This window comes from Hymenobacter sp. BT730 (genome assembly GCF_030542105.1).
Taxonomy (GTDB): Bacteria; Bacteroidota; Bacteroidia; order Cytophagales; family Hymenobacteraceae; genus Hymenobacter.
Genome location: NZ_JAUOFB010000003.1, coordinates 1 through 230,686 on the forward strand (window position 1 = coordinate 1; position 230,686 = coordinate 230,686).

The following is a 230,686-nucleotide window of genomic DNA, read 5'->3' on the forward strand; positions in this document are numbered from 1 at the left end:
GGCCTTGGTCCGGTCGCGGGCAAAGGACTCGGCTGCTTGCCGAATCCGGTCGCGCTGAGTTGTGGTCAGCCCACCGGGGATACCTACCTCAAAACGCTCCAGGATAGCAGCCCCTGCCTGCGAGTTTGTTTTCTCCTGATAGAAGGTAGTAGAAGAGTATGTCAGGATATTATGGGAAGCAGCTGATGCCATATTTTGCAAAGCAAAAACGACAAGTAGCTGAGGAAGTATGAGCGTGACTTTCATCGATATGTCTTTAGGAGGAAAAATTTTAACTATGGAAGACTTGTCAATACTTGTACCAAAAACAAAGTAGAGAGCGAAGCGCACTCTATACGTTGATCCTAGAATATGGACGAGTTCACATATTTTTTTCCTTTTAAATCGGTAAAACATTCAATAATCATAAAATCTAGGGTTGAGAACAGGCAAGCCCCCTGTGCCTTTAGGCTTTGCTTTATTTAAGCGAGAGAGTATAACTGTCCAGGTTCATGCTTTCTTTCCAATGTTTATGAAGGAAGTGTCGTATGGCTACAATAGAGCCTTGAAAGCGGCATCTACTACGTCTGATGCAAAAGAATCTAGGTATACAGCGGTAACTGCCTCGGACTTGTGGCCCCTGCTTTCCGATATAACGCCCGTAGCTACCCCGGAACGTTTCAGGCTGGTAGCGAAGGAATGGCGGGCGGTGTACGTGGTGATGGGCACAATAATACCGGCTTCAGCGGCTAGTACTTTCAAGTCGGTATTCACCTGCCGCAGCAGCTTGTGCAGGCGGTTGTTGATTTGGGCCGGGGTCTGGTGGCGCTGGGCGTTGATGATGCGGAACACGTAGCCGTCGGGACCGGTAGCCGTAGTAGGCCGGTAGTACTCTACCATAGCGGCTGCAGGGGAAAGTAGACGCACGGAGAACTTGCCGCCCGTCTTACGGCGCACGTAGTTCACGCGGGGCAGGCCGTCGGCGTCGCGGGAAAGGTTCTGCCAGCGCAGATTGGCCAAATCCATGAAATTCATACCGCCCACGTAGAAGGAAAACATGAAGACGTTCTTGGCTAGCCGCAACCTCTCGCTAGTGGGGTGCAGTGCTTCCAGTTGGCGCACCTCATCGCGGGTGATGGCCCGCTTGGTGGTGGAGATGTCAAACTTGCCGACGCTGAACTTGTGGCGCTCGGCCACGTTGCGGGCAAAGGGGTAATGCTCGGCTTTGGCTACCCCGTTGGCAATGGCTTTGTTCAGCACAGCCAGCAGGGTGCGAAAGCGCTGCGCTGGGAAAGGGTGTTGCCCTCGTTGCCCACCGCCCGAAGGGTGTTTTCCCATTCGGTGCAGAAGGCGACAGTCACACGTTCAAAGGGAATATCCAGGGTGTAGTACTCGTCTTTAATGAACTTAGACAGCTGCCGACGCATATCCCGGTAGATGCGGGCAATGCCTAACTTAGGGGAAGCGTTCATGGTGGCAATTAGCTCGTCAATGTAGGCCAGCAGTAGGACGCGGCGGGCAGCCTTTCAGCCTTCAATGGTCCGCTGGGCGACGTCGGTCACAGTATGTTGCTCGTCATTGGTAGCCAGGGTTCCGGCGGCGGTACCATACCGCTGCTCCCAATCGGCCAGCTTGTTTATCAGTTCGTCGCGGTACGGGTCGGGGTAGCTTTTCTTGATGGGCTGCCGATAATCCGATTTTTTAGCGTTCCAGAAGCTGGGGGCAGGCTCGCCCCAATGGCGAGGTACATCCGATGCCGGTTATTGGTAATGCAGAGCATGAACGGGTGAGAACCATCGGCTAGGGTCTTACTGGTGTAGTATTTGGCCCGTACGGTGGCTTTGCCTTTTTTGTGGTCAGTTGTCTTGCTCATAGCGTGTAAACCAACGTCGGTTTACACAAACCTGATAGAAACGGTATGGCCACAATAAGCCCTAATAAATAAAAGCCTGTTTATGGGCTGATTAGACCAGTTTCTGGGAATGAACAATAGGGGATAAGCAGGGTAGGGTTACCGCATTCTAAGCAGCCGGTCTTTGTTTTGAATCCAAATGGGGCCACTTTTATAATCAGCCACTTAGCTTAACTGCTAGGTGGCTTTTTGTTAATAGATTATATAGCGGGTTATACAAGTGGTATTCCTGTTGGATAGAAGTACAGAGGGATTTACGAACGAAGACCAGTCAGGTAAACTTACTATAATATTCAGATTTAACTATATTATTGACATATAAATTATTAGGTAAAGGCACTCTCTAAAGTGGAGAGAATTACTTCTTGACAGAAATCGAACGATAACTGGCATGCAGTATTTTTTCTACAAAACCTATCGGGTGGACCTTGGTGCCATTTCGGATAGTATGATTTGGGGTTTCACGAATGGGGGATGTACTTAATTATCCCGCGGGGCTTGATCGAAGGTAAGTGTTGAATCACAGTACCTAAGTATATAGCGACTAAGCATATAGCGACCTATACTACAGCGCCTCCGGCGCGGCAGGAGAGTGCCCCTGCTTATCGCTTCTTGCTAAACTCGTCAACTTTAAGTCTGTAAAGGAGTATCCATCCTTGGCAGAAGTCCCTCGCTGCCGCCTTCACATTTGCGCCTTTTTCCATGGATAAAATTGCTTTAATTGTAGGTGCCAGTGGTATCATCGGTAGCAACCTGGCCCGCGAACTACTGGCCCAAGGTTGGACGACCTATGGCCTCTCCCGCACGCCTAAAGACGAGGTGCCCGGCCTGCGCCCGGTAGCCGCCGACCTGCTCGACCCGGCCAGCCTCGAAACAGCTTTGGCCGATGTTGCCCCTACCCACGTGTTCATTACCAGCTGGATGCGCCAGGACACCGAGGCGGAGAACATCCGCGTCAACAGCGCGCTGGTGCGTAACATCTTAGCCGCGCTTGCCTCTAAGCAGTCCGTACAGCACGTGGCCCTGGTCACGGGCCTGAAGCACTATCTGGGCCCCTTTGAGTCTTATGCCCGGGCCGGGGCGCTGCCGCCCACACCACTGCGGGAGGAGCAGCCACGCCTGCCGCTGGAAAACTTTTACTACGCCCAGGAAGACGAGGTGTACGCTGCGGCCGAGCGTGACGGTTTCACCTGGAGCATTCACCGCCCGCACACCATCATCGGGCAGGCCGTGGGCAATCTGATGAACATGGGCACCACGCTGGCCGTGTATGCCAGCATCTGCAAAGAAACCGGACGGCCCTTCCGCTGGCCCGGCTCCGAAGCTCAGTGGAACGGGCTGTCTGACGTGACCGACGCCCGTATCATAGCTAAGCAGCTGGTGTGGGCAGCCACCACCGACGCTGCCCGCAACGAGGCCTTTAACATCGTCAATGGGGACTACTTCCGCTGGCGCTGGCTCTGGCCCCGGCTGGCCGCTTGGTTTGGCGTGGAGGCCGCCGGCTTCGATGGGACGGTGCACCCGTTGGAAGAAGAAATGGCAGGGGATGCACCTGTATGGCGAGAAATGGCCGATCGGTATCAGCTGCGCGAGCCCGACCTGAGCCGGCTGGCCTCGCCCTGGCACACGGACCTGGACCTGGGCCGGCCCATCGAAGTGATGACCGATATGGCCAAAAGCCGGAAGTTGGGCTTCACGGAATTTCAGTCTACCGAGGACTCCTTTTTCGACCTGTTTGCCCAGCTGCGCTCCGACCGGCTCATTCCGTAAACCGGAATCCATTCCGGCAAGCGCAGTCTACGGCTGGTGGCGTAACCATTCCGCGGCAGTGGGCAGGCTTTGGAAGGTCAGGAAGACGATACCGGCGGCGGTATGTTGGATAGCCAACTGCGCCGAGAGCTGGCTATAGCGCTCAGGAGAATGTACCCAGGCAAAGTAGCGGCAGCCAGCCTCCTGGAGTTGGGGGAAGAATACCTCCCCGCCCCAGCGGGCGGCATCTGCCCACAGGCCCGTCAGGTGGGTATTATCGTTCAGAACTTTCGTGCAGCGCTCCTGCCGAAGGAGCTCCAACAGCTTGAGGGCACCCTTCATGACTTCCTCATCGGTGAGGTTGCCCTGCCAATCCAGATAGAGCCACTCATCGGTATAATCGTAGGCAATGGTCAGGGAAGGAACGTCGTAAAGGATGCGCTGCGCCATGAAGTAGGATATTGGAGAGCTATTGCTAGCGGATGAATAGCAGGGTGGGGGAGCAAAGGCACAAGGGGTGCTGGCTCAGGAAACGGACTGCAGCCATTGCCGGGCGGCCTCGCGGTTATCAAACACCCGCACCTAGAAGGCAGTGAGCTGCTGGTAAAAAGTGGAGGCGGACTCCTCATCGAAGGTTTCCGGGCTGGTGACCATAGCAAAGTAGCGCAGCCCCGCTCCGGCAGCATTGGGCGCCCACTCCTGGATGATCCACTCCATGGAATGGTCCCAGGGGCCACGTCCTTCTCGGGTATCGTTGAGCACGCGGGAATAGCCAGCCCGGGCCAGAGCGGCGGTGTATGCCGCGGCGCCGGTTTGGATGCTGTCGGCCGTAAGGTAACCCTTGCAATTCACCACCATCAACTGGTTTTGTCTATCGGTTTCGACCGTGAGGTAGAAGCGGCCGGTAGGGGTTTTAAGTTCCTGCATAAAGAAGGCCTCCTGCCAAGATTGGATGAAGTGAAGCTGTACTCTTATTTGAATAGGAAGTTGTGGTGGAACGGGCCTAAAGCTAGGCCATAATAGATGCGGAACGTTCAGAAGTTCTTGTAGCCAGGGTAAGATTGGCACGGCTATTCCATCTATCCGGCCCCGCTTTGAATGCAGCTGTTTTTTTCAGTAGATTGGCCTGACCGTCTGTCTCAAGGCTGTCACTGCCTAGATGAAAGCCCTCTTTTCCGAACGCCGTGCGCTCCACGGTCTGCTGGTCTTTTTCCTCCTTACCCTAGTATTTCATGCGCTGGTTGTGGTCGGCATGATTCCCTACGCCCTCGTGTGGGGCGGGAGACTGCGCGACACGTCGCAGATGTTGCGGTGGGAAGCCGGGGCCCTGACGATGACGCTCCTGCTACTGGCCGTCGTGGCCGTGCAGGCCGGCTATGTGAAGATCAGGGTTCACCCATGGGTCATGACCGTCGCTTTTTCGCTCCTGTTCCTGTTTTTTCTGGTCAATACCGCTGGGAACTTGTTGGCAGCCGACAAACTCGAGAACTGGCTGTTCGCGCCCTTGACGCTGCTGTTAGCTCTATTGAGTCTGCGGGTAGCCGTCAGCCGCGCGCTTCCCCTTTAGCCCTAAAGCCCAGCCCCCGGCGAGACTACGTCGGAGCCAATAGAAATTTTCCGCACGCTCCACTAAGCAAAACTCCTCTTAAAGGCATGCTCCCACGCACCGCCCAGCTACCCGGAGATAGTCGTTCCTAAGCCCGGTAAGAGGTGTTTTTTCAGATTTACTTTGTTGCTCATTGCTTTATCTAGGATACGACTCTTTCGGTAAGGCATATTATCCTACAAGATGATTAATCATTATGCCTCAAAGATTATTTAACCGGGGTGGGCAGGTGCATATGACTACGGAATATGATGCCGCGCAGGGCTGGGTGTATAATGACTGGATAGGCCCGCAGGACTTAGCCAGCGTCATCGCCGGCAGTGAGGCCGGCTTAGCGCTGCTGCATCATCATGCCTGTCCCTATCTGCTCAATGATAACCGCCATACGTTTGAACCATGGGACTATGCCATGGAGTGGGTGACGACGCAGTGGCTGCCGCGCGCGTTGAACGCCGGGCTGACGCATTATGCCCAGGTCATCCGGGCCGAATCCCCAACCTCCCTCTCCGCCGAAGTCTTATATAGCGCCATTCAGGAGCAGGTAGAGATGCGTGTGTTTATCAGCCTGCAGCAGGCGCAGGCCTGGCTACACCAGGCGCAGAAAATGAAGTAAGCTCTTCCCGCTATGAAAATCACCTTCAGTAATAGCTCTGGGCAGGTATATATGACGGCCGAGTATGATGCCCAAAATCACTGGGTCCATAATCACTGGGTAGGCCACCAAACCTACGAGGGCATCATAGCCGGGGCCGAGGCCTGTCTGGACCTACTCCAGCAATTTGCCTGTGCCTACCTGCTTAATGATAACCGCCAGGTGCTGGAGACCTGGGATCAGGCTGTGATGTGGGTGGTGCAGGATTGGGCACCTCGAGCCAAGGCCGCCGGGCTCACCCATATTGCCCAGATTGTGAGCGTCGATACATTAGGGGCCCATTCGGCCGAGCTGCTGCGTGCCGGCCTGAAACCGACTTTTGCTATCCGTACCTTCACCGTCCTAGCCGATGCGGAGGCCTGGTTACGGGAAGCCCAACAGCAAGCGACACCGAATACTCCAGCCTAATTATCCTACTGCCGGAGCGATTAGCTCCTCCGCCTTTGCCTTGTGATGAAAACAATATTAGCCAATAGCTCTGGCGAGGTCTACATGACGGCCGAGTATGATTCCGAAAACCTATGGGTGCGGAATTACTGGCAGGGCCAGCAGACGTATGTGGGCATGGTGGCTGGCGGGAATGCCTGCCTGGCCTTATTGCAGCAGCACCAATGCCACTACCTGCTTAGTGATAAGCGCCAAGCCGTTGGGCTATGGGATGAAACCATGGAGTGGATAACCACGAGCTGGACACCGCGGGCAGTCGCGGCGGGTATGACCCATTTGGCGCAGGTGGTCAGTGTGGAGTCGTTGCCGGCGCATTCTTCGGAAATCATGCGCCACCGCCTCGAAGAGAAGTGCTACATCCGCACCTTCAGCGGGATGGCGGAAGCGCAAGCGTGGCTGCGGGCGGCCCAGCAGGCAAACGCAAATAGTCCGGCATCCATTACGCACTAGCGGGGAACATCAGGCAGCGCGCTTGTCGGCTCCTCTACCCAGGAAGCAGGGAAGGAGTAGGGCATGGAACGTTCCTTTTAAAGGGATATCAGGATGGCCGCAAAAGTACAGGCCTCCGCGTCAGCCTTTTTCCGAAATCTGCGTACCTACCCGGATGGAGACCTATGTGCTCGGGGATATTCATGGCGCATTTCGTGCCTTGGAGCAGGTGCTGGACCGAAGCCCCTTCCGCCCCGGTATCGACCGGCTCATTCACCTCGGCGACGTGGCCGACGGCAGGCCGGAAACCCCGGCCTGCGTGGAGCGACTATTAAATATTCCCAACAGCATTTGGGTGCAGGGCAACCACGACTGGTGGACCCAAGAGTGGATGGCTGCCCGCCCACCCCTGGACCAGGTGAACTGGTTCTGGTACCGGGTCGGAGGGCAGGCCACGTACGAGGCCTACCTGCGCGGTGAGCTGGCCGATATCGACCGGCATCACACTGCCTTCTTCCGCCGGCAGCGTCCCTACTTTGAAGACGAGCACCAAAACCTCTACGTGCATGCCGGCTACGACCCGACTAGGCCTATTGCCGAGCAAGACTCCTATCAATTAATGTGGTCCCGGGAGCTGTGGGCGCAAGGGGCAGAAGCACAAGGATACCAGGAATGCTTCGTGGGCCACACGCCCACATGGCCGAACAGCCCGGTGCCCTGCGCACGAGCCAATGTGTGGAATCTTGACCAAGGCGCGTGTACGGAGGGCCGCCTGACCCTGCTGAATGGACGCACCAAGGCCTTTGTGCAAAGTGACGTGGTAACAGCGCTGTATCCGGAGATCAACGGATACTAATAGTGCCGAGTGAAGGCGTCCGTCGTGGCGCTCCGAAGCACGGAGCATATATGGACTGCGCCTTTCCTGCATGGGTTCTAATGTAGCCCTGTTTCCAGCACTAGTAAAAAGGCTAAACCTCCAAGGTTGCCTTGCAGCACCAGTAGGCAGCTATCTTTGCGCTCCTTAGCGCAAGCTGCTATCTTATGAAGATTTTATTGGTTGAAGACGAAGCCAAACTGAGCTCTTTCGTGCGCAAGGGCCTGGAAGGTGAAGGATATTGGGTTGATACTGCCTTTGATGGGCAGCTGGGCCTGAGTATGGCCCTGCGCGGGGAGTATGACCTGGTTATTCTGGATGTCAGTCTGCCCCAGCTGAATGGCTTTGAAGTGTGCCGCCGCTTGCGGGCCGAGCGGCCGCAGGCAGCCATTTTGCTGCTGACGGCCTTGGGCGGCATTGCCCATAAAACCGAGGGCTATGACGCGGGTGCGGATGATTACCTGGTGAAGCCCTTCGAGTTTCAGGAGCTGCTGCTGCGGGTGCGCGCCCTTTACCGGCGCTACCATGAGGCCGGCCCCGGGCGCACCTTGTCGGTAGCCGACCTGACGCTGCACCTCACCACCAAGCGCGTGGAGCGGGCCGGTCAGCCCATTGCGCTAACGGCCCGGGAGTATGCGCTGCTGGAATACCTGCTTCTGAACCAGGGCCATGTGGTGTCGCGGGTGGATATTGCGGAAAAAGTCTGGGAGCTGAAATTCGACACCAACACCAACATTATCGATGTGTACATCACTTACCTGCGGCGGAAGATTGACAAGGACTTTTCTCCCAAGCTTATCCATACAGTAGTGGGTATGGGCTATGTGTTGCGGGCTTAAGCCCGGGCACCACTATTCCTATCACAAGCCTCTTCGCAGACGTTTATTTGCATGACCATTCGCACCCGCCTTACGCTTTTCTTCGCCGGCCTGATGCTGGCTTTGGTCGCGGCGGTGTCGTGCGGGGTGTACTTTTTTGAGCGCAACAGCCAGCGCGGCCAGTTTGAGCGACTGCTGCTGCGCAAGGCGGAGGCCACGGCCAAGGTGTACGTACGCAAGCACGAGCGCCTGGAGCCGACGGATGCCATTCTGCTGCTGACCCAGCAGAACCAGTACGAGGCTATCTACAACGAAAACAACCGGCTGCTCTACGCCAGCCGGCCCAATTCCGCCTTGGTTATCACGCCCCGCTTTCTGCAGCGGGCCCGCACGGCGGGGCGGCTTTTTTTCAGCCAGGGACCCGCCGTGGGCGTGGCCCTCGCCACCAAAAATGGCGACGAAGGCTTCGTAGTCGTGGTTACGGCAGAGGATAAGTTCGGCCGGGAGGGGCTGGAGCGCCTGCGGAATAACCTGCTTATTACCAACATCCTGGGACTCACCTTTGTAGTCGGGCTGGCTAACCTGTTTGCGGGCCGCGCCTTGAAACCCGTGCAGCGGCTAAGTTTGGAAATTCAGGCCTTATCCTCCCGCACCCTCGACCAGCGCCTTTCCACCGGTAATGGGCGCGACGAGCTGGCCCGCCTTGCGGCGCAGTTCAATGCCCTGCTCGCCCGGCTTGCCGATACCGTGGTGCAAAACCGCAATTTTGTGTGGCATGCCTCCCATGAGCTGCGCACACCCCTGGCCAACCTGCTGGGGACCCTGGATATCTCCCGGGCCTATGATGAGCGCCCCCAGGAGCTGCGCGCCACCCTCACCTCAGCCACCGAAGAGGTGCGCCGCCTTATCTCGCTCACCAACGACCTGCTGTTGCTGGCCGAGCTAAGTCAGGAGAAACCCGCCCACGACCTGCCCCTGACGCCCATGCTGCTCACGGAACCTCTGCTCGATGCCGTGCAGGCCGTGCAGCAGCGCTACCCGGCCACCACCATAGAGCTGCACCTGCCCGATGCAGTGGAGGACTGCCAGTCCCGGGCCCACGCCGAGCTGCTTACCCTCGCCCTCGTCAACCTGCTCGACAACGCCTGCAAGTACTCTCCCACCGGCTCGGCCGTACGCGTCAGCCTGGAGCGCAGCGTGGGCGGCTGCACTTTTACGGTGCGCGACGCCGGCATCGGCATTTCCCCGGAAGCGCTGCCCCACATCTTTGAACCTATGTATCGGGCCGATGCGGTGCGCACCCAATTTCGCGGCAACGGCGTGGGGTTGAGCCTGGTGCAGCGCGTAGCCGAGCTACATGGGGGCGGCGTAGCCGTCCAATCAGTGGTTGGAAAAGGCACGGAGTTTCGGCTGTGGCTATAGTCGGCCCTGGTTAATACTTTATCGAAAGCGGTAAAACCCGGCCCTCAGAATGAGGATTTGGGAAACTGTATGCCTCAGCTAGAGCCCTAAGCCTTGCTTACTTCTCATCCCATGGAATAGACTTTTTCCAACAAGGGTGTTAGGTTGAATTGGGTGCGTTTGATAAACAGGCATTAAAAGGCTGATTGAGCAAAGGCGCCGCTCGACAATGGAAAGTTATATATAAGTCGTGCCCAGCGCTCTGCATTGCCCACATTAGAAAGTTCTAATGTCATTCCAATCCCACGTTAATACGGCCCCCGCACCTTTGCGCATTCAGTAGCGGAGAACGTAACGGTATGGCCTTGTTTCTGCATTTTTTTGGGCCGCAGCCCCAACCGCCGGTAGTACTATTTAACCCGGCTATTATCCATTCCAGATTGGAATCCAATTACCTCCTTTATTTGGGCACCCCCAGGACCTTCGCCGATTCATGTGACGCTGGGTTCCGCCGGCCAACTGGTGGATCTATCTGCTAAGCCCTTTCCGTGCGCTTTTTCAGCACGGGCAGCCCTACGCCAATTGCTCCAACTTCTCATCTCCCAGTGTCCTCCGACGCTGGTCAAATTACCTAAGGTCTTTATGAAAAGAATGTTCCTGCTCCTGAGCTGGTGTGCCTTGTACTGCGCGGCCGGCTGCACCAAAGAAAAAGAGGAAGTGGAAGAGAAGGTGAAGCTGGTAGCCACCAGCCCCTGGCTGAAAGACACCACCGTGACCAAGGAGTACGTGGCCCAGATTCATTCCATTCAGCACATTGAGCTGCGGGCCCTGGAAAAGGGCTATCTGCAAAAAATCTATGTGGATGAGGGCCAGGCCGTGCACCAGGGCCAGCTCATGTTCCAGATTATGCCCCTGATGTACCAGGCCGAGCTACAGAAGTCGCAGGCGGAAGCCAATTACGTGAGCCTGGAATACCAGAATACCAAACGGCTGGCCGATAAGAATATCGTCTCCAAAAATGAGCTGGCACTGGCCTCCGCTAAAGTAGACAAGGCCAAAGCGGAAGTGTCGGTGGCCCAGACCCACCTGCTGTTCACCACCGTGAAAGCGCCCTTCAGCGGCATCATGGACCACCTGCAGGTCCGGCAGGGCAGCATGGTGGATGAAGGCGACCTGCTCACCACCCTGGCCGACAACAGCAAGATGTGGGTGTACTTCAACGTGCCGGAAGCGGAATACCTGACCTATAAAACCCAGGCCAAAAACGACAACCTGCTGAAAGTAAGGCTCAAGATGGCCAACGATGAGGTATTTCCGCAGCCAGGCATGGTGCAGACCATTGAGGCTGACTTCAACAACGAAACCGGAAATATTGCCTTCCGGGCCACCTTCCCAAACCCCGCCGCCCTGCTGCGCAATGGCGAAACCGGCAGCGTGTTGATGACCGTGCCCATGAAACAGGCCCTGCTGATTCCGCAGAAAGCCACCTTCGAGATTCTGGAGAAGAAGTTCGTCTACGTAGTGGATAATGCCAACGTGGTGCACCAGCGGGAAGTAACCGTAGGCGCCGAAATGCAGGATTTGTACGCCATCCGGAAAGGCCTAACTGCCGACGACAAGATCCTGCTGGAAGGCATCCGGAAAGTGAAAGATGGGGACAAGATCAGCTTCACTTACGAAGCGCCGCAGGCGGTTATTCCCCACCTGAAAGTGTACAGCGAGTAAGGTCAGCCCCCTCTAAATAGCCAGACTATGTTTAGTAAATTCATTCGCAGGCCAGTGTTTGCCATCGTTATTTCGGTGGTTATCCTCTTGATGGGGCTGCTGGCCATGAATATCCTGCCCACCTCCCAGTTCCCGGAAATCTCGCCTCCCATGGTCATGGTGAGTGCAGCCTACCCCGGGGCCAGTGCCAAGGTGCTCACCGAGTCGGTGCTGATACCCTTGGAGCAGGCCGTGAACGGCGTACCGGGCATGAAGTACATGACTTCCGATGCGGTAAGCGCCGGGGAAGCCAACATTCAGATTGTCTTTAATCTGGGGACCGACCCCGACCAGGCCGTGGTAAACGTGAATACCCGCATTGCGCAGGTGCTCAACCGTTTGCCGGAGTTGGTGCAGCGGGAAGGCGTGGTGGTAAACCGGGTGGTGCCGAACATGCTGATGTATGTGAACTTGTACAGCAAAGACAAGAACACCGACATGAAGTACCTGTTCAACTTCGCCGGGGTAAACCTGCTGCCGGAGTTGCAGCGCATCAGCGGCATTGGACGGGCCAACATTCTGGGTAGCCGGCAGTACGCCATGCGGATCTGGCTAAAACCTGACCGCATGCGGGCCTACAACCTCTCCGCCGACGATGTGATGGAAGCGCTGAATGAGCAGAGCGTTATCGGCTCGCCGGGCCGTATTGGCCGCAGCGACGGTATGCGGGCCCAGGCGCTGGAGTACGTGCTGACCTACCAGGGCCGCTTCAGCGACGTGGAGCAGTACAAAAACGTCATCCTGAAGGCCAGCCCCAACGGCGAGATTCTGCGCCTGAAAGACGTGGCCAACGTGGAGCTGGGCAGTGAGTTTTACGACATCTACTCCAACCTCAACCAGTACCCCTCGGCGGCCATTGTGCTCAAGCAAACCTACGGCAGCAATGCCAAGGATGTCATTAAGGAAGTGAAAGCCAAGCTGGAGGAGATGAAGAAAACCTCCTTCCCGCCCGGCATGGATTACAAAATCAGCTACGACGTTTCCAACTTCCTGGATGCGTCCATCGAGAACGTAATTGATACCCTGCGCGACGCCTTTATTCTAGTGGCACTGGTGGTGTTCCTGTTCCTGGGCGACTGGCGCTCCACGCTTATTCCCGTGCTGGCCGTGCCGGTGTCGCTCATCGGTTCCTTTATGGCCATGCAGGCCTTCGGGCTCACCATCAACATGATTACGCTGTTTGCGCTGGTGCTTTCCATTGGTATTGTGGTAGATAACGCCATTGTGGTGATTGAGGCTGTGCACACCACTATGGAGGAAGAGCATCTGTCGCCGTACAATGCGGTGCGGAAAGTGGTAGGCGAAATCAGTGGGGCTATTATTGCCATTACCATTCTGATGACGGCCGTGTTTGTGCCGGTAGCCTTTATGAGCGGCCCGGTGGGCATTTTCTACCGGCAGTTCTCCATCACTATGGCCACGGGCATCGTCATTTCCGGCCTAGTGGCCCTGACGCTGACCCCGGTGCTGTGCGCTATGCTGTTGAAAAACACGCACGGCCAGCCCCGCAAGAAAACCCCCATCAACCGATTCCTGGACTGGTTTAACCGCGGGTTTGAAAAGCTGACCAACCGCTACACGGGCTTGCTGGAGCTGATTGTGAGCCGGCGGGCCGTTACGCTGGCCATGCTGCTGGCCTCCGGGCTGGGTATCTGGGCCATCACGGCCAAGCTGCCTTCGGGCTTTATTCCCAGCGAAGACCAGGGCCTGATCTACGCCATTATTCAGACTCCGCCCGGCTCCACGCTGGAGCGTACTAATGCGGTATCGCAGCGCCTGGCGCAGCTGGCCAAGGACGTGCCTGGCGTGGCCAACATCTCCACGCTGGCCGGCTACGAGGTACTGACCGAAGGCCGGGGCTCCAACGCCGGCACCTGTCTGATTGACCTCAAGCCTTGGGACGAGCGCAAAGAATCCGTGCATGAAATCATTGTGGCCCTGGAGAAAAAGGCCCACGAAATTCCCGGCGCCACCGTCGAGTTCTTCGAGCCACCAGCAGTACCGGGCTACGGCGCGGCAGGCGGTTTCCAGCTGCAGCTGCTGGATAAAACCAACACCGGCGACTACAAAGCCCTGGAAAAGGTGAACGAGGAGTTCATGGCCAAGCTGAAAAAGCGCAAGGAGCTGGCGGGCCTGTTCACCTTCTTCTCCGCCGACTATCCGCAGTATGAGCTGCAGATTGATAACCAGCTGGCCATGCAGAAAGGCGTAAGCATCGGCAACGCCATGAACACCCTGTCCATCATGGTGGGCAGTACCTACGAGCTGGGCTTTATTAAATACCAGCGCTTTTTCAAGGTGTACGTGCAGGCTTCGCCCGAATACCGCCGCCTGCCCGAAGACATCCTGAACATGTGGGCGAAAAACGACAAGGGCGAAATGGTACCCTTCTCGGCTTTCATGAAGATTGTGAAAAGCCAGGGCGCCAATGAGATTAACCGCTACAACATGTACACCACGGCTTCCATCCGGGGTGGCGCGGCCGAGGGCTATAGCTCCGGCGAAGCCCTGCAGGCAGTGCAGGAAGTGGCTAAGTCGCTGCCCCGGGGCTACGATATTGACTGGGGTGGCCTCTCGAAAGACGAGGTTTCCCGCGGCAATGAGGCCGTAATCATCTTCCTGGTGGTGCTGGTGTTCGTGTACCTGGTGCTGGCTGCCCAGTACGAGAGCTTCCTGCTGCCGCTGGTAGTGGTGCTTTCCCTGCCGGTGGGCGTGTTTGGCTCCTTCCTGCTGCTCAAGCTCATGGGCCTGGCCAACGACATCTACGCCCAGGTGGGCCTGGTGATGCTGGTGGGTCTGCTGGGTAAAAACGCCGTGCTGATTGTGGAATTTGCCGTGCAGAAGCACGAGGAAGGCCTGTCGGTGCGCGACGCCGCTATTGAAGGCGCGCGGGTACGATTCCGCCCCATCCTGATGACGTCCTTCGCCTTTATTGCCGGCTTGATTCCCCTGGTGCTGGCCACCGGGGCCGGCGCTATCGGCAACCGCACCATTGGTACGTCGGCCTTGGGCGGCATGCTGTTCGGTACGGTGTTCGGGGTCATCATCGTGCCCGGCCTGTACTTCATCTTTGGCTCCCTGGCCGCGGGCCGCAAGCTGATTCGGGATGAATACGAAATGCCCTTAACCGAGAGCATTGAGCCTCATGTATTAATTGAAGAAATGGAGCCTTATGCTTAAGAGACGCCTAAATCAGATACTGGGGGCCGCCTTCTTGGCCATGGCCGTAGGAGCCTGCAAAACGCCGGAGCTGGTGGTAAAAAACGAGAGCCGCCGGGTGCCCGCCAGCTTCAATACCGCCCCGGACAGCACCAACATGGCCCGGGCGCGGTGGCAGGATTTCTTTACCGACCCCAACCTGAAAGCCCTGATTGATACGGCCCTGCAGAACAATCAGGAGCTGAATATTACGCTGCAGGAAATCGAAATTGCCCGCAACGAAATCCGCGCCCGCAAAGGCGAGTACCTGCCCTTTGTGGGCCTGGGAGCCAAAGCCGGCGTGGATAAGGTAGGCCGTTACACGCTGCAGGGTGCTACGGAGGAAAATGTCAACATTGAGGAAGACCGCCGAACCCCCGACCCGTTAACGGATTTCCAGCTGGGGGCTTTTGCCACTTGGGAGGTGGATATCTGGCACAAGCTGCGCACAGCCCGCAAAGCCGCGGCCACCCGGTATCTGGCCAGTGTGGAAGGCCGGAACTTCATGGTAACCAATCTGATTGGCGAGCTGGCTACTTCTTACTACGAGCTTCTGGCTCTTGATAATCAGCTGGCCATCATCAAGCAGAACATTGGCATTCAAAGCAACGCCCTGGAGCTGGTGCGGCTGCAGAAGGAGTCGGCCAGGGCCACGGAGCTGGCGGTAAAGCGGTTTGAGGCCCAGGTGCAGAATTCCCGCAGCCTGCAGTTCAAGCTGCAGCAGCGCATTGTGGAAACGGAGAACCGGATAAACTATCTGGCCGGCCGCTACCCACAGCCCATTACCCGGAACGATGATGCGTTCAACGACCTGCTGCCGCAGGCCATTCAGGCCGGACTGCCCACCCAGCTGCTAAGCAACCGGCCCGATGTACGGCAGGCGGAGCAGAACCTGGCGGCCGCTAAGCTGGATGTGCAGGTGGCCCGGGCCACCTTTTATCCGTCCCTTTCCCTTTCTGCCGGCGTAGGGCTGGCGGCTTTGAAACCGGGCTTATTAGTGACGACGCCGGAGTCCATGCTGTTTTCCCTGGCGGGTGATATGATGGCCCCGCTTATTAACCGGAATGGCATAAAGGCCATGTATTACAACGCCAATGCCGTGCAGACCCAGGCGGTGTATAAGTATGAGCAGACCGTGCTGAACGCCTACGTGGAAGTAGCCAATCAGCTTTCTAACATCAGCAACCTGGAAAAAAGCTACGATGCGAAAGCCAAAGAAGTGGACGCCCTGAACCAGTCCGTTGCTATTTCCAACAGCCTCTTCCGCTCAGCCCGCGCCGACTATACGGAGGTGCTGTTCACGCAGCGGGATGCCCTGGAATCGAAGTTTGACTTAATCGAAACCAAAATGCAGCAGCTCAATGCCTCGGTCAATGTATACCGGGCCTTGGGTGGTGGATGGAAGTAGTTAATGGAACCAGTTAGAAACAACAGGTAAATCAACTGCAATTTGGATCTGACTTTCAGGAAGCTGTTGAGATGATTAGATGACAGTCGGCAGGATTTAGTGAATTTTTAGCCAAGAGAGGCCCCGCAACCAAGCTAGGTTTGCGGGCCTTTTTTATGCACTACCAAGGCTAGCCTGGGAGATTCGGACTGCTGCCTCTTCAAAATTTAGTTACCGTGACGGAATAATTAGCCGTTTTCATCTATCCGCCTCTGAGCCATGCTATTTTTTTGATCTTGGGATTAAGCAGCTAAACGACGCCGACGGATACCGCTAAGGTGGTGTTCAGCGAAATAAGCAGGTGTTCTAACCTCTTGGTTCGCGTAGCCATACTTCCTGCTTTCGAATTATTAAAATATTATATGTTATATTAATTATGGGTATCGTGATGTTGGAATGTGAGTATGAAATGGCAACAACTCTATACAGGAATAGCCGCGCTCTTAGCTTGCTTGCAGACCGCGCCGGGATGGGGGCAGCGTTTTGTCGCTATCGGAGATTTTGGCCGCGCCGGCCAGCCTGCCCAGGATGTAGCTGAGTTGGTAAAGGGTTGGAACCCGGACTTTATCCTGTCGATGGGTGACAACAACTACGAGTATGGCGCTGCCAGTACCATCGACCAGAATATCGGCCAATACTACCATAGCTATATCTACCCCTATACGGGCGCTTACGGCGCAGCGGCTCCTGAGGCGGAAAACCGCTTTTTCCCCTGCCTGGGCAACCACGATGTGATGACCCTAAAGGGACAGCCTTATCTGGACTTTTTCACCTTGCCCGGCAATGAGCGGTACTACGACTTTGTGCGTGGAAACGTGCATTTCTTCGTGCTCAACAGCAACCCTAGCGAACCGGACGGTATTGGGAGCACCTCGGGGCAAGCGCAATGGCTGCAACAACAACTGGCAGCTTCCACCTCGCCATGGAAGGTAGTATACCTGCATCACGCCCCTTACTCTTCAGGCGACCGGGGCAATAACCCAGAGCTGCGCTGGCCTTTCCGGGAATGGGGTGCTTCCGTGGTTATGTCCGGCCACGATCATCATTATGAACGGCTGCTTATCAATGATCTGCCCTATATCGTCAATGGAGTAGGTGGCGACGAGGTTATTGGCGTGCATAGGTTAAGGCCCTACACGCAGGCCCTGTATGCCGGAGATTATGGCGCCCTGTTGTGCAACGCTTCTGCCCAAAGCCTGTCGTTGCAGTTCTACACGCGCTCCGGCCAGCTGGTGGATTCCTATATGCTACAGAAGGAATTTCCTTTGCCCGTGACGGTGACATCGTTTACAGCGGAGCGCCAGGACTCCGAAGTTGTGCTGCGTTGGACTACTACTGCGGAACAGAACAGCCGGGGCTTCGCCGTTGAGTCCTCTTCCGACAGCCTGTCCTACACTACCATTGGCTTTTTGGTAAGTCAGCCCGGGAGCAGTACCCACCCCCGGGACTATACCCTGACCGATAACACCCCGGGTAAAACGGGCCGGCACTATTACCGCCTGCGTCAGGAAGCTATTGGGGGGCAGTTCGCTTATTATGGCCCTGTGGCCGTCTCCTTCCCGGAGGCAGCTGCTACGTTAAGCACCTACCCTAATCCCTTCAAACAGGCCTTGACGCTGGACATTGCCAGTGCCAGGGCTGGGGTAGCTACGGTTACCCTGTCTGATATGCAGGGGCGGGTAGTTTGGCATGGGGCACAACTCGTGGTGGCGGGCGAGAACCGACTTGTAGTCCTTCCTTTGCTGGGAAAAGGGCAGTATCAAGCCACAATTCACCTCGATGGACAGGTGCTTCGGCAGCGCTTATTAAAGGAATAAGTTTTCTGATGGAGGTATCACTAACCCCTCCAAGGCAGAGGGTCTACAGCTCCAGTCGAAAGACGGTGCCTTGGCCCTCCGAGGATTGCACCTTTATGCTGCCGCGGTGCAGGTGCATAATCTGCTTCGCCAGGCTCAGGCCGATGCCAGTACCATTTTTGCGAGTAGTGAAGAAGGGAATAAAGATGCTGTCTAGAATCTCGGCAGGAATTCCTGTGCCGTTATCAGCTACTTCCAGAAGTACGTGGCCAGACTCTGCTTGCCGCGCCTGCAGCTTGATGCGCGGCTGCTTGGCCTCACGGACAGCATAGGCCGCATTCAGCACCAGATTAATAAGCACCTGCTCCATTAGATGCCCATCGGCCTGTAGCTGCAGATCAGGTGGTTCTACTGAAGTCTGCAGCTCAATATTGTCTTCCTGTAACTGTGGCGTCATCAGCCCCTGAATGGTGCCAAACAGCTCCTGCACCCCCACGGTACCAAGCTGAGGGGCGCTAATGGTACTTAAGTCGCGGTACACCTGGGCAAACCGCAGTAGCCCTTCGCTGCGGTTCTGGATGATGCCGATTCCTTCGGCCACATCGGTAAGCAGAGTCTGCTCCTGGGGAAGTACAGGTACCTGTTCCAGTTCCCGGCGCAGGTGTCGGCGCAGCGAATCCGCCAGCGAGGCAATGGGCGCCACCGAATTCATGATTTCGTGGGTCATTACCCGCAGGAGCTTCTGCCAGGCAGCCGTTTCCGTTTCATCCAGCGTGTGGCTGATATTTTTGAAAGCAACCAAGGTAAACGCCCGGTCCTGTAGCCGAAAAGCCGTAGCAGAAAGTAACAGCTGCATGGTTTTCTCGCCAACAATCAACTTTACCACCATAGGGCTGCCGGGCTGCAACTGGTGAATGGCTTCATAAAGTGTGGGCAAGCGTTTTTGCAGGGCCTGCATATTCTTTAGATAAGGCAGCTCCAATGTTTGCTTAAACGCCTCATTTACCCATTCTACCTGCCCAGTGGTATCATAGGAGAGAATGCCGGTATCAATGAGCTGCAACACCGTCTGCAGGTAGGAGAACTGCGTTTCGCGCTCGGCACTCAGTTGGCGGAAGGTGGTGTTGAGCTGATTAAAGGCGGCATACAGTGGCCGTAGGGAGCGGTCTGTATGCGCTTCGTTGTAGTGCTGGGCGAAGTCACGGTATTTCACTGCCAGGAGAAAATCGGCCAGCAACCGGTTCTGGCGCGTAATGTAGCGGGCCAACTCCCATACCGCCAGAATTAGAAGGCCACCGGCCACAAGCAGCAGGGCGTAGCTGCGGTGTTGCTGTGCATATAGGCCAGCGCATAATAGCCCTAGCAGCCCCGCTAGCCGCCATGCAATGCCTAGTTCCAGCCGCTTAGAGGTCATGTTTTTCGAGGCGACGGTAGAGCGCAGTGCGGGTGAGGCCCAACTCTTTGGCCGCCTTGGTAATGTTGCCGTGGTGGCGCTCAATCACGCGCAGAATAGTTGTTTTCTCTACTTCGCTGAGCTGCAAGGGAGCCTCCGGCGGCACCGTGGCTGGTCCCGCACCGGTAGTCTCCATGGCCGAAAAGTGGAAATCCTGGGCACGCAGCACGTTGCCTTCCGCCAAAATAATGGCCCGCTCCACGGCGTGCTGCAGTTCCCGTACATTGCCGGGCCAGCTGTGTTCCCGCAGCTTCTGCAGGGCCGCCGGCTCAAAGGTAGGGGTGGGCTTGCGGTTGCGGGCAGCATAGAGGCTGGCAAAGTGACGCGCCAGCAGCACCACATCCTCGCCCCGGGCCCGCAGCGGCGGCAGGGTAATTTCTACCGTGTTCAGGCGATAAATCAGATCCTTGCGAAACTCATTCCGGGCAGCCAGCTCGTAGAGCGGAGCGTTGGTTGCCGATATGAGCCGAATATCTACGGGAATGGGCACGTTGCTGCCCAGAGGAATTACCTGGCGGTTTTGCAGGGCTGTAAGCAGCTTGGCCTGTTGAGGCAACCCAATGTTGCCGATTTCATCCAGAAACAAGGTGCCGCTATTGGCCGCTTCAAAACGGCCTACCCGGTCTTCGCGGGCATCAGTAAACGAGCCTTTTTTGTGGCCGAAAAGCTCGCTTTCAAAAATGCCTTCGCTCATGGCCGCCAGATCAGCCGTAATAAAAGGCTTGGCCGCACGGAAGGAGCGCTGGTGCAGGGCTTTGGCCACCAGCTCTTTGCCGGTGCCGTTTTCGCCCAGCAACAGCACGTTGGCTTCCGTGGGCGCTACTTTCTCAATCTTGTGAAACACCTCCTGCATGGCATCCGATTCGCCCAGCAGATCAAACTCGGCGAAGGAAGCGGCACGCCGGGGAGTAGGGGCGCCACCAGGGCTTTTGCCGGGCATGGCCCGTTGCTCCAGCGCCGCCGCCAGGGTTTCCAGCAACTGCTCGTTGTGCCAGGGCTTGACCATGAAATCGGTGGCGCCGGCTTTCAGGGAGCGTACAGCGGTGCTGACTTCCCCGTGGGCCGTAATCATGATGACGCTGGCTGTGGGGTCTTTTTCCCGGATGCGCCCCAGCCAGTACAAACCTTCGTTGCCGCTGCCCAGGGTACTCTTATAGTTCATGTCCAGGAAAATGACATCGAAATGCTGCTTGCTGAGCAGGGAGAGGAGCAGCTCCGGGTTTTTCTCGGTTACTACTTCCTGCACCTCCGTTTTGAGCAGCATACGCATGGCGAACAGCACATCTGTGTCGTCATCCACTACCAAAACGCGTGCTTTCTTCAGAACCATAGGAATCGAGGAAGTAATTAGGAATAGGAGAGAGTGGCCGCTCCGGCGCAAAGCTCTGTATCACCTACCATAAACCGTACTAAGGTAGCAAAACCCACCCAGGAGTAAGGGAAAGGCGTTTTTCTCTGCCTGGTCCTGCCCACTTGTATCGGAACCGGACGGTGCATTGTATCAAAACCGAACAGTTTTGAAGGAAAACATCTTGGGTTCAACTATAACTAACTGAAAATCAAATAATTAAATAGATGGCATCTTTCTTATGAAAGGTTTGGCATCCGCTTTACTCAGGCTAATAAACCTGCCCTCAGAACATGGACGTTGCCATTCAAAAGAAAACCTGGACCCGTACCCGCTTACTACTTCTAGGTGCAGTAGTGCTGGTGGTGGTTGGGCTGGCTGCCAGTCTGCTGACCACGGCGGGCGCACCCAAACTGAACGTGGACCCCGAGCGGCTAACCATCAGCGCCGTAACCCGCGGGCCGTTTCAGGAATTGGTGCCGGTGGATGGGGTAGTGATGCCCATCAAAAGCATTTACCTGGATGCCCCCGAAGGCGGGACCGTGCAGCGTATTCTGGTGGAAGATGGCGCCACGCTCACGCCGGGGCAGCCCATCATTGAGCTGGCCAACACCGATCTGCAGCTGGAAATGGTGAACCGCGAAACAGCGGTGTTCGATTTGATGAACAACCTGCACAACACGCGCAACCTGCTCCAGCAAAACCGCATTCAGGAGCTCAATCAACTGGCCGAAATTGAGCACCAGCTGCGGGAGGCGAAACGGATATACGATTTAAACAGCACGCTCTACGAGCAAAAGGTGATTTCCCGGCAGGAGTTTAATCAGGCCCAGAATAACTACCGCTTCCAGCAACGTCGGCAGCAGCTCACGCGCCAGTCGCTGCGGCAGGATTCCCTCTCAATGGGGCAGCAGATCAGCCAGATGCAGCAGTCGGTGGAGCGTATGCAAAGCAACCTGGCCTTAATGCGCCAAAAACTGGGCGACCTGACCATCAAAGCCCCGGCCGCCGGCCGGCTGACTTCGCTGAACGCAGAAATAGGAGAATTAAAAACCCGGGGGCAGCGCCTTGGCCAGCTGGATATGCTTACAGGCCTGAAAGTGCGCGCCACTGTGGACCAGTACTATATTTCCCGGATTTTCCCGGGTCAGAAAGCCGAGGTATCTCTAAACGGAAAGAGTTATGAGCTGAGCGTGACCAAAATCTTTCCCCAGGTTACCCGTGGCCTGCAGGTGGATCTGGAATTTACGGGTCCGGCGCCCGATATCCGCCGGGGGCAGTCGGTGCCGGTGCGGCTGGCTTTAAGCGACCAGACTCAGGCCATACGAGTACCCCGTGGCGGCTTCAACCAGAAAACCGGCGGCAACTGGATTTTCAAAGTCAATGAGGATGGCACCAAGGCTTACCGCACCGATATCCGCCTGGGCCGCCAGAACCCCGACTACTATGAAGTGCTGGACGGCCTGAAGCCCGGCGACAAAGTCATAACCTCCAGCTACGAAGGTTTTGAGAACATGGGCGAGCTTTTGCTGCAGTCCAAACAAGATTAATTTCTATCCCGGCCGTGGCCGGTAATCCTTGAAAAAGCCGTCATGCCGAGTCGGGCGGGCCTGGTAAGGTGAAAGGTGCCTTACATATAGGACGTCCGGTGCATGTGGTGAGTGAACGGCGACCAACCAGGCAGTAGTGCTGCTTCCCTACTGCTTCTGGCCCAAGCCCTGGCTCCGCATGACGGTCTTTTTCTGCCATCAGTCACTCGTCTATTTCCCGCAACTCTCAACCCCAGCCTACCTCAGCCATGATGCTTCAGATTGAACACCTCGAGAAAATTTACCGCACCGAAGAAGTGCAGACCAAGGCCCTGAACGATGTGTCGCTGGCCGTGGAAGAAGGCGAGTTTGTGGCCATCATGGGCCCCTCGGGTTGCGGCAAGTCCACGCTGCTCAATATCATCGGGCTGCTGGATGAGCCGGACGCTGGCCGCTTTTTCTTTGCCGGCGCCGATGTCAGCCACGTTTCGGAGCGGCGCCGGGCCGAGCTGCGCAAAAAGCACATCGGCTTCGTGTTTCAGAGCTTCAACCTCATTGAGGAGCTGACCGTGGCCGAGAACGTAGAGCTCCCACTGATTTACCTGGGTGTGGGCGCTGCCGAGCGTAAGGAAAAAGTAGAGCGAGTGCTGGAAAAGATGCAGATCATGCACCGGCGCAACCACTTCCCCCAGCAGCTTTCCGGGGGCCAGCAGCAGCGCGTGGCCGTGGCCCGCGCCGTAGTGAACAGCCCCCGCCTGATTCTGGCCGACGAACCCACCGGCAACCTGGACTCCAGCAACGGCAACGAGGTGATGGAGCTGCTCACCGAGCTGAACGAGGCCGGGACTACCATTGTGATGGTGACGCACTCCGAGCACGATGCCCGCTACGCCCACCGCGTGGTGCGCCTGCTGGATGGGCAGGTAGTGCTGGAAAATGTACAGCAGCCCTTCACGGTCTAAGCCTCATCTGCTTCACACTGCTCAGCTTCCTGCGCCATGTTTAAGAACTATTTGCTTGTTGCCTACCGGAACCTGATCCGGCATAAAGGTTTTTCCTTTCTCAACATTGCCGGCCTGGCTCTGGGCCTGACGGCCTGCCTGCTGATTGGGTTATTTATTGCCGATGAGCTGCAGTACGACCGTTTCCTGCCTAATGGCGAGCGGGTATACCGCGTGAACACGCACAGGATAAATGGCACGGAGCCTGAGCGTACCTCCTTCGGGGCTCCTATGTTTGCGCCTACCATGGAACAGCAGCTGCCCGAGGTAGAAAAGGCTGCCCGACTGATGAACCTGCAGTCCAAAATCCTGTTTCGTTCCGCCGATAAAAGCCTTTACCAGGAAGACGGCTTCGTGGCTGATCCGGACGTGTTCAGCGTACTGCCGGTACCTTTCCTCTACGGGACACCCGAGAATTCCCTCGCCGACCCAAGCTCTATTGTTCTCTCAGAGCAAATGGCCGAGCAGTTCTTCGGCAAAGTGAACCCGATTGGTAAGGAGCTAAAGCTGGATACCCTGACCCTGCGGGTAACCGGCGTGCTTCAGAACCGGGATTTGAAGTTTCATCTCAATATGAACTTCATCATGAAGCTTACACCGGCTATTATTGGGGTGCCCGAGGAGCGCCTGCATGGCTGGGGCTGGCGGCAGTTTCAGACCTACGTGAAGCTGCGGCCCGGTGCCGATGGCAAGGCTGTGGAAGCGAAATTCCAGCAGTACATCCAGGATAAGGTGCAGCCCCAGCTGGGCAAGGATAGGATAGAATACACCGTTTTTCTACAGCCGCTGCGCCAGGTATACCTTCACTCGGCTGATTTCAAGCTAAACTTTATCCGGCACGGCAATATTACCTACGTGCGGGCGCTGGGCATCATTGCCTTTGCCATCCTGCTTATTGCCTGCTTTAACTTCGTGAATCTGGCCACGGCCAAGTCGATGCAGCGGGCCAAGGAGGTGGGCATCCGCAAAACCATCGGGGCCAGCCAGGGCCAGTTAATGATGCAGTTTCTGGCCGAAACCGTGCTGCTTACTCTGCTTAGCGTAATCCTATCGACTGTGCTGACCAGTGCTTTGTTGCCTTACCTGAACGAGTTTACGGGCAAGCACATGAGCTTCAACCTGCTGCAGAATCCTGGCCTGGTAGCCATACTGCTGGGTCTCACGGTGCTGGTGGGGCTGTTGGCGGGCATTTACCCGGCCCTGGTGCTGGCCAGCTTCAAGCCAGTGAAAGTGCTCAAAAGTGCCGTGGTTTCTGATGGGCCGTTGGGTAGAATACAGTGGCTGCGGCAGGGGCTAATTGTGGTGCAGTTTGCCTTATCGGTGTTCCTCATCGTCTGTGCCATTGTGGTGTACCGGCAGGTGTCGTATCTGCACAATAAGGATTTAGGCTTTAATAAGGACCAGATTATGTTCTTCCCCATGCGCGGCGAGAACATGAACCGCAACTACCAGGCTTTCCACCAGGAGCTGGAACAGGCACCCGGTGTTGCCTCGGCCAGTATCGGCTACGGCTTCCCGGGCGACCTAGTGGCCGGCGACGATATTGAAGTGCCCGTGAACGGAGAGCTGAAGCACTTTTCGGTTACCCAACTGCTGGTCGATTACGATTATATGCGTACGCTGGGCCTGAAGTTGATAGCCGGTCGCAACTTTTCTCCCTCCTATAAAGACGATGCCGACCACGCCTTCGTCATTAACGAAACCGCCGTGCGCGAGCTAGGCTTTGGCACGCCTGACAAAGCCCTGGGCCAAGCCATGCAATGGCGGGTCTGGAGCGACCGGAATACCGATTCTATGAAAGTAGGAAAGGTCATTGGAGTAGTAAAGGACTTCAACTACAAAAGCCTGTATGACAAGGTCGACCCCACTGTACTGCAGATCTTTCCTGGCGCCAACTGGAAGGTGGCCGTCAAGCTCCGGAGCAACGATGTGGCCACGGGCGTGGAGAGCGTAAAGAAGGTATGGGCCAAGTTCAGCCCAGACTACCCGATTGAATTCCGCTTTATGGACGAGAGCTTCGATGAAATGTACCGCGCCGAGGACAAGCTGCAAACTCTGCTGTTCACGTTTACCGGCGTAGCCATTTTCGTGGGCTGCCTGGGTCTTTTTGGTCTGGCTACCTACGCGGCTGAGCGCCGCAAAAAGGAAATCGGAATCCGCAAGGTGCTGGGCGCCGATGTTTCCACCATTGTAGGGCTGCTTTCCAAGGAGTTTATGGTGCTGGTTGGGGTAGCCGCTATCATTGCCTTTCCCTTGGCCTGGCTGGCCATGAGCCGCTGGCTGCAGGACTTTGCCTACCGCATTGATATTCCCCTGTGGGCCTTCCTGGTAAGTGGCCTGCTGGCCGCCGCCGTGGCCTTTCTAACTGTAAGCTTCCAGGCAGTGAAAGCCGCTACTTCCAACCCCATTAAAAACCTCCGCTCGGAGTAAGGCGGCCAGGTGCGAGATTTTAAGAGCTGGTAATCAGACCTCAGTAAGATTCAGATATAGGCAGGCAGCCGTCGTTCTCGGTCTGCCTGCCTATATGCCTTCAACACTACCCGCACTCACCAGCTATTGCTTCCACTTCTGGGCAATACTGACTGCTGTTTCCAACATATAAGGCTCCCAGCTTTCAATTGTCCAATCCGATTGGGCCAGAGAAGAACCGAGCAGCTTAGTGCGAGCCTCTTCAAAGGAGAGGCTGGTTTCCAGGATATGCGAAAGTTGCCCTTGCTCTTGAGCAAGTACTTCATCTTCAACTACAAGATCGGGCGAAGTGAAATTCAGGGGCAGAAACGACGAAGCTTGATGACTGGTCAGGTTACGGCGGCATTGTTTGACTAAGCGCTGCATGCGCCGATAATCCTGCCTGAAACGGGCTTTGCTTGCCTCGGTCTTTAAGCCGCTGCCCAGCTGCTCCAAAACCACGTATTTCAGATGAGGGCACTGGGGGATGGTCTGCTCAAGTAGGGTAAACACCTCCTCGGGCACGGCCCCATCATGGGTATCCCGTCTTATCTTTTTGCCGGGGAGTAAAGTCGAATCTTCCCAGCTTCCCCCGGAAATATGTATTTCTCTGACTTTATCCAGGGGATAGAGGTGGATTAGATCCTGATAGGTAACGGCAAAATTATGAAGCTGGCAGTAGAGGTTGTGCAGGTCCAGAATCAGAAATCCATTGACTGGCTCGACCAGTTTTTCCAGAAACTCCCCATGCTGTTTCACTTGGTCCAGGGAGTAGGCAAATGCCAGATTTTCCAGTCCAACGGGACAGCGGGCGGCTTCGTAGATCCGGCTTAACCGATCCTGCCCGATGCGCAGCGTTGCAGCATTATACGGAATAGGCAATGGCGCACCAGCATGGAAATGATGACCGGTAAAAAAGCCAAAATGCTCGGTAATATGATCAAAGGTGAACTGGGTGGCTAGCTGGCGGAGACGCTCCAGCCAAGCTTGCTGCTCACTTGTCCACCGACCCGAGAGAAGGGAAAAATATACGCCATGGCCAATTAGCCGTTGCTGGCGGCTATAGGTGTGCAGTAGCTCTTCAAACCAGCATGGCAGTGCCTCCTGCTGAAAAAGCGTATCGAATGACCATTCCCAGGCTTCAATCTTCCCGGCTTCTAGCAATGGAAAAGCCGCCGTCAGAATATCCGCATCCAGGTTGCCGGCAATAGCGGATAAGATGAGGGGCTGCTCTTCCATTTTCAAACTTGTGTTGGGTCTGAAAATCAGCCCCGGCCACAGGCCGGACAATTATCCGGAATGGTAGTAACCGTTTTACCATCCTTGCTCACCTGCTCTCCTTTGGGTGTGGGAGTATCCTTGCTGGAACAACCCGTGGTTTGCACAGTAAGGCCAACCACAATAGCGCCGAGTAATGCTTTAGGGAGTTTCATACTTGTTGCGGTTAATGGGCGAGATACAATACCACTTGTTACCTACAAGAGTCAAAAACAAACGCAGGGGTTGCAACGAAGTACGTTGTACCAGCCATGAAATAGCATTGCCAACGAATGTATTCTATTTATTCACAACAATATAACTAGCATAAACGGGCTATTGCGGCTTACTGAATGAAGAAGTATAGTATAAACGACTCCAAGAACTATAAAATCATATTCTTTTTCTCAGCTAAGATGGGTTGTGGGAAAAGGAGGGAGCCAGAGGCCTGAGTTTCTCTAGTAGAGAGGTGGGTTCCCTTTGCGCAGGCGAAGGAGAGAGTTTTACTTTTCGTGACGCAACGCAGTATTCATCGATGGTTTAGGGGAGTTGGTCGGTTCGATTCTGCTCCCATTCTGTTTTGTGCTGACCTTCGCCGGCCGTCGGCTGCCTTACTCCGCTTGCTGGTATTCGTTGGCCCGTTTCTCTGACGCTACAATTCTTTCCGCCATGTCTCAGCCTATAACCATACGCCTTACTAACAAAATAGCGCGCTGGTAAAATCGGGTTCAGGAGCCCTCCCTGAGTGTGTTGTTGTTAGGGCAGGTCCTGGTGCTTTTTGTAGCCGGCCCCTTGTTAAGCGCCCACGTGCTGAACTTTGCGGTGATGGATGGCATGCAAATCCTGCTTTTGGTTATTGCCGCCCTTGCCTTGCCGCCGCATAGCAAAGTTCGTATCCTGATTCTGCTCTGCGTAGCCGGGATGGTATGGATGTTATGTGCAGGCCCCAATCCCCATCTGGGCCTCATGCTGCACACAGTAGCAACTTTAAGCATTACCGTGGCGGTGGGCCAATCAGTGTTTCGGGCCCAGTGGGTAACCCGTCACCAGTTGTTGGGCGCTGTAGTCGTTTACCTGAACCTCGCCCTGTTGTTTGTAGGCGCCTATGACAGCATTAGCCTGGCTTTTCCGGGGGCTTTCACCACTCTGAACAAAGCGTCCTCACAGTCCGGCGAGCTAGTGTATTTCAGCTTGACCACGCTCACATCAACTGGCTACGGCGACATTCTACCCGTGCATCCACTGGCCCGTAGCTTTGCTAATTTGGAAGCCGTATGCGGCCAGCTCTTCCTGGCCATATTGCTGGCGCGCTTAGTAAGCCTGCACAGTGGTAGCCCGGGGAGTAGCACCGACAACAATTACCAAAGAGGGTAGGGCCACCATCTTCTAAGCCGCCGTTCGATGGCTCGAGCCAAAGGGCTACACATACAGAAAAGCCACTTAGCGTATATGCTGAGGGGCTTTTTTAGTGCTGCCTAAAGCTTTCCTTCAGTAGTCGTAAAAAGGTATTCACAACAGTCCCGACGATCAGACTAAGGATGAGATTACCTCCAGAAAGTAGACAATTGATTTAAGTTGTTTTTACTGGCAACTCAGCGCGTAAACTTCTCCCGGCGGACTGTGGCGGCCAGGGCCTGGGTATCAGCTTCGGCTGGGTTATAGAGGGCCATGAGGTCCTCCAGACTACGCTCTCCATCTATGTATCCCTGCAGAGCTTCAAGCACTTCTGGGCTGGGAGCCGCGCCTGCCAAGGTAGCAATGGCCACACCCCATGTGACGTGACTCTGCCGCTTTAGGCGCGCCTGGCGCTCAGCCGGGGTCAGGTCTGAGGGAAATGGAGTGAATTCTGGAGAAGCCATTTACTAGGGCAAAAGACAAGTCGGGCTTCTACGTAGGGTTTTCGCAACAGGTTTTGTCTGGTTACCCTGTTTCTACAAGTATGCCTGTTTTTACTTCTGGCTTACAAATTTGGAAGCATGCTTCTCTTGCTTTTCATCGGTAATCCAGCTACATGAAACTTCCACTAACCGCTGGTAGTAAAGCCATAGGAAAAGCCCGGGTGATAAGCAGTGCTATCAGCTGCAAATCTCCCGGGCTTTTCTTCTATAGATAAAATAGACTAGGATAATAAGCACCTAAATAATCTATAGTATAGTTAAGGAATAGGGTAAAAGGTAGAGTGGATAACTGCTGCTAAATGATTTATATATAGTGTCTTATATGAAAACTAGCCTAGTGTTTATATAGCGTTAAATAGCAATTCACATAAGTCATAACTCTTGCTCGAAAAGCATAGTCATATAACCGTAGTAGCTAACAAATAATAGGATTCACGATATCAATAATGTTACTGCTAAAGTGATTTCAGGCACTGCCATCAAGGCTAAAAACTTAAGCAAATCGTATTGCGGATAACCCTGGTTGAAACAGCAAAAGGCGGCAGGATGAGACCGAAGCCACAGCTTGGCTAAACAATCGTACCAACCGGTATGGAAGAGGTTGGAACAGCCGATACATGAGGTAGGTAAAATACCTCGCCAAACAGCCAGGCAGAGCCTTCAGGGCGTACCCGAATCAGGGAGTAAGTGTTCATAACACCGGACGTAGGATCAATCAACTGTAACAGTAGCCGGCCGTTGGATACAGCCTGCCGCAGCTGCTGGGAATTGGTGCCTGTATAGAGGCTGCCGGGGAGTTTACAGTGGCCGGTTTCAGTGAGATTAAGGAGAGCAGGTACTTCTGCTACTTGCTGCCATATACCTCTGCGTAGCTTTTTTTCCGGAGTGCCTGGCATAGGGCGGGTTATGCGCCAGCAGGCCAGACAACGCTTACGAGTTAAAATGCTCAGATACAGATTGCTGCCGGATGAGGGACAAGCATACCAGGCATAGCGAAGAAAATCCATGAAGTGCGTAAATGAATTAGGAAATCCCTGGGACGAAACCCCAGGGATTTCCCCCTTGGGCATTAACGCGGCTACCTCTTTCATTAAGAGTGTGGCGACGTTATCGTTATCGGAATGGAGTACTATCTGAGGTAACTGGGATACTGCGCTTTAGCGGCCACTGCCTCCTTTACCACCCTGGCCGCCACCGCCACCCTGGTTACCGCCGCCGCCATGGCCGCCTCCGCCTTGGTTGCCACCACCGCCGCCTTGGTTGCCGCCACCTTGTCCACCACCATGACTGGCCATGCCACCTTTGCGGCCGGCTTCACGGGCTTCTGCTGAGGTCCATTCATGGCCCCGGCCACTCTGATGTGAGGCCCGGCCTCCTTCACTGGCAATACGCCGCTGTTCCTCTGGGTCCATGGCGGCAAAGCCGCGGTTGCTGCTGGATTGGTGGCCACTGCTGTTCTGGGCATTACCACCACTGCTGGCCATTCCGCCTTTGCGGCCAGCTGCGGCATGCTGCTCTGAGCTTCCGCCGCGCTTATTTCCTTTTGAGTTTGGCATGATGAAAAGGTATTAAAGGTGGAAAAACTTGTCTTTCCTTAACGCCTTCCTTTCCTCACTTAGTTGCTGTTTGGTACAGCAAAATGCCTCAGGATTAACAAAATACCGACTTTTACTGATGGCCTTTGCGGGTTTTAGCTCAGCTTGCGAGTAAAATACGGACCTCGTCGCTAGCCGACAAATTATACGGATACCGCCAAAAAATCCCCGGAAAAGCTGTTGGGCCCTTGCAGAATGGGGCCTTGCTAAGCTCTGTGATATGAGCCCAATTTGGTTAATCGTGCCGGAGAATGCCCTGCTCCATAGCGTAGCGGATAAGAGCAGCAGTATTCTTGACTTTGGTTTTTTCAATCAGGTTTTGCCGATGCGTTTCAATGGTGCGCCGGCTGGTAAAAAGCTTCTCGGCAATTTCGTTTGTGGTCATGCCTTCAGCAATAAGCTGCAGCACTTCCCGTTCCCGGAAAGAAAGGCCACCGGGCTTTTTCTCCTCATCGGTGCTGACGGTTTCCAGCGTGAGCACCTTGCGCAGCATTGCCAGGCCTACTTCACTGCACAGAAATTGCTTGCCTGATGCCACCGTATGAATTCCGACAATGATTTCGCCTTTATCCGCATTCTTCAGCACATAGCCATGGGCGCCGGCATCCAATAGTTGCCCAATGCTGCGCTCATGGCTGATCATAGAAAGCACCAGAATCCGCACATCAGGAAATGCCTCCCGCAGCTGAATGGTAGTGGCCAGGCCATCCAGCACGGGCATATTCATATCCAGCATCACTACATCGGCTGGGGTAGTAGGCAGCATTTCCAGAAGTTCCTGACCATTATTTGCCTCGCCTACTACAGTTATAGTTGGTTCTGAACTGAGTACGGACCGCAATCCTTCCCGCACAATGGTGTGGTCATCAACCAGAAAAATCCTAATCATAGTAGTAGTTGGAAAATGTTGCTATTACGGATGGCCTTTAGTGTAACGAGGATACCTTCTTCTAGAACGCACATGCCGGCAAAAAAGATTGCCAAGGTAGCTTGTGTTCAGCCTGTTATTGAGGAGGAGAATTTACCGGGCTGGTCAGTGGAACCTCAATATGGATGGTGGTTCCATGCTCTGGAGTAGAATCTATGTGCAGGGTGCCACTCAGCAGGTCCACGCGGTCCTGTAGGGTACGCAGCCCAATGCCCTTGGATTTGATTTGTTCCTGAGCAAATCCCCGGCCATTGTCGGTTACTTCCAGAATAAGGCTACTCTTGAAAGCCCGCACGTGCATCCAGGCTTCGGTGGCATCGGCGTGCTTAACAATGTTATTGGCCAATTCCTGAGCCATGCGGTAGAGCGCCAGTTGCAAGTTAAGATGCAGACCAATGGGCAGAGCGGTTACCCGGCAGTGCATGCGCAGTTGCCGGTTGCTATAGTCGTGGCAAATGTCGCGCAAAACGGCTTCCAGCCCCAGTTCTTTCAGGGCAGTGGGGGTAAGCTGATGGGAGAGGGTACGGGTTTGCGAAATGGCCGAGGTCAGGAGCTGCACCGTCTTGTGCTTTAGTTCAGAAAACTGCGCAAAGGGCAGGGGCTGCTCCAACTGGTTGAGGTGCAGCTTGCTGGCATATAACAGTTGGCCCAGGCCATTATGCAGATCTTCAGCAATACGGCGCCTTTCGGTTTCCTGCGCTTCCAGCACCGCATTTACCAGTTGTTGCTGCTGAACCAGCTTGCTGGCCTCGGCCAGTTTGCGGGCCGAAATATCCTCGGCGCTGGTTACCAGCAGTTCACCAATTTTACGCGCTGTTATCCGAAACCAGTTCTGAAGCCCGTCTCCGCTGTAATACTGCTCAATATCCAGCGGCTCGCCGGTTTCCATTACCCGCTTAAAGCTGTCAAAAACCCCGATTTGCTTTACCGTGGGGTAAACCTTGGTGTACCGCATCCCTACAAGGTTTTTGTCTGGCTGCAGGTCCCGGGAGGCCTTGTTTACGAGAATGTACCGGAAGTCAGTTAGCTCGGGCCCCTCATACACGGCTTGCAGCAAAGCAAAAGCCATGGTAGAAACATCAAAGGCATTCTGCAGCAGCTCCTGGCTTTCCCGTAGCTGCAGCTCCGTAAGCTTGCGCTCTGTAATATCGGTGGTGGTAATAACAATGCCGTCCTCCAGCTTTACCAACGACAGATTGTACCAGCCATCAAACTGCTCATGGCGGTATTCAATATCAAACTGGGCAGGTACTCCGGTTTCCGTGACGGCTACAAAACGCTGAAAAAGGCCCGTGGAAATAACCGAGGGATTGTGCTGAAGAATACTCTCGCCGATAACCTGCCCGAAGGCTTGTATGCTGCGCGTATTCAGCAGGCGCCAACGGAAGTCGATGATATGGCCCTGCTCATCCCGTACCGCCTGCATCATCTGAATCATATTGTTGGAGCTATCCAGAATAGCCTGCAGAAACTGCTGGCTTTGCTGAATGTCGGCCTCTGCCTGTTTAAGCTCCGTAATCTCGCGGGCAATGGCTAGTACTGTGTCTGGCTTACCATCCACAAATTCAGGAACCAGGCGGGAGAAAAAGTGCTTCGCCCCGCTGGGGGAGTCTACTTTATTGTAGTGCTCCTGCGCCTTTTCAGTATCGAAAGTGCGCCGCAGGCTTTCCATCCAGGGCCGGGCAATGCTTTCCGGGTGCCCAATTTCCAGGTTAGTCCGGCCCAGTAGGGCCTGTAGCGGCTGCCCGGATCTTTCTACTAATGCCTGGTTAGCATATACCAGACGCAGTTCCATGTCCCAGCGCGTAATCACGTCCGGGGTATTATCTGTGAGAGTGCGGTATTGGATTTCCTGCTGCTTGAAGCTGGTAATATCGTGGGCATATACCAACAGGCCACCCGCATAGGGCGCAGTGGACACCTGAAGCCATTGCTTGCGGTTGGGGAGCTGAAACTGGCCTTCTACACTGCCTGCTTGAGAAATTGCTTGCTGCAGGGCCAGGCTTAACTCAGAAGGCAAAGCTGCCGGTGTCGGGCTCTGCCAGAGTTGCCGACCAAGGAACTCGGCCGAGGACATGCCCCAAAGCGCTTCTGCCTTGGTGTTGATGTATGTTAGCCTGCCGTCAGCATCCAAGGCAAAAACGCCCCAAGGCATGGTGTTACACAGCTGTACTATGCTGTCTGCTGGAAATCCAGGAGCAGATGCATTGTCAGAACTGTTTGAACCAAGGGTGTTGCCATCCTGCTGCATTGTATCAGGAATAGAAAAGTAGGGGTAATGAGGCGGGAAGTTCCTACTTTCTAATTACGAATGGCTACGGGCAATGGGCATAAGTTGGCCAGCTAAAACAATAGTGTGGAAACTGAATATTTATTCCGATTGGGCGCCCTGATATTTCTGGGAGGGTAAAATATTGATAGTTAAAATTTTGTAATCATGTATTTAGAATAGCCCTGGTTTTTTATTCAAATATGCGTCAGATACAGGGGTAAGCCCTGACGGAAAAAAATAGTTGTTTTAAAACGCGTAATCTGGATTTTATGCTTTGCGTGCTGGTTGATGCGTGACTTTCTGCCTATAACTTATCCATCTGGCTGCCTTGGGCAGTTCTCTTTCTATCCTGATAGTACTTTGGAAGATGCAGGAGAAGCTTGGAATGAGCGTAAATCATAGCCTGAAGCCAGTTGCCAACAGACTGCACGCAGTGGTGAAGCAGCAGTATACAGCTACGCCGGCCCTGATATATGAGGATCTTTAATAAAGCTGCCGCGGTCCGTAGACTGCGCTTAGAAAATAGAGCCCATTGCCTCACAGGCACTTACCCATGCTGTAGGAAAGTTTGGGTCTTCGGGGTCAGAAAAGGGTTGGGCCGTAGGCTGAGTGGGGTGGGATACAGGCGCCTGTGGGCGTAAGGTAGGCACCAACTGCTGGCTACCGGCAGTTGGGGTAGCCCAGGCGCCGGGCAATGGTGAAGCTGACAGATCCTGTGATTTCATGGCTGCCCAAATAAAGTTGTCCTTTAAAATACAGAATTATCAGGACTTATCAATATCAGTAGGCATCGATAATTGCCTAATCAAGAAGCTGTAACCCATCCGTAAAAGAGGAAAAGTAGCACTTCTGCCAGATAGCGAATTTCATTATTTACTGCAAAATTTACACGGAAAAGCGCAATGTTGTTAGTGAGAAGCCACATCAGGGAAAACAGGATTAGCAGGGGTTTTTTCTGGCAAAAACCGGATAAAATCGGTATCTTTGTTTACTAATAAATAGTGCTGAACTAAGTGCCCCACATGAGCGAAACGAAAGAGAAAAAAGGCCCCGCCGAGTACTCCGCGGATAGCATTCAAGTACTCGAAGGGCTCGAGGCCGTACGGAAACGGCCGTCCATGTACATTGGCGATACTGGCGTCAAAGGCCTGCACCATTTGGTGTGGGAAGTAGTCGATAACTCCATTGACGAAGCCCTGGCCGGCCACTGTGACCGGATTGAAGTAACCATCAACGAAAACAACTCCATTACCGTCCGGGATAACGGCCGCGGTATCCCCGTTGACTTCCACCAGAAAGAAGGCCGCTCGGCCCTGGAGGTAGTTATGACGGTGCTGCACGCTGGCGGTAAGTTCGATAAGGACTCCTACAAGGTGTCCGGCGGCTTGCACGGCGTAGGCGTGAGCTGCGTAAATGCGCTTAGCAAAGACCTGAAAGTAATAGTGCGCCGCAACGGCCACATCTACGAGCAGGAGTACAAGATTGGCGTGCCCCAGTATCCGGTAAAGGAAATTGGCGACACCGATGAGCATGGTACCCAGGTAGAATTCATGCCGGATGATACCATCTTCAGCGAGAGTGTTTATAAGTACGAAACCATTGCCAACCGCCTGCGGGAGCTGTCGTACCTGAACAAGGGTATCCGTATCCTGCTCACGGACCGCCGCGAAACCAACGACGACGGCTCGTTCCTTTTTGAGGAGTTCTACTCCCAGGGCGGCCTGAGCGAGTTTGTGCAGTACCTGGACAACAGCCGCAACGTGCTGATGCCCGCGCCCATTCACGTAATCAGCGAGAAAGGCGGCACGCCGGTAGAAGTGGCCCTGGAGTACAACGACTCTTACCAGGAGCACATCTTCAGCTACGTCAACAACATCAACACCATTGAAGGTGGTACGCACGTAGCCGGCTTCCGCTCGGCCCTTACCCGCACCCTGAAAGCCTACGCCGATAAATCCGGCTTGCTGGAAAAGGCCAAGGTAGAGGTGCAGGGGGATGACTTCCGCGAAGGCCTTACCGCCGTTATTTCGGTGAAGGTGCAGGAGCCGCAGTTTGAAGGCCAGACCAAAACCAAGCTGGGCAACTCCGATGTGAGCGGCGCAGTAAACCAGGCCGTGGGCGAAATCCTGAACCAGTATCTGGAGGAAAATCCCAAGGAAGCCCGCATCATTGTGGAGAAGGTAATTCTGGCCGCCAAAGCCCGGGTTGCTGCCCGCAAAGCCCGCGAGATGGTGCAGCGTAAATCGGTGCTGGGTTCTGCCAGTCTGCCCGGTAAGCTGGCCGACTGCTCGGAGTCTGATCCGGCTATCTGCGAGCTGTACCTGGTAGAAGGTGACTCGGCCGGTGGTACTGCCAAGCAGGGCCGGAACCGTGCCTTCCAGGCTATTATGCCACTGCGGGGTAAAATCCTGAACGTAGAAAAAGCGCAGGAGCACCGCATCTACGAAAACGAAGAAATCCGGAACATGATTACGGCCCTTGGCGTGAGCTTCGAAAAGAAGACCGACGAGGATGATGGTAGCACTTCCCGTTCATTGAACATGGACAAGCTGCGCTACCACAAAATCATCATCATGACCGACGCCGACATCGACGGCTCGCACATCCGGACGTTGATTTTGACGTTCTTCTTCCGCTACATGCGGGAGCTGATCGACAATGGCTACATCTACATTGCCCTGCCGCCGCTGTACTTGGTGAAGCGTGGGAAAGAGGAGCGCTACTGCTGGACCGAAGAGGAGCGTATGGCTGCTCAGGAAGAGCTGGGCCGCGGTAAGCCCGAAACGGTGAACGTGCAGCGCTACAAAGGTCTGGGTGAGATGAATGCTGAACAGCTCTGGACAACGACCATGCAGCCGGAAACCCGCTCGTTGAAGCGCGTAGACATAGAGTCGGGCGTAGAAGCCGACCACCTGTTCTCCATGCTGATGGGCGACGAAGTGCCGCCCCGCCGCGAGTTCATCGAGAAAAACGCCAAGTACGCCAAACTCGATGTTTAATCTGCCTTCCGTTCCGTATTGGATCTGACAAAAAAAGCTCGCCCCGGCGAGCTTTTTTTGTCGGTATGCCGAGGACTTTTTTGCTGTTATGACTCCAGCCAGACAACTCATTTCTTCCGGTGCTCCGTGGGAGGCCGTGGTAGGTTATTCCCGGGCCGTGCGCGTGGGCAACGTGGTAGAAGTATCGGGCACTACTGCGCAGGATGGCGACTCCGTGGCAGGTGGTGATGCCTACCGGCAAACCGTACGCATTCTGGAAAAAATTGAGGCGGCACTAACCCAGGCCGGTGCTACGTTGCAGGATGTAGTGCGCACCCGCATCTACGTCACGGATATTTCGGAGTGGGAAGCTGTAGGCCGGGCCCACGCTGAAGTGTTCGGCCAGATTCGTCCGGCTACCAGCATGGTGGAGGTGCGTGCCCTCATCGATTCACGTTTGTTGGTCGAAATTGAGGCCACTGCTATTATTTCCTGACCTGAATATGCGCCGGGGAGGCGGCCGCATACGTATCTTACCCCGGTTTTTTACTCCGCTATGAAAATCTTCAAATCCGCCGACCTCATTCGGAAAAGTAAATACATCAGCCGCGACCTGAGTTGGCTGCGGTTTAACTACCGCGTGCTGGATCAGGCCAAGGATACCAGCAAATCGGTGTTCGACCGGCTGCGGTTCCTGAGCATTACCAGCAGCAACCTCGATGAGTTCTTCATGATTCGGGTCGGCTCGCTGTATAACTATATCGACTACGGCAAGGAGCGGGTGGACTACTCCGGCCTGCGGGAGCTGCCGTTCCGGCGCAAGCTGCTGGACTTTGCGCACCGTTTCGTCAACGACCAGTCGCTGACCTATCTGCATGAGTTAAAGCCAAACTTCGAGAAAAATGGCTTCAATATTCTGCGCATGGATGAGCTCACGGAGCTGGAGCTGAAGAAAGCCGAGGGCTACTTCAAGCACACGCTCTACCCGCTGCTCACGCCCATGGTATACGACTCCTACCATGGCTTTCCATTGATGATGAACCAGATGCTCATCTTTGGGGTAGTCACGCGCACGGGCCCGGATACGGAAGCGGAGAAAGGACAGGAGCGGCTCACGTTTGTGCAGATTCCGCAGAACCTGTCGCGCTTCTTTGAGCTCACGCGCAAGGACAAAGTCATCTTTGTGCCCATTGAAGAAATAGTGCGGGAAAATCTGCCCAAGCTGTTCCGCAACATTGACATTGTATCCGCCAACCTGTTCCGCATCACGCGCAACGGCGACTTCACCCTGGAAGAATCGGAAGACATTGACGTCGACTTCATCAAGGAGATTCAGGTAGGCCTGAAAACCCGCAAGAAAGGCCGCGTGGTTCGCCTGGAAGTAGAGCGCGACGCCTCGCCGATACTGATGAATGTGCTCAAGGAGCGCTGGAAAATTGATAACGGCAACGTATTCGTCATCAGCGCCCTGATGGATATGCGGGGCTTCCTGCAGATTCTGAAGCATCCTAATCTTCGCGGCAAGAGCAGCAAGCAGCCCTCACCGGTAACACCGCTCAGCCTGCCCGATGGCGCCGAGGACAACCTGTTTGAATACCTGAAGCACCACGATGTACTGCTGAACCATCCGTACAACAGCATTGAGCCCGTGGTACGTCTGCTGGAGCAGGCCGCCGAGGACCCGCACGTACTAGGCATCAAGCAAACCATCTACCGCCTCGCCGATGACTCCCGCGTGACGGCGGCGCTCCTGAAAGCGGCGGAGAATGGCAAGCACGTTTCGGTGCTGTTTGAGGTGAAAGCGCGCTTTGATGAGGAGCGTAACATCCGGGAAGGTGGCCGGCTGGAAAAGGCGGGCTGCTTCGTCATCTATGGCGTGTCGAAGTACAAGACGCACACCAAGATGCTGATGATCATCCGGAAGGAGGGCGACAAGGTGACGCGCTACGTGCACATCGGTTCCGGCAATTATAACGAGCAAACCAGTAAGATTTACACCGATGTGAGCCTGCTGACTACCAATGAGGTGTATGGCCACGATGTATCGGAGTTCTTCAACGTAATAACCGGCCACTCGCAGCCCGATAACTACGAGTACCTGATTACGGCGCCCAAAGACATGCGCCAGCAACTCATACACCTGATCCGGGAAGAAGGCAAGAATGCTAAAAAAGGCATTCCCAGCGGTATTGTAATGAAGATGAACTCCCTGGAAGACAAGGAGGTAATTGACGAGCTGTACAAAGCTTCCAAAGCAGGGGTGCCTATCCGGTTGGTGGTGCGCGGCATCTGCTGTCTGCGTCCGGGCCGCCCCGGTCTGAGCGACAATATTGAGGTGCGCAGCATTGTGGGCGAGTACCTGGAGCATGCCCGCCTGTTCTACTTCCACCACGCCGGTCACCCGCTGGTGTATGCCGGCTCAGCCGATGTGATGGTACGCTCCTTCGACCGCCGCATTGAGGCCCTATTTAGTATCGTAAATCCCCAGCTGAAGCGCGAAGCTATCAATATCCTGTATTTCAACCTGCGCGACAACCAAAATACTTACCTCATGCGCGAGGATGGCGCATACGTGCGCCGGCAGCCGGGGCTGGATGAGCCCGTGTTTAACGTGCACAAAGAGTTTTACCACAAAAACTATAGTCTGGTAGGAGATGGAGACCTGTATCAGGATTATCTCACGCCCAAAGCCGTAGTTAGTTCGCTGGTGGAGGAGGCCACACCGCCTGTAACGGCTGCTGATGAAGACGGCGAAGAAGTAGTAGCCGAGTGCCTGATAACGCCCATTGATACGGGGGAAGGCGAAGATGCGGAACCGGTAGAAACCACCGGTACCCCCAGTTGCGCCTAGCTACCAGTACAAATAGTTACAAATGCCACGCCCGGCCGGATAGACTATCCGGCCGGGCGTGGCATTTAGTGGCATTTATAAATAGGGAGTGAGCCTACATTAGCTGGCTTCGTCGTTGTCTCGGCTCTGCACAGTAAGCTTGGGCTTAGGACCTTTGCGAAGCAGGGCAGAGGGCTCAATTTCATCGAAGTGGTCTTCGAATAACGACTGCAGCATGCCATCCTTTAGGCCAATATCAGGCACCAGCATGGTATGTATATTAGCCCATTCCATAGCGGCCAGATAAATGTGGCCGGCAGGTACAATCACATCGGCACGGTCGGGGTTTAGCATGGCTACGTTTACCCGCTCATCCATGCTCATGCTGGTCAGGTGGTCCAGGACTGTGGCAATGCGGGCGCGCGTAACGGGCTTGTCCAGCTGGGGCTGCGCCATGCTGTAAAGCTTGTTAATGTTGCCACCTGTGCCAATGGCGCGCGTTACGTGGAAGCGGCGGGCGTTTTCCGTTACCCAGTCTTCCATGCGCTTCCAGGTGCCGTTCAGGGCATCGGTATCCAGGCCGGACTCTTCCTGCTGCATACGCCGGATAGAGCCTACCTCGAAGGACTGGGAGGCCACTTTACGCCGGTCGTGGTAAATGTTGAACTCCGTGCTGCCGCCGCCTACATCTATGTGCAGATAGTGTTTTTTGTCTTCCAGCAGTTGCTCAATGACGCGGTTGATAAATGCGGCTTCGGCCTGGCCGTCAATGACCTGTACCGTCATGCCCAACTCCCGCTGAATCCGCTCGGCTACTTCCTGGCCGTTTTTGGCGGTACGCATGGCGGAGGTGGCACACACCAGGTAGTGGTTAGGGGCCACATCGTGTACTTCCATCAAAAGCTTGAGGGCGTGTAGCAGCTTCACAAACTTGTCCTGCCGGGGTTGGGAAATGTTACCCGAGGCAAAAACATCCTCGCCCAGACGCAAGGGGTAGCGCACATACTCCACCCGCTTTAGCCGGTATCGGTCGCCGTAGTGGAGCACTGCTGAAATCTGACACCGTACGGCATTGGATCCAATATCAATAGCGGCCAGTTTCAGAAGTGGATATTGCATGAAGGCAGAGTAGAATGAATAGGGAAAATCAAAGATAGTTGATTGTGTTTTCTGACCTAACAGCTCGACAAGTTCAACTGGCTGGCTGGGAATAAAAAGCCCCAGATGCAGGTAGCAGCCGGGGCTTTTTATTCCATTTCTCTGAACAAAGGCTTATTGATCTATGCGGAAGCCAAGGCCAAATTGCAGCAGGGCGCTTTCTTCGTCGGAAACCTGATAGGAAATAGACAAGGCCAGCTGCTCGGCTACAGGCGCTACATAAAAGCCGGCACCGTAGCCCGTATGCCAACCACCCGGCGAATCGCCTTTGTAATACACCCGGCCCCGGTCATACAACCCAAATACCCCATAGTAGAATGGCAGGATAGAGTTGCGGCTGCGGCCCAGCGCCAGGCGTAGCTCCGTATTCAGATAAAGGCTGGCGTCGCCGGTGAAGCGGTTGCGTACGTAGCCGCGCAGGTTTTCGCGCTGCCCTAGTGCAGCATATTTGTAGAAGGGGATTTCCTCCTGCTTGCCATAGTTCTTGGCGCCGCCACCTTTCAATACCAGCGTGATGGGAATAGCAATACGAGCCGTGGTATAAAACTCGCCGAAGGCCTGCGTAAGCCCAAAATAAGATTTGCCCCTATTTAGCTGGCGGTAGCTGTCGTGCTGCACCAAGAGGCGCACGCCGCGCCGGGCATAACTTTGCCGGTCACGCAGGTCAAGGTCAAATAAGCTGTTTAGCCCTACCAGGCGCTGGAAGGCGGTATTGGGTAAAGGTGTATCGGGAGTGGGGGTTTGCAGCAACTGGCCCAGGTAGCTGTTGCCGGCAAAATTGGTGGTGAACTGCTCATAGGCAGGGCCCAGGCGGAACAGGCTGCGCTGCAGGAAGGTACGCTCCAGAAAGGCATTGGCGGTATAGCCTTTGTAGCGGGCTTTGTAAAAGTTATTATCGTACAGCCCGTCGTTTTTCACCGTGTTGTTGCCCAGCCCGAAGAAGTTGTAGAACTGGAAATAGTTGCCATACTCGGTGCGCAGACCTATGTCCCATTTCTTGATGGCATAGCGGTAGCGGGAGTTCAGTGCTACCTGAAAGTTGCCATTGGTGGAGCCCTGAATATCTATGCCATAGAGGTTCTTGAAGTCGGGCTTACGGAAGCCTTGGTGCACTATGTCAAACCCAGCCCCAATGCCTAATCCGTCGCTCTGGTTGAAGATAAGCGTGGCGCGAGGATTGTAACCGTCATATTCAAAAGCTTCCCTGTCATAGTGGTTGATGCCTTGTTTATGGGAAGTGCGGTTATCCGTTTCCGAGCTGGCCTGCAGCTGGGTTTCGGGCACATCATACACCTTGGTGAGGGTGCGCAGCCCACTTACCTTTGAGTTGTCGGTTATCTGGTCTTTTCCGTCGCCGCCAATAATGCGCACCAGAATGCTGCGCGGAACAGAGCCGGTAATGTTAAAAATGTCCTTCTCATCAAGGCCGTATAAGTCAATTTCTTCGGTTTCCCCACGCTTAAAGGTGCGGTCGAAAAGGGGGGCACCTTCGGGCTCGTCAGTGCCTTTTGCTTTATCAAACATGCGCACCCGCACGTTGCCATCGGGCAGGCGCTCTACCTGAAATACCTCGCTCTTGTTGGAGCCTACCACGTCTACTCGCTTGGCCAACATCAGATAATATTCATCCAATGCCTTGGGCAACTCCTGAATGCGGGATTTTAATTTACGGTTGATTTCCTGGCCGGATAGTGCCTGCGTTTCGGCCGGAAACTGAGCAGTGGCCTGATCAATAGCGGCGGGAGTAATTTTCTCCTGCAGATAGTGGCCTATATCCTGCCATTGCTCCCGGGTAAGGGATTGGAGCAGGAACCTGTCGAGGTGGCGCGCCGGCCAGTTCAGGCTTTCCATATCGTGGAATTTGTCCTGAAAGTCCTCAATGCTGGGCACGGCCCATTCACGGTTGGCCGTCCAGGTAAGAAGGCCATTCCACAGCGTAAAGCTTTGGTCCCGGTCGCGCGGAATAGGCTTGTACAGTGTGTAGCCATCCTGCTTATAGCCGGCCCATTTCCAGTTGTCTTCGTGCTTGCCAAAGTCGGCTATCAGCATGTCAAAGGCGCGGGCACGCCCCAGGGCCTGAGCATCAATGCGGCTGTCATGATCTTTGTAAAGCTGGCGGATAAAGCTGAAGGAACGGCGTATGTCATTAGCTCCACCAAAGCCAGGGGTATTTGGTTTTGGGTCCCAGGGGTCATCTTCCAGCGTACCCAGCAGCCCGGCATATTCCTCGCGGTAGGGCCCCAGTTGTTGGTTATCGGGCAGTACAAACAGGCGTGGGCGGGCGTGCAGAATATCCGTCTGGTCGAGCAGGGAGCTGATTGCCAAGGCTGAGTAGGGGTGGGCAGTGGGCGTAATATCGCGCAGCACATCACCGGCAATAGAGTTGCGCAGCTCAGGGGGCAGAATCTTGGTTACGTCCTTGTCTACGGAGCGGAACACGTATTCCGTACTATCAGCGGCAATCAGCTTTAGGGAGGTTGTTTGCCGGCCACCACCCCGACCATAAGGGAACAAGCCACCTTTTTCCGTGGCCAGATTAAGCATTGGCACCTGCACCGGCTGGGCCCAGGTAGTGCGATATAGCGGTCCGAGAAAAAAGCGCCGCCCGGCCCCATCTTTGTATTTCGACCCGGCTGCTACCGTTACAGTGGGCTGAAAAGGTGCATCGGGCTTGGAGGCAGCTTCACTCTGCGAAGAGCCGCCGGGGCAATCCGGAATAAAGGAATTGACCGGCACATTAGGCAAGCGAGGCTGCGTGCAGGCCGATTGAAACACAGTGGTCGAAAAAGCCTCTCGGGCAGTTTCCGGAGTAGGACCGAAAGTGTAGAAAAGCGTTTTTACCGTCCCGTCAGGAAAGTATTGAATTTTAGAGAAGCCTTCTTCCGCTTTGTTGAACAGGGCGCGAGCATTAGAGCCCACATGCTGAGCCTCAGTAAAGCTGCCGGCTATCAGCTGGTAGTTGTCCTGCTGCTGAATCTGGTTGAGTTGCAGGCTATAGTCGTGAGACGAAGCGTAGATAACCCCGGGATTTTCGCGCAGGGTACTCAACATATCCTTCCGGAACCCTTGGTAGGCCGGGTTGGCCATGTCGCGGGGCGAGCCTACATTCTGGCGGTATGCCGCGTATAGCGTACCTAAAACCGGCGGGAGCAGGTGGCGGGAGAGGGGCATGCGGCCGCCGTAAATGCCATTACTGATAATGGGATGGTGACCTATAAGCAGCACATTGGTGCCCTTGGTGTCAGTTAGAATATCCTGTAGCTGCTCCCGAAACTCTTCCTTAGTCAACGTTTTGCACTCTGTGTCGGGTGCTTCGGGCCGGTCGTAGGGGTGTGTCCACCAGGGAGAGTTAATCGCCACCAGGCGCACCAGCGGGGCTATATCAATCACCTCCGGGCCGGGACAGCCGCCGGTGGGGGCAAAGGCATTTTGTCCGGGCAGCTTGCTTTCAATGTATTTCTCCAGCCGTCGCACCCGTTTAAGGCCATCGGGGCCGGAATTTGCCCAGTCTTTGTCACCCGGCACAAAATATAGCTTACCGTTGGGAAGGCCGTTTACCAGCGCAATCAGGGCATCGGCACGGGCCGCTTGGGCTGTAGCGCTGGTGTCCTGCTTGCTGCCCATGCCTTCGGGGCCCACAATGTCGCCTAGGTGTACTACGCTGAAAGTGCCAGTTTCCTGCTCCAGCGTGTGGCGGAGTGCTTGCAGATGTGCTGCAGAAGGGCCGGTGGTGGCAGTATTACCCAGCAGATAAACCGTATGCGCCGGAGCCACCGTCTGGGCATACAATGGGGTACTTATAAACAGACCGGCCAGCAGCCAAATAGAGGAGATTTTTCGCATAGAGCGTAGAGTGAATTCTCCCATACGTAGCTTCGGTGCAAAAGTATTCACCCAAAAATCCTGTTATTCGATTCCTCAGGACTTTCGGCCTGAAGTGGTCAGTGCCAATTGATTATTTTTCAATATTAAGTCTGCCCTTTTGGCAAAGTCTCCATGAACTCTCCCGTACCCGAGACGCCTGTATTGGTTGTTGGTGCTGGCCCAACCGGTCTGATGCTGGCCCTGGAGCTGGTGCGCCATGGCATTACTCCCAGAATAATCGATGCCCGCTCTGGTCCTTCGCCCCTGAGCCGGGCCCTGGTAGTGCACGCCCGCACGCTGGAGCTGCTGGATCGACATGGTCTGGCCGAGACTTTTGTGCAGCAGGGTCTGATGGTAGAGGGCATGAACCTGCGGGTATGGGGTCGGGTAGTAGCTCATGTGCCGCTTGGGCAGATAGGTGCCTCCTTGAGTCCGTTTCCTTATTTGCTTGTTATATCACAGGATCAAACCGAGCGGCTGCTGCGGGAAGCCCTGGAAGCTCAGGGCATCAGGGTGGAATGGAATACAGAACTGACTACGCTGACAGTTGATACCGAACCCAAATCCGTTTCGGCCCAACTGAACAGGGGAAATGAAGTCCAGACCGCCCGATTTCGCTTTCTGGTGGGCTGTGATGGGGCGCACTCTGCTACCCGTAAGGCATTACAGATCAGATTTCCTGGCGGCACATACCAGCAGGTTTTCTTCGTGGCCGATACGTGGGTTTCGGGCCTGGCAGGCAACCAGGGAAAGAAACGGTACTTACAGGTAGCCGTGCAGCCTCAGAAGTTTTATGCGTTTTTTCCAATGCCTGACCAACGCACCCGCATCATTGGTATTCTGCCTGAAGGGGTAGAGCCAGAAACGGCTACTTTCGAGGATGTGCGCCCAATGCTGGAAGCCGCCGAGAAGCTAAAAGTAGAGCAGGTGTTCTGGTTTTCGACCTATAAAGTGCACCACCGGGTAGCTGACCACTTTCAGCAGGGGCCCGTGTTCCTAGCGGGGGATGCAGCACACGTGCATAGTCCGGCTGGCGGGCAGGGCATGAACACGGGTATGGGTGATGCCGCAAATCTGGGCTGGAAGCTGGCTGCCGTGCTCCACCGCTTAGCCCCCAGTGCCCTGCTGAATACCTATTCCACGGAGCGGATACCCTTTGCCCAAAAACTGGTAGCCACTACCGACCGGGCATTTTCCATTGTAACCCGGCCCGCCCGGCTGGCAGATATTGTCCGTTTAAGGTTTTTGCCCCTAGTTTTGCCGGCTTTGGCACGCTTGCCCTTCATTCGGAAGTGGGCTTTCCGTACCGTCTCTCAAATCAGTATTGCCTATCCGGATTCACCCCTGAGTGTAGGTGGTGCTTCTAATGCAGATGCCGGTGAGCGGCTGCCCTGGCAGGCCGACGGCCGATTTGAAGCCCTACGCGTAACCGGTTGGCAGCTTATGGCGGTTGGAGAGCCAACCCAAGAAGTGCAGGAGTGGGCAAGCCAGCGCGAGTTACCCTTCACGGTACTTCGCCCTATGCCTGGGGAAACTCCTGGCACCTTGTACTTACTACGCCCCGATGGCTATTTAGGCTTAGTAGCCCCGCAGTTTGAGGAAGTTCAGTTCTCCGCTTATGCTGACCACTGGGGCATTGGCAAAGCACCATTCCGGGTACTTTCAGCAGGGCGCATGAACTAGTGCTCCGCCAGCAACTCAGCTGCCAGTTTAGGTACGCCGGTGCTGGCCGGCTCCGTGATAAAATGCAGATTTCGGCGAGCAGTTAGTGGGGGCTGATGTGGGTCAATGATATAAAGCGGGCAGTTTACGGGCGCGTAGTGTATCAGGTTGGCGGCCGGGTACACCTGCAGTGAAGTGCCTATTACCACAAAAATATCGGCGGTAGCGGCTTCTTCCATTGCGCGTTCCATCAAGGGTACGGCCTCACCAAACCACACAATGTTGGGTCGCAGCTGGGAGCCTTTTTCGCATAGCTCGCCCAGCTCAATCCGGTCAGAGGACATGGGGTAGACCAACTCCTCGTGCCGGGAACTGCGCGCTTCAAAGAGTTTGCCATGCAGGTGTATCACGTGGGAGGAGCCGGCTCGCTCATGCAGGTCGTCCACGTTCTGGGTAATGATTACTACCTCGTAGGCTTGCTCCAGGTCCACTAGGGCTTTGTGGCCCGCGTTGGGCTGAGCCGCCCGGGCTGCCGCCCGCCGCTGATTATAAAAATCCAGCACCAACTCCGGGTTACGCGCCCAGCCTTCCGGCGAAGCCACATCCTCTACGCGGTGTCCTTCCCACAGCCCATCTGAACCCCGAAAAGTAGCCAACCCACTTTCCGCCGAAATACCGGCCCCGGTCAGGGCAACGAGTTTCTTTTTATTATTCATCTATAGCTCGATCAATAGTCTTATTGCCAATTCATTTTACTCAAAACGGCCCAACTCGTCTCGCCGGAACGTCCACTCGGGGGTACTCACCTGGGCCACCCGTGGGTCTAGCAGAAACCACGCGCTGCGCCCGGTTTCATCCCATATATTTTCCAATACGTGCATTTGCTGCGCGGGCATATAGCTTTGCGCCAGCAGAGCCACCCGCCGCCCGCTGCCGGGCTGCACAGCCACATCCAGCACCAAAACGGCATGGCCCGGCGAGCCACCCCGAATTAATACGTCGCCAGGCTGTACCTGGGCCAGTGGCATGGGACGCAACTCACGACTAAGGGAGAGGGTGCCGGCATAGGTGTAAATCTGGTCCAGGTAGCGGCGCAGCACAGTGTGCGTGGGTGGCTCTACTGGCTTAGTAGCCGGTTGAACGGCATTGCCTGCAACCTTAAAGCCCGTGCCCGCATACCAGTCCTGAAAGCGGATATCGTCGCCGCTGGTCAGGTGAAAGTGTACCTGGTTCGGGTCTTGACTGAATTGATATTCAGCCCGCAAACGAATTACAGCATCGGCGCATTGCTGCAGGTCACGGGTGCCAACATCTAAGTCCAAAACCGCAGCGTGCACATCCTGCCGGTCTTTAAGCTGGCCATTATACAGCTTTACCGGAGTTCCGGCCGGGAGCAAAGGCAAATACCGCAGCCAATGCCCAAATGAGCCCGGCATTAGCTCCACCCGTTGATAACCTTTGGGCGGCAGAAACCGCGCCGCTACTGTCTGGCGTGGGTTGTAACGGCCCGCTGCCAGCCATGGATAACTATTTTGGCTGCCTTCGGCTGCAGACAGCGGGTGCTGCGCCCGAAGGGCACTTGTGCCTGATTCAGCCTCCGGACCAGAGCAACAAAACAGCAAAGCCAGAAGGGGAAAAGCAGCTTTCATGAGGATAGTTTGCTAAGCAGAAATAGGATAGAGGAATCAATAACGGTATTTCGGGTGGAGTATTTTGCCAGACGAAGTCATAAAAAAGCCCCGGCTATAATAGCCGGGGCTTTTTTATATTTCATCTTGAGCTAAGCAAAGGAGGACAAGCTTTAAGTAGATATTACTTGGCCTTACCCGTAGCTTTCTTTGCAGCCGGCTTTTTTGCGGCTGGCTTTTTGGCTGCTGGTTTCTTGGCAGCTGGCTTTTTAACGGGGGTATCTGTCTTCTCACTGGCGGCAGGTGCGGCCTTCTTGGCGAAGCGGCCTCCTTTTGCTGGTTTATCCGGGGTGGCTTCCGCCAATTCCAGACAGCGTTCCAGCGTCAGATCAGTCGGCTCTTCACCTTTCGGAATCTTGACGTTCTTCTTGCCCACTACAATATAGGGACCGAAGCGGCCATTCAGAACCTGCACGTCTTCACGGCCCGGAAACTCCTTAATCAGTCGCTCCGCGTCGGTTTTGCGCTTGTTCTCAATCAGCGTCACGGCTTCGTCGGCCGTGATAGTATGTGGGTCCTGCTCCTTGGTGAGCGAATAGAATTTGCTGTCGTGGCGGATATAAGGGCCAAAACGGCCCAGAGCGGCTGTCATGTCCTTCTCCTCATACTGCCCCACATTGCGCGGCAGCTTGAAGAGTTCCAGCGCTTCTTCCAGGGTGATGTTCTCAATGAACTGGCCTTTGCGCAGGCTGGCGTACACGGCCTTTTCGCCTTCCGGTGCACCTTCCTTGGGCTCAATCTGCACATAAGGACCAAAGCGGCCCAGGCGAGCCGTTAACTTCTGGCCGGTTTCCGGATGCAAACCGATAACGCGGGTTGAGCCCAGCGTGCTCCGCTCAATATCCTGGCCACGTTCCACGGTTTCGTGAAACGTGCCATAGAAGCCAGCAATCATCTTTTGCCACTGCTCGTGGCCATTGGCAATCTGGTCGAATTCATCTTCCACCTTAGCCGTAAACTTATAGTCTACAATTACGGGGAAGTGCTCAACCAAAAAGTCGTTTACCACCATAGCCGTATCCGTGGGAAACAGCTTGGCTTTATCGGCACCGTAGGTTTCAGTTTTGACTTCGGTTTTCACCTTGTCGCCATCCAGCGTCAGCACATGAAACTTGCGCTCCTTGCCCTCACGGGTGTCTTTTTCCACATAGCCCCGTTTCTGAATGGTGCTAATGGTTGGAGCGTAGGTTGAAGGCCGACCAATGCCCATTTCCTCCAGCTTTTTCACCAGCGAGGCTTCCGTGTAGCGAGCAGCCGGCGAGGCATAGCGCTCCGTAGCCCGTAATTGCTGCAGAGGCAACTCCTGACCCACATTCAATGGCGGCAACCCGCGGGAGAAAGATGATTCTCCGTCTTGCTCATCCTCGTCTTTCGACTCGCTGTAGGCTTTCAGAAAGCCCTCAAACGTAATAACTTCCCCAGTTGCCGTGAGCGTAACGCCTGGCTGGGTGCTGATGCCAATGGTAGCTACCGTACGCTCCACCGTAGCATCAGCCATCTGCGAAGCCATAGCCCGCTTCCGGATCAAATCATACAGGCGCTGCTCCGCCGAATCAGCCCCGGCTTTTACCAGCGCGAAATCCGTAGGGCGAATGGCTTCGTGGGCTTCCTGCGCGGAGGCGGATTTGGTCTTGAACTGGCGGGTGTGCGCATATTCAGCCCCGTAGGCCCGCGTAATTTCTTCCTTGGCAGCGGCTATGGCGTCCTGCGAGAGGTTCAGGGAGTCAGTACGCATGTAGCTGATTTTACCCGCCTCATACAGCTTCTGGGCTACGCTCATGGTCTGCGCTACCGAGAAGCCCAGCTTGCGCGAGGCTTCCTGCTGCAGGGTAGAAGTGGTAAACGGCGGCGCAGGGGTGCGTTTGCCCGGCTTCTTCTCCAGGTTCTCAATGCGGTAGGCCGCACCTACACAGCGCGCCAGGAAAGCTTCCGCTTCTTCGCGGGTTTTGTAGCGGGTGGGCAGTTCCGCCTCCAGCACCGCGCCTTTGCCGGCATCAAACTTAGCTACTACCCGATACGCCGAAGAGGTTTTGAACTGATTAATTTCCCGCTCCCGCTCCACCACCAGCCGCACGGCCACACTCTGCACGCGGCCCGCAGATAAGCCGGCTTTTACCTTTTTCCAGAGCACCGGGCTCAACTCAAAGCCTACCAGCCGGTCCAGCACGCGGCGGGCCTGCTGGGCATTCACCAGGTTCAGGTCTATTTCCCGAGGATTGGCAATGGCGTTAAGGATGGCATTCTTGGTGATTTCGCGGAATACAATACGCTTTGTCTTCTGCTCACTCAGGTTCAGGGTTTCCGACAGATGCCAGGATATGGCCTCGCCCTCGCGGTCATCGTCACTTGCTAACCACACCATTTCGGCTTCCTTAGCTAGTTTTTTCAGCTGGGAAATGATTTCCCGCTTATCCGCCGATACTACATAGGTGGGCTTAAAGCCGTTGGCAATGTCAATGGCATTATTATCCTTGGGCAGGTCGCGGACGTGCCCAAAGCTGGATTTGACGATATAGTCCTTGCCTAGGTACCCTTCAATGGTCTTGGCTTTGGCAGGAGACTCTACTATGACTAGGTTCTTAACCATATGATATAAAGCAGGGCGGGATGCTAGGCGTGTTTTCTGGGAGAAACGAGAAGCAGCGCAAAGGAGTTGAATTTTGCCGCAAAGATGCTGGAATATTCCGGTCTTATTTTTTATCGTCTATATATTTAGATATAAACTAAATACGCCGTGCAGGGCCTGTATGGTTCTTAACCGTTGATAAATAGGCCGGAAGCTGTTGAAATCAGCCACCTGATAACGAAAAAGAAAAGCCCCACGCGAATTCAGGAGTACAGTATTCCTTCTGAGTTGTTAACTTTGTCAGTACTGCGCTCAGCTTTCCGCCGCACGGTATACATTGCATCGCCTTTTTAATCTGGCTCGCTACCACCCGCTCCTTTATGGCATCCGGCAAGAATTCACGTTCCTCTTCTACTACGGCAAGCTCAGCGCAGCCTGCCGCCGCTGACCAGGCAACGGCAGCTACCACCACCCGTCGGGGTGGTTCCCCAGCTTCCTCCGAACCTATTGTTCAGCTCAGTACCCCTGGGAGCAACAGTACCCGCAAGCGCGGGGTTGCCCGTGGCATTACCGATGAGCAGGACCCCGAGTACGTAAACGAGCAGCTGAACCGCGTGCTCTACGCCCTCGATGCCTTTAAGAAAGGGGACGTTTCGGTACGCCTGACCAAGCAAAACGACGACATCTTCGCCGAAATTGCCGAAGCCTACAACTCCATGGTAGAGATGATTGGCGGGGTAGGCGGCGAAGTATCGCGCATTTCCAAGGTGGCCGGGGTGGAAGGCAACCTGAAGGCGCGGGCCTCGGCGGAGAATGCCGCCGGTTTCTGGCGCGACATGATCAACAATATCAACGGCCTGGTGGATAGCATCGCCGTTCCGGTATTGGAGGTAGGCAAAGTACTGAAGAACATCAGCAAGGGTAATCTGGACGAGTCCTTCCAGATTCCAGTGTCGGGTGACTTCAAGGTGATGGCCGAAACCATCAACAAAACCATCGACAACCTGAACGTATTCGCCGGCGAGGTAACCCGTGTGGCGCAGGAAGTAGGTACCGAAGGAAAGCTGGGTGGCCAGGCCTCGGTACCAAACGTGGGTGGTATCTGGAAAGAACTGACGGACAACGTAAACAACATGGCCTCCAACCTGACCAGTCAGGTACGGGACATTGCCAACGTAGCCACGGCCGTAGCAAAGGGTGACCTTACCCAGAAGATTACGGTAGATGTTAAAGGAGAGTTGCTGCAATTGAAGCAGAACCTCAACCAGATGGTGGACTCCCTGAACCTGTTTGCAGGGGAAGTAACCCGCGTAGCGCAGGAAGTAGGTACCGAGGGTAAACTGGGTGGTCAGGCCAGCGTGCCAAACGTAGGCGGGGTTTGGAAAGACCTCACCGACAACGTAAATAACATGGCCTCCAACCTGACGAGTCAGGTGCGAGACATTGCTAACGTAGCTACCGCAGTAGCAAAAGGCGACTTGTCGCAGAAAATCACCGTTGACGTTAAAGGCGAGCTGCTGCAATTGAAGCAGAACCTCAACCAGATGGTGGACTCCCTGAACCTGTTTGCCGGCGAGGTAACCCGCGTAGCGCAGGAAGTAGGTACGGAAGGCCGCCTTGGTGGCCAGGCCGTGGTACCGAATGTAGGCGGCGTATGGAAAGAGCTGACGGACAACGTAAATAACATGGCAAGCAACCTGACCAGTCAGGTGCGAGATATTGCTAACGTAGCTACTGCGGTAGCCCGCGGCGACCTAAGCCAGAAGATTACGGTAGATGTAAAAGGGGAGCTGCTGCAGTTGAAGCAGAACCTGAACCAGATGGTGGACTCACTCAACCTCTTTGCTGGCGAGGTAACGCGTGTGGCACTGGAAGTAGGCGCCGAAGGAAAACTGGGTGGTCAGGCATCGGTGCCCAACGTGGCCGGGGTTTGGAAGGAGCTGACGGACAATGTAAACTACATGGCCTCGAACTTAACGAGCCAGGTACGAGACATTGCTAACGTAGCAACCGCCGTAGCCCGCGGTGACTTGTCGCAGAAGATGACGGTAAACGTGAAGGGCGAAATTCTGGAGCTCAAGAATATCTTGAACCAGATGGTGGACTCCCTGAACATTTTCGCTGGCGAGGTAACCCGCGTAGCCCGCGAAGTAGGTACGGAAGGAAAACTGGGCGGTCAGGCCAACGTGCCCCGCGTAGGTGGTACCTGGAAAGAGCTGACCGACAACGTAAACACAATGGCCTCGAACTTGACCTCTCAAGTACGAGACATTGCCAACGTGGCAACCGCGGTAGCAAAAGGTGACCTGACTCAGAAAATCACGGTAGATGTAAAAGGCGAGCTGCTGGATCTGAAGAACATTCTGAACCAGATGGTGGACTCCCTGAACATCTTCGCTGGCGAGGTAACCCGTGTGGCAAGGGAAGTGGGTACCGAAGGTATTCTGGGCGGTCAGGCTAATGTGCCAAACGTTTCGGGTACCTGGAAGGACCTTACTGACAACGTAAACACGATGGCAAGCAACCTGACCAGTCAGGTGCGAGATATTGCCAACGTGGCAACCGCGGTAGCCCGCGGCGACTTGTCGCAGAAAATCAAAGTAGACGTAAAAGGCGAGCTGCTCCAGTTGAAGGAAAACCTCAACCAGATGGTGGACTCCCTGAACACGTTCGGTGACGAAGTAACCCGCGTGGCCCGCGAAGTAGGCACCGAGGGTAAACTGGGTGGCCAGGCCGTAGTACCTAACGTACGCGGTACCTGGAAGGACCTCACCGACAACGTAAACACCATGGCCGCCTCGCTTACCTCGCAGGTACGAGACATTGCCAACGTAACCACCGCGGTAGCCCGCGGCGACCTAAGCCAGAAAGTTTCGGTAGATGTTAAAGGCGAGCTGCTCGACCTGAAAGATAACATCAACCGAATGGTGGACTCCCTGAACATTTTCGCTGGCGAGGTAACCCGTGTGGCGCAGGAAGTAGGTACGGAAGGCCGCCTCGGTGGCCAGGCCAACGTGCCAAGCGTAAGCGGCGTTTGGAAAGACCTCACCGACAACGTAAACACGATGGCCTCCAACCTGACTACTCAGGTACGGGGCATTGTGAAAGTAGTTACGGCGGTATCCAAAGGTGACTTGACCCAGAAGCTGACGCTGGAAGCCAAAGGTGAAGTGGCCGAGCTGGCTGACACCATTAACCGAATGGTGGATGACCTGAACCGTCTGGCAGTAGAAGTTAGCCGCGTGGCCAAAGTGGCCGGTGTGGAAGGCAAGCTGACAGAACGTGCTACGGTAGGCGGCGTATCGGGCTCCTGGAAAGAACTGGTAGACACGCTCAACGCCCTGCTGGAATCCATTGCCTCGCCGGTACTGGAAGTGTCGCGCGTGGTACGAGCCATTTCGGAAGGTGACCTGACCCAGCGCGTGGAAGTACCCACCGCCGGCGACATTCTGGCCATGTCCGACGCTCTTAACCTTGCTGTTGAAAACCTGAACGAACTGCTGGGCGAAATCAACGACTCCTCGCTGGTAGTAGGAACTTCCTCGGAAGAAATGGCCGGTAAAGGTCAGGAAATGAGCCGTGTTACGGTTGATGTGGCCTTGGCCATGCAACAGATGGCAGAAGGTGCTCAGAACCAGGCATTGAAAACCGACCAGGCCTTTAAGCTGATTGAAGAAATCATGCAGGCTACCAAGGAAACGGCCGGCAAAGCAGACGTAGTAAACAAATCAGCTATCCTGGGTGAGCAAACCTCGCAGCTGGGTCTGAAAACGGTGGCCGAGGTGGTAAAGAACATGGAGGAAATCTCCAACGCGGCTGCGCAAACGGCCCGTACCATTGAAGTACTGAGTACCCGTTCGGGAGAAATCAGCAAGTCGCTGGGCGTAATCACGGACATTGCCTCGCAAACCAACCTGCTGGCCCTGAACGCAGCCATCGAAGCAGCCCGCGCCGGGGAAGCCGGCCGTGGTTTTGCCGTAGTAGCCGAAGAAATCCGGAAGCTGGCCGAAGGCTCCCGCAAATCGGCCAACGAAATTGCCACGCTGGTAGAAGATGTTAAGAAAGACACCATCTCTGCCGCAACCGCAATTTCAACCATGGAAGGCCGAGTACTGAAAGGCAAAAACGCTACGTTTGAAGCGTCCAGCGCCTTTAAGAACATTGCCACCTCCAGCGGAGAAACGCTCCGCACCTCCCGCGACATTCTCACGGCTACCGAGATTCAGAAGACCTCGATTGGCGACGTAGTAAAATACGTAGAGGAAGTAGTAGCCATTGCCGAGCAAACGGCATCCGGCACGCAGCAAGTAGCTGGTACCGCCAAGCAGCTTTCGTCTTCGATGCAGGAACTCACCGCTTCCAGCCAGAAACTGACGGACATTGCCGATGACCTGCAGGTAGGTTTGTCCGCCTTCCAGCTGATTGAGTACGTAGAGCCTGAGCCCGCTCCTGTACTGCGCCGCACCATGCGCCGGGTAGAACCAGTAGCTCCTAAAGTGGAAGCACCAGTGCGTACGCGCCCTGTAGCCCGTGCCATTGCGGCGCAAACGCCTGCTCCCTCTACCGTTCAGCGGGAGCGTACGGCAGCACGGCCCCGCCCCGAGGCTCCTAAGGCATCAGCCATTGCGCGGCCTACGGTGGTAAAAGCAGAGCCTTCTAATAATGGCTCCGCTACTGCCAATGGTAAGGCCAAAACGGCCTCGGCTAAAGAGGCAAAGGCACCTGCAGCGCAAGGGGGTAAAGGCAAAAAATCAACGTCTAAATAAATCCGGATTCCTACGCTGTACTCTAAAAGGGCTAGCAGCGTAGGTTTTCCTGTTTTCAGCTATGGTTCAAACAGAAAGCGGTGGCGAACGGAAGCCCATTGTGCAGGAAGCGCTGGTGCAGCTGATTGTTTTCCGCCTGGGTACTGAGGAGTACGGCGTACGCATTGAGCAAGTGAAGGAGGTAACCATTACCCCGGATATTGCGCGCATGCCCAAAACGCCGGCCTTTGTGAAGGGCATTGCCAACCTGCGCGGCGACATCATTGCTATTATTGATCTGGAAGAACGGTTTAGTCTGCGGCGCGGTAAAGCCGATGTGAGCACCAGTCTTACTTACACCCTGGCCATTGAAGCACACGACTATACCATCGGTATTGTAGTGCGGGAAGTGCCACAGCCGCTTTCCTTGCCGGTATCTGCCATTGAGCGGGCCCCGGAATTTTTGCAGGACAGTAACATCCAGGAGAAGTATATCGAGGGTATTGCCCGGTTCGACAGCCGTATCATCATTGTTTTGGATATGATGAAACTGCTGACTCCATCGGAAATCATGCAATTAAACCCTCGGGCGGAATCTTCTACCGCACGCAGCCGTACCTAGGCCTACACGTTTTCCGCCCATTTTATTTTCTGACCGACAGACCCCTACTATATGAAAAACCGCATCCTCATCGTGGACGACTCGTTCTACATGCGCACGATGCTTAAGAATATGCTTACCGACGCCGGTTACGACGTGGTAGGCGAGGCAGCTAACGGGCAACAGGCCCTGGAAATGGCTGCCGCCACCCGCCCTGACCTCATCACGCTGGACGTTATTCTTCCCGATAATACGGGCCTGGATGTGCTGAAAGGTATTCGGCAGGAGCAGCCCGATGTCCGCATTGTAATGTGCAGCGCCGTGGGTCAGGAGGTAATTGTAAACGAAGCCCTGGAAAGCGGGGCAGTAGCTTATATCGTGAAGCCCTTCTCCGAAGAAAAAGTACTGGAGATTGTAGGCAGCATGCTGCAGCAGGGCAACGACAAGTCGGATACTTCTGCTGAGCCTTCGGCTACCCCGGAAGCCGGCACCGCCGATACGGACGCTGATACTTCATCAGAGTCCACGCCCCAGGCTTAGTACTTTTCCAACTGCCCACATTTGGCCTTAGCCGTGGGGTAGCTTTTGCCTATTCTTCTCTTTTTTGTGTCTCGTATCACCGAACCTTTAGCTATTCTGCTCGGCGAACTTCCTGGCCTTACCCGGCTGGCGTTGGCAAAGCTGCTGGCCGCTACTCCCCACGTGCGGGTAGTGGGCACAGCATTGAGTGGCGAAGATCTGGTGCTGAAGGCCCGCACTCTGCGGCCTGACCTGGTTATTGCTGGGGAAGCCGTATTACCGGGGCTAGGCCTTCTGGCACGGCATAGTCCCGTTCCGGTACTGCTGTATGCTAACTCGATACCCTTGCCCGGTATGATGCAGGAAGCGGCCCGCTGGGGAGTGTATGATTATCTGTCCCCGTTGCTGCCTGAGGGCCATCCTATGGCTGCAGCGCAGCACACGGAACTGCGGCGCAAGGTGCAGATGGTGCGACCAAAACAGTTGATTTCCCGGCTTGGGAAAACGGCCACTTCTATCTTTGCGCCCCCGCGTGGCATCATCGTGCTGGGTGGCTCAACGGGTGGAGCCAGTGCTGTAGAGCGGGTAGTGCAGGGGCTTACACCCAGCTTGCGACAGGCCATTCTGGTTGCGGTTCATTTACCAGCACAGTTTACCAACTCATTTGTGGAGCGCTTGCGCCGCATTTCCCCGTTCCCGGTAGAAGCCGCCTGCGCCGGGTCCCGCCTGGAGGCGGGCCGCATTCTGGTGGCACCTGGTGGTCATAATATGGTGGTTCGGCCGGTAACTAATGGCCCCTGGCTTGCCTGGCAGACGGAGTTTGCCGCCGATTCTCCTGGTACGTCTGATGTTCCTTCCGTGGATATGCTGATGTCTTCGGCTGCCCGCGCTATGGGGCGTAAGGTAATGGGGGTAGTTCTGAGCGGGCTGGGCCGTGATGGCGCCTTGGGTGCTCAGGCGGTGCGCCAGCAAGGAGGCGTAGTCATTGCGCAGGATGAAGCCTCTGCTGCCGTCTTTGGTATGCCCAAAGCCGTAATCCAAGGTGGCTTTGCCTCGCAGGTACTGCCCTTAAATGAAATTTCTGATTTCATCAACCGCTCTATGGCCCCGGTAGTTGCACCGCGGCCTAGTCGGTATTCCTTATCTCAGGCCACCAACGTATGAGGTCACGCGAGCAGGAGTACCGCGAAATATTTATGGCTGAGGCGCTCGAATACTACGACGCCATGAGCCGCCATATCAGCGAGTTGGAGAAAAACCCGCAGAGCGAGCAGCCCCTGAACGAGCTGTTTCGCCTGATGCACAACCTCAAGGCCAATGCCCGTGCTATGGGCTATATGGATCTGGGTGAAGTTGCGCACCGAATGGAAACCATCTTTGGATTGATCCGGAGCAAGGAAAAAGCTTTTTCCGGCTCAATTACGGGGGTGCTATTCGGGGGGATTGATACCATTGGAGCCATGATCCGGGCTATTGGCGAAAATCAGGAGCTTCCCAATGCTGAGTCCCTGCTGGAAAACCTGGAACGCCTCGTGCGCGGTGAGGAGCCCATTCTCACTGACGAAGAAGTTGCCGTTGATGATTCGCGTAAGCTGGAGCTTTCCGACCTGGTTTATATCCAGATTAAAAAGCTCGACCACCTGCTGAACCTGGTAGGGGAGCTGATTATTGACAGGGACCGAATCTTTACACTGGGACAGGAAATTGGCAATCCGGCGCTGCAATCTGCGGCCGCCCACCTGTTCCGGATTGCCGACGAGCTGCAGTACAGCGTGATGGATGCTCGTTTGGTAAACGTAGGCTCCCTGTTCAACAAATTTCCGCGCGTGGTGCGCGACGTAGCCACGACTGAGCATAAGGAAGTAAACCTGAGCATTAGTGGTCAGGATATTCAGATTGACCGCAACATCCTGCAAATCATTACAGACTCCTTACTACACCTGGTGCGTAACGCCATTGGGCACGGTATTGAAACGCCGGAGGAGCGCATCAAGGCTGGTAAACCCCCTGTGGGGGAGGTTGCCTTGGAAGCGGCCATTGAGCGCGACGATGTGCTGATTCAGGTGCGCGACGATGGCCGGGGGATTGATGTAGAGAAAGTAAGAAGTAAAGCCGTTTCCCGGGGTTTAGTCAACGCCCAAACGGCAGCTTCGCTAAGTGCCCCTGCAGTGCGGGCACTACTCTTCGAGCCTGGCTTTTCCATGGCTGAGGAAGTAACGGAAATATCTGGCCGGGGTGTGGGCTTGGATGTAGTGAAGCTGGCTATTGACTCCATGGGCGGGCAATTGCGCGTCGATTCGGAGTTGGGCAAAGGCACTACGTTTACACTGGTGCTGCCTACTTCCATTGCTGTGAAAGGCGCATTGCTCTTTGAACTGGAAGAACGCAGCTATGCCCTCCTGCTCATGCACATTGATTCCGTCGTCTCACTCTGGCCCGAGGAACTCCACGTAGTGGGAGGGATGCTGCTGGCCGAGGTGCAGGGAGAAAATGTGCCGGTAGTAGGCCTGCGCCAACTGCTGCACAGCGGCGACGAACCCTTGGCTTCCGCTGATACCGAAGAACTCATCGGACGCCAGGATATCATCATCGTCAACTACAACAACCGCCGGCTTGGCCTCATCGTCGACCGGTTTTTGCGCCAGCAAAACATTGTGATTAAACCCATGACGCAACCCCTCGATAAAATTGATTTGTTCGGGGGCGTCACGCTATTGGGTAACGGGCAGGTATGCCTCGTGTTAGATGTTCCGGCACTAACTCGGGTATTTCTGGCTAAACGACCTTAACCTACGTATTGCAGATGCCGCTACCCTCATAATAGGGCAGCGGTTAACCGAATGATAGTATGGAGTTGCACATGACGGAACTGGAGCGGGATATCATCCGTGAGATACTCAACATCGGCCTGGCTCGGGCGGCAGATTCGTTTGCCGTTATCGCCCAGGAAAAGGTGCTCCTGGAGGTGCCCAACCTGGATTTAATGCCGTTGGAGAGTATGGTGGATCTGGTACGCAAGTATGAGAACTCGCATAAAATTATTCAGTCCGACATTCGAGGTGATTTTCACGGTACCACACTGATGCTCTTCTCCGGGCAGCACGTGCAGCGCCTGTCCAAAGTTTGCCTACGGCTGGATGTTCCAGAGTCCATTGAGGTGAATGCCATGCAGGAGTCGCTGCTGCTGGAAATGAGTAATATCATTACCGGCGCTTTAGTTACCCAGCTGGCAAACATCCTGAAGGCCAATGTATATGGAGCGCCGCCAATTTCGCCGAATGGTGATATTGCGAATTCCCTGCAAGGGCTCATTATCCATAACCCAGGCTGGAAGCCGCTTATTTTCTCGGTTATCACGCAGTTCTCCGATCAGAACAACTCCGTAGAGCTACCACTGATGCTGTTTTTCGACCGCGACACTTTCGTCAAGATTCTCGAAATCATTCGTACCTATAATTTCCTGGGCGGCCCCAACCCGACGGAGTAAACGTCTGACGGGTCGTCGTACACACGTTTTTCCTATGTCTACATCCGCTCTCGATAAAAAACTGGCCAACTTCGACCCTAATGGAGTGGGTGATGCTTCCGGCGGCATTTTTGGCCTGCCCTTCACTCTGGAGGAGGCTCAATTAGTAATAGTGCCCGTGCCGTGGGAAGTAACGGTATCCTATCAGGCAGGCACAGCTCAGGGGCCGGCCGCTATTCTTGACGCTTCCATGCAGGTGGATCTGTATGATCCGGACGTAACCGATGCCTGGCGTTTAGGAATTGCCATGGAGGAGGAAGATGCCTCCTGGGCTCAGCAAAGCCATGAGTTGCGCGCTAAAGCTGCTGACTATATCAACTGGCTGGAAGAAGGCCAATCTGCCGCCGACGCTAAGAATTACGCTACAGTTCCGGCAGCCGTGACGGCCAAAGGCAAGGAACTGCTGGAATGGCTGAAGCAAAAAACCGGCGCATACCTAGACGCTGGCAAAGCTGTAGTGGTATTGGGCGGCGACCATAGCACGCCGCTGGGTTATATGCACGCCTTGGCTGAACGCCACGAGGAGTTTGGCATCCTGCAGATTGATGCACATTGCGACCTTCGTCCTGCCTACGAAGGTTTCGAGTACTCGCACGCCTCCATTATGTACAATGCCTTACACCTGCCACAGGTGAAAAAGCTGGTGCAGGTGGGCATCCGCGACTTGTGCCAGCAAGAAGCCGACCTTATTGCGCAGTCCGGTGGCCGTGTGGTGATGTTCCACCACCGCTTTCTGCGCGACGAGATGTACGCCAAGAAATCCTGGAAAAAGATGTGCGGCAAAATCATTGCACAGCTGCCCCAGAAGGTATATCTGAGCTTCGATATTGATGGCCTCGATCCTAAGCTGTGCCCTGGCACCGGCACGCCCGTACCTGGCGGCCTGGAGTTTGAGGAAGCTTTGTACCTAATTCGGACGATTGTGCGCTCGGGTCGTCAGATCATCGGCTGCGACCTGAACGAGGTAGCTCCCGGCGAAACCGATTGGAACGGCAACGTAGGTGCCCGGCTACTCTATCAGATGTGTAACTGGATGGCTGTTTCGCAGGGCCTGCTTAAGGCAACCGGCGTATCGGCCTAACCTACCTGAACTCAAACTAAAACGACCTGCTCCGATATTAGGAGCAGGTCGTTTTAGTTTGAAGAAACTCTCTGATAAAAACCCTAATCGGGTGGAAAGAGTACATTAGCCCGGCGCTATATCCCTCGCCTGTGTTTTACATTCTCTCCACTCTCTCACCTTTACACATATGGGCTTTATACTCAAGTTTTTGCTGACTGCCATTATTACCTATGTACTGGCCAGGTTCCTGCCCGGCACGCACCTGGCTGGCTTCTCCGACGCCATATTGCTGGTATTGGTGCTGGCAGTGTTGAATGCAGTTCTAAAACCTATTCTCAAAATTCTGGGCTTCCCCATTACCATTCTGACTCTGGGATTGTTCCTGCTGGTTATCAACGCCGTTATTGTACTGCTGGCCGACTGGATTCTGCCCGGCTTCAAGGTGGATGGCTTCCTATCAGCGTTACTGTTCAGTGTAGTGCTTTCCTTGGTAACGGCCGTCATTGACATGGTGATTGACTAAGGAATAATCATTGTAAAAGCAGAAGGGGCGCCTGACTCAACCGGAGTCAGGCGCCCCTTCTGCTTTACTATCCATTTAGCCAACCCTTGCGGCGGTGCCAAAGCCAGAAGCCAATAGAGCCGAATACCCATATCGGCCAAATCGTAATCAAGCCAACCAGGAGGGAAGCCAGCAACTGCCACCCGCTATAAAAAGCTTCCACCACCCGGCTGCTCCAGGAAACCACCGGCGCATCCGGCATCGTCTCCGCTATGGGCTGATATAGACTTACCGTGATGGTGGAATAAGCTACAGCATCATTAAGGGCTTTCAGGCGACTTTCTGTTGCTTCTATTTCCTCCCGCACCTCGCTGATCTTTTCTTCTACTTGTAGTACCTCTTTAATGCTTTTCGCTGTGGCTAACAACCCTACGTATCGGGCTTCAACGGCCCGTTTGGTTCGTAAGCGCGCGGCTATGTCTGCATGTTCGGCCGTTACATCATCAGTATTAAGCTTTTTCACTTCCACGGTACCTAGCCCACTGATAGCAGCCAGTAGGGCCTGAAAGCGGGCGGGCTCCACCCGAATTGTCATGTCAGTGCGCCATTGCCCGTTCTCGCGGTTTTCAGTGGCGGCACTTACAAATCCGCCGGTCTGCACCAGGCTATCCAGCCGGGCACTAGCATGGGGCAGATTGTCCGTTTTTACCCGCACTTCTGCGTGGTAAATAAGTAGCCGGGCTTTTGGCGTAACGGCTGAAATGGGTTTTGCTGTGGGTGCTTCTGCGCTTTCGCTCTTGCTGTTTTCTCCTGCGCTAAACCCGTCGGCAGAAGAACTGGCTATTGTAGTGTCTTCTGCTACACCCGACTCATTACTGTCTTGCTTGCTGCAACTGGCGCAAAGCAAGACCAATCCTAGAAAAACATTCAGGTGAAGTTTCATGATCGTAAGGATTAAGTGAAAGTCTGGCTGCGCAGCCGCTTCTCTTTATGCCGATGCAAGGCTACGGTAACCCATAGGCACAAAAAAACACCCGGCGCGAACCGGGTGCTTTCCTTGCATGGTGCTTAAAACACCAGTTAAAACTTCTCGATGGAGCTTACAGACGGCGAATCTGCGCGCCAAGGGCGTTCAAACGCTCATCAATATATTGGTAGCCGCGGTCAATCTGCTCCACGTTGTCAATTATGCTGCGGCCGTCGGCGGAGAGGGCGGCAATGAGTAGGGCCACACCGGCACGGATATCGGGCGAGGTCATAGCAATACCACGTAGCTTGGTGCGCTGGTCCAGCCCGATAACGGTGGCGCGGTGCGGGTCGCAGAGAATAATCTGAGCCCCCATGTCGATGAGCTTGTCTACGAAGAACAGGCGGGACTCAAACATTTTCTGGTGAATGAGCACGGTGCCCTGGGCCTGCGTAGCCACTACCAGCACAATGCTGAGCAGGTCAGGGGTGAAGCCCGGCCAGGTGTGGTCAGAAACTGTTAGAATGCTACCATCCAGGTAAGTGGCAATTTCATAGTGGGCTTGTGCCGGAATATGAATATCGTCGCCGCGGAATTCCATTTGGATGCCCAACTTGCGGAAGGTGTCGGGAATAAGGCCCAACTCGGCAATCTGGCAGTCCTTAATGGTGATTTCGGAGCCCGTCATAGCAGCCAGGCCAATGAAAGAGCCGATTTCAATCATATCGGGCAGCATGCGGTGCTCGGTGCCACCCAGGCTTTCCACGCCTTCCACGGTCAGCAGGTTTGAGCCGATGCCGTTGATTTTAGCCCCCATGCGCACCAGCATTTTGCAGAGCTGCTGCAGGTAAGGCTCACAAGCCGCGTTGTAGATGGTGGTAACGCCCTGAGCCAGTACGGCCGCCATAACAATGTTGGCAGTGCCCGTTACTGAGGCTTCATCCAGCAGCATGTGGGTACCGCGCAGGCCGTTTTCGGCCGTAATGCGGTAGAAGTCGTGGCCATCCATGGTGAGCTTGCCACCCAGCTTCTCCAGACCCAGGAAGTGCGTATCCATGGGCCGGCGGCCGATTTTGTCGCCGCCTGGCTTTGGCAGTTGGCACTTACCAAAGCGCGCCAGCATAGGGCCCAGAATCATTACCGAACCACGCAGAGCCCGGCCCTGGGCCACAAACTCGGCGGAATCCAGGTAATCGACATTCACAGCATCCGACTGGAAGCGGTAGGTGTCGGGCGCCAGCTGTTCCACTTTCACACCCATGTCGCGCAACAGCTCAATGAGCTTGTTGACGTCGCGGATGTTGGGAATGTTGGAGATGGTAACGGGCTCTGCCGTGAGGAGCACGGCACAAAGAATCTGCAATGCTTCGTTTTTTGCGCCCTGCGGTACAATTTCACCCTTCAGCGGTTTCCCGCCGATTACTTCAAAAGAGGCCATAGGAAAAGACGGCTACTAGCTGTCAGCTGGAAGCCGCAAGCTGTTGGTAGAGGAATTAGGGAAGGATAAGCCAGCGCTTACCATTGGATTACTGCGGTGGCTGTTGGGGCTCCTGGCGGTTTTTCTTGCCACCCCGGCGCTGCTTATCGCGGCGGTTGTTGTTCCCGCCACCGCTGGGGCTACGGCGCATTTCGCGCTCCTGCCGTTCCTGGCGGGGCTGAGGGACAATGAACGGAGCCGGGCGGCCACTGGTGGCCATTTCAAATAGATTCTGGGTTTCAACCTGGGCCGCATCCAACTCCAGTTTACCGCCGGAGAGGTCTTTCAGGTGCTTCAGGATGGTGATGTCCTTGGCATTTTCCTTGTTGTGCGTGCGGTACAGGAACTTCATGGTGCGGCCAATAGTAATGGTCGCCTGTTCCCGTTCGGTGGCATCTTCCAGGGCCACGGCCTTCTCAATCATTTGCTCTACGGCGCGGCCGTAGGCTTTCAGCTTGGGAGCCTGCCGCGGATAGGGCAGGGGCTTGGGCTCCTGCATCAATTTACTGAGACCGTGCAGCGGGAAGGGCGCATCAATGTCCAGATCCTCATCGGCCATTTCGTAGAGGTGATTCCACACCTTCTGCTGGGCATCGGGCTGGTCACGAAGGGAAGGCTGCAAGCGGAAAATAAGCTGCACAATCTGATGGGCGCGTTTTGTGCGTTCGTCACGGTCGGCAATGTCGCGCAGGCCCTGCACCAGTTGAAAGGTGCTTTGGCCGTATTCGCGCTGCAGCAGCTCGTGTTTATGAAGAGAAGGTAATGCCATAGGGAGTAATGCGAGGCCAAAAATACAATGGCTGATTCGATTAATTAGGTATGCAGGGTAAATGCCGCCGCGAAAAACAGCCTAGCCGTAACGTAGCAGTAGCTCAGCTACTGCTAACCCGGCAGGGACAGGCGCATTATAAGCAGCTGCAACTTACGCTTTCCGGCGACGAAGGGCTACATCGGCTAGCCCAGTACCCGCAATTTCGCAAAACTCAGCAATAACGTTTTCTCGCCTACTTCCTCAAAGTGGATAATGGCCTTGGTAGAGCCGGCCTGGGTTTCCAGCTGGGTTACCTTGCCAAAGCCAAACTTAGGATGCTCCACGCGCTGCCCAGTTTGCAGGTTGCTGGTATCCGAAGGCTGAAAATCAGAAGGCGCTACGTATTTGGTGGCTACGGTTTTGCGCGGCGCAGGCGGAATCAGGTTGCTGCGGCGCTCAAATACGTGCCCAAAGGGCGAGTCGCCCGCGCCCGGCCCGGAACCCGGACCCGCCGAGAACTTAAAGTCCACGTACTGCGGGTCGATTTCGTCGAGGAAGCGGCTTTTCTCGCAGCTGCGCAGGTTGCCCCACTGGTAGCGGGAGGTAGCGTAGCTCAGGGTTAGCTTTTTCTCGGCCCGCGTAATGGCCACGTAGAACAAGCGGCGCTCTTCTTCCAAATCAGCCCGCGAGGTAATCATCATCTGGCTGGGGAAGAGGTTTTCCTCCATGCCCACGATGTAGACGTTGCGAAACTCCAGGCCCTTTGCCGAGTGAATCGTCATCAGCGTCACGGACTCGCCTTCATCCTTGGCGTCTTTCAAGTCGGAGTCTGTAACTAGGGCAATGTCCTGCAGGAAAGCGCCCAGGGATTTGTCCTCACGCTCGGCATCGTCTACGTACTCCTTAATACCGTTCAGCAGCTCCTGAATGTTCTCGTAGCGGGAGAGGCCCTCAATGCTCTTATCCGAGTACAGTTCCTCAATCATGCCCGAGTTCTTGGCTATGAACTTGGCCGCCTCAAACGCATCTTCCTTGCCCGCTACTGCTGTGTAGCTTTTTATTTTCTCGGCAAAGTCTACCACCGGGTTTGATACGCGGGTGGGCAGGAACTGGTCGGCGTTGGCTACCACTTCCCAGATGGTGTGGTTAGACTCCTCAGCCGCGTTTATCAGCTTGCTGATGGTGGTGTCACCGATGCCGCGCTTGGGGTAGTTAATCACGCGGCGTAGGGCCTGCTCATCATTCGGGTTTACCGTGAGGCGCAGGTAGGCCACCAGGTCCTTGATTTCCTTGCGCTGGTAAAAGCTCAGGCCCCCAATAATTTTGTACTTGATGTTGAGCTTGCGCAGGGCCTCTTCCATGGCCCGGCTCTGGGCGTTGGTGCGGTAAAGGATGGCGAAGTCATCATAGGACAGATGTTGGTTCATCTTGTCCTCGTAGATGCTGTTGGCCACCAGCTTGCCTTCCTCGTTGTCGGAGGCGGCTTTCAGAACCTCAATCAGCGGGCCTTCCTCGTTGTCGGAGAAAACGTCTTTGCGCAGCTGGGCCTGGTTGTTTTTGATGACGGAGTTGGCCGCCTTCACAATGTTCTTGGTAGAGCGGTAGTTCTGCTCCAGCTTGAACACCTGCAGCTCCGGGTAGTCTTTCTCGAAGTTGAGGATGTTCTGAATATCGGCGCCCCGGAAGGCGTAAATGCTCTGCGCATCATCACCCACCACGCAAATGTTCCGGTCTTTGGCGGCCAGCTTGCGCGTAATGAGGTACTGGGAGTAGTTGGTGTCCTGGTACTCGTCTACCATCACATACTTAAAGATGTGCTGGTACTTGTTGAGCACATCCGGATGGTCTTTGAACAGTATGTTGGTGTTGAACAGCAGATCATCAAAGTCCATGGCGCCGGCCTTGAAGCAGCGCTGCTGGTATTGCTGGTAGATAGCACCAATTTTCGGCCGCAGGGCCGCTTCGTCGTCCTGCCGGATAACGGGGTCATTCACGTACTGATTGACGGAAATGAGCTTGTTTTTAGCCGCGGAAATGCGCCCTAGCACCATAGCAGGCTTGTAGAGCTTATCGTCCAGCTCCAGCTCTTTTACAATCTGGCCCAGCAGGGTTTTAGAATCCTGGGTGTCATAGATAGTGAAGGAGCGGGGAAAGCCAATCTTGTCGGCCTCGGAGCGCAGAATACGGGCAAAGATGCTGTGGAAGGTGCCCATCCACACATTTTTTGCCTCCGGGCCTACCACCTTCTCAATACGGGCACGCATTTCCTTGGCGGCCTTATTAGTGAAAGTGAGGGCCAGGATATTGAACGGATCCACGCCTTTTTCCAGCAGGTGCGCTATGCGGTAAGTTAGCACCCGCGTTTTGCCGGAGCCCGCGCCGGCTATAATCATGCAAGGGCCTTCGGTGTGGAGCACCGCCGCCGCCTGCGACTGATTCAGTAGTTTATGATAATCTAGTGCCATTCGGTAAACTAAGCGTGTTGGCTTATTAGCAAAGGTACGGCTTTCGGTTGGGGCTAGGAAACCCGTTATCTTTGCAATTCGTTTTTCTCGCAGTGTTTTGCAGTGGGGGGCGCGGTGATGCGCAGGGGCGTTCAGGCGAACGAAACGGCGGGAAACTTTGTCAGGCAACAACCATGATTATCATTCAAAATACCGTCATCTCCGATGACGTTCGGGACAATTTCTTCGTCTGCAACCTGGAGGCCTGCAAAGGGGCTTGCTGCGTGGAGGGTGACCTGGGCGCGCCCCTGGAAGAAAAAGAACTGAAAATCCTCGAAACCGAATACGAAGCCATTAAGCCCTTCCTCACCGAGGCCGGCCGCGCCGCCATTGAGCAGCAGGGCCTATATATCAAAGACTGGGAAGGCGACTACAGCACCACTACCATCAACGACCGGGAGTGCGCCTACGCGCTGTACGATGAGCGTGGTATTCTGAAGTGCGGTATTGAGCAGGCCTACCTGGCCGGCGCTACTTCGTTCAAAAAACCAATCAGCTGCCACCTGTACCCCATTCGCATCAGCAAGTATGATGGATTTGAGGCGCTGAACTATGACCGGTGGGGCATCTGTAATCCGGCGTGCAGCTTCGGCGCCAATTTAGGAGTGCGCGTGTATCAGTTTCTCAAAGACCCGCTCATCCGCAAATACGGTGCAGACTGGTACGAAGAGTTGGTGCAGGAAATAGAAAACCCGACGCCAGCAGCGTCTTAAATATTGAAAAAGGCCGGCAATGTAGCCGGCCTTTTTCAATCGAGGTAGTAATATTCTACATACGGAGGCGGAGATGAAGCTTCTCACGTGCTGACGTACTACAGTAAAAGGAACAGTCCTGCTGAGCGTAGTTGGACTGAATGATACCGCTAGTGATGATGATGGCCGGAATCCGGTTTGCCGAATAGATTGAAAAGGGAGCCTGCTACATACAGGACCAGCCAGCAGATATACAGCCAGTTGAAACCCTGTAGGGTACGCTGCGCAAAGAAATGCAGAATCAGGTGCGCTGCTAGGGTCATGATCAGACCGGTTACAGCAATAAATTGGTAGCTATTGAGGGCGCTGGGGCGGTAGAGCTTAGAAAAATCCACGGAGCTGGAAATAGATTGACAAGTGAGTAACGTAGCAACTGGCCATTGAAGTTCGGTAAGCAGCGCATAGGGCGGCTGCTCCAGAGCGGCATCTGGCGGTGGCCAAAGGTAGCAGAGCGCACTTTCCGAGCCTCAACTCCCGGCCGTAAGAATGCGTAGGAAATAAAAAGCATTCATTCTCAACCGCGCAGCATTATGGCTACTGAAGATAAAAATCCGGAAAACAACACCCGTAAAAATGAGAAACTGGAACAAGAGCGGGATTTTAAAGCCGACCAAAGCAATGGCAAAGTAGTGGGTGACCCCTCGGCGCGGCGCCATGTAGGTGCCCGGGGCTATACCCAGCGTTCTGACCAGAAAGACCAACTGGAAAACCTCCACATTGGCGGCGACGATACCCATCCATATGGTGCTAACGAGCATCATGAAGCCGGCGAAACAGCATCTGGTCCAGGTTTTCAAGTCGAGGGTAGCGTAGATATGGGTAGTCCCATCCGCACACAGGATCAGGAATTTGGAGAAAGTGCCCCCAGCGGCCCTGCCCGCCCGGCTCACGATTAACCGATAAAGTGACCTAAAAAACGTCCTGCCCGATTACGGGCAGGACGTTTTTGTTTAATCACCTGGCCCACTCCCAGACTCGTGGCCTGAATTGGATAACTTGAGGATATACAGTAGGCTGCCGAAAAATTTGCGGCCGTAACCTGCCTCTAGAGGGGGGTAGAGGCATTGATAAAGTCTGGCAAAGCCAAAAATGGCATTGTATCGGCTCAAAAGAAGGGATGTCAGGGTTTTGCGAGGATAACGCTTGGATTTTACCTGTATAAGCGAATATATTTAGGGAGCCGTTCCCCTCGCTATGATTTATAGCTGCTGCGGCTCGCTTTTCACTTCGCTTTACATACTCACCACCTAACCTCTTGCTACTTTTCTTATGAGCACAGATCCAAACGCATACGACTCTGACAACGCAGAATCCTCCTGGGAAGCAGAAGAAAAATCATTGTCGACGGGAAATACCCGCCTGGCCATTATTGTAGGTGCTATTGTGCTGTTGGGCGGATTTGGGTATGCCATGATGCCAAATGGGAAGGCTGGTAACGGGGCTTCTACATCGATGATGGGTTCTGTGATGCTGGATGGTGAAGCTACCGTAACTGGTGCTGCCGCCAAACCAGAAGTAGCGCCTGCTACGGAAGAAGAGGAGAAGAAAGCGGAAGAAGTAGCGTCTACGAAGACCGTGACTACTACCCCAGCCCCAGCAGTAGCTACCAAACGCCCCGCTGCCCCCGCCACAAATGCTTCTATTGCTCCTATTGCAGCAACGTCGGTATCGGCTCCGGCTGAAGCAGCACCGGCACCCGCCCCAGCGGTGGCCGAAGCACCTGCTACCACCAACCTGACCGGCCGCGTACTGGATGAGGAAGGACAGCCATTAGCAGGTGCCACCATCTTCCTAAAAGGCTCCCGCAAAATTGCCAGCGCTGATGCCAACGGCAATTATACCATTGAAGTGCCCGTGGGCGAAAACACCCTGACATATGGTTATGGTGGCTACCAGGACCAGGTAATGCGTGTACGTACCGGGCAGTCGGGTAACGTGACGCTGCTCCCCAAGGAAGGCACCCGTCGCCGCAAGCACTAGGCTATGGGAGAACGATACGCCTAAACATAAAAAGGGCTGCAGAGAAATCTGCAGCCCTTTTTATGTTTTCATACTACCTGACCGAGCCCATTAAGCCGACCGGGAGAAGCGCCGGCCAAACAGGAAATACACTGGTACCCCCAAAGCTACCAGCAGCAGACCATAACGAGAGTACTCGGCCGTATCAGGAGCCAGGAGCAGGATAATGCAGAATGCAGAAGCCAGCAGCACATAAATGCCAGGTACCAAAGGATAGCCCCAGGCACGGTAGGGGCGCGGGGCCTCCGGACGGGTGCGGCGTAGCACGAAAATGCCTACAATGGTAATAACGTAGAACAGGATAACCGAGAACATCACATAGTTCAGCAGTTGGCCGTAGGAGCCGCTAAGGCAAAGCAGGCAGGCCCACAAGCACTGCACCCACAGAGCGCGGGCCGGCACACCGGCTGCATTCAGACGGGACAGACCAGAGAAGAACAAGCCGTCCTTCGCCATGGCGTAATAGGCACGGGCGCCGCTTAGAATGATGCCGTTGTTGGCGCCAAAGGTGCTCAGCATGATGAGCACCGCCATAACTACGGCGCCCGCTGGGCCCAGTACGTGCTCAGCTACGGCTGTGGCTACCCGGTCATCGGTAGCGTACTGAATGCCGCGGCCAGCCAGAGTGGTAGCATCCGGCGAGCCTACCAGCGGCAGGGAGAGCAGGTACACCACGTTCACCAGAATGTAGAGAGCCGTAACAATGGCGGTACCAATGGCCATGCTGCGTACCAGCGTGCGCTCGGGGTTTACAATTTCCTCACCCGCAAAACCAATGTTATTCCAGGAATCAGAGGAGAAAAGGGAGCCGGTCATGGCCATGCCAATGGCGATAACCAAGCCGGTCATATCGAGTGGGAGGGGTGCTGCCGATACGCCGGGAGCAGGGTAGCGCATGGCCGTCCACATATCGGCAAAGTTGGCCTGCACCGCTTCAGCATTCAAACCCAGGGTAATGCCGCCAATTATCAGCAGCGCCAGTGCAATGAGCTTGGTGGAGCCCAGTACATTCTGAATGAGCTTGCCGGTACGCACGCCTTGGGCGTTGAGGGCCGTGATGGCCACAATCAGGATAATAGCCAGCAGCTGTACGCTGCTGAAAGCAAACGGCCCGATGTTGAACAGTACGTTCTTGACACTGAACCAGGGCACCAGCACGCCGGTAAACTTGGCAAAAGCCACGGCCACGGCGGCAATTACACCGGTCTGAATTACGAGAAACAATGTCCAACCATACAAAAAGGCCGTGAGGCGACCGAAGGCTTCGCGCAGGTACACATACTGGCCGCCCACCTTCGGGAACATGGAGGCTAGCTCGCCGTAGCTTACGGCCCCGGCCAGGGTAATGACGCCGGTAATGAGCCATACGACCAGTAGCCACCCTGCCGAACCCACCTGCCGGGCAATGTCAGCGGAAACAATAAAAATACCGGAGCCAATCATGCTGCCGGTCACAATCATGATGGCATCAAAAAGCGTGATGGCGCGCTGAAACTGTCCTTGTTGTTCTTCGGGCATACAGGAAAGAGTAGAAGTTTTGCCGGAAGATAGGAGGGAAATGGGATAGAAAGTGAGGAAGCTGAATAATGAAGAAAAAGCCAGCATTTAACACCCCAGATGGGAATGACTCCCTGCCTGATTTTTCTAGGATAATTGGGGACACCTGACCGCTCTGCTAAAGAGTGGCTGTCCGCTTATTGAGCTTAGGTGAAATGTCCTATGTGCCGCCATCACCATATAGTAAATGATTCAGAACGGGCTGAGGGAATGGCAAAGGAAACCACACGCTACGGATAGGTAGCAGCGGCAGGGATAACTACACCGGTAGCCAGCCAGTGAGTGTTAAGCTTAATAAACAGAGGATGGAAGCAGGAATGCCTTTTCTAGCCTGGGGTCTTGTTTACACAATGGCGTTGGTAGGAGTAGCATCCGTTTTTCGGTAGCGTAGCCCATCTAGGCTCCAGATGCCTGCGCCATGAGCGGCTATAAACAGGAAGATAAAGCAGAATAAAACGGCTGGCTCACCTTGGTTCTGTATGGGCAGAGGGCTTTTAGGAAAGTGCGCCATAAAGAATGCCACAGCCATTTCACCACTGGCCAGAAAGGCTGCCAGGCGGGTAAACAGACCAAACATTATTAAAAAACCACATCCCAGCTCAATAAAACCGGCTACCCCCATTAAGGAGCTTAAGGGTACAGAAGACCCATCCCCGGGGAAGCCCATTAGCTTTTGGGTGCCGTGCAGCATAAACAACAGGCCGGCTGCAATTCGCAGCAAAGCAAACGTAACCGATGTGTAGCTCATACCAGTTAGAAGTAGAGGTTATACAAAAGGTATTCAGTAATGGTAATTTAATTGTAGGCTGAACTGTCCTTCTTAGGTAGGACTTGCGTAAAGAATTGTGCAATAAGATAGAAAAATAACCCGATTTAGATTGTCTAAAATAATACTCACTCCAAAGAAAAAGCCCCGGCATATTTGCCGGGGCTTTACTAACTATTAGCGTGAATTCAATGGAGCCGGGAAAAGCTTGGCAAGCCATCAGAATTCAGTTCACATTAGCGGTTTTGGTTGGGGTTGTTATGAACGTTGGAAGTATGAACTACTTCTGGCTTACGACGGCCGAGCAAGCCAGCCAGGCCGAGCAAGCCTAGCAGGCCCCAGTTGCCGTGGTCGTCATCATCGTCATCATCACTGTCAACATCGGTAGTCGTGGTAGTTGTATTGGCATCAGTGGTTTGCGCCATGGCAGGAGGAGTAACCCCCATTACGACACCAAATGCGAGCAAACCGAGGAGCTTTTTAGTCTTTTTCATGATATGTGTTTTAGTTGGGAATAGGAGTTGTAACGTGGCATTTATGCCATTTGGCCTCCTTACGCACCATATAATTAAATTGTTTTCATATTAATTTATTCTATAAGAGGAAGTGCATTTGTATTTACCCATGTAAGTGACTGAAAACGAATAAGGATACCACTTTTCCTGCCTGCGAAAATGGGTATAGGATTATCTTTATAAAAATGCGTGGAGAAGTCTCTTCAATGACCTGTTTTCAGTGACTTTAAAGAGGCTTTTCTATCCGCGATAAGCAGGGCATAGGCTTAACAGGCAAAGCTGTTTTCTTTTTTAGCAGGCGGGGGATAGGGAAGCCAGGGCTGGAAGATGGAAAGCTAAAGCAAGTTGTTGCTACTGGTATTAATGCGGGGATGTGCCTGCAAATTCTAGCAACCCTTTACCTTCGTCGCATAAAGCAGACTTGCCAGATGAAAAAAATACTATGCCTCGTGATAGTCCTTGGGGGCCTATTAATTAATCGGCCGGCCATGGCGCAGACGCCTGGCACCTGGGGAACATGGTTTATCGGCACCGTGCAGTTGCCCGGCACTCCCGAAAAGAAATGGGGTGGCTTTGCCGAGGTACAGGCCCGCACTAATGGCCTGTTCAGCCAGTACTTCTATAATGAGCTGAAAGGCGGCCTGAGCTACGATCTGGACAAGAACTTTACCGTGATGGTGGCCGGTGGGCGCTATGCCACTTATACTCCCAAAGACCTGGATGCCGGCCCCAACAACAAGGAAGCCCGCTTGTGGCTGCAGCTCACGCTTAACCAGTACATGAGCCGGGTGAAAGTAGAGCACCGCTACCGCCTGGAGCAGCGCTGGTTTAACTACCGCGGCGACAGTACCTCTACCCGCAACCGCCTGCGCTACCGTCTGAACGCCTTTGTCCCGCTCAATCACACTACCATCAGCCCGAACACAGTATTCGTCTCGTTTTATGATGAGATATTCCTGAACCCCAAAGGGCCGGTACTGGAGCGTAACCGGGTGTATGCCGGTGCAGGCTATCAGTTTAATACCCACCTCACCGTGCAGGCCGGCTGGGTAAATCAGGCAAACTACAACCTGCCCGCCTTTAAGCAGGGCCAGTTTCTGCCCCAGAATACCTCGGCCAAAAACAATATTGTCTTGGCCGTAAGCTACCGTCTGGCCCATAAAGCCAGCACTCCCGCACCAGAACACCTGCCTACCCAGCAGGACTAGCGCAGACCATACCAGCAGGATATGCAGCCCCTAATTAGCGCCGAGGAATTGCTAAAGCAGCCAAATGGCGCATTTGTGCTGCTGGATGCCCGCTCCGGTCCCAAAGCTCAGCAACAATACCAGGAACAGCACCTGGCCGGTGCGCTTTGGGTTGATCTGGAAAAAGATCTGGCCGCGCCTGGCAACCCCGCGCAGGGTGGCCGGCATCCTTTGCCCCAAGTAGCCGCATTTGCCGGGCTGCTGGGGCGGTTGGGGATTGGCCCGGCCACCTCTGTAGTGGTGTATGATGATAAAGCCGGAGCCAATGCGGCTGCCCGCTGCTGGTGGATGCTGCGTGCCCTGGGCCACCAGGCCGTATAGGTGCTGAATGGTGGCATGAAAGCGGCCGTACAGGCCGGTTTTCCTACCAGCTCGGCCTTTGAAAACCCCCTTCCCCTGGGCCCATATCCAGCTACTTCCTGGCAACTGCCACTGGCTTCGCTGGCGGAGGTGCAGCAGGCTTCCCAAACGGGAGAGGGCCTTATTATGGATGTGCGCGACGCCAACCGTTTCCGCGGCGAAACGGAACCAATTGATACTGTGGCCGGCCATATTCCGGGGGCGATGAATGTGCCACTCACCAACAACCTGGATGCAGAAGGAAAATTTCTGCCAGCGGAAAAGCTTCGGGAAAAGTATGCTGGCGTTATCGGCCAACAGCCAGCCGGGGAAGTAATAGTGCATTGCGGTTCCGGCGTTACTGCCTGCCACACCCTGCTGGCCTTTGCGCAGGCCGGCCTACCCATGCCCCGTTTATACGTTGGTTCCTGGAGCGAATGGTCGCGGAATAATCTGCCTATAGCCACTGGCGCTTAATACTCAAGTGCCCGTCCCAAAAAACATGACATTATTCTCGGGCCTGATAATACCTTGCAGGCTTACCGTGCCCGTCACAACCTTGAGGCGGGTGCCTGCGAATAGGTATGCTACCTTTACAGCTTCTGCTCCCCACCCTGGCCGTGTTGCATGTCCAATAAATTACTGGTGTTTCTGGCCGGGCTGCTGCTTGTCACAGCCCTGGGCTCCTATGTGTATTATCGGCGCACGGTAGCCCGCGTGCCCGTAGATGCCTGGGCGCTGGTGCCCGACGATGCCGTTTTTGTCGTGGCCACCCGTGACCATCCAACCCTGGTGCGCCACCTCAAGGAAACTCAGCTTTGGGATAATCTTACGGCGCTGCCCTACTTCCAGCAGTTTGAGGAAAATGCGGTGCTGTTGGATAGCCTGACCAACAGCCGCAACAACCTGCTGCGGTTTCTGGGGCGCAAAACGGTGCTGGCCTCCGTGCATGTTACCGGCCCTGGTACCTTTGATATTCTATACCAAGTGCCGCTAAACACCGTGCGCGAGTTCCGGCAGGTGCGGGCTGCTGCCGAGGCCTTGGGGCGCATTCCCCGTTTTCAGGTACAAACCCGCGAGTTTCATGATATGATGCTGACCGATATCCGGGCGAGGGGCACCGGGGCAGGGGTTACGTACTTCAACTACCGCAACCACCTCATCATCAGTGCCAGCCCGCTATTGATTGAGAAAGTAATAGCCCGCATTGAGCACGAAGGCCAGCCCTCCGTAGCTGCCGATTTTCATAACATTGATTACCAAAAGCTGAAGGGTGTAGATGCTACGCTGCTGGTAAACTACCGGCAGCTGCCGCCATTTCTAAATCTGTTTTTCCGGCCGGAGCTGCGCCCCAGCCTGGAAATGCTGACCGGCCTGGGGAAAAATGGCCTGCTGGAAATGCAGCTAGCCGGCAACAAGGTTGTATTCAACGGCTTTACCAACCCCGAAATTGCCCGCGATGCTTTGCACCAGCGCCTGCGCGGCCAGGTGCCCCAGCGCCTGCGCATGGCTGATATTCTTTCTCTGCGCACCGCTATGCTGCTGCACCTGGGCATACAAAAGCCGGCCTCCCTACGCCAGCCCATGCCCGCCCTATCCAATGCTGCCACTACTACCGCCCTGGATTCTGTGGCTTCTTTGCTGGATGGAGAAGTAGCGCTTTGCTATTTGTCTACCATTTCGGCGCGGCAGGCTCCGGCCCGCGTTGCTTTGGCTCATTGCGCCGATGCGGGCCGTATGGCGCTGGCGCTGGGCCACCTGCGCCGTGCCGCCGGTGGAAGCCCTTCTTTTGAGCGAGTGGGGCCCTACCAATTGTATCAGGTAGGAGTGGAGGAAGTGCCGGCCCGGCTGCTGGGGCCTCTTTTTCGGGGCTTTGGCGCAGGGGTAGTAGTGCAGGTGGGCAGCTTTGTGGCTTTTGCCCAGAATGCTGCCGAACTGCGCCCCTGGCTCCAGGATGTAGCAGCCGGAAAAGTGTGGGCCAAATCGCCAACGCAGGTTGCGTTGCTGGAAGAAATGCAGCCATTGGCCCGCCTGAGCGTAATTATGGATGCGCAGAACAGCTGGAACGTACTGTTGCGTGCCCTAAAGGAAGACCGACGGGCTGGGCTTCTGCGCAACGAAACATTGTTTAAACGATTCCCACAGATGGCCCTGCAGCTGGTGCCCCCAGCGGATAGTGAGCAGGAGCAAGGTGCCCAGTATTTTACCCAGCTGCTGCTGCGCCACCCGGCCGTGAGCAGCGTAGCCCAGGGTGCGGTAGCCGCAGAAGATGGAGGCTCCCTAACCTTCAGAAACCGCCTGATTACGCCTCCCATGCTGGTGAGCATTGCCAATGCCCGCACTCCCGGTATGCTGGTGCAGGACAGCCTGCGGGTGCTGCACTACATTACTCCAGAAAATGTTGCTACCTGGTCCGATACCCTCAGCGGCTCGGTAGTAGGCCCGGTACACCGCCTGCCTGTAGGGGATGCTTCAGGTTTTCTGCTGGCCACCACCAACCAGCTGGTTCTGTTAGACCCTCAGGGGCGCCCGGCGCCGCATTTTCCCCTCAACCTGCCCGATTCGGTGCAGGTAAGCTCACTCACTCCATCACCAAATCAGGGTGGCGCCACCCGGCTGCTGGTAGGTGGTGGGGGCGGCAATTTCTTTCTCTACGATACGAATGGTAACCTTTTGCCCAACTGGCAGCCCAAGCGCCTAGAGTTTTCTCCGGCGGCTCCGCCTCATTACCTCAGTGTAGCGGGCAGCGACGTTATTGTGGTACTGCTGGAAAATGGCTACATCTTCGCCTTCGACCGACAAGGTGGCACCTATCCGGGTTTTCCTATTAGTGTGGGGGCGCGTCTGCATACCTCGGCTTTTGTAGAGACGGGCTCCACCCTGCAACGTACTCGTCTCACAGTGGTTACGCAGCAGGGTGAGCGGGTACAGTTTAACCTGAGCGGGTACGTGCTCAACCGCAGCCGCATCAGCACCTGGAGCCGCGGCTGCACGTTCCGCATCATTCCGGATCAACAACAGCGCACCTACGTGGTGGTAAGGCAGGAGCCTAACGGCCTACTAACGATTTTTGATGCGGCCGGAAGGCGGGTAGTGGAGCGTCGCTTCACTACCTCCGACGTGAAGCCCGTACAGTTTTTTGATTTCGGTACTGGACGCCGACTATTATCCATCACAGAGCCCGGTCCCAACCAAGTGTATCTCTACAACTCTAAAGGCAAGCAGCTTGGTGGCCGTACCTTCCCCAGCAGTGCCCCCACTATAGAAGCCCGGTTTGATGCCAGCACTAACAGTTGGATAATCTACCGCTCAGAAGGTCGCGCGCTACGCCGCACCAGCGTAACCGCAGAGTAGCAGAAGCTGTTATTCTCAGAAAAACTTATTGATTGATATTGCTACCTGCTGATAAGTGCAGCTATGCCGTTCTGCGGAACAATAAATTAATCACCTCGTCCTGTTGGAAAAATAAGCTGGTATTCCGGTTTCCTGCTTAGGACATCCAGCCTTTTCGGTAGAAATACACCAGTTGCACAATTACCACCAGCAGGAGAGTGCCCAGTAGAATAGGGTAGCCCAAAGGATGGTAGAGCTCAGGCATGTTCAAGTAGTTGATGCCCCCGTGCGGGTTTTCACGCTGGAAGTTCATGCCATAGAGGCCTACCACAAAGCTGAGCGGAATGAAGATGCTGCTGATGATGGTCAGCACTTTCATAACCTCGTTCATGCGGTTGCTTTGGTCGGAGAGGTAGAGCTCCACCAGGCTATTCACCGATTCTTTGTAGCTCTCGGCCAGATCCAGGGCCTGCACGGAGTGGTCGTAACAGTCGCGGTAGAATACCTTCATTTCCTCTGGCATCACATCGTCCGGCAGGCGTAGGATTTCCATGATTTTGTCGCGCTCGGGGTACACCAGCCGGCGAAAGCGCACAATATCTTTCTTGATTTGCAGGATGCGGCCCAGCAAGCGCCGGTCGGCGCGGCGGGAGCGAAAAATCAGCTCCTCCAGGTGTTCAATATAGTCGCCAATGGCGGCCATAGTAGGGAAGTAGTGGTCGAGCACCACATCCGTTAAGCTATAGGCCAGGTAGAGTGGGGGGCGGCGCATAATCTGGCTGCGCCCTGAGCGGATGCGTTGGCGCACGGAGTCGAGGCAGTCATCGTAATCATCCTGAAAAGACAGCACATAGTTGGGCCCGGTGAACAGGCTAAGCTGGTCATCGTCAATCTCCAGGTCGGGGGTGAACTCCGTCATGCGGGAAACCAGGAACAGGCGGCCATCATCAAACTCTTCCACTTTAGCCCGCTGGTAGTCACCCAGCACGTCTTCCATCTGTAGGGCGTGCAGCTCGAAGTCATCCATAATGCGCTCCATCAGCGGCAGGTCGTCGTAGCCACGTACGTCAATCCAGTGCCGCAGGTGAGGATTGCGTGTGAAGGAGTCAATCAGTTCGTCATAGCTATCAAATTCCTTTTCCTCGAAAACCTCAGCATCATATGAAATCATGAACAGCCGGGGCTTGAGAGAATTCTCATGAATTATCAGGCTGCCCGGCCGTTGGCCTACTACCTGACGGCGGGCCTGGCGGGTTGCCTGCCGGTCGGAAATGCTGCTGGGATTGGCATCGGCTGCCGACTCCGGAGCAGGAAGGGGGGTAGCAGTTTCGCCAAGGGGCGGAATGGAAGACATGGCGCGAAGAGGCAATCAGGGAAAGAAGGAAAGCGGCTTGAAACCGCATATGCTACGGAAGCTACTACAAAAAGTAGAAGCTAGCTCCTTACCGCTGCCAACACTTCCTGATAGGAGAGCAGCAAAAGAGCCAGCAAAGCGGTGAGTAAACCCAACTGTCCGGTGCGCCCCAACCGCTCGCGGAAAAGGACGTAGCCGCCCAGTGCCCCCAGCAGAATAGTGCCAATGTTGGCCAGGGGATACACAAAAGCTCCATCGTTGCTGAACGCCCCCAAGGCTCTAATCAGAAAATGAACAGAGAAGTAATTCAAAATACCCAGAATAATGCCTGCCGGCAGGCTGCGCCATTGCAAGGTTTCTTCCTGAGCCCAAAGACGTGCTGCCAACACTCCAATGCCCACAACTGCAGCAGTGCCGAAGAGCAGAATAGGAAACAGCGCCTGTTGCTCCGGGGTGGATAGTAGCCGGGAACTGGCATAGTTCAGGAGCGTATCGCCGGAGCCGCTGGCCAGAAACGCCAGCACAGGCAGCCACCAGGCAGCCGTAGGCACTGCTTCTCTGCCAGGGCTCGGGGCGTTAGCCGGTGCTGGTTTCCACACGGTAAGAATAATGGCTACCACCGCCAGGGCAATGCCCATATAATTGAGCAGCGTGTATGGGCGTTGGGCCTGTTGCAGCACCAGTAGATTGAACGCCACGGGCAGTACCAACGACATCTTGGTAGCTACCGCCGCCGCGCTAACGCTCACGCGCTGGGTGGTGAGGGCAACCAGATAGAATGTAGTGATAAAGAGAGCCCCCAACACGACCGCAGCCACCAGCCACGGACCTCCGGCCTGCAACGGGGCCAGGGAAGGGGCGCCGCTCATGCCAAAACCCACTGCCGTGCAGGTAAGATAATTCACCACCAGCGCCTGAAACGTAGGGATGCGGAAACGGCTGAAATATTTGAAAGTGAAAACAATGGCCCCCGAAAAGAGCACGTAAATCAGAAGGGCAAGCATAAAGAAGGCTATGGAAAGATATGGATCAGGGCTAACGGGCCCTGCCTAACCATCTGCCGGAAAAGTGGCAGAAAGGGAAAAGTTGGGGCGCAAAGCTACGGGGTGGCCCCGGGCCGCCGCGTTTTTTTTACTTTCGCCCTCCATCCATGCCCACCCTGTTGAGTAATTCGGCTGCTTCTGATAATTCTCTGGTGTTGCCGGTAGCTGGCGGGCGCTATTCTGTGCGTTGGCAAACGGGAGTGGGTGCCGCACTGGCCCTGCCTCTGGCGTTTGAACTGTTTCTGTTTCTGCGGCCGGCTCATTTAGCCCTGCAGCCTGCCTCCGCTGAGCGGTTGCTTTTCTGGCTGGAGGACCACCGCATTCAGCAAACGGTGGCCCTATTTCCGGTATTTGCGTCCAACGCCCCCCAGCAAAGCATCACTCCCTACCAGGCGCCATTTGGGGGCATTCAAATAGCTGATTCGGTTTCAGGGGAAGTGCTGCACAGCTTTCTAATAGCAGTATTGGCCGAACTGCAAAGTCAACGGCTGCCGCTTGTCCGCCTAAGGCTTTATCCTGCAGCCTATGCGCCGGCTGCCGTTTCTAAGCTGGCACAGGCGCTTACCAGCCTGGGGTTTCAGATTTCCCAGGCAGAGGAAAACCACCACCTGCCTTTGCGCGAGGAATATGAGGCCGGGCTGCATCCCTCGGAGCGGCGGCGGCTACGGAAGTGCCAGCAGGCAGGTATGCAGTTTGAACAGGAGCCTCCTTTACTACTTCCGCTGGCCTACGAGTTTCTGGCGCAATGCCGGCAGGAGAAAGGCCAGGCCCTTTCTTTGCCGTTGGAACGCCTGCAGGAGTTGTTTCAGCAGTTTCCGCGCGACTTTTTTCTGTTTTCAGTGCGCGATGCAAAGGGGAACTGGGCAGCCTTAACAGTAGCTATTCGCATTAATGAACAGGTGCTTTATAATTTCTACCCGGCCAGTCCACTGGCATACAATGCCTATAGCCCCGTTGTGCTGTTGAACGCCGGGCTGCATGCCTTTGGCCGTGCCAAATGACATGCATCTGCTGGACTTAGGTACCTCCATGCTGCCGGAGGGGCCCAATTTTCCGCTGCTCCGGTTTAAAAAGCATCTGGGAGGTGTCAGCAGTCTGAAATTTACGTTTGAGGCCACAACTCTGCAGCCCTAGCCGGCACCTTACCCCTTGAATCCCGCCTCCACTTTTCCGCCCGCTTCTCAGCCTGAAACCCGCAGCGCGGTGCTCGGCCGTTTCCTGCGTGGCTCCCTAGGATCTGGAGTAGCAGTGCTGGCGCGGGCAGGTGGGGCTTTGCTGCTCAATAAGTTGTTGGCATTATACGGGGGAGCGGGTGGTCTTACGTTGCTGGCACATTTTCAAAACCTCATGGCAATGTTCACCACGTTGCCGAATGATGGGGTGCATGTGGGTATGGTGAAATATCTAGCACCACTGCCTGCCGGTTCTGCTCGTTTTCGGCTCTGGCTGGTAGCCGGCATGGCCATGAATGCGGCCGTGCTGCTGGTAGGTGCGGTGCTGTTGCTGCTGGCACGTACGCCCCTGGCCGGCGTGTTTCAGCCCACTGTGAGCTGGGTACTGCTGTTTGCGCTGGGCATCAGTCTGCTTACGGGCCATGCCTTTCTGGTTTCAGTGCTGTTGGCGGCCGGGCGCTTGCGGGCCTATGTGTGGCTCACGGTTGTGTTAAGTGCGCTGGGCGTATTGGCCGTAGGCGTCGCCCTGGCAGCGGGCTGGGAGGTGCGTTGGGCTTTGCTGGCTTATTTGTTAGCGCAAGGAGGCACACTGCTGGTCACAATGGTGGTAGCAGCCCGCGCTGGTCTGCTGCCTGATATGCGGGGCCGAATCAGCCCGGCGGCGTTGCGTGCTCTCAGTCATTTCCTGCTGATGGCCCTTAGCCTGCTGCTCTTCAGCAAAGCCGTAGACTTTGCCATGCGCGCCGTAATGATTCGATACTTTTCCCTGGCTCAAACCGATTTGTGGCAGGCGGTGGCTAAGCTTTCGGATAATTATACCATGGTTTTTTCAGCGGTGATGGGCAGCGTGTTTTACCCGCGCCTAGCAGCGCTTATTCATCAACCTGCTGCCCTAAGCACTTATATGCGCACGGTGTTGTTGCTACTGGCGCCGGTGCTGGCCCTGGGGCTGGGAGCATTGTTTCTGATGCGCCACTGGCTGCTGCCGCTACTCTTTGACCAACACTTTGCCGCCGCCGCTCCGCTATTGGGCCCACAGCTACTCGGCGACTGGGCTAAATTCCTGACCTGGACCTTACTTTTCCTGCTTTCGGCCCGGGCACAGGTGGGGCGCTACGTAGCGGTGCAGGCAGGCTCGGCGGTGTTGTATGCGGTGCTGCTGGCTGTGCTGCTGCCCCGGTTTGGATTGCTGGGGGCACCCCTGGCCCATGCAGCGCGTTTTGGGGTGTTGTTGGTGGGTACCGGTGTCGGATTCCGGAAATACTGGCTCCCAGCTTCCACCGTATGATGCCTCCTGATCCTGCCGCGCTGCCTCTGGTAACTATTGTGGCCCTCTGCCACAACCACGCGCCCTTTTTGCGCGAAGCCCTGAACTCTATCCTGGCCCAGACATATCCCAACTTGGAAGTTATGCTGGTTGATAACGCCAGCACCGATGGCAGTGCAGCCATACTGCAGGAGTATGCAGCCCAACATCCTGCCTGGAAGCTACAGCTACATCCCTATAACCTGGGCCTATGCCGGGCTTTCAACCAGGCGTATCGTAGCGCAAAGGGTGAGTATCTGATTGATTTTGCTACCGATGATGTGCTCCTGCCGGAGCGGATTGCCCAACAGATAGCCGCATTTCAGCAGTTGCCGCCCACCGTAGGGATGGTATATTCCAATGCGGAGTTGATAGATGACCAAGGGCAGCACATCCGCCTGCATGTGCATCAGCGCCTTGGAAAACCGTTTCCCGCGCCTGCCTCCGGGTGGGTATTTGCGGAGGTACTTCGCCGCTACTTCATCAGTACGCCCACTATGATGATGCGCCGCGCAACCCTTGACGAGCTGCGCGGCTACGATGAAACGCTGTACTATGAAGACTTTGATTTCTGGGTGCGTGCTTCCCGTAACTGGCAGTTCTACTATTTAGATGCGGTAACCACGCGCAAGCGGCAGCACGGTACTGCCATGTCGCGCGGCGCCTATCGTCCCGGCGACCCGCATTTACGCTCTACATTAGCTATCTGCCATAAAGCCTGGAAGCTGTGCCGGACGGAGGAAGAACGGCAAGCCCTGGCGGTGCGCGTGCGTTGGGAAATGCGGCAGGCGGCCCGCTGGGGTAGCTATGGAGCGGCCGCAGCGTATTTTACGCTGCTCCGCGAAAGTGGCCATGCCAGCATAATCGATAAAGTGGTAGGGATGTCAGCGCTGATTCTAAGTCATTATCAGAGAAATACCTGGTAAAGGCTCACCTTACCTTTTTGCGCTACTAGCTTGCGATGCGGAAACCTGGCCAACACCTCAGGCTCCGTATATTTTATCAGCTGCCGCGTCAGCTCCGGGTTGGTAAGGGTGCTGCGGTTAACCAGCATCCAGGCTGGTTTCTCCGTTGCCAAGGGCAGGGAATCGGCACTTTCATAACGCCGGTACACTAATGTAGGTACTGGGGAGAAGCCGTAATAAAAGTCAACCTTTTCCAGCAAGTGCTCATCCACATAAACGGTTCCTTGTGCCGTGTCCGGCAGGTACTGCCGAATTAGTGCCTGCTGCTCAAAAAAGGAAAATGCGCTGGGTTTAGCCATGAAATACAACGGCCGGATAGCCAGTACAGCGGCAAGCAACAGCAAAGTCATCAGCGGAAGGCGGGAGAAAAGAAGTGGTGAAACTCGCTCCGGGTGATGCAAAAAAAACATCCCCGCAAAACATACGCTAGCACCGGCATATACTACCGCGCCACTGTTATGCAGCAACAGCGCACAGGCCAGCAGCCCCATGGCCAGCCAACCGGCATACAGCCGATGTTGCAACGCTTCACGTAGGCCAAAACCTGCTGCCAGACACAGTGGCGGCAGCAGCGGTGTCATCATGCGCGGGGTGAGAGTAATAGGGTTGTACTGCTCCAGGGAAGTGCTGCCCCACCAGTAACAGGCTATGGCGCTTACTGCCAGCCATAACCAAAAGCGGGCTTCCGGCAGCCTCCGCGCCGGGCTTACGGCAGCCACCAGCGCCAGTAGCAGCGCTACCCCCAGGCCAGCCCCAAGGAAGCTGGCTAATGGCTGCCATGTAAGCCGAGCTAGCAGCTGACCATGCTGGGCTCCCAGGTAGTTTTTGGGCTGAAAATAGACGTTGGCTACCTCAATTCGGTGCAAGCGGTACAGCGCATCACCGGTGTACAGATAGTAGAAGCTGAGGTAGCCAAGTAGCAGGAGCAGCCCTGCACCTAAAGATGCCAGCCAGAACGGCTTGTGCTGACGGCGGAATAAATCCACCATTAGCACACCCCCATAAAAAGGCAGATAGAAAACCAAAGTCTCCTTGGCCAGAAAAGCGGCTAGTGTCAGTAGGGCAAAACTGATTCCCCAGCGGCGGGGGTGCTGCTGGCTTTCCCGGCGGCCGTAGAGCAGTGCGGATGCGCTGGCCAAGGCCCAAAACATCAGTATGTTATCGGGGTAGAGGTAGTTGGAAAGAGTAAGCATAAAGTAGTGCAGCCCCAGCAGCACCATAGCCCCGGCAGCCACCAAGGGCGCACGGCGCCGGTACAGTGCCCAACACAGCACTAAGGTACCCACGGTACATAGCAGGGGCCACAGCGTGGTAGTATAAATACCCACTCCAAATAGGCGGTAGAAAAGAGCCACCGGCGCAAACACCAGCAGTCTTTCCCGAAACGGCTCTATCAGCAGGTGTTCCGCATCGGGATTTACCTGGAAAGTACCCGCGGCTAATTCGTGAGCCAGTCGGGCATAGTGGTAGTCATCGTAGTCGTATAGGCCTTCGTGGGTGAAGAAGAAATACGCAACAATGAAAACCACCAGACCAAGCAGCGTCCAGGTAGCCACACGCGGGGAGGAGTCCTTCATAGTACAAAACAAGGGGATTATCGGCAGGCACCGCCCTACTTTAGGACACTATCACTGAAAAAGCCAAAAAATCCCGCAACTTCGCCCCTCTAATTAAGGCAGCGCCTTGCTGCGATTATCCAAAATGCCCTGCCAAGTTACATGGTAAAGAGGTGGCCCCGCATCTGGCACTGTCTGATATTGCCCGCACTTTTGCTGGGGCTTACCGGTGTGGTGCTGGGTTTTTACTATGAAACCAATGATGACCTAGCTATTATTCAGCTGTTGCGCGGTAATACCGCCGCGGCACCGGTCACTAATCTTCATCTGTATTTTCATGGATTAGCCTGGGTGCTGGCCGGACTGTTTCGGCTATTGCCTATGGTGCCGTGGTTTGGCGTGCTGCTGTATGGGCTGCTGTATGGGGCTTTAGTACTCACATTTGCCGTTCTCGACCGGCTGGTGCGACACCGGGTAGCGCCCGGCTTTGTAACAGCATTGCTGGTGTTATTTTATGGCATGGCCTGGATAGAACATGCCATGTGGTTTAATTACATGCGCGTGCCTTTATTGCTGGCCGGGGCAGGCTTGTTGTATGCTGCCCAGCGACCTGAGCAGTTCCGTGCCCGCCTGATTGGCGTGCTGGCATTCGGCATCAGTTGGCTGATTCGGCCCAGTGCGGCCGACCTTGCTTTACTGCTGGTGGTGCCCGGGGTGCTGTGGCTGGCCGGGCGCCGCGGACTGCCGGTGCTGGGGGTAGCGGTGGCCTGGGCACTGGTAGGAGGAGTGGCCGCCAGCCTGCTGCGCGGTAACGAGGCCACCACTTTCCGCACGCTGGATGTGCTCAAGTCCAACGTGAATGATTATCAGCTGTACCGCCCCATTCCGCGCACGCCCGCAGATAGCCTTGGGGTACAGGCCGTTGAGCAGTGGATGCTGGGCGACTCAACCCTGGTAAACGAAGCTTTTTTCTCCCGGGCATATGTACCCGATGTCCGTTTTTTCACGCAACAAGCGCTGCCAGAAAAGCTGCGGGAAACGGCCATGCAGCTGGTGCGTAATTATTTTCCTGTGCTGATGCTGCTCCTGGCGCTCCAGGTTTGGGTAGCTGCCAGCCCCCGTATGGGTGGGCGAAGTAAGTTCTGGCTGTTGCAGGGCGCTTTCCTGCTGTCTTTGTTTGGGTTGGGCGCTTTGCTGAAGCTTCCTTCAAGGTTGGCACTGCCCATCCTTGACCTTTGGGTACTAACCAATCTGGTGTTTCTCCTGCGCGATTCGCGCCGGCCGGTTAGCCAGGAAATCCTCAGCCTGCTGCTGGTGCTGCTACTGGCAGCAGCTCCCTATAGTTACAAGCTCTGGCACCGCTACATCACGCTGCAGGCCGAACAGCAAAGCGGGCGTCGGGCGCTGGCCCGGTTCCGGCGTCTTACCTACCCTGCCAGAATAGTGGTGACCGATGCCGTGGATGCCGCCTATAAATCCCAGAACCCGTTGCAGGTACATACCATTGGCAGTGCATATCTCAAAACCTGCCTAACCCTCACCGGCTGGCCTACCCTGGACCCCTCGCAACCCCGTTTGCGGCAGCGCCTGACCGGTACGCGGGACTTTGCCGAAAGCCTGCGGGGATTAGCCCGGCGCCGGGCTGCCGTGAAGTGGTACCTCACACCCGCCACTGCCCAGCTACTGAACCGGCATCTGGCCTGGCGGCAGCAAACGGGCCAGCCTCGTCTCACTTTGCGCACCCGGCAGCCCGTGTCGGCAAGAAATGATCTACCTCGAGTGTATATTCCCGTGTTTGAATAGCTTTATTAGTGAATTCCGAGGAAAAGGCCAAAATTTTATAGTCGCTCCTGCTCATGCCTCACGTAAGTGATGAAAAGCGAATCTTTACATTTGACGCTTGATTCCGAACCTCTTTTTCCACCACGCCCCATGATTGCGACCCTCACTTCCCGCGGGGAAGTACTTCAGCACCTCGAACCTTTTTTGCGGGAGAACATGGGTTCTTTCCTCAAAAAAGTTGACGAGAGCTGGCAGCCTTCCGACTTTCTTCCCGACCCCCGTCTCGATACTTTCTATGATGAAGTAAGAGAGCTACGTGAGAGTGCCAAAGAGTTAAGCTACGATTTGCTGGCAGTGCTTGTGGGTGATACCATTACTGAGGAAGCCCTGCCCAACTATGAGGCCTGGTTTCATCAGCTGGATGACCTGGGCCGCGACCCCAACAACGGATGGGCACAGTGGATACGCGGCTGGACGGCCGAGGAGAACCGCCACGGCGACCTGCTCAACCGCTACCTCTACCTCTCCGGTCGTGTGAACATGCGCGAGTTTGAAGTCAGCACCCAGTATCTGATTGCGGATGGTTTTGATCTGGGCACCGCCCACGACCCTTACCGCGCGTTCATTTACACCAGCTACCAGGAAGCCGCCACCAACCTCTCGCACCGGCGTGTAGGGACGCTGGCCCGTAAAGCCGGAGATGCCGCCCTGTCTAAGATGTGCGGCATGATTGCCGGCGACGAATCCCGCCATGCCCGCGTGTATCAGACGTTTGTGGAGAAAATCTTTGAAGTAGACCCATCTGAAATGATGCTAGCCTTTGAAGATATGATGCGCAAGAAAATTGTGATGCCTGCGCACTACATGCGCGAGATGGGCGTGGAAATGGGTAAAACCTTCGGCCACTTTACCGATGCTGCCCAGCGCCTAGGGGTATATACCAGTCAGGATTACACGGATATTCTGGAAAGCCTCCTTACTACCTGGAACGTAAGCCAGATTACCGGGCTGAACGGTCAGGCAGAAAAGGCCCGTGATTATATCATGGCTCTGCCCGCGCGCTTGCGCCGGGTATCGGAGCGCATGCCGGTGCCTAAGCTGGAATACCGCTTTAAGTGGATTGACTAGCGTTACCTACCATACAAAACAACACCGCCTTCCTCAGTATGAGGGGGGCGGTGCTGTTTGTAGAAAAGCCCTTCGTTAAGGCTAAGCCATGCTATGTGTATCGCTAGGGGTTAATGCTGTTTTCATAGGCCACCTGTTGGAATACCAAGCCCATTCGGGGGAGTTGGTAGCGAATGGTGCGGGTACCGCCACTGGGGCAGCAATTGGCATCTTCATCCTGATAAACCGGGAAATGGCGGAGCACCTGCTGGCCAACCACCTCAAAGGTATCGTGGCCCTGGTAGCCTTTGGCTGCGGCGCCCGTCAAACCCGGCAAGGTTACGGCCCGGCGGCCCTGGTTCTGGTATTCATAGCCCAGGAGCTGGCCGTAGGAGCCGCTGCCAGCGTCGCTGACGAAAATGAGTAGCTCAGGGAAATCGTTTTGGTTGAGGTTAGTCGCTACCACATCGGCTACTTTGCCTTCCAGTTGTTGCGTGGTGGTAGCCAACGTACGGCCATTTTTCTCCGTGTGCAGGCTCAGCTGTTGCTGGGTGCCTTCGCCAGTGGTTTGCACCAAAAATCGGAAGTTGCTATGACGAAGCTCTTTGCGGAAAGTAACTGCTGCGGCCGGAGCAGTGGGAGAGGTGGTAGCACGTAACATGGCTGGATCAGCCGATTCTGTTGCCGAGCGGGGCGAGTCGCAGGCTGCCAGCGCTACCAGCAGGGGTAAGACGAGCTTTTTCATAGCAAACAGGCTAACAGGTCGGCAATACGGCCGACCCCCTATCTTATAGTACCCCACATAGGCCGCGTAAGTTGCCTGATTTAAGGTACTATCTGTACGCCTTTCCAGAAGGCTACCCGCCCTTTAATGTGCTGTGCCGCTTCCTTAGGCGTTGGATAGTACCAGGCGGCATCCTTGTTCAATTCGCCCTCAATGCGGAGAGAATAATAGCTGGCGCGCCCTTTCCAGGGGCAGGTAGTGCCGGCAATGCTATCCTCAAAATATTCCCATTTCAGCGCTTCTGCCGGGAAATAATGGTTATTTTCTACCACCACGGTGTCGTCGCTTTCGGCCACAACCGTGTTGTTCCAGATGGCTTTCATTCTTGTATGGGTAATTTTAGGTGGTTTGGAGGCTGCTGCGGGTGTGCCTTTGCCTGAATACGCATTTACGGAGGATCAATCCCGCCAACTAAAAACTAACTTCTCGCCTGAGTTGTTCTCAGGGCTCATTGACTTTGTTATGGCTGCAGGTTTTCGTTTCCGGGATTTTGTGCCCGAGGATTTACCCGACAAAGGGTTTGAGTCGCTCCTCAAGATATTTATGCAACTCATCACCATTACCAGTGGTGATGTTGGCGAAGCCTTGTCCTGGCTTTCAGAGTTGGATAAACAGTATGGCCTGACTGATGACGACTACGGCATTGGCGCCTTCATCGAAGACCTGAAAAAGAAGGGCTACATTGATGATGACCCGCAGAAAGCCGGGGCGTTCAACATCACGGCCAAAAGCGAGCAGCAGATTCGCAAATCGGCTCTGGAAGAAATCTTCGGCAAGCTCAAGAAATCGGGGCAGGGCAACCACCGTACGCCCCATACCGGCCAGGGGGACGAGCAAAGCACCGATATGCGCGAGTTCCGCTTCGGCGACTCGCTGGATCAGATTTCGATGACGGAAAGCATCCGCAACGCGCAGTTAAACCACGGCCTAGGCGGGGAGGACTTTATGCTGACCGAAGGCGACCTGGAAGTGCGCGAGAATGAGCATAAGTCGCAGACAAGCACCGTGCTCATGATTGACATTTCGCACTCCATGATTCTGTATGGCGAGGACCGGATTACGCCCGCTAAAAAAGTAGCCATGGCCCTGGCCGAGCTGGTAAAGCAAAAGTATCCAAAGGATTTTCTGGATGTACTGGTATTTGGCAACGATGCCTGGCAGATTGAAGTGAAGGATTTGCCTTACCTGCAGGTGGGTCCTTACCACACTAATACTGTGGCCGGGCTGGAACTGGCCCTGGATCTGCTGCGCAAGCGCAAAACGCCTAACAAGCAGATTTTCATGATTACCGATGGCAAGCCTACCTGCCTGAAAGAAGGCACCAGCTATTATAAAAACTCATTTGGCCTCGACCGTAAAGTGGTTAACAAAACTCTTAACCTGGCCGCCGCTGCCCGCCGTCTGAAAGTCCCGATTACCACCTTTATGATTGCCACGGACCCCTATCTTCAGCAGTTTGTGGAAGAGTTTACCCAGGTAAACCAGGGTAAAGCCTACTATAGCTCTCTGAAAGGATTAGGGCACTTGATCTTTGAAGACTACAAACGCAATCGCCGCAAGTCAGTGTAGTATGGCTTTTGGCTTGGAGCAGCACATACTACCCAAGTAACTAGTAAGGCTATTTCCTGCTTAAAAATGAAAAGCTGCTGAAGTTTTGTTACTTCAGCAGCTTTTCATTTTTACCTATAACACATTATCTGCATCCTATGAATTTAGTTTTGTACGGATTCGTGTTGTTGATATGTCGTTGTATAGTCGCCGTATCACTGCCGCCTCATGCCAACGTTCCGGCGCCCAACTTCAGGTTACAGGATAATACTGGTAAAGCCGTGGCATTGCACGACTTCCGGGGGAAGGTAGTCTACCTGGATTTCTGGTATAGTGGGTGTGAGCCCTGCCTGGCCGAAGCTCCCGCTGCGGATAAGCTGAAAAAACGGTTTTTAGGTCGGGATGTGGTGTTCCTATATATCTCAGTGGATCAAAGCACCGAAACCTGGAAGCAGACGCTGAAAAAATATCCCCTTACCGGCTCCAACAGTGTGCATTTGATTGATGCCAAGAACGGCTCAACTGCCGGTGCCTTTAAAGTAGGAAGCTTCCCGAGCTACTGGATTATTGGGCGTAATGGGCAAATTCGCAACAGCGGAGTACCCCGGCCATCGTCAGGACAAGAAGTAGTAACAGCGCTGGAACAGGCCTTGGCGGAAAAGCCTTAGGGCTTACTACACGCAAGAATTCAACATAAAAATGGCGGATCAGTATCTGGTCCGCCATTTTTATGCAATAGGGGTTGGTTTCTTAACGGGTAGCAACTGTACCTCCACCATCTTCTGCGGTGGCATTCTTCAGCTTGGGCACTGTGTGCAGGTAGGCATATATGGCCCGTGCTTCCTGTGGCGACATTAGGGTGAATTTAGGCATGGGCAACTTCAGTGGGCCGTTTGGGCCTTGCCCGAAGCGCACCGCTTGCACAAACTGCGCTTCCGTCCAGTCGCCTATGCCGGTTTCCTCGTCGCAAGTGATGTTGCGGCTCAGTATTTCCTGGCCAGTGGGGGTAAGCAGCCTGGTGCCCCCAGCAAGGTAGCCTTCTGATTTTTCGGGCACCAGGGCATTGTTCGTTTTAAAATCCTTGGAATGGCACTCATAGCATTTGTAGCGGCCCACTACCAGATAATGACCATAGGCTACGCCATCCGTGGTATCAGGATCTAAAACGGGCTTGGCGGGCACGGGGGTGGGTTTCATGACGGTATTCACCAGCATCTTACCCAGGAAGGAGGGCTCCTGTTCGTGCGAGGGGATAGGCTGGGCTTTCACCAGCGCATTATTAGAGCGCAGAAAGGCAATAACGCTGTTCACATCCTCATCCGACATATGCACGAAATTAGGCATCACCATGCGAAAGCGGCCGTCGCGGCCTATGCCAGTGCGGAATAGGCCTACCAGCTCAGCATCAGTCCACGAGCCAATACCGTGCGTTTTGTCTTGGGTAATATTTGCGGCGTAAATCTTGCCGAATTCCGGGGGTAAATCATTCATGAACTTGCCGGTCAGGGCATTGGTGCTGCGGTCCAGGTGGCAGTCGGCACACATAGCCGTAACAATCTTTTCTCCCTGTAACACCCGTGCCGGGGTAATAGCGACCGGCTGTACCGCCATTTTGGGCGGGTCATAGGTAGGAATACCCCGGGCCTGTACCCATACCACAAAACCCAGAATTGCCACCGCCACCAGCGCCAGTAATCCGCCCAGAATTTTGAATATTTTTTTCATAAAATAAAAGAATATAGATACACCTGCAAGTATAGAAATTTATAGATACTTAGCTAAATAGCTAATAGCCTTGTAGTATCACATAATGATGTGATAGAGGACTGATTTTTTGACTGACCAAACCATTCCTGCAGAACCAACCACTAGGTTCAATAGTTGTATTAGCGCAGTTGCCCGTATATATCCATCTCCCGGGCATCTCTTTACTCTCCGTATGACCCCATCTACCATTAGCACGCTGGGCCAGTTGAAAAAGTCTGGCTACCAGCCCCGCACTGTCAAGCAAGAACTGCGCGACAACCTGATTCAGAAGCTGCGCAATAAAGAAGAAGTGTTTCCCGGCATTTTTGGCTACGATGAAACCGTAATACCAGACCTGCAGCGCGCTATTCTGGCCGGCCACCATATTAACCTGCTGGGTTTGCGTGGCCAGGCTAAAACCCGTATTGCCCGCTTGTTGGTGGGCCTATTAGACGAGTATGTGCCCGTAGTGGCTGGCTCCGAGCTGAACGACGACCCCCTGCAGCCTTTATCGGTTTTTGCCAAAAACCTCATTGATGTGAAAGGGGATGATACGCCCATTTCATGGCTACATCGGGAAGAGCGGTACACAGAGAAGCTGGCTACGCCCGATGTGTCCGTGGCTGACCTCATCGGTGATGCCGACCCCATTAAAGCCGCTACCCTGAAGCTACCGTACTCCGATGAGCGGGTAATTCACTTTGGCCTGATTCCCAGGGCGCACCGCGGTATTTTCGTGATTAACGAGTTGCCCGACCTGCAGGCCCGCATTCAGGTGTCTTTATTCAATATTCTGCAGGAAGGCGACATTCAGATTCGGGGCTTTAAAGTACGCCTGCCGCTGGATATCCAGTTTGTGTTCACGGCTAACCCCGAGGACTACACTAATCGGGGCTCCATTGTTACGCCCCTCAAGGACCGTATCGACGCCCAGATAATCACGCACTACCCCAAGTCCATCGAAATCGGGAAGCGCATCACCAAGCAGGAAGCCCGCATCAAGGAGGAGCAGAAAGGCATGGTGACGAGCAACGAAATCATGCACGATTTGGTGGAGCAGGTTGCAGTGGAAGCCCGTGGTTCTGAGTTTGTGGACGCGAAGTCGGGCGTGTCGGCGCGTCTTACCATCTCGGCCTACGAGCAGGTAGTAGCCGGGGCAGAGCGCCGGGCGCTCATCAATGGCGAGAAGAATACCTATGTGCGGGTAGCCGACTTTATTTCCGCTGTTCCCGCCATTACCGGTAAAGTTGAGCTGGTCTATGAAGGGGAGCAGGAGGGAGCCGGCATTGTGGCTGAGAAGCTGATGGGCAAGGCCATCCGCACCCTGTTCCTGACTTACTTCCCTGACCCCGACAAGTCCAAGAAGCTCAAGAGCCGTCCTAATCCATATAAAACGGTGCAGGACTGGTTTGGCAGTGGCCATACTGTGGATATCCTGCACGACGCCTCCACCAAAGATTATCGTGCCGCCCTGGACCAGGTGCCCGGCCTCCGCGACATCGTCACGGAGCTACACCCGAAAGAGGACAAGGAAACTACCTATTTCCTGATGGAATTCCTGCTGCACGGTCTGGCTGAGTATAGCCTGATTTCCCGCAACCGCCTCACAGCAGGTGCCCAGTTTAAAGACCTCCTTTCCTCTATGTTCACCATGCCCAGCTTTGGCGAGGATGATGACGATGAGGACGAAGATGAGCGGCCGCAGCGCGGACGCCGGCGGTAAAGAATTGCTGATTTCCAGAACAGCAAAAAGCCCCCTACAGATTTGTAGGGGGCTTTTTGCTGTTCTGGAAAAATGCTGGGAAGCCTAAGCTTCTTCGCTCACGACAATTTTCTCAATGGTGTCGTTGGCTTTAATCTGGTCAATAATATCAATCCCTTCTACCACCTTGCCGAACACCGTATGGTTGCGGTCGAGGTGGGCCGTATTCTGCCGGTCGTGAACGATGAAGAACTGCGAGCCACCGGTGTTGCGGCCGGCATGGGCCATGCTGAGGGCGCCGCGCTCATGGTACTGATGGTCGCCGGTCAGCTCACAATCAATTTTATAGCCAGGGCCACCAGTGCCGGGCGTGCCTTTGGCGCCGTCGCGGGAGTTGGGGCAGCCGCCCTGAATCACGAAGTTGGGAATCACGCGGTGGAATTTCAGTCCGTCGTAGAAGCCTTTCTTGGCCAGGTCGGTGAAGTTCTTTACCGTGTTAGGAGCGTCCTTTTCGTAGAACTCCACTTTCATAACACCCTTATTGGTGTGGATTTCGGCGGTTTTCATGCGGATAGAGTAAAAATGAACAAAGAATGGGGCCAAATAGCCCGCCAGGGGCAAAGGTAGCCAATTTGCTTAGGTGAACATCCGGAGCCACCTTTGGTTTCGTAAGGACGGCACCACCGCATAAAACGGTGCTCTGTTTTCCACCAAACTCCCTTCCCGCGCTTTATGAAAAACACCCTGCGTACCACTTCTATGGCCTTGTTTGCGGCCGCTTTATCTCTTGGCCTTGCTAGTTGCGGCGACCAGAAATCCGCAGAAACCACCGAAACAAACATCAACGCAACTCCAACCGTGGACTCGGCGGCGCTGATGACTGACTCGGCTCGTATGGGTAAGCCCAATGGGGTGGTAGTGGGCGGCGCCAAGATGACGCCTGACAAAGACATCGTCGACAACGCAGTGAATTCCAAAGAGCACACCACGCTGGTAGCCGCCGTGAAGGCCGCCGGACTGGTAGAGACCCTAAAAGGCAGTGGTCCTTTCACTGTTTTTGCCCCAACCAATGCCGCCTTCAATGAGCTGCCGAACGGTGCTATGGCCGGATTAATGAAGCCGGAAAGCAAAGCGAAACTGGCCGGTGTGCTCACCTACCACGTTATTGCCGGTCGTATTATGGCTGCCGACCTGAAAGACGGGCAGCAGCTTACTACGGTGAATGGTGAAAAAATAAAAATATCCGTGAAAGACGGTCAGGTGATGATTAATAACGCCGCCATTACTATTCCGGATGTAGTATCCAGCAATGGTATTACCCACGTCATAAACCAAGTGCTTTTGCCCCCAGCTGCTAATTAAGCAAGCGGTTTTAGATTTATAAAAATGGCCGCCCTGATCAGGGCGGCCATTTTTACTTAGGCTATGACCGGACGCCGCAGGCCTGCTTCCTCCGAAACCCGCCGGGCAAAGGAAGTCCAGTCTTCGTCGCCGGCGGTGCGGGCTACGGTGGTAGTAAGGTGATTGAGCACAATACTGGCAATGGGCATAGGTACACCGTGGTCCTGGGCCTCATGCATCACCAAGTCCAGGTCCTTGCGCAGAATATGTGGTGCTGCGCCCAGGGGCTTATAGTCTTCAGTAGCTACCATATGGCCGTAGCTTTTATAAATGGGACTATTGAAGATGGTGCCTGTCATTACCTCATAAATCTGCTGCCGGCTGACGCCGCTTTTCTCAGCCAGCGTGAAGGCCTCAGCCATAGCCTCAATGGCAGCACCCAGCATAAAGTTGCCGCAGAGCTTTACTGTACTGGCTGCCCCCGGGTCTTCCCCGACATCATACTGCCCCTGGCTGATGGCTGGCCAGAAGGGTGCCACCCGTTTCTTAGCCTCGGCCGGGCCCGATACGCATACCCAGAGTTGAGCAGAGTCCACGGCATCGGGCTTACCAAATACCGGGGCAGTAACCAGCAGCGTACCATGCTCCTCATGCAGGCGGGCCAGCATTTGGTTGGTGGCGGGTGCCACTGTACTGCAGGAAGCGTGCACAGCCCCAGGCTTCATGGCCGGCAAAAAGCCATTCACGCCTAAAGCCAGGCTTTGCAGGGCGCTGTCGCCGGTTACCATTGTAAATACTACTTCGGCCTCCTTCACGGCATCGGCTGCAGTGGCTGCGGACAAAGCGCCAAGGTCCTGCATCGGCTTGGCTTTTTCTGCCGTGCGGTTATAAACAGTTAGTTGGTGCCCCGCCCGTATTAAATTGGCGGCCATAGCCTGACCCATGTGGCCCAGGCCCAGAAGTGCAAGTTGTGCCATAAGATTTACGTTTCAGTTGGAAACGTAAATCAGGCCAGACAAGGGCATATTTCTCCCCTATAGAATTTGGCGGCTCGCTTTTTACTTCTTTATAAGTGATATTCTGACAGGCGTTTATAGGTTGGTTAGTTCCTATTTTCGGTTGTCCTCCCCAGCCAGCATACTCAGGTAGCTGTCGTAGCGGGGCAAGGCAATGCGGCCTTTCTCCACGGCTTCGCGCACGGCGCAGCCAGGCTCATGCACATGGCGGCAGTTGTGGTAGCGGCACTGGCCGAGCAAGGCACGCATCTCCGGGAAAAAGTGCGCCAGCTCGCCCGGCTTCATATCTACCAGCCCCAACTCTTTTATGCCTGGTGTATCAATGAGGTAAGTGCCGGGGCGTACTTCCAGCATTTCGGCAAACGTGGTGGTGTGTACACCTTTATCAGAAAATTGGCTGATTTCAGCGGTTTTCAGCGCCAGATCCGGGACCAGAGCATTAATGAGCGTGCTCTTGCCCACGCCGGAGTGACCCGAGAGCAACGTGACCTTACCCTCCAACAATTCCTCAATTTGGGCGACGCCTTCACCCGTGTGCGCTGAGCAGCGTAAGCCCGGATACCCGGTGCGTTGATACATATTCAGGATTTGCTCCTGATAGTGGGCAAGCTCTTCGTCGTATAAATCGGTCTTATTGAAGATGAGCGTAACCGGAATGTGGTAGGCCTCGGCCGTCACCAGAAACCGGTCAATAAACCCGAAAGAGGTAGCTGGCGACACCAGCGTTACAACGAGTAGGGCCTGGTCCAGATTAGCGGCCACAATGTGGGAGTGCTCACTTTTGTGCACCGAGCGCCGGATGATATAGTTTCGCCGGGGCTCAATATGATGAATAACCCCGGCCCCCTCTGTTTGCTCCTCTACCGTAAAATCTACCTGGTCGCCCACGGCTAGCGGGTTGCTCACTTTCAGTCCCTTATTCTTGAACTTACCCCGCAGACGGCAGCGGTGCAGCTTACGGGTACCCGCCTCCCGCACTATATACCATGAGCCCGTTGATTTGACGATGGTTCCGGTCATAGGAGAGTGGATTAGGAATTGGGGAAGGGACAAGTAAATTGACCGCCAAGGTGGCTGCCGGCTTAGGAAGACATTTCTTTTACCCGACTGCTCAGCCAGTTCATGATTTTGCGGGTAGCCCCGCTGTGGTCGTGCACGTAATCTAGGCTCACGTCCTGCACCTTCAGGCGGCGGTCTTCGCTGTGGAACAGCGGGCCAAATACCTTCAGCAGTTCTTCGGCCGAAGTCACCGGAAAAGCACACCCCATAGCTACAAGGTCCTGCGCCTCCTGAAATTTCTGGTACGTGGGCCCAAAGAAGAGTGGCAGGCCAAAAGCGGCTGCTTCCAGCGTATTATGCAGGCCCTTACCAAAAGCCCCGCCCACATACGCAAAGTGTCCGAACCGGTAAAGCTGGCTTAGCAGCCCCACATTATCCATCAACAGCACCCGCGCCTGACCTACGGTTTCCGGCAGGGCCTGGGAATAACGCACTACCCCTCCTGGCAGGGCCTCTTCTACCAGTCGCAGATTGGTTTCACTGATTTCGTGCGGGGCAACAATAAAGCGTAGGTCCTGTGCATACTGGCGAAACAGGGGCGTGAGCACGGGCATATCTTCCGGCCAGCTGCTGCCAATGATAAACACAGGCGCCCAATCGTCTACAAAGGCATCTACCAACGGCAGCTGCCGGGGCTGTGCCGAGGCCGTTTGCACCACGGTATCAAAACGGGTGTCGCCGGCTACGCTGTTTTGGGTGAGACCAATATGGCGCAGCAACTCGACGGAGGCCTCGTTCTGAGTGAATATGTGGGTAAAACGGCTTAGCACCTTGCGGAAGAAACTACCCCAGGGTTTAAAGAAAATCTGCTCCGGCCGGAAAATAGCTGATACACATATGGTCGGAATCTGGCGCCGCTGCAACTCCGTGAGGAAGTGATACCAGAACTCATACTTCACAAATACGGCCAACTTGGGATTTACGGCATCCAGAAAAGCGCGGGCATTGTGGGCGGTATCCAGCGGTAGATAGAACACATAAGCCGCGCCGGGCCAATTTTGGCGCACGGTATAACCGGAGGGTGAAAAGAAAGTCAGAACAATTTTATGGTCCGGATGGCGCGCCGTGTAGGCCTCCATCAGGGGGCGGCCCTGCTCAAACTCGCCCAAGGAAGCACAATGAAACCACACCAGCGGTGCTGTCTCCTGCCGTAAGGCTTCCTGAATGCGGGACAACAACCCACGCCGACCCTCCACCCACTGCGCTGCCTTAGGCACAAACGGAGCTACCAGCTTCAGCAGCAGCGCGTAGAGGTACAGAGCAATAGAATACAGAAAGCGCAAAATGCGGGACTTGGGGGATACTGCGTAAGTAAGGAGCAGGGTTTTCGGTTTACAAAAACCTTCAGGCCTGCAAAAGTAGGCGTTTCCAACCCCGGAAACGAAAAAGCCCCCACCAATTGGTGGGGGCTTTTGCTAAAGCTTTAGCTTAGGAGCGTTTGCTCCAGGCCGCTGCTGCTACTAATGAGCAGCCTGCTTGCCGAGGTAGCTGGCAACACCCTCGCGGGTAGCTTCCATAGCCTCTTTGCCTTCTTCCCAGTTAGCGGGGCACACTTCGCCTTTTTTCTCGAAGTACTGCAGAGCGTCAACCATACGCATGGCTTCATCAATGCTGCGGCCCAGCGGGCCGTCGTTCACCACTTGGTGGCGCACAATGCCATCCTTATCAATCAGGAACAGGCCACGGTAGGCCAGGGGCGAGCCTACGAAGGTCATTTCGCCAGCTTCCGTGTAGTCGTAATGACCACCCAGCACGTCGTAGTTAGCCGCAATAGTCTTAGAGGCATCCGCTACCAGCGGGTACGTTACACCAGAAATACCGCCATTGTCGCGGGGAGTCTGCAGCCAGGCAAAGTGCGAGAAGTGCGTATCGGTAGAGCAGCCGATAATAGCTACGCCTTTTGCTTCGAAATCGGCCAGACGATCCTGGAAAGCAATGATTTCAGTGGGGCAAACGAAAGTAAAGTCAGCGGGGTAGAAGTAGAAAATAACGTGCTTCTTGCCCAGGTAACGGTCCAGGGAGAAATCTTCTTCAAATTCGCCGTCAATAACGGCGGTAGCTTTAAACGAAGGAGCGCGCTTGCCAACAAGAACTGCCATAGGTATGCTTCAATTATTTGGAATGAAAAAAGAAAGTCAAAACAGGAAAGTAGGAGCGGGAATTACTCATTCCGCTGAGCATCCCGGCGGGAGCCGGTAATGTGCAGGGAGAAGGAGGTAGGCTGAAAATTCCGGAGCCCGCGGGTAGCGAAGAAGTCCCGAATAAGAGCATCCAGCTGCGGGTCACAGTAATCAATGATTTCCTGCGTATCGGTGCAAAACAGGTGATGATGCTCGGAGCAGTCGGCATCGTAGCGGCGGGACGCGCCTTCCGCCACGGCCACACGCTTGGTCAGGCCGGCAGCCACAAAGCTGTCCAGCGCCTTATATACCGTACCCAGGGAAATGGAGGAGGAAGCCCCAAGAACAGCGCGGTGCACCTGCTCGGCGGTAGGGTGGCCGCTGAGCTGCGTCAGGCTTTCGAGAATGAGAATACGCTGCTGCGTGGCACGCAGGCCAGCCTGAACCAACAACTCACGCAGGCGCGACCGGGTGGGTGGGGTAAAGGGCAGGTGCGTATTGTCAGTTGAGTGGCTCACCAGATAAGAATGATTCTCCGCAAAGGTAAGTCTATAAGCAACTCACCAGCAAAATTGTTTCCTTCCAAAAAGGAATAGGCAGAAGAAATCATCGGAAGTAGCTGCCTTCCAGAAGATTTTCTCTGCCTATTGGGAGGCCAATGACTAAGCTTAGCGACCTTTAAAGTCGGGTTTTCGCTTCTCTACGAAAGCGGCCATACCTTCTTTTTGATCCTCGGAGGCAAACGTCATGTAGAAGTTTTTGCGCTCGAAGTGCAGGCCTTCATCCAGGTGCGTTTCAAAGGCCCGGTTTACCGATTCCTTAGCCAGGCGCGCCGCAACGGGCGACATTTCCGCAATGCTGGCTGCCAGCCGGAAGGCTTCTTCCAGGTACTGGCCCACGGGCACTACACGGTTTACCAGCCCATGCTTCTCCGCTTCCTGCGCCGATATAGGTTTGCCGGTAAGAACCATTTCCATAGCCCGCGCTTTGCCCAGGGCGCGGGTCAGCCGCTGGGTGCCGCCGGCGCCTGGCATGGTACCAATGCGGATTTCCGGCTGACCAAATTGTGCCGTTTCTGAAGCCACAATCATGTCACAGGTCATGGCCAGCTCGCAGCCCCCACCCAGTGCAAACCCGGATACAGCGGCAATCAAGGGTTTGTGCGTTTTCCGAATCTGGTCCCAGGTGCTGAACTGGTCAATGGTCAGCATATCAATAGCCGTACGGCCAGCCATCTGCTTAATATCAGCGCCAGCGGCAAAGGCCCGCTCATTGCCCGTGAGCACAATGACGCGCACGGCATCATTGGCGCACAGATCTTTCAGGGCAGCCGCCACTTCCTGCATTAGCTGGAGATTTAAGGCATTCAGCTCCTTGGGGCGGTTTAGCTGAATAAGGGCTACCTGTGGCCGCGCATCAGGCGTTACAGTTATAAATTCCATAGGAGAGTGGGACTTGAAAATCGGGGAGAGAAAAAAGTAGGGTTATGCAGAATATTCAGACCTCAACAAGCGCCATTGCCACACTAAACCATCCTCAGGGTCTTCCAGTGCTTGTTGAAAAGTGAAGCCTGTTTTAGCCAGCACCTGTGTGGAGTAATTTCCGGCGGGGAGGGTGTGGGCAAGCACCTGCGAAACTTCCGGGTGAGCAAAGGCAAACCGGAGCATGCCCCAAGTGGCTTCGGTGGCATAACCCTGATGGCGAAAATGCGGCGCTATGCTGTAGCCTAGCTCTACTGTGCCTTGGTTGGGGGCACCTTTAAAGCCACCCACGCCCAACAGGTGTTGGGATTCGGGGTGGATAAAAAAATACAGCCACCACTCTGCTGCTTCCGGGTGCTCTTCCAAAAACTGCGCAGCCATGGGCACTACCTCCCAAACCAAATCTTGCTGCAGCCATTCCAAGCTGGGTGCTACGTGCAGCATCCTGGCTAAGGCGGGCAGGTCCGGCCGTAACATGGCCGCAAAATGCTCGGGTTGGCAGGGAAGCAGTTGCAGGCGAGAGGTGGTAATCATAGCCGTGGCCGCTTATTTCACTGCTTCATGGAGGGTGCCCCGGCACACAAACTGGAAGGTTTGGCGGGTACGTTGCTCCAGCAGCAGCTCACGGCCTTCCGTAAGCTGTTGAATGCTGGAGGCGTCATAGTTCTTAATAGTATACAGCTCAAGCCCCGTGTTATAATGAATAGTGAACTGCTCATAGAGCATATCCAGCAACTGCTCCAGGCGGTAGGCCGAGAAATCAGTGCACACGGAGAAGCTGATGGCAGAATTCTGCATCAGATGGATTTTCAGCCGCACCTGAGCCAGAGCGCCAAAAATGACTTCCAGGTTTTCCTCGGAAATAAATGTGAGGTCCTTTGACTCAAAAGAAACCAGGCACTGCCCGGTTTTGCGGATGAATGCGGGCAGCAGGGACTCATGTCGGCAGTCGTGGATTTTGGTGCCCTCCGCCGATGGATCCAGAAATGACTTTACATACAGCGGAATGCGCCGCACGGCCAGTGGCTTAATGGTTTTAGGGTGAATCACCGACGCCCCGTAGTAGGCCATTTCAATGGTTTCCTGATAGCTGATTTCCGGAAAACGAATGGTGTTGGTGAAAATCTTGGGGTCGGCATTCAGTAGCCCCGCTACGTCTTTCCAGATGGTAACGGACTCCGCATGCAGGCAATGCGCGAATATGGCGGCGGAAAAGTCGGAGCCTTCGCGGCCCAGCGTAGTGGTCTGGCCACTGGCCGTGCCCCCCAGAAAGCCCTGGGTAACTACGGGCCCGTGCAGCAGCAAATCAGGTACCACCGCACGAATGTTACGCTCGGTGGTGGGCCAGTCCAGGCGTCCTTCGCGCCACATATAGTCTGTGCGCACCAGGGGGCGGCAATCCAGCCACTCCGCTTCCAGGGCTCGCGCTACAATAAGGGTTGCCAGCAACTCACCGTAGCTTACTATCTGGTCATACTGTCGGTCATAGTCCCCGCGCACCAGGGTGGCTAAATGGCCACTAAGCTGTTCCATCAGCCCAGGTAGGGTAACGGTGCCAGGCACTGTAGCGGCTTCGGCTTCCTGCTTCTGCCAAGTAACGCCAAACAGGTCATTGGCCACGGCAAAGTGAAAGTCGCGCATGGCCTGTAACTGCGGCTGATATTCCAGCGCAGAGTGGGCCCGATGAAAGATATCCTCCAGTGCATTGGTGGTTTTGTCCATGGCTGATACTACAATCAGCAAATGACCTTCTGAACCAAACCGGCGCACAATTTCCACCAGATTGCGAATGGCGGCGGCGTTGCGCACGGAGGCACCCCCAAACTTATAAACCTTAAGCGCGTGCTGTTCCTGCATATACAATGATATAAAAGATGACGGCTCTGCTGCCATGGCAAAATGGAGGGAAGCGCCAACTGAGGAGCTCAAAAGTAGGCAGTGCCCGCCAGATGTGGCGAAAAACGATAAATTTGTCGACCCAAATACCCCACCCACTTCCCACCCAATGGACCATAACAAACTCGCGCTACCCGTCGGTACTACCCTGGACCGTTTTATCATGCGCAAACAGGAAGACTTTCCCTACGCCACGGGGGAGCTTTCGCAGCTGTTGCGCGATATTGCTCTGGCGGCCAAAATCGTGAACCGAGAAATTAACCGCTCTGGCCTAATCGATATTGCCGGCGCTTATGGCAACCGCAATGTGCAGGGAGAGGATCAACAGAAGCTGGATGTCATTGCCAATATTCGCTTCATCCGGGCCTTGCGCAATGGGGGCGAGGTATGCACTATCATCTCCGAGGAAGACGACGAGAAGATCCAGACTGGCAACGTGCAAGGCAAATATGTAGTTGCCATTGACCCCTTGGACGGCTCTTCCAACATTGACGTGAACGTCAGCATTGGTACTATTTTCAGCATCTACCGGCGCGTATCGCCTACCGGCACTGAAGGCACCGACCAGGACTGCCTGCAGGCCGGTACCCACCAGGTAGCGGCGGGCTATGTAATTTATGGCTCCAGCACCATGCTGGTGTATACTACCGGCAATGGAGTGAATGGCTTCACCTATGAGCCTTCTCTGGGTGAGTTCTTCCTCTCGCACCCGCACATTATCTCGCCCAAAACCGGCTCGGTGTACTCTATTAATGAGGGTAGCTCCGAGGATTTTCCGGAAGGCGTAAAAGCCTTTGTGGCCCACTGCAAAGAGCAGCACTTCTCAGCTCGCTACATTGGCTCTTTGGTAGCCGATTTCCACCGGAACTTGCTAAAAGGTGGTATTTATATGTATCCTGCTACTCGCAAAGTGAAGAACGGTAAGCTGCGTCTGGCTTATGAGTGTAACCCGCTGGCATTTATTGTAGAGCAGGCCGGTGGCAAAGCCAGCAATGGCACTATGCGCACCATGGAAATTCAGCCAGTAGGCATGCATGACCGTTGCCCGCTGTTCATTGGCTCTACCGAACTGGTAGAAAAGGCCGAAGAGTTCATGGCCCAATATGCCAACGCCGATACCGAGGCAGTTAATTAGAAAACCCGGAATGTTAGAAATAAGAAGGCCGCCCAGCATACTGGGCGGCCTTCTTATTGGTGGGTATCTAAGAAAGTCTATTCTGCCTTCTTTTTGCCGCGTCCTTTGGCAGGTGCTTCTGTAGCTGCTTCTGGATTGGCGGGCTCGTCAGTTTCGGTGGCCGAAGAAATGGCACCGGCAGTGCTCAGGGTTTCCTGCTCGGTGGCGTTTTCAGCTTTGGCGCTGGTTTTTTTCTCAGCTTTCTCGGCCACTTCTCCAGCAGGAACTTCTTCCGCTGATTCTTCTGCCGCATATGGCAGCGCCGTGCTTACCAAGCGGTACCAGCTAACCAGCTTTTTAATGTCTGACATGTATACACGCTCCCGGTCATAATCGGGAATGATGGTTTCCATGAATTGTGTCAGTTCGCGGTCATCCGACTTGTTAGTAAGGGAAAATCCGCTTCCGTAGTGTTGCTGAATCCGGTCGAATACCTCCGTTAGGGGCACCGTCTGGTCCAGATCTTCTGTGTAGATGGAAATTTCATGGAGCAGGGATACTTTGTTGCGGGCTGAAGCCACGGAACGGGTAGCACGCTCATCCAGGGTTTCCACAATAACACCGGCACGGGTGGGCCGCACCAGGCGGTAGAGGCCTGGCATGCCGCTAATAGCAGCAATTTCCTTCAGGTCGTAGGGCATAAAAAAGCAGTTAGTATGGGGCAAAGTTACTCAGCAGCGGCTTGTCCGGGGGCTGGCAGCTTAAAAGAGATAGGCAGGCTGGTCAGAATGGCGTAATCGGGCTTCCTGAATTTGAGCAGATGCACCAGGCGCAGGGCTTCTTCGCCGCAGCCGCCACCAATCTGTTTTACCAACTTCACACCTGATAGGGTTCCATCGGTGTTAAGCGTAAAGCTAACAATGCAGGTGCCCTGAATCCGGTTCCGCCGGGCCATTACCGGGTATTTCAGCTCTTTTTCAATGAAGGCATACATAGCCTCCTGTCCACCTTCATAATACTCGGCTACCGGAATGAGTTTGCCGCCCCGCACAGGGTTTTGCGCAGTAGCTACAGCCTCCGTCACTGCTGCCTGGGTAGCAGGCCCCGGACCTTTGGATTTCACCTTTACCGTTTGGGAAAATGCCGGCGTCAGGGTACAAATGCCCAGAGCCAGAACTAGCAAGTGTTTTTTCATGTCGCAAAAAAGAAAGAAAGCAATAACGAAGAAAAGCAGAAAAGGCATTTCAGCGTCAATTTACGCATTATCCTTAGCAGGTTCTGCATTCTTATTCACCTCCTCAATAAAGGCCAGAATCTCCTCCCGGCCCATTTTTTCGGTGGCTGATGTAACGAAGTATTGGGGCAGTTCATCCCAGGTTTCGCGTAGCTTCTCAATATAAGCTACCACATTTTGATGGGTGCGTGAACCCGATTGCTTGTCGGCTTTCGTAAATGCCAGCACAAAGGGCACCCCCATATTTCCTAACCGGTCAATAAACTCCAGATCAGAGGCAATGGGGGCATGACGCGAATCAATCAGCACAAATACACAGGCCAGATTCTCCCGTTCCCGCAAATAAAAGTTAATCATCTTCTCCCACTTAGCGCGGGAGTCTTTGCTGACTTTGGCATACCCGTAACCCGGTAAGTCGACCAGATACCAAGCATCATTAATGACAAAATGATTAATCAGCTGAGTTTTTCCCGGCAGCGAGGATGTTTTGGCAAGTCCGCGGTGGTCTGTGAGCATGTTGATCAAAGACGACTTGCCCACATTGGAGCGCCCAATAAAGGCGTATTCCGGCAAAGTAGGGGCCGGGCACTGATCTACGCGGGTATTGCTGGTAAGAAATTTTGCCGTTCGTATAATCATATTCAAAAAGACGCTGAAAACACAAAGATACGGCAAAGCAACCCGGCCGATAGAAGTAAATTTTTTCTTGGATTTTATTGGAGTTTACAAAGGTCCCTTATATTTGCGCAGTTTAGCATGAATTGAAATATAGTACAGAAGCTGAAAAAAGATGGCTTCTTGATTGTTTTCACCACATCAGGCTATATCTGTACTTTTGAAATAGTATAGAAGTATGTACGTATAATAAAGTTTATATCTTTGCCCGTAACGGTCTTTTTTTTCGGCAAAAAATTCTCGGAAAATACCCTCTGATTAAGCTTTTTACTGCTTGCAATTTTAGCCAGTGTCTTGCTAGTTGCTAACCTTAAATAGCCTTTTCAGTATAACAGGGCAATTTAAAAATGCCCTCTGCGTTCGGCAGAGGATTTTTCCCCAGAGAACTTCCGTCTTATTCCCAAACTCTCCTCCCAAATGGACAACGTAGTCAGAAGGTTATTATCAGTTTCTTGCGCCTTCGCCCTTGCCACTGCGGTGGCCCAGCCCACGCTGGCCCAAAGCACCCGCAAGCAGCTAAAGACTGCAAACAAGCTCTTCGACTTAGAGAACTATCGGGCTGCTATACCTTACTATGAGCAGGTATTGGCAAAGGATCCAAACAATGCCTTGGCACTGTTTCGGGCCGGTATTTCCTATATGTCTTTTGATAAGGAGAAGGCCAGCGACTATATCTACAAGGCCCAACGGTTGAAGCCGAAGGTGTCGAAAGACGTAGAATATTGGCTGGGCCGCGTCGACCACCTCAACTACAATTTTGATGAGGCAGTAGCGCACTATCAGGCATACAATGCTACCCTGAAGAAAAAGGACACCCGCAAAGCGGAGCTGGCCCAATTGATTCAGCACAGCAAAAACGCAAAAGTGCTCTTCAACAGCCCCAAGGATATCTTCGTGAAGAACCTGGGGCCTACGATTAACACGCCTTTCTCCGAGCACAGCCCGGTTATCTCTTCTGATGACAAACTTCTGTTATTCACCTCCCGTGGTGAAAATGTAACGGGTGCTAATACCTCAGCAGAAGGCGCCAAAAAAGGCGAGGGTAACCTGGCTTCGGACGGCGAGTACTACGAGGATATCTTCGAGGCAGAGCGTATTGACGACGAGAACTGGTCTAAACCCCGCTCTTTGAGTGGTGTACTCAACGGCAAGGGCCACGATGCCTCTATTCAGGTTTTCGACAACGACACCAAGATGCTGATGTACCGCCAGGATAAGGCGGGCGACATCTTCTACTCTGAAAAAGCTGGTGGTGACTGGACCGAGCCTAAGAAACTGAATGATAACATCAACTCAAATCAGTTTGAGTCCGATGCTTACATTACGCCAGACGGGCTGACCATCTACTTCTCTACTGGTAAATATTCCGAGGACGGTACGCTGGATATCTACTACGCCACCCGCCAGCCCGGCGGCGACTGGGGTGAGGCGAAATCAGTAGGTAGCAACATCAACACCAAGTACGACGACGACAGCCCCTTCCTGAGCAAGGATGGTAAAACCCTGTACTTCTCCTCGCGGGGCCGTAACACCATGGGTGGCTATGATATCTTCAAGTCGGAGTACGACTCTATTGGTCGCCGTTGGGGCCAGGCCGAGAACATGGGCTACCCCATCAACACGCCTGATGATGATAGCTACTATCGTTTAAGCCCGGATGGCAGCTATGCCTATCTGTCGTCGTACCGCATTGGCGGCTACGGTGAAAAAGATATCTACACCATCAACTACATTAAGAATGCCATCATCCGCGGTAAGGTAATTTCCTCCCGCGACAGTGTGACGGTGATTCCTGGTGTGGAGCTCGTATTCAGTGGCACGCAGGCCGATAAAACGGCCCTGAGCTACCGCGACGTAACCAAGCCCGATTCCGGCAACTATGAGGTAAACGTGCTGTCTGGTCGTACTTACCAGGTAGCAGTTTCTAAAGATGGTAAAAATATTACCACCGAGGAGTTTGCCGTTCCCGTTGCTACTAAGGACTCGACGGTTATCGAGAAGAACTTCTATGTGCCATACATGGACACCACGAGTGCCGGTATGTTTGCCTTTAAGAAGATTTACTTCGATACGGACAAGTATAACCTGCGTCCGGAATCAGTATCGGAGCTAAACAACATCTCCCGGATCCTGAAAGCCAATCCCGGCCTGAATATCTCCATCGAAGGTAACTGCGACTCGCGTAACACGGATGAGTACAACATGGTACTGGGTCAGAACCGCGCCGATGCTGCTTACAACTACCTGAAGCGTAACGGTATTGGTGAAACCCGCATGGTGACCACCAGCTACGGTGAGCGTCGTCCGGCTGCTCCCAACGATTCTCCTGAGAACATGCAGCTTAACCGTCGGGTTGAGTTCCGCGTGATTCTGAAAGAAGGCGAGTCGATGGACAAGCTGAAGGTATCGCAGCCAGCGGCTCCCGCAGCAGCCGGTGCTAAGCGTACTACTACTACTGGTACATCCGGTACAGGTGCTACTGGTACCAGCACTTCCAATCAGCTGGTTCCCGGGAAAAGCAAAGTGAAAATGGCCGATGGCACCAAGGTGAAAACCAAGGTGGATGAGGACAGCGACAAAGTGAAGGTGAAAACCGAAGGTCCAAACGGCGAAGAATCGAAAACCGTCATTAAAGAAGGTGAAATCGATTCCAAAGTGAAGGATGCAGAAGGTAAGACCAAGCTGCAGGTAGAAGGCGCAACGCCTGCAAATCTGACGCCCACCACTGCTCCGGCTACTGACTCTACCCAAGCCGCTCCCATGACTACTCCTGCCTCGGACTCGACGCGCACGGCTCCGGCTAACATGAATGTAACGCCAACAGATACGACCACGGTAAAGCCGTAAGTAACTAAGGCACTTGCTTTAAAAAGGGTCGGGCACAAAGCCCGGCCCTTTTTTTTCAACATAATTCCCGGGGCGGCGTTATGTTTGGGCAATTCGGCCCTCTTTTTTTCGTTCAGCTCCCGAAGTATGTCCGTAGTTCCTTATAAAGATGATGCCGCCGACAAGAAGTCGCAGGTGGCTAATATGTTCAACAGCATTGCTGGCAAGTATGACTTCCTCAACCACTTTCTGAGTGCCGGCACGGATATTTACTGGCGGCGTAAGGCAGTGGATGAGCTGAAGCAGCTTCGGCCGGCACGCATACTGGATATTGCTACCGGAACAGCTGATTTCGCCATAGAAACCCTGCGGGCTGCTACCAAAGACGCGCAGATTACGGGGGTGGATATATCCGAGGGCATGTTGGAAGTGGGCCGCCGGAAGCTGGCTGCCAAAGGTCTGGCTAACCGTATTCAATTGGAGCTGGGCGATTCAGAAAACCTGCCCTTCCCGGATAATTCCTTCGATGCTGTCACGGCTTCGTTTGGGGTACGTAACTTCGAAAACCTTCCCAAAGGCCTGGCTGAAATGTACCGAGTGCTCCGCCCGGGTGGTAAAATGGTGATTCTGGAGTTTTCCAAGCCTACTGCTTTTCCCATGAAGCAGGCTTACAATTTTTACTTCCGGCACATATTGCCCGTGTTCGGCAAGCTGATTTCCAAAGACCGCGCCGCCTATACCTACCTGCCCGAATCGGTGCAGGCATTTCCGGATGGGCGTGATTTCCTGAATATCCTCACACAAGTAGGATTTACTCATACTGCATGGCAACCCCTCACGTTCGGCATCAGCTCTATCTATACCGCCACCAAATAGTCTGCTGGGCTCTGGCAGCTGGCAGCCTGCTGGCTGTAACCGGGGCCGCCCAGGCGCAAAGCAAAAGCCCTACCAGTGCCAAGCGCGGCCGGGGAGGCGTAGTAAAATCTATTACGGTCAATAACCTACCGGCTTACGATGAGAAGTGGTTTCATGGCGGGTTTCAACTAAATGCCAGTGCTACGCGCTACCGTATAGAGCAATCTTCCCTGATTAATTCGCGGGAGGTTTCTTCCAACGCTCTGGTTTCTCCCAGCTTCGGCATCAACTTTATTGGTGACGCACGGCTGGCTGATTTCTTTACGTTGCGGTTTACACCAGGCGTATCGTTTGCCACCCGTCGCATTGAGTATAAGGACATCAACTACTCGCCTAAAAATGAGGAAGACCCGGAGGAAATTAAAACCCAGGAAATAGGGGGTACTATTCTGGAGTTTCCTCTGCTGGTGAAGTTTCACTCGGAGCGGCGGCGCAACACACGCATGTACGTGGTGGCAGGGGCTAAGGGCAGCTACAACGTAACCAACCGCCGTCAAGACCCTGAAACCAGCTACCTCCGCACCGATAATGTAGATTACTCACTGGAGTATGGTGTGGGCCTGGATATGTTTTATCCATTTTTTAAGTTCGCGCCCGAACTGCGCTTTTCGCATGGCTTTCCTAATGTGCTGAAGCCAGGCCAGGATGTGTATAGCCGAAACCTACAACGCCTGCGCTCTAATGCAGTGACGCTGTATCTAAACTTTGAATAGCTCCTCTATGGCAGGAATTGCACTGATTACAGGTGCCTCATCGGGCATTGGGCGGGCTACCGCCGTAGCTCTTGCCCGAGCAGGGTTTTCATTAGTAATTACCGGGCGGCGGCAGGAGCGACTGGCGGCTTTGGCTGCCGAGCTAGCTCCTGTGCCGGTTCATACGCTTACTTTTGATGTGCGGGACCAGGCTGCAGTAGAAGCTGCCATTGGAAGCCTGCCAGAAGAGTTTCAGGCTATTGATGTGCTTATCAATAATGCCGGCAATGCGCATGGGCAGGCACCCATCGAAAAAGGTGACCCCAAAGACTGGGACCGAATGATGGATGGCAATGTGAAAGGGTTATTGTACGTAACCCATGCTGTGTTACCAGGCATGACGGCTAGACAACGGGGACACATCATCAACATTGGCTCCATTGCCGGCCATGAAGTGTATGCCAATGGAAATGTGTACTGCGCTTCCAAAGCTGCTGTAGCTGCCCTGAGCAAAGCTATGCGGCTCGATTTACTGCCCTACAACATTCGGGTAGCGGAAGTAAACCCAGGACTGGTAGCAACAGAGTTTTCGGAAGTACGCTTTAAAGGGGATACAAGCCGGGCAGCCACGGTGTACCAGGGTTATGAGCCCCTGCGGGCCGAAGACATTGCCGACCTCATTCAATTTATGGTCACGCGTCCGGCTCATGTAAACATTGCCGAAGTACTTATTCTGCCAGCGGCGCAGGCATCGGCTACCCTGGTGAAGAAAGAGCCAGTGAGCTAGTCATTACTTGCCATAAAAAAAGCCCCGCTATGTACTAGCGGGGCTTTTTTATGGCTCTGAAGAATTTTAACCCGAAGTATGCAACTGCCTTAGCACAGCGGCATTCAGCTCGTGTTTGCCCTCAAACGGAATGATTTCTGGATTGGCACCCAGCTTTTGCAGGAAGACTTGTTGGGTTTGTAGATCAGTAGCAGAGATAAACTCGTCCTGTGTGCCGCAAACCAGGGTAATAGGTACTCGTTGTGCCAGATGGGAGGCCACCGTAAAATCTACATCTGGCGGAAAGGCGCCGGCCCATAATACCAGCCGGTAGGGTCGGAAAGAAGCATGGGCCAGCCAACGGCTTACGGTTGCTGCTCCTTGTGAAAAGCCTAGTATCGTAATCCGAACATCAGTAGCACATTCGACCAGTACCGTTTCTGCCAGCTGATTCAGGTAGCTAACATAATCCGCTATTTCAGCGGTACGGTCTTCCCGGGTCATCCAGGAAGCGCCAATGCGCCCGCTGGTACCTTCCAAATAAAAACGGGAAAGCCCCTCCGGCGCAATTACTACCAGCGTAGGGTCAGCGTCAGTAAGTGCTGTAAAATGCCGGATGAAATACGCGCCCAACTGCCCGTAGCCATGGCAAACTACCCATAAATGTCGGGTGTTTTCTGACAGCGCTCCAGCCTGAAAGTACCGGGCTGAGCGGGTAACCGTAAGCCGGCGTTCCTGGGCGGTGGGCATAGCAGCAGTTAGGCGCGGGGTGGCAGGTCGTTGGCGGAAAACTGGAAGGGTAGCAGGTCGCTCAGGCTTTGGAAGCGGTAAATGCTGCCATTAGGACCAGGAAGAAGCAATGGGATAATATGGCCCTGGCGGTGCTCATACTCTGCCATTACTTGGCGGCAGGCACCGCAGGAAGTAACCGCTACAAAGTCGCCGTTGAGGGGACGAGCCGCCACCGCCATAGCCTTTATGCGGCGCTTTGGCTGACTAGCAGCCAAGCCAAACAAAGCTGTGCGCTCGGCACACAAGCCCGAGGGGAAGGCCGCATTTTCCTGGTTGGTTCCCTGAAAAAGGGAGCCATCATCCAGCAGCAAGGCCGCGCCCACGTGAAAGTGGGAGTACGGCGCGTAAGCATCGTTGGTGGCAGCGCGGGCAGCCTGCCAGGTGGCAGCTTCGGCGGTAGAAAGTTCGGCTTCGGAGGCAAGTACCTCTACTGAGATGGTCAGGTGAAGCGGGTGGGCCATGGGCAGGCGAAAAAAAAGCGTCCCGAAGCCAGATAGTGGCCCCGGTTGAGTAAGGGGCGGTGAATGTACTACAATTCCCGCTCACTTATATATTCCTCTCCAATTATAGCTGGTTGAGCTGCTACCCCAGCAGAAAGGAACATTGCCTTTACCTAAACAACTGTGGTACACAAACCAGAAAATACCGGATGATTGGGCAGATTTTAGTAGCATTGGCCATTATTTCCCACCCGCTTACTTGGTATGACGCGCATTTTGCTTCTGGGGGCTGGACGCTCCGCTTCCTCTCTCATTCAATACCTGTTACGCTACGCACCACTCGAACACTGGCAGGTGAGTATAGCGGATGTAAATCCGGCGCATCTGGCCCCCGTGCTGGCCACCCACAGCGCATACGCCCAGGCTATTTCCTTTGATGTAGCCCAGGTAGAGCAATTGGATGTGCTGGTACCTGCCGCCGATATTGTTATTTCGATGCTGCCGGCCCTTTTTCATCCCCTGGTAGCCCAAGCGTGCGTGCGGTATGGCCGGCATTTGGTAACGGCCAGCTATGTAAGCCCGGAAATTCAACTGATGGAAGCGGATGCCCGGGCGGCGGGCGTGGCCCTGATCATGGAGTGCGGCCTCGACCCCGGCCTTGACCATATGTCGGCTATGCGGGCTCTTTCGGAAATCAGACAGCGGGGTGGGGTACTTACTTCCTTTAAATCGTACTGCGGAGGTCTGATGGCGCCAAACTCCGAAGGAGAGAATCCGTGGAAATATAAGTTCACCTGGAACCCGCGCAATGTGGTACTGGCTGGTCAGAGCACGGCTAAGTATCTGGAAAACGGCCATCCGCGCTTTATTCCTTATCAGCAGCTTTTTGCCCGCACCCAGGTACTGACTGTGCCGGGCTACGGCGAGTTTGAGGGCTATGCCAACCGCGACTCTCTCAGCTACCGCCAGCCTTATGGTCTGGAGAGTATTCCCACCATTCTGCGCGGTACGCTACGCCGCCCCGGCTACTGCGCCGCCTGGCACGCCCTGGTGCGCTTGGGACTGACCGATGACACTGTGCACTTGGGTAATTCAGCGGCCATGACCTGGCAGGAGCTGATTGAAGCTTACCTGCCAGTGGCTACGTCCGGCAGCCTGCCGGAGCGAGTGGCAACCTACCTGGGACTACAGCCGCAAGGCCTGGAAATGGCAATGCTCACGTGGCTGGGACTATTTACTAACCGCCCCTTGGTGTTGCCGGATGCAACACCCGCTCAGCTGCTGGAGCTACTGCTTACGGAGAAATGGCAGTTGGCGGAAGGTGACCATGACATGATTGTCATGCAACATCTCTTCGATTTCACCTTGAATGGTCAGCCGCACCGGCGTACTTCGTCGTTGGTAGTGCTCGGCGATGATGCCACGCATACGGCTATGGCTAAAACGGTGGGTCTGCCCGTGGGAATGGTGGTCCGTCGCCTGGCACAGGGTAAAATTGCTCCTCGGGGAGTGGTTATTCCCACGCTCCCGGATATCTACGAGCCAATTCTAGATGAGCTGGCCGCCGATTATAATATCCATTTTGAAGAGCACGAATTTGCCTTAGACTAGAGCCCTGGTTTAGAAAGCCAAATAAAAATCCTGCAGCAGCTCGCGGAATTCCACCGAATATTCCTCATCCCTGGCCTGATGAATAGCCAGCGACTGTGCCACCACCGATCCTGGATTTTGGCTGAATGTGGTGATGTGACGAAGTGCTTTGCTACCGGGGCGGTGGTGTAATGTGAGTCGGTGGCTGGAATATAGGCCTACCGCGGCAGCTTCGCGCTCCAGATGCTGCATTTCTGGTGGCGGCAACAGAACAGAAAGCTGCCCGTTGGGTGCTAAAAGGGCGGCGGCACTGGCACACAACGCAGAAAAAGGAAGCGTATCAGGAGTGGTATGTCGGGCGGTAGTACGGGCCGCATTTGGGGAGTGAAGTGAATGCCGGAAAAAAGGTGGGTTGCAGAGGATCTGATCGAAATAGCCAGGGGAAGTGGCCATGTACTGCTGCAGGCTCAGGGGGTGAATTTGCAAGCGGCTCGCCCAGGGAGAGGCTGCTGCGTTGGCCGCTGCTTGGGCAGCGGCTTCGCTATCCAGCTCAACGGCATCCACAGTAGCTTCAGGTGCCCGTTGGGCCGCCATAAGCGCAAGTAGCCCAGTGCCGGTACCAATATCCAGTATGCGCTTTGCTTTGCTTAATGGAGCAGAGGCGCCAAGCACGCAGGCATCAGTACACACTTTCATGGCACAGGCCGCCTGCTCCACGCGAAAGTGCTTAAACTGAAACCAGGAATTAGCCACGGAAAAAGTGATGGTTAAGCATAGGAAAGAGGCAACGCTGAGGCTGCTTTATGATGCGCGGCGAGCTTCAATCAACTCATAGCCATCGTCAATCAGGAGCGGGCCTTGGGTAGCGCTACGAACGGCCAATTGGTCACACCGCTCGTTTTCGGCGTGGCCGTTGTGGCCGCGTACCCATTTGAACTGCACTTTGCGCTGGCGGTAGACCTTGAGAAAACGGCGCCATAAGTCCTCGTTGGCTTTTTTGCCGAAATCCGGCTTTTTTTCCCAGCCAAACACCCAGCGTTTCTCTACAGCGTCTACCACATATTTAGAGTCGGTAACAACCGTAATGGGCAGCTCTGGACGGTTTATGGCTTCCAGGCCCACAATCACGGCCAGCAGTTCCATGCGGTTGTTGGTGGTAAGACGAAAACCCTTGGTTAACTCTTTTTCGTGGTGGCCGAAGCGCAGAATAGCGCCGTAGCCGCCCGGGCCGGGGTTGCCACGCGAAGAGCCATCAGTGAATAAGTGAATCAAAAGGAAAATGAAGTTATTAGGAAGCGCCAGGCTAGGTGCAGCCTGGTGCTTCCCAAGAGAAGTTAGAAGTTCTGTTTAAACAGCTTAATGGCAATGGCCAGGAGAATCACACCGAACACGCGGCGCAGGATGTCCTCCCCGGCCTTACCCAGCTTGCGTTCAATCCAGTGGCTGCTCTTTAGCACCAGGTACACAAATACCAGGTTGACTACGATACCCACCAACACGTTTGGCAGCGAGTATACTGCGCGCAAAGAAATCAACGTCGTCATGGTGCCGGCTCCCACAATAAGCGGGAAGGCCAGTGGCACAATGGAGCCCGTACCACTGGCCATGGGGCTGTGCTTGAAAATTTCCACGCCCAGAATCATTTCCATACCAATGAGGAAAATGATGACGGAGCCTGCCAAGGCAAACGACTGCAGATCTACACTGAATAAGGCCAGAATGCTCTGTCCCAGAAACAGGAATGCTACCATCAAAACGCCTGCCACCAGGGTAGCCAGCTCCGAGTTGATCCGACCTTCCCGCTGCCGAATCTGAATGATAATCGGGATGGAGCCCAGAATATCAATAATGGCAAACAGGGTAAGCGTGACGGAAGTGATTTCCTTGAGGCTGAACATGTAGAATGGTAAAGGAAGAAATCAGAAAGCTAAGCCATCCGATTTCTTCAGTGACGAGCAGAATCAAGCAAAATCCCGGGCGAAAAACTGGACCAACTGCTCAAAGGCAGCGTCTGGAATAGCCGGGAAGTTGGCGATGCGTAGGGAATTGGGCTTCCAGCCACCGTAGCCGCTGCCGAGCTGCAGACCTTGCGTGAGGGCCCGGCGCTTTACCTCATCTATCAGAGCCGGGGGGGCTTGTAGGGCTACCACGGTGGTAGAGCGGGTTTCTGGGTTCTGCACCAGGGGGCGCAGCTGGGTGGCCTGGTCGAAATAATCGTAGAGCTTGGTGGCGCGGTCGGTGAGGTGCTGGTGTACTGCCTTGATGGGCGGGCGGTCCTGCAGCATTCGGCTCAGCAGATAAATGCCCAGCACGTTAGGCGTGTGTGTGGTCTGGAAGTTGAGCATCTTCTCATACTGCGAGGCCAGGCTGTTGTAGTGCGCCCGCTCATTAATCTGGCGCAGCCGGTCTACGGCCCGCGGCGAGAGCAGCATGACCGATAACCCTGCTGGCAGCCCAAAGCATTTCTGCACCGAGGCGTACCAGATATCAGCCTTAATGTATTTCATTTGAATACCTGCCAACGAGGACGTAGCATCTACTGCCAGCAGGGCATTGCCAACCCGGTTGTATAGGTTCAGAATAAATCCATCGCGCAACTGGGTGGCATTGCTGGTTTCGTTCTGTGTGATGCACACCAAATCAGTCTGACTATCGAGAGGCAGGTTGGTGATATTAGGCAGATCATCAAGCCCAAATTGAATGCCTGTAGAGGCCGGACGGAGGGCCTTAGCATAGTCATACCACTTCTCGCCGAAGGCCCCATTGTACAGGTGCAGGCTTTTAGTGGGCGTGAGGCTCTGCGTGAGTACTTCCCAGCATTCGGTGGCCGAGCTCATGAAGAACACAGTATAGTCCTGCGGAACGTTGAGGCGGGTTTTCAGGTCCGTAACCGTCTGGCGCATGAGGCCGGTAAACCGCTCACCCCGGTGCGGGGCCGACAGCCAGCCTTCATCGTAGGCGTCCTGCAGGTACTGACGCACCTGCGGGTACACCTGCGCGGGACCAGGATTGAATGTATACATAGAATAGGTGAGGTCAGAAGGGAAGGAGAGAGGCCGCAAAGGTAAGTGGCCCACGCCTGCTTTGCGAGTAAAACGAACTGGCGGGCGTAATAGCACCTAAGCGCGAAACTATACTTTAAACCCCATGCGCTTGGGACGCAGGCCATCAAAATATTGCAGGGCCAGGCGGTAGCTATCCAGCTTAAAGCCACTGATGCTGCCTACGCAATGGCGACCAATGAGGCTTTTCTGACGAAACTCCTCCCGCGCGTGCAGATTGCTCAGGTGCACTTCCACCACCGGGGTATGAATGGCGGCTACGGCATCGGCCAGGGCCACGCTGGTGTGCGTGTAACCGCCAGCATTCAGCACTACACCCTGGTAGGTGAAGCCTACTTCGTGCAACTTGTCAATTAATTGACCTTCGTGGTTGCTTTGATAATGTTCCAGCGTAAGGCTGGGAAAGGCTTCCACTAATTCCGGCAGATAGTCTTCGAAAGAGCGGGTGCCATATATGCCCGGCTCGCGCCGACCCAGCAGGTTGAGGTTGGGTCCGTTGAGAATAAGAATTTGCATAGAATATAGGTAGGGACTTGGCGTGGCAGAACTGTAGCTTTGCAAACCAAGGCCGTTATGAAGTGGCCCAAGTTACGGGGTGGGCGCAGCTTTTGTACCAGCCCGGGCCTGAAGTGGCCAAAATAGCCTTCTAAAAATCCTAAGCTTTACCTGTCACCTGTGAACTGGTCTATCTACCTCAAACAATTCGAAGGGTATCTGCGGCTGGAAAAGTCTCTTTCCGGCAACAGCATTGAGGCCTACGCCCGGGATGCAGCCAAGCTGCGCCAGTTTTTGGAAAGCCGACAACTCACTACCGCGCCGCAACAGGTAACTACTGCTCAACTACGGCAATTTCTGGCCTGGTTGGGCGAACTAGGGATGAGCGCCACCTCGCAGGCCCGCACCCTGTCAGGGCTGAAGGCATTCTACAGCTTCCTCATCATGGAAGACCAGCTCAGCATCGACCCCACTGACACGCTGGAAGCGCCCAAAACCGGCCGCAAGCTGCCCGATACGCTCAGCTACGAGGAAATAGTGCAGCTGCTGGAAGCCATTGATATGAGCACCAATGAAGGCACCCGCACCCGGGCGCTGCTGGAAGTACTGTACTCTTCCGGCCTGCGTGTGAGCGAGCTAACAGAACTGCGCCTCTCCAATGTATATGCTGATCAGGGCTTTTTGCGCGTAACCGGCAAAGGCAACAAGGAGCGCCTGGTGCCCATTGGGCGCGATGCCCTGAAGCACCTGGGCTTTTACCTTAGCGGCGTGCGCTGCCACCAGGATATTCAGTCTGGTAGCGAGGATATGGTGTTTCTGAACAAGCGTGGCAGCAAGCTCTCCCGCATCACGGTATTCACCACTATTAAAACGCTGGCAGAAAAAGCAGGCATCCGCAAAACCATCAGCCCGCACACCTTCCGCCACTCCTTTGCTACGCACCTGATAGAAGGGGGCGCCGATTTGCGCGCCGTGCAGGAAATGCTGGGCCACGAGAGCATCACCACCACGGAAATCTATACCCACCTGGACCGCGACTATCTAAAGCAGGTTATCACGGAGTTTCACCCGCGCAGCTAGCGGCTGGGCAGGATAGAGGCATCCAGCTCCCGGCAGTGCCGCAGCCAGTCCTGGGCCTGCGCTACCTCGTCAAAGAGCTGCAGGTCAAAGTACGGGCTGAAGTCATGCTGCAGAGCTATTTCCATGATAATATCATAGGTATCCGGATGCGTGACGTGGGCCATATGCCGAAGACCGTAGGTGGTGGCAATGGGGGCCCAGTGCTGCTCTATCCAGTGCAGAGTTTCAAACCACATAACCATCACCCGGCTGTTGTCATTGAGCACGCACGAAGGCCGCAGCTCTTGCAACACTTCCAGGGTTTTCTGAGCACCTTGCTTGGCTTCATCAGCCCCTAAAGAACCCTCCCAGGTCACTACCAGGCAGTCGGTAGCGGGCTCATAGCTGATTGTGCAAAACCGGGGGTGGGTGGGTGAGCTGAGTTCCTGAATTATCATTCGCTTCGGATAAAGGGGCTAGGGAGGCACCTGGATAAATCTTCTCGTTCTACGGGCGCAATCATAGAATAGCGCATTGCCACGCCCTACTTTTGCGGCAGTTTATGCTGAAAATAATAATGCTGGTCCGCCGTCAAACATCTTCGCCGCTTCTACTGGCACTCCTGGGCCTGCTGCTGCTGCTGATTCCGTTTCTGCTGGCCGGCTCGCACAGCTACCTTCTGATAGATGATAATCTGGATGCCGAACTTTCAGTTCCCTATCTGCTGACTCGCACCGGTACAGCACTGCGGTATGGGGCGTCAACCGTAATTCCACAAGTCATGAACGGGCTGCCGCGGAATGCCCTGCGGCCGGGGCTTAGCGTTACGGTACTGCTGTTTGAGCTGCTGCCACCGTTACCAGCTTACCTGATAAATATGGCCCTGGTGCGACTGGCCGGCTTGCTGAGCATGTATGCCCTGTTGCGGTGCTGGCTCCTGCCCGGGCAGGATCAACGGAAGTTGGCTGCTGGTGTGGCGCTGGCGTGGGCACTGCTGCCCATTTACTCCATCTACGGGGTTTCGGTGCTGGGGCAGCCGGCTGTGGTACTGGCCGTGCGGGAATTGCGGCGTCAACACAAGTCACTATGGCCCTGGCTGGTATTGCTGGCTTTCCCCTTTTGGTCGACGATGGTGCTGGCCGGCTTGTTTATTCTGGTAGGGGTGGGGGCGTGGCTGCTGTGGGCTGACTGGCGTAGCCGCCAGGTAAGCTGGCTTGCCTGGATAGGCCTGGGGTTGCTGGTTATCAGCTATGCAGTAGTGGAATATCCGTTGCTATCCGCATTGTGGCAGCATCAGTTCGTACCACACCGATTGGAGTTTGATTTCGCGAAACTAGCACCTTCTACTTTTCTGGGGCAAGTGCGCAGCACACTCCAGCAATTCTTGATGGGGCAGTACCATAGCAGCCTGTTTTTTAGGGGGGTAATACTGATGACGGTTTTGCTGGTCGGTTGGCGGTCGTACCGGCGCACTGCTTTATTTCCCTGGCGTACGGTTATAGTTATTCTCCTGCTACTAGCCATGCTGGCTGCTTTCTGCGGATTTTACCCAGCATTTTTAGCCTTGGTCCAGCCCTTGCTGCCTCCACTGCGCACCTTCAATCTTACTCGCTTTAGCTTCCTGACGCCGCTGCTATGGTTTGTAATGTGGGTAATAGCCCTGCGCGCGCTGCCAGCCGGGCGTAGCCGCGCCGCCTTGGTAGCCCTGCAACTGTTGCTAGGATTAGCTATGAACCGCGAATGGACGCTAACTGCACGGGAGCTGTTGGGCCGCCCCGCCCCGCATGAGCCCAGCTATCAGCGCTTTGTGGCTCCGGCGCTTTTTGCCCAGGTTCAGCAGGATATCCGGGTGCATACCGGGCAGGTCCCGGCGCAGTATCGGGTGGCGTGCCTGGGACTGCCGCCATCCGTGGTGCAGCTCAATGGATTCTATACCCTGGATAGCTACCAGAACAACTACCCGCTACCCTACAAGCACGCCTTCCGCCCCATCATAGCCGGCGAGCTGGCTAAAAGTCCGATGCTGCGCGCCTATTTTGATGCCTGGGGTAACCGCTGCTATCTGTTTGCAGCCGAGCTGGGAAAAAACTTTCGCATAGGAGCCGGACAGCATGCGCCCATCCAGCATTTTGCGTTCAATGCAAAGGCCTTTCAACGCCTGGGTGGGCGCTACGTACTCTCCGCAGTAGCATTGGCACATCCCGGGCAAACCGGCCTTCGCCTCCAGGGCGAGTACTCCAATCAGGAAGCCTACTGGCACCTGTACGTGTATGAAGTAGCACCTTAAGCAATTGTAAAACTGCCGTGCAGAAGGGCTTAAAAAGTATGTCCTACCGGAGGAAAAAACACCGAATTCCCGCCGGAAAACCTGTAGATTTGACTTTTCGGTGTGTGAATAATGGCTAAAAATACATACAAGCAACCCACTGCGCCGGTTTCGCGGGCTTCTAATGAACCCCGGCCGGCCCGCAACCAGCCCCGGCCGGTAGCCGAGGTGCCGCGTGAAGAACGACGTGCTGCCCCGAAGGCTGCCAAAGCGCCCAAGCCGCCGCGCCAGCCCCTGAAGCTGCCTTCTTTTCAGGGTGTGTTCAGCTTCCTGCGTGACCGGCGCTTTCAGCTGTTTCTGGGCTTTTTCTTTCTGCTGAGCTCCATCTACCTCACCATTGCTTTTCTCTCGTTCCTGCTGACCGGGCACGCCGACCAAAGCGTGGTGCAGAGTGTAGATAGCACCTCGGTGAAGGAAGCCGGGCAGGAGTCGGGCAACTGGCTGGGCCTGCTGGGTGCCGTGGTAGCGCAGGTGCTGATTTACAAGGGTTTTGGCGTGGCTGCCTTTGCTGTTATTCCCATTGTATTCTTCCTGGGCTACAAAATTGTCTTCCGCCGGCAGGATGTATCCATCAGCTACGTGCTGGCACTCTGCCTGTTTGTCATGGGGTGGCTGAGCGTGCTGATGGGCTACGTAGTCCTCACCCTGGAAACGCCCGATGCCGACCCCGCCCTGGCACATAGCCTCGACTTTCTGAGCGGCGGTATTGGCTATGAAGTGGCCCTGTGGTTGGACAGCCTCATTGGCTGGGGCACTGTGTTACTGCTGGCCTTTCTACTGATTTCGTTTGTGGTTTTCTTCTTCAACGTTACCTCCCTCAACCTGCGCCGGAGCACGGAAGGGAAGGAGGCAGATGATGCCAGCAAACCAGCGGATGCCCCCTTGTATGAGCGCGCCGTAACGGCCTTTAGCCCGGCCGCCAACGGCCATACTTCCTCCTTCGAAGAGAATGAAGAGGAAGAAGCAGAGGCGCTCGGGATGACGCTGAAGCGCATTGGTACACCCGTAACCCCCGCTGCCCGCCCCACCGAACCCGAGCCCGAAGAGGAAATAGATGAGCCGGTAGTAACCACCGGCTCCGTAGCTGGCCCGGCATTTAATATAGCCCCCGCGGCCGCAATGCCCTTAAGCGTAGCGCCAGCAGCGGCAGCCACCAGCGCGGTAGCCAGTGCTGCCTTGAAAGCCGGTGGCATGGCGGCCGGCCCCAGCTTCTCTATTGAAGCCCCCGCCGACCCCGAGCCCGTAGCTGCCCGCGTACCCACCCCATTGTCTATGGCTGACCTGGCCGATGACAACGCCCCATTACCCGCCCGCCGCGAAGTAGTGGCCAAACCGGCCCTGCAAATTGAAGACTCTACGGAGCTGGACCCCGCTGCCGGCGCCGATATGGCGACCATTGCCGATGAGGACGAGGACATGGAGACCATGCCCGCCGTGAATTACGACCCCACGCTGGACCTCTCACGCTACCAGTATCCCACGCTTGAATTGCTCAACGACTACGGCGTGGCTAAGGCCCAAGTGAGCAAGGAAGAGCTGGAAGCCAACAAGGACCGCATTGTAGAGACGCTGGGCCACTACGGTATCAACATTGCCAGTATCAAGGCCACCATTGGCCCCACGGTGACGCTCTATGAAATTGTGCCGGATGCCGGCGTGCGCATCTCCAAAATCAAGAGCCTGGAAGATGATATTGCCCTGAGCCTCGCCGCACTGGGTATCCGGATTATTGCTCCTATTCCCGGCAAAGGCACCATTGGTATTGAGGTGCCGAACACCAAGAAGGAAATGGTGAGCATCCGCTCGGTATTTAGCACCGAGAAGTTTGCGCATACGGAAATGGATTTACCCATTGCCTTTGGCCGCACCATTACCAACGAAGTATTTGTGGTGGATCTGGCCAAAATGCCTCACTTGCTGATGGCCGGTGCAACAGGTCAGGGTAAGTCGGTGGGTCTGAACGTTATTCTGGCTTCGCTGCTGTACAAGCGCCACCCGGCCCAACTGAAGTTCGTGCTCGTCGACCCGAAAAAGGTGGAACTGAGCATCTTCAACAAGATAGAGCGCCACTTCCTGGCCAAGCTGCCTGACACCGACGAGGCCATCATCACCGATACCAAGAAGGTGGTGAACACGCTGAACTCGTTGTGCATGGAGATGGACCGGCGCTATGATCTGCTGAAAGATGCCGGTTGCCGCAACCTGAAGGAGTACAACCGCAAGTTCATCGAGCGTCGCCTGAACCCCAAGAAAGGCCACCGATTCATGCCTTTCATTGTACTAGTGATTGACGAGCTGGCCGATTTGATGATGACAGCGGGCAAGGAAGTGGAAACGCCCATTGCACGTTTGGCCCAGTTGGCGCGTGCCATCGGTATTCACCTGATTGTAGCCACGCAGCGCCCCTCGGTAAACGTTATTACGGGTATCATCAAGGCCAACTTCCCCTGCCGGATTTCCTTTAAGGTGACGAGTAAAATCGACTCTCGCACTATTCTGGATGCCGGCGGCGCCGACCAGCTGGTAGGGCAGGGTGACATGCTAATTTCCCAGGGCTCCGACATTATTCGGGTACAGTGCGCCTTCATCGACACGCCAGAGGTAGACCGCCTCTGTGACTTTATTGGCGAACAGCAGGGCTACCCCGATGCTTACCTGCTGCCAGAAGTGGTAGGCGAGAGTGGCAGCGGCAGCGGCGACGCGGAAGATTTCGACCCGTCCACCCGTGATAGTATGTTTGAGGAAGCGGCTCGCGTGATTGTCACGCACCAGCAGGGCAGTACTTCCCTGTTGCAACGCCGCCTCAAGTTGGGCTACAACCGGGCCGGTCGATTAATTGACCAACTAGAGCACGCGGGAATCGTAGGACCATTTGAAGGCAGCAAAGCCCGCGAGGTTTTAATTCCCGATGAATACAGTTTGGAACAGTTGTTGAATAGCCTGCCCAAGTAAGAAGTCAGAAACAGCAAAAAACGTAGAACTTCGTAGCTGTTTTTTGATGTTGAGCGATTCGCAAGGAAACTCTCGGCCCGGTTCTTGGTTCTTATTGCTTAGCTCTGAATTCACATCTTCTCTCTTCTAAATGAAAAAATTCTTGTCTCTGCTGCTCCTGTCCGCTACCGCCGTACAGATTGGTTACGCGCAGCAGGATCCGAAAGCCGGCAAAATTCTGGACCAGATGAGCGCCAAATACCAGGCCCTCAATGGTTTTAAAGCGGCTTTCACGCAAACCCTCGAAAATCCGGCTGCGAAGGTGAAAGAAAACCTCAGCGGCGACATTACCGTGAGTGGCACCAAATTCCGGTTGAAAATGAATGGCCAGGAGGTCATCAACAACGGACAGACGATGTGGACTTACATGAAGTCGGAGAATGAAGTAAACATCTCCGACTACGACCCCGAGGATCAGGATATTTCTCCTTCCCAAATCTATACACTCTACAAAAAAGGGTACAAGTACTCTTACGTACAGGAGGCCAAGGATAATGGTGAGTTGGTGGATGTCATTGAATTGTCGCCCGAAGACCGTAACAACTCGGTTTACAAAGTGCGTCTGAATGTCAGTAAAAAGGACCGCTCGGTGAAGAGCTGGAAGATGTTCAAGAAGAATGGCAACCGCTATACCTTCACCATCAAGAAATTCCAGCCCAACCCGCCTATGGATGCTACTACTTTCACCTTCGATAAAGCCAAGTACAAAGGCGTGAAGGTGATTGATCTGCGCTAGGCACACGCTAATAATCTATCATTAACCGGCCCGCTTCCAGTTCTATGGAGGCGGGCCGGTTTGGTTTTTACTTAGAACATGAGGTAGTTAGAAGTTTATATTTCCATTCTTTGTGTATTGGTAGCGTGGCAATTTCTATGCGGGAAGATTTTCTCCATTACGTCTGGCAGCAGCAGTATTTCGATAAGCAAGCGCTGCTTACTGAAACCGGCGAAGAGGTAACTGTCCTACGTCCCGGTTTTCATAACAAGGAGGCTGGCCCGGATTTTTTGAACGCTCGTCTGCAGTTGGGGGAAGTAGAGTGGAATGGCGCAGTCGAAATTCATATCCGAGCCTCCGACTGGCACCGCCACCAGCATCAGACTGATGCGCGCTACGACCAGGTAATTCTACACGTAGTGCTTATTGCTGATAAGCCCGTGCTCCGCACTGATGGTACGCCCATTCCAACCCTTGCCCTTGCGTCCCGAATTCCGCAGGAACTGCTCCATACTTACCAGCAGCTTCAGGCAACTCCACCCATAGCGCTGCCCTGCGCGCCCTTTTTATCCCAGATTCCGGACATCACGCGCATATCCATGGTCGAGCGAACCTTGCTGGAACGCATGGAGCGCAAAGCCGATACAGTACAGCAGTTGCATCAGCAATTGGATAACGACTGGGAAGCTACTGCCTGGCACGTATTGGCTGCCGGATTCGGATTCCGAAAAAACTCAGAACAGTTAGCACGGTTGGCTAAAGTTTTGCCGCTGCGCATTCTACGCCGCCACCGGGGAAATCTACTGCAAACCGAAGCTTTGTTGTTTGGGCAAGCGGGATTCCTCTCAACTTCCGGAGAGCAATCTGGAATATTAGAAGACGACTACGTGCAGACTTTACGCAGGGAATATGAATTTCTGCGGCACAAATACACCTTAGCGGAAACGGCACTACAAGAGCATGAGTGGAACTTTCTACGCATGCGTCCGGCCAATTTTCCCACGGTGCGCCTGGCGCAATTAGCGGCTTTGTTGCATGCTCGTCCTTTATTATTTGATGCACTGCTTTCGGCGCAGAATGTGGCCGCACTGGAGCAGTTTTTCAGTACGCGTAGTTCCGAGTACTGGCGCACACATTATCGACCAGGGCGTGCCGGGAAAGTGCCAATACTGGGATATAGCAGCATCCATTTGCTGATCACAAATGTAGTAGTCCCCCTGCGTGTAGCGTATGCTCGCTCCATCGGGCAGACAGAGCAGGTCGAAGCCGCGCTGCACTTGCTGACCGAACTCCCCGCCGAGCAGAATCACATTCTGGCTATCTATGATGGTTTGCCCTTTACCCACCGCACTGCCGCCGACTCCCAAGGCCTTCTGATGCTGTCTTCTGCTTACTGCCAACCCCGGCGATGCGTAGAGTGTGCCATTGGCAGCCGCATTCTGCGTCATAACTCCGTTTTGAAGTGAAAGTAGTGTTGGCTATTCTGCTCAATGCAGGGGTATTAACTATCTTAATTAGGTGGCTTCGCATCCAGCAGCAAGAAAGCCGTCTAGGTCGGTTGCTGTGGCCAATGCTGATCCTGAAGCTGGTAGCGGGCATGTTCTCCGTCTACCATCTTTCTGCCGATGCTGCCTATTTCCAGGAATGGGCTGCGCAAATGACGCTGCAGGCATGGGCCGACCCCCGGGCTTGGTTGGAAACGCTGGGTTCCGATAGTTTTCGCTTTCAGGAAAATGAGCTGGTTTTTCACGGCTTTTCCAATACGTTTTTCTTTATCAAACTGCTTTCAGTTCTCAATTTGATGACCGACGGCAGCGTGTGGATGAATGCAGGGTATCTATCCATATTCAGCTTTATTGGCTGTTGGCAGTTGGCCAAAGTTGTAGGGCAGCTATTTCCGGCCACTACCCCGCTAGCTGCTCCGCTTGCTATGCTGGCCTGTCCTAGTGTTGTGTTCTGGTCGGCGGGAATTACCAAGGAGAGTGTCCTATTAGGAGGCCTTGCCTGGCTGGCAGCCCTTGTGCTTCAGGTGTGCTATGGCAAAGGGCCGGTACGGTGGTACACAGTTATTGTAGGAGTGCTACTAGTCTGGCTATCCTTCAAAATGCGGTTCTTCTTTGCCGTATTTATGCTAATAGCCCTAGCCTTTCTGGGTTTGATCCGGGCATTACAGCAAATGAAAATGGTGCTGCCTCGCTGGGTACAAGTAAGCCTGCTGCTGGCCCTGTTTTTTGGGGCGGCCTGGAGCGCTGGAGAAGTGAGCCCGGTTTTTCGGGCTAATAAATTTACCAGCCAGCTGATCAACAACTACAATAAGTTAGCAGAACGCTCAGAAGGCAAGCCCCATTTGCGTTATACCCATTTAAAGCCCACTATCAGTAGCATTGGGCGCTACGCACCATTAGCAGCTCTAAATACCGTAGTGCGTCCATTGCCCGGGGAAGAAAAAGAATTGAAATATGTAGTAAGTAGTATTGAGAATGTGGGGATTATAGTTCTTCTGCTACTAGTCGTATGGGGCATTTTACACGGCAAAGCAGGTAAGCTGCCCTTCACAGTGGTGCTTGCCTTCAGCTTCTACTGTTTCATGATTGCTGCCTTAATAGGCCTGTCTACTCCCAACTTGGGTACCCTTAGTCGCTATAGGGTTGCATTTTTACCATTCCTACTGCTGTTGCTGCTGCAAAATGACTACGTAGCCCGCTGGCTGCATTTTCCGCGTTGGTTGCGCTAGCTTGGCAGGTGGCTAAAAGGAAAGTATCTTTGTGGTTTAGATCTATCGGCGGCCAGCTCCCGGCCGTTTGCTCCACATGGAAAATCCCGTAATTATTCTTGGTGCCCAACTCATAGGTACTGCTGCACTCGACGCATTCCTCAGCAATGACGTTGTAGTTTATTGCCTGCTCGATGACGATGCCAAATTGCAAAACACCGAGTTGAACGACGTACCCGTCATGGGCAATACGCAGGACCCGGAGTTACTAAAGCTGCTGGGTAAAAAGTGTGAGGTGTTTGTGGCTACCGAGGACACTGCCAGTCGGCGTAGTCTTACCAGCATGCTTCAAACTGAGTATAGTGTAGCCAGTGTGAATGCCATTCATGCCCGGGCCAGCGTATCAGAATTTGCCTGGTTAGGCCATGGGATTCTGGTAGGCCCCAATGCTGTCATTACGAGCCGGACAAAGGTGGGAGATGGCTGCATTATTGGGGCGAATGCTGTTGTAGAGGTAAAAGCTCAGCTTGGAGATTATGTACAGCTAGGAGCTGGAGCCATTTTGAATGCGGAAGTAGAAGTAGGTGATAATGCTTTTATTGGCGCCGGGGCTGTAGTGGTAGCAGGGGTTAAAATTGGTGCCAAAGCCCGCGTTGGCGCTGGCTCAGTTGTGGTTGCCGATGTGGCGGCTGGTCAAACCGTCTTCGGCAATCCGGCCCAAAAAGTGTAATGCCTAATGCGGAATTATGAGGGCTGGAGCAAAAAATGATATGAGCGTCAGTTCAACATCCAGTATTCATCATTCATAAATTACAAATAGAATGGACTACCGCGTGCTGCTGTACTACTGCTATACGCCTATTGAAAATCCGGAGCAGTTTCGGGAGGAGCACCACCGCCTGTGCCTGAGCCTGAACCTGCGCGGCCGTATTATTGTGGCTGCTGAAGGGCTAAATGGCACTGTATCCGGTACCATAGCTGACTGTGAGGAATATATGCGGGTGGTGAAAGCCGATGCGCGGTTTGCTGCGCTAGAGTTCAAAGTAGAACCTGCCCCGTCCCATACGTTTCAGAAGCTGCACGTACGCGTGAAGCCGGAAATTGTGAATGTCGGCCTGCCGCATATCAAACCCTACGAGCGCACCGGTGTCCATTTATCCCCCACCGAGTTCCGCGACTTGAAGGATCAGGATGATGTGGTGGTACTGGACGTGCGCTCCGATTACGAGCACCAACTGGGCCGCTTTAGAAATGCCGTAACCCTCGATATCGAAAACTTTCGGGAGTTTCCGGAAAAAGTCCAGGAACTGGAGCAATACCGAGGTAAAAAGATTTTAACGTATTGCACCGGCGGAATCAAATGCGAAAAAGCCAGCGCGTTTCTTCTCGATCAGGGGTTTGAAAATGTGTACCAGCTGCACGGCGGCATCATTAAATATGGTTTGGAAGCTGGCGGCGAGGATTTCGACGGCAAATGCTACGTCTTCGATGGCCGGGTAGCAGTGGACGTGAACCACGTAAATCCCACTTTAATTTCGGAGTGCCACCATTGTCATACCCCCTCTGGGCGCATGATTAACTGCGCCAACCCGCACTGCAACCTGCACGTAGCCATGTGTGAGGCCTGCGGTCAGCAACTGGATGGTGCCTGCTCCCAAATCTGCCAGCAGCATCCTGAAAAACGTCCCTATGATGGTACCGGGGCTTACCCCAAAAACAGTAATCATTATAGTCCCGAACAGGGCCTGCTTTCGTATCGCCCGCCCGCACTGAGTTAGTATTTTTCCGGATATTCCGGCATCCTGAGCCTGCCTTGAACGTATTTTCCTGTGCTGGCTCAGGATTTATTTTTCAGTTCCTGTACCTTATCCCCGCTTGAAAGTCCATCCCGGTTTGCTATAACTCTGGATTGAAGAGCTGCTTTCCCTTTCCTTACACTTTCCCAATTCACCCATGCCCATTCCCGCTTCCGAGCTGATCCTAAACCGTGATGGCAGTATCTACCACCTGAATCTGCTGCCCGATCATTTATCGGATACTATTATCACCGTCGGCGACCCGGAGCGAGTAGCACTGGTTAGTCAGCATTTTGATTCCATCGAGACGATGATTCAAAAGCGGGAGTTCGTGACGCACGTGGGCAATTACAGGGGCAAGCGCATTACGGTTATTTCTACCGGCATGGGCACCGATAACATTGATATTCTGCTCAACGAGCTGGATGCATTGGTAAACATTGATTTCGTTACGCGGGAAGCCCGGCCGTTGGAGGAGCGCATAGCACTGCGTATCGTCCGGGTAGGTACCAGCGGTGCGTTGCAGGAGGATGTGCCTCTGGGCTCACACCTGGTAACCGAGCATGGGGTTGGCCTGGATTCCCTAATGCAGTTTTATCCCTTAGTAGAAACTGGGCTGGAGGTAGAAGTGGCCACAGGCATTCAGCAAGCGCTGGGACTGGACTACCGCCCGTATTGTGTGCGCGGCTCTGATCTTTTGCGTGAGCAGTTGGGTGCCGGTATGCTCGTGGGCAATACCCTTACCTGCCCAGGTTTTTATGGCCCGCAGGGCCGGGTTTTGCGGCTGGATCTGCGCCTGCCGAATCTGATTGAGCAGTTTCAGAGCTTCCGCCACTACAGCGCCGAGGGTGAGTTCCGTCTGACCAATTTTGAGATGGAAACCGCTGGCTATTATGCCTTGGGGCGGATGCTGGGGCACGAAATTGTATCCCTGAATGCTATGGTGGCTAACCGTGCTACCGGCGAATTCTCACCGAACCCGGAAGAAAGCATCAACGACCTGATTGCTAAAACCCTCGACCGTCTGTAAGCAAAGGAGGGGAGTAATTTGGTAAATCCAGCTCCAGAATGATCATTCAGATAAAACAAAGCCTCGCCGCGAAAACGGCGAGGCTTTGTTTTGTACAATAGCTACCAAAGGGCTAGGATAGACTTGGCCAGGCGGTGAAAAGTTGTTTAATAAAAATCAAAACCTAGCACAGAGCGCAGCGGAATAGAGGCACCCGATTTAAGAATAAGATATTCCGCATCGTTTGCCCAAACAGTGGTATATACCCGTTTTACGCTGCCATCGGCCGTTTGAAAGTAGATATCTACTTTGCCGTGGTAGCCGTTGCCCAAGGTAGTAGCTCGCTCGGCTTCGTGCATCCGCCATTGGCGGTCAGCAGAAAGTGAGAGCACATCGTCATGCGAAAAACGGAGCCCATCAACTGATTCTTTGTCAATGGTTTCAGAAGATTGTTCAAGAGTCAGCATCGGTGTGGTAAGGTTAGGACTTGACTCTGTTAATATGCGATTTAAATTTGAAAAGTGCAATAAGTAGTAGGATGGTTTTGCACTGTCTCTTCAGTTTCTCAGCAAACTTCTGCTGGCTAGCCCTTTTAGATAATCTCTGCCAGGAAAGCCATTGTGTCTACTCCATCGGCATAGTCTGAAACAGCCGGCTCCTGGGCGCGGCCGAAAGGGAAACTGCCGGCATACAAGCCCCCAGCTGAGACAATGCACTGCGTTTGGGTAGCCACATCCGTCAGTTTGTCGGCCAGATCTACCTCATGCTGATAAGCCTGGTAATGCACCACGGAAATAGGGGAGACCAGTTGCGGGTTTTCTGTCACCAGCAGAAAGCCTGAGTCAAAATGCGCCACGCGGTTGACCAGCATAATGCTCTTGTTGTAGTCGTAGTTATTCTGGTATTTGTGGTGGTTGAGCACGTGGTTCCAGGGCTCCAGCGAATCAAGCAGATCCGTGAACTGATACCCCACGGGCACATACAGCTTGCTCACGTTGCGGCAGCCCAGGCCATAATACCGGAACAGATCAGCGCCCAGCATACCCAGGTCGTGCACTGACTCCCGGCCCGTGAGCACGGCCAGACTGGTGCGGTTGCGGCGGATAATGTGAGGCTTCTTGCCGAAGTAATAATCAAAGTAGCGGGCCGTGTTGTCGGAGCCGGTGGCAATAAAGGCATCGGCCGTGTTTAAGCGCTCCATAAACTGCAGACTGTCGGCAAAGCGCGGCTCCAGTTTGAGTAGCTCATCGGCTATCCATTGCATGAGCACGGTATCTTCCTTACTGGGCTTGGCCAGGAGCTTGTGGCCGCTGAGCAGAACGCACAGCAAATCATGAAAGCCTACCAGCGGTATATTGCCGGCCATGACCACGCCAATATTGCGCGGCGTTTCGGGCTCCTGGGGGTAGCGGGCAGCCCAGTGGCGCAGGGGCTCTTCATCCAAAAGGCGGGCAATGCCGTTTATAGCCGCAGTTACGTTGGGTTTATCAAACCAGGCGTTCTGGTTGCGTGCCCGCGCAGCCAGGCCGGTAATTTCATCGTCGGAAAGCTGTTGCAGGCGCTGGCCCAGGGCTACAAAGGCAGCGAGGCGTTCGGAATGAGTCATCGGGACGAAAAGGGAAGAAAAGCGGAATCAGCAAAAAACTCGCAAGAGTAACGGTTAGTTTCTACTTTTGCCTGCCAAACTGTTGCCGGCGGGCGCATGTTTATCAAATACACGCTCCACCTAACGCTAAATACTACGGCTATGGCCATCATGATAACCGACGAGTGCATCAACTGTGGTGCCTGCGAACCGGAATGTCCTAATAACGCTATTTACGAAGGCGGTGCTCAGTGGCGCTGGGCCGATGGCACTGCTTTGAAAGAAGTAACCGTGGACGGCGGCGAAACGGTGTCGGGCACAAGCCCGCAAACGCCCGTGTCCGACGAGTACTACTACATCGTCTCGGACAAGTGCACGGAGTGCGTGGGCTTCCACGAGGAGCCCCAGTGCGCCGCCGTCTGCCCCGTAGACTGCTGCGTCGATGACCCCGACTACCGCGAAACGCAGGAAGCTTTGCTGAAAAAGAAAGAGTGGCTGCACGCTGAGGCGAGCTAAGCCTTTTTGATCAGCCGAAGTGAAAAGCCTGCTCCGCCCGAGCAGGCTTTTTTATACCATACCCTTCCGCATACTCCGGTATTTCCGGCCCCGCCCCGAAATGCCTACTTTTGCCCCTCAAACCTGATTTCCCGCCGCTGATGTCAATCGCCAAGACCTACACCCCCGCCGACGTTGAAGCCAAATGGTACCAGCGCTGGCAGGAGCAGGGCTTCTTCAAAGCCAAGCCCAACCCGCGCAAGCCCGCTTACTCGGTCGTAATTCCGCCGCCTAACGTAACGGGTGTGCTGCATATGGGCCACATGCTGAACAATACCATTCAGGATGTGCTGGTGCGCCGGGCGCGCATGCAGGGCAAGGAAGCGTGCTGGGTGCCTGGCACCGACCACGCCTCTATTGCTACGGAAGCCAAGGTAGTAGCGCTGCTAAAGGAGAAAGGCATTGATAAGAAAGACCTCAGCCGCGAAGAATTTCTCACGCACGCCTGGGACTGGAAAGAAAAGTACGGCGGTATTATTCTGGAGCAGCTGAAAAAGCTGGGCGCCAGCTGCGACTGGGACCGAACGCGCTTCACCATGGAGCCCGAACTGACCGAGGCCGTACTGCGCGTATTCGTGGACTTGTACCGCAAGGGCCAGATTTACCGCGGCATCCGCATGGTGAACTGGGACCCCATGGGCGGCACGGCTTTGAGCGACGAGGAAGTAATTCCGAAGGACACCATGGCCAAGATGTACCACCTCAAATATGAGGTAGTAGGGCATCCGGGCCAGTTCCTGACGGTAGCTACTTCGCGCCCGGAAACCATTATGGCCGACGTAGCCGTGGCCGTAAACCCCCACGACCCTCGCTATACCCACCTGCACGGCGCCAAAGTGCGCATTCCGCTGCTGGGCCGCGAAATTCCGGTGATTCTGGATGAGTACGTAACCATAGAGTTTGGTACTGGCGCGTTGAAAGTAACGCCCGCGCACGATTTGAACGACTACGAGCTAGGCCTCAAGCACAACCTGCCCGTTATCGATATCCTGAACAACGATGGCTCGCTGAATGAAAAGGCACAGCTGTACGTAGGGCAGGACCGTTTTGCTGCCCGCCGCAACATCGTAAAAGACCTGGAAGATGCCGGCCAGCTGGACAAGGTAGAGGAGTATGCCAGCGTGCTGCAAACCTCTGAGCGCACCGGGGCGGTTATTGAGCCGCGCCTGAGCTTGCAGTGGTTCTGCAAGATGGACCAGATGGCAAAAAAGGCCCTGGAAGTCGTAGAGAACGACGAAATCAAGCTGCACCCGCCCAAGTTCAAGAACATGTACCGGGTGTGGATGGAGAACGTGCGCGACTGGTGCATCTCCCGTCAGCTGTGGTGGGGCCAGCGCATTCCGGCTTACTATCTGCCTGATGGCACCTTCGTGGTAGCCCTAAACGAGGAGGAAGCCGTGCAGCTGGCCCGCGTACAAAGCGGCAACCAGGACCTCACGGCCGCCGACCTGCGCCAGGATGAAGACGTGCTGGATACCTGGTTCTCCTCCTGGCTCTGGCCCATTTCGGTGTTCGATGGCTTTAAGGACCCCGACAACGCCGACATCAACTATTTCTACCCTACTGATGACCTGGTAACCGCCCCCGAAATCCTGTTTTTCTGGGTGGCGCGCATGATCATGGCCGGGCTGGAATACCGCAAGGAAGTGCCGTTCCGCAACGTGTACCTCACCGGCATTGTGCGCGACGCGCAGGGCCGCAAGATGAGCAAGAGCCTCGGTAACTCACCTGATCCGCTGGACCTCATTGCCCAGTACGGCGCCGATGGCGTGCGCACGGGCATGCTGTTTTCCTCGCCGGCTGGCAACGATCTGCTGTTCGATATCAAGCTGGTAGAGCAGGGCCGTAACTTCACCAATAAGCTCTGGAACGCCTTCCGCCTCACCAAGGGCTGGGAGGTAGATGCCGCGCTGCCCTTCGTCAATGCCAAAGCCGTAGAGTGGTTCTCGGCCAAGCTGCAGACCTCTCTGGCCGAGATGGACGAGCACTTCGAGAAGTTCCGGATGAGCGACTCGCTGATGACGGTGTACAAGCTGGTATGGGACGACTTCTGCTCCGTGTACCTGGAGATGATTAAGCCCGCGTACCTGGCGCCCATTGATGCCGAAACGCTACGCCACACCAACAGCTTCCTGGAAACCCTGCTGAAGCTGCTGCACCCGTTCATGCCCTTCATCACGGAGGAAATTTGGCACGAGCTGGCCGAGCGCGGCCCTAAGGACTACCTCTGCGTAGCGCCCTGGCCCAAGCAGCAGCCCGTAGCCGGCAGCCCCGAGGTAATTGCCCGCATGGAGAAGGCCCTGGACATCGTAGCCGGAATCCGCAACATTCGGAATCAGAAAGGCCTCGGCCCCAATAAGCCCCTCACGCTGGCCGCCAAAACCGACGACGTAGCGCTTCTGCAGAGCTACGACGCCATCATCCGCAAGCTGGGTGCCCTCAGTGACATCAGCTTTGTAGAGGCTGCTCCGGCGGCCGCAGTGGGCTTCGTGTCCGGTGGGGTGGAGTTCTTTGTGCCCCTGGAAGGTCAGATTGATCTGGGGGCAGAAAAGGAGCGTTTAGCTAAAGAGCTAGAATACGCGCAGGGCTTCCGGGACTCGGTGCAGAAAAAGCTCGGTAACGAGAAATTTGTGCAGAACGCCAAGGCCGACTTGGTAGAGCGGGAGCGGCAGAAGCTGGCAGATGCTGAAGCGAAAATTACCGCGCTGGAGCAAAGCCTGGCAGCGCTGTAAAGATCCGATACTTCACCGCCAAGAAAAAGCCCCGACTGCGTTTGCAGTCGGGGCTTTTTTGGTTTTCCAAAGAGGCTATTCCAGCACGTAGTCTACGCGCTGCCAGGAAATCTGTTGGGGGCCTTTGGCCTCGTAGCGCAACAGCATCTGGCCGGCGCTGTGGCCATCGTCGAAAGATGCCAGGGCATAATGGTCGCTTAGCACGCTTATATCCCGAATTTTCATGGTGCCACCCACCTTGCCTTCGGCAGGCAACAGGCGCTGCTGCTGGCGCTGCAGGCTGGTACGTAACATAGTGCCCGGGTTACCCAGGCCACGGCTCACCAAGCGGCTCAGTTGGGCCGTAGTCAATAAGTCGTGGGGTTCTGTGGCTGTAGTTTCCTTTGCTTCTTTCGCCGGGGTGGCGTCGGGCTTGGGGTTGCCGTTGGCTTTCATTTGCAGCTGGAAATTCACCTGCTGGCAGTCGGCAAACCGCTTGTCCGCCAGCTGTAGTGCTTGCTCAAGTTGAGTGGTCTGGTAATACAAAAATCCGATGAGCCCGAGGGATATTACCAAGGCGAAAACCGACAAGATACTTTTCATAAGCTGTTGAAAGTTAAAAAGAAAAGCCCATCAAGTTGACGGGCTTCTTTATTAATGACACGTCCGGAAACGCAAGGAAATTAGATAGCCGTATTCGGGTCAAACTGCTCCAGGTAATCGGCTACTTTGCGCACGAACATACCGCCCAGGGAACCGTCTACTACGCGGTGGTCGTAGCTGTGCGAGAGGAACATGAAGTGGCGCACGCCAATCAGGTCGCCCTGCGGTGTCTCAATTACAGCGGGCTTTTTCTTAATGGCCCCTACGGCCATAATAGCCACCTGCGGCTGCATGATGATAGGTGTGCCCATCACATTGCCGAAGGAGCCCACGTTGCTCAGCGTGTAGGTGCCACCTTCCAGATCTTCAGGCTTCAGCTTGTTGGCGCGGGCCCGGTTAGCCAAGTCGTTTACCTTTTTGCTAAGGCCGTTCAGGTTCAACTGGTCAGCGTTATGAATCACGGGCACAATGAGGTTACCGGAAGGCAATGCTACGGCAACGCCAATGTTGATGTCGCGCTTCTTGATGATGTAGTCGCCATCAATAGAAACGTTAATCATGGGGAAGTCCTGAATAGCACGAGCCACGGCCTGGATGAAGATGGGCGTGAAGGTGAGATTCTCGCCTTCGCGCTTCTTGTACGCATCCTTGTGCTTGTTTCGCCAGTTCACCAGCTCCGTCACGTCAGCTTCCACAAACGAAGTAACGTGGGGCGAAATACGCTTGGAGTCCACCATGCGCTGCGCAATCATCTTGCGCATGCGGTCCATTTCAATCAACTCCTGACCGCCGCTCACGGAGGGTACAGGCTTGGATGCAGCAACAGCCGGAGCTGCTGCTTTGGCAGGTTCCGCAGCGGGTTGGGGAGCTGTCGGTGTCTGAGCTGCTGGCTGTGCGGCCGGTGCGGGGGCTTCTTGCGGCGGCGCGGGCTTCTTGCCCGAGGCTACATAATCCAGAATATCCTTTTTTGTCACGCGGTTTTCCTTGCCGGTACCCGGAATATATTCCAAGTCAGCCATGGAAATGCCTTCTTCGCGGGCAATGCTGAGCACCAGTGGCGAGTAGAAGCGGCCGGGGTGCGCTACGCTCAGGCGCTGGTCGGCCTGAGGGTCAAAAGGCTCTGGTAAATAGGGAACGGCAGCGGGTACAGCAGCCCCATTGATGGCATGTGCGGGCGTGGCGGCGGCAGCAACCGGAGCCAAAGCCCCTGCGCTGGCTGCATCCGTTTCCAGAATGGCAATGGGGGCGCCTACGGCAACTACCTGGCCTTCCTGAACCAAAATTTCCTGCAACACGCCGGCGTAAATGGCTGGTACTTCGGTATCTACTTTATCCGTAGCTACTTCCAGCACCGATTCGTCCTGCTCAATGGTGTCGCCTACCTGTTTGAGCCATTTCAGGACGGTGCCTTCCATAATGCTTTCGCCCATCTTGGGCATCACCATTTCCACTCGTGCCATGCGTATTTTGGGAATTTGGGTTGTTGGGGGTTGGGGTCAGGAAACTATTTGATTGCCTGGGCAGGTATCGGGTGGGTGCCCAAAAATCGTGGCAAAGGTAGGCTTTTTGCCGGGTCAGGAAGAAGGACTGCGTGCGAAGATTCGCCGGTGGTTAAATACCTTCTCTGAAAAGTGCTGGCTTAGCGCCGGATTAACTCGAAGATACCGCCGATGTAACAGGGGCCAGGTTGGTGCGCAGCATATCCAGCAGGGCAGTAGTAGTGTATTCAATATTGAGCTGGCGGCCGCGGTTAAAACTTAGCTGTCGGCTTACGGTACGGTGCGCATCCGCATAAGCAATCCAGATAGTGCCCACCGGCTTTTCGGGCGTGCCGCCGTTGGGGCCGGCTATACCGCTGGTAGCTATGGCTACATCCACATTCAGATGCTGGCGCAGCCCTTCGGCCATTTCCCGTACTACGGTTTCACTCACAGCTCCATATGCAGTTAAGCTTTCATTGCTTACGTGTAATTCTTTGATCTTTATGGTATTATCATAAGCAATGATGCTTCCTTTGAAATAGGCGGAACTGCCGGGTACGCTGGTCAGGCGGTGGGCTACATAGCCACCAGTGCAGCTTTCGGCTGTGCCCACGGTGAGGCCTCTTTCGCGTAGCAGCTCGCCAATAGCCTCTTCCAATGTTACCTCGCCCTCGGCAAAAATGTGTTGACCCAGCTTCTCCCGCAGAGCTGGTAGGAGGGCCCGCATCCGTTCCCGCAGGTTAGGCTGGCCGTCGTCGGTGCCGGTAAGGCGCAGGCGTACGCCTCCTATATTGGGCAGGTATGCCAGGCGAATGTTAGCTGGAAGTGCCTCTTCCCAATCCTCAATTCGCTGCGCCAGAAATGACTCGCCCAAGCCCACCGTCTGAATGACCACGTGCTCAATGGCGGGTGTATGGAAATGCTCCTTTAATCTGGGTAGCACAATGTCGGTCATCATGCGCTTCATCTCAAACGGCACCCCGGGCATGGAAACGAATACCACGCCGCGGTCCTCAAACCACATGCCTGGGGCTGTGCCCATAGTATTGCGAATAGGCGTGCAGCTGGCGGGCAGGAAGGCCTGCTGGCGGTTCACCTCTAACATAGGGCGGTTGTAACGGGCAAAAATGGCTTCCACGTCTCGTAGGGAAGGCTCGTGCAGAACCAGCTCGGTGCCAAAATAGTCGGTGAGAATGTGTTTGGTCAGGTCGTCTTTAGTAGGACCTAAGCCGCCGGTTATCAGCACCAAAGTGGCCCGTTGCCGGGCAGCATCCAGGGCTTGCACAATTTCTTCGGCCCGGTCTGATACACTGGAAATCTGCCGCACGCGTATGCCTAGCTTTCCTAATTCCTGCCCCATAAAGGCCGAGTTCGTATCGATAACCTGACCATATAACAGCTCGTCGCCAATTGTAATGATTTCGGCATTAGGTACTTGGTGCATCATGGGGGAGTGGGAGTATTTTTTCTGAAATTTGGTCCGGTTTGTGCCAAAAGGCAAAAGCGTCCTTCCGGGCACCTAACCAACCGTTGCTGCTTCGAGTTATGAAAAAGATTCACTATTCACTGCTGCTGGCCCTTTTCTTTGGGGTGAATGTAGCCGCTTCCGCCCAGATTAAAATTTCGGACCTGGGCCGTATACTGGGTTCTGCTTCGAAAGTTAAAACCAAGTCTAAAACTACTTCCCAGACCAGCAGCGGCAGCGTTACGCAAGCCGAGGCTGCCAAAGGCCTGCAGGAGGCGCTGGTGCAGGGCATCAGCAAGGGGGCCGATCAAGCCTCCCAGACCGACGGGTTTTATCTGAACCGCCTTATTCGCATTCCTTTTCCGCCTGATGCCCAGCGCGTAGCCACTACGCTGCGGCGCATTGGGCTAGGCTCAGAGGTAGATAAGTTTGAGCTTTCTCTGAACCGAGGAGCCGAAGATGCTGCCAAGAGCGCTAAACCCATCTTTATTTCGGCCATCAAAAGCCTCACATTTAAAGATGTTTGGGGCATCCTGACGGGCCAGAAAGACGCGGCTACCCAGTACCTGAAGCGCACTACCTCTGAGCAGCTTACCACGGCTTTCCAGCCCATTATCCAGCAGTCGTTGGACAAAGTAAGCGCCACCCGATACTACACCGATCTGACCACGCGCTACAATCAGATTCCGTTTGTGAAGCCCGTGAACACGGACCTGAACCAATACGCCACGGGCAAAGCCATTGATGGTCTGTTCACGCTCATTGCGCAGGAAGAAGCCAACATACGGGAAAACCCGGTAGCTCGTACCACCGAGCTGCTGAAGCGCGTATTTGGCCGCAAGTAGCCTTCAAGAAAAGATGGTAGGTCAGTAAGTAGCAACAATCAAAAGGCCCGCCTTCCGTACTGGAAGGCGGGCCTTTTGATTGTTTTATAGGAGTTAATGGAAAGCAGGTAATGAGCACCAACGGCTAGTAGTCATCATCATCGTAGCGGCCTTTGCTTTTGCGGCTGCTGCTGTAACTGTCCGTATCATCTAAGTCGTCGCTGAAATCATCGTCTTCATCATCGTCGCCGAAGCGGGAGAAGCCACTGCTGCCATCCGGGTCCTCGGCGGCTTCGGCGGTGGTGTATTCTTCTTCTGTCATGCTGGCCAAATCCAGCGCCTCGTCGTGTGAGGAGCCGGTGTCACGCCACATCAGGTAGTCGGCATACTTCGCCGACAGGCGGTCTTCCGTATTGCCGCGGGTTTTGCTGCCGCCAGTTTTGGCAAAAGTATCCAGCTCGTCGTCATCGTCGAGGAAGTCGCCGTCGAGGTCGTCGTATTGTCTCATGGCCGGTAAGGGCGATAAAGGGTGAAAGGATGCCTGTGTAATAAGACGCTTGCCGCTGCGAAGATACGGACTAAGCGGATTTCAGTTCGAAGGAAAACATAAAAACAGGGCTACAACTTTTGGGCATGCAGCTTGGTTCCCACGCTGGAAAAGAAGTGTCAATAATTCCTGGATAGCTAGTGTTATCGGGCGCCCTGGGTACCGAAGTCTGTAATCTGGAGGTGCTCGGTACAGAATGCATACTCTTCCGGCACATTAGAGCTCACCAGCACTAAGCGGCCGTCCAAAGTAGCCTGCACGTGCTCCTGATACCAGGCTATGCCTGTACGGTCCAGGTTAGTGGTGGGCTCATCCAGTAGCAGAAGTGGCGCGTGGCTATACAGTGCCAGGCCCAGCTTAAGCCGCTGTTTCATTCCCGAAGAAAAGTCGCGCACCAGCTTGTGCCTGGATTTCTCCAGGTACATCAGCTCAATCAGGCGGGTAGCAGTGGTGCCCGGCCGGAGGGGCTTGAATCGGGTATGAAAATGTAAGAGTTCGGTCAGGGTCAACTCCTCAATCAGCTCCAGATACGGCGCACAATACGCCAGCAAGGGTGGGAGTTCCTCTACGGGTATTACTCGGCCCTGAAATGTATAGGTGAGGGTGCCTTCTGAGGAAAGCAACTGCCCGGAAAGTGTATTGAGCAGGGTGCTCTTGCCGGCACCATTGGGCCCCAGAATAGCCGTTGCTGAACCGGGCGCAAAGCGGTGCGTCAGGCCGCGAAAAATCCACTCCCGGTGAAAGCGCTTACCCAGCCCAGTGGCCTCAATCTGCACTGGAATTGCCGCGCGTATACCCTTTGATTACCCCACGGCCCGAGTTACGGATGAAGTTAACCACCTCATCCCGCTCTGGCGAGGGGGCCAGCTCCAGCTCAATCTTCTCCAGCGCATCGTTATTGTTCAGGCCGCTTAGAAACAGCAGACGGTAGAACTGTTGTATTTCGCTGATTTGCTGGTCTGAGAAGCCCCGGCGGCGCAGGCCAATGGAGTTGATGCCGCTGTAAGTCAGCGGCTCACGGCCCACTTTAACAAATGGTGGTACATCTTTTCGCACCAAGGAGCCGCCCGATACCATAGCATGCTGGCCCACGCGTACAAACTGATGTACAGCAGAGGAGCCACCAACAATGGCATAGTCGCCAATTTCAACGTGGCCGGCAACCTGTACCGTATTGGCCAGAATGCAATGATTGCCAATGATACAGTCATGGGCAATGTGCACGTAGGCCATCAACAGGCAATTGGCCCCTACCACGGTTTTGAGGCGGTCGGTGGTGCCGCGGTTTACCGTGACGCACTCCCGAATGACGGTATTGTCGCCGATGTGGGCCGTAGTACGTTCACCTGCAAACTTCAAATCCTGAGGAATGGCGGAAATTACCGCGCCCGGGAAAATCTTGCAGTTTTTGCCAATGCGGGCCCCGGCCATAATGGTTACGTTGGGCCCAATCCAGGTGCCTTCCCCAATCTCAACGTCCTTGTCGATGGTGGTGAAGGGCTCCACTACCACGTTCTGGGCAATTTTCGCTTCGGGGTGAATATAGGCGAGCGGCTGGTTCATTCTGGGAGGGAATTCTGAATTATGAATTCTGGGCTATGAATTACAGAAACGACAGAAGCCTTCAGTCAGATTGCCGGGCTTACGGTTTCGGTGATAATTCATTAGGCAGAATGCAGAATTGAAAAGTTAAGCGTCTTTGCGGACGATGGCAGCACTCATTTCGGCCTCCATCACCACTTTGCCATTTACAAAAGCCTGGCCTTTCATTTTGGCAATGCCCCGCTTAATAGGAGCTAACAGCTCGCACTTGAAAAGGATGGTATCACCGGGCAATACTTTCTTGCGGAAACGGCAGTTTTCAATGCCCAGAAAATAGGTCCAGTAGTTCTCGGGGTCTGGCACTGTGTTCAGCACCAGGATGCCGCCGGTCTGGGCCATAGCCTCAATCTGCAGCACGCCCGGCATAACCGGGTTGCCGGGGAAGTGGCCCTGGAAGAAGGGCTCATTCATGGTAACATTTTTCACGCTAGTTACCGTGGAGGCATCCAGATGAATAATCTTATCAATAAGCAGAAAAGGGTAGCGGTGGGGCAGGGTAGCGGCAATCTTGTTGATGTCCATGACCGGCGGGCGCGAGGGGTCGTAGCTGGGCACTGGCGAGGAGTCGGCCTCCTGCATTCTCTTTTTGATCTTCTTGGCAAAGGCCACATTAGCGGCGTGCCCGGGGCGGGCCGCCAGAATCTGTCCTTTTAACGGGCGGCCAACCAAGGCCAAGTCACCAATGAGGTCGAGGAGTTTATGACGGGCCGGCTCGTTTTTGTGGCGCAGGTCCACATTGTTCAGAATACCTTCCTTCTTCACCGCCACTTTGGGCTTCCCCAGCATAGTAGCCAAGTCGCTCAGCTCATCCTCACTCACTACCCGGTCTACCACCACAATGGCATTGCTCAGGTCGCCGCCTTTGATAAGGTTCTGCTTGTAAAGGGCTTCTAACTCGTGTAGAAAGCAGAAAGTGCGGGAGGAAGCAATTTCACTCTCAAACTGAGAAATATCCGTCAGCGACGCGTGCTGCGAGCCTAGTACCGGCGAATTATAATCCACCATGACGGTGAGGCGGTAGTTATTCAGCGGAAGGCCGGCAATTTCCACAGCCCGGGCATTATCCACAAAGCGGATTTCGTCGGGAATCTCAAAGTAGTTGCGCAAGGCATTCTGCTCCTCCAGCCCTACTTCCTGCAGAGGCTTGATGAATTCGTAGCTCGACCCATCCATGATGGGGGGCTCAGGCCCATCCAACTGAATCAGCACGTTATCAATCTGCAAGCCCACCAAAGCAGCCAGCGTATGCTCCACCGTATTTACGCGGGCACCATTCTGCTCAATAGTGGTACCCCGGGAGAGGTCAACCACGTTATCAACGTCGGCATCCACAATGGGCTGGCCGGGCAGGTCGATACGCTGAAACTTGTACCCGTGATTAATCGGAGCCGGGCAAAAAGTCATGGTAGCCACTACGCCAGTATGCAGGCCAATGCCGCTCACTGTAACAGGGGCTTTGATGGTATGTTGCTTATCGTTCATTGGAAGGGTTGTCAGTTGCCCGTTTCCAGTGGCCAGCCAAAAGGAAGCTGAAGCAATTTCAACAACCAGGAAGCAGACAATTGGAAGCGGGCAACTCTATTGCTGCAAAGCTAGGACTTTTCCGGTGCTGTTAGATTACGTTCTAACACATCCAGCCGTCGTTCCAGATCAGGCAGGCGACGGAAAATGGCGTTTGCACGCAGACTATCGCGCAGATTGAAAGCCGGCGAGCCCTGCAGAAAAACGCCTTCTTCCTTAATGGATTTACCTACGCCAGATTGCGCCGTCACGGTGGTGCGGTTAGCCAGGGTAAGATGCCCGGCCAAACCAGTCTGGCCTGCCAGCACGCAGAAATCCCCAATCTTGGTGGAGCCGGAAATGCCCGTTTGCGAGGCTACTACCGTGTGTCGACCAATTTCGACGTTGTGTGCAATCTGCACCAGGTTATCTACTTTGCTACCCTCCCGAATGATGGTAGAACCCATTGTGGCGCAGTCTATGGTGGCATTGGCTCCAATACTCACATTGTCTTCCAGCACTACGTTGCCTATTTGTGGAATAGTGCGGTAAGAACCATCCGGCTGCGGGGCAAAACCAAAACCATCGGAGCCAATAACGGCACCGGCATGAACGGTGCAGCGCGCTCCAATAACAGTTTCAGCGTAAATCTTGACTCCGGCATAGAGAATAGTGCCTGCTCCAATTTTCACCCGGTCGCCGATGTAGACGTGGGGGAAGATGACCACATCGGGCCCAATCTCGCAGTCATGTCCTATGTAAGAAAAGGCCCCGCGGTAATGATTTTCGCCAATGGTAGAGTTAGGACCTATAAAGGCGGGCTCTTCTACGCCCCGGCGGCCGGTGCGTGACGCCTGCTGGTAAAACTCCAGCAGGGTGGTAAAGCAGGTATACGGGTCGTCTACACGGATGAGCGTGGCGGCCACGGGGTGCCGCAACTCCTGCGTACGACTCACAATCACGGCCGAAGCTCCGGTGGTGTAGAGCTGGGGTTCGTATTTAGGGTTTGCCAGGAAGGTAAGGGAGCCATCCCGGGCTTCTTCAATTTTTGCCAGCCGATCAATGCGGAGTGCGGCGTCACCTTCGACGTCGCCCCGCAGCACCTCTGCTACTTGGCCTACCGTGAATTCCATAGGAAAGCAAAAGTAGGCAAATATTCAGTTGCCCGTTGTGGAAGGTAGTTGGCTACCCGTTGAGTTTCTCCAGTAAATCCAAATGGGTCAAGGCCATCTTACAAAATCTCCTTGGGGTAGCAGATATAATGCTTTTCCACGCGCTGGCCCAAGGCTTTGATGTTTGGAAGGTCAGAAGCTTCGGCCACATTTACTACGCTGCCGCGCTTGGTGAGTACATCAATGGTGTCCTGACCATCGGCATCATAAGCGTTGTTGCTAATGCGGCCAGTGAGCATCAGCTGGGCGGCGGAGGTAGGCGGCAGCTGGAAGTGCTCAGCAATGAGCTCTACAATGCCCAGCTGGAAATCTTCATCGAAAGGCTCGGTTTGCAGCTGAATTTTAAACAGGTGCCGATCCAGCATGCTTTGCGCCAAGTAGTTCAGGACTTTATCGGGGTGGTCGGCCCAGAGCTTAATGGCGCTCCACACGTCGGTATCGTCCAGGCGGGTAAAGCGGCGCAGAATGGTGTCATCGGCCTCAAACTCCTTCTGGCTGACGTTGCGGGAAAGAAAGAAATGCAGATTGGGGGAAGCCGGTACTTCAACACCCGAGCGCACCAAATCCCGGGCATGCTGCATGATGCGGATAATCATCTGCTCGGCCGAGGTAACGGTTTTGTGCAGATATACCTGCCAGTACATCAGGCGGCGGCTTACCAGAAAGTTCTCGATGCTGTACACGGCTTTTTCTTCCAGCACCAGCCGCTCGTCTACCACCGTCAGCATCTTGATGAGGCGGTCGGCGCCGGGGCGGCCTTCCTGCACGCCGGTATAAAAGGAGTCACGGTTGAGATAATCGAGGCGGTCCATGTCCAGCTGGCTGCTCACCAGCTGGTGGAAGAATGGCCGGGAATAAGTACCCCGGAAAATCTCAATGGCCAGATCCAGTGCTCCATTGAACTCGGCGTTGAGCTTGCGCATCAGGTGCAGGCTAAGCTCCTCATGGTGTACCTCGTGGAAAATACTGCGCTCCAGGGCGTGAGATAGGGGGCCGTGGCCGATATCGTGCAGGAGAATGGCGGCCATAGCAGCCTCGCCTTCCTGCGCCGAAATCTTAATGCCTTTGTCTTTGAGCGTGCGCAGGGCCAGCGACATCAGGTGCATGGCGCCCAGTGCGTGGTGAAAGCGGGTATGCAGCGCGCCCGGATACACAAACATGGTAAGCCCCAGCTGCTGAATCCGGCGCAGCCGCTGAAAGTAGGAATGCTCAATGAGGTCGAACAACAACTCAGTGGGGATGGTGACAAAGCCGTACACCGGGTCGTTGAAGATTTTCTTTTTGTTCATGCAGGAGCGCCAGCTTTCCGGTGGCAAATCGTTTGACGGTGGGGGTTACGGGCCGCTTTTTGTGGGAACAAGGCCCGTGGGAAGTGGCCTGTTACAGGTTGGCGGCAAAAACCAACTCAACTATTTTCGACTTCTTTACGACCGAGTTGCAGCGAAGCCAGGGGCTTTTTGCACTATTTCGAAAACCTAAAGTCGAGGATTGGGAGTAAAGCTACTTACGAAACTTCAGTTGCAACCTACCGCTGTGCTTTTGCCTCTTTCCGGAGCAAGGCACCCGCGGTAAGCAGCCTTTTATAGAAGCTCGTGTAACCGCTACGCCAACTACCCGTTGGCGGTATAGCATCTAACCCAAGAACCCCATCCATGCAACGTTACAGCATCCTCTGGGCCGACGACGAAATCGACCTGCTGAAACCCCACATTCTCTTTCTACAGGACAAAGGCTACGATGTTACCGGCGTGAACAGCGGCGCCGATGCCATTGAGCAGATTCAGGAACAGAACTACGATATTGTGTTTCTGGACGAGAATATGCCCGGCCTCACCGGCCTGGAAACCCTCTCCGAAATCAAGACCATTAAGCCCACCGTGCCCGTGGTGATGATTACCAAGAGCGAGGAAGAGCATATCATGGAGGAGGCCATCGGCTCCAAAATTGCCGATTACCTGATTAAGCCTGTAAATCCCAACCAGATTCTGCTGGCCGTAAAAAAGGTGCTGGACAACAAGCGCCTGGTGTCGGAAAAGACCAACACCGGCTACCAGCGTGACTTCCGCCAGCTGGGCATGCAGCTCTCCGACCGACTTTCGGCGCAGGAGTGGGCCGATGTGTACAAAAAGCTGGTGTATTGGGAGCTGGAAATCAATGAGACCGAAGGCAAGAGCATGGCTGAGGTCTTCAACATGCAGAAAGACGAGGCCAACACCTACTTCGGCCGCTTCATCACGGAGAACTACGAAGACTGGGTGAATGGCGACAAGGATGCGCCCCTCATGTCGCATCAGCTCTTTAAGGAGCGCGTGTTTCCGCTGCTGAAGGAAACCGGCGACACGCCCGTGTACTTCCTGCTGATTGATAACCTGCGCTACGACCAGTGGAAGGTGCTGGAACCCATAATTGCCGAAATGTTCACGGTGGACTCCGAGGAGACCTACTACAGCATTCTGCCCACCACCACCGCCTATGCCCGTAACGCCATTTTCTCGGGCATGATGCCCGGCGAAATCCAGAAGAAGTATCCCAACCTGTGGGTGTGGGACGATGACGACGAAGGCAAAAACATGAACGAGGCCGAGTTCATGGAAATTATGTTCCAGACGGCCAATCAGAAGCACAAGTTCAGCTACCATAAGGTGACTAACCTGCAGGCCGGCAAGGATCTGCTGGGCAAAATGGCCAACCTGCACAACAACTATAAGCTGAACGCCATTGTCTACAATTTTGTAGACATGCTCTCCCACGCCCGCACCGACATGGCCATGATTCGGGAGCTGGCCGCCGATGAGTCCGCGTACCGCAGCATTACCCGGTCTTGGTTCCTGCACTCGCCGCTGTATGAAATGCTGCAGGTTATTGCCGAGAAAAAGGGTAAGCTCATTATCACCACCGACCACGGCACCATCCGCGTAAAACGCCCCTACAAGATTGTGGGCGACCGGAACACCAACACCAACCTGCGCTACAAGCACGGCAAAAACCTGGGCTTTGATGAATCGCGCGACGTATTTGTGGTGCGCAAGCCGGAGCGCGTGTTCCTGCCCCGCGAAAACGTGAGCACGGCCTATGTTTTCACCGTCGGCGACTTTTTCTTCGCCTACCCCAACAACTACAACTACTACGTGAACTACTACAAGGACACGTTCCAGCACGGCGGCATCTCCCTAGAGGAATGCATTATTCCTTACGTGACGCTGAGCCCAAAGGGATAACTAGAAATTAATAAGGGGCTTATTAATTCTTGAAATAGCAGTTAAGATGAAATAAAAAATGGCTGACCAATAGATATTGGTCAGCCATTTTTTATTTCATCTTAACTGCTATTTCTTATAATGTAAAATTAATTTAATGTTACCACTAGGTGTTATTGTGCACTTAGTTTCATAGGTTTTGCCACCCTCGAACCAGGTAGAATTAAATTGTGTTTCTTTATTAGGGTGCAAAGAAGCAGGTAATGTTCCTGACCATACTGATGTCTCATTACCTGAAGCGGCAACTGTATAGGTCGTATGCACCATAGTAACACACTGATTTAACCCGGTAAGCGCTGCAGTCATGCATACTACCCTGCCTTTATCATGAGGAGAAACCAGTTTGCCTAATTGGGAAGAAGTTTGCTGAGCAGATGCATTATTTTGATTCGTGTTATTTCCTGAAGTAGAACTTGTTGCGGTTACAGTACTTTCAGAAGCAGGTGTAATGGAGTCTGACTCTTTGTTGCAAGAGAATAAACCGAGAGTGCTGAATGCAGCTAAAAAAAGGAAGTTGTGTGAAGTTTTCATGTTATGTAATTTATATATGTGAAACCGAATTAGATTTGCTTTGAAATCTATCAGCATTTGGTTCTTATATTTATTATTAGAAATTAAGTTGCGTTTTTATTTAAGTATTTTTATTTTATATAAACATTTTAATATTTAATTTCTTGTTATGATTGAAAGAATAATGTAATAAGTGTCCTGAATTAAAATGCATTTCACCTGTTCTTGCTAAGAATAAGACAATCAGGCTTGCGAGTCAGCAAAAGCTTCAATTCCAGCAATAGCAGCAAAATAGTTACCTGTTCCGGTCATATTAGTAAAAAATAAAGCGGCCGATAAGACTATATCTTATCGGCCGCTTAGAAGCAGTTGAGAGGGAGAGTCTATAGCCCGCCAGCCCGGCGCTTTTCCTCCTCAGCCCCGCCAGAACGCCGGCGGGAGGGAGCCAGCTTATCATTGCCAAACCGGTAGTTGAATGAAAGCGTCACCACCCGCGAGTCATTACGCTGGTAGAAGCGCTCCACGTAATTATCGTAAGAGGAAGTAGCGCGTACTTTGCTGGTAAACAGTACATCCGTAGCGTTCAGCTTAAGAGTGCCTTTCCGGTCCAGAATGCTTTTCTGAACCCCTAAGGCCAACTGGCCATTGGGCCGAACATCCAGGAAACCGTATTGCTCCCGCGACTGGTAGCTGGCATTGACATCTGCGCTCCAGCCTTTGCCTAAAGTCACACTGCTGTTTGTGCTGAGCGTGAAGGCAGGCCGGCCTTTATCCAGCGAGGTGCCGGCCAGGTTGCCTACAAAACGGCTGTAGTAAAACACGGCATTGGTGTACAGCTGCCAGCCTTTTACAGGCTCAAACGGTGCCGTTAGCGTCAGCGCATAATAGTATTGCTTGCCCAGGTTCACGCTGGTGGATACCACAGTGCTATCAGTTTCCGGCTGCACAACCCCAATAATGGGGTCTTGGGTAATGCTATAGCTTAGGCCAGTGCTGTATTTCTGAAGGAAGGTGTGCGTCAACTCCACGTTATAGCTGGTCTGCGGACGCAGATTAGGATTGCCGGAGCCGGATGTGGTGGGGTCAATAATCACGCGGAAGGGATTCAACTGGCCGTAGCTGGGTCGGTCGATGCGGCGGCTCAGAGACAGGGAAACCTCATTTTTCTCGTTCAGAGTTTGCTTCAGAGCCGCGCTGGGGAACAGCTGGAAGTAACTGCGGTGAAAACTGCTGTCATTCACAACCTGGCGGCCATTTGCCGTGGTTTGCTCGCCACGTAAGCCTGCCTGCAACGTAGTTTTAGCAAATGTATGGTTCAGGTTTATATAGCCTGCGGTGATGTTCTCATCGTATTTGAACCGGTTAGATTGGTTAAAGTCCTTCAGGCGTACGCCATCCTCACCACTGCTTTCAAAGAGCACATCATTATCAGCTAACACCCGGCTGGCTTTAGCCCCGGCTTCCAGGCGCGTTTGCTTAGAGATAGGATGCACGTAGTCCAGTTTTGCCGATTGAATGGATAATTCGCCGTGCTGGTTGCTGAACACCAGAGTATCTGGGCGGATGGGAAAGGCAAAAATAGTAGTCAGGTCCTGCAGGCGGCGCGAGTTGTAGCGGGCATAGTCCACGTCGGCCGTCAGCTCGCGGCTGCCGCTGGAGTCGTTAGCAAAGGTGTGCTTGAAGTTGGCATTAGCGGCCACGTTGGGCGAGTTAAAATTCCGGTTACTTAGCGCCTGGTAATTGCTCGCCAGCTGGCCATCGGCATTAAACAGGGAAGTAGTATTAGTGCCTTGTTGCCGTGGCAGGCGGCTGGCTACTCCGCTCACTACGGCGCCTACCACCGTGCGCTCTGTCAGGTTATAATCGAGGCCCGCTTTCCAGCTATGCGACAGGTTACTGATGCGGATGCGGTTAGCCTGGTCGCTGCTGCCCGTGAGCTGTCGGCTACCGTCCGAAACCGAATAAAAGTCCCGGTGAATGTCCAGCTTGGCCATGTTCTGCCGGTTGGCGTAGTTATAAGACCCAAACAGATTCAGCTTCTGCCGCCGGCTGTTCAACGACAAACCCGTACTGAACTTACCATACTGGCCACGCCCGTAGCTAATATTGGCGCTGCCGTTGGTACCCTGGCGCTGGTCTTTTTTCAGATTGATGGCAATGATACCGGCTCCCCCTTGGGCATCGTACTTCGCCGGTGGGTTGGTAATGAGCTCAATGCTCTTGAGCTGATCCGCCGGCAGCGCCCGCAGGTAATCGGCCAGTTCCGTGCCGCTCATGGGCTGGCGCTTGCCATCAATAAGGACCAGCAAGCCCTGTTTGCCGCGTAGCGCCAGATTGTCGTTGCCATCCACCGTGACGCCTGGCGAACGGGCCAGCACATCCAGGGAGGTGTTGCCGGCCGCCAGCGTGCTGCCCTCCACGTTCACAATAGTACGGTCGGCCTGCCGCTCATACAGCGGCTTTTGTCCTACCACAACCACCTCTTTCAGTGTGGTGGCGCCGCTTACCTGCAGCGTAATAGTGGGGAGCGTAACGGGGCTGCCTGCTACCTCAAATGATGTAGTCCAGGCTCGCTGAAACCCTAGCTGTGCTACTGAAACCAGGTAGCGTCCAGCCGCAGGCTCTTCCAATCGGAAGGCGCCTTTGTCATCACTGAACTCTGATTTCACCACCACGGAGTCGGCGGCGCGATGCAGCGTTACGGTTGCAAACTCCACAACGGCACCTTTGGTATCCCGGAGCGAGCCGCTTACGCCGCTGGGTGTTTGAGCCGCGGCACTTTGCCAGGACCAGCCCAACAGGAGGCCGGCCAGCACAAGACCCCGACCGGAAGAGAGAGAAAAGTTTGTTTTCATGTTAGTGAGAGGAGGAGGTAGAACAGTTGGCAGCGATGCGGTCAAGTAGGTTGCGTAGTAGAGTTAAGTCGTTTTCGGAAAGGCCCCTCAGGGCTATCTGGCGGTTATTTAGCACAATAGGTTCCACGGCGGCCAGGGTTTGCTCGCCGGCAGCTGTTACACGCAGGCGGGTGCGTCGTCCGTCACCGGGCTGAGCTTCCGCCGTGAGCAAACCATGATTAACAAGCAGGCGAATAATGCGGGCTACGGAAGCCTGGTCCTTAAAAATCCGCTCGGCTATTTCCGTCTGCGTCAAATCATCCTTTTCCCGGATAACCTGCAATACCAGCCATTGGTCAACGGTAATGGCAATGCGTGCGCGGTCGATGTTCGCTTGCGCCAGCTTGCGGTACTGCCGGATGGCCTTATCGATGGAGTAAAAAATGACACTGTTGAGCATGGAAGTGAGTATTTGCTTCAGAAGACCTATGATATGTTATAGAAGTTGCCTCTGGCGTGAATTATTTTTTATAGGAGCTGTAGAGCGTGTTTGGGAGTTTAAAGTATTCGGCGGAGGTAATGTGTCACATTGGCTCAGAGAATCCAGGGAGCAGAAAGGTTGAGCCAGGTAAGGTGCGTTCCACAACATAGCGGCCGCACACCAACTCAAACCCACGGGTGGAGGGTGTAGGGGCATATAGAGCAGCGCGACAGACCACCTATCGCAAACACAAGCGCCATTCGCATTGCAGCGGCAATAAGGGAATGATACCTTGCCACGGCGAGTCAATAAGTGGTTGATAGCACACCGCCATGATATGGGATGTAGCCTGGAAATCAGGCCCTCCATATACCTACTCGGGCCTTTTTATTCCTGCTGTCATTCTCAAAACAGGCATTTAAGGATGACACGATAATAAAAACCAGTAAGACAAAATAAGTAAGCGAATAGAATAATATTTAATTGTCACATTTCTGAAAATTTGCAACTCGGCTAATAAAAAAACAGAAAGAATGGAAGTACAGAAAAATGAAATGACAAATGCCCCTTCCTCTAATGACACAACTCCCAAGGTGACTGGAATTGGTGGAATTTTCTTTTTTTCAGACAACCCGCAGGCAACAAAAGCATGGTATGCCAATAATTTAGGGCTGGATGTTAATGAATGGGGCGCAAGTTTTGAATCCAGAAACGCTGACAGACCCGACGAGATAAATTATCTTCAATGGAGCCCTTTTCAAAAAGGAAGTGAGTATTTCGCCCCTTCAAAAAAAGAATTTATGATTAATTATCGAGTTCAGAATATTGAAGGGCTCGTGACCAAGCTTAAAGAAAACGGAGTCACCATACTGGACAGCATTGAGAATTCCGACTATGGTAAATTTGTCCATATTATGGACACAGAAGGCAATAAGATTGAACTATGGGAGCCTGGTTGATTGGGCAGAACAAACAGGCTCTAAAACGGCAGTTCCCTAGCTTATAAAGGTTTCTGTCTCTTCTGTCTTAAATAAACAAAAGCCCCACGGCCGTTTCATAAATGAAAGTGGCCGTGGGGCTAAGACAGGGGAGGTATTGCTTAGCTTTTGCTGGATTTCAGGAACGATTTAGCTTGCTTATAGGCATCAGAATCCGGGTCGGCATGGGCAAGCACCACTTGGTAATACCGCCGGGCCGCCGGTACATCTTTGTCCAGCAGTGCCATGGATGCCAGATTAGCGTTAGCCGACACATAGAACCCACCTTTGGTATCGTCAGCCATTTCCGCATACACAATGCAACGCTGGAAGTATTCCTTTGCTTTGTCGGCATCCCGATATTTGCCCTGCATGATGGCGCCCATCATATAGGCTGCGTATTTGCCACTAATGCCCTCGTAGCCGGGCATGCCGCGGTTAATTTTATCCAGAATGTTCTGGCTTACCCGCTCACATTCGGCCATTTTCTGGGTCCGAAAACACACCAGGTTATAAAACCGCTCGAAATAGGCATTATCGGGGAATTCCGTGGTGAGCTGGTGTGCCAGTGTCCAGGCAGCAGGTAGGTCTTCCTCATCATTATACAGCACTTTCAGCAGGAAGAACTTTGCCTCGCCGCTGGTATAAAAGCCATTTGTGGCTACGTGGCGTAGCTGCTGCAGCCCCAGCTTGCGGTTGCCTTTCGGGAAAAACAAGAGTACCGGCCGTAGCAAAGGGTATTTCTCGTGAATCCAAACAGCATAATAGTTCATCAGGGCCTGCCCAAACAAGAACTCCGGGCTTAAACTATTGCCCTCCTGACTTATTCGTAAGTAATCTAGGGCACGCTTGCTGCTAAGGATGGCCCGCCGCCAATTATGGCGCTCCGCATTCAGACGGGCATCAAACCCATAAGCTGCTGAGAGAAAAAAGGCGGCCTCATAGTTTGTGTCATCCGCATCAAACTGCCGCTCTCCGTACACTATGGCAGTGTCCATGTAGGCCAGGAACACTTTGTCGAAGCGGGTTTCGTGGGTGTTGCTGGGTACCATTTTCCACCAGGTGCTTAGGCCCAGCAGAAAATAGGGCATGGGGTGCTGGGGGTAGCGGCGGCGCAGGGAGCGAAACTGCTTTTCAGCCTTATCAAACTTGAAGTTATAGAGGTTGTGTACCGCCCCGTCCAGCTCCGTCTGAATATCCTTGTTCAGCAACAGCCAGCCGCGCCCATCTACTGCTTCCGGCACAATCTCCACATCCGCCATTTCAACGTGGCGCATAGGGGGTATGCGGACAGAATCTGCTTTTTGCTGGGTGTAGCCCAGCAACGGCAGCAACAGTAAAAAAAGAATCGGTAACGGTTTCAGCATAAAGGAATCTGCACCTGAAGTTACGCGGATAAAATAAGGTGTAGACAAATGATGGCGACGGTAGCGACCAGCAGGCAGCCTCTACAAGAAGATGGAGCCAGCCAGTGTAGTTTTTAGCGCAGGGCTTCCAGGGCGGCGCGCAGACGCGGCAGGGCGGCCTCTATGGACGCTAGTGAAGCCCCGCCTACGGACATCCGGAACCAGGGCGCTACGTGAGAAGTACCAAATGCGCTAAATGGCACCAGTGCCAGCCCGGCGTGAGCAATCAGATAGGAAGTAAGCTCCTTGGTGGAAGCCAGCACCTGCCCATCGGGGGTAGTTTTGCCCAGCACGTCCAGCTTGGCCGTCAGGTAAATGGCACCCATTGGCACAATGGCATCTACGGGGTAACCTTCCGCTTTCAGGCTCTGCAGGCCTTGATATAAGGCTTCCAGACTGTGCTGAATTTTGTCTTTGAAGGGCTCTACAAAGGCCGCTACAGCCGGGCCGTCCTGGAGATAATGTGCAGTGGCTACCTGCTCCGCTTTGGGGGCCCAGGCACCTACGTGGCCCAGAATGGCTTTCATCTTATCAATAACTGCTGTGGGACCAAAGGCATAGCCCACGCGCACACCGGTGGCCGCAAAGCACTTAGAAATGCCATCAATGTATACTACATAATCACGCAGTTCGGGGCGCAGATTTACGGGGTCATAATGCTTGGTTTTCCCGAAGGTCAGCATCCAGTAGATCTGGTCGTAGAGGATGTAGAGCGGCTTTTCGCCGGGGGCGCGGCGCTGGTTCTCCGCAATAACCAGGTCGCAGATGGCCTCCAAGTTTTCGCGGGAGAAAACCGTGCCCGTGGGGTTCAACGGGGAGCATAGGGCCAGCAGCGTAGCACCTGCCAGATGCAGGGCTACTTCTTCGGCCGTGGGCATGAAATTGTTTTCCGGGCTGGTTTCCAGCATTACGGGCTGCGCGCCGGAAAGGTGGCAGTAGTGGTTGTTGTTCCAGGAAGGAATTGGGAATACTACTTTGTCGCCGGGGTCAATGAGGGCCAGGTAGGTAGCGTAGATAAGCGGGCGGGAGCCGCCGGCTACCAGCACATCATTGGGAGAATAGCTGAGGCCTAAATGTTGCTCGGTGAAGGCTGTGGCGGCCTGACGCAGCTCGGCCATGCCGTTGGCCGGTGGGTAATTAGTATGACCAGCCTGATACGCCTGGGTAATTTCTTCCTGAAGCTCCTGCGGGATGGGGAAAATGCTGGGGTCGAAGTCGCCGATGGTGAGGTTGCAGATCTGCGCCCCCTTTTTAATCATTTCATTGACTTCATTACCAATCTTGATGATTTCGGAGCCAATGAGGCTACCTGCCATCCGGGAAACTTGCATAGGGCGAGAGGGTTGCTAAGAATTCGGGCGCAAATATAGAAGGCTCTGCGCCGGGATACCCGACGAAACCGAAATTCAGTGCCGAAAGCCTTACAAACCCGCGTACCAGTCGTAGCCCCGTACGGCCCAGTAGTCCCGCGGGCGCTGGCTGGTAAACCGGATGGTGCCGATGCGCTTAATGTTCTTGATGCCGTATTTCACCGGTGAAACCAGGCGCAACGGCGCGCCGTGCTCCGGGGTAAGGGGCGCCCCGTTCATTTCATAGCACAGCAGGGTTTGCGGGTGCAGGGCGCTGGCCATATCAAACCCCACATAATATTGTTCATCGGGCGTGACGAGGCTCACATAGGGCAACTGCTGGCCCGCGGGGCCGGCCAATGGGTAGCGGGCCACAAAATCGGCGAAGCGGGCACCGGCCCAATGCACCACGGTGCTCCAGCCTTCAATGCACTTCAAATCAGTTGTCATTTCCACTTGGGGCAGGGCCTGAATATCGGCCAGGGTGAATTCCTTCGTTTGCGGCACGCCATTAGGGCCGATTCCTTCTACGCGCAGCCGCCAGGTAGCCGTATCCAGCGGAGTGCGCAAACCGGCTTTGCCGTTCACGCGCGGCATGCGGGCGCGGTGGCGGGGAAAGACCGGTGCCAGGTGGGCATTGCTAAAGTAAGCTTCGGAAAGCTGCTGATTGGCCTCCAGCACCCGGCGTAGCGGCCAAGGCACACCATCCTCATCGGGGCGTGTAGCCAGCCAGCGCCAGCCTCCCAGTGCCGCTAGTGCCGAAATGCCAGCCACCAGAAACGAGCGGCGTGAGCGGCGCTGCAGCGCTTCATCTTCTACGGGCTGGGGGGTATTTTCAAGAGTGCTCATATAGTAGCGGACGGAGAAGAGGTCTTTTCAGGAGTGGGGGGCGTTGGAGCTTCTACTACTTCAAATCCGGCCACCATAGCCCTAAAGTTATTCCAGCCTGCCCGCACTACCTGGGTCACGTGCATCAGAAAAAATAGCACGTAGCCTATGGTAAGGGCGAAATGCTCGATGCGGGCCCATTCGTAGCCGCCCAGGGCCGTAGTCAGCCAAGGAAACTGGGTGGGCCGAAAGATGGCAAGACCAGTGAGCAGAGAGCCAGCACCCATGAGCACCACGCCCGTGTAGGCCAGTTGCTGCGCTCCATTGAACTTTCGCGGGGGTAAAGGTTCTTTTCTGAGGCGCAGATCATGCAGTACCACCTGCCAGGCCTCGCGGAAGGAGTGGCGGTTAGGCAGCAGGTAGCGCCACTCGCCGGAAAGCAAGGTATAGGCCACGTACAGCAGCCCATTCAGGGCAAATACCCACATCAGCACAAAATGCCAACTCATGCCCTGAGCCAGCTTGTGGTCCATGTGAAAGGCATCGTAGAAGGACTGCGGGAAGAATTTTAGCAGAGTGGTGCGTCCCCACCCCAGGCGGTACACATCGTTGGCCCAGTAAATCCAGAGGCCACTCCAGATCATCAGGGCCAGCACCGGAAAGTTGATCCAGTGGAACCAGCGAATTGCCAGCGGGTGCTTTTCCTGAATGTATTTCATAGCAAAAGGATGTGATGCAAGGTAAAGCGGAACAGGCAAGAATAAGATAAGAAAAAATGACCTGAGCCGGCAGGCTGCCATATGAACGGGACCAGAGGAGGTGTTGGATTGTTTTTACTGTGCCTGCCGATGGAGCCGGGAAAAAGCTTCCGTAAACTTGTGCCTGTAATTAGCTCGTGTACCATGCCGCTTTCCATTGATATTTCTTCCCTGGCTGCGCTGCCTGCGGCCGCTGCCCAACTGCGCGCTGCCTTGGGCAGCCATACCCTTATTCTATTTGAAGGGGAAATGGGGGCCGGTAAAACCACCCTCATTAAGGCCCTGTGCGAGAATCTGGGAGTACAGGACGATGTGAGCAGCCCCACTTTTTCCTTGGTAAACGAGTATCGCAACGGCCAGAATCAACCCATTTATCACTTCGATTTCTACCGGATTGACGACCCCGCTGATGCCTTGCGCATGGGCGCATTGGAGTACTTCGATTCTGGCTATCTTTGCCTGATAGAGTGGCCTAGCCGGGTGGAAGCCCTGCTGCCGCTTCATCGGCTGCTCGTAACGATAATGGTTACGGGGCCGGATTCACGGCAATTAATTATTACTGAGGTAGAATGACGAATTGATTGTCGGGTGCAGGGTAGGTGTTGTGATGGGTGAACCGATGGTTGGAAGCTCCTTCTTTCTTGGTAATTCTTAATTTTTAATCTGAAAAGAATGCCCGACGCAGTGCCCCCCGGATTTGAGTCGCTGGCGACCAGCCGCGCTTACTTCACCCAGGAATCTATGCTGGCCGTGGAAACGCGGCGGCGCAAGCTGTTCATCGGGCTGCCGCGCGAAACCTCCCTGCAGGAAAACCGCATCTGCCTCACGCCGGAAGCTGTGAAACACCTGGTGGAAGCTGGCCACGACATTATTATAGAAAGCGGCGCCGGGGAGCCCAGTAAATACTCCGACCACGACTATTCCGAAGCAGGCGCCACCATTGCCTACACCGCCAAGGAAGTGTTTGAGGCAGATCTGGTGCTGAAAGTGGCCCCGCCCACGGCTGTGGAAATTGATTACCTGAAGGCAGGCCAAACGCTGATGTCAGCCCTGCAGTTCGGCTCTCTTTCCGCCGATTACATCACCTCTATCCTCCGCAAAAAAATAAACGCCATCAGCTTTGAGCTGATTAAAGACCCCTCCGGCGCCAAACCGGTGGTGCGGGCCATGAGCGAAATTGCGGGCTCTACCGTTATGCTGGTGGCCGCTGAGTACCTGGCGCGCTCCAACGAGGGCAAAGGGGTTATTCTGGGGGGAATTACCGGCGTACCGCCCTCGCAGGTAGTGATTCTGGGGGCGGGTACAGTAGCGGAGTATGCCGCCCGCGCTGCCACTGGGCTGGGGGCCGAGGTGAAGGTGTTCGATAATCACCTTTATAAGCTACGTCGGCTAAAACATAACCTGGGTACGCAGCTCTACACCAGTACCCTGGATACTTTCGTACTCAGCCAGCAGATCCGCCGAGCCGATGTAGTAATTGGCGCTCTGAATGCCGAGGAAGGCCGCGTGCCTTTCATGGTATCAGAAGAAGTGGTGGCATCAATGTCGCCGGGCTCCGTCATTATTGATGTAAGCATCGACCAGGGTGGCTGCTTTGAAACCAGCGAGATAACCACCCATAGCAAGCCGGTCTTCCGCAAATACGACGTGGTTCATTACTGCGTGCCCAACATTGCCTCCCGCGTACCCCGTACCGCGACCAATGCCCTGAGCAACATCTTTACGCCCATTCTGCAGGAAATCAGTGAGCATGGTGGCATTAATGAGGTGCTGTTTACGAATGAGCATTTTCGCTCCGGCGTGTATGCTTATAAAGGCTCCCTCACTAACTCTACGATAGCCAAGAAATTCAATATGCGCTACAAGGAGCTAGGCCTGATGATTGCCGTACGGAATTAACATTACTGTTTCATTGGTGCTTTAGGCCCATCGGTTTTATAATCAGGGCTTTTCCTGGCCTCCTGAGCTTGCGAAGGACTTCCGCCCTTGCTAGCTGCTGGAGCCAGAACTGCTTTGCTGGAAAGCTGCGGGTGGCAGCGTATGCCGCTGGCGCTACATGAAATGCTTTGTCCGCTGCGCTAAACGGGAGCTGCCAGCAGCAGTACCTTCCAGGCATCCAGCAAACGGCCTTCCTCCAGCAGCTTTTTGCCTAAAACCATCAGCTGGTGTTGCTGCTCGTGGAGGTTGCCACGGTATTTGTTGAGCGTGTAGCTAACCAAAGGCTCCTGACTGAATTCCTGTACTGCCTCGGGGGTAGGCAGAGCATCAATCTCTATGTTGGCCAGGCGGCCCAGGTTGTTGCCTGTCAGAATATCAGACTGACGAATGTGCTCCGGCAGATGGTCGATGCCGATGCCTTTGTTGCGGTTGGGCTTGGGTACTTCAAACAGGCTTTCCGGTGTCACGCGGGAGTACCAGTCGCCGCCCAGACGGGCTACGGCCTCAAACTTATGGGGGTCTACGCCGGGGCCATTTTTCAGGAGAATATCTTCCCGATAATGTGCCTGCACTACGCGGCAGATAACCAGGTTGCCGCCGCCGTTGGAGTCGCCTACGGGGATAACCTGCTCTACCACGCACTCGAAGGAAACCGGACATTCGGCCACGCGCGGAGGGCGCACCTTGTCCGATTTTAGCTCCGTAAGCCCGGCCTTATGAAACTCATTCACGCCCCGCTCATATTCTGTGGAGGCCAGGGACATCTGTTCTACCAGGGCATAGTCACAGATGTTGACCACGCACTCCGGCACCTCGTCGCGCACGTTATAGAGCGTGTGCTTTTGGGTGTTGTCGCGCACCCGGTTGGCCGGGGAGAAAATGAGTGTGGGCGGGTTAGAACTGAATACGTTGAAGAAGCTGAAGGGGCTCAGGTTTACTTCCCCATCCCGGGAAATAGTACTCACAAACGCAATGGGGCGCGGCGCAATGGCGCTGAGCATGTACTGGTGCCAGTCGGTATTGGAAAGGGTGCCCGGCGTGATGGTGCGAAACAGGGTGGGAGAAGACATAGCGGGTGGAGTAGGTGCAGCCAGAACCTGCGTAAAGCGCAACGTAGTACATTCAGGCCCACAAATATGATACAATACCCATTGCTATGCAGAATCAGGCATTAAGTAAGACGCTGAGCTACGTATTGCGCCACAAGCCCGAGGAGCTTGGCTTGCACCTGGATGCGCAGGGCTGGGTTAGCGTAACTGCGCTCCTGCAGGCGTTGCAGGCCCGTCATCCGGAAGTTACCCTGGAGCAACTCCATGAAGTGGTGGCAACAAACGATAAAAAGCGTTTTGCTTTTTCAGAAGATGAGCAGTTGATTCGGGCCAATCAGGGCCATTCGCTAGCAGTTGATTTAGCCCTCGAGGCTGTACCGCCGCCGGAAGTACTATACCACGGCACTGCTACCCGTTTTCTGTCCTCCATTCGGGCGAGCGGGCTGCAGCGGGGTACCCGGCAGTATGTGCATCTCTCGCCGGATCCGGAAACCGCTACTGCGGTAGGGCAACGCCATGGCTGCCCTGTTGTGTTAACGGTACACGCGGGAGAGCTACACCGCGCGGGCGCAGCGTTTTATATAGCAGAAAATGGCGTGTGGCTTACGCTGACGGTACCACCTGAATTTATTGGTGCCGAAGGGCTATCAGCTTCATAGATAGTATCCCGAACAACTGCCTCTAATGAAGGGATATGTCGGGCTGTTTTCATACTCTCAACCTTTGTTATCGTAGAATGAATTGCTAATTATCTATAGCTTAATCAGCCATTTCATTCTCTTGTCCTGATGTCCCAGCTTCGATGTCCCAAATGTGAATCTGCAGAGGCTACGAAAAGCGGGGTGGTGGGTGGCCGGCAGCGGTATAAGTGTAAAAATTGTGGCTACCATTATTCTGTGGCCAAAACCGGCAAGCAGACAAATCCTTACTATGTTGTTAAGGCCCTGCAGCTCTATATGGAAGGGGTAAGCTACCGCGAAATCGAACGTTTGCTGGGTGTAAGCCACGTCTCGGTCATGAACTGGGTGAAAAAATACGGAGTGACGGTTCCCCGGCAGACTGAGTATCATCCCACCTACAAAATTCTGAATCAGAAGGAGCTGGGAGAGTTTTTTCAACAGCCTGATAATTTGAAAGATAAGGGCCTAATGGTAACCGAGGTCGACAATAATTACATGCTGATTCAGTGGCAGAAGCCCGGTAAAGAGTAGAGCTATAGGCTGATTAGCAGTGGAAAATAAGATAGTTGCTTACTTCTACTTGGCAGAACAACTTCTTTGCTGCCATTCATATGCTTGGTTAGGCCACAACGACCTGCTTTTATCCACCACTTCTAGCTAAGCATGCCGACAGGCATCAAATCAATAACAAACACTATATTTTCATGGCGCCTAGTAACCGGCGACACTTGAAAAAGTAAAAGTGCTTAATAAGGCGCCTGGCTGAGAACTGGGTGGCAACTCTCATTTCTGGACCATCTCCCAAACTACCCTTCCAATGCCTGAAAACACCTCCAAACACGCTCGTATTCGTACGCTGGAAGACTACCACGAAGCCTACCGTCGTAGCGTCGAAAATCCGGAGGCCTTCTGGGCCGGAGTGGCAGAGCCGTTTTCCTGGCGGCGCAAGTGGAATAAAGTGTTTACCTCGGATATGGTGGCCGGGCACAATGAGTGGTTCCAGGGTGCCCGCTTGAACATAACGGAGAACTGCCTGGACCGCCACCTGGCTACCCGGGGCAACAAGCTGGCTATTATTTACGAGCCCAACGACCCCAAAACCCGACACCTGCGTCTTACCTACCGCGAGCTGCACCAGGAAGTCTGCAAATTTGCCAATGTGCTGCACAATAATGGGGTAGAGAAAGGGGACAGGGTGTGCCTCTATATGCCCATGATTCCGCAGCTGGCCATTGCGGTGCTGGCCTGCGCCCGCATTGGGGCTATTCACTCGGTCATCTTCGCCGGCTTCTCGGCCACGGCCATTGCCGACCGGGTGAACGATGCCCAGGCCAGCGTGGTACTCACCGCCGATGGTCTCAACCGCGGAGCTAAGCAGATTCCCGTAAAGCGCGTGGTAGATGAGGCCCTAGAAAGCTGCCCCAGCGTACGCCGCGTTATTGTTGTAGAGCATCTGGGTTGGCCCGTGCAGATGCAGGAAGGCCGCGACGTATGGTACCACGAGGAGGCAGAAGGCGTAGCCAAAACCTGTCCCGCCGAGGAAATGGACGCCGAAGACCCGTTGTTCATTCTGTATACCAGTGGCAGCACCGGCAAGCCCAAAGGCGTAGTACACAGCACTGCTGGCTACATGGTGTGGGCCGACTATACCTTCCGGAATGTGTTTCAGGTTGAGGAAAACGACGTGTACTGGTGCACCGCCGACATTGGCTGGGTAACGGGGCATACTTACCTGCTCTATGGCCCTTTGCTTTCCGGCAGTACTTCCCTCATGTTTGAGGGAATACCTACTTACCCCGATGCAGGCCGCTTCTGGGAGGTGATTGATAAGCACTCCGTCAGCATTTTTTACACCGCCCCCACGGCCATTCGCAGTCTAATGGCCGCTCCACTGGATAACGTGCTCAGCTATTCTCTGGACTCTTTGCGGGTGCTGGGTTCCGTAGGCGAGCCAATAAATGAGGAGGCCTGGTATTGGTATTATCAGCACGTGGGCAAGGAGCGGTGCCCTATTGTGGATACCTGGTGGCAGACGGAAACGGGCGGCATTATGATTTCAGCGCTGGCGGGCATTACGCCCAGCAAGCCAACCCACGCCGGTTTACCCCTGCCGGGCGTGCAACCCGTGCTGCTCACCCAGGAAGGCAAAGAAATTGAAGGAAACGACGAAGAAGGCTACCTCGCCATCAAGCATACCTGGCCGGGCATTATGCGGACAACCTACGGCGACCATGAGCGTGCCCGTCAGACCTATTTCGGCCCGTACCCGGGTTATTATTTCACCGGCGACGGTGCCCGCCGCGACGCTGACGGACTCTACCGTATTATTGGCCGCGTAGATGATGTCATTAATGTGTCGGGGCACCGCTTTGGCACTGCAGAAATCGAAAATGCCATCAATCAGAATCCGCACGTGGTGGAAAGTGCCGTGGTTGGTTATCCGCACGATGTAAAAGGGCAGGGCATTTATGCCTATGTCATTTGCCGGGATGGGGTACCAACTAAAAGCCCGCAGAAAGACCATATTGAGGCCAGTATCATAGAAACCATTGTGGCCGAAATCGGCAAAATTGCCAAGCCCGATAAAATTCAGATAGTCTCCGGCCTGCCCAAAACCCGTTCTGGTAAAATCATGCGCCGCATTCTGCGCAAAGTAGCCGAGGGCGACATTACCAACCTGGGTGATACCTCTACTTTGCTGGATCCACAGGTAGTGGATGAAATTATTAGCGGGAAGAAATAAGGCACTATCCTCTAAATCTGAAAGCCCGTGACCAGCAATGGTCACGGGCTTTCTGTTGGTAGTTTTGAAGCGTATTTAGTAATGCGTCTGCTGAGTCTTTGATAGTAGCCTGCCTTCTTTGTTTAGGGTTTAGTGAGCCCCGCACCAACCATTATCGAGATGTTTCAGCAGCCACAGCTGGACGAGGGAAAAGGAAAATTACAACTGGGGGGCCGGTAGCACGGTGCCGCGCACTTCGCCAAAACCAATGCGCAGTCCATCTTTTTCAGCATAGCCGCGCATAATCACCGTGTCGCCATCCTGCAGGAACTTGCGCTCTGTGCCATTGGGTAGGTGCAGCGGCTTGGTGCCGCGCCAGGAAAGCTCCAGCATGGAGCCGTAGGAATCCGGTGTAGGGCCACTGATGGTGCCGGAGGCGTATAAGTCGGCTACTTCCAGAGGGCAGCCATTGCTGGCATGGTGAGCCAGCTGCTGGGCCATATTCCAGTACATGTACCGGAAATTGGAGTGGCAGATAACCGTTTCCGGGCCGCCTTTGGGCTGTAGTACTACCTCTAGTTGAATGTCAAAGTTATGGTCGCCATCCAGTTGCAGGTAAGGCAAAGGTTGGGGCTCCTGTTCCGGGCCAGCCACGCGGAAGGGCTCCAGCGCATCCAGGGTAACCACCCAGGGCGATACGCTGCTACCGAAGTTCTTGCCCAGGAACGGACCCAGGGGCACATATTCCCAGCTTTGAATGTCGCGCGCGCTCCAGTCGTTGAAGAGCAGCAGACCAAAGATGTGGTCTTCGGCAGCAGCTACTGGAACAGTTTCGCCCATTGTGGTGCCTTCACCTATCACGAAAGCCACTTCCAGTTCAAAATCCAATTGCTGCGAAGGGCCAAAGATAGGTGCGGCGGCATCGGGAGCCTTGCGCTGGCCATTTGGCCTGCGGATGGGCGTGCCACTAACCACAATGCTGCTGGTACGGCCGTGGTATCCAATGGGAATATGGCGCCAGTTGGGCAACAGCGCGTTGCTGGGGTCGCGGAACATGGTGCCCACATTGGTGGCGTGCTCAATGCTGCTGTAAAAATCGGTATAGTTCTGGGGCTTAATGGGGCGCAGCAGGCGCACTTCTCGCTGGCGCACCAGGCAGTTGCGCATGGCTTCTTCGTTGTTGCGCAGGGTAGGGTTGTCGTGGCGCAGCAACTCGCTTACACGCTGGCGTACAGCCCGCCAGGCAGGTTGACCCAGGCGAATGAAAGCATTCAGGGAGCGGCGCCGAAAGACCTTCGGCTGGGCTGATCCAAGACCAAGGTCATCGAAAAAACCATACTGCGCTACCGCATACAGGTCCAACACATATTCGCCAATGGCCACGCCCACGCGGGTGCCTCGCTCATCCGTCTCAAATACACCAAACGGCAGGTTCTGAATTGGGAAGTCGCTGTGGGGCGGAATATCAATCCAGGAATGCAGCGTAGGGTCGTTCGGGTTGGCCATAGCGGGGAGAATAGGTTAGGCCACAAATGTAGGTTAACCCGGCAAATGATGGATAAGCAGGCTAAGGTGATGGTTAGGATAGCCAGGGTGCAGCTACTACATTGAGCTTCCTGGTCCGAAGTTAATTGCCGTCACAATTGCGCATGTACGACTAGCGCGTATTCTGCTAACAGTAGTAGGGTTAGCAGTAATTTTTCGTCTTCCCCTCCATTCAACCGAGATAATATAAAAGCATGGACAAAATGAATAGCCATAAGGAGGAGTTGACACCAGAACAACGGGAGGAAATTCTCAGCACATTGAAAGCCCGTTTTGAGAAAAACGTAAACCGTCATCAAGGCCTTGAATGGGCTCAGGTACAAGCGCGACTGGAAGCCTATCCGGAAAAGCTATGGTCACTCCAGCAGATGGAAAGCACGGGCGGTGAACCAGATGTTGTGGGTCAGGATGAAAAGACGGGAGAGTATATCTTTTATGATTGTTCAGCAGAAAGCCCAAACGGCCGCAGAAGCATTTGTTACGACCGTGCAGGTTTGGAATCCAGAAAAGAACACAAACCAGAAAATAATGCTGTGGATATGGCGGCCACTATGGGCATTGAGCTCTTAACCGAGGAGCAATACCGGGAGCTGCAGAAACTTGGAAATTTCGATACGAAAACATCGAGCTGGCTGAAAACACCTGCTGAGATTAGAAAACTCGGTGGGGCCATCTTTGCTGATTTCCGCTACGGTACTGTCTTCGTATATCACAACGGTGCACAATCTTACTATGGCGGTAGGGCATTCCGTGGCTCGCTAAGAGTCTGAAATTCAAAATCGTTACCCCCAATAATCACCAAGCCCCGCTCTCACCGAAATCGGTAGGAGCGGGGCTTGCCGTAAAAAGCGAAATAGAACTAGCGCACCTGGCCGGCAGGCTGCTCCTGCATGGGCGTGCTATTAATGGCTTCTACCGAACGAATTTCGGGCACGGCTTTTTTAACCGATTCTTCCACTCCGGCTTTCAGCGTCATCGGCGACATTGGGCACGTGCCGCAAGCGCCCAGCAGCTCCAGCTGCAGCACCATATCCTCGGTAATGTTAAGGATGCGTACGTTGCCGCCATCGGCCGCCAGGTATGGACGAATAGTGTCCAGAGCCTGTTCAATGCGCGGCAAAAGAGGATGGTCGGCTACGGCAGGAGAATAGCTCATGGATATATATCATGTAACGCTACAAGGCGGGCTAAGATGGCCGGATAAGTAGCTTAAGGCTTGGGTAAAGGTACAGCTTTCGAGAGTATGGATAGCAACAAACGGGTACCCCGCAAAGTTGCCAGCCCGGGGCAAAGGCCTATTAGGCCTTCATTTCCACTATCTGGGTGCGAGGCGCAATGGCATTGCGGATGGATACCTGCCGGGCCAGCTCCTCAGCCAGCTGCGCAAACAACTCGGCAGAGGGGGTGCCGGGCTCCAGAATGGCCGGGGTGCCCTGGTCGCCATTCTCGCGGATGCTTTGCACCAGCGGAATATGGCCCAGCAGCGGTACCTGATGCTTATCGGCGAGGCGCTGGCCGCCGCCTTCGCCAAAGATGAAGTACTTGTTTTCGGGCAGTTCGGCGGGGGTAAACCAAGCCATATTCTCCACAATGCCCAGAATAGGCACGTTAATCTGGGGCAGACGGAACATCTGCATGCCTTTCTCGGCATCGGCCAGAGCCACTTTCTGCGGCGTGGTCACGATGAGGGCGCCGGTGACGGGCACCGTCTGCACCATGGTCAGGTGAATGTCGGAGGTTCCGGGAGGCATGTCCAGCAGCAGATAGTCCAGCTCGCCCCAGTCTACTTCTGTAATAAACTGCTTCAGCGCCGACGAAGCCATGGGGCCGCGCCACACAATAGCCGACTCGGCGGGGGCCAGGAAACCAATGCTCATCAGCTTCACCCCAAATTTCTCAATGGGCTGAATCAGGTTTTTGCCTTCCGGCGTCTGGTACACGTGGGGGCGGGCATCTTCCACGCCAAACATCAGCGGCATGCTGGGGCCGGAAATGTCAGCGTCTACCAGGCCTACTTTGGCGCCGGTTTTGGCCAGCGCAATGGCCAGGTTAGCCGTTACGGTGCTTTTGCCTACGCCGCCTTTCCCGGAAGCAATGGCAATGATATTCTTCACGCCAGGCAGCAGGTCACGGTTCTGGCGCATGCTGGTCACGCGCGAGGTCATGCTGATTTTTACATCGGCCTCCTTGTCCACCATGGTATGGATGGCGCGCACGCAGGCATTGTGAATCAGCTCTTTGAGGGGGCAGGCGGGCGTGGTGAGCACCACCGTGAAGGAAACCGTTTTGCCTTCAATTGCCACGTCCTCAATCATGTTCAGCGTGACCAGGTCTTGGCCCAGATCGGGCTCCTCCACGTAGCTGAGGGCTTTCAGGACGTCTTCTTTGGTAATGGTAGCCATTATATTCAGTGAGAAAATGCGGATGCGAAGTGCAAAGATAACCCGGAAAAGTGGGAGGTAGTTTGGGAAAGAATCCGCTGAATTTTCGGGGCGGGAGGATTCTGAAAATCGAATCCCCTCCGTTATCATCGTACCTTCGCCGCTGAGCTTGTACCACCTGTTGCCCCGCATTCCCTTGGCCCGCATCCCCAAAGAAACCATTGACCAGATTCTGCACCACGCCGACATCGTAGAAGTCGTCGGCGACTTCGTTTCCTTGAAGCGAAAAGGGCAGAATATGTGGGCATGCTGCCCGTTTCACCACGAAAAGTCGCCGAGCTTTTCGGTAGCGCCAGCCAAGGGCCTTTATAAGTGCTTTGGCTGCGGCAAGGCCGGCGGCGTGGTGCAGTTTATCATGGATATTGAGGGCACCAGCTACGTGGAAGCCCTAAAATACCTGGCTAAAAAGTACGGTATTGACGTTCAGGAGGAAGAAAAAACGCCCGAGCAGCAGCTGGCACAAAACGATAAGGACTCGCAGTTCATCGTTTCCAACTGGGCCAAGGACCACTACCACAAGCTACTCCTGCACCACGAGGAAGGCCAGAGCATTGGCCTAAGCTACCTGCGCCAGCGTGGCCTGAACCAGAACACCATCCAAACGTTTGAGCTGGGCTACTCCCTCGACCTCTGGGATGACCTGCTGAAAGCCGCTGAGCGGGACGGCTACGACAAAAAATACCTTGAGAAAACCGGCCTTACCATCGTTAAGGAAGACGAGCAGGGTAAGGACACCGGCCGCCGATATGACCGTTTCCGGGGCCGCGTCATGTTCCCCATTCACAACGTATCGGGGCGCGTGGTGGGCTTTGGCGCGCGCACGCTGAAGGCCAACGACAAAACGGCCAAGTACTTAAACTCGCCGGAGTCGGAAATCTACCATAAGTCGGATGTGCTCTACGGCCTGTACCAAAGCCGGCAGGCTATTCGTACGGAGGAGCAGTGCTATTTGGTAGAGGGCTATTTGGATGTACTGAGCCTGCACCAGGGCGGCATCAAAAACGTGGTAGCCTCCTCAGGTACTTCGCTCACCGAGGGCCAGATCCGCCTGATTAAGCGGTATTCTGATAACGTAACGGTGCTGTACGATGGCGACGCGGCCGGCATCCGGGCCTCGCTACGCGGCATTGATATGCTGCTGGAAGGCGGCCTGAATGTGCGCGTGGTGCTGTTTCCGGACGGCGACGACCCCGACAGCTACATCCGTAAAGTAGGCGACCAGCGCTTTAAAGACCACCTGGAAACCGCCAGCCAGGACTTTATCACCTTCAAAACCCAGCTGGTAGCCAAAGAAGCGGCCCACGACCCGGTAAAGAAGGCCGAAGCCATTCGGGAAGTGCTGCAAAGCATTGCCAAAGTGCCGGACCCCATCAAGCGACAGGTATTTTTGCAGCAAACCAGCAACACCTTCGGCATTGATGAGCAAGTACTTATCACCGAATACAACAAGCTGGTTAAGAATGCCACCCAGAAAGCCGTGCCCTCGCCGGGCAGTGCCCCCAGCGGACTAGGTCAACAGCCACCGTCGGCTGCTCCCCGGGCCATGTCACCGGAGGAGGAAGCCGAAGCGCTGATGTACGGCGCCACGCCCGATGAGCTGGGCGGCATTGCCTCACCCGGGCGCGACGAGATGGAACCCATTGGTGACGTGCTGCAAACCTGCGAGCGGGAAATTGTGCGTCTGCTGGTACTCTACGCGCCCCAGCCCCTCACCGAGGATGTAGCCGTGGCCCAATACCTGATTGCGCAGCTGGAAGAAACCCCGCTGCGCACGCCGCTCTACGCCGATGTGCTGCACTGGTGCCAGCAGGAAATGGAGCAGGGCCGCTGGCCCGAAATACGCAACCTCATTCAGCACCACCGCTCCGATATTCGCGCCCTTATCGGCGACCTGGCTACGGAAAAGCACGAGCTCAGCCCCAACTGGACTACCCACCAGATTCATGTGCCCCGCGAGCTGGACCTCATTCAGCAGGCCTGCGACAATGCCATTCTGCGCCTGAAAAAAGAAGTGGTGCAGCGGGAGCTAAACAAGCTGCAGCTGGAATTGCGTCAGGCCCAGGACCCCGCCGCCGTAGACCGTATTCTGGAAAACCTGATGCTCTACAAGCGCCTGGACAATGAACTGGCCGCCCACCTGGGTACCGTCATTCCGCGCAATATTGCGTAGAAGCGCCACTATCCTAACTTAGCTCTGTGCGCCTCAACCAAGTAAAATATACTCCCGTACCCGCTTCTGTGTGGAAGCGGGCCAATCTTAGCCGGTTTATTGTGGCCCTGGCGCTGGCTGCCCTGAGCCTGTTTATTGGTATTGTGGGGTTTATGTTTTATGGCGGCTACAATGTGGTCGATGCCTTCTACATGACCATGATTACGGTGTCCACCGTTGGCTTTGGAGAGCTGCATACCATGGATCAGAGCGGGCGCCTGTTTGTCTCGCTGTATATCTTTTTCAACTTGCTGGTGGTGGCCTACCTCGTATCGGTACTCACTACTTATATCTTCGACGGCGAGCTGCGTAACATCTTCCATATGTTCAAAACTGATCAGGAAATCCGCAGCTTCAGCGGGCACGTAATCGTGTGTGGCTTCGGGCGCAACGGCAGTAAGGCCTATCATGAGCTGCGGAGCAACGGTGCCCGCGTGGTTGTCATCGAGCAAAATCAGAAGCTGATGCGCGACCGGGTAGAAGCAGGCTTTGGGGCCGTACCTGCCGTGTTTGGCGATGCTACTTCTGATGAAAGTCTGCGCGCCGCCGGCATTGAGCGTGCCACTGCCCTCATTACCGCCTTGCCTAAAGATTCCGACAACGTTTTCGTGGCCCTCACTGCCCGTGAGCTAAACCCTAAAATCAAGATTATTGCCCGCGCCAGCCTGAAATCCAGTGAGGCTAAGTTGCTGCGTGCTGGCGCCGATTCCGTAGTGATGCCCGATGAAATAGGTGGCTCGCATATGGCTAACCTGGTAGTACGCCCCGAGGTGATTCGGTTTCTGGAAATGATATCAGGACTAGGTCCCGATAAGCTACGCCTGGAAGAGCTGCGCTACGCCGGGGTGCGTCGGGAATTTCAGGGTAAAAGTATCCGGGAGCTGGACATTCGCTCCCGCAGTGGAGCCACAGTGATAGGCTTAAAGCTGAGCTCCGGAGAGTTTGTGGTAAGCCCTAGCGCCGATGTGCGTCCTGGCCCCGGCGACGTACTGCTACTCTTAGGAACCGAGGCCCAGATAAAGCTGCTGGAGCAGCAGTTTCTACCCTAAAGCCAGGGCTACTTGCGACGGGAAGTGTAGCTTTGCAGCCGCAAGAACCCCCGATGTTTCTGCCAGCCGCCTGTCTCCGTGCGTATTCTGCAAATCTGTCCGCGAGTACCGTTCCCCCCGCATGATGGTGGCGCTATTGCCATGTATGATGTGGCTGCCGGCCTGGCCCATGCCGGCCATCAGGTTACCGTACTGGCCATTAATACGCCCAAGCATTATCAGCCAGACCACGTGCTGGCGCATTTGCCCGGCGTGAGTCTGCAAACGGTAGCGGTAGATACCCGCCTCTCTCCCTGGAAAGCGCTGCGCAATCTGGCTTTGGGACAGGTGCCTTATAACGTAGAGCGGTTTATCAGTCCGGCTTTTGAAGCTGCCTTGCGAGAGCTGCTGCGCAATGGGCAGTTTGATGTAGTGCAACTGGAGGGCACGTTTGTGGCCTGGTACGTAAATATTGTGCGCGCCGAGGCTCCCAAGACTCCGGTTATATTACGGGCACACAACCTGGAGCACGGCATCTGGCAGATGCTGGCCAGTCGGGAAACCAACCCGGTTAAGCGTTGGTATCTCAGCCATCTGGCTACCGGCCTGCGCACCTTTGAGCAGGACTACCTGCCGCGTTTTGACGCCATTGCCGCCATAACCGAGCCCGACCAGCGCCGACTCCGGGAACTGAACTGCCAGGAGCCGGTGGTATTTATTCCGGCCGGAGTAGACTTGCAGCGGTTTCAGCGCAACCCTGGCATCCATGCTCAGCCGCGGACGTTATTCATGATCAGTTCCCTGAACTGGCTGCCCAATCAGGAAGGGCTGGATTGGTTTCTTAGCCAAGTGTGGCCCCGTATTTCCGACCGGCTGCCCGATTTGGAACTGCACCTGGCTGGCAAAGACATGCCCCCTCGCTATCAACAGTTACGGCTGCCCCGCGTAGTGGTGCACGGCTTTGTTGACTCGGCCGCCGAGTTTATGCAACAGTATGAACTGATGCTGGTGCCGCTGCTTTCCGGAGGCGGTATGCGCGTCAAAATCATTGAAGGCATGGCCTTGGGGAAGTGCATTCTAAGCACTGGCGTGGGGTCCGAAGGTATTTATTGTCAAAACAACAAAGACATTATTCTTTGCGACGACCCCGAAGAATGGGCGGAGCGTATTGAGCGGTATTACCACGGCGAGCTGTGTCATGATAAGCTGGGCGAGGAAGCTGCCGCAACCATAAAGCGCCTGTATGATAACCGCCGGATAATTGAGAAATTCGAGGAGTTGTACCGCTCGCTAAGCCTGCAGCCCGCATGATGAGCACTGTGGCCGCCATAGTTTTCTGGCTGAGCCTGCTGCTGGTTGCGCACACCTACGTGCTGTTCCCCTGGCTTTTGGCACTGCGGGCGCGGGGCCGTCTTCAAAATGCCCAGGTGTATCCGGTCCACACTGATGACCTGCCGGCAGTTGATATCCTACTAGCCGTACACAACGAAGAGCAGGTTATCGAAGAAAAAATCCACTCGACCCTGGCTAGCACATACCCGCTGGACAAGCTCACCTTTTATATTGGGTCCGATAACTCCACTGACCGTACCCATGCTTTTGTGGAGCGCCTGCAGCAGGAGTACTCCCAAATTCGGTTCCGGCCTTTTCTGCAGCGTACCGGCAAACCCGGCGTGATGGAGGCCCTTTCCCGGGAAGCTACCGCGCCGGTATTAGTCCTCACGGATGCTAACGTGTTTTTTGCGCCCGATACACTGTATCAACTGGTAAAACATTTCCAAAATCCCGCTATTGGGCTGGTAGGCGGAAACATCCTGAATCCCGAACATCGGGCTGAAGGAATTTCAGGACAGGAAAAAGCATATCTGGAGCGCGAAAACCTGATTAAATATCAGGAAGGCATTTTATGGGGGACCATGATAGGCGCCTTTGGTGGCTGTTTTGCGGTTCGCCGCGCGGCCTATCATCCAGCCCCGGCTCATTTCCTCGTCGATGACTTTTATATCTCCATGGCGGTGCTGCGTGATGGGTATCAGGCCATCCATGAGCTGCAGGCCGTGTGCTATGAAGATGTGTCGGATAAGCTGCCGGAGGAGTTTCGGCGCAAAGCCCGCATATCAGCGGGTAATTTTCAAAACCTGAGCGTTTTTGGGGAGCTGCTCTGGCCCTTGTGGTCAGGGCGAGCCTATGCTTTCTGGTCGCACAAGGTGCTGCGCTGGCTTACCCCTTTGTTTCTGCTCCTGATGCTGGCCGCCAACTTCGTGTTGGTGGTGCAGGGTGGCAGCTGGTTCTACTGGCTTACACTACTAGGCCAATTAGGCCTGCCCCTGCTCATGGCAGTTGACTGGCTGCTACGGCAAGCGGGTTGGCATAACCGCCTATTGCGCTTTGTAACGCACTTTTATAGCATGAATGCGGCCTTGTTGGTGGGCTTCTGGCGTTTTATGCGGGGAGTGAAAAGCACGGTTTGGCAGCCCACCCAGCGCTTTCAGCAAGCCGGTAGATAGGCGAATAGCGGAAGCAAAAAGTGGATGGTTTGGGGTTTGAAGTACTGTAAGCGTAATATCTCATCTTCTCACTATTTCATTCACTACCCATTTCACCTTTCGTAACTTCGCGCCGCCGTTACGGTTTACACTCCGGGCGCGCCTTTCCTTTTCCCGCCCAATTCAGCCAGTATGCTTGATTCGATTGAAGATGCCATTGCCGACATCCGCGCCGGTAAAGTGGTAATTGTAGTAGACGACGAAGACCGTGAAAACGAAGGCGACTTTATCTGCGCAGCGCGCTGCGCCACGCCTGAAATTGTGAATTTCATGGCTACCCACGGCCGTGGCCTGGTATGTGCCCCACTGCTGGAAGACCGTTGCGAACAGCTGGGCCTGGAGCTGATGGTAGGCCGCAACACTGCCCTGCACGCCACCCCCTTCACGGTTTCTATTGACCTCCTGAAAAACGGGGTAACCACTGGCATTTCTGCCTCTGACCGCAGCAAAACCATCCTGGCCCTCATTGACCCCGAAACCAAGCCCGAGGAATTGGGCAAGCCAGGTCATATTTTCCCTTTAAAAGCCCGCAAAGAAGGCGTACTGCGCCGTGCTGGCCACACCGAGGCTGCTGTAGACCTGGCCCGTTTGGCTGGGTTTGAGCCAGCTGGGGTACTGGTGGAGATTCTGAAGGAAGATGGTGAAATGGCCCGCCTGCCGGAACTGCAGGAGGTAGCCAAAAAGTGGGACCTCAAGCTGATTTCGGTGCAGGACCTCATCAAGTACCGCCTTGAAAAGGAAAGCCTCATCACCCGCGAAATTTCCGTGCAGCTGCCAACCGAGTGGGGCGAGTTTGACTTGTATGCCTATACGCAGCGCTCCAATGGTGCCCAGCATCTGGCGCTGGTAAAAGGCGACCTGACGCCCGGCGAGCCAGTGTTGGTGCGGGTGCACTCCAGCTGCGTCACCGGCGACATCTTTGGGTCATGCCGCTGTGACTGTGGCCCCCAGCTGCACCATGCTATGCAGCAGATTGAGCGCGCTGGTAAAGGAGTACTGGTATACATGAATCAGGAAGGCCGCGGCATTGGTTTGCTTAATAAGCTGAAAGCCTACAAACTGCAGGAGCAGGGCCGCGACACCGTGGAAGCTAACCTGGAGCTGGGCTTTGGTATGGATGAGCGCGACTATGGCGTGGGTGCGCAAATCCTGCGAGACTTAGGCATCAGCAAAATGCACCTGCTCACCAACAACCCCCGCAAGCGTACCGGTCTTATCGGCTACGGCCTGGAAATAGTGGATACTGTGCCCATCGAAATAATCCCGAACGAGCACAACGAGCGTTACCTCACCACTAAGCGCGATAAGCTGGGTCATACCATTTTAAGCAAGCTGCGGCCGGCTTAATGCCGGATTTTACCCGGTGCATAGTCCTAGGAATTATGGGTTCAAATCCATAAATTTCTAGGACTATGGCTTTTAAAAGACCAGGCTTTTCTGGATTACTGATAGGTGGATTGCTGGCCCTGATAGCTCCGTTCGCACAGGCGCAGCGAAGCTTTGTACAGCAGTTTGCGGGTGCTACTGTGCTGCTGGCTAATGGCGACACCATACGGGGCCCCTTGATTATCCATCGAAGCGAGGATGTTATCCGCATCACCATGCCGGATCAATCTGTCAGCACTTTGTCGCCGGTGGCAGTGAAGGCATTTGCTGTGAAAGGAGAAGTTGGGAATAACCTGCCCGACTACCGCTACGATGATTTTTACAATGCCCGAAACGGCTACTTCTATGGAAGCCCGCCGCTGTATACCCCGTCGGTTCCTATGCGCCGGAACCAGCGGGACACTACCCGCGTGCGCGTGTTTCGCACCTACCGCTGGAACCGCGACCAGGATTATTCGGATTTTAAGTCGCCGGGCTTCTTCGAGCAGCTAAGTGCCGGCCCCACGCATTTGCTGCGCCGCCAGCAGCTGGTAGAGCACACTGTTACCGATCCGTATAACCGGGGCATGTATCATGGACTGTACGGTACCCCAGGTGCGCGCTATGGATATCAGACCGATACTAAAGACCTGCTCTACTTAGGTACAGCGCAGGGCGAAATAGTGCCCCTGCGTAACCCTAAAAAGGACCTGCTGAATTTCTTTCGGGCCAACAGCCGCAGCATAGAGCAATATGCCAAAGTGCACAAGCTTAACTTTAGCAATGTGCAGGAGCTGGCCTATATCGTGAACTATGCCAACTCTCTGCAAAGTCCGCCAGCCGCACCATAAGGAGTATTTTCTACAAATCCCGGTTGCGAAGCAGCAGATAACTCAGGCCCCAGAATATAGCAATGTAGCCCAGGGCAAAGGGTACTGCCTGCGCAGGGGTGAGGGCGCCCGTAGGACCCGTAACGGTGTTCAGCAGCTCCTGGCCGGGAGTAGGGGTAAGGCTGCCCAGCAGCTTGGCCGGAAAGTAGCGGTCCAGCTCATCGGGGAGCTGCGAGCGGAGAAGTGGCTCGGCAATCCACATATACACCAGGAAGGAAATGATAGCCGGGCCGCTTTTACGCACCAAAAAAGCCAGTAGCGCCGCGATGCTTAGGTAGCCGAGGGCCTGCAGGGCATAAAGTGCCACCGCACCCAGATCGGCGGTAATAGCGCCCGGCGCGGGCTGTGGACCGCGGGTCAGCCCAAAATACAAGCCCACTGTCAGGACCACAACCGTTGCATACAACACTAACGCAACGGCCACGCCCAGCTTGGCCTGTACCAGCTCGGCACGGGAAAGCCCATCGATTACCTGCTGGCGAAAGGTGCGAAACTGAAACTCATCAGTTATGAGAATGATGAGCAGAATACCGAGAAGCAAATTGAAGTAGCTGGCCACATAGCCCAGCCGGCTCCAAAGCTCCGGAAAGGCATATAGTGTATTGCCGACCGGCCGCCCGTTTATTACGGTGCCGCCGCTCATGGCTACGAAGCCGGTTAAAAGCAAAGCAAAAAGCAGGAGGATAATCCAGACGGTACGGTAGGGAAGGAATTTGCGGAGTTCAGCGCGAAAAAGCACAGCAGTTGGAATTGAGGTAGAAGAATTACTGAGCCTGCGTGAGAGCTAAAAATTGGGTTTCCAGGCTCCGCTGGCGCATCTCTAAGCCAGCCAATACTATTCCCCGCTCAAACAGCGCCTTATTAAGCGCGGCAGGGTCGTAGCCTTCAGCCAGTTGGGCGCTCAGGCGGCCATCGGACTCCGTTTGTACGTCCGTAACCCAGGGGAATTGCCCAAGGGCTTGCTGTAGCGTAGCGGCAGTTGTAGTAGCAGATGGCCGTAGCAGGACCCGGTCGGTGGTAGCCAGGATGTCGGATACCCGGCCAGCAGCCCGTAGTTCGCCCCGGTGCAGCACGGCTACGTGCGTGCATATCTTTTCAATTTCATCCAGCAGATGGCTGGCAATGATGATAGTTTTACCTTCAGCTGCCAGCCGTTGAATGAGCGTGCGCACTTCCGCAATGCCCTGCGGATCAAGACCGTTGGTGGGCTCATCCAGTACCAGTACACTTGGCTTGCTGAGCAGGGTAGAAGCCAGTGCCAGACGCTGCTTCATGCCCAGGGAATACGTGGAAAACGCATCATGCTGGCGCGCCAGCAGCCCTACTACCTCCAGGGCATCCTCAATGGCCTGGTCATCGGCCTGCTTCACCGCTGCTACTACCCGCAAATTCTGGCGGGCGGAAAGGTAGGGGAAGAAGTTTGGGGTTTCCAGCATGGCGCCTACCCGCCGCTTACTGTCTGACGATATGGGCTGACCAAACCACCGTATCGTGCCACCCGAAGCGTTAAGAACCCCCAATGCCATGCCCAGGGTGGTGGTTTTGCCACTGCCATTGGGCCCCAGCAAGCCATAAACACTGCCCTCTTCTACCGTCAGGGTGAGCCCGCGCAACGCCTGAGTGCTGCCGTAGTGTTTCGAGAGATTATTTAATTCGAGAACAGCCATTCTTTTAGATGCGAATCGGAAGTGAATATGGGTGCCATGCTCCGACAAGCTCGACATGGCGGGTGATTATGAAAAATTAAACCTAAACTATTCCTCCTTCAGAATACCCTGTAGGCCACCGCCCTGCCAGCGCAAAACCGGATAACGAAGGTGGGTAGGCTCATAGTAAGGCGTTTGGCGGTAGATGAAATCCAGCTGGGCCGCAGCGCTTTTGGCAAAGGCCGGGTCGGCTTGGCGCTTAGCTTCCAGTTGGGCTTTGAGCGCAGGGTTTTTCGCCAGGATTTCGGCCGCCAGATCTTCAAATACATAATCTGAAAAATACTCCTTCTGCTGTAAAATGCTGTCAAAGAAGCCCCAGGAGAAAAACGAATCGGTAGCCTGCGGCTCCAGGGTTTCTACCAGGTAGCGGGCAGCGGGTTGGTCAAGCCAGGCTACATAGTCGCCGGCGTGGAAAGCCAGGGCCTGCTGCTGCGTGCGCACCTGCACCTGCGAATGGATATAATGGCCCTCGTAGGGGCGGGGTGCGGTTTTGTAGTCAGAAATAGTGTAGACTTCCCCGGTAAGCGTAGTGTCGCGCTGCAGCCGCTGCAGGCGCACGTTGCTCAGGCGTAGACGGTCCAGCACCTCTCCCCAGGCCTGCGGAATAACATATGCCTGTGGGCGGCTGACGCTGACCGTGGGCCGGAAGGTATTGTAGTAGGGAATGGTGCGCTTGTATGGTGCCTTCCGGTCGTAGTACAGGCGGGGCAGGCCGCTTACTTCACTGGCTTTGGTTTTACCCTCGTAGCCCCGAAACTCGAAAGTGGCGGCCTGCGTGGTATCTAGCTGCCAGGCCAGCGGGAAGGAGGTTTGGGAAGCACTTTGCTGATTGGCCATTTGCCGGGCCTGGGCAATGGTGGCAGCGTCGCGGTGCACGGTGCGCACCACCACATCCAGAAAATCATAGGTCACCCGCACGCGAGGGGTAAAGGCTTTCCACATGTGCGTCTCGGTTACAAACCCTATGGTGTTAAACAGGGTAGTATAGCCGGTGGAATAGCGCGGCGTTTCCAGGAAGCCCACGAGCCCGCGGGCATCGGGCGTGCGGCCCTCAAAGTCTACGTAAGGAGTCAGAGGCCATTTGCGCTTGTTCATGTTGCCGTAGAGGGCGGGTAGAAGTTGCTTTTCCATATAGGCGCTCAGGGCCGGGTGCAGCTTGTCTTTCTGCGTGGCAATAAGCGTCATAGTATATTGATAGTCAGCACCGTTAGATGTGTGCGTGTCTACGAATACATCAGGCTGCCACCGCTGAAAAAGCTGCGCAAAAGAGCGGGCATTGCGGGAGTCCTGCTTGATGTAGTCCCGGTTCAGATCCAGGTTGCGGGCATTGCCCCGGAAGCCGTACTCCTGCGGGCCATTCTGGTTGGCGCGCGAGGAAGTACCTCGGTTCAGCATACCATCCACGTTGTAAGTGGGAATAACTACCAGCGTAACATTCTCCAGCTGGCGACGCAGCTCCTTTTTCTGTACATAGTCGCGCACCAGCATCATCGAGGCATCAATGCCTTCCGGCTCGCCGGGATGAATGCCATTCTGAATCAGAATAACCCGGCGGTTTTTCTGGTGAACAGAGGCTGGGTCGGCGTCGCCGTCCAGCGACACGATTACCTCATGCAGGGGGCGGCCTACATCGGTGGTGCCGGCTTCGCGCAGGGTTATTTCAGAATACGCCGCATCCAGCCGTTTATAGTAGTCGATGCACTCCTGATAAGTGGTGGTGGTATTGCCGTTGCCTTTTTCAAAGGGGGTGCGCCAGTCGGCGGCAGGAGCAGCAGGAGAGGTACCCAGCAGGGCTGAGGTGAGAAGCAGCAGAAACATGATGAGCGCAGGGCAGGAAGATGGTTCAGAAAAGGGAAACCTCCGGCACTTCCCGCTCCGGGCACGTTCTGGGAAGAAGCGCCACGAAGCCTGAAGCGCCGGAGGTATTCCGGAAAAGTGCTTCGGCAGTGAAGTTAGTAACGGAGGCGGGGTGGCGGAAACAGCATCTGATCCACACTATACCGGCCCGGCCCGGCAAAGAACAGGCCGGCAAACAGGAATGCGGCTTCCAGCGCGTGCGAGTAGTCATTAAAACCCTGACCCTGGCTGAGGTGGCTGATGAAGGCCATAATCATGGTGCCCAGTAAAAACAGACAAGCCACCCGAAAGAATAAGCCCAGGGCCAGCAGCTGTCCGCCCACGGCCTCGGCTACGGCGGCCAGAAAGCCCCAGAAAGCCGGGGCAAAATGAATGCCCAGCTGGCCCATCACGCTACCTACTTTTTCCCAGGTCTCCGGCCCGCCTATTAGTTTGGGATACCCGTGCACGGTAAACATTACCCCAATGCCTACGCGCAGCAGCAGTAGGCCGAAGTCGTGGAAGCGGTAAAAATTCTGCAAGGCTTTCATAGCAGCAAAGGCCGCGGGAGCGGCGTATTGTGGGAGGTTAGAGGGGTAGTGGCGTTGCCAAAGTACAGGAATTATAGCGGAATGCAACGCCCTGGCCCAACGCACTACCGGAAAAGTAATACGCCTCTGATTTTTGTGGCATCCGGTACATCCGTCGGGCGCAGCACCGGAGCGTTGGGGTTTGGGAGGGTACTGGCATCCAGCAGCCAGGATATTTGAGCGGCCTCCGATACAGCCACCAGCCCCATGTCGGCGCGCTCTACAAACTGAATGCCGTAAGCCAGCCGGGCCTGACCAAACGTAGAGCCCACGCCCACACCACCCTGGGCGGAGCGGTAGCGTGGGTCATGTAGCTGAATGCGCCATATGCGGAAGCCTTCTTCCTCATCACCTACCAGTTCCAGAATGGTGGGCGGCGCATCCGGATGGGTTGGGTCCCGCAGCTCATATACCGGGTAGGCAATTCCTTCCAGCTCCCGGGTGGTTTTATGCAGCATTTCCTTCGGAACCCGATCCAGTAGCGCGGTTTCTGTCATATTTAGCCGGATAAAATGGCGACCTACCGTGCCTTTATCAAAAGTATAAAAGCGCTGCTCCGCAGTATCCGGGGCTATTACTGCCGTACTGGGAGGCGTTGCGGCAGGAGTGGGCGCAGCAGTAGGAGGCAGGGAGGCTTCTGGCGCAGTGGCCGGAGTAGAGGGTGCCTCACAGGCGGTGAACAGACCGGCCAATACCAGGCCGTAGAGCAGATGTGGAAGTGAAATTTGCACGCCCCAACTTACGCACGTTGTGGCATGTTGTTAACCAGTGCCGGGACTGGCGCCAGCCGACATCTTGCTACCTTTACAGCCTTCGCTGACTTAAATTCCTGATCCTGTGACTGCACATACCCGCAAACCGCTGATTCTGATTTCCAACGACGACGGCATCACGGCCCCCGGCATTGCCACGCTGGTGCGGGTAATGCGCCGCATTGGGGAGGTTGTGGTCGTAGCGCCCGATTCTCCCCAGTCGGGTATGGGCCACGCCATAACCATTGGCAACCCGCTGCGGCTGGACGCCAGCACCGTCTTCGACGATGAAGGGGTGGAAGCCTACGAGTGCAGCGGCACCCCCGCCGACTGCGTGAAGCTGGCCAAGCACCACGTGCTGAAGGACCGCCAGCCCGACCTGGTAGTGTCGGGCATCAACCACGGCTCCAACTCCTCGGTGAACGTGCTGTATTCCGGCACCATGTCAGCCGCTATTGAAGCGGCTATTGAAGGGCTGCCGGCCATCGGCTTTTCCTTGTGCGACTATGGCCACGATGCGGACTTTACCCACGCCGAGCCCTGGATTGAGCATATTGCCCGCCAGGCCCTGAAGCACGGTATTCCTGTAGGCACGGCGCTCAATGTGAACATACCCAAGAAGTCAGAGGAAGCGCTGGCCGGTATCCGGTTATGCCGCCAGGCCCGCGCCAAGTGGCAGGAGAAGTTTGACCTGCGCCACGACCCATATAAGCGCCCTTATTACTGGCTGATCGGCTCCTTCGTGAACCTGGATCAAGGTGAAGACACGGATGAATGGGCGTTGTCCAACAACTACATATCGGTGGTAGCCTGTCAGTTTGATTTAACGGCCCTGCACGGCCTCACCGAAATGAATGCCAGCTGGGATTTATCCCCTGACCACGCTACGCTGGCGAAGAAGCACGTGTAAGGGGCTGACTATAGGCTTTGTATTGTAAAGAGGCCTCCCTGCCTTTGGTTGCCGAATGGTTTTGTTTCTTTGGAAGCAAACAGCTTTTGGCGCCTAAGGCAGGAAGGCCACTTTTGGTATTTCAGATTAAGACAGGGTCCAGCCATAACCTGCCGTTTCCTGTAACTTTCGACCATTCTTTCCATCTGTATATGCCTGCACTTCTTCGCACTTTCTTTCTGCTAATCGTGCTGCTGGCCAGCGCCTGCACTGTCCACCTGGCACCTCCCACCACGGTATACATTGTGCGCCATGCCGAAAAAGACCTGACCCCGGGCCTGGCTGATCCTGCCTTAACTACGCAGGGTGAACAACGGGCCCTGGCGTTGCGCGATACTCTCCTGAACCGGAACATAGCAGCCATTTTTACTACCAATACCAATCGTACCCGGTCAACGGCTGCTCCGCTGGCGGCCGCGCGAAACCTTACGCCTGAGGTATATGACGCCAAGCAGTTACCGAAGCTGGCAGCGCGCATCCGGAAGGATTTCGCTGGACGGGCAGTGCTGGTGGTAGGCCACTCCAATACCTTATTGGAAACGGTAGCAGCTCTGGGGGCCGAAAAACCCATGCCAGCGATTGGGGATGAGGAGTACAATTATTTACTGGAAGTGACAATCCCTCAGGATACCACAAAACGGCCCGCAGCTATAGCACGGCGGTATGGCGTGACGAAATAGGTTTTTACTGGCGGGCTATGCAGCCTCGTTATCATTTCCTTGTACTTTAGCCGGCCCGCTTTCCTGTTAAGCGGGCCGCTTCTGTTTTACCTTTTCCACCTTCTGTTTATGCGCTTTTCCTTTTGTGGAGGCATGTTAGCGGGGTTGTTGGCCGCCGCTACTTCTCTGCCCGTAGCAGCTCAGTCTGCCGATACCAAAGCTGATTCACTCACCATCCGCCGGCTGTATGATGAGGCCCTTTTACGGGGGCAGAGCTATGAGAATCTTCGCACGCTCACAGGCACCATTGGTGGCCGGTTAAGCGGTTCGCCTCAGGCAGAGCAGGCCGTGCAGTGGGGCAAACAGGTGATGGAGAAAATGGGCCTGGATCGGGTGTATCTGCAGGAAGTAATGGTGCCGCACTGGGAGCGGGGTGCTAAGGAAAAAGCTGAAGCCAAGCCTGCCAAAGGTAAAAGCGTCTCGTTTAACGTGTGCGCATTGGGTGGCTCCGTGGCAACCAAGGGCAAGCTGAAAGCCCAGGTGGTAGAAGTGCGCACCTGGGAGGAGTTGGCGGCCCTGCCCGATGACAAAGTGCGTGGCAAGCTGGTGTTCTTCAACCGCCCCATGAACCCCACCTATATAGAAACCGGCCGTGCTTATGGCGAGGCCGGCGACCAGCGCCGCAAAGGCGCTATTGAAGCTGCCAAGCGCGGTGCTGTAGGCGCGCTGGTGCGCAGCCTCTCCCTGGCGCACGATGACTACCCCCATACGGGCACTATGAGCTATGATGAGAAGGTAACCAAAGTGCCCGCCGCCGCACTCAGCACCAACGGTGCCGACCAGCTCAGCGCCATGCTCAAAGAAAACCCCACACTCACCTTTGAGTTGGAAATGAGCTGCCGCCAGCTGCCTGAAGTGAAATCCTACAACGTAGTAGGAGAAATCAAAGGCTCTAAATACCCCAATGAAATCATAGCAGTAGGCGGCCACCTCGATTCCTGGGACCTGGCCCAGGGTGCCCATGACGATGGTACCGGCTGTGTGCAGAGCATGGAAGTACTACGCCTGCTAAAAGCCACAGGCCTGCGTCCTGAGCGTACCATTCGGGCCGTGTTGTTTATGAACGAAGAAAACGGCCTGCGCGGCGGCACGAAGTATGCCGAACTGGCCAAAGCCGCCGGCGAAAAGCACTTGGCTGCTATGGAGTCAGACGGTGGTGGTTTTACCCCGCGTGGCTTCTCCGTAGAAGGCACACCGGTAATGCTGAAGCGCCTGCAACAGTGGGAGCCTCTGTTCCGACCTTATGGCAGTGGAGAAATTACCGCCGGCCACGGTGGCTCCGATATCGGCCCGCTAAAAGACCAGGCTCAGGTGCTTATCGGCTATGACTGTGACTCGCAGCGATACTTTGATATACACCACACGGCTGCCGATACGTTTGATAAAGTAAACCGGCGGGAGCTGGAGCTAGGCAATGCCAGCATGGCCTCTCTGGTTTATTTGCTGAGTAAGTACGGATTGTAGATTTTCCAGTAAGAAAAGCGGAACCGGCCATGCGTTTTACGTATGCCCAGTTCCGCTTTTCTCTTTATACCATGATGTACTTGGTAGCCGTGCTGGCCCCAGAGCCGGTGTACAGCGCTGTTTGGGCCATGAAGCAGGACGTGCATGCGCAAACGGGCAGCCGGAACGCGGTGCGCCTGCCGCCACATATCACGCTCCTGCCGCCGTGGCATCAACCGCCGGAGCAGGAAGAAAATCTGATTTCCTGCCTGCAGAGTCAGGCACTGCAGCTCCCCGTTTTTACGGCCGAGGTGCAGGACTTTGCCTGGTTTGGCACCCGCACACTGTTTGTGCGGGTACTCCCACATCCACAGTGGCCCATTTTGCAGCAGGAGCTGGAAGTGCAGTGTGCTGCCTGGCTCCCAAAAGCCGTAAATAAGCAGCGTCCGTTCACGCCCCACATGACGCTGGCCACCCGCGACCTGCCGGCCAGGCTGGTGCCTCAACTCAAGCAGCAATATGCTCAGCAACACTTTCAAGCCTCCTTTCCGGTCGAGAATATGACGCTTTTTCGCCACGATGGGCAGCAGTGGCAGCCCATCCATACTTTCCCTTTTCGCGGCGGAGGCGCCTCCGAATCAGCATAAAAAAAGCCCGGACTTGCCGGGCTTTTTTTATGCTATGATACTATTTAGGCTTTCATTAATTCTGCTCCAGAATTTGAAAAAGCTCGTCCAGCTTGGGCGTGAGGATGATTTCTGTACGGCGGTTTAGCGCTTTATTGGTGGTGTTGTCGTTGCTGGCTACTGGCACGTACTGCGAGCGGCCGGAGGGCGTCACCTGCGTGGGGTTGAGGCCCGACTGGGTGAGTATGCGTGTGATTTCGGTAGCGCGGAGCACACTCAAGTCCCAGTTATCCTTCATACCGGCAGTACCGCGGGCTATGGGCACATTATCCGTGTGGCCTTCCACCAGCACATTCACATCCTGGTTACCCTTCAGGGCAACGGCTAGTTTCTTGAGGGCGTCCTGGCCTTTGGGGTCTACTTTCGTGGAGCCCGATTTGAACAGCAGCTGCTCGGAGAGCGAGACATACACTTTGCCATTCTTCAGAGTTACCTGTAGGTCACTAGCATTAAACCCCAGTAAGGCGTCGGCCACTTTTTGACGAAGTGCCTTTACAGCCTGATCTTTCTGATCCAGAATCCGCTGCATATCGGCAATACGGGCTTCTTTGGAGCGCAGATCAGCAGAAAGAGCAGAGTTAGCCTGTTGCGCTCCGCTCAGGTTTTCGTTTAGTTGATTTACCTGCTGGTTCTTGTTGCTGAGGGTGTTGCGCAGCTCTTCCTCTGTGCGGGCTTTTTCTTGTTCCAGGGCCGTTTTAGAGGCCTGTAAGTCGGAGTTTTGCTGTTGCAGGGCCGTATATTTCTTTTGGGAAACACAGGAAACGGAGCCAACCAACAGGCCGGCACTTAGGAAAGAGGCCAACACGGTGTGGGGGAGGCGGTAGTTCATATGGAAGGGGTAAAGGGAAAGATATGCTGTATTAAAAACGAGGTGCCCGCCCCAACAGTTGCGCAACACCCTATTAGCGTTGCCGCAACGACGCCTTAAAACGGAAAATTTGAGGAAATACGGCCCAGACGTGTACCTTCAGCCTACTTTGCTGGGGCAGCGCTTTATAATGAGAATACCGGGTATGCGTAAGGAATGTGCCCCAGGGTGGGTGGTAGTGCTGCTAAGCATTTGCATGTTACACGAACCAGCTACTGCTCAGCGAATAGCGCATTCCGCACCCTATTGGGTTTTTTTTAAAGATAAGCGGGGTATGCGCCTTAACCCGACGCAATATTTCAGCAAGCCGGCGCAGCTTCGCCGCCAACGCCAGCACCTGCCTGCCGCTGACAGCACCGATTTTCCCGTTCGCACTGACTATTTGCAGGCCCTGCGCCATACCGTTGATTCTGTTACATCAGTTAGCCGGTGGTTTAATGCGGCGGCCTGCTGGGCTACGCCGGCCCAGATAGAACAAATACGCCATCTGGCCGGAGTACGGGTCGTTGTAGCCCGCGCCACCAAAACCCCCGATTTACTTCCGGCTGCCCGCAAAGGGAGCGGAACGGCCGAACCTTTGACAACCGAAGACCTGCAGCTGGCAAGCCGCCAGACCAGTGCGCTGGGCGGTCCGGCACTGCGAAAGGCCCGCCTAACTGGGCATGGCCTGCGCATTGCCATTTTTGATGTAGGTTTTCAGGGGGTAGATGGCCATCCGGCCTTCCAGAAGCTACTGGCCTCCCATCAGATAACCGATACATGGGACTTCATCCGTCAAAAGCCGCAGGTATTTGGGTACGGCAACCATGGTACGGAAGTACTTTCCTGCCTGGCCGGGCAGCTTAATGATAGTACCTGCCTCGGGCTGGCGCCCGAAGCTGAGTACCTGCTGGCTCGCACCGAGCGGGAGCATAGTGAGCGGTTCAGTGAGGAAGAAGCCTGGCTGGCCGCCGCAGAATGGGCCGACAAGCGCGGTGCTGACATCATAAACTCCTCTTTAGGCTATACGGAGCGGCGCTATTTCCGGGAGCAGATGGATGGGCGCACGAGCCTGGTAGCACGTGCTGCTGCTATGGCCGTGCGCAAAGGCATGCTGGTGGTGTGCTCCGCCGGTAATGATGGCGACAATCAAAGCTGGGGCATAATCGGTACGCCGGCTGATAATGACTCCGTATTGGCCGTGGGCGGGCTAGACCCCGCTACCTGGCTCCCGGTCGACTTCACCTCGCGCGGCCCTACGGCCAAACGCCGCATCAAACCTAATGTGGCTGCTTTTGGGGTGGCTATTACAGCCAGGCCGGCGGGCGGCTTTGAGCGCAATGAGGGTACATCCTTTGCCAGCCCCATGGTAGCTGGTTTTGCGGCCTGCATCTGGCAGCAGCAGCGTCAGCTTACTGCTATGGAGCTTTTTCAGCAGATGCAGCAATCGGCCAATCTGTATCCTTATTATGATTATGCCCAGGGCTATGGCTGCCCTCAGGCCAGTTTTTTCCTGCGCCCGCATAGGGAGTCAGGTCCGTCTCGTCCTACTTTCGATTTTGTGCGTCAGGAAAACGGTCTTCTGCAACTGGTTATTCGCCCTGAGGCCAGTGCCTCTGCGGCAGAAACCCTGCCCTTGCAGCAGAATGAGCCCCACAGCCCGCTGGCTGCTCTTCCTGAGTTGGAACCTACTGCCAAAGCCACCCTGCCACAAACTCCTCCTGCTTATGTATACCTGCATACGGCAGATGCCCGCGGCATTTTGCGCCAATATGAAGTGCGGGAAGTAACGCAGCGGCATGTTGCCAGCTGGCCTCTGGCTACTTTACAGCCCGGCGACGTTATTCGGGTGTTTTATAAAGGCTACATGGAGGCCTATAAAGTTTCCCGATGAAAGCACGAGGTATTTTGCTGATAGGATTGGTGGTAGCAGGAGTAGCACACGGTGCCCGGGCACAGCGTGTGCTGGCCTATACCGATGTCAGCGTCGATACAGCTGTGCAGCACTTCGGCCCCAATCGTGCTTACTTTCAGCATTTCTATGCCAGCTATAGCCCGCTGGTCGGCAGCAGCGAACCGGGGGCACCGCTTAAATTTGGTAGCTCAGCAGAAATTATTTTGGGCTGGCGGCAGAAGTGGCGGCTCTCGCAACAGCTGGCAGTAGGCGCCGATGCACAAACCGTGCGACTACACGCCAATCTGCGCCAGACCGATGCTAAAGTAATACCCACTACTAGCCAACATGTGAAAGAAAGCCTCTCTTGGCAGCAAATACAACTGGGCGGCTTTGTGCGCCTGAATGTGGGGCACCGCGGTAATGTGATAGGCCGCTATGTAGATATTGGCGGCTGGGGTGGCTGGGCTTTTTCTACCACCCATGCGTTCAAAGATGAGCCGGTAACGGGTACGGCTTCTGTCATAAAAGTGTCGGAGCATGATTTGAGCTATGCCGTCCGCTGGCAGTATGGCCTGCATGCCCGCTTGGGTACTTCGCGCTATGCGTTAGTGGTGCGGCGGAGGTTTTCTCCGTTGTTTAAAGGAGCAGAAGCAAGTGCCTGGCCAGAACTACCTAGATTTAGTGCGGGAATAGAGGTGGGTTTGCTTTAGTTGGAAGGATGCTTAACTTCCGGCCCATTCCCGCGTAGAAGCCGATAAATACCGCTCTGCGGCGTTTCTCTGCCTACTTGTGTTCCCGGGCCCCGCTTGTGTGGTTTGCCCGCGCAGGTATTTACACCTTGCCCGACGCTGTTTCGCTCTCAAATGAAAAAACTATTTCTCCCTGTTGTCTTTGCTGCTTTGCTGGTGCAGTCGTCCTGTATTACGACAGAGCGTGAATCGGCAACTTCTAAAAACCCCGACCGGGTGTTTACCCCTACGCCTGAGGGCCAGCGTGCCCGCCTTACCCCAAAAAGTGTACTGAATAGCGTACGGACCACCCATCAGTTCTCCGACCCCAAGTCCAAAGATATTTTTATTCTACTGTTGCAAGGCACCAAGATCCTCAATAGTCAGGCTCGTTTCCTGATCATCAGCAGTAAAGGCGACACGCTTCGCAATGAGGTGATGCCTGCCCTGGCTTTGCTGGATGAGCGGGAACTGGAAGACCCTCAGGCCGCCACAGTGCGCGACAAGGAAATTGGTATTCTAAAGGGAATGAACAATTTCTTCAAGGATGACCGGTTTACCTCGCCGGCTATTCCCCGCTCCATGACGGAAGCTGCGGTATCTGATCAGGAAGCCTGGCAGGCCGTGCGCGAAGACAATAAATCGGTGGGTTTTGATTACGTAACTGCCGGTCGGAAAGAGCGCCGTATTGCTTTTTCCCGCAAACTGAATAAAGCCGTGATAGTAGCGGAATAACTACATCTGCACATTAGTTAAAACAGAAAGGCTCCTGCCATTGCGGCGGGAGCCTTTCTGTTTTTTGCGGCTTTATTTCTGAAGCTACAGCATCCAATCCAGAAAAAGACAAGCAGGCAATTAGGTCTGCGCTTTTACTTCAGGACGTTGGCAACGGTAGCTGCAGCCAGCCCAGCAAGCCAGTGGCACTTTGCACCAGCTTATAACCTGCATATTCGCCCAATATCCGCACAGCGCTGCGGGCCGGTAGCGCATCAAGCGCAGGTGCCCCGGCCTGAGGCAGGGTAAGTAGGGTAGATGCTGCCGAAAGGGTTTCCTGCCTGATATAATCAGTGGCCACAGTTACCGCCCGTATGGGTACGTAGCCTACCTGTCCATCCGGTCGTTCCACCCGAAACCACTCGGCTTGGGCCCCCAAAACATATAAGACAGTATTACGTGGCAGGCGGGCCAGGGAAGACGCGTTACGAGCCGGGCTACGTTGAAAATCGGTGGCTTTTTCCCGTACTCGCACCCAGTGACCCAGGCGTAGGGGAGTGCTCCGGGGGGCTAATGGAGACGCATCGGCGCGGCGCACAAAAGGATATGGATCTACGGCGCCCAGGCCGGCGCGGTATATGCCAAAATGCAGATGAGGGACGGTGGTGCGGGCATTTCCTGTATTGCCGACTAACCCCAGCGTATCTCCAATGCGGACCTGCTGCCCTGGATGTACCAGTTGCTGATCAAGGTGGGCGTAATATAGGTGCTGTCTGTGCCGGGCATCCGTCAGCCAGATTACTTTACCACCGCGGGGCGTTTCACTTACCCGCGTAATGTATCCTTCCGTAGCCGCCACCACCGGCGTGCCTCGGCGGGCAAAAATATCAATGCCTTCGTGCAGCCGGGCGCCCTGGTCGCGCGCTGCGCCCCAGAAAGAGCCTACCGCCACATCCGACTTGCCCAGCACCGGGAAGCCCAGCGAAGGTGCCCGCTGAATGCGCAGTGTGTAGCGGCCCGTGCGCAAGAGTTCCGGCTGCACCCGCAGCAAATGCTGGCGGTCATCTTCGGCTACATAGCTAAAGGCAAAGCTGGCCGTGTCGGCGGAGGCCAGGGCTTTAGGAGCTGCCTGGTCTATCGGAAGCTCAAACGCATCCAGAAATATCTGCGCCTGCGTGCCGGGCGCCAGGGTTAAACGCACCTGCACGGTTTCACCCGCCCGCACGGCGTAGCGGTAGGAGGCAGCTGTGGCCCGCTCGGCGCGAAAAAAGCCGGTTTCCTCAAAGGGCAGCGTTACCACCAGGGAATCGTGCAGGGCTTTTTCAGCCGCAGACAGCCAGTCACGGCCCAGGGCAGTGTGGTCCAGGCCAACCTGCTGCAGCTTACGGGCATACACCTCGTGCGGTGTAGTAGGCTGATGAAAAAGGCCCTGCAGCGTCTGCTGCTTGCCGCAGGCCGTAAACAGCAGAAGCAGCAAGACATAGGAAATGCGGGAAAGGAAGGTCGTTGGCAAGAGATTCACGTATAAAGTCAACCTGAAAAACCCCGGTCAGTTGCCATAGGTTCGCTTTTTCAACCTTTGAAGCAGCAGACCCTTTCGCAGGCTTTTCTACCTTTGCCTTCCACCCTTTTTTTGCTCTCGATGAAGCTTGTTGAATGCCCCCGTGACGCCATGCAAGGTTGGTCGGAGTTTATCCCCACGGCCCGCAAAACCGAATACCTCAACGCCCTATTGCGCGTGGGTTTCGATACGCTGGATTTTGGCTCCTTTGTATCAGCCAAAGCCATTCCGCAGCTGGCCGACACGGCCGAGGTGCTGGAAGGACTGGACCTAAGCCAGTCGGGCACGCGGCTGCTGGCTATTGTGGCTAACCTGCGGGGCGCCGAAACGGCAGCCCTGCATCCCCAGATCCGGTATATTGGCTTCCCGCTCTCCGTTTCTGAAACCTTTCAGCAGCGCAATACCAATAAAAGCATTGCCCAGGCTCTGGATGAGGTAGCCGCTATTCAGGAAGTATGTGCGCGCACCGGCCAGGAGCAGGTAGTATACCTGAGTATGGGTTTCGGCAACCCCTACGGTGACGCCTGGAGCCCGGCAGTGTTGGGTGAGTTCACCCAAAAGCTGGACGCGCTTAAAGTGGGCATAGTAGCTCTTTCCGATACCATTGGGGCCTCTGTGCCCGCTACCATTGCCCCCCCATTTCTGGAGCTGACGGCTGCTTTTCCCCACATTGAGTTTGGCGCCCACCTGCACACCACCCCGGATACCTGGCAGGAAAAAGTACAGGCTGCCTATGAAGCCGGTTGCCGCCGATTTGATGGGGCGCTAGGCGGGTATGGCGGCTGCCCTATGGCAACCGACACCTTAACCGGTAATATGCCCACGGAGAACCTCATTGGCTTTGCCGCCGCACATGGCGAGGATTTGCGGCTGCATATGGATGCCCTGCAAGAGGCGCAGGCGCTAAGCCAGACCATATTTACTGCTCACTAAAATCGGCTCCGGATTCTCATAAAGCACCCAATAAAAAGTCTCTTGCCTGCATTAGGCAAGAGACTTTTTATTGGGGAAGAACTTCCTCCGGCTGCATCAGGCATACATGCGGGGCTCAATGGGTAGCGTAAACCGCTCACCGCTACTGAGCATGTGCAAACGCAGGCCCCGCAGGGTAAAAGGAGTGTTAGGGGCTATTTCGTGGATGTTGGTAGAAGAGCACTCCTTAGCATCCAGCACCATCACCAAACCGCTGCCAATGATTTCCAGGTCGCGGCCATTGGTCACCAGCACCGCGGTATCTTCTTCAATTCCTAAGCCCACGCAGGCTGGGTTAGTAGCCAGAATCTGGGCCATGCGCACAATGCGGCCCCGGGCCACAAAGTGGGTGTCTACAGCTACGTCGTGCATTAGCTCCAGCCCGGTAGTAATATGAATTTCGCCCTTCAGAAAGCCGGCATCGTCTTTCCCCTGGTAAATCATGGGTGTAGACATGGCCGTGGCGCCGGCACTGGTGCCGGCTATCAAGAGCCCGTCGTGCGCATAGCGCTTCTGAATACAATGCTGAAGCGCAGTACCGCCCAAGAGGGCTGTCAGCCGGAGCTGGTCGCCGCCGGTAAAGAGCAATGACCCGGCTTTTTCCAGTAAAGCAATTGTTTTCGGGCTGTTTGCTTCTTCCCGGGTGCGGATATCCAATATTTCCACTTTGGGCCCATCCAGCCGTCCAAACGCTTTTACATAGGCGTTGGCCGAGTCTCTGGGCTCTTCAGAAGCGGTAGGGATAACCAAAATAGGGCCTTTAGAACCGGTTTCATCCACCATGCGCTGCAGCACCGCCATAGAAGTGAAATTCCGATTTTCAGCTTCTTCTTTCTCTTCCTTGGTTTGCTCATCGCCTTTGCTCTCATGCCCACCGATGAGCAGCAACTTGCCCTTGGGAAGTGGGCAGGAATTGGTGGCTTTGGGTAGAGCATCAGCCGATGCATGGGCTTTGCGTTTGGTAGCCATAAAGGAGGGCTCTGAAAGTAAGAATTGATACTTAAGAAGGTGCTTGTTGTACGCCGGGCGGGAAGAGATGTTAAGGCAGAGTATATTATGACCTTTGCGCCAACATGGATGTAAAAGTTGGCCAGCTAATTAGGCATTGCCTTCGGAAAACGAGTGCCAGCCTTCCTGCTTGGTTGACTATCTTGGCTCCGGATTCTGCCTATTCAACCTCGCCTCTATGCCTGCCGTCGACCTGTTTATTCCGTGCTTTGTGGACCAGATTTTCCCTCAAACCGCCATGAATATGGTGAAGGTGCTGGAAGCCGTTGGTTGCCAGGTGCACTACAATGCCAACCAGACCTGCTGCGGCCAGCCCGCCTACAATGCTGGATACAAAGCGGAAAGCTGCACTGTGGCCCGCAAGTTTCTAAACGACTTTCCACCCTCTACCGATGCCTCAGATCGGTATATCGTGAGCCCTTCGGCCTCCTGTGTGGGTATGGTGCGCAATGCGTATGCTGAGCTGTTTGAGGGTACGCCCGACCAAACCCGCTACTACGGCCTGCAGCGGCGCATTTTTGAAATGACCGAGTTTCTGGTAGATGTGCTCGGCATTACGGAAATACCCGGGGCCGTGCTGCCAGGCAAATACACTTACCACGATTCCTGTTCCGCCTTGCGCGAATGCGGCATTCGGGAAGCACCTCGGCAGTTGTTAGATGCCGTGCAGGGCCTGGAGCGCATTGAAATGGCCGAAACAGAAACCTGCTGCGGATTTGGCGGCACCTTTGCCGTGAAGTTTGAAGCTATTTCCGTGGCTATGGCTGAGCAAAAAGTAGAACACGCCCTGGCCACCGGCGCGGAGTACCTTATCAGCACTGACACCAGCTGCCTGATGCATCTGGATGCCTACATCCGTCGCCAGCAGAAGCCTATTAAAACTATGCACGTGGCTGATGTACTGGCCAGCGGATGGTAGTTTTTTTGTTAGGTAATAATAGATTTGGATTGAGAATATTAAAAAAGCCCTTGTCATAACACATGACAAGGGCTTTTTTAATACTGATCTTATGTATGAGAATGGTTGATGTCATCCCCTGCATATAAAACTGCTAAAGCAGCTTCTGGATTCTTTCTTTCAGCCCGGAGGAAGCTTCCATTAAAGGCAGGCGGACTGCACTCGAGCACAGCCCCAGGCCCTCCAACGCAGCTTTCACGCCCACAGGGTTGCTTTCCTCATACATCAGGGGGTTGATATCAAGGAAACCGAAGAGCAGCTTGCTGGCCGCCGGATAGTTACCTGCCAGCGCCTGCCGTACCATATCGGTAAAGCGGTGGGGAAAGGCATTGGCCAGAACGGATATAACGCCCTCGGCCCCAAAGGAAATCATGGAGGTAGTTAGCGTATCCTCGCCACTGATCAGCATAAAGCTTTTAGGCTTGCCGGCCGCAATAGCCATGCACTGTTCCATATTGCCACTGGCTTCTTTAATCCCAATAATGTTCGGGTGCTGGGCCAGTCGTAGGGTGGTAACCGCCGTCATGTTGGACATGGTACGGCCGGGAACGTTATAGAGAATAATAGGCAGGGGGGAAGCTTCCGCCAACCTTAGAAAATGCTGTACAATGCCTGCCTGGGAGGGCTTGTTGTAGGCCGGGCTGACCGAGAGTATGGCCGAAACACCGGCGAGGTCGGTGGAGCGGAGCTGAGCTTCTACGGCCGCAGTATTGTTGCCGCCAATGCCATATACCAGCGGCACACGGCCTTTCACCTGCTGGCGCACAACGTCCAGAATGCCTTTGCGCTCATCGTCAGTGAGCGTCGGCGACTCTGCCGTTGTCCCATTGATAACCAGATATTCTACTCCTCCTTCAATCGTAAAATCTACGAGGCGGCGCAGGGCAGCATAGTCGATTGAATGCTCTGGAGCAGTAGTAAAGGGAGTAACCAAGGCCACGCCCGTGCCCTGAAGAGCCGAGCGCAACGAGTTACCGGAAGGAAGACGTGCATCAAGTTTGTCCATGCGGCAAATAAGCTGTTGATTTGTAAAGTGGACGAGCCGGGGCGAAGGTACTGAAAGCCCGGGCTTCCTCGCTTTTTTTCCTTCCAAATGGCTTGGCGGCTATGCCAGGTCGCTTTTTGCTTACATGCTTCGTTTCCGTACCCCGCTTTTCCTGGCTTCGGCCACTTTCGCTGCCGGCCTCTCGCTCAGCAGCTGTGAAACCAAACCTGCCGCCGCTACCGAGCAAACTGTTAAGGCGCCTGCTGCTGCCGATACCACGGCCGCTGGCAATGCTTCGGCTTCGCAGGCTCCCGCTCCCGACCCCAGCAGCATTCCGGCCAATAAAGTAGCCGACGCGGCCGCCATTACGGCCCGCCCACAGGTACCTATTCTTTGCTACCACCAAATCCGGGACTGGCGCGCCAAAGATTCCAAGGGCGCCAAAGACTATATTGTGCCGGTTGCCGAGTTTAAAAAGCAGATTAAGATGCTGGCTGATAGTGGCTACCACACCATTCTGCCTGATCAGCTGTATGCCTATCTCACTACCGGTGCTAAGCTGCCCAGCAAGCCCGTTATGCTCACCTTCGACGACACCGACCTGGACCAGTTTACTGTAGCCAAGCCCGAGATGGACAAGCATGGCTTCAAAGGCGTGTTTTTTGTGATGACAGTGAGCCTGGGCCGGCCCAACTATATGACCAAAGCGCAGGTAAAGCAGCTTTCGGATGAAGGCCACGTTATTGGCTCACACACCTGGGACCACCACAACGTGAAGAAATACCAGGGGCAGGACTGGGTAACGCAAATTGAGAAGCCCACTAAAACCCTGGAGGAAATTACCGGCAAAGACATCAAGTACTTCGCCTTCCCCTTTGGCCTGTGGAATACCCAAGCTATTCCGGAGCTGAAAAAGCGCGGTATGGTAGCGGCCTTTGTACTGGCTGAAAAGCGCGACCAGCAGGATCCGCTCTTCACCATCCGCCGCATTATTGCCAGTGGCTACTGGAGCCCTCGCACGCTGCACAACAGCATGGTAAACAGCTTTTAGTACCGCAAATGGTGGAGGCTAGCCACGCGCCTGTCTACAGGCGCTGGCCGGCTTAGGCTGGCTTTCTGCTCCAGCGGCAGGGTAGCCTGCTGCGTCATTGGACCAAAGACGACGGCCTTAACTTCGGGGTAGCGCTCCGTCAGCCGCTGGAGCAGGCGGGCCGGCTTTTCCTGTGCGGGCATGGGTAGAATGACCATTACCGGTGTCTGATGAAACTCGGAACGGGTGGCTGCCTGGTGCCGGAAGGAAGCATAGGAGGACGTGGTCCGCTGTAGGCTGTTTGATGGGGTATTATCAATACATAGCCAGTCAACCGTGGCAATGCCGGGGTAATAGGCCGTGAGGGAATCAGTAGCCGGGGGTGTCCAGACCCAAATGGTTTGGCCTACACCGGCCTTCCGCAGGCCATTTACCAGCTTCTGCCAGGTACGCCGGTATTGCCGGGCACTGCGTGCCTGAATCTGTGGGCGGAACATGAGGGGGCGAGGAAAGCGGGCTAATATTCTTGCTTTTGCCTGCCAGGCTGTATCCAGCAAAGCACCTTCTGGTACTACCCAGCTCAGCATGGGCATTTGCCCCTTATGCAGGTAATTTTCCAGCCGCGGTGCCGCAACAGTTGGAAAGGCGGCGGCCGGAAAATCGAGGCCTATTATCTCCGTAGCCAGAGGAAAATCTTCTGTCTTAGAGGTTTGGGGAGTAAAGGGGTAATAGCTGGCTAGGGTAGTGGGCTCTTCCGGAGTAGAAAGGATATGGCCGGTACGTACCTGGTCATCTCCCGTCAGCAGCCATAGCTCGCTGGTATAGCGTTGGCGCTGAATAATCCATTTGCCAATCTTCCATTGCCCAGCCCCTCCCAGAAAAACCAGAAATAAGGCGGCCGGCAGAGCTATGCGGGGCACAGCGGGCAGCAAGCTCCCGTGTATCCATTTGTATTCCTGCTGCGCCATATCCATCAAGGGCTTGATGAATTGAGCATGGGTTAGGCGGGTCTGTAGTTTGTGGAGCAGTGCCTGCTGGCCCATCAGCACGGCGGCCACCATTATGCCAGCGTTTAGCATAGCCAGCCCGGCCAGCATCCAGCCATACGCGTCGTGCATCAGGCGTAGCCCATAGGCGGCCAGTGCCAGAGAGGCCACCACCATCAGCATGTTTGGCAGGGCAATTCTCCACTCATTGCGGACTTCCCCTTCTTTGGGTGTTGGAATGTAAGGCACCTTCACATTCAGGAGGGTGTAGAAGAAACCCAGAGAATAAATCCACCAGGTGCCTATTCGCAGAAGGCCTCCGGTAAGATGCAGGCCTCTTTCATGGGGTTCCCGCAGCCAGCGTTGCGCGGATAGCCGAATAAGCATGCCTATACCCATCAGAGGCATCATATGCGCCACAAAGCTGGGAATAGATACGTGCCAGGGAAACTTGCTTAGCCAGAGACCCAGCAAGGGGACAAACAAGTCAATAAGGGCTACAATGCCGGAGAGGAAATACAGCGGCAGGGTAAAATAATGTACCCGCTGCCGCCAGGTAAACTTAGAAAACAGCTTCGGGTACACGTGGAATAGCAGATCAAAACAGCCCCGGGACCATTTTAGCTGCTGCGAATAGTAGGCGCCCAACGAGGAAGGTGCTAACCCCCGGCTGACCACCACCGGCGCGTATACCGATTTCCAGCCCTGAGCATGCAGGCGCATGGCCGTATGCATATCCTCTGTTAGTCCGGCTGCGTGGCCGCCAATAGAGTCCAGGGCAGCCCGCCGGAAGGTGCAGTTAGCCCCAATAGCCTGTGCCGTGCCGTAACTATTCATGCCCATCATCAGCGGGCCATAAAAATGGTAGGTCTGCTCAGCGGCACCACGCGCAACCAGGCTTTCCTGCTGGTTGCCATACGCCTGTACTACCTGTACAAAGCCTATTTCCGGATTCTCGAAATAGGCCATTACTTTATCCAGGAAGTCCGGAGTAGGTGCATGGTCGGGGTCCAGCACCACGCAGAATTCACCGGTGGCCTGGCGCAGGGCATTGTTAATATTGCCGGCTTTGGCGTCTACCTTCACCTGTCGCGTCACGTGTACTACGCCTAGCAGTTCGCACACCTGGCGCAGGTAAGGGTCGTTGCCTTCGTCGCAGAGGTAGCTGGTGTGCGGGTAGGTTACGGCCTGCATAGCTTCCAGCGTATGCACAATCATATCCCGTGGCTCTCCGGGGCAGGCCGTTGTGAGCATATCTACAGTGCGCTGCCGGGCCGGGGGAGGAGGTAGAATAGGTTCACGCACATTCACGTAGTGGTACCACTCGTGGGCTAAGCGCAGCAGCTTAAAGCCCACGGAAAAGGCCAGCATCCAAAATAGGGGAGCGTAGCCTATATGTTCAGGATTGGCAAACCAATAGATAAACTGCACCAGACATAATACGCCCAGGAAAACCAGCCAGCGCATTTGGCGCGTACCGGCCACCAGCCTATAGCGAATAGCGGTGTCAGCCGGCTGGGCTATGCTGGATTGAGTGAGCGGGGCGGTGGAGGAGAAATCGAGCATAAAAATATCTATAAAACGCTGAGCTTAACAAAGAGAGAGTCCTGTTCAGCACAGATTCAGACTGGCGACTGATGGTTCTAATATAGAAAATGAATTCTACTTAACTAATATTAAATATAATTAATTAATGTAAATAAATCATTATATTAGTTGCACATCTCACTTGATACTCTTAAAGTGCTCTAGAATCAAAACTTTATACCATTTGGTTTTATGTCTCTCTATCCCCGTTCACCCTCTGCCTCCTGCCTCCGTGGCCTCGCTTCTTTTGCGTTACTTATCATGCTTCCATTTGCGGGCTGCCAGCGAGCATCGGTATCCAATGATGCAACCCAGGCTAAGGTGGTGCCGCCAGGCGTGATACCCGTACAGGTAATCCAGCAACAAGGGCAGGCCCAGCTACTGCGCGGCGGTAAACCCTACTATATAAAAGGGGCTGCGGGCCTGCAACACTATGAGGCCATTCAGCAGGCAGGCGGAAACTCAGTGCGCCTCTGGACTACGGATTATGCGGATACGCTAATGGATGCGGCCCATCAGCATAATATTTCGGTCATGCTGGGCATCTGGCTGGCGCGGGAACAGGAAGGCTTCGATTACTATGATGAGCAACAGGTAAAGCGCCAGCGCGAGTTTGTGCGCAAACAGGTGATGCGCTTCCGCCGCCATCCGGCTTTATTAATGTGGAACCTTGGCAATGAAATGGATCTGAATGCCAAGAACCCGAAGGTGTATGAAGCCATCAACCACCTGGCCCAGATGATTCATGAACTGGACCCTTACCATCCGGTAACCACCACGCTTTCCGGTAATTTGGGTATGATCCAGAACGTAAAGGCCTGGTGCCCCGCCATTGATATTCTCTCCGTGAATGCCTTTGGCAGCCTGGAAGCGCTGCCCGAGGATCTGCGCAGCAACGGCTGGACGAAGCCCTATATCGTAACGGAGTATGGGGGGCTGGGCTACTGGGAATCCCCTACCACTATCTGGAATGCCCCCCTGGAGCAATCCAGCACCAACAAAGCTGAAAACCTGCGCAAAGCCTACGTGAGTACTATTCAGGCAGCACGCCCCCAATGCATTGGTAGTTATGCTTTTTATTGGGGGCAGAAGTTTGAGTTTACCAATACCTGGTTTGGGCTCTTTACGCCAGAAGGTGAGAAAACTGCCGTGGTTGATGTGCTACAGGAGCTATGGACTGGTCAGAAACCCGCCAACTTGTCTCCCAAGCTGGAGTGGCTGGTGCTGAACAAGCAGGAGGATTCCAGCAGTGTACAGTTACCCGCCGGTTCTCGGGCAATGGCTTATGTTGGTGCCAAGGATCCGGAAGGAGATACGCTCACTGTCCGTTGGGAAGTGCGCCCGGATAAACCGCTGGGCGAGCGGTACGAAGAACGAAGTACACCCACCGAGCCGCTGCCCAATGTTATCCAGGAAGCTTCTGGCTTGCAGGCCTTAGTGGTTATACCACGCACCCCTGGAAGCTACCGGCTCAGCGTAACCGTTTCCGATGGCAAAGGCAGCGCGGCCACAGCGAATCTGCCTTTTCGGGTAAAGGCACGGCCCCGGCCTATTGCAGAGGTAAGCTTTAAGTAGTAATGGGGTTACAGAGTCACTTAAACCATCTTTAGTACCTGCTACTCCGTTTTCGCGCCAGCCTCCTTCAGCTTTATGTACGCCCCGGCGTTAATTACGTGGCGCAACCCTTTTTCCCGCATCATATTAGCAGCCTTGCTGCTACGGTTGCCGCTGGCGCAATAAACCAGGTATGTTTGGGCGGTATCCAGTTGAGCAAGCTGGGTTGCAAACTCCGGAGACTTGATATCCAGGTTGCGCGCACCCTGCAAGTGGCCGGCATGGTATTCCTCTGGCGTGCGCACATCCAGCGGCAGCACTTTATGCTTCTTTACCAACTTCACGGCTGATTTAGGTGCTACATCAGCCGGCGGGGGCGTAAGGCCCTGCGCCAAACCCGAACCAGCCAGGCAACCGGCAGACAACATCAGAAATAAAAGCTTGGACAGGCTGGAAATACGCATTTTTAGAAGTAGTAAGGGCCACTGTATATAGCTGCAACAGTGGCCCTAAATTGAAAAGTGCCGGGCACAAAGTAGGCGGCCTTATAAGGCAAACAAACTGCCTTGCGTACCAGTAGCCCCTTTGGGAGTGGCAGCTGGAGCCTGGGGGGGTAATACAGCCAGCGGAACTGGAGCTTCCTCCAGTGTGTCCGGCTCATCTTCAGGCAGCATAGCCAGGAGGTCATTTTCACCAATGATGGGCACTTTCAGTTCAGTGGCTTTTTCCCGCTTGGCCGGGCCCATCTTATCGCCGGCAACCAGGTAGCTCAGTTTTTTGGATATAGACCCCGTTACTTTCCCGCAGTGTTGCTGAATCAGCTGCTGTAGCTCGTCGCGGCTGTAGCGCTCAAATACGCCTGATAGCACAAAAGTGAGTCCTTCCAGTCGGTTGCTTTTGGCTTGAGGAGCTTCACCGGTTAGAGCCAACTGTACGCCGGCTGCCCGTAGTCGCTCAATCAGCTGGCGGTTTTCGGGCTCCTGAAACCAGGCCGCTACCGATTCGGCAATAACGCCGCCCACCTCCGGCACGGCGGCCAGCTCCAGCACCGACGCCGCTGCCATTGCATCAATAGTGCGGTAGTGTGCAGCCAGCTTTTCAGCTACGGTTTCTCCCACATACCGAATACCCAGGCCGAAAAGCACCCGCTCAAATGGCACCGATTTGCTTTGCTCCAGGCCGGTAAGTAGGCGTTGCACCGATTTTTCGCCCATGCGCTCCAGCTGAGCCAGCTCGGTGGCGCGGCTGGGTAGTTCGTACAGGCTGGCAGCATCCGTCACCAGGCCCAGGTCGAAGAGGCGCCCCACGGTTTCTGCGCCCAGACCATCAATATTCAGCGCCTTGCGCGATACGTAGTGCTCCAGCTTGGCTTTACGCTGGGGCGGACAGCCTCGCTCATTGGGGCAGCGGAAATGCGCTTCGCCTTCCGGCCGGATTAGTGGAGTACCGCATGCAGGGCATTCCGTGGGGTATACAATTGGCACGCTGTCCGTGGGGCGCGCTGAGAGGTCAACGCCAGTGATTTTAGGAATGATTTCCCCGCCTTTCTCCACAAATACCATATCCCCCAGGCGTAAATCCAGCGCAGCAATCTGGTTGGCGTTGTGCACGGAGGCGCGCTTCACCACGGTGCCGGCCAGGGGCACAGGCGTTAGCATGGCTACCGGCGTAACAGCCCCAGTGCGGCCAATCTGGTACTGAATGTTGTTGAGCCGGGTGCGGGCGGCCTCGGCGGGGTATTTATAGGCAATGGCCCAGCGTGGGCTTTTAGCCGTGAAGCCCAACATTTCCTGCTGGCGTAGGTCATCTACTTTTATCACAATGCCATCGGTAGCTACGGGCAGCGAAAAGCGCTGCTTTTCCCACTGGTGGATAAAAGCCAGCACGTCCTCGATGGAGGAGCAGCGCCGCCAGGTATCCGAAACAGGTAGCCCCCAGCTTTGCATGGCTTCCAGTGCTGCGCTATGGGTGGGAAAGTCCCGGTGGCTACTGAGGTAGTTATAGGCATAGAAGCGGAGCCGGCGTGCTGCCACCAGCGCCGAGTTTTGGAGCTTTAAGGCACCACTGGCTGCATTGCGCGGGTTGGCCAGCAGGGCTTCACCGTTAGCCTCCCGCTCAGCATTCAGCTCCTCAAAAACCGGCAAGGGCATAAATATTTCGCCTCGCACCTCAAACTCTTTTGCCTGACCCGGAGCGGGCTGCAGATGCAGCGGCAGGTTTTTGATGGTTCGTACGTTGCTCGTCACAACGTCGCCGCGGGTACCGTCGCCGCGGGTTACACCTTGGCTAAGCTGGCCATCGGTGTAGGTCAGGCTCATGGCAATGCCATCAAACTTCAACTCACACACATACGTCACTTCGGCGCCTTCCAGGCCCCGGCGTACCCGCTCGTCAAAGTCGCGCAGGTCGGCCTCGGAGTAAGTATTGCCCAAAGAGAGCATAGGGTATTTATGCACTGCCGTGGGAAACTGTTTGGTAATGGTGCCGCCCACGCGCTGGGTGGGGGAGTTAGGCAGGGCCAGTTCCGGATACTGCTTTTCCAACTGCTGCAGCTCTGCCAGCAAGTGGTCGAACTCCTGATCCGACACTTCCGAAATATCCCGCTGATAATACTGGTAGTTAAGATGATGCAGGCGCTCGGTAAGGGTCTGTATCTGAAGCTGAATAGCGCTGAAATCGGACATGCGAAAGGCGTAATGACGGGTACTATAAGCCACTCAGGAAAGCGGGCGGCCGGCAAACAATTCTGCAAGCTAAAACATGTGGCCCGGACGTCCATAATAATGCCGTCTGGAGGCCGCCCTATAAGAGAATTTTTCAGCAGAACAGGACGTATGCTTGCGGAAGCTTAGTGCTGCTGCCGCTGCGTTAGTACCTGAGTTTGTTGCAGCTTGTGGGCTTTGTCATACCACTCGGTGCGAACAAGGCCAACGGTAGGAGAGTAGTAATCAATGGCATAAGTAGTGGTGCGACGAATGATATCAGGCTTTGGCTGAATAGCGGTTTCCCGCTCCGATTCCACTTTATAACAAAGGAAGGTGCCGGCCGGCGTGGTTACGTTTTGCTGGTTGCCCACCACTCGGCGTTTGCGTACAGTTGTGTACACTTTGGCAATATCCACCGCCGAGCTGTGTACATTAACCATAATTCCACCCTGAGGCAGACTGCTGCCCGCCTGTGCTTGGTGAGGCCAGGCCAGCGAGGTAGGTGTAAATTCGAAGTACCGGTCGCGGAAAGATTTCAGGTTATCATAGTCCATTTCCTGTAAGCCATCGGTAAAGGTGGTGTCTCGCTGGCAATGGAAAGTAAGGTCTTGCTGGCGGATCAGTTGATTGGCGGAGCTATAGAGGCCACTTTTCAGCAGCACCGTGTTGATTTTTAGTTCGCCTTTTTTATCGGTTCTAGTACCCAGGCTCACCACCCGCCTTCTGATTTCGCCCAGCGGTTTCCCACTGGCATCCGCCAGCTTATAAATCAGCTCCATGTTGTCGTAGAGACCAAAAGGATGCTCACAATCGGGAACGGTGGCTGCAGGAGGCACTGCAATGGCCGGAGCCATTGCCGTCGTAGTGGTTACTGGTGCTGTGGCCTCAGTACCGGCAGAGGCTGCCGGCCGCGAACAGGCTGCCAGTGCCAAAAATGGCAGCGCAAACCATGAGAAGGGAAAAAAAGAACGGTGCATAAGGTGTTGCAAAAGGCAGGACACCAAGTAGTGCCTGCGCCCACATACGGAAGCTCGGTTTTTTGGATAGGGCTGCCAGCATAACTTCCCAACGAAAGTTGCGTTTGCCAGCGGAGAACGGTAGTTTTCGCCTTCACGGGGCGGCATCGTCGTACAAACATAGCCTTACTGGCCTCCTTTTCACCTGATACTTTCACATACTTTATGGCTGACTCTTCCTCTTCTGCAAACTGGGCTGATATGGCCGCCTCCCTGCTATCCAAACTTTCGGGTGGGGTAGAGATGAACCTTGCCTTCGATCAGATGGAAGTACAGGTGCCCAACATGCAAAATCCGGCGGCCCCTTCCAGCACGTGGCGTATCAATGGCTCTGTGCGCATCCGCACCCGGGGTGAAAGCCCTGCTGCCACCCCTAATAATACCCCTCAGCAGCTTGGCTAGCGGGCTGGAGCTGGAAGCACGGCTGGTCATTTCCCGTAATGGCGACGATATTCAGATAGCTGCAGCCGGTGGCTATCTGATTGTAAATATTCCCAGCCAGCGCGTACTTGATGAGCTCACCAGCAGCAATGGGAAAGCGAAACCTCAGCCGCCGGGCACACCCAATGCGCTGCAGCAGCTAAATATGCTGGCTTTGCAGCTGGGGCTGGTGCTGGACCTGCGCGTGGCCGGGAAAACCTATGTCACCTTTGGCACGGGGCGTAGTCCGAAGATAACCTTCAACGCCGTTTTGGGGAAAATCGGCTCTTTTTTTCGGGGATAATTAGTGCCAAATAAACTGGCCTGAACTTGGGTTTTTCCGTATCTTGAGAGATGCGACTGATCTGGCAGTGAGGGGTTTCGGGTGGAACTAAAGCTTGCTGGATCGGTTAGCCCATAGCAACCAGCCTCAGCCCCATGAACTCCGATAAAGAACGCCAAGATAAGGTAGGAGCAAGCCGGCCCACCTCCACCTTTACCCGCATGGAGCGGGTTCCGCCGCTGCTCATGCTCCTGTATCTGGGCATCGTCGGGATAGGTGTTTTGTTTTTGATTTTGCTGGGGGCTTACATTCATTCCCGCCTGCAGAGCGGCATGCCTACCGGGCTGTACAGCTTTCCGCGCTTTTTCTCCCTCAGCACTATTGTGCTGCTCAGCAGCAGCTACACGCTGGCCCAGGCTGCCCGCCTGTACCAGGCCGATGATATGCGCAACCTGGCGCGGTGCCTGGGTGCTACATTTGCGCTGGGCCTCATCTTTGCCGGCTTGCAGATAATGGGCTGGCGTGAACTTATGGACCAGGGCATCTATTTCCGGGGCGATGCCAGCGGCACTTATGTTTACCTTATTTCAGCCCTGCACGTAGCCCATCTGCTGGCGGGCATGCTCTTTATGTCGGGCTTATTTCTGCGCGTGCTGCATATTTCACGGGATGGGGTTCGCACATTGCTCTTCATCCGTAATCCTTACCGCCGTATGCAGTTGCGTATGCTAAGCCTATACTGGCACTTTATGGGCGGGCTCTGGGTGTTGATGTTTACGATTTTCCTGTTCTTTTATTAGGCCTGCAACTGACCAGTATTTCTCATTCGAAACCCTGTTCTGGCATACTGCCGCCCTTACTCTGAATTTGTTGAAAATTGCCTTTTTATCCATTTCAGCAAAAGCAGATTAGCCGCATAAGATTATCGGTTAGGGCGAGGCAGATTACCGGCCCCTGACTACCTTGCCGCCATATTCCCGGTATAGGTATCTTTTGTATGATGAAGAGGATAGGGGGGGCTTTGGCTGCCTGTTTTATCAGTTTCCTGAGCCTGGCGCAACAGCGTGCAGCGGCCCCAATTTCTGCAGCCGACCTTTGTGCAGCCGCCCATACCCAGCATGCCCAGGCCCGGCCTGCCACCACGGTGAGGCATCGGGAAAAAATGGACCGCTACGATGTTACCTATTATAAGCTGGACCTGGCTCTGGAGAATGATTCCCGGCAGGTAGGCGGCTCGGTTTGGCTTCGTGCCCGGGTGGGTACGCAGCCCCTGGATTCTGTTGCCTTTGAGCTGTTTGAAACCTATACTATCGACTCAGTAGTCGTAAACCGCCAGAAAAGTCCTGGCCTACACCGCCGCGCCGGCGACGTAACCGCCCGGCTCTTACAGCCCGTGGCGGCTAACCAACTCTTTGATATGCGGGTGTACTACCATGGCACCGCCCCCAACGGCAACTCTGCTGCCATCGGGAATGCCCTGGACACTACCATTGAGCCCAGCACCGGCGTGCGCGTGACCTGGAGCCTGAGTGAGCCCTTCCATGCCTACGAGTGGTTTCCCTGCAAGCAGGTGCTCACGGACAAAGCTGACTCCTCAGATGTATGGGTCACCACCTCACTGCACAATAAAGTAGGCTCCAACGGCCTGCTGCAGCGCATTACACCGCTGGCAAATGACAAACACCGCTACGAGTGGAAGTCCCGCTACCCCATAGCCTACTACCTCATTTCCGTGGCGGTGGCGCCATATGTGGAGTATACCACCAGCGTAACGCTGGATACAGGCCCAACTATTCCCATTATCAACTACCTCTATAACCAGGCTGCGCTGGATCAATTTCGGGCTGAAATTGACCGCACGCCGGGCTTCATTCTCCACTTTTCTCAATTGGTAGGGCCATATCCCTTTGCCCGCGAGAAATACGGCCATTCCATGGCGCCAATGGGCGGTGGCATGGAGCACCAAACCATGACTACCCAAAACAGCTTCGCCTTTAACCTGACCGCCCACGAGCTATTTCATCAGTGGTTTGGCGATAATGTAACCTGCGCTTCCTGGTCTGATATCTGGCTGAATGAAGGGTTTGCCTCTTATGGCGAATACCTTGCCCGCACAGCTTTTGATGCGCCAGCAGCCCGCCCCTGGATGGACGATGCCCACCGGCGGGTGATGTTTGACAATACAAATAATATCATTCCGGGAGGTTCTGTGCAGGTACTGGACACCACCAACGTCAACCGTATCTTCAACTCGCGCCTCACCTATAAAAAGGGTGCGGCTGTGGTACATATGCTGCGCTACCTGCTGCACGATGATGCCAAATTTTTTACGGCACTTCGCACCTACCAGCAAACCTACGGGGGAGGTACTGCCCGCACCAAAGACCTGCAGCGCATTTTTGAAGCTGCCGCTGGCACGTCGCTCGATTACTTTTTTAAGCAATGGTTTGTAGGGGAGGGCTTTCCTACGTTTCAGGTGCGTTGGAGCCAGAATGGGGGCACCCTACGGCTAAAGACTACCGAAACGGCCTCTATGCCCAGCGTTACGCCCTTTTTCAGAACCGAGCTTGACTACCGCATTACGACCACAACCGGCACTACCACGGTGCGCTTCTGGCAGAATGAGCCTACCATGCTGGCCGAAGTACCCGTATCGGGCACCGTACTCAGCATTGAGGTAGATCCTGATCAATGGGTACTCAACAATGCTGACGTTAGTCAGAGCACCGAGCCCATTGACGCTCCGGAGCCGTCAGTATATCCTAACCCTTGCGCCGAATACCTGGATATAGCCTATTTGCCGGAGCCCGGCGCTGTGGCCGAGGTGCGCGATGCGCTGGGCCGGCGGGTGCTGGTACAAACCCTGGTCAGTATTCCTGCGCGGTTAAATACCAGCTCCCTGGCTGGCGGGCTTTACCATTTGCAGCTTTTATTACCATCCGGAGAGGTACGCCGCCTACGCTTTGTTCGTCGGTAAAAGCCTAAGAAAAGAGCTGATTCAGGCTGCCATCCAGTTACGTCTCAGCTATTATTTATAGTATTCCTGAACCCGCTTTTGAATGGCTTCATCAGGCGGGGGCTGATTGAAAATGTGCCCTAAAAGCTCATCAAAGGATTGAGCCGGCGTGAAAATGCTGTCGGCAAAAGGATTGCTGACGAAGCGGATAAATCCTGGCTGGTCATTAATGCAGACTAAATCCACGGTTACGTTGCCATAGTGCTGCAGGCAGCGGCCGGTTGCCGTGCAAGTTTGGGGCTTGGGCTTCAGGAAGTGCTTATAAATGGTTTCGCGGTAGCGCGGGTGCCTGGCCGTGCGTTGGTCGGAGGTGGAGAGGTTATAGCCCAGCCGTTGGGTTTGCTCCGCAATGAAATCGAACAGGTGCTGGAAATTGCCCGGCCCAATGCTGGGGTCATAGAATAATAGCAGGCCCTGCCGGCCACTTTCCCGCAGCAGTTGCACGCGCAGGCCCCGACCTGTGATGTTGGTTTTCTGAAAATGGTAGGCTTTAAAGTAAGGCCCCAGCCAGTTGCGATACACCTGCTCATTTACCCACTGGGCATGCCGCCGCATATGCGCGGGCGGGCGCACCAGTGGGCTCCAGGCCATGTTTTCAGCAGCGGCCCCGGAGCGGGATGATATAATACGTTTAAGAAAATCGAACAAGAAGAGTAAAAAATCAGTACGCCGGAAAAACACGGGGCTTCCCAAATAGTTTCCATTTCCTGCCTCCTCCCACAGTCCTTTACATTATTGACTATGAAGATGATGAGAACCGCTGTAAAAAGTCCGGCCCGGCTAAAACAAAGTTTACTGGCTGAGTGCCTTCGCATTCAGCAGCAAAAAGCCAACAATGCCCGGCAGGCTATGCAAGATGTGCAGGAAAGTGCCAACGAGCATCAGGGTTCCATCGAAGATAAGTTTGAGTCGTTTAGGGAAGCTTGCCACATACAAAGGGAGCTGTTTGCCCACCAACTGGAAGAAGCGGAGCGGGGCCTGATGGTGTTACAGCGGCTGCGCGATGCGCATACCGTGCAAGGCGTGCCCGGCCTGGGCTCCGTGGTTGAAACCGACGTACATACCTACTTTATTTCAGTCAGTATTGGGGAGTTTATGGTAGACGGCAAACCTTATTGTGCCATTTCTGCCTTTTCACCCTTGTTTCTGGCCATGGCTAACCATCGTACCGGCGACACCTTTAAATTCCGGGGGCGCAGCTTTCATATTAAGGCAGTGTACTAACCGCTCGGTTATGACCAAAAAAGAAGCGGCGCCCGAATTCGGGCGCCGCTTCTTTTTTGATTTGTTATCAGAGACTAGCGTACCCGCGTCCAGGTCTGGGAGCGGCCAATCAGCGAGAAGCCGATGTAGCCTTTTACTTCCATGGTGTTCGGGCTTAGCAGTTTCATGTAGCAGGAGTACGTTTTGCCGCTTTCGGGGTCGTAAATCTTGCCATCGTCCCACTTGTTGTCCTCATCATACTCAAAGTCCTGCATGAAGACCATGCCTAAGCGGGGACGGGAGCGGAGTTTGGGGTCTGGGTTTTGTGTGTCGGTTTTCGCTTTGCCCGTCTTGGGGTCATTCGGGACGGTGAGGGATACAATCCGCCCACAAAGCTTTTTGCCGCACTGGTAAATCTCGAAAGTTGCCTTCTTCTCAGCATTGGTCCATACCCCTAGTGGGGATAGTTTTTGGGCAGAGGCCATAGAAGCAAGTCCCAGCACGAGGGCCAGACAGAGAAACAGAGCTTTTTTCATTGAATAGATGGAAAGAAGGGTTTGAGGGGAAAATATAGGCAAACTCTGGAGAATGTCAATATCTGAAGATGAATGCTGTGCAGCCCAAAGGCAAGGATAGTACCAATCATTGGCCTCAGGATTTTCTTGTAGAAAAAAAAGCAACTGACACTCAGTCGGATGCCAATTAAATTGGATTGTTCAGCTAAAAAAAGCCGAATCCGTTTTGAACCTTCAGGCCGAGTTTTAACTTTACCAACCGTAGCGAGTGCTACAACTCCCCCAAGTAGCCCTAAGGTGCTGGGTAGCGCGGGAAGAGGTATGTTGGATGTAAAGAAAGGAGGTACAAAATGTCTAGTAGTCCCAAACAAATCCTGCCAAGCCTGTCGAATGTAGTACGCTTCACCGCCGTACGCGCTTAACAACAGCTTTCGCGCGGAACCTCTGTTAGCCCCTCAGGGCGGGTTCCCGCATTCTGGCAAGGTCTTACTCGAAGGATGACGGGGCTGAACCCCAGACTCGTCGCTTGGTAAGATTTGAAGGATTAGATGCCCGGTTAGCCCAGCAGCCTGTATGACAGGACTGCATAGGCTACCCGGGCATCGTTCGTTTAGAGCAGCCTGTTTAAGGCTCACAAAGCCATTTGCGCTACTCCAGGTACAAGATTGATCAAAGCAGCCAGCGCTGGATGTTCTCAGGCATCCAGCGCTGGCTGCTTAGCAAAGGCAAGGTTATTCCACTGACCGGCAGCATCAACCCCGTGTTAGTTAGGAGTAGGCTTATAGCACGCGGCGTACAGACATAAACCGTCTTTCGTAGTCTGATTTCTCTACCGTGCTGATTTTTACCCCTGATTCTTTTCTGGCTGAGGAAGAATGAATAAAACGCAGCGGCTCGCCGGGGTTGGAAATAACAATGCCGGCGTGGCCTGGCGTGGTAGAAGTAGATGCTGTGCCCGTAAATACAACAATATCACCGGGACGGGCGCTGCTGCGTGGTACTTCCCGGCCGGTATTTATCAGGAGAGCAGTGGAGTGAGGCACTGGCACACCAAAGCGGGCAAATACATAGTTTACAAAGCCGGAGCAGTCAAAACCGGTTTCGGGTGTGGCCCCGGCATAGCAGTAGTTGGTACCCAGCTGGCGCATGGCAAACCGAATAACACTATCGGCGCGTGCTGCATTGGGCTCCGCAGGGTGGTCCAGCATCCAAACCGCCGAGCGGGCAGGGGGTTGGGTTTTGCTGTTGGCCGGGCGCAATACGGTTTTGGGGGCCTCATTATCCACCAAGGCCAGCGGGGCTTCCACTTGGCGATTCTGGATGGTTACGCCAATAATGAAAGCCGCTATTACAAAAAAACCTAGCCAGACATAACGCATGAAAACGCAGAGCTTCCCGGAATATAAGCGGAAAGGTATTCTCCTAACGGAGGTACCGGGTTAGGGGTTCCGGTGCGTGCAAGCCAGCGCCAACGCTTCCTCACTTAATTTTCACCAGTATCTTGCAACTCCTGGCGGATAGCTGTGTCCGCTAGCCAGCATTACTCACTTACATTCTTCCATGCTCCACCACCGTTTTCGTTTCCTCCTGGCAGGGCTCTTGCTCTGGCTTACTGTGCAGGCTGCTCCCGCCTGGGCGGCACCCGCATTGCAGTACACACTGCTCATGCCTGCCCCCCAAACCCACTATTTTGAAGTAGATATGCGTCTTTCGGGCTTCCGGAAGGCCTATACCGATGTAAAAATGCCCGTTTGGGCACCCGGCTCTTACCTGGTTCGGGAGTTTTCCAAAAACGTAGAGGGCCTGGAGGCCAAAGATGGCTCTACGGCGCTCCGGACCGAAAAAATTGACAAAAACACTTGGCGTGTATTTCATCCTAAAGCTCAGGACTTCACGGTGCATTACCGGGTTTATGCTTTCGAGCTTTCCGTGCGCACCAGCTTCATTGATGCTGCACACGGCTACCTGAACGGCACCAGCGTGTTCATGTACCCGGCCGAAAATAAGGACCTGGCCAGCACCCTCACTGTGGTGCCCGCACAGGGCTGGACGCAGGTAACCACCAGTCTGAAGCCGGTAGCCGGCGGTGCCCCTTTCACATTTCGCTCGGCTTCTTATGATGAGCTGGCCGATTCGCCCATTGAAATTGGTACCCACCAGGTGCTGCAGTTTGAAGCAAACGGTACCCCGCATACCATTGCCATGTACGGCAACCCCCGTTTTGATGAGCAGCGTCTGCTCACGGATATGAAGCGGGTATGCGAAGAAGCCCACCGTGTGGTAGGAAAAAACCCTCTGGACCGTTACGTATTCATCATCCACAACATTGACCGGGGCACCGGTGGCCTGGAGCACCTGTTCTCCACCACGCTGTCGGTATCGCGCAATGCGTATTCTTCGGAAGCCGGATACCTGGGTTTCCTGGGGCTGGTAGCGCACGAGTATTTCCACCTCTGGAATGTGAAACGTATCCGCCCCGTAGCCCTGGGGCCGTTTGATTATGACCATGAAAACTATACCCACATGCTTTGGGTGAGTGAAGGTGGCACAGAGTATTTCTCTAACCTGATTACCCAGCGCGCTGGCTTTGTTACTCCGCAGCATTACCTCGATGCCTTAGCAAATGGTATTACCCGCGTAGAGAATACCCCGGGTAATAAAGTGCAGTCTGCTGCGGAGTCCAGCTTTGATGCCTGGATTAAGTATTATCGCCCTAACGAAAACTCGAATAATACTGGCATCAGCTACTATGATAAAGGCGAGTTAATTGGAGCTATGCTGGACCTGATGATCATTCAGGAAACCAAAAGCGAGAAAAACCTGGACGACGTGATGCGCTACCTCTACGAGCGGTATTACCAGCAGCTGGGCCGCGGCTTCACCGATGCGGAGTACCAGGATGCCGTAGCCAAAGTAGCCGGCCGCCGCTTCGATGCCTTCTTCCGCGACAACGTGTATGGCACCAAAACCCTGGACTATGCCACCAACCTGGGCTATGCCGGCCTCCTGCTAAGCAGTACTCCTGCCTCAGGCGAAGGAGTGCTAGGCGCCAATGTTAGCACGAATGGTGGCAAGTACACCGTCACCAGCGTGGTGCGCAATGGCAGCGCCTGGCAAGGTGGACTGAGCGTAAACGATGAGCTGCTGGCCCTGGATGGCATCCGCCTGACCGATGACCCCAACAAGCTTCTGACCGCCCGCGCCGCCGGCACGCCCATCCGTCTGCTCATCGTGCGCGACGGTCAGACCCGGGAGCTAACGCTGCCGCTACTGCCGGCAGCTACTCAGAAATACCGCATCGAAGTGATGCCCAACGCCACGGAAGCTCAGCAGAAAGTGTTGCGCAAGTGGTTGCCTGAGCGTAAAGCATAAAAGGTACACTACCTATTCAAAAGCCGCCCGGTCCATAAGATCGGGCGGCTTTTTTATGTTGAATCAATTAGGACGGATGAGTCACAGCGTCACCTTAAAACCAGAAATGCCCGCCTGATATGTTCAGGCGGGCATTTCTGGTTTTAAGGTGACCAGTCAGCTGTTAGTACACTCGTTCCAGCGAGACTTCCCGGACCGGGGCAATTACCAGGGGCACCTTTTCCACTTTCACCGAGCTGGTATCCAGCCCAAAATACTTGTCTTCGGAGGCAATGAACTGCTTGATATAGAAGTACGCCTGCATTACAAAACGCTCTACCAGGGGGAAGTCGTTTTCTACTGAAAGGAACTTCTCCAGCACTACAAAGCGGAAGTCGCCGGTTACGTGCTGCTTACTCAGCGACTCATAGCGCGAGGTGATGTCCACCTCTTTGTTGCGCACCAGGTCCTCAATCACCTTACGGAAATAGAGGTTGATTTTTTGCTCTACCCGGAAGCCCAGGCGGAAGGTAATCCGGAAAGCATCATCCGGAGCCAGCTCCACCACTTTATACTCCATGGTATACGGCTGGTCAGTGGTATCTACGTGTACAAACCAGTAGATATCGGCCCGTTTAGGGCGCTTCTGGAAGATGGAGTAGATGATTTTGGACTCGATTTCCGTCTGCCGCTCAGCCGAGGTCATAAATACCAGGTGCGTAGAATACTTCGGCACCGATTCATCGGCGCTCAATTGCTTCAGCGCTTCCATGTAGGGGTCTATCTTCACAAACTCCGTAAGGCGGCGCTTAATATAGAAAGCACGCAACCATATGTACATCACGGAAATCAGACAGAGGCTAATGGCCACGGACACCCAGCCGCCGTGCGGGAATTTAATGAGGTTAGCTACCAGGAAGGAGCCCTCAATGGCCCCGTAAAGGAGCAAGAAAAGAACTACCAGAACCATGGGCACCCGCTTGGCCCGCAGCCACATAGAGAGGAGCAGGGTGGTCATCAGCATCGTAATGGTAATGGCCAGACCGTAAGCTGCTTCCATGGCACTCGACTCCCTGAAATACAGCACAATGGCAATACAGCCCAGCAGCAGCAGGCGGTTCATGCTGGGTACGTAAAGCTGGCCCTTCACATTAGTGGGGTAGTTGAGGCGCACTTTGGGCCACATATTCAGGCGAATGGCTTCCGCTACCAGCGTGAATGAACCCGTAATGAGAGCCTGAGAAGCAATAATGGCTGCAATAGTGGCAATACCAATTCCAATCAGCAGAAACCAGGATGGCATGAGCTCATAGAAAGGGTTGCGGCCACTCAGGTGCTGGCCTACCTGGGTCATGAGCCAGGCGCCCTGCCCGAAGTAATTGAGCACCAGGCAGAGCTTCACGAAAATCCAGCTGATGCGGATGTTGCCTTTGCCGCAGTGGCCCAGGTCAGAGTACAGGGCCTCGGCCCCGGTAGTGCACAGGAATACGGCTCCCAGCAGCCAGAACCCACCCGGCGTGTTCACCAGCAGATTATAGGCATAGTAAGGGTTAGCCGCCTTCAGAATCCCGGGGTGCTGGGCAATGCTATAAATGCCAAGCACTGCCAGCATCGAAAACCATAGGAACATGATAGGCCCGAAGGCTTTACCCACAATCTGCGTTCCGAAGCTTTGCAGCAGAAACAGCAGCACCAGGATGACAATGACGATATAGACAATGGTAGTCTGCTGCAAATGCGGATACACTGTTTTCAATCCCTCAATTGCAGAGGTAACCGAAATGGGCGGGGTAATAATACCATCGGCGAGCAGGGCTGCGCCACCCACTATAGCTACGGCCGACAACCAGATACCGCGCCGGCGCACCAGGGCAAAAAGCGAAAAAATGCCGCCCTCGCCATTGTTATCCGCATTGAGCGTAAGCAACACGTATTTGATGGTAGTTTGGAGCGTGAGCGTCCAAAGCACGCAGGAGATGCCGCCGTACACTAGGTCCTGGGTAATGGTTTCGGGCACAATGGCCTTCATTACGTACAGCGGGGAGGTGCCAATATCTCCGTAAATAATACCGAGTGCAATGAGCAGGCCCGCCGTGGATATGGCTGTATGCTGATGTTTGGCGTCCATGAAAATGGTAAAAAAGAGATATGTGCTGCTACGTTTTTTGAGCCGCCAAAGGTAAGCTAAAAGAGAAAACCAGCATCCTGCTGGCTTACTGCTCTGGCTCCGTTGCTTCTTCGTTATGTTGCTGCATGGCGGAAACTGCCTGAAACAGTAGAACAGCCTGCTCGTCGTGGCGCTGTTGAATGCGCCGGTTCACCTGAGACACAAGCGCTTGCCAGGGGGCTAGCTCGCCCGAGAGGGAATAATACAAATCTTCCTGCCCAAGCCGCAGGATGCGCAGTCGTTTGGCACCACGGTGGCCAATTAGCAGGAGCAACGCGCCCACAGTCATGCCCATGGCGGCCGGCATTGTGCGGAGCCAGTTTTGCAGAAAGGCCATAGTAAAAATAGCCAGCGTGAGGCCGCCCAGCAGGTACCAGAGCAGCCAGCGCACTGGCTTTACTTCCACCGCCTCCAGCTCCAGTAAGCTAAATACCCGTCCATCTACCTTTAGGGTAGTATCCGTTAGCTCCAGCCGGCCATCTTCGCTGCGCACTGTGGGGGCAGCGAAGGTTGGTGGCAACAGCGGCAGCTGGGAATCTTCCATCGGAGGATGTGGAGAAGAAGTAAAACCCGGCATCGGGCCACTGGTGCCGCAACTGCCGGCGCTCCATTGGGGCACGGCAGTGCTTGTGGTTTCCAGTGGCCCGGTGCCAGGCATACTTAGTTGTTTACTTTTAGGAGCTCCACGTCAAAAATAAGCGTGGAATCAGGGCCGATGTCACGGCCGGCACCGCGCTTACCGTAGGCCAGCTCAGAGGGGATATACAGGCGCCACTTCGAGCCTTCAGGCATCAGTTGCAGGGCTTCTGTCCAGCCGGCAATTACGCCGTTCACGGGGAAGGTAGCAGGTTGGCCGCGCTGGTAGCTGCTATCAAACACATTCCCATTAATGAGTGTGCCGTGGTAGTGCGTGGTTACCGATGAGTTGAGCGTGGGCTTCTTGCCCGAGCCTTCTTTCAGTACCTCATACTGCAGGCCGCTGGGCAGGGTTTGTACGCCGGCTTTGTCTTTGTTGGCGGCCAGAAAGGCCTGGCCTTCGGCCTGGTTCTCGCTGGCATTGCTGTTGCCGGCGCTGCTGCCACTATCCTGGGCGCCTTCCTGGGCTTCCATCTGCTGCTGCAGTTTGCCCATGGCTTCTTTCATCTGGTCTTGCGTGAGGCGGCTGGGCTCCCCGGCCAGGCCTTCCTTCATGCTGGCGGCCAGCACGTCAATATCCAGATCCAAGCCCTGCTGGGCAAAGTTGCGGGCCAGGTCACGGCCGATGATGTAGCTGATTTGGTCTTTTAAGCTGTTGAGGTTCATAAGGGTAGGGTACAAAGGATGAGAAACGGCAAGGATACGCCTACTACGTATCACACCGTGAAGTACCGAAATCAAATGAGAATGGATGCGCTTTTCTTCCGCAGGGGCAGGGAACCCCCTGAGAATGAGCAGCAATTTCACCGCTTCGGCATAAAGAAGCCCTGTCATTAAGTGACAGGGCTTCTTACAAGGTATTGGGCCGTTTAGCAGTAATAGCAGCTATCCTCGCCCCGTAGATCAAAATTCAAATTAAGGTCTTTGAGTTGGGCCGACAGGTAACGGAACGAGCCCAGGCCACCCAACAGCAATAACGACGAAAACGCGGTGGTCTTTTTCATAACTTCTTTCTCCTTACTGGTTTGTGCGGGCAAAGATACGGAGATATCTATAAAATGTTATGCAAGCATACTTTAAGGAATTGTTAAATAGGCTGCTGCATGCATCAAAGGGAGATTATCAGGCTTGCAGCGTTCTAAATTCCGCAGGCAATGGGTGCCAGAGTGCGCCCATGAGGCAAGTGTAAACCGTTGCGGAAGCTCTGCAGAAACCAAACCAGGTTGCTGGTTCTACTGCACCAGCTTTGCATATAGCTGCTGCAGGGTTTCAGCAGCATTCTCACATAGGCCAGGATGTACCGGCGAAGTTTGCACAATGGTGCTGCGCTGGGCCGTAAGCCAGCGGAAGCGGGAGGCAATGGGCAGCTGACCAATGGGGCCGCCTTCCCGGCGACCATGACAAATTCGCTCAAACGCCCGTAGGCGCTGGGCCAGGTCCTGCAGGTCCAGTTCCTCACAACCAAAGGAGCGCAGGCGTGCTTCGGGCACTTCACACTGGGTTTGCAGAAATCCTTCCGAGGCGCAGTACACAATAACGCCCACGTTCAGGAATTCCTCACGCTCTACGCGGGGTACCACGCGCAGAACGGCGTACTCAAATAAGTGCTTTTCGGGCATGCTGCGCTTCCTGTACAAAGGTTTCTGATGCGGCCAGACGGGCTTCCAGGAAGCGCACATAATTTGCACGCTGTTCCTCCGCCGACTGGGTGGTAGACTGATCCGCCGTCAGCCACTCATCGGGTACCAGAGCCAGAATGGAGTGGAGTACATCCGGGGTGAGAAGGGCACGGCTCTCAGCGTCCACTAGCTCTAGCTCGCTGGCCTGTGGCAATAACACATGGTCTTTCACCTGCGGGAAGACGCGGCGGGTATTCTGAGCCCATTCGGGACCGGTGTGGTGCACATAAAGCGCCGCGCCATGGTCAATCAGCCACAGTTCCCGGTGCCACATCAGCATATTCGTGTTGCGGGCGGTGCGGTCTACGTTCAGCGTGAGGCAGTCAAGCCACACAATCTGGGAGGCCAGCCGGGGCTCCAGGGTATTCACCAACGGGTCGTAGGTGACGGCCCCGGAAAGGTAGTGCAGGGCCAGGTTGAGGCCGGTGCTAAAGCGCAGCAGGTCCTGAATCTCCTCATCGGGCTCGGTGCGGCCAAAGGCTTCATCCAGCCGGATAAAGACCAACTCCGGCATGCGCAGCCCCAGCGCCCGCGCCAGCTCGCCCACAATCAGCTCGGCAATCAAGGCCTTTAGGCCCTGGCCGGCCCCCCTAAACTTCACCACATAGAGAAACCCGTCATCGGCCTCCACCAGGCCTGGCAGGGAGCCGCCTTCACGGAGGGGCGTAACGTAGCGCGTCACGTCCACGGTTCTAAGAGAAAGGTCAAGTGGGGGCATAGCGGGAAAAGTGGGGCAAAGGACGCAAAATCCGGCTGATGTACGGCCGGCGGCTATCGGTGTTGGGCCTTGCCCGTTTTTAAATGGAGCGCACTAAGGGTAGAACTAGATTCCGGGGAGGAAATCTAATTGGGCACTTCCTCAACTTCCACCCGCCGGTTCCGAACGTCTGGTGACGGATACAGTGGCCTTGAGTCGCCATAGCCTATGGTACTGATGCGGTCAGCGGCAATGCCAGCTTTCACCAGGAATTGCTTAACCGCTTCGGCCCGCTGTTCTGAAAGCACCTGGTTTTTCTCTGATTCACCCAACCGGTCGGCATAACCGGCCACCCGGATTTTAATGGCAGGACGGGACCGTAGCTCGGCCACTACCTGGTTGAGCGCTGCAAAACCATCGGGCAACAAGTCGGCGGTGCCAATTTTGAACAGCACTTTAGGCAGAACCACGGGTTTACTAGTAACCAATGGGGGCCCAGCGGGCAGCGTGGTATTCACCCGGGCAGTATCGGGCGGAGGAGGCAATGGCAGCGTTGCTACGGGCGGTATGGGTTTGGGTGCTATTTTAGGCGTAAGGGTCGGTTTCGTAACCTGAATAGTAATGGATACCGGGGTTTGCTGGGTAGTAGGATAGAAGCCCTGGGTTAGAAAATACGTAGTGGTTTTGCTGAGTCTGGTACGGAAGGTGTTTCCCTTTGCAATGGGTTCCGTTAACTCAGCATCGGCATACCATTGCACATCGCGGCCAGTTACCCGGATGGTAGTAAGGGTGCCCGCCGGCACTGTGGAAGCCGACTTAAGCTTAATACGGTATAAAGTAAAAGTGCCTTTGTCGCAGTCCCCAATGGGGCGGTACGTGGCTCGCCCGGTGAGCTTTTCCTGCTCCGGGTCATAGGTAAAGCTGATGGAACCCTGGCACCAGAAGTTAAAGTCTGAGCCTCCTTTTTCGTACAGCTTCCGCATTTCTGCCACCAGCAGCTTATTGCCGGTACGGGCACCCTGCACTTGAAATGTCACTGACATATCGGGGTTGTTCAGGACCTCCTGGTAGAGTACACCAAACATGGCCGCACCCTTACTATTCTGTAGTCGAAGCACGGTAGGCCAGGCAGCACCCGGCTCCCCGGTATCCGTTTCGGCGCCTTGCCACACGCCCACCAACGACTGCCCACTTGCCTGCCCGGTCAGCAAGCAGGCCAGCAATCCTAGCCATACTTTATAGTACAATCTGCTCACAAACAATCAAGCAAGTGTCTGAAAAATAATGACAATAATATAAAGCTCTCCGCACTGTGATGGGTGAGCCGAATCAGCTATTCTATTAAGCCGTTGAGGTCTAAACAAGAAAGCCTTTTGAAAAGCCTCATAAAGGCACAAAACCGGAAATGGATGTTTTAGGTGTCCAGCAAACGCCGATGGTAATTTATCTGGCCTAGATGATAAGTCAGATGGGTAGTCAGATGAACCAGAAAGTATTCAGTAGAAGTAGGCGCATCAAAAACCACCTGCGGATACACTTTTTGCAAGTTCGCTTCTGTAAGTGCGCTAAGAGACTTATCTACTACCTGCTTCGTGTCTTCCACCATGCGCAGTAAGTTCGCTTTAGGCAAGTGCTTTTGTGAGAACTCTGCTTCTCGGTTTCGGGTGTAGCCGATTCCACCAAGTTCACAACCGATATAGGTATTCAAATTGCCGATTAAATGCAGGCACAGGTTGCCGCCTGAATTGGCAATGCCTTGCTCCACATACCAAAGCTTATGCTCATCCTGGTAAAGCTCGATTTCATTCTTTAACCTGGTCAGGTCCCGGTTAAAAAGCTGTCTTAGCGTTTCAATCAGCATACTTCTGTATTTGCCAAAAAAGTTACTAGTGCGGAGTTTAGCAGCAACTTGGGTTACTGCTCCCAGCCTAGGAGATTATGTGACCATGGGATGATAACCCAAATGCATACACCTGGCAACTGTTACTTGAACCACCAGCTACCCCAGGTACTCCATATCGTCCGGGCTCAGACATATATCTACTGCCTTTAGGTTCTCACGCAAATGGGCCAGGGAAGAAGTGCCGGGGATAGGCAATATCCAGGGCGACTTGTGTAACAGCCAGGCCAGGTTTATCTGTGCTTCTGAGGCGTTATGCTTACGCGCCATTTCGGTAATTCGAGTACTTGTCTTGGGAAGTGAGTTGAGCAGCGAGAAAAAGGGAATCAGCGGCATGCCATGTTCCTCACAAAGGTCTAATACTTCCTCACCACCGGGATTCGCCCCGTAAGGCAACTGCATGGTGGTGCGCTGGCCATAGCCATACATATTCTCCACGGTGGCAATTTCGCCCAGCTTTAACCCAGCTTCCAACTCCTCGCGTGTTACGTTGCTTAAGCCCACATGCAGAATTTTGCCCTCACGCTGCATCTCAAACATGGCGCCCAATTGCTCCTCCAACGACACCTGGCCGTGGCCTAATACCCGCAGGTGTACCAGCTGTATTTGCTCCTGCTGCAAGGTGCGCAGGTTATTATCGATACTGGTGCGCAGGTTCTCGGGCCGATTAAAGGGCACCCAGCTTTTATCAGGCCGGCGGGTGGCGCCTACCTTCGTGCAAATGACCAGGTCAGCAGGATAAGGATGAAGGGCTTCCCGAATCAGACGGTTCGTCACGTCTTCGCCATAGTAGTCGGCGGTATCCAGGAAGTTCACGCCCGACTCTACGGCGGTTCTGAGAATCTGGAGTGCCTCCGTACGGTTGGCTGGCTCACCCCATATTTCCGGGCCGGTCAGGCGCATGGTGCCGTAGCCTAATCGGGAAACGGTGAGCGGCTGGGCGGAATTTTGGGCAATGGTGATGATCTTGGTCATGAGCGGAAGGTATGATGCTGGTGATTGACAGAACAAATAAATCAGAAAGGCAGCAGGTGTTGGGTAACGCAGCCCCGGGTGCCAGAGATATAAAACGGCCCGCTCCTCAGAAGAAACGGACCGTTGTAAAAGCTGCTAACCTTATATAGGCAGGGGCTATTCGTCGTTCGAGGTGCCTGATTGCTGAGGTCCGGCTCCACCAAGCATAATGGCCAACGACTTCATCCCGATTTGCATTTCGTCTTTAGCATAGTCCAGAATAGGAGTATTGGGTTTGATCTGCAGGTCCTGGGGTGTCACGGGCTTGAGCTGCACACTGGCAAACTCATACACCATTATCTGCTTGCGCGCCTTGTCGAAATACACCACCAGCTTGGTGATGCCATTTTTTTCCTTGACGTACACAGGGTGGGCAAAATTCAGCAACTGCGGAATCTGTGCGGAGGTCCACACATCCAGGGCTACCGGCTTCTGGCTTATGGCGCCAGGCTCATCGGTTGTGGGGGCGGCGGCTCCCGGTTTCAAGGTATAGGTAGTTTTCTGGCAGGGATACCCGGCTATCAGGCTGGTTTCAGGGGAAGTCTTCAGGGTATAGTCTTCCTCCGTAACCACAATGCTCTGCCAGCTCTTTTTCATGGTAGCAGCATTGTAGGTGTAGGCCACTCGCTCCGCGCTGGCATGGGCAGCCATCAGCAGCAGACCACTATTTTTAGCCCCATCGAAGTAGTTTTCGAGATGATACGACAGGCCATCGGTGCTAACGCGGGCTTCCTGGCCCCGGCAGTAAATAGTGCCTTTGCGGGGCAGCATCATGGCGCCCATCACCAGGGCCGGACTTAGCTTCTCCGCTTCGGCCTGAAACTGCTGCTGCTCCGCCGGCGTCATGCGCATGGCTAACTGTTGCATCTGGTCCTGCACATTTCCCTTGGCAGGATCAATCTGACTGAGTAGTTTATCGTAGGGGTTGCCCGGCAGTGAAACCCGTGTGGTAATGATTCCCTGCGTGAAGTTGGCAGGCGCGGCCGTAGGTACTGAAGAATAACCAGCTGCCAAAAACAAAGCGGCAAATGGCAAAACGGATAAAGCAAGCGGACGACTGATGCGCATAAGTTGGTAATAAGCAGAGAAAGAATAGTAGGAAAACATCGGCAAGCTATATAGATAATTCGTAATGGTCGAGCTTTCTTACCGTTCCCTTCTAGGAGCATTTGCCGATACTCAACAGTTCAGGGCCTTTCAGGCGCATAGAAGCATCACCGAGGCGCTGGCTGCGTGGTGCTGAGAACTTGAACAAGGGCATACCTGACTCAATACTCTTGCTTGCCTGCAGGAAGAGCTAAGAGACATTCAGGAAATCAAAAGTGCCTGATTTGGCTTTTTGCGGTACTGCAGGTCCACCCAGCAGGACGGATCTCTACATGGCCGCTTACTCCTCGCTCCGGGCCCGGCGCTGAATGCGTGCTTCCCACCGCTTGCGCTTGGGCGCAATGCTGCCGCGCAGGTATTTCTCCATCACCAGAACGGCACAAGGGGCGGCAGCCGTGGCTCCAAACCCGGCATTTTCGATGTAGACCGCCACGGCTATTTTGGGGTTGTTGGCCGGGGCAAAGCCCACGAAAGCGGCGTGGTCGTCGCCCTCGTCGTTTTCTACGGTGCCGGTTTTGCCGGCCACCGTAATGCCCACATCAGCGAGGCTGGAGGCATCGGCAGTGCCGCCGCGCTGCATTACGGCTACCATGCCGGGCACCAGCGCGGCAAGGTGTACACTGTCGATGAGGGTATGGTGCTTTACCCGGAAGCGGTGCAGCGGCCCACCTTTCCCGATGCCACGTACCAGGTGGGGCGTAAAATACCAGCCCCGGTTGGCAATGATGGCGGCCATATTGGCCATTTGCAGGCCGGTGAGGTTGATTTCGCCCTGCCCGATGCTGAGCGAGTAGATGGAACGGTACGTCCAGCTGCGGGTACGGCGGGCTTTATCATAATAAGCTGGCGTAGGCAGAAAACCGGGGGCCTCGCGCGACATATCAGTGCCCAGCACCGAATCCAGCCCAAACGAGCGGGCATAGCGGCGCCAGTGGTCCAGGTTGATGTGGCGGGCACGGGCCGAATCTTGCGCCAGACTGTCGGGGGTGCGGTTAACCAGGTCCCGCATCACCTGGTAGAAGTAGGGGTTGCAGCTGTACTTCAGACCGGCTGTAAGGCTTTTCGTGCGGGGGTGGTCATGCACGCAGCTCACCAGCGACTGGTCGCAGCGGAAAGCGGTGGTGGGGCTGATGGCGCCCATCTGCAATGCCACGGCGGCATTCACCAGTTTAAATACCGACCCAGGCGGATTGGCCAGCATAGCCGGCCGGTTCAGCAGCGGCATATCTTCGTGTTCCAGCAGCTTGGCTCGCACCCCGGCCTGGTCGGGCGCGGTGATGGTAGTGGCCGGGTACACGGGAGCTGATACGAAGGCCAGGATTTCCCCGGTGCGCGGGTCCAGGGCCACCAGGTAGCCTTTGCGGCCGCCCAGCAGTTTTTCGGCGTAGGCCTGCAGCTTCACATCAATGGTGAGGTGCAGGTCCTGGCCTTGCTGAAAGGCGGTGTCCTTCGCCCAAGTGCCGTGCTGCTTTCCCTTGGCATCTACCAGCGGGTGCAGGTAACCGCGGTGCCCGTTGAGCAGGCCGTTATAGTAGGTTTCCACGCCGCCGTTGCGCAGGCGGTAGAAGCGCCCGCGCCGGTAGCGCTGGGCCTGGCGGAAGAAGGCCTGTGCCTCGTTACTCTTATAACCCAATACGTGGGCGCCCGCCGCTGTGGTATACACACGCTGTTGGCGCTTACTAAGGATGAGCTTGGGCCAGGCAGCACTATCACGGCGCACCCGCTCGGCTTCGGCTGCTGTGAGGGTGAGCTGGACCGGATAGCCGGCCGGTGCTTCGGTGTAAGGCAGGGCATCGGCAATGCGCCGCCGCACGGTTACGGAGTCCCAGCCCAGCAGTTGGCCCAGCGCCAGGGTATCGAGTGGGGGGCGGCGCGGTAGCTTTAGCAGAAACTGCGGGCGGGTGTCCACCAGCACGGAATCGTACCGGTCGAGGATACGGCCCCGTTGCGGCAGGTCGGGGAGCACCACGCGTCGGGCAGTATAGCGCACCCGCACATCCTGGTTCTGCGTTGGTGCGCCGGTTTGCTGGTCCGGGGACGAGCAGGCCGCCAGCACTATAAGCAGTGCTAGAATACTCTTACCCCACTTATTGCAAGCCTTACGCATGAGGTAAAGCTAGGCAATTGCCGGATGCCAGGGCTAATTAGCGCGAGTGTAGAGCCGCGTCCTCGTGCCTACTCATGCCAAAAAGGTATGGCTATGGTGTAAAAACAAAAATGCCACCTGGGTTTCCCCAGGCGGCGCAGGAACTTCTTGCCACTAGTTAGGCCGTGCTAAAACCTCGTCAGATGGGATTAGAAATCAATTGCCTTGCTCAGCGCCAGATAGAAGCCTGGGACGCCAGCGCCTGTTCCTTCCAGCGTTGTTCATTTACCCCAAACACCAGCAACCACACGATGTTGGCTACGGCTCCTATCAACCCCAAAATCCCAATAATCGGGAACAGCTGATATCCAAGCGGCGGCCATAGGAACAGCAGCCACCCCATACCTCCCACAACGGATACCACACCCAGCCAATGAGGAAGAAAGGTGGACTTTATGACAAGGTAGCCCTTGAGCAGGGCATAAATGCCGAAAAAAAGCAGCGCCATAGCGGCCCCGTAGTCATTTATCTTAAGAAAGAGCGCCGCCAACGTCTGCAGCTGTTGCGGGTTGAACATTTGCAGGTAATGCTCACCACCGAGTAATAGCAAGGGTGCGTAATAAAAGAGGCGGGCAAACGTCTTGATTGTGCAACCGACAAGGCTAAAGGTGGCCGCCAGCAACGACATGCTTCTACTTACGGGTTTAAACAAGTCATAAAAGATAATGGTCATCGTGATTTGACACGCCATTTCGATAATATAAACCGCGAAGCCAGTCCGGAATAGCGACTCATGAGTCAGAATATTATGGGCGGTAGCGGCCGCATCACCTGTAATTACTAGTCTGCCACTAACAAACCCCTGGGCGTATATTCCAGTCAGGATTGTCAGGAGGTAAAATACCCCGCCAATTCTGGCCTTACGCCGTGGCGACATCTCGGCAAGGGGCACAGTTATCAAAGTGGCGCTCATGGCAGCTTGGCTTGGGGTTTTATTGGGGATAACCTTCTAGTTAACCATACTTAAGTTTAGCGAATTTTACATTCACGAACCTATATATTGTTTTTTGAACTGTCGGCGTACCTCGAAGGCAGAAGCGCAGAGCCATATTAACTGGTGCGGGTTTAGCGCAGCCTAACTCGTGTTACATCTTGACAGGGGGATGTGCCTTCCCATTAGAACGACAAACGCCGTCTGGATATAATGTATCCAGACGGCGCAATTTCGACTTGCCGCTTGGGCGTTAGTGGAGGTACAACTTTCACCCTATGTATGGTCATGAGTTATGCTGCGCTAAACTCGCGCCAGACTGGGTTACGATTCACTATACCTATATTTTGTTAAAGTATAGGCATGAAATAAAAAGGGTGTTACCTCGTGAGGTAACACCCTTTTTATTTCAGCCAAACTAGCCGCAGCCTACATATTCCTTCTGTACTGCCCACCTACCTCAAACAGCGCATTGGTCACCTGACCAAGCGAGCAAAACTTCACCGTTTCCATCAGCTCCTCAAACAGGTTGCCATTGGCCACGGCTACTTGCTGTAGCTGCTTCAGGCGCTGCTCGGCCGTGCCTTCGTTGCGGGCATGCAGCGTCTGAAGCTGGGTGATTTGGAATTGCTTTTCTTCCTCCGTGGCGCGGATTACCTCGGCCGGGATGACCGTGGGGGAGCCTTTGGAGGAGAGGAAGGTATTCACGCCGATGATGGGGAATTCGCCAGTGTGCTTCAGGGTCTCATAGTAGAGGCTTTCTTCCTGAATTTTGCCGCGCTGGTACATGGTTTCCATGGCGCCCAGCACGCCGCCGCGCTCCGTGATGCGGTCAAACTCCAGCAGTACGGCTTCTTCCACCAGGTCCGTCAGCTCCTCAATGATGAAGGAACCCTGCAGCGGGTTTTCGTTTTTGGCCAGACCCAACTCCCGGTTGATGATAAGCTGAATAGCCATGGCCCGGCGCACCGATTCCTCAGTGGGCGTGGTAATGGCCTCATCGTAGGCGTTGGTGTGCAGGGAGTTGCAGTTGTCGTAGATGGCGTAGAGGGCCTGCAGCGTAGTGCGGATATCGTTGAAGTCAATTTCCTGGGCATGCAGGCTCCGGCCGCTGGTCTGAATGTGGTATTTCAACATCTGCGAGCGGGCGTCGGCGTTGTACTTCAGCTTCATGGCCTTGGCCCAGATGCGGCGCGCCACGCGGCCAATAACCGCGTACTCGGGGTCAATACCGTTGGAGAAGAAGAACGACAGGTTGGGCGCAAAGTCATTCACGCTCATGCCGCGGCTCACGTAGTACTCCACAAACGTGAAACCGTTGCTGAGCGTAAGGGCCAGCTGGGTAATGGGGTTGGCACCCGCCTCGGCAATGTGGTAGCCGGAAATGGACACCGAGTAGAAGTTGCGAACCTTCTCCTTAATGAAGTATTCCTGCACGTCGCCCATCAGGCGCAGGGCAAACTCCGTGGAGAAGATACAGGTGTTCTGGGCCTGGTCTTCCTTCAGAATATCGGCCTGCACGGTGCCGCGCACCTGCGCCAGCGTGCGGGTTTTGATGGTGTGGTACACCTCGGCGGGCAGTACCTGGTCGCCGGTTACGCCGAGCAGCATCAGGCCGAGGCCGTCGTTTCCTGCTGGCAGCTCGCCTTGGTAGAAGGGGCGCGCCACGCCTTTCGCGGCGTAGATCTGATCAATCTTCTGGCTAACCTCGTCTTCCAGTCCGTGCTCCTTTATATATAGCTCGCACTGCTGGTCGATGGCAGCATTCATGTAGAACGCAGCAATGGTGGCGGCCGGACCGTTGATGGTCATGGATACCGACGTCATCGGGTTGGCCAGGTTGAAGCCGGAATACAGCTTCTTGGCATCATCGAGGCAGCACACGCTCACGCCGGCATTGCCAATTTTGCCGTAGATGTCGGGCCGATGGTCAGGGTCCTCGCCGTACAGCGTCACCGAGTCAAAGGCCGTGCTCAGGCGCTTGGCGGGCAGGCCGGCTGACACGTAGTGGAAGCGGCGGTTGGTGCGCTCGGGTCCGCCTTCGCCGGCAAACATGCGGGTAGGGTCTTCGCCTTCTCGCTTGAAGGGGAACACACCGGCCGTATAGGGAAACTCGCCGGGTACGTTTTCCTGCAGCTGCCACTTCAGCAAATCACCCCAGGCGGTGTAGCGCGGCAGGCTTACTTTCGGAATCTGGAGGTGGGAAAGGCTTTCGGTGTGCGTCTGGATTCGGATTTCCTTGTCGCGCACCTTAAAGATGAACTCCGGGTCGCGGTAGGATTTTACCTTTTGCGGCCAGGTCTCCAGAAGTTTCCAGTTTTGCCCGTCCAGCCGAAGCTTGATTTCCGAGAATGTTTCCTCCAGGCCGGCCATGAGTGTTCCAGGCTCGGTTCCGTGGCTGCTGCTCCCGCCGCTGGCGTTAGCTCCTCCGGGCTGGAGAGTTTTAACGGCTTCAACGGCTTGACGGATTCCGTAAAGCTGTTGGGCCACTTCGGCTTGTTTTTGTACCCAAACATCGTATTGGCGGTTGGTTTCGGCTATTTCTGAAAGGTAACGGGTGCGGTGAGGCGGAATGATATAGATCTTCTCCGAGTCCTCCTTGCTGGTTTCGAGGTGGGAGGCAAACGGCACGCCCGTCTTGGCTTCTACGGTAGCCAGAATGGCGCGGTAGAGGCGGTTCATACCAGGGTCGTTGAACTGCGAGGCAATGGTGCCGAACACGGGCATCTCGTCCAGCGGCTTGTCCCAGAGCTGATGGTTGCGCTGGTACTGCTTGCGCACGTCGCGTAGGGCATCCAGGGCGCCACGCTTGTCAAACTTGTTCAGGGCAATTACGTCGGCGAAATCGAGCATGTCGATTTTCTCCAGCTGGGTGGCCGCACCGTACTCGGGCGTCATCACATACAGGCTGGCATCGGAGTGCTCAATGATTTCGGTGTCGGACTGGCCAATGCCGGAGGTTTCGAGGATGATGAGGTCGAAGTCGGCGGCGCGAACTACGTCCACGGCGTCCTGCACGTACTTGCTCAGAGCCAGGTTGCTCTGGCGCGTAGCCAGGCTGCGCATGTACACCCGCGGCGAGTTGATGGCATTCATCCGGATCCGGTCGCCGAGCAGGGCCCCGCCGGTTTTGCGCTTGCTGGGGTCTACGGAGATAATGGCAATGGTCTTGTCCGGGAAGTCGAGCAGGAAGCGGCGCACCAACTCATCTACCAGAGAAGATTTACCCGCACCGCCAGTACCCGTGATGCCCAGAATAGGGGCTTTCTTGGCTTCGGAAGCAGAAGGGTTTACACGCTGGTCGGCACCGCCTTCAGCCCGTTGGAAATCAGAAATCAGCTGGCCTTTCACCCGGTCAAACTCCTGGGGGAAGTTCTCGGCAGCCGAAATCAGACGGCCAATGCTGCGGGCGTCTTTCTCTTTTACGTGGTCGATTTCGCCGTTCAGGTTCTGGCCGGTGGGAAAGTCCGACTGCTGAAGCAGGTCGTTGATCATGCCCTGCAGGCCCATGGCGCGGCCATCGTCGGGGGAGTAGATGCGGGTGATGCCGTGCTTCTGCAACTCCTCAATTTCGGTGGGCAGAATAACGCCGCCACCGCCGCCAAATATCTTCACATGGCCCGCCCCGCGCTCCTGGAGCAGGTCGTACATGTACTTAAAGTACTCGTTGTGGCCACCCTGGTAGGAGGTAATGGCAATGGCCTGGGCATCTTCCTGAATGGCGCAGTCTACAATTTCCTGCACGGAGCGGTTGTGGCCCAGGTGAATAACTTCGGCGCCGCTGCTCTGGATAATGCGGCGCATGATGTTGATGGCAGCATCGTGCCCATCAAACAGGGCTGCAGCCGTTACAATGCGGATATGGTTCTGAGGCTTATACGGAGCTACGGGAGCTGGATGCATAGCACGGGTGGGTTGGGTGGAAATATGGGGAGCGAAGGTAAGAAAAAAGCCCCGGCGGGTAAGGCCGGGGCCGATTTTGGAGTAGATGCCTACAAGCTGCCACAGCAAATGGTGCAGATACAGTAACTAGCGCGGCGAAACAATCAGACTAGATGCGTACTATTCTCACTCCTCGAACATGCTTTATAGTGTTAACGCTGCTGGGCTTAGTGTTTTGGGCAAACTCCTTAACGTTACCTGCTTTCACCAGTGTCGACGCCAGAGACAACCTTGATCAACAGTACTTATTGGAGCATAGCCTAACCACCGAGCAATACTGGCAAGCTGTGGCGAAAGTGGAAACCCGTAAGTATGTATATGAGGATATTGGTACCGGCCTGGCAGCCTTAGGAGCGGCTTTGCTGCTCTTTACCGTTTACAAAAAGGTTTGGCAATGGAGGGATTTTCTAACCGTAAAAAGCCCAGCAAAGCGGCAGCTATTCTGGGTTTTAAATTTGGCTTTGCTGTTATCCTGCCTGAACGCCTACTGGGATTATTCCAGTGGGGGTGTAAGGCGGATTTATGACCCGAAAGCAGACGCCTTTGGACTTGCCATGTTCCAGGAAATGGTAGGCTCCATTTTCATTTATGCATTCCTGAATGCTATGCTTTGGCTGATTGCCAGAAGAGCCGGTCCATCAACAAACCTATTTAAACGCCGCCCAAACTATGGTTTGGGTAGTAAATTTCTGGAAGTAGTTTATGCCGTTCTTATTCTGTTTTTGCTCTATAACATAAGTATCAGCCTCCGCTACGGAACCCCTTATGGTGTATTGGAAAACGTCCTGATTTTGTATGTAGTCTTAAGCGTAAGGGCTATTACTATGCTGCCTGCAAGTGTAAGCCGACAAGCAGCATAGTAACTAAGCACTTATGCGCAAAGGCTACTTCGCCGCATTCTTTTCCAGCGCCTGCAACAAATCATCGGCAGCCTTTTCTATATCCGAATATCCTTGCTGGGCGGCGCGCTCTTTGGCAGCAATCAGGCCGTCGCGGTGTACGGTTTTGAAGTCGCCGTAGGGGAAGTGGTAGCGGCCTTTTGTGTCTTCACCTTTGCTTTTATCTATGCCCAGGTGCCACTGGCCATACTCGGCTATTTCGTGCTTCTCCAGAAACTTGTTTTCGGCACTACTGTCGGGGTTGTGCTGGCCCCAGTGACCTTGGTCGTTCTTGAGTTTGCCATCCTGAATTAGCTGCTTGGCAAACTTTACGGCTTCGTTATTTAACTGCATACTCATAGTAGAGGAGACTAAATGGTAAGAAGAATATGGGTTAGGTATAGGTGATACGCCGGAAAACAGCAGAAGTTAAAAAGGAGCAGGGATAGTGAATTTCAGCAATGTTACCACTGGCAAACCCGCCGGTTTTAGCATTTTCAGCCCCTTTTGCCTACCTTTGCCACTGGAAAAAACCGCCTCTAGTGAAGAACATCCGCAATTTCTGCATCATCGCCCACATCGACCACGGCAAAAGCACGCTGGCCGACCGCCTGCTGGAATTTACCAGCACCGTGGCCAAGCGGGACATGCAAGCCCAGCTGCTCGATAACATGGACCTGGAGCGGGAGCGGGGCATCACCATCAAGAGCCACGCCATTCAGATGCAGTTTCCCTACAAAGGCGAAACCTACACGCTGAACCTGATTGATACCCCCGGCCACGTTGACTTTAGCTACGAAGTAAGCCGCAGCATTGCCGCCTGCGAAGGTGCCCTGTTGATTGTAGATGCCTCTCAGGGCATCGAAGCCCAGACGATTTCCAACCTGTATCTGGCTATTGGGGCCGATCTGGAAATCATTCCGGTGCTCAATAAAATCGACCTGCCGCACGCTATGCCAGAGGAGGTAACCGATGAAATCGTCGACCTCATTGGCTGTGCCCCCGAAGATATTATTCATGCCTCCGGCAAAACCGGCATCGGCATCGAAGACATTCTGCACGCTATCTGCGAGCGGGTGCCCGCGCCCAAAGGAGACCCGGAAGCTCCTCTGCAGGCCCTGATCTTTGACTCGGTATTCAACTCCTACCGGGGCATCGAAGTCCTGTTCCGCATCAAGAACGGCACCATGCGCAAGGGCGACAAGCTCCGCTTCATGGCCACCGGCAAGGAATACGGCGCCGATGAAATTGGCATTCTGGGCCTGAACCAGGAGCCCCGCCAGGAAATGAGTGCCGGCAATGTTGGCTACCTCATTTCCGGCATCAAAGAAGCCCGCGAAGTAAAAGTAGGTGACACCATCACGCACGTAGCCCGGCCCACGCCGGAAGCCATTCAGGGCTTTGCCGATGTGAAGCCCATGGTATTTGCCGGTATCTACCCCGTAGAAACCAGCGAATACGAAGAGCTGCGCGGCGCCATGGAAAAGTTGCAGCTGAATGACGCCTCCCTGGTGTGGGAGCCCGAAACTTCGGTAGCGCTGGGCTTTGGCTTCCGTTGCGGCTTCCTGGGCATGCTGCACATGGAAATTGTGCAGGAGCGTCTGGAGCGCGAGTTCAACATGACGGTAATTACCACCGTGCCCTCGGTACAGTTCCACGCCATTGGTACCAAGGACCAGCTCCTGACCATCAATGCGCCCTCCGAAATGCCTGATCCTAACATGATCAAGCTGATTGAGGAGCCCTACATCAAGGCCCAGATCATCACGGCGTCGGAATATGTAGGTGCCATTATCACGCTGTGCATGGACAAGCGGGGCATCATCAAAGGCCAGAGCTACCTGACTTCTGAGCGGGTGGAGCTGTCGTTTGAGCTGCCGCTGTCTGAAATTGTATTCGACTTCTTTGACAAGCTCAAAACCCTCTCGCGCGGCTATGCTTCGCTGGACTACGAGCTGATTGGTTTCCGCGCCGCCGATATGGTGAAGCTGGATATCATGCTGAACGGGGAGAAGGTGGATGCTTTGTCGGCTATTGTGCACCGCAGCAAAAGCTACGAGTGGGGCCGCCGCCTCTGCGAAAAGCTCCGTGAGCTGCTGCCGCGTCAGCAGTTTGAAATTGCCATTCAGGCCAGTATTGGTCAGAAAATCATTTCCCGCGAGACCGTGAAGGCTTTGCGCAAAAACGTAATTGCCAAGTGCTACGGCGGTGATATTTCGCGTAAGCGGAAGCTGCTGGAAAAGCAGAAAGAAGGTAAGAAGCGGATGCGCCAGGTGGGCTCCGTGGAGATACCCCAGGAGGCCTTCTTGGCCGTCCTTAAAATCGATTAGTATCAGAAACGCGTCCCCGCCGGACGCGTTTTTTTTTGCGGTGCAAGGTGCATTTCAACATAATCTAAACAGTAAACATCATGATGGATTGCCCCGAAGTTGCCCGTAAACTCACCAAGAACTGTTCCAGCGAAGGCCAGCTGCTTAAGATTCTGGCACACGCTAAGAAAAGCTACGCCTGGCGCGATGAGTGGCCCAAGCTGCAAGTTGATATTCAAACCGAAGGTGCCGCTGCCATCAGCCGGCATCAGCTAAGTTCTGCCTCTGCATAAACCCTTCTAACCATAGCAACCGCATGACCACAGCTCCCGAAGCCACTACCTACCGCCTCATCGACGGCAAGCAGACCGCCGAGGCCATTAAAGAGGAAATTGCTGCTGAAGTACAGGCGCTAAAAGCGGCTGGTCATAAAGTACCACATCTGGCGGCCGTTCTGGTGGGCCACGATGGTGGTTCCGAGACGTAC

The 230,686-nt window shown here is 54.7% G+C and carries 204 protein-coding genes and 1 pseudogene (1 of these 205 cut by a window edge); 98 read left to right on the forward strand and 107 right to left on the reverse strand.

The window, feature by feature from the left end:
* The 4 genes from Q4G72_RS09820 to Q4G72_RS09835 all read right to left on the reverse strand — a co-directional run.
* A partial coding sequence (locus Q4G72_RS09820; protein WP_303311249.1) for a hypothetical protein occupies positions 1-192 on the reverse strand: 192 nt, incomplete at its 3' end.
* Positions 193-531: 339 nt separating this feature from the next.
* Positions 532-1,317, reverse strand: coding sequence for a site-specific integrase (locus tag Q4G72_RS09825; RefSeq protein ID WP_303311250.1), 786 nt, complete (start codon positions 1,315-1,317; stop codon positions 532-534).
* Positions 1,233-1,451, reverse strand: a complete 219-nt coding sequence (locus Q4G72_RS09830) for a phage integrase SAM-like domain-containing protein (protein ID WP_303311251.1) — start codon at positions 1,449-1,451, stop codon at positions 1,233-1,235. The genes Q4G72_RS09825 and Q4G72_RS09830 overlap by 85 nt, the downstream gene beginning before the upstream one ends.
* A gap of 167 nt (positions 1,452-1,618) precedes the next feature.
* A complete protein-coding gene (locus Q4G72_RS09835) occupies positions 1,619-1,852 on the reverse strand; it encodes an Arm DNA-binding domain-containing protein (RefSeq protein ID WP_303311252.1) in 234 nt (77 codons plus the stop codon).
* A gap of 741 nt (positions 1,853-2,593) precedes the next feature.
* Between Q4G72_RS09835 and Q4G72_RS09840 the strand changes: the two genes are divergently transcribed.
* The gene (locus tag Q4G72_RS09840; protein ID WP_303311253.1) at positions 2,594-3,661 is read left to right on the forward strand and encodes an SDR family oxidoreductase; all 1,068 of its coding nucleotides are present in this window, start codon (positions 2,594-2,596) and stop codon (positions 3,659-3,661) included.
* Positions 3,662-3,688: 27 nt separating this feature from the next.
* On the opposite strand, the gene Q4G72_RS09845 is transcribed toward Q4G72_RS09840, so the two are convergent.
* A complete protein-coding gene (locus Q4G72_RS09845; protein ID WP_303311254.1) occupies positions 3,689-4,090 on the reverse strand; it encodes a hypothetical protein in 402 nt (133 codons plus the stop codon).
* Between the two features lie 132 nt (positions 4,091-4,222).
* The gene (locus Q4G72_RS09850; protein WP_303311255.1) at positions 4,223-4,567 is read right to left on the reverse strand and encodes an STAS/SEC14 domain-containing protein; all 345 of its coding nucleotides are present in this window, start codon (positions 4,565-4,567) and stop codon (positions 4,223-4,225) included.
* Between the two features lie 232 nt (positions 4,568-4,799).
* On the opposite strand from Q4G72_RS09850, the gene Q4G72_RS09855 reads away from it, so the two are divergent.
* The 11 genes from Q4G72_RS09855 (at position 4,800) to Q4G72_RS09905 (ending at position 18,093) form a co-directional block, all read left to right on the forward strand.
* Complete coding sequence (locus Q4G72_RS09855; RefSeq protein ID WP_303311256.1) at positions 4,800-5,207, forward strand: hypothetical protein; 408 nt, start codon at positions 4,800-4,802, stop codon at positions 5,205-5,207.
* A 235-nt stretch (positions 5,208-5,442) separates the two neighbouring features.
* Positions 5,443-5,859, forward strand: a complete 417-nt coding sequence (locus Q4G72_RS09860; protein ID WP_303311257.1) for a hypothetical protein — start codon at positions 5,443-5,445, stop codon at positions 5,857-5,859.
* A gap of 12 nt (positions 5,860-5,871) precedes the next feature.
* Positions 5,872-6,306, forward strand: a complete 435-nt coding sequence (locus tag Q4G72_RS09865; protein WP_303311258.1) for a hypothetical protein — start codon at positions 5,872-5,874, stop codon at positions 6,304-6,306.
* A gap of 45 nt (positions 6,307-6,351) precedes the next feature.
* Positions 6,352-6,795, forward strand: coding sequence for a hypothetical protein (locus Q4G72_RS09870; RefSeq protein WP_303311259.1), 444 nt, complete (start codon positions 6,352-6,354; stop codon positions 6,793-6,795).
* 154 nt (positions 6,796-6,949) lie between these two features.
* Positions 6,950-7,630, forward strand: a complete 681-nt coding sequence (locus Q4G72_RS09875; RefSeq protein ID WP_303311260.1) for a metallophosphoesterase — start codon at positions 6,950-6,952, stop codon at positions 7,628-7,630.
* A 185-nt stretch (positions 7,631-7,815) separates the two neighbouring features.
* On the forward strand, positions 7,816-8,487 hold the full coding sequence (locus Q4G72_RS09880) for a response regulator transcription factor (RefSeq protein ID WP_303311261.1): 672 nt from the start codon (positions 7,816-7,818) through the stop codon (positions 8,485-8,487).
* A 51-nt stretch (positions 8,488-8,538) separates the two neighbouring features.
* Positions 8,539-9,888: a sensor histidine kinase gene (locus Q4G72_RS09885; RefSeq protein WP_303311262.1), complete on the forward strand. Its 1,350-nt coding sequence runs from the start codon at positions 8,539-8,541 to the stop codon at positions 9,886-9,888.
* 621 nt (positions 9,889-10,509) lie between these two features.
* Positions 10,510-11,592, forward strand: a complete 1,083-nt coding sequence (locus tag Q4G72_RS09890; RefSeq protein WP_303311263.1) for an efflux RND transporter periplasmic adaptor subunit — start codon at positions 10,510-10,512, stop codon at positions 11,590-11,592.
* A gap of 27 nt (positions 11,593-11,619) precedes the next feature.
* A complete protein-coding gene (locus Q4G72_RS09895) occupies positions 11,620-14,811 on the forward strand; it encodes an efflux RND transporter permease subunit (protein ID WP_303311264.1) in 3,192 nt (1,063 codons plus the stop codon).
* Complete coding sequence (locus Q4G72_RS09900; RefSeq protein WP_303311265.1) at positions 14,804-16,237, forward strand: TolC family protein; 1,434 nt, start codon at positions 14,804-14,806, stop codon at positions 16,235-16,237. The genes Q4G72_RS09895 and Q4G72_RS09900 overlap by 8 nt, the downstream gene beginning before the upstream one ends.
* 491 nt (positions 16,238-16,728) lie before the next feature.
* Complete coding sequence (locus Q4G72_RS09905) at positions 16,729-18,093, forward strand: metallophosphoesterase (protein ID WP_303311266.1); 1,365 nt, start codon at positions 16,729-16,731, stop codon at positions 18,091-18,093.
* Positions 18,094-18,136: 43 nt separating this feature from the next.
* Here Q4G72_RS09905 and Q4G72_RS09910 read toward each other — a convergent pair whose 3' ends face one another.
* Together Q4G72_RS09910 and Q4G72_RS09915 are read right to left on the reverse strand one after the other, a co-directional pair.
* Entirely contained in the window at positions 18,137-19,486 is a 1,350-nt protein-coding gene (locus tag Q4G72_RS09910; protein WP_303311267.1) for a sensor histidine kinase, read from the reverse strand.
* A complete protein-coding gene (locus tag Q4G72_RS09915; RefSeq protein WP_303311268.1) occupies positions 19,476-20,855 on the reverse strand; it encodes a sigma-54-dependent transcriptional regulator in 1,380 nt (459 codons plus the stop codon). The genes Q4G72_RS09910 and Q4G72_RS09915 overlap by 11 nt, the downstream gene beginning before the upstream one ends.
* Before the next feature lie 311 nt (positions 20,856-21,166).
* Here Q4G72_RS09915 and Q4G72_RS09920 point away from each other — a divergent pair, with 311 nt between their 5' ends.
* The 3 genes from Q4G72_RS09920 to Q4G72_RS09930 all read left to right on the forward strand — a co-directional run bounded on the left by Q4G72_RS09920 (position 21,167) and on the right by Q4G72_RS09930 (position 25,833).
* Positions 21,167-22,423 carry an efflux RND transporter periplasmic adaptor subunit gene (locus Q4G72_RS09920; RefSeq protein ID WP_303311269.1) on the forward strand — a complete coding sequence of 419 codons (1,257 nt, stop codon included), beginning with the start codon at positions 21,167-21,169 and terminating at the stop codon, positions 22,421-22,423.
* Between the two features lie 251 nt (positions 22,424-22,674).
* The gene (locus Q4G72_RS09925; RefSeq protein WP_303311772.1) at positions 22,675-23,364 is read left to right on the forward strand and encodes an ABC transporter ATP-binding protein; all 690 of its coding nucleotides are present in this window, start codon (positions 22,675-22,677) and stop codon (positions 23,362-23,364) included.
* Between the two features lie 36 nt (positions 23,365-23,400).
* Positions 23,401-25,833: an ABC transporter permease gene (locus Q4G72_RS09930; RefSeq protein ID WP_303311270.1), complete on the forward strand. Its 2,433-nt coding sequence runs from the start codon at positions 23,401-23,403 to the stop codon at positions 25,831-25,833.
* A 123-nt stretch (positions 25,834-25,956) separates the two neighbouring features.
* Here the strand turns inward: Q4G72_RS09930 and Q4G72_RS09935 are convergent, their stop codons facing one another.
* Both Q4G72_RS09935 and Q4G72_RS09940 read right to left on the reverse strand, forming a co-directional pair.
* The gene (locus Q4G72_RS09935) at positions 25,957-27,090 is read right to left on the reverse strand and encodes a multinuclear nonheme iron-dependent oxidase (protein WP_303311773.1); all 1,134 of its coding nucleotides are present in this window, start codon (positions 27,088-27,090) and stop codon (positions 25,957-25,959) included.
* Positions 27,091-27,116: 26 nt separating this feature from the next.
* Positions 27,117-27,284, reverse strand: a complete 168-nt coding sequence (locus Q4G72_RS09940) for a chryseobasin-related MNIO class RiPP peptide (RefSeq protein ID WP_303311271.1) — start codon at positions 27,282-27,284, stop codon at positions 27,117-27,119.
* Between the two features lie 571 nt (positions 27,285-27,855).
* On the opposite strand from Q4G72_RS09940, the gene Q4G72_RS09945 reads away from it, so the two are divergent.
* Positions 27,856-28,482 (forward strand): potassium channel family protein, encoded by a 627-nt coding sequence (locus tag Q4G72_RS09945; RefSeq protein WP_303311272.1) that lies wholly within the window; start codon positions 27,856-27,858, stop codon positions 28,480-28,482.
* A 218-nt stretch (positions 28,483-28,700) separates the two neighbouring features.
* Here Q4G72_RS09945 and Q4G72_RS09950 read toward each other — a convergent pair whose 3' ends face one another.
* The 6 genes from Q4G72_RS09950 to Q4G72_RS09975 all read right to left on the reverse strand — a co-directional run bounded on the left by Q4G72_RS09950 (position 28,701) and on the right by Q4G72_RS09975 (position 34,526).
* Complete coding sequence (locus Q4G72_RS09950) at positions 28,701-28,967, reverse strand: hypothetical protein (RefSeq protein ID WP_303311273.1); 267 nt, start codon at positions 28,965-28,967, stop codon at positions 28,701-28,703.
* A 608-nt stretch (positions 28,968-29,575) separates the two neighbouring features.
* Complete coding sequence (locus tag Q4G72_RS09955) at positions 29,576-29,701, reverse strand: hypothetical protein (protein WP_303311274.1); 126 nt, start codon at positions 29,699-29,701, stop codon at positions 29,576-29,578.
* A 462-nt stretch (positions 29,702-30,163) separates the two neighbouring features.
* Positions 30,164-30,562 (reverse strand): KGG domain-containing protein, encoded by a 399-nt coding sequence (locus Q4G72_RS09960; protein ID WP_303311275.1) that lies wholly within the window; start codon positions 30,560-30,562, stop codon positions 30,164-30,166.
* Positions 30,563-30,836: 274 nt separating this feature from the next.
* Positions 30,837-31,490 carry a response regulator gene (locus tag Q4G72_RS09965; RefSeq protein WP_303311276.1) on the reverse strand — a complete coding sequence of 218 codons (654 nt, stop codon included), beginning with the start codon at positions 31,488-31,490 and terminating at the stop codon, positions 30,837-30,839.
* Between the two features lie 115 nt (positions 31,491-31,605).
* On the reverse strand, positions 31,606-33,780 hold the full coding sequence (locus Q4G72_RS09970) for a PAS domain-containing protein (protein ID WP_303311277.1): 2,175 nt from the start codon (positions 33,778-33,780) through the stop codon (positions 31,606-31,608).
* Between the two features lie 536 nt (positions 33,781-34,316).
* On the reverse strand, positions 34,317-34,526 hold the full coding sequence (locus Q4G72_RS09975) for a hypothetical protein (RefSeq protein ID WP_303311278.1): 210 nt from the start codon (positions 34,524-34,526) through the stop codon (positions 34,317-34,319).
* A gap of 297 nt (positions 34,527-34,823) precedes the next feature.
* Here Q4G72_RS09975 and gyrB point away from each other — a divergent pair, with 297 nt between their 5' ends.
* The 3 genes from gyrB (at position 34,824) to ppk1 (ending at position 39,630) form a co-directional block, all read left to right on the forward strand.
* The gene (gene gyrB, locus Q4G72_RS09980; protein WP_303311279.1) at positions 34,824-36,800 is read left to right on the forward strand and encodes a DNA topoisomerase (ATP-hydrolyzing) subunit B; all 1,977 of its coding nucleotides are present in this window, start codon (positions 34,824-34,826) and stop codon (positions 36,798-36,800) included.
* Between the two features lie 88 nt (positions 36,801-36,888).
* A complete protein-coding gene (locus Q4G72_RS09985; RefSeq protein ID WP_303311280.1) occupies positions 36,889-37,275 on the forward strand; it encodes a RidA family protein in 387 nt (128 codons plus the stop codon).
* A gap of 60 nt (positions 37,276-37,335) precedes the next feature.
* Positions 37,336-39,630 carry a polyphosphate kinase 1 gene (gene ppk1, locus Q4G72_RS09990; RefSeq protein ID WP_303311281.1) on the forward strand — a complete coding sequence of 765 codons (2,295 nt, stop codon included), beginning with the start codon at positions 37,336-37,338 and terminating at the stop codon, positions 39,628-39,630.
* A 99-nt stretch (positions 39,631-39,729) separates the two neighbouring features.
* Here the strand turns inward: ppk1 and Q4G72_RS09995 are convergent, their stop codons facing one another.
* Together Q4G72_RS09995 and Q4G72_RS10000 are read right to left on the reverse strand one after the other, a co-directional pair.
* Positions 39,730-40,728 carry a Ppx/GppA phosphatase family protein gene (locus Q4G72_RS09995; RefSeq protein ID WP_303311282.1) on the reverse strand — a complete coding sequence of 333 codons (999 nt, stop codon included), beginning with the start codon at positions 40,726-40,728 and terminating at the stop codon, positions 39,730-39,732.
* A 153-nt stretch (positions 40,729-40,881) separates the two neighbouring features.
* The gene (locus Q4G72_RS10000) at positions 40,882-44,610 is read right to left on the reverse strand and encodes a BamA/TamA family outer membrane protein (protein WP_303311283.1); all 3,729 of its coding nucleotides are present in this window, start codon (positions 44,608-44,610) and stop codon (positions 40,882-40,884) included.
* Between the two features lie 153 nt (positions 44,611-44,763).
* On the opposite strand from Q4G72_RS10000, the gene Q4G72_RS10005 reads away from it, so the two are divergent.
* On the forward strand, positions 44,764-46,314 hold the full coding sequence (locus tag Q4G72_RS10005; protein ID WP_303311284.1) for an FAD-dependent monooxygenase: 1,551 nt from the start codon (positions 44,764-44,766) through the stop codon (positions 46,312-46,314).
* On the opposite strand, the gene Q4G72_RS10010 is transcribed toward Q4G72_RS10005, so the two are convergent.
* The 3 genes from Q4G72_RS10010 to topA form a co-directional block, all read right to left on the reverse strand.
* The gene (locus tag Q4G72_RS10010) at positions 46,311-47,009 is read right to left on the reverse strand and encodes an SIR2 family NAD-dependent protein deacylase (protein WP_303311285.1); all 699 of its coding nucleotides are present in this window, start codon (positions 47,007-47,009) and stop codon (positions 46,311-46,313) included. The genes Q4G72_RS10005 and Q4G72_RS10010 overlap by 4 nt on opposite strands.
* A 36-nt stretch (positions 47,010-47,045) precedes the next feature.
* On the reverse strand, positions 47,046-47,942 hold the full coding sequence (locus tag Q4G72_RS10015) for a DUF4846 domain-containing protein (protein ID WP_303311286.1): 897 nt from the start codon (positions 47,940-47,942) through the stop codon (positions 47,046-47,048).
* A 163-nt stretch (positions 47,943-48,105) separates the two neighbouring features.
* Positions 48,106-50,568 carry a type I DNA topoisomerase gene (gene topA, locus Q4G72_RS10020; RefSeq protein ID WP_303311287.1) on the reverse strand — a complete coding sequence of 821 codons (2,463 nt, stop codon included), beginning with the start codon at positions 50,566-50,568 and terminating at the stop codon, positions 48,106-48,108.
* Between the two features lie 359 nt (positions 50,569-50,927).
* Here topA and Q4G72_RS10025 point away from each other — a divergent pair, with 359 nt between their 5' ends.
* The 8 genes from Q4G72_RS10025 to Q4G72_RS10060 all read left to right on the forward strand — a co-directional run bounded on the left by Q4G72_RS10025 (position 50,928) and on the right by Q4G72_RS10060 (position 61,524).
* Positions 50,928-55,313, forward strand: coding sequence for a methyl-accepting chemotaxis protein (locus Q4G72_RS10025; protein WP_303311288.1), 4,386 nt, complete (start codon positions 50,928-50,930; stop codon positions 55,311-55,313).
* Positions 55,314-55,374: 61 nt separating this feature from the next.
* The gene (locus tag Q4G72_RS10030) at positions 55,375-55,914 is read left to right on the forward strand and encodes a chemotaxis protein CheW (protein WP_303311289.1); all 540 of its coding nucleotides are present in this window, start codon (positions 55,375-55,377) and stop codon (positions 55,912-55,914) included.
* Positions 55,915-55,965: 51 nt separating this feature from the next.
* Positions 55,966-56,433, forward strand: coding sequence for a response regulator (locus tag Q4G72_RS10035; RefSeq protein WP_303311290.1), 468 nt, complete (start codon positions 55,966-55,968; stop codon positions 56,431-56,433).
* 66 nt (positions 56,434-56,499) lie between these two features.
* A complete protein-coding gene (locus Q4G72_RS10040; protein WP_303311291.1) occupies positions 56,500-57,576 on the forward strand; it encodes a chemotaxis protein CheB in 1,077 nt (358 codons plus the stop codon).
* Positions 57,573-59,201 carry a chemotaxis protein CheA gene (locus Q4G72_RS10045; protein ID WP_303311292.1) on the forward strand — a complete coding sequence of 543 codons (1,629 nt, stop codon included), beginning with the start codon at positions 57,573-57,575 and terminating at the stop codon, positions 59,199-59,201. Before Q4G72_RS10040 ends, Q4G72_RS10045 begins: the two co-directional genes overlap by 4 nt.
* Before the next feature lie 59 nt (positions 59,202-59,260).
* Positions 59,261-59,899, forward strand: coding sequence for a chemotaxis protein CheC (locus Q4G72_RS10050; RefSeq protein ID WP_303311293.1), 639 nt, complete (start codon positions 59,261-59,263; stop codon positions 59,897-59,899).
* Positions 59,900-59,933: 34 nt separating this feature from the next.
* Positions 59,934-61,019, forward strand: a complete 1,086-nt coding sequence (locus Q4G72_RS10055; RefSeq protein ID WP_303311294.1) for an agmatinase family protein — start codon at positions 59,934-59,936, stop codon at positions 61,017-61,019.
* Between the two features lie 169 nt (positions 61,020-61,188).
* Positions 61,189-61,524, forward strand: a complete 336-nt coding sequence (locus tag Q4G72_RS10060; protein ID WP_303311295.1) for a phage holin family protein — start codon at positions 61,189-61,191, stop codon at positions 61,522-61,524.
* A gap of 67 nt (positions 61,525-61,591) precedes the next feature.
* On the opposite strand, the gene Q4G72_RS10065 is transcribed toward Q4G72_RS10060, so the two are convergent.
* The 4 genes from Q4G72_RS10065 to Q4G72_RS10080 all read right to left on the reverse strand — a co-directional run bounded on the left by Q4G72_RS10065 (position 61,592) and on the right by Q4G72_RS10080 (position 67,163).
* Positions 61,592-62,446: a DUF4349 domain-containing protein gene (locus Q4G72_RS10065; protein ID WP_303311296.1), complete on the reverse strand. Its 855-nt coding sequence runs from the start codon at positions 62,444-62,446 to the stop codon at positions 61,592-61,594.
* Between the two features lie 157 nt (positions 62,447-62,603).
* Entirely contained in the window at positions 62,604-63,908 is a 1,305-nt protein-coding gene (gene murA, locus Q4G72_RS10070; RefSeq protein ID WP_303311297.1) for a UDP-N-acetylglucosamine 1-carboxyvinyltransferase, read from the reverse strand.
* Between the two features lie 88 nt (positions 63,909-63,996).
* Positions 63,997-64,716 carry a DUF4290 domain-containing protein gene (locus Q4G72_RS10075; RefSeq protein ID WP_303311298.1) on the reverse strand — a complete coding sequence of 240 codons (720 nt, stop codon included), beginning with the start codon at positions 64,714-64,716 and terminating at the stop codon, positions 63,997-63,999.
* A gap of 185 nt (positions 64,717-64,901) precedes the next feature.
* A complete protein-coding gene (locus tag Q4G72_RS10080; protein ID WP_303311299.1) occupies positions 64,902-67,163 on the reverse strand; it encodes an ATP-dependent helicase in 2,262 nt (753 codons plus the stop codon).
* A 173-nt stretch (positions 67,164-67,336) separates the two neighbouring features.
* On the opposite strand from Q4G72_RS10080, the gene Q4G72_RS10085 reads away from it, so the two are divergent.
* Positions 67,337-67,915: a DUF3109 family protein gene (locus tag Q4G72_RS10085; RefSeq protein WP_303311300.1), complete on the forward strand. Its 579-nt coding sequence runs from the start codon at positions 67,337-67,339 to the stop codon at positions 67,913-67,915.
* Between the two features lie 149 nt (positions 67,916-68,064).
* Here the strand turns inward: Q4G72_RS10085 and Q4G72_RS10090 are convergent, their stop codons facing one another.
* Positions 68,065-68,289 carry a hypothetical protein gene (locus Q4G72_RS10090; RefSeq protein ID WP_303311301.1) on the reverse strand — a complete coding sequence of 75 codons (225 nt, stop codon included), beginning with the start codon at positions 68,287-68,289 and terminating at the stop codon, positions 68,065-68,067.
* Between the two features lie 195 nt (positions 68,290-68,484).
* Here Q4G72_RS10090 and Q4G72_RS10095 point away from each other — a divergent pair, with 195 nt between their 5' ends.
* Both Q4G72_RS10095 and Q4G72_RS10100 read left to right on the forward strand, forming a co-directional pair.
* Positions 68,485-68,850 carry a hypothetical protein gene (locus Q4G72_RS10095; RefSeq protein ID WP_303311302.1) on the forward strand — a complete coding sequence of 122 codons (366 nt, stop codon included), beginning with the start codon at positions 68,485-68,487 and terminating at the stop codon, positions 68,848-68,850.
* Positions 68,851-69,223: 373 nt separating this feature from the next.
* Positions 69,224-69,934, forward strand: a complete 711-nt coding sequence (locus tag Q4G72_RS10100; RefSeq protein ID WP_303311303.1) for a carboxypeptidase-like regulatory domain-containing protein — start codon at positions 69,224-69,226, stop codon at positions 69,932-69,934.
* Positions 69,935-70,024: 90 nt separating this feature from the next.
* Here the strand turns inward: Q4G72_RS10100 and Q4G72_RS10105 are convergent, their stop codons facing one another.
* The 3 genes from Q4G72_RS10105 to Q4G72_RS10115 form a co-directional block, all read right to left on the reverse strand.
* A complete protein-coding gene (locus Q4G72_RS10105; protein WP_303311304.1) occupies positions 70,025-71,491 on the reverse strand; it encodes an APC family permease in 1,467 nt (488 codons plus the stop codon).
* A gap of 382 nt (positions 71,492-71,873) precedes the next feature.
* Positions 71,874-72,278, reverse strand: coding sequence for a DoxX family protein (locus Q4G72_RS10110; protein WP_303311305.1), 405 nt, complete (start codon positions 72,276-72,278; stop codon positions 71,874-71,876).
* A gap of 254 nt (positions 72,279-72,532) precedes the next feature.
* Complete coding sequence (locus Q4G72_RS10115; RefSeq protein WP_303311306.1) at positions 72,533-72,790, reverse strand: WGxxGxxG family protein; 258 nt, start codon at positions 72,788-72,790, stop codon at positions 72,533-72,535.
* Positions 72,791-73,239: 449 nt separating this feature from the next.
* Here Q4G72_RS10115 and Q4G72_RS10120 point away from each other — a divergent pair, with 449 nt between their 5' ends.
* From Q4G72_RS10120 to Q4G72_RS10135, 4 genes are all read left to right on the forward strand, one after another.
* Positions 73,240-74,019, forward strand: a complete 780-nt coding sequence (locus Q4G72_RS10120) for a DUF2490 domain-containing protein (protein ID WP_303311307.1) — start codon at positions 73,240-73,242, stop codon at positions 74,017-74,019.
* A 21-nt stretch (positions 74,020-74,040) separates the two neighbouring features.
* On the forward strand, positions 74,041-74,379 hold the full coding sequence (locus tag Q4G72_RS10125) for a sulfurtransferase (RefSeq protein ID WP_303311308.1): 339 nt from the start codon (positions 74,041-74,043) through the stop codon (positions 74,377-74,379).
* Between the two features lie 15 nt (positions 74,380-74,394).
* Positions 74,395-74,874 carry a sulfurtransferase gene (locus Q4G72_RS10130; RefSeq protein ID WP_303311309.1) on the forward strand — a complete coding sequence of 160 codons (480 nt, stop codon included), beginning with the start codon at positions 74,395-74,397 and terminating at the stop codon, positions 74,872-74,874.
* Between the two features lie 150 nt (positions 74,875-75,024).
* Positions 75,025-77,751, forward strand: a complete 2,727-nt coding sequence (locus tag Q4G72_RS10135; protein WP_303311310.1) for a hypothetical protein — start codon at positions 75,025-75,027, stop codon at positions 77,749-77,751.
* A 136-nt stretch (positions 77,752-77,887) separates the two neighbouring features.
* Here Q4G72_RS10135 and corA read toward each other — a convergent pair whose 3' ends face one another.
* Both corA and Q4G72_RS10145 read right to left on the reverse strand, forming a co-directional pair.
* Positions 77,888-79,084: a magnesium/cobalt transporter CorA gene (gene corA / locus Q4G72_RS10140; RefSeq protein ID WP_303311311.1), complete on the reverse strand. Its 1,197-nt coding sequence runs from the start codon at positions 79,082-79,084 to the stop codon at positions 77,888-77,890.
* A gap of 80 nt (positions 79,085-79,164) precedes the next feature.
* Positions 79,165-80,088, reverse strand: coding sequence for a hypothetical protein (locus Q4G72_RS10145; RefSeq protein WP_303311312.1), 924 nt, complete (start codon positions 80,086-80,088; stop codon positions 79,165-79,167).
* Between the two features lie 146 nt (positions 80,089-80,234).
* Here Q4G72_RS10145 and Q4G72_RS10150 point away from each other — a divergent pair, with 146 nt between their 5' ends.
* From Q4G72_RS10150 to Q4G72_RS10160, 3 genes are all read left to right on the forward strand, one after another.
* Positions 80,235-81,128 (forward strand): hypothetical protein, encoded by an 894-nt coding sequence (locus tag Q4G72_RS10150; RefSeq protein WP_303311313.1) that lies wholly within the window; start codon positions 80,235-80,237, stop codon positions 81,126-81,128.
* Positions 81,129-81,276: 148 nt separating this feature from the next.
* Positions 81,277-82,587, forward strand: a complete 1,311-nt coding sequence (locus tag Q4G72_RS10155; RefSeq protein ID WP_303311314.1) for an MATE family efflux transporter — start codon at positions 81,277-81,279, stop codon at positions 82,585-82,587.
* Entirely contained in the window at positions 82,584-83,531 is a 948-nt protein-coding gene (locus Q4G72_RS10160; RefSeq protein WP_303311315.1) for a glycosyltransferase family 2 protein, read from the forward strand. Before Q4G72_RS10155 ends, Q4G72_RS10160 begins: the two co-directional genes overlap by 4 nt.
* Here Q4G72_RS10160 and Q4G72_RS10165 read toward each other — a convergent pair.
* Positions 83,513-85,147, reverse strand: coding sequence for an ArnT family glycosyltransferase (locus Q4G72_RS10165; protein ID WP_303311316.1), 1,635 nt, complete (start codon positions 85,145-85,147; stop codon positions 83,513-83,515). The two genes, Q4G72_RS10160 and Q4G72_RS10165, sit on opposite strands and share 19 nt — an antisense overlap.
* Before the next feature lie 141 nt (positions 85,148-85,288).
* Between Q4G72_RS10165 and Q4G72_RS10170 the strand changes: the two genes are divergently transcribed.
* Both Q4G72_RS10170 and Q4G72_RS10175 read left to right on the forward strand, forming a co-directional pair.
* Entirely contained in the window at positions 85,289-86,929 is a 1,641-nt protein-coding gene (locus Q4G72_RS10170; protein ID WP_303311317.1) for a hypothetical protein, read from the forward strand.
* A gap of 129 nt (positions 86,930-87,058) precedes the next feature.
* Entirely contained in the window at positions 87,059-88,036 is a 978-nt protein-coding gene (locus Q4G72_RS10175; protein WP_303311318.1) for an acyl-ACP desaturase, read from the forward strand.
* A gap of 103 nt (positions 88,037-88,139) precedes the next feature.
* On the opposite strand, the gene Q4G72_RS10180 is transcribed toward Q4G72_RS10175, so the two are convergent.
* Positions 88,140-88,760 carry a hypothetical protein gene (locus Q4G72_RS10180; RefSeq protein ID WP_303311319.1) on the reverse strand — a complete coding sequence of 207 codons (621 nt, stop codon included), beginning with the start codon at positions 88,758-88,760 and terminating at the stop codon, positions 88,140-88,142.
* Positions 88,761-88,840: 80 nt separating this feature from the next.
* Entirely contained in the window at positions 88,841-89,122 is a 282-nt protein-coding gene (locus Q4G72_RS10185) for a DUF427 domain-containing protein (RefSeq protein ID WP_303311320.1), read from the reverse strand.
* Between the two features lie 139 nt (positions 89,123-89,261).
* On the opposite strand from Q4G72_RS10185, the gene Q4G72_RS10190 reads away from it, so the two are divergent.
* Both Q4G72_RS10190 and Q4G72_RS10195 read left to right on the forward strand, forming a co-directional pair.
* Positions 89,262-90,368, forward strand: a complete 1,107-nt coding sequence (locus Q4G72_RS10190; protein WP_303311321.1) for a vWA domain-containing protein — start codon at positions 89,262-89,264, stop codon at positions 90,366-90,368.
* 137 nt (positions 90,369-90,505) lie between these two features.
* Positions 90,506-91,015: a TlpA family protein disulfide reductase gene (locus tag Q4G72_RS10195; RefSeq protein ID WP_303311322.1), complete on the forward strand. Its 510-nt coding sequence runs from the start codon at positions 90,506-90,508 to the stop codon at positions 91,013-91,015.
* Positions 91,016-91,097: 82 nt separating this feature from the next.
* Here the strand turns inward: Q4G72_RS10195 and Q4G72_RS10200 are convergent, their stop codons facing one another.
* Positions 91,098-92,072: a cytochrome c gene (locus tag Q4G72_RS10200; RefSeq protein ID WP_303311323.1), complete on the reverse strand. Its 975-nt coding sequence runs from the start codon at positions 92,070-92,072 to the stop codon at positions 91,098-91,100.
* Positions 92,073-92,286: 214 nt separating this feature from the next.
* Here Q4G72_RS10200 and Q4G72_RS10205 point away from each other — a divergent pair, with 214 nt between their 5' ends.
* Complete coding sequence (locus Q4G72_RS10205; RefSeq protein WP_303311324.1) at positions 92,287-93,816, forward strand: sigma 54-interacting transcriptional regulator; 1,530 nt, start codon at positions 92,287-92,289, stop codon at positions 93,814-93,816.
* Positions 93,817-93,900: 84 nt separating this feature from the next.
* Here the strand turns inward: Q4G72_RS10205 and Q4G72_RS10210 are convergent, their stop codons facing one another.
* Entirely contained in the window at positions 93,901-94,362 is a 462-nt protein-coding gene (locus Q4G72_RS10210; RefSeq protein WP_303311325.1) for a peptidylprolyl isomerase, read from the reverse strand.
* A gap of 165 nt (positions 94,363-94,527) precedes the next feature.
* Between Q4G72_RS10210 and Q4G72_RS10215 the strand changes: the two genes are divergently transcribed.
* Positions 94,528-95,157 (forward strand): fasciclin domain-containing protein, encoded by a 630-nt coding sequence (locus Q4G72_RS10215; RefSeq protein WP_303311326.1) that lies wholly within the window; start codon positions 94,528-94,530, stop codon positions 95,155-95,157.
* Between the two features lie 56 nt (positions 95,158-95,213).
* On the opposite strand, the gene Q4G72_RS10220 is transcribed toward Q4G72_RS10215, so the two are convergent.
* From Q4G72_RS10220 to Q4G72_RS10255, 8 genes are all read right to left on the reverse strand, one after another.
* Positions 95,214-96,113 carry an NAD(P)-dependent oxidoreductase gene (locus Q4G72_RS10220; RefSeq protein WP_303311327.1) on the reverse strand — a complete coding sequence of 300 codons (900 nt, stop codon included), beginning with the start codon at positions 96,111-96,113 and terminating at the stop codon, positions 95,214-95,216.
* A 132-nt stretch (positions 96,114-96,245) separates the two neighbouring features.
* The gene (rsgA, locus tag Q4G72_RS10225) at positions 96,246-97,172 is read right to left on the reverse strand and encodes a ribosome small subunit-dependent GTPase A (protein ID WP_303311328.1); all 927 of its coding nucleotides are present in this window, start codon (positions 97,170-97,172) and stop codon (positions 96,246-96,248) included.
* A 62-nt stretch (positions 97,173-97,234) separates the two neighbouring features.
* Positions 97,235-98,494, reverse strand: a complete 1,260-nt coding sequence (locus Q4G72_RS10230; RefSeq protein WP_303311329.1) for a 3-deoxy-D-manno-octulosonic acid transferase — start codon at positions 98,492-98,494, stop codon at positions 97,235-97,237.
* Between the two features lie 177 nt (positions 98,495-98,671).
* A complete protein-coding gene (locus tag Q4G72_RS10235) occupies positions 98,672-99,310 on the reverse strand; it encodes a peroxiredoxin (protein WP_303311330.1) in 639 nt (212 codons plus the stop codon).
* A 62-nt stretch (positions 99,311-99,372) separates the two neighbouring features.
* The gene (locus tag Q4G72_RS10240) at positions 99,373-99,849 is read right to left on the reverse strand and encodes a Fur family transcriptional regulator (protein WP_303311331.1); all 477 of its coding nucleotides are present in this window, start codon (positions 99,847-99,849) and stop codon (positions 99,373-99,375) included.
* Positions 99,850-99,999: 150 nt separating this feature from the next.
* Positions 100,000-100,773 carry an enoyl-CoA hydratase-related protein gene (locus Q4G72_RS10245; protein WP_303311332.1) on the reverse strand — a complete coding sequence of 258 codons (774 nt, stop codon included), beginning with the start codon at positions 100,771-100,773 and terminating at the stop codon, positions 100,000-100,002.
* A 42-nt stretch (positions 100,774-100,815) separates the two neighbouring features.
* Positions 100,816-101,346, reverse strand: coding sequence for a GNAT family N-acetyltransferase (locus Q4G72_RS10250; protein WP_303311333.1), 531 nt, complete (start codon positions 101,344-101,346; stop codon positions 100,816-100,818).
* Positions 101,347-101,358: 12 nt separating this feature from the next.
* Positions 101,359-102,669, reverse strand: coding sequence for an aspartate kinase (locus Q4G72_RS10255; protein ID WP_303311334.1), 1,311 nt, complete (start codon positions 102,667-102,669; stop codon positions 101,359-101,361).
* A 148-nt stretch (positions 102,670-102,817) separates the two neighbouring features.
* On the opposite strand from Q4G72_RS10255, the gene fbp reads away from it, so the two are divergent.
* Positions 102,818-103,843: a class 1 fructose-bisphosphatase gene (gene fbp / locus Q4G72_RS10260; protein WP_303311335.1), complete on the forward strand. Its 1,026-nt coding sequence runs from the start codon at positions 102,818-102,820 to the stop codon at positions 103,841-103,843.
* Between the two features lie 77 nt (positions 103,844-103,920).
* Here fbp and Q4G72_RS10265 read toward each other — a convergent pair whose 3' ends face one another.
* The 3 genes from Q4G72_RS10265 to yihA are packed head-to-tail and all read right to left on the reverse strand — an operon-like array spanning position 103,921 to position 105,695.
* A complete protein-coding gene (locus Q4G72_RS10265) occupies positions 103,921-104,523 on the reverse strand; it encodes a DUF5606 family protein (protein WP_303311336.1) in 603 nt (200 codons plus the stop codon).
* Positions 104,524-104,549: 26 nt separating this feature from the next.
* Positions 104,550-105,017, reverse strand: coding sequence for an energy transducer TonB (locus tag Q4G72_RS10270; protein ID WP_303311337.1), 468 nt, complete (start codon positions 105,015-105,017; stop codon positions 104,550-104,552).
* Between the two features lie 60 nt (positions 105,018-105,077).
* Positions 105,078-105,695: a ribosome biogenesis GTP-binding protein YihA/YsxC gene (yihA, locus tag Q4G72_RS10275; RefSeq protein ID WP_303311338.1), complete on the reverse strand. Its 618-nt coding sequence runs from the start codon at positions 105,693-105,695 to the stop codon at positions 105,078-105,080.
* 453 nt (positions 105,696-106,148) lie between these two features.
* Here yihA and Q4G72_RS10280 point away from each other — a divergent pair, with 453 nt between their 5' ends.
* The 4 genes from Q4G72_RS10280 to Q4G72_RS10295 all read left to right on the forward strand — a co-directional run bounded on the left by Q4G72_RS10280 (position 106,149) and on the right by Q4G72_RS10295 (position 110,951).
* Positions 106,149-108,578, forward strand: a complete 2,430-nt coding sequence (locus Q4G72_RS10280; RefSeq protein ID WP_303311339.1) for an OmpA family protein — start codon at positions 106,149-106,151, stop codon at positions 108,576-108,578.
* A 126-nt stretch (positions 108,579-108,704) separates the two neighbouring features.
* Positions 108,705-109,433: a bifunctional demethylmenaquinone methyltransferase/2-methoxy-6-polyprenyl-1,4-benzoquinol methylase UbiE gene (gene ubiE / locus Q4G72_RS10285; protein ID WP_121238035.1), complete on the forward strand. Its 729-nt coding sequence runs from the start codon at positions 108,705-108,707 to the stop codon at positions 109,431-109,433.
* Complete coding sequence (porT, locus tag Q4G72_RS10290) at positions 109,382-110,185, forward strand: type IX secretion/gliding motility protein PorT/SprT (protein WP_303311340.1); 804 nt, start codon at positions 109,382-109,384, stop codon at positions 110,183-110,185. Before ubiE ends, porT begins: the two co-directional genes overlap by 52 nt.
* Before the next feature lie 7 nt (positions 110,186-110,192).
* Entirely contained in the window at positions 110,193-110,951 is a 759-nt protein-coding gene (locus tag Q4G72_RS10295; protein ID WP_303311341.1) for an SDR family NAD(P)-dependent oxidoreductase, read from the forward strand.
* Positions 110,952-111,017: 66 nt separating this feature from the next.
* Here the strand turns inward: Q4G72_RS10295 and Q4G72_RS10300 are convergent, their stop codons facing one another.
* A complete protein-coding gene (locus tag Q4G72_RS10300) occupies positions 111,018-111,680 on the reverse strand; it encodes an alpha/beta hydrolase (RefSeq protein ID WP_303311342.1) in 663 nt (220 codons plus the stop codon).
* 8 nt (positions 111,681-111,688) lie between these two features.
* Complete coding sequence (cdd, locus tag Q4G72_RS10305) at positions 111,689-112,183, reverse strand: cytidine deaminase (RefSeq protein WP_303311343.1); 495 nt, start codon at positions 112,181-112,183, stop codon at positions 111,689-111,691.
* A gap of 243 nt (positions 112,184-112,426) precedes the next feature.
* Between cdd and Q4G72_RS10310 the strand changes: the two genes are divergently transcribed.
* Positions 112,427-113,773: a saccharopine dehydrogenase C-terminal domain-containing protein gene (locus Q4G72_RS10310; protein WP_303311344.1), complete on the forward strand. Its 1,347-nt coding sequence runs from the start codon at positions 112,427-112,429 to the stop codon at positions 113,771-113,773.
* 9 nt (positions 113,774-113,782) lie between these two features.
* Here Q4G72_RS10310 and Q4G72_RS10315 read toward each other — a convergent pair whose 3' ends face one another.
* From Q4G72_RS10315 to aroQ, 5 genes are all read right to left on the reverse strand, one after another.
* Positions 113,783-114,505, reverse strand: a complete 723-nt coding sequence (locus tag Q4G72_RS10315; protein ID WP_303311345.1) for a tRNA1(Val) (adenine(37)-N6)-methyltransferase — start codon at positions 114,503-114,505, stop codon at positions 113,783-113,785.
* A 48-nt stretch (positions 114,506-114,553) separates the two neighbouring features.
* Complete coding sequence (gene rnhA, locus Q4G72_RS10320; protein WP_303311346.1) at positions 114,554-115,024, reverse strand: ribonuclease HI; 471 nt, start codon at positions 115,022-115,024, stop codon at positions 114,554-114,556.
* A 62-nt stretch (positions 115,025-115,086) separates the two neighbouring features.
* On the reverse strand, positions 115,087-115,650 hold the full coding sequence (locus Q4G72_RS10325; protein WP_303311347.1) for a MarC family protein: 564 nt from the start codon (positions 115,648-115,650) through the stop codon (positions 115,087-115,089).
* 63 nt (positions 115,651-115,713) lie between these two features.
* The gene (locus Q4G72_RS10330; protein WP_303311348.1) at positions 115,714-116,775 is read right to left on the reverse strand and encodes an aminotransferase class V-fold PLP-dependent enzyme; all 1,062 of its coding nucleotides are present in this window, start codon (positions 116,773-116,775) and stop codon (positions 115,714-115,716) included.
* 108 nt (positions 116,776-116,883) lie between these two features.
* Positions 116,884-117,330 carry a type II 3-dehydroquinate dehydratase gene (gene aroQ, locus Q4G72_RS10335; protein ID WP_303311349.1) on the reverse strand — a complete coding sequence of 149 codons (447 nt, stop codon included), beginning with the start codon at positions 117,328-117,330 and terminating at the stop codon, positions 116,884-116,886.
* A gap of 159 nt (positions 117,331-117,489) precedes the next feature.
* Between aroQ and xerD the strand changes: the two genes are divergently transcribed.
* A complete protein-coding gene (gene xerD / locus Q4G72_RS10340) occupies positions 117,490-118,389 on the forward strand; it encodes a site-specific tyrosine recombinase XerD (RefSeq protein ID WP_303311350.1) in 900 nt (299 codons plus the stop codon).
* Here xerD and Q4G72_RS10345 read toward each other — a convergent pair.
* Complete coding sequence (locus Q4G72_RS10345) at positions 118,386-118,826, reverse strand: STAS/SEC14 domain-containing protein (RefSeq protein WP_303311351.1); 441 nt, start codon at positions 118,824-118,826, stop codon at positions 118,386-118,388. The genes xerD and Q4G72_RS10345 overlap by 4 nt on opposite strands.
* A 104-nt stretch (positions 118,827-118,930) precedes the next feature.
* On the opposite strand from Q4G72_RS10345, the gene Q4G72_RS10350 reads away from it, so the two are divergent.
* The 8 genes from Q4G72_RS10350 (at position 118,931) to Q4G72_RS10385 (ending at position 129,939) form a co-directional block, all read left to right on the forward strand.
* On the forward strand, positions 118,931-120,655 hold the full coding sequence (locus Q4G72_RS10350) for a DUF6044 family protein (protein ID WP_303311352.1): 1,725 nt from the start codon (positions 118,931-118,933) through the stop codon (positions 120,653-120,655).
* Between the two features lie 111 nt (positions 120,656-120,766).
* Positions 120,767-123,646, forward strand: a complete 2,880-nt coding sequence (locus tag Q4G72_RS10355) for an FtsK/SpoIIIE family DNA translocase (protein WP_303311353.1) — start codon at positions 120,767-120,769, stop codon at positions 123,644-123,646.
* 130 nt (positions 123,647-123,776) lie between these two features.
* Complete coding sequence (lolA1, locus tag Q4G72_RS10360) at positions 123,777-124,421, forward strand: outer membrane lipoprotein periplasmic chaperone LolA1 (protein ID WP_303311354.1); 645 nt, start codon at positions 123,777-123,779, stop codon at positions 124,419-124,421.
* Between the two features lie 137 nt (positions 124,422-124,558).
* Positions 124,559-125,866 (forward strand): DUF2851 family protein, encoded by a 1,308-nt coding sequence (locus Q4G72_RS10365; RefSeq protein ID WP_303311355.1) that lies wholly within the window; start codon positions 124,559-124,561, stop codon positions 125,864-125,866.
* Between the two features lie 104 nt (positions 125,867-125,970).
* Positions 125,971-127,134: a hypothetical protein gene (locus tag Q4G72_RS10370; RefSeq protein ID WP_303311356.1), complete on the forward strand. Its 1,164-nt coding sequence runs from the start codon at positions 125,971-125,973 to the stop codon at positions 127,132-127,134.
* 76 nt (positions 127,135-127,210) lie between these two features.
* On the forward strand, positions 127,211-127,843 hold the full coding sequence (locus tag Q4G72_RS10375) for a NeuD/PglB/VioB family sugar acetyltransferase (RefSeq protein WP_303311357.1): 633 nt from the start codon (positions 127,211-127,213) through the stop codon (positions 127,841-127,843).
* 91 nt (positions 127,844-127,934) lie between these two features.
* Complete coding sequence (gene trhO, locus Q4G72_RS10380) at positions 127,935-128,891, forward strand: oxygen-dependent tRNA uridine(34) hydroxylase TrhO (protein WP_303311358.1); 957 nt, start codon at positions 127,935-127,937, stop codon at positions 128,889-128,891.
* Positions 128,892-129,066: 175 nt separating this feature from the next.
* Positions 129,067-129,939, forward strand: a complete 873-nt coding sequence (locus tag Q4G72_RS10385) for a nucleoside phosphorylase (protein WP_303311359.1) — start codon at positions 129,067-129,069, stop codon at positions 129,937-129,939.
* 146 nt (positions 129,940-130,085) lie between these two features.
* Here Q4G72_RS10385 and Q4G72_RS10390 read toward each other — a convergent pair whose 3' ends face one another.
* Both Q4G72_RS10390 and Q4G72_RS10395 read right to left on the reverse strand, forming a co-directional pair.
* Positions 130,086-130,385, reverse strand: a complete 300-nt coding sequence (locus Q4G72_RS10390) for a hypothetical protein (RefSeq protein WP_303311360.1) — start codon at positions 130,383-130,385, stop codon at positions 130,086-130,088.
* Between the two features lie 125 nt (positions 130,386-130,510).
* Positions 130,511-131,524 (reverse strand): acyl-CoA reductase, encoded by a 1,014-nt coding sequence (locus tag Q4G72_RS10395; RefSeq protein ID WP_303311361.1) that lies wholly within the window; start codon positions 131,522-131,524, stop codon positions 130,511-130,513.
* 141 nt (positions 131,525-131,665) lie between these two features.
* Between Q4G72_RS10395 and Q4G72_RS10400 the strand changes: the two genes are divergently transcribed.
* Together Q4G72_RS10400 and Q4G72_RS10405 are read left to right on the forward strand one after the other, a co-directional pair.
* Entirely contained in the window at positions 131,666-132,019 is a 354-nt protein-coding gene (locus Q4G72_RS10400; protein WP_303311774.1) for a 4Fe-4S dicluster domain-containing protein, read from the forward strand.
* Positions 132,020-132,159: 140 nt separating this feature from the next.
* The gene (locus tag Q4G72_RS10405; protein ID WP_303311362.1) at positions 132,160-134,790 is read left to right on the forward strand and encodes a valine--tRNA ligase; all 2,631 of its coding nucleotides are present in this window, start codon (positions 132,160-132,162) and stop codon (positions 134,788-134,790) included.
* 75 nt (positions 134,791-134,865) lie between these two features.
* Here the strand turns inward: Q4G72_RS10405 and Q4G72_RS10410 are convergent, their stop codons facing one another.
* The 3 genes from Q4G72_RS10410 to Q4G72_RS10420 all read right to left on the reverse strand — a co-directional run bounded on the left by Q4G72_RS10410 (position 134,866) and on the right by Q4G72_RS10420 (position 138,300).
* On the reverse strand, positions 134,866-135,372 hold the full coding sequence (locus tag Q4G72_RS10410) for a hypothetical protein (protein ID WP_303311363.1): 507 nt from the start codon (positions 135,370-135,372) through the stop codon (positions 134,866-134,868).
* A gap of 80 nt (positions 135,373-135,452) precedes the next feature.
* Entirely contained in the window at positions 135,453-136,832 is a 1,380-nt protein-coding gene (locus Q4G72_RS10415; protein ID WP_303311364.1) for a dihydrolipoamide acetyltransferase family protein, read from the reverse strand.
* 190 nt (positions 136,833-137,022) lie between these two features.
* Positions 137,023-138,300 (reverse strand): competence/damage-inducible protein A, encoded by a 1,278-nt coding sequence (locus tag Q4G72_RS10420; protein WP_303311365.1) that lies wholly within the window; start codon positions 138,298-138,300, stop codon positions 137,023-137,025.
* Positions 138,301-138,398: 98 nt separating this feature from the next.
* Here Q4G72_RS10420 and Q4G72_RS10425 point away from each other — a divergent pair, with 98 nt between their 5' ends.
* Complete coding sequence (locus tag Q4G72_RS10425; protein ID WP_303311366.1) at positions 138,399-139,163, forward strand: DUF4197 domain-containing protein; 765 nt, start codon at positions 138,399-138,401, stop codon at positions 139,161-139,163.
* 124 nt (positions 139,164-139,287) lie between these two features.
* On the opposite strand, the gene Q4G72_RS10430 is transcribed toward Q4G72_RS10425, so the two are convergent.
* The 6 genes from Q4G72_RS10430 to Q4G72_RS10455 all read right to left on the reverse strand — a co-directional run bounded on the left by Q4G72_RS10430 (position 139,288) and on the right by Q4G72_RS10455 (position 145,252).
* Positions 139,288-139,650: a hypothetical protein gene (locus Q4G72_RS10430; RefSeq protein WP_303311367.1), complete on the reverse strand. Its 363-nt coding sequence runs from the start codon at positions 139,648-139,650 to the stop codon at positions 139,288-139,290.
* A 182-nt stretch (positions 139,651-139,832) separates the two neighbouring features.
* On the reverse strand, positions 139,833-140,465 hold the full coding sequence (locus Q4G72_RS10435; RefSeq protein ID WP_303311368.1) for an ABC transporter ATP-binding protein: 633 nt from the start codon (positions 140,463-140,465) through the stop codon (positions 139,833-139,835).
* A complete protein-coding gene (gene lpxA / locus Q4G72_RS10440) occupies positions 140,455-141,252 on the reverse strand; it encodes an acyl-ACP--UDP-N-acetylglucosamine O-acyltransferase (RefSeq protein ID WP_303311369.1) in 798 nt (265 codons plus the stop codon). The genes Q4G72_RS10435 and lpxA overlap by 11 nt, the downstream gene beginning before the upstream one ends.
* Positions 141,253-141,378: 126 nt before the next feature.
* A complete protein-coding gene (locus Q4G72_RS10445) occupies positions 141,379-142,773 on the reverse strand; it encodes a bifunctional UDP-3-O-[3-hydroxymyristoyl] N-acetylglucosamine deacetylase/3-hydroxyacyl-ACP dehydratase (RefSeq protein WP_303311370.1) in 1,395 nt (464 codons plus the stop codon).
* Positions 142,774-142,883: 110 nt separating this feature from the next.
* Complete coding sequence (gene lpxD / locus Q4G72_RS10450) at positions 142,884-143,924, reverse strand: UDP-3-O-(3-hydroxymyristoyl)glucosamine N-acyltransferase (RefSeq protein WP_303311371.1); 1,041 nt, start codon at positions 143,922-143,924, stop codon at positions 142,884-142,886.
* A gap of 98 nt (positions 143,925-144,022) precedes the next feature.
* The gene (locus Q4G72_RS10455; protein ID WP_303311372.1) at positions 144,023-145,252 is read right to left on the reverse strand and encodes an HD domain-containing protein; all 1,230 of its coding nucleotides are present in this window, start codon (positions 145,250-145,252) and stop codon (positions 144,023-144,025) included.
* Positions 145,253-145,615: 363 nt separating this feature from the next.
* On the opposite strand from Q4G72_RS10455, the gene porX reads away from it, so the two are divergent.
* A complete protein-coding gene (gene porX, locus Q4G72_RS10460) occupies positions 145,616-147,181 on the forward strand; it encodes a T9SS response regulator signal transducer PorX (RefSeq protein ID WP_303311373.1) in 1,566 nt (521 codons plus the stop codon).
* Positions 147,182-147,289: 108 nt separating this feature from the next.
* Here porX and Q4G72_RS10465 read toward each other — a convergent pair whose 3' ends face one another.
* From Q4G72_RS10465 to Q4G72_RS10475, 3 genes are all read right to left on the reverse strand, one after another.
* On the reverse strand, positions 147,290-147,751 hold the full coding sequence (locus Q4G72_RS10465) for a hypothetical protein (protein ID WP_303311374.1): 462 nt from the start codon (positions 147,749-147,751) through the stop codon (positions 147,290-147,292).
* A 362-nt stretch (positions 147,752-148,113) separates the two neighbouring features.
* Positions 148,114-150,585, reverse strand: coding sequence for a TonB-dependent receptor (locus Q4G72_RS10470; protein ID WP_303311375.1), 2,472 nt, complete (start codon positions 150,583-150,585; stop codon positions 148,114-148,116).
* Position 150,586: 1 nt separating this feature from the next.
* Entirely contained in the window at positions 150,587-151,024 is a 438-nt protein-coding gene (locus Q4G72_RS10475) for a MarR family winged helix-turn-helix transcriptional regulator (RefSeq protein WP_303311376.1), read from the reverse strand.
* 554 nt (positions 151,025-151,578) lie between these two features.
* Between Q4G72_RS10475 and Q4G72_RS10480 the strand changes: the two genes are divergently transcribed.
* Positions 151,579-152,004, forward strand: a complete 426-nt coding sequence (locus Q4G72_RS10480) for a VOC family protein (RefSeq protein WP_303311377.1) — start codon at positions 151,579-151,581, stop codon at positions 152,002-152,004.
* 140 nt (positions 152,005-152,144) lie between these two features.
* Here Q4G72_RS10480 and Q4G72_RS10485 read toward each other — a convergent pair whose 3' ends face one another.
* The 4 genes from Q4G72_RS10485 to Q4G72_RS10500 all read right to left on the reverse strand — a co-directional run bounded on the left by Q4G72_RS10485 (position 152,145) and on the right by Q4G72_RS10500 (position 156,324).
* The gene (locus Q4G72_RS10485; protein WP_303311378.1) at positions 152,145-153,299 is read right to left on the reverse strand and encodes a tol-pal system protein YbgF; all 1,155 of its coding nucleotides are present in this window, start codon (positions 153,297-153,299) and stop codon (positions 152,145-152,147) included.
* A 203-nt stretch (positions 153,300-153,502) separates the two neighbouring features.
* Complete coding sequence (locus tag Q4G72_RS10490; RefSeq protein ID WP_303311379.1) at positions 153,503-154,759, reverse strand: pyridoxal phosphate-dependent aminotransferase; 1,257 nt, start codon at positions 154,757-154,759, stop codon at positions 153,503-153,505.
* 90 nt (positions 154,760-154,849) lie between these two features.
* Complete coding sequence (locus tag Q4G72_RS10495; protein WP_303311380.1) at positions 154,850-155,626, reverse strand: molybdopterin-dependent oxidoreductase; 777 nt, start codon at positions 155,624-155,626, stop codon at positions 154,850-154,852.
* The gene (locus tag Q4G72_RS10500; protein ID WP_303311381.1) at positions 155,623-156,324 is read right to left on the reverse strand and encodes a cytochrome b/b6 domain-containing protein; all 702 of its coding nucleotides are present in this window, start codon (positions 156,322-156,324) and stop codon (positions 155,623-155,625) included. The genes Q4G72_RS10495 and Q4G72_RS10500 overlap by 4 nt, the downstream gene beginning before the upstream one ends.
* A gap of 183 nt (positions 156,325-156,507) precedes the next feature.
* Here Q4G72_RS10500 and tsaE point away from each other — a divergent pair, with 183 nt between their 5' ends.
* Positions 156,508-156,936 (forward strand): tRNA (adenosine(37)-N6)-threonylcarbamoyltransferase complex ATPase subunit type 1 TsaE, encoded by a 429-nt coding sequence (tsaE, locus tag Q4G72_RS10505; protein ID WP_303311382.1) that lies wholly within the window; start codon positions 156,508-156,510, stop codon positions 156,934-156,936.
* A 99-nt stretch (positions 156,937-157,035) separates the two neighbouring features.
* On the forward strand, positions 157,036-158,262 hold the full coding sequence (locus tag Q4G72_RS10510; RefSeq protein ID WP_303311383.1) for an alanine dehydrogenase: 1,227 nt from the start codon (positions 157,036-157,038) through the stop codon (positions 158,260-158,262).
* A 179-nt stretch (positions 158,263-158,441) separates the two neighbouring features.
* Here Q4G72_RS10510 and Q4G72_RS10515 read toward each other — a convergent pair whose 3' ends face one another.
* Positions 158,442-159,371, reverse strand: a complete 930-nt coding sequence (locus Q4G72_RS10515) for a flavin reductase family protein (RefSeq protein ID WP_303311384.1) — start codon at positions 159,369-159,371, stop codon at positions 158,442-158,444.
* Positions 159,372-159,457: 86 nt separating this feature from the next.
* Here Q4G72_RS10515 and Q4G72_RS10520 point away from each other — a divergent pair, with 86 nt between their 5' ends.
* The 4 genes and pseudogenes from Q4G72_RS10520 (at position 159,458) to acs (ending at position 162,773) form a co-directional block, all read left to right on the forward strand.
* Entirely contained in the window at positions 159,458-160,009 is a 552-nt protein-coding gene (locus Q4G72_RS10520) for an RNA 2'-phosphotransferase (RefSeq protein ID WP_303311385.1), read from the forward strand.
* A 129-nt stretch (positions 160,010-160,138) separates the two neighbouring features.
* Positions 160,139-160,228 (forward strand): annotated as a pseudogene (locus Q4G72_RS17945) (transposase-like zinc-binding domain-containing protein); the annotation flags it as partial.
* 18 nt (positions 160,229-160,246) lie between these two features.
* Positions 160,247-160,561, forward strand: coding sequence for a helix-turn-helix domain-containing protein (locus Q4G72_RS10525; protein ID WP_303311386.1), 315 nt, complete (start codon positions 160,247-160,249; stop codon positions 160,559-160,561).
* A gap of 265 nt (positions 160,562-160,826) precedes the next feature.
* Positions 160,827-162,773 carry an acetate--CoA ligase gene (gene acs / locus Q4G72_RS10530; protein WP_303311775.1) on the forward strand — a complete coding sequence of 649 codons (1,947 nt, stop codon included), beginning with the start codon at positions 160,827-160,829 and terminating at the stop codon, positions 162,771-162,773.
* A gap of 198 nt (positions 162,774-162,971) precedes the next feature.
* Here the strand turns inward: acs and fahA are convergent, their stop codons facing one another.
* Entirely contained in the window at positions 162,972-164,258 is a 1,287-nt protein-coding gene (gene fahA, locus Q4G72_RS10535) for a fumarylacetoacetase (RefSeq protein WP_303311387.1), read from the reverse strand.
* A 242-nt stretch (positions 164,259-164,500) separates the two neighbouring features.
* On the opposite strand from fahA, the gene Q4G72_RS10540 reads away from it, so the two are divergent.
* On the forward strand, positions 164,501-165,067 hold the full coding sequence (locus tag Q4G72_RS10540; RefSeq protein WP_303311776.1) for a DUF4256 domain-containing protein: 567 nt from the start codon (positions 164,501-164,503) through the stop codon (positions 165,065-165,067).
* An 89-nt stretch (positions 165,068-165,156) separates the two neighbouring features.
* Here Q4G72_RS10540 and Q4G72_RS10545 read toward each other — a convergent pair whose 3' ends face one another.
* Positions 165,157-165,453: a NifU family protein gene (locus Q4G72_RS10545; RefSeq protein ID WP_303311388.1), complete on the reverse strand. Its 297-nt coding sequence runs from the start codon at positions 165,451-165,453 to the stop codon at positions 165,157-165,159.
* Positions 165,454-165,595: 142 nt separating this feature from the next.
* Complete coding sequence (locus Q4G72_RS10550; RefSeq protein ID WP_303311389.1) at positions 165,596-166,699, reverse strand: Mrp/NBP35 family ATP-binding protein; 1,104 nt, start codon at positions 166,697-166,699, stop codon at positions 165,596-165,598.
* Positions 166,700-166,859: 160 nt separating this feature from the next.
* On the opposite strand from Q4G72_RS10550, the gene dnaG reads away from it, so the two are divergent.
* From dnaG to Q4G72_RS10580, 6 genes are all read left to right on the forward strand, one after another.
* The gene (gene dnaG, locus Q4G72_RS10555) at positions 166,860-168,908 is read left to right on the forward strand and encodes a DNA primase (RefSeq protein ID WP_303311390.1); all 2,049 of its coding nucleotides are present in this window, start codon (positions 166,860-166,862) and stop codon (positions 168,906-168,908) included.
* A 26-nt stretch (positions 168,909-168,934) separates the two neighbouring features.
* Positions 168,935-169,996 (forward strand): potassium channel family protein, encoded by a 1,062-nt coding sequence (locus Q4G72_RS10560; protein ID WP_303311391.1) that lies wholly within the window; start codon positions 168,935-168,937, stop codon positions 169,994-169,996.
* A 78-nt stretch (positions 169,997-170,074) separates the two neighbouring features.
* Positions 170,075-171,286 (forward strand): glycosyltransferase family 4 protein, encoded by a 1,212-nt coding sequence (locus Q4G72_RS10565; RefSeq protein ID WP_303311392.1) that lies wholly within the window; start codon positions 170,075-170,077, stop codon positions 171,284-171,286.
* Positions 171,283-172,482, forward strand: a complete 1,200-nt coding sequence (locus tag Q4G72_RS10570; protein WP_303311393.1) for a glycosyltransferase — start codon at positions 171,283-171,285, stop codon at positions 172,480-172,482. The genes Q4G72_RS10565 and Q4G72_RS10570 overlap by 4 nt, the downstream gene beginning before the upstream one ends.
* 171 nt (positions 172,483-172,653) lie before the next feature.
* Complete coding sequence (locus Q4G72_RS10575) at positions 172,654-173,868, forward strand: bifunctional 3,4-dihydroxy-2-butanone-4-phosphate synthase/GTP cyclohydrolase II (protein WP_303311394.1); 1,215 nt, start codon at positions 172,654-172,656, stop codon at positions 173,866-173,868.
* Between the two features lie 65 nt (positions 173,869-173,933).
* Positions 173,934-174,737, forward strand: a complete 804-nt coding sequence (locus Q4G72_RS10580) for a hypothetical protein (RefSeq protein ID WP_303311395.1) — start codon at positions 173,934-173,936, stop codon at positions 174,735-174,737.
* A 10-nt stretch (positions 174,738-174,747) separates the two neighbouring features.
* Here Q4G72_RS10580 and Q4G72_RS10585 read toward each other — a convergent pair whose 3' ends face one another.
* The 5 genes from Q4G72_RS10585 to Q4G72_RS10605 form a co-directional block, all read right to left on the reverse strand.
* Positions 174,748-175,515: a DUF2705 family protein gene (locus tag Q4G72_RS10585; protein WP_303311396.1), complete on the reverse strand. Its 768-nt coding sequence runs from the start codon at positions 175,513-175,515 to the stop codon at positions 174,748-174,750.
* Between the two features lie 25 nt (positions 175,516-175,540).
* Complete coding sequence (locus Q4G72_RS10590) at positions 175,541-176,443, reverse strand: ABC transporter ATP-binding protein (protein ID WP_303311397.1); 903 nt, start codon at positions 176,441-176,443, stop codon at positions 175,541-175,543.
* Positions 176,444-176,530: 87 nt separating this feature from the next.
* Positions 176,531-178,300, reverse strand: coding sequence for a M14 family metallopeptidase (locus Q4G72_RS10595; protein ID WP_303311398.1), 1,770 nt, complete (start codon positions 178,298-178,300; stop codon positions 176,531-176,533).
* A gap of 134 nt (positions 178,301-178,434) precedes the next feature.
* Positions 178,435-178,869 carry a DoxX family protein gene (locus tag Q4G72_RS10600; protein WP_303311399.1) on the reverse strand — a complete coding sequence of 145 codons (435 nt, stop codon included), beginning with the start codon at positions 178,867-178,869 and terminating at the stop codon, positions 178,435-178,437.
* A 104-nt stretch (positions 178,870-178,973) separates the two neighbouring features.
* Complete coding sequence (locus tag Q4G72_RS10605) at positions 178,974-179,639, reverse strand: hypothetical protein (protein WP_303311400.1); 666 nt, start codon at positions 179,637-179,639, stop codon at positions 178,974-178,976.
* Positions 179,640-179,745: 106 nt separating this feature from the next.
* Here Q4G72_RS10605 and surE point away from each other — a divergent pair, with 106 nt between their 5' ends.
* The 4 genes from surE to Q4G72_RS10625 all read left to right on the forward strand — a co-directional run bounded on the left by surE (position 179,746) and on the right by Q4G72_RS10625 (position 183,418).
* Complete coding sequence (gene surE / locus Q4G72_RS10610; protein WP_303311401.1) at positions 179,746-180,570, forward strand: 5'/3'-nucleotidase SurE; 825 nt, start codon at positions 179,746-179,748, stop codon at positions 180,568-180,570.
* 191 nt (positions 180,571-180,761) lie between these two features.
* A complete protein-coding gene (locus Q4G72_RS10615; protein WP_303311402.1) occupies positions 180,762-181,289 on the forward strand; it encodes a histidine phosphatase family protein in 528 nt (175 codons plus the stop codon).
* Positions 181,290-181,397: 108 nt separating this feature from the next.
* Positions 181,398-182,792 (forward strand): M28 family peptidase, encoded by a 1,395-nt coding sequence (locus Q4G72_RS10620; protein ID WP_303311403.1) that lies wholly within the window; start codon positions 181,398-181,400, stop codon positions 182,790-182,792.
* A gap of 29 nt (positions 182,793-182,821) precedes the next feature.
* The gene (locus Q4G72_RS10625) at positions 182,822-183,418 is read left to right on the forward strand and encodes a 2'-5' RNA ligase family protein (protein ID WP_303311404.1); all 597 of its coding nucleotides are present in this window, start codon (positions 182,822-182,824) and stop codon (positions 183,416-183,418) included.
* Positions 183,419-183,473: 55 nt separating this feature from the next.
* On the opposite strand, the gene Q4G72_RS10630 is transcribed toward Q4G72_RS10625, so the two are convergent.
* Entirely contained in the window at positions 183,474-184,286 is an 813-nt protein-coding gene (locus Q4G72_RS10630) for an OmpA family protein (protein ID WP_303311405.1), read from the reverse strand.
* Between the two features lie 235 nt (positions 184,287-184,521).
* On the opposite strand from Q4G72_RS10630, the gene Q4G72_RS10635 reads away from it, so the two are divergent.
* From Q4G72_RS10635 to Q4G72_RS10645, 3 genes are all read left to right on the forward strand, one after another.
* A complete protein-coding gene (locus Q4G72_RS10635; RefSeq protein WP_502213675.1) occupies positions 184,522-186,198 on the forward strand; it encodes a S8 family serine peptidase in 1,677 nt (558 codons plus the stop codon).
* Positions 186,195-186,911, forward strand: a complete 717-nt coding sequence (locus Q4G72_RS10640) for a hypothetical protein (RefSeq protein WP_303311407.1) — start codon at positions 186,195-186,197, stop codon at positions 186,909-186,911. Before Q4G72_RS10635 ends, Q4G72_RS10640 begins: the two co-directional genes overlap by 4 nt.
* 153 nt (positions 186,912-187,064) lie before the next feature.
* Positions 187,065-187,664 (forward strand): hypothetical protein, encoded by a 600-nt coding sequence (locus Q4G72_RS10645; protein ID WP_303311408.1) that lies wholly within the window; start codon positions 187,065-187,067, stop codon positions 187,662-187,664.
* A gap of 139 nt (positions 187,665-187,803) precedes the next feature.
* On the opposite strand, the gene Q4G72_RS10650 is transcribed toward Q4G72_RS10645, so the two are convergent.
* Complete coding sequence (locus Q4G72_RS10650; RefSeq protein WP_303311409.1) at positions 187,804-189,156, reverse strand: M23 family metallopeptidase; 1,353 nt, start codon at positions 189,154-189,156, stop codon at positions 187,804-187,806.
* A 129-nt stretch (positions 189,157-189,285) separates the two neighbouring features.
* Here Q4G72_RS10650 and Q4G72_RS10655 point away from each other — a divergent pair, with 129 nt between their 5' ends.
* On the forward strand, positions 189,286-190,137 hold the full coding sequence (locus Q4G72_RS10655) for a hydroxymethylglutaryl-CoA lyase (protein ID WP_303311410.1): 852 nt from the start codon (positions 189,286-189,288) through the stop codon (positions 190,135-190,137).
* A 96-nt stretch (positions 190,138-190,233) separates the two neighbouring features.
* Here Q4G72_RS10655 and Q4G72_RS10660 read toward each other — a convergent pair whose 3' ends face one another.
* Positions 190,234-191,145 carry a cyanophycinase gene (locus tag Q4G72_RS10660; RefSeq protein ID WP_303311411.1) on the reverse strand — a complete coding sequence of 304 codons (912 nt, stop codon included), beginning with the start codon at positions 191,143-191,145 and terminating at the stop codon, positions 190,234-190,236.
* Between the two features lie 217 nt (positions 191,146-191,362).
* Between Q4G72_RS10660 and Q4G72_RS10665 the strand changes: the two genes are divergently transcribed.
* Positions 191,363-192,103, forward strand: coding sequence for a (Fe-S)-binding protein (locus tag Q4G72_RS10665; RefSeq protein WP_303311412.1), 741 nt, complete (start codon positions 191,363-191,365; stop codon positions 192,101-192,103).
* A gap of 133 nt (positions 192,104-192,236) precedes the next feature.
* On the opposite strand, the gene dapA is transcribed toward Q4G72_RS10665, so the two are convergent.
* On the reverse strand, positions 192,237-193,148 hold the full coding sequence (gene dapA, locus Q4G72_RS10670) for a 4-hydroxy-tetrahydrodipicolinate synthase (protein WP_303311413.1): 912 nt from the start codon (positions 193,146-193,148) through the stop codon (positions 192,237-192,239).
* Positions 193,149-193,272: 124 nt separating this feature from the next.
* Between dapA and Q4G72_RS10675 the strand changes: the two genes are divergently transcribed.
* Positions 193,273-194,178 carry a polysaccharide deacetylase family protein gene (locus tag Q4G72_RS10675; protein WP_303311414.1) on the forward strand — a complete coding sequence of 302 codons (906 nt, stop codon included), beginning with the start codon at positions 193,273-193,275 and terminating at the stop codon, positions 194,176-194,178.
* On the opposite strand, the gene Q4G72_RS10680 is transcribed toward Q4G72_RS10675, so the two are convergent.
* A complete protein-coding gene (locus Q4G72_RS10680) occupies positions 194,175-196,709 on the reverse strand; it encodes a glycosyltransferase (RefSeq protein WP_303311415.1) in 2,535 nt (844 codons plus the stop codon). The genes Q4G72_RS10675 and Q4G72_RS10680 overlap by 4 nt on opposite strands.
* 282 nt (positions 196,710-196,991) lie before the next feature.
* Here Q4G72_RS10680 and Q4G72_RS10685 point away from each other — a divergent pair, with 282 nt between their 5' ends.
* Positions 196,992-198,305, forward strand: coding sequence for a glycoside hydrolase family 2 TIM barrel-domain containing protein (locus tag Q4G72_RS10685; RefSeq protein ID WP_303311416.1), 1,314 nt, complete (start codon positions 196,992-196,994; stop codon positions 198,303-198,305).
* A 41-nt stretch (positions 198,306-198,346) separates the two neighbouring features.
* Here Q4G72_RS10685 and Q4G72_RS10690 read toward each other — a convergent pair whose 3' ends face one another.
* The 3 genes from Q4G72_RS10690 to Q4G72_RS10700 form a co-directional block, all read right to left on the reverse strand.
* A complete protein-coding gene (locus tag Q4G72_RS10690) occupies positions 198,347-198,748 on the reverse strand; it encodes a rhodanese-like domain-containing protein (protein WP_303311417.1) in 402 nt (133 codons plus the stop codon).
* A gap of 81 nt (positions 198,749-198,829) precedes the next feature.
* Complete coding sequence (ligA, locus tag Q4G72_RS10695) at positions 198,830-200,968, reverse strand: NAD-dependent DNA ligase LigA (protein ID WP_303311418.1); 2,139 nt, start codon at positions 200,966-200,968, stop codon at positions 198,830-198,832.
* A gap of 164 nt (positions 200,969-201,132) precedes the next feature.
* Entirely contained in the window at positions 201,133-201,966 is an 834-nt protein-coding gene (locus Q4G72_RS10700; protein WP_303311419.1) for a TapB family protein, read from the reverse strand.
* Between the two features lie 204 nt (positions 201,967-202,170).
* On the opposite strand from Q4G72_RS10700, the gene Q4G72_RS10705 reads away from it, so the two are divergent.
* The 4 genes from Q4G72_RS10705 (at position 202,171) to Q4G72_RS10720 (ending at position 205,685) form a co-directional block, all read left to right on the forward strand.
* Positions 202,171-202,407 (forward strand): hypothetical protein, encoded by a 237-nt coding sequence (locus Q4G72_RS10705; RefSeq protein WP_303311420.1) that lies wholly within the window; start codon positions 202,171-202,173, stop codon positions 202,405-202,407.
* Complete coding sequence (locus Q4G72_RS10710; RefSeq protein WP_303311421.1) at positions 202,400-202,729, forward strand: hypothetical protein; 330 nt, start codon at positions 202,400-202,402, stop codon at positions 202,727-202,729. Before Q4G72_RS10705 ends, Q4G72_RS10710 begins: the two co-directional genes overlap by 8 nt.
* 134 nt (positions 202,730-202,863) lie before the next feature.
* Positions 202,864-203,508: a cytochrome c oxidase subunit 3 gene (locus Q4G72_RS10715; protein ID WP_303311422.1), complete on the forward strand. Its 645-nt coding sequence runs from the start codon at positions 202,864-202,866 to the stop codon at positions 203,506-203,508.
* Positions 203,509-203,705: 197 nt separating this feature from the next.
* On the forward strand, positions 203,706-205,685 hold the full coding sequence (locus tag Q4G72_RS10720) for a M1 family aminopeptidase (RefSeq protein WP_303311423.1): 1,980 nt from the start codon (positions 203,706-203,708) through the stop codon (positions 205,683-205,685).
* A 51-nt stretch (positions 205,686-205,736) separates the two neighbouring features.
* Here Q4G72_RS10720 and Q4G72_RS10725 read toward each other — a convergent pair whose 3' ends face one another.
* The gene (locus Q4G72_RS10725) at positions 205,737-206,372 is read right to left on the reverse strand and encodes a hypothetical protein (protein WP_303311424.1); all 636 of its coding nucleotides are present in this window, start codon (positions 206,370-206,372) and stop codon (positions 205,737-205,739) included.
* 99 nt (positions 206,373-206,471) lie between these two features.
* Here Q4G72_RS10725 and Q4G72_RS10730 point away from each other — a divergent pair, with 99 nt between their 5' ends.
* On the forward strand, positions 206,472-206,948 hold the full coding sequence (locus Q4G72_RS10730) for a hypothetical protein (RefSeq protein ID WP_303311425.1): 477 nt from the start codon (positions 206,472-206,474) through the stop codon (positions 206,946-206,948).
* 74 nt (positions 206,949-207,022) lie between these two features.
* Here the strand turns inward: Q4G72_RS10730 and Q4G72_RS10735 are convergent, their stop codons facing one another.
* Positions 207,023-207,463 (reverse strand): DUF2147 domain-containing protein, encoded by a 441-nt coding sequence (locus Q4G72_RS10735; RefSeq protein ID WP_303311426.1) that lies wholly within the window; start codon positions 207,461-207,463, stop codon positions 207,023-207,025.
* A gap of 758 nt (positions 207,464-208,221) precedes the next feature.
* Positions 208,222-208,821 (reverse strand): C40 family peptidase, encoded by a 600-nt coding sequence (locus Q4G72_RS10740; RefSeq protein ID WP_303311427.1) that lies wholly within the window; start codon positions 208,819-208,821, stop codon positions 208,222-208,224.
* Positions 208,822-209,002: 181 nt separating this feature from the next.
* Here Q4G72_RS10740 and Q4G72_RS10745 point away from each other — a divergent pair, with 181 nt between their 5' ends.
* The gene (locus Q4G72_RS10745; RefSeq protein WP_303311428.1) at positions 209,003-210,814 is read left to right on the forward strand and encodes a M61 family metallopeptidase; all 1,812 of its coding nucleotides are present in this window, start codon (positions 209,003-209,005) and stop codon (positions 210,812-210,814) included.
* A 163-nt stretch (positions 210,815-210,977) separates the two neighbouring features.
* Here the strand turns inward: Q4G72_RS10745 and Q4G72_RS10750 are convergent, their stop codons facing one another.
* From Q4G72_RS10750 to Q4G72_RS10810, 13 genes are all read right to left on the reverse strand, one after another.
* On the reverse strand, positions 210,978-212,921 hold the full coding sequence (locus Q4G72_RS10750) for a KUP/HAK/KT family potassium transporter (RefSeq protein ID WP_303311429.1): 1,944 nt from the start codon (positions 212,919-212,921) through the stop codon (positions 210,978-210,980).
* Between the two features lie 85 nt (positions 212,922-213,006).
* Positions 213,007-213,504 (reverse strand): hypothetical protein, encoded by a 498-nt coding sequence (locus tag Q4G72_RS10755; RefSeq protein ID WP_303311430.1) that lies wholly within the window; start codon positions 213,502-213,504, stop codon positions 213,007-213,009.
* A gap of 116 nt (positions 213,505-213,620) precedes the next feature.
* Positions 213,621-214,262: a BamJ family beta-barrel-assembly machinery protein gene (gene bamJ, locus Q4G72_RS10760; protein ID WP_303311431.1), complete on the reverse strand. Its 642-nt coding sequence runs from the start codon at positions 214,260-214,262 to the stop codon at positions 213,621-213,623.
* Between the two features lie 203 nt (positions 214,263-214,465).
* Positions 214,466-214,600, reverse strand: coding sequence for a hypothetical protein (locus Q4G72_RS10765; RefSeq protein ID WP_303311432.1), 135 nt, complete (start codon positions 214,598-214,600; stop codon positions 214,466-214,468).
* A 228-nt stretch (positions 214,601-214,828) separates the two neighbouring features.
* A complete protein-coding gene (locus tag Q4G72_RS10770) occupies positions 214,829-215,215 on the reverse strand; it encodes a DUF3037 domain-containing protein (protein WP_303311433.1) in 387 nt (128 codons plus the stop codon).
* Entirely contained in the window at positions 215,193-215,993 is an 801-nt protein-coding gene (locus tag Q4G72_RS10775; RefSeq protein ID WP_303311434.1) for a HipA family kinase, read from the reverse strand. Before Q4G72_RS10775 ends, Q4G72_RS10770 begins: the two co-directional genes overlap by 23 nt.
* Before the next feature lie 125 nt (positions 215,994-216,118).
* Entirely contained in the window at positions 216,119-217,228 is a 1,110-nt protein-coding gene (locus Q4G72_RS10780) for an OmpA family protein (RefSeq protein WP_303311435.1), read from the reverse strand.
* A gap of 158 nt (positions 217,229-217,386) precedes the next feature.
* Positions 217,387-217,833: a DUF1572 family protein gene (locus Q4G72_RS10785; RefSeq protein WP_303311436.1), complete on the reverse strand. Its 447-nt coding sequence runs from the start codon at positions 217,831-217,833 to the stop codon at positions 217,387-217,389.
* 138 nt (positions 217,834-217,971) lie between these two features.
* Positions 217,972-218,847 (reverse strand): aldo/keto reductase, encoded by an 876-nt coding sequence (locus Q4G72_RS10790; RefSeq protein ID WP_303311437.1) that lies wholly within the window; start codon positions 218,845-218,847, stop codon positions 217,972-217,974.
* 156 nt (positions 218,848-219,003) lie between these two features.
* Complete coding sequence (locus Q4G72_RS10795; protein ID WP_303311438.1) at positions 219,004-219,954, reverse strand: hypothetical protein; 951 nt, start codon at positions 219,952-219,954, stop codon at positions 219,004-219,006.
* 319 nt (positions 219,955-220,273) lie between these two features.
* The gene (locus tag Q4G72_RS10800) at positions 220,274-222,100 is read right to left on the reverse strand and encodes a peptidoglycan D,D-transpeptidase FtsI family protein (RefSeq protein ID WP_303311439.1); all 1,827 of its coding nucleotides are present in this window, start codon (positions 222,098-222,100) and stop codon (positions 220,274-220,276) included.
* 208 nt (positions 222,101-222,308) lie between these two features.
* Positions 222,309-223,052 carry a DUF4386 domain-containing protein gene (locus Q4G72_RS10805; protein ID WP_303311440.1) on the reverse strand — a complete coding sequence of 248 codons (744 nt, stop codon included), beginning with the start codon at positions 223,050-223,052 and terminating at the stop codon, positions 222,309-222,311.
* Positions 223,053-223,499: 447 nt separating this feature from the next.
* Positions 223,500-226,973, reverse strand: coding sequence for a methylmalonyl-CoA mutase family protein (locus Q4G72_RS10810; RefSeq protein WP_303311777.1), 3,474 nt, complete (start codon positions 226,971-226,973; stop codon positions 223,500-223,502).
* Between the two features lie 152 nt (positions 226,974-227,125).
* Between Q4G72_RS10810 and Q4G72_RS10815 the strand changes: the two genes are divergently transcribed.
* Positions 227,126-227,872: a hypothetical protein gene (locus tag Q4G72_RS10815; protein ID WP_303311441.1), complete on the forward strand. Its 747-nt coding sequence runs from the start codon at positions 227,126-227,128 to the stop codon at positions 227,870-227,872.
* 24 nt (positions 227,873-227,896) lie between these two features.
* Here Q4G72_RS10815 and Q4G72_RS10820 read toward each other — a convergent pair whose 3' ends face one another.
* Complete coding sequence (locus Q4G72_RS10820) at positions 227,897-228,250, reverse strand: hypothetical protein (protein ID WP_303311443.1); 354 nt, start codon at positions 228,248-228,250, stop codon at positions 227,897-227,899.
* 182 nt (positions 228,251-228,432) lie between these two features.
* Between Q4G72_RS10820 and lepA the strand changes: the two genes are divergently transcribed.
* The 3 genes from lepA to Q4G72_RS10835 form a co-directional block, all read left to right on the forward strand.
* Positions 228,433-230,220 carry a translation elongation factor 4 gene (lepA, locus tag Q4G72_RS10825; protein WP_044513539.1) on the forward strand — a complete coding sequence of 596 codons (1,788 nt, stop codon included), beginning with the start codon at positions 228,433-228,435 and terminating at the stop codon, positions 230,218-230,220.
* An 80-nt stretch (positions 230,221-230,300) separates the two neighbouring features.
* A complete protein-coding gene (locus tag Q4G72_RS10830; protein WP_303311444.1) occupies positions 230,301-230,492 on the forward strand; it encodes a hypothetical protein in 192 nt (63 codons plus the stop codon).
* 23 nt (positions 230,493-230,515) lie between these two features.
* Positions 230,516-230,686, forward strand: the 5' end (the start) of a protein-coding gene (locus Q4G72_RS10835) for a bifunctional 5,10-methylenetetrahydrofolate dehydrogenase/5,10-methenyltetrahydrofolate cyclohydrolase (protein ID WP_303311445.1). Its footprint extends 741 nt past the window's final position; only the first 171 of its 912 coding nucleotides appear in the window; its start codon is at positions 230,516-230,518; the stop codon falls past the right edge of the window.

Coding starts and splice junctions, on each gene's coding strand:
- Q4G72_RS09825 (WP_303311250.1), bottom strand. CDS start 1,317: ATGGGAAAACACCCTTCGGGCGGTGGGCAACGAGGGCAACACCCTTTC.
- Q4G72_RS09830 (WP_303311251.1), bottom strand. CDS start 1,451: ATGAACGCTTCCCCTAAGTTAGGCATTGCCCGCATCTACCGGGATATG.
- Q4G72_RS09835 (WP_303311252.1), bottom strand. CDS start 1,852: ATGAGCAAGACAACTGACCACAAAAAAGGCAAAGCCACCGTACGGGCC.
- Q4G72_RS09840 (WP_303311253.1), top strand. CDS start 2,594: ATGGATAAAATTGCTTTAATTGTAGGTGCCAGTGGTATCATCGGTAGC.
- Q4G72_RS09845 (WP_303311254.1), bottom strand. CDS start 4,090: ATGGCGCAGCGCATCCTTTACGACGTTCCTTCCCTGACCATTGCCTAC.
- Q4G72_RS09850 (WP_303311255.1), bottom strand. CDS start 4,567: ATGCAGGAACTTAAAACCCCTACCGGCCGCTTCTACCTCACGGTCGAA.
- Q4G72_RS09855 (WP_303311256.1), top strand. CDS start 4,800: ATGAAAGCCCTCTTTTCCGAACGCCGTGCGCTCCACGGTCTGCTGGTC.
- Q4G72_RS09860 (WP_303311257.1), top strand. CDS start 5,443: ATGCCTCAAAGATTATTTAACCGGGGTGGGCAGGTGCATATGACTACG.
- Q4G72_RS09865 (WP_303311258.1), top strand. CDS start 5,872: ATGAAAATCACCTTCAGTAATAGCTCTGGGCAGGTATATATGACGGCC.
- Q4G72_RS09870 (WP_303311259.1), top strand. CDS start 6,352: ATGAAAACAATATTAGCCAATAGCTCTGGCGAGGTCTACATGACGGCC.
- Q4G72_RS09875 (WP_303311260.1), top strand. CDS start 6,950: ATGGAGACCTATGTGCTCGGGGATATTCATGGCGCATTTCGTGCCTTG.
- Q4G72_RS09880 (WP_303311261.1), top strand. CDS start 7,816: ATGAAGATTTTATTGGTTGAAGACGAAGCCAAACTGAGCTCTTTCGTG.
- Q4G72_RS09885 (WP_303311262.1), top strand. CDS start 8,539: ATGACCATTCGCACCCGCCTTACGCTTTTCTTCGCCGGCCTGATGCTG.
- Q4G72_RS09890 (WP_303311263.1), top strand. CDS start 10,510: ATGAAAAGAATGTTCCTGCTCCTGAGCTGGTGTGCCTTGTACTGCGCG.
- Q4G72_RS09895 (WP_303311264.1), top strand. CDS start 11,620: ATGTTTAGTAAATTCATTCGCAGGCCAGTGTTTGCCATCGTTATTTCG.
- Q4G72_RS09900 (WP_303311265.1), top strand. CDS start 14,804: ATGCTTAAGAGACGCCTAAATCAGATACTGGGGGCCGCCTTCTTGGCC.
- Q4G72_RS09910 (WP_303311267.1), bottom strand. CDS start 19,486: ATGACCTCTAAGCGGCTGGAACTAGGCATTGCATGGCGGCTAGCGGGG.
- Q4G72_RS09915 (WP_303311268.1), bottom strand. CDS start 20,855: ATGGTTCTGAAGAAAGCACGCGTTTTGGTAGTGGATGACGACACAGAT.
- Q4G72_RS09920 (WP_303311269.1), top strand. CDS start 21,167: ATGGACGTTGCCATTCAAAAGAAAACCTGGACCCGTACCCGCTTACTA.
- Q4G72_RS09925 (WP_303311772.1), top strand. CDS start 22,675: ATGCTTCAGATTGAACACCTCGAGAAAATTTACCGCACCGAAGAAGTG.
- Q4G72_RS09930 (WP_303311270.1), top strand. CDS start 23,401: ATGTTTAAGAACTATTTGCTTGTTGCCTACCGGAACCTGATCCGGCAT.
- Q4G72_RS09935 (WP_303311773.1), bottom strand. CDS start 27,090: ATGGAAGAGCAGCCCCTCATCTTATCCGCTATTGCCGGCAACCTGGAT.
- Q4G72_RS09940 (WP_303311271.1), bottom strand. CDS start 27,284: ATGAAACTCCCTAAAGCATTACTCGGCGCTATTGTGGTTGGCCTTACT.
- Q4G72_RS09950 (WP_303311273.1), bottom strand. CDS start 28,967: ATGGCTTCTCCAGAATTCACTCCATTTCCCTCAGACCTGACCCCGGCT.
- Q4G72_RS09955 (WP_303311274.1), bottom strand. CDS start 29,701: ATGAACACTTACTCCCTGATTCGGGTACGCCCTGAAGGCTCTGCCTGG.
- Q4G72_RS09960 (WP_303311275.1), bottom strand. CDS start 30,562: ATGCCAAACTCAAAAGGAAATAAGCGCGGCGGAAGCTCAGAGCAGCAT.
- Q4G72_RS09965 (WP_303311276.1), bottom strand. CDS start 31,490: ATGATTAGGATTTTTCTGGTTGATGACCACACCATTGTGCGGGAAGGA.
- Q4G72_RS09970 (WP_303311277.1), bottom strand. CDS start 33,780: ATGCAGCAGGATGGCAACACCCTTGGTTCAAACAGTTCTGACAATGCA.
- Q4G72_RS09975 (WP_303311278.1), bottom strand. CDS start 34,526: ATGAAATCACAGGATCTGTCAGCTTCACCATTGCCCGGCGCCTGGGCT.
- gyrB (WP_303311279.1), top strand. CDS start 34,824: ATGAGCGAAACGAAAGAGAAAAAAGGCCCCGCCGAGTACTCCGCGGAT.
- Q4G72_RS09985 (WP_303311280.1), top strand. CDS start 36,889: ATGACTCCAGCCAGACAACTCATTTCTTCCGGTGCTCCGTGGGAGGCC.
- ppk1 (WP_303311281.1), top strand. CDS start 37,336: ATGAAAATCTTCAAATCCGCCGACCTCATTCGGAAAAGTAAATACATC.
- Q4G72_RS09995 (WP_303311282.1), bottom strand. CDS start 40,728: ATGCAATATCCACTTCTGAAACTGGCCGCTATTGATATTGGATCCAAT.
- Q4G72_RS10000 (WP_303311283.1), bottom strand. CDS start 44,610: ATGCGAAAAATCTCCTCTATTTGGCTGCTGGCCGGTCTGTTTATAAGT.
- Q4G72_RS10005 (WP_303311284.1), top strand. CDS start 44,764: ATGAACTCTCCCGTACCCGAGACGCCTGTATTGGTTGTTGGTGCTGGC.
- Q4G72_RS10010 (WP_303311285.1), bottom strand. CDS start 47,009: ATGAATAATAAAAAGAAACTCGTTGCCCTGACCGGGGCCGGTATTTCG.
- Q4G72_RS10015 (WP_303311286.1), bottom strand. CDS start 47,942: ATGAAAGCTGCTTTTCCCCTTCTGGCTTTGCTGTTTTGTTGCTCTGGT.
- topA (WP_303311287.1), bottom strand. CDS start 50,568: ATGGTTAAGAACCTAGTCATAGTAGAGTCTCCTGCCAAAGCCAAGACC.
- Q4G72_RS10025 (WP_303311288.1), top strand. CDS start 50,928: ATGGCATCCGGCAAGAATTCACGTTCCTCTTCTACTACGGCAAGCTCA.
- Q4G72_RS10030 (WP_303311289.1), top strand. CDS start 55,375: ATGGTTCAAACAGAAAGCGGTGGCGAACGGAAGCCCATTGTGCAGGAA.
- Q4G72_RS10035 (WP_303311290.1), top strand. CDS start 55,966: ATGAAAAACCGCATCCTCATCGTGGACGACTCGTTCTACATGCGCACG.
- Q4G72_RS10045 (WP_303311292.1), top strand. CDS start 57,573: ATGAGGTCACGCGAGCAGGAGTACCGCGAAATATTTATGGCTGAGGCG.
- Q4G72_RS10050 (WP_303311293.1), top strand. CDS start 59,261: ATGGAGTTGCACATGACGGAACTGGAGCGGGATATCATCCGTGAGATA.
- Q4G72_RS10055 (WP_303311294.1), top strand. CDS start 59,934: ATGTCTACATCCGCTCTCGATAAAAAACTGGCCAACTTCGACCCTAAT.
- Q4G72_RS10060 (WP_303311295.1), top strand. CDS start 61,189: ATGGGCTTTATACTCAAGTTTTTGCTGACTGCCATTATTACCTATGTA.
- Q4G72_RS10065 (WP_303311296.1), bottom strand. CDS start 62,446: ATGAAACTTCACCTGAATGTTTTTCTAGGATTGGTCTTGCTTTGCGCC.
- murA (WP_303311297.1), bottom strand. CDS start 63,908: ATGGCCTCTTTTGAAGTAATCGGCGGGAAACCGCTGAAGGGTGAAATT.
- Q4G72_RS10075 (WP_303311298.1), bottom strand. CDS start 64,716: ATGGCATTACCTTCTCTTCATAAACACGAGCTGCTGCAGCGCGAATAC.
- Q4G72_RS10080 (WP_303311299.1), bottom strand. CDS start 67,163: ATGGCACTAGATTATCATAAACTACTGAATCAGTCGCAGGCGGCGGCG.
- Q4G72_RS10085 (WP_303311300.1), top strand. CDS start 67,337: ATGATTATCATTCAAAATACCGTCATCTCCGATGACGTTCGGGACAAT.
- Q4G72_RS10095 (WP_303311302.1), top strand. CDS start 68,485: ATGGCTACTGAAGATAAAAATCCGGAAAACAACACCCGTAAAAATGAG.
- Q4G72_RS10100 (WP_303311303.1), top strand. CDS start 69,224: ATGAGCACAGATCCAAACGCATACGACTCTGACAACGCAGAATCCTCC.
- Q4G72_RS10105 (WP_303311304.1), bottom strand. CDS start 71,491: ATGCCCGAAGAACAACAAGGACAGTTTCAGCGCGCCATCACGCTTTTT.
- Q4G72_RS10110 (WP_303311305.1), bottom strand. CDS start 72,278: ATGAGCTACACATCGGTTACGTTTGCTTTGCTGCGAATTGCAGCCGGC.
- Q4G72_RS10115 (WP_303311306.1), bottom strand. CDS start 72,790: ATGAAAAAGACTAAAAAGCTCCTCGGTTTGCTCGCATTTGGTGTCGTA.
- Q4G72_RS10120 (WP_303311307.1), top strand. CDS start 73,240: ATGAAAAAAATACTATGCCTCGTGATAGTCCTTGGGGGCCTATTAATT.
- Q4G72_RS10125 (WP_303311308.1), top strand. CDS start 74,041: ATGCAGCCCCTAATTAGCGCCGAGGAATTGCTAAAGCAGCCAAATGGC.
- Q4G72_RS10130 (WP_303311309.1), top strand. CDS start 74,395: ATGAAAGCGGCCGTACAGGCCGGTTTTCCTACCAGCTCGGCCTTTGAA.
- Q4G72_RS10135 (WP_303311310.1), top strand. CDS start 75,025: ATGTCCAATAAATTACTGGTGTTTCTGGCCGGGCTGCTGCTTGTCACA.
- corA (WP_303311311.1), bottom strand. CDS start 79,084: ATGTCTTCCATTCCGCCCCTTGGCGAAACTGCTACCCCCCTTCCTGCT.
- Q4G72_RS10145 (WP_303311312.1), bottom strand. CDS start 80,088: ATGCTTGCCCTTCTGATTTACGTGCTCTTTTCGGGGGCCATTGTTTTC.
- Q4G72_RS10150 (WP_303311313.1), top strand. CDS start 80,235: ATGCCCACCCTGTTGAGTAATTCGGCTGCTTCTGATAATTCTCTGGTG.
- Q4G72_RS10160 (WP_303311315.1), top strand. CDS start 82,584: ATGATGCCTCCTGATCCTGCCGCGCTGCCTCTGGTAACTATTGTGGCC.
- Q4G72_RS10165 (WP_303311316.1), bottom strand. CDS start 85,147: ATGAAGGACTCCTCCCCGCGTGTGGCTACCTGGACGCTGCTTGGTCTG.
- Q4G72_RS10170 (WP_303311317.1), top strand. CDS start 85,289: ATGGTAAAGAGGTGGCCCCGCATCTGGCACTGTCTGATATTGCCCGCA.
- Q4G72_RS10175 (WP_303311318.1), top strand. CDS start 87,059: ATGATTGCGACCCTCACTTCCCGCGGGGAAGTACTTCAGCACCTCGAA.
- Q4G72_RS10180 (WP_303311319.1), bottom strand. CDS start 88,760: ATGAAAAAGCTCGTCTTACCCCTGCTGGTAGCGCTGGCAGCCTGCGAC.
- Q4G72_RS10185 (WP_303311320.1), bottom strand. CDS start 89,122: ATGAAAGCCATCTGGAACAACACGGTTGTGGCCGAAAGCGACGACACC.
- Q4G72_RS10190 (WP_303311321.1), top strand. CDS start 89,262: ATGGCTGCAGGTTTTCGTTTCCGGGATTTTGTGCCCGAGGATTTACCC.
- Q4G72_RS10195 (WP_303311322.1), top strand. CDS start 90,506: ATGAATTTAGTTTTGTACGGATTCGTGTTGTTGATATGTCGTTGTATA.
- Q4G72_RS10200 (WP_303311323.1), bottom strand. CDS start 92,072: ATGAAAAAAATATTCAAAATTCTGGGCGGATTACTGGCGCTGGTGGCG.
- Q4G72_RS10205 (WP_303311324.1), top strand. CDS start 92,287: ATGACCCCATCTACCATTAGCACGCTGGGCCAGTTGAAAAAGTCTGGC.
- Q4G72_RS10210 (WP_303311325.1), bottom strand. CDS start 94,362: ATGAAAACCGCCGAAATCCACACCAATAAGGGTGTTATGAAAGTGGAG.
- Q4G72_RS10215 (WP_303311326.1), top strand. CDS start 94,528: ATGAAAAACACCCTGCGTACCACTTCTATGGCCTTGTTTGCGGCCGCT.
- Q4G72_RS10220 (WP_303311327.1), bottom strand. CDS start 96,113: ATGGCACAACTTGCACTTCTGGGCCTGGGCCACATGGGTCAGGCTATG.
- rsgA (WP_303311328.1), bottom strand. CDS start 97,172: ATGACCGGAACCATCGTCAAATCAACGGGCTCATGGTATATAGTGCGG.
- Q4G72_RS10235 (WP_303311330.1), bottom strand. CDS start 99,310: ATGGCAGTTCTTGTTGGCAAGCGCGCTCCTTCGTTTAAAGCTACCGCC.
- Q4G72_RS10245 (WP_303311332.1), bottom strand. CDS start 100,773: ATGGAATTTATAACTGTAACGCCTGATGCGCGGCCACAGGTAGCCCTT.
- Q4G72_RS10250 (WP_303311333.1), bottom strand. CDS start 101,346: ATGATTACCACCTCTCGCCTGCAACTGCTTCCCTGCCAACCCGAGCAT.
- Q4G72_RS10255 (WP_303311334.1), bottom strand. CDS start 102,669: ATGCAGGAACAGCACGCGCTTAAGGTTTATAAGTTTGGGGGTGCCTCC.
- fbp (WP_303311335.1), top strand. CDS start 102,818: ATGGACCATAACAAACTCGCGCTACCCGTCGGTACTACCCTGGACCGT.
- Q4G72_RS10265 (WP_303311336.1), bottom strand. CDS start 104,523: ATGCCCTACGACCTGAAGGAAATTGCTGCTATTAGCGGCATGCCAGGC.
- Q4G72_RS10270 (WP_303311337.1), bottom strand. CDS start 105,017: ATGAAAAAACACTTGCTAGTTCTGGCTCTGGGCATTTGTACCCTGACG.
- yihA (WP_303311338.1), bottom strand. CDS start 105,695: ATGATTATACGAACGGCAAAATTTCTTACCAGCAATACCCGCGTAGAT.
- Q4G72_RS10280 (WP_303311339.1), top strand. CDS start 106,149: ATGGACAACGTAGTCAGAAGGTTATTATCAGTTTCTTGCGCCTTCGCC.
- ubiE (WP_121238035.1), top strand. CDS start 108,705: ATGTCCGTAGTTCCTTATAAAGATGATGCCGCCGACAAGAAGTCGCAG.
- porT (WP_303311340.1), top strand. CDS start 109,382: ATGGCAACCCCTCACGTTCGGCATCAGCTCTATCTATACCGCCACCAA.
- Q4G72_RS10295 (WP_303311341.1), top strand. CDS start 110,193: ATGGCAGGAATTGCACTGATTACAGGTGCCTCATCGGGCATTGGGCGG.
- Q4G72_RS10300 (WP_303311342.1), bottom strand. CDS start 111,680: ATGCCCACCGCCCAGGAACGCCGGCTTACGGTTACCCGCTCAGCCCGG.
- cdd (WP_303311343.1), bottom strand. CDS start 112,183: ATGGCCCACCCGCTTCACCTGACCATCTCAGTAGAGGTACTTGCCTCC.
- Q4G72_RS10310 (WP_303311344.1), top strand. CDS start 112,427: ATGACGCGCATTTTGCTTCTGGGGGCTGGACGCTCCGCTTCCTCTCTC.
- Q4G72_RS10325 (WP_303311347.1), bottom strand. CDS start 115,650: ATGTTCAGCCTCAAGGAAATCACTTCCGTCACGCTTACCCTGTTTGCC.
- Q4G72_RS10330 (WP_303311348.1), bottom strand. CDS start 116,775: ATGTATACATTCAATCCTGGTCCCGCGCAGGTGTACCCGCAGGTGCGT.
- aroQ (WP_303311349.1), bottom strand. CDS start 117,330: ATGCAAATTCTTATTCTCAACGGACCCAACCTCAACCTGCTGGGTCGG.
- Q4G72_RS10345 (WP_303311351.1), bottom strand. CDS start 118,826: ATGATAATTCAGGAACTCAGCTCACCCACCCACCCCCGGTTTTGCACA.
- Q4G72_RS10350 (WP_303311352.1), top strand. CDS start 118,931: ATGCTGAAAATAATAATGCTGGTCCGCCGTCAAACATCTTCGCCGCTT.
- Q4G72_RS10355 (WP_303311353.1), top strand. CDS start 120,767: ATGGCTAAAAATACATACAAGCAACCCACTGCGCCGGTTTCGCGGGCT.
- lolA1 (WP_303311354.1), top strand. CDS start 123,777: ATGAAAAAATTCTTGTCTCTGCTGCTCCTGTCCGCTACCGCCGTACAG.
- Q4G72_RS10365 (WP_303311355.1), top strand. CDS start 124,559: ATGCGGGAAGATTTTCTCCATTACGTCTGGCAGCAGCAGTATTTCGAT.
- Q4G72_RS10370 (WP_303311356.1), top strand. CDS start 125,971: ATGCTGATCCTGAAGCTGGTAGCGGGCATGTTCTCCGTCTACCATCTT.
- Q4G72_RS10375 (WP_303311357.1), top strand. CDS start 127,211: ATGGAAAATCCCGTAATTATTCTTGGTGCCCAACTCATAGGTACTGCT.
- trhO (WP_303311358.1), top strand. CDS start 127,935: ATGGACTACCGCGTGCTGCTGTACTACTGCTATACGCCTATTGAAAAT.
- Q4G72_RS10385 (WP_303311359.1), top strand. CDS start 129,067: ATGCCCATTCCCGCTTCCGAGCTGATCCTAAACCGTGATGGCAGTATC.
- Q4G72_RS10390 (WP_303311360.1), bottom strand. CDS start 130,385: ATGCTGACTCTTGAACAATCTTCTGAAACCATTGACAAAGAATCAGTT.
- Q4G72_RS10395 (WP_303311361.1), bottom strand. CDS start 131,524: ATGACTCATTCCGAACGCCTCGCTGCCTTTGTAGCCCTGGGCCAGCGC.
- Q4G72_RS10400 (WP_303311774.1), top strand. CDS start 131,666: ATGGCCATCATGATAACCGACGAGTGCATCAACTGTGGTGCCTGCGAA.
- Q4G72_RS10405 (WP_303311362.1), top strand. CDS start 132,160: ATGTCAATCGCCAAGACCTACACCCCCGCCGACGTTGAAGCCAAATGG.
- Q4G72_RS10410 (WP_303311363.1), bottom strand. CDS start 135,372: ATGAAAAGTATCTTGTCGGTTTTCGCCTTGGTAATATCCCTCGGGCTC.
- Q4G72_RS10415 (WP_303311364.1), bottom strand. CDS start 136,832: ATGGCACGAGTGGAAATGGTGATGCCCAAGATGGGCGAAAGCATTATG.
- Q4G72_RS10420 (WP_303311365.1), bottom strand. CDS start 138,300: ATGATGCACCAAGTACCTAATGCCGAAATCATTACAATTGGCGACGAG.
- Q4G72_RS10425 (WP_303311366.1), top strand. CDS start 138,399: ATGAAAAAGATTCACTATTCACTGCTGCTGGCCCTTTTCTTTGGGGTG.
- Q4G72_RS10430 (WP_303311367.1), bottom strand. CDS start 139,650: ATGAGACAATACGACGACCTCGACGGCGACTTCCTCGACGATGACGAC.
- lpxA (WP_303311369.1), bottom strand. CDS start 141,252: ATGAACCAGCCGCTCGCCTATATTCACCCCGAAGCGAAAATTGCCCAG.
- Q4G72_RS10445 (WP_303311370.1), bottom strand. CDS start 142,773: ATGAACGATAAGCAACATACCATCAAAGCCCCTGTTACAGTGAGCGGC.
- lpxD (WP_303311371.1), bottom strand. CDS start 143,924: ATGGAATTCACGGTAGGCCAAGTAGCAGAGGTGCTGCGGGGCGACGTC.
- Q4G72_RS10455 (WP_303311372.1), bottom strand. CDS start 145,252: ATGAACAAAAAGAAAATCTTCAACGACCCGGTGTACGGCTTTGTCACC.
- porX (WP_303311373.1), top strand. CDS start 145,616: ATGCAACGTTACAGCATCCTCTGGGCCGACGACGAAATCGACCTGCTG.
- Q4G72_RS10465 (WP_303311374.1), bottom strand. CDS start 147,751: ATGAAAACTTCACACAACTTCCTTTTTTTAGCTGCATTCAGCACTCTC.
- Q4G72_RS10470 (WP_303311375.1), bottom strand. CDS start 150,585: ATGAAAACAAACTTTTCTCTCTCTTCCGGTCGGGGTCTTGTGCTGGCC.
- Q4G72_RS10475 (WP_303311376.1), bottom strand. CDS start 151,024: ATGCTCAACAGTGTCATTTTTTACTCCATCGATAAGGCCATCCGGCAG.
- Q4G72_RS10480 (WP_303311377.1), top strand. CDS start 151,579: ATGGAAGTACAGAAAAATGAAATGACAAATGCCCCTTCCTCTAATGAC.
- Q4G72_RS10485 (WP_303311378.1), bottom strand. CDS start 153,299: ATGCGCCACGTTGAAATGGCGGATGTGGAGATTGTGCCGGAAGCAGTA.
- Q4G72_RS10490 (WP_303311379.1), bottom strand. CDS start 154,759: ATGCAAGTTTCCCGGATGGCAGGTAGCCTCATTGGCTCCGAAATCATC.
- Q4G72_RS10495 (WP_303311380.1), bottom strand. CDS start 155,626: ATGAGCACTCTTGAAAATACCCCCCAGCCCGTAGAAGATGAAGCGCTG.
- Q4G72_RS10500 (WP_303311381.1), bottom strand. CDS start 156,324: ATGAAATACATTCAGGAAAAGCACCCGCTGGCAATTCGCTGGTTCCAC.
- tsaE (WP_303311382.1), top strand. CDS start 156,508: ATGCCGCTTTCCATTGATATTTCTTCCCTGGCTGCGCTGCCTGCGGCC.
- Q4G72_RS10510 (WP_303311383.1), top strand. CDS start 157,036: ATGCCCGACGCAGTGCCCCCCGGATTTGAGTCGCTGGCGACCAGCCGC.
- Q4G72_RS10515 (WP_303311384.1), bottom strand. CDS start 159,371: ATGTCTTCTCCCACCCTGTTTCGCACCATCACGCCGGGCACCCTTTCC.
- Q4G72_RS10520 (WP_303311385.1), top strand. CDS start 159,458: ATGCAGAATCAGGCATTAAGTAAGACGCTGAGCTACGTATTGCGCCAC.
- fahA (WP_303311387.1), bottom strand. CDS start 164,258: ATGGCCAACCCGAACGACCCTACGCTGCATTCCTGGATTGATATTCCG.
- Q4G72_RS10540 (WP_303311776.1), top strand. CDS start 164,501: ATGAATAGCCATAAGGAGGAGTTGACACCAGAACAACGGGAGGAAATT.
- Q4G72_RS10545 (WP_303311388.1), bottom strand. CDS start 165,453: ATGAGCTATTCTCCTGCCGTAGCCGACCATCCTCTTTTGCCGCGCATT.
- Q4G72_RS10550 (WP_303311389.1), bottom strand. CDS start 166,699: ATGGCTACCATTACCAAAGAAGACGTCCTGAAAGCCCTCAGCTACGTG.
- Q4G72_RS10570 (WP_303311393.1), top strand. CDS start 171,283: ATGATGAGCACTGTGGCCGCCATAGTTTTCTGGCTGAGCCTGCTGCTG.
- Q4G72_RS10575 (WP_303311394.1), top strand. CDS start 172,654: ATGCTTGATTCGATTGAAGATGCCATTGCCGACATCCGCGCCGGTAAA.
- Q4G72_RS10580 (WP_303311395.1), top strand. CDS start 173,934: ATGGCTTTTAAAAGACCAGGCTTTTCTGGATTACTGATAGGTGGATTG.
- Q4G72_RS10590 (WP_303311397.1), bottom strand. CDS start 176,443: ATGGCTGTTCTCGAATTAAATAATCTCTCGAAACACTACGGCAGCACT.
- Q4G72_RS10595 (WP_303311398.1), bottom strand. CDS start 178,300: ATGTTTCTGCTGCTTCTCACCTCAGCCCTGCTGGGTACCTCTCCTGCT.
- Q4G72_RS10600 (WP_303311399.1), bottom strand. CDS start 178,869: ATGAAAGCCTTGCAGAATTTTTACCGCTTCCACGACTTCGGCCTACTG.
- Q4G72_RS10615 (WP_303311402.1), top strand. CDS start 180,762: ATGCCTGCACTTCTTCGCACTTTCTTTCTGCTAATCGTGCTGCTGGCC.
- Q4G72_RS10620 (WP_303311403.1), top strand. CDS start 181,398: ATGCGCTTTTCCTTTTGTGGAGGCATGTTAGCGGGGTTGTTGGCCGCC.
- Q4G72_RS10625 (WP_303311404.1), top strand. CDS start 182,822: ATGCGTTTTACGTATGCCCAGTTCCGCTTTTCTCTTTATACCATGATG.
- Q4G72_RS10630 (WP_303311405.1), bottom strand. CDS start 184,286: ATGAACTACCGCCTCCCCCACACCGTGTTGGCCTCTTTCCTAAGTGCC.
- Q4G72_RS10635 (WP_502213675.1), top strand. CDS start 184,522: ATGTTACACGAACCAGCTACTGCTCAGCGAATAGCGCATTCCGCACCC.
- Q4G72_RS10640 (WP_303311407.1), top strand. CDS start 186,195: ATGAAAGCACGAGGTATTTTGCTGATAGGATTGGTGGTAGCAGGAGTA.
- Q4G72_RS10645 (WP_303311408.1), top strand. CDS start 187,065: ATGAAAAAACTATTTCTCCCTGTTGTCTTTGCTGCTTTGCTGGTGCAG.
- Q4G72_RS10655 (WP_303311410.1), top strand. CDS start 189,286: ATGAAGCTTGTTGAATGCCCCCGTGACGCCATGCAAGGTTGGTCGGAG.
- Q4G72_RS10660 (WP_303311411.1), bottom strand. CDS start 191,145: ATGGCTACCAAACGCAAAGCCCATGCATCGGCTGATGCTCTACCCAAA.
- Q4G72_RS10665 (WP_303311412.1), top strand. CDS start 191,363: ATGCCTGCCGTCGACCTGTTTATTCCGTGCTTTGTGGACCAGATTTTC.
- dapA (WP_303311413.1), bottom strand. CDS start 193,148: ATGGACAAACTTGATGCACGTCTTCCTTCCGGTAACTCGTTGCGCTCG.
- Q4G72_RS10675 (WP_303311414.1), top strand. CDS start 193,273: ATGCTTCGTTTCCGTACCCCGCTTTTCCTGGCTTCGGCCACTTTCGCT.
- Q4G72_RS10680 (WP_303311415.1), bottom strand. CDS start 196,709: ATGCTCGATTTCTCCTCCACCGCCCCGCTCACTCAATCCAGCATAGCC.
- Q4G72_RS10685 (WP_303311416.1), top strand. CDS start 196,992: ATGCTTCCATTTGCGGGCTGCCAGCGAGCATCGGTATCCAATGATGCA.
- Q4G72_RS10690 (WP_303311417.1), bottom strand. CDS start 198,748: ATGCGTATTTCCAGCCTGTCCAAGCTTTTATTTCTGATGTTGTCTGCC.
- ligA (WP_303311418.1), bottom strand. CDS start 200,968: ATGTCCGATTTCAGCGCTATTCAGCTTCAGATACAGACCCTTACCGAG.
- Q4G72_RS10700 (WP_303311419.1), bottom strand. CDS start 201,966: ATGCACCGTTCTTTTTTTCCCTTCTCATGGTTTGCGCTGCCATTTTTG.
- Q4G72_RS10705 (WP_303311420.1), top strand. CDS start 202,171: ATGGCTGACTCTTCCTCTTCTGCAAACTGGGCTGATATGGCCGCCTCC.
- Q4G72_RS10715 (WP_303311422.1), top strand. CDS start 202,864: ATGAACTCCGATAAAGAACGCCAAGATAAGGTAGGAGCAAGCCGGCCC.
- Q4G72_RS10720 (WP_303311423.1), top strand. CDS start 203,706: ATGATGAAGAGGATAGGGGGGGCTTTGGCTGCCTGTTTTATCAGTTTC.
- Q4G72_RS10730 (WP_303311425.1), top strand. CDS start 206,472: ATGATGAGAACCGCTGTAAAAAGTCCGGCCCGGCTAAAACAAAGTTTA.
- Q4G72_RS10735 (WP_303311426.1), bottom strand. CDS start 207,463: ATGAAAAAAGCTCTGTTTCTCTGTCTGGCCCTCGTGCTGGGACTTGCT.
- Q4G72_RS10740 (WP_303311427.1), bottom strand. CDS start 208,821: ATGCGTTATGTCTGGCTAGGTTTTTTTGTAATAGCGGCTTTCATTATT.
- Q4G72_RS10745 (WP_303311428.1), top strand. CDS start 209,003: ATGCTCCACCACCGTTTTCGTTTCCTCCTGGCAGGGCTCTTGCTCTGG.
- Q4G72_RS10750 (WP_303311429.1), bottom strand. CDS start 212,921: ATGGACGCCAAACATCAGCATACAGCCATATCCACGGCGGGCCTGCTC.
- Q4G72_RS10755 (WP_303311430.1), bottom strand. CDS start 213,504: ATGGAAGATTCCCAGCTGCCGCTGTTGCCACCAACCTTCGCTGCCCCC.
- bamJ (WP_303311431.1), bottom strand. CDS start 214,262: ATGAACCTCAACAGCTTAAAAGACCAAATCAGCTACATCATCGGCCGT.
- Q4G72_RS10765 (WP_303311432.1), bottom strand. CDS start 214,600: ATGAAAAAGACCACCGCGTTTTCGTCGTTATTGCTGTTGGGTGGCCTG.
- Q4G72_RS10770 (WP_303311433.1), bottom strand. CDS start 215,215: ATGCCCGAAAAGCACTTATTTGAGTACGCCGTTCTGCGCGTGGTACCC.
- Q4G72_RS10775 (WP_303311434.1), bottom strand. CDS start 215,993: ATGCCCCCACTTGACCTTTCTCTTAGAACCGTGGACGTGACGCGCTAC.
- Q4G72_RS10785 (WP_303311436.1), bottom strand. CDS start 217,833: ATGCTGATTGAAACGCTAAGACAGCTTTTTAACCGGGACCTGACCAGG.
- Q4G72_RS10790 (WP_303311437.1), bottom strand. CDS start 218,847: ATGACCAAGATCATCACCATTGCCCAAAATTCCGCCCAGCCGCTCACC.
- Q4G72_RS10795 (WP_303311438.1), bottom strand. CDS start 219,954: ATGCGCATCAGTCGTCCGCTTGCTTTATCCGTTTTGCCATTTGCCGCT.
- Q4G72_RS10800 (WP_303311439.1), bottom strand. CDS start 222,100: ATGCGTAAGGCTTGCAATAAGTGGGGTAAGAGTATTCTAGCACTGCTT.
- Q4G72_RS10805 (WP_303311440.1), bottom strand. CDS start 223,052: ATGAGCGCCACTTTGATAACTGTGCCCCTTGCCGAGATGTCGCCACGG.
- Q4G72_RS10810 (WP_303311777.1), bottom strand. CDS start 226,973: ATGCATCCAGCTCCCGTAGCTCCGTATAAGCCTCAGAACCATATCCGC.
- Q4G72_RS10815 (WP_303311441.1), top strand. CDS start 227,126: ATGCGTACTATTCTCACTCCTCGAACATGCTTTATAGTGTTAACGCTG.
- Q4G72_RS10820 (WP_303311443.1), bottom strand. CDS start 228,250: ATGAGTATGCAGTTAAATAACGAAGCCGTAAAGTTTGCCAAGCAGCTA.
- Q4G72_RS10830 (WP_303311444.1), top strand. CDS start 230,301: ATGATGGATTGCCCCGAAGTTGCCCGTAAACTCACCAAGAACTGTTCC.